Here is a 230,686-nt window from a genome sequence, read left to right as displayed (position 1 = left end):
CGCGGCACCTGTGGAAACGGACACCGGCGAGTCCGGCACCGGGTCATTCACCGTGTTCCTGGCGCGCAGCGGCACGGAGGTCGAGGTCGACCCCGGGCAGTCCGTGTTGGACGCGATACGATCCGCCGGAGTGGAACATCCTTCCTCATGTGAGATGGGATTCTGCGGCACCTGCGAGGCACAGGTGCTGGAGGGCGAGGTCGATCACCGCGACGATTTGCTCACCGAGGCCGAACGCGCCGCCAACGACTGCATGATGACCTGCGTCTCGCGGGCTTGCGGCAAAAAACTGGTCCTTGACCTGTAATAAACATTCCAGCCAGGGCCGTTCAATGGTGTTGACTCCGTAGAACGGACCTGGGCCCAACCCCCGTTAGACTCAAGGCATGGCTGAGTACACACTCGACGATCTGGACCGCGCGATCATTGGCGAACTCGAACAGGACGGCCGGCGTGCCTTCCGCGAGATAGCCCGCACCGTCGACACCTCGGAAGCCACGGTCCGCCAGCGTGTGAAGCGCCTGCAGGAACATGGCATCCTGCGCATCCTGGCATTCGCCGACCCACAACAGCACCGTGGCTCCCAGCTTTGCCTGACCTTGATCAAGGTCGAACCCAAGCACTACGATGCGGCGGTGGAAATCCTCACGGCAATGGACGAGGTTACGTATCTTTCGACGGTGATGGGTAGGGCCGATTTGTGCATCGAGGTGCTCTGCCGGGACAACACCGAGCTGTGGAACTTCCTACGCCAAAAGGTCGAGTCCATTCCGGGAGTCAGCGGCACCGAATCGATGACAGTGCTCAAGGTGCATAAGCTGCGCTACGGCGCCCCGGTTCGCTAAGACACCTCTGGAAGCAGCGATGCCGATTCCGGCCCTTCCCCGGGCGGCATCGATAAGTTCAACGAGCACTGGCTTCTTGGTTCCGTGAATCGGCGCCCCTTGGCGCCTCCGATTGGACACCTTCTCCCGATCCAGAAACGACAAGGAAAATCGTGCACGAGCGTATGAGACCGGCCCGGAACGTGCCATGGCACTGACTCCTCGTTGGCCCCTTCGCATTCTTGTCGAAGGGACGGCAGAGGTTGCCCCGGTAGCTGGCTCCTCGTTGGCCAGCGAATTGTTCAGCACCACCAGGATCATCGACTACGCCCGGGCCATGCGCCGCAGCCACCTTGATTCCGTCGTGTTTTTCCTGGAACTTCCCAGCACGCGACGCCTGATCCACGTGCGGTTGACACACACCCATCATGGTTCGGCAGCCAAGGTCATCGTTGAGGCTGAGCTCGTTCCCCTTCCATACAAATTGACCTTCCGCGAGCTGGAGGTTCTCACGCTCCTGGCAGCGGGGCTCTCCAATCCACAGATCGCTGGCCACCTGAGCACCAGCCCACGAACGGTTTCCACCCAAGTCGAACGAGTTCTGGCGAAAATGGGGGCTGCAAGCAGGACCGCTGCAAGCGTGCAGGCAGCCCTGCAGGGCTGCCTGAAAATGCCTCTACCCGCACCCGCCGACCAATGCCACGCACTGTCCATTGCCGCGCTCGAAAGAAGCCCCGAGGCTCCGAGCGAACGGGACGTGCCGGCGCAGGTCTCGGGCGCCGCGCCCATCAGATTGGTTCTGGCCTACCCCAAGAGCGGCCCGGCTTCCGACGACGGCCAGCAATCTTTGCGCGGGGCACTGCTCGCCGTCGAGCAGGCCAATGCTGCGGGCGGAATCGGCGGCCGTCCGATCCAACCCATCGAGGTCGACGCGGACATCTACTCGGGTACCGGGATCATCCAGACTTTCGACGTGATCCGCGACTTGGACCCGGATGCCGTCATGCTCTCCTACGTTTTTGACGAGGAAACGGCACTCGGGCAGGCAGCCGCATTCAGCTGCCCGGTGCTGCACACCATGACCTCGCAACGGCAGGTCATCTCAAGCTCCGCGAACCCGGAACGCTTTGCCAATGTGTTCCAGGCGGTGCCAACGGAGACCAGCTACGGGGCGGGATTGCTCCGCTTCCTGCAATTGTTGGATGTCCGGGTCGCAGCTTCCCGGGCACCCGGAGAACAGCCAACCGCGGCAGAGCGACGGATTGCGTTTATCCAGACCGACGCGGATGCGGGTCGCATCGATGACGAAGCAACGCTTGCGTCGCTGGGAGACCAAGACTGGCAGATCACTCTGTCCGCCGTCATGCCTCACGCAGCCGAGCAACGCACCGCGTTGGCGGCCCGGATTGTCTCCGATAACCCGGCCGTCGTGGTGATCAGCGAGTTCCTACCCAAAGCCATGGCCCTCATGCATTTGGTGCTGCTGGAGGCAGGCTCCCGGGCTGTGGTTTACTGCATCTACGCGCCCTCCATCCCGGTCTTCCAAAAACTGGTGGGACCGCACGCAGAGGGCTTGGTCTGGTCCACGGTTTCGGGTACTTACGCCGACGAATTGGCCGGGGACTTCGTGCAGGCGTTCAAACAGCGCTTTGCAGTATCCCCCGGACATTCGCAGGCGGGCCTGGGCTACGATCTGGTGCACCTGCTGGCCAATGCGTGGAGGCAATCGGCCGAAAGCCGTGACTTTGCAGCCACTCTTGCGGCGCTGCGTTCGACCCGTCACCGCGGGGTGAACGGTAGCTACATGTTCTCCCGCGGGCACCAGACCTCGTTGAGCTACCCGGACCAGACGGCGGACCCCTCGCTTGGGCAGGCCCAGCTGATTTACCAGATCCAGGGCGGAATGCATCGATGCCTCGACCCGCAACCGTACGCCAACGCCCGGTTCATCCGGCCGTCATGGGTCAATAGATACGTCAATTGACCCATGACGTAACGGCCCACACCAAGCCACAATGATCTTCACGAAACAACCAGGCACGAAACCCTGTTCCTATGAAGTGAGGACGCACCATGGCTCCCTGGCCACAGAACAAGAAATTCGGCGCAAGCATCACCTTTGATTTCGATGCCGAAGAGGTCTGGATCGGCGAGAACCCGGCAAATGCATACCGTCCCGGCGTACTTTCCCAGGGCGCCTACGGACCGCGCGTGGGCGTGCCGCTGATCCTGGACCTGCTGGCCAGGCACGAGTTGCAGGCAACCTTCTTCATCTGCGGGAAGGACGCGCTACGCCACCCCGAATCCGTGCGGTCGATCCTTGCCGCGGGCCACGAAGTCGCCCACCACGGCCATTCGCACACAAACCCCACCATGCTGCACCCAGCGGCCGAGCGTGCCGAACTCTACGACGGGCTGGCGGTGCTGCGGGCATTGGGTGCCGAAGTGGTCGGTTACCGTTCCCCCTCGTGGGAGTTCACCGACCAAACCCTGGATCTGCTGGAGGAGGCCGGGTTCGCCTACAGCTCCAACCTGCTCAATGACATCCGTCCCTACCGCCATGCGACCCACGACCTGGTCGAGGTTCCGGTGTCCTGGATCCTGGACGATGCACCGCACTTCTGGTTCGCCAACGACACCTGGGAAAAGACAATCCGCTCCACGCGCGAGGTGCTGGAGGTGTGGCAGCCGGAGATCGACGGAATCGCCGCGCTCGGCGGGCACGTGATGCTTACCTTCCATCCAATGATTTCCGGACGTCCCTCGCGCCTGGCCATGCTCGAATCAATCATTGTCGGCCTGAAAAACGCCGGCGCCTGGATCGGTACGGTGCGGCAGACGGCCAAGCTGGTGGACGGGAAATCGCCGACCGGCGCGCTGTCCGCGCCCGAGGCCCCAACATCTTTGCCCGCCCATCTGGTTTCCGCCGTGGTCGGCGATGCAAGATTGGACATTGCCGAGGGCGACATTTCCGGAAGGAACTACCGCGCATGAAAACCGCAGCTTTTCCCCGAATCCGCGTCAGCGGCGGTCCCTTTGAACGCGGGGAACAATACGGTTCGCTCGCCCGCACCCAGGTGCACCACGCCCGCAACGGCTACGAACGGTCCTTTGCCACCAAGGGCTTCTCCTGGGACCAGGCGGTAATGCAGGCACAAGGCCATGCCGAACCCATCCGGCGCTCGTTTCCTGACATCTGGGAAGAGATGCGAGGCATCGCCAAGGGTTCGAACCTGCCGTTCGAGGACATCTTGGCGATGAACTGCCGCACCGAGGTCCTCTGGCAGGCGCTTGTCGCCTCACACAGGAAGGCAACGGGGCCCGGAAGCCCTCTGCGCGGCTTCGGGGAATGCTCGTCATTTGCCATCGCCCCAACGCACACGGCCTTGGGCCACACATTGGTAGGACAAAACTGGGATTGGCTGGTGCACGGCTTCGATTCGGTGATCCTGCTGGAGGTCGAACGCGAAGACGGCCCCAACTACGTCACCATCGTGGAGGCCGGGTTGTTGGCCAAGACCGTCATGAACGAACACGGAATCGGCATGGCGGTGAACACCCTGGTGACAAGTTCCGACGGCTCCACCCCCGGTGTCCCGTTCCATGTATTGCTGCGTGCGCTTGCCAATTGCGAACATGTGTTTGACGCCGTCGAACTGTTGGCCTCGCACCCGCGCGCCTCCTCCGGAAACTACGTGGTGGGTGCCGCGGACGGGTCGATCCTGAACATCGAGACCGCTCCCGGGGATGCCCGCAACATCAACGTGCAGGTCGCCGAACACGGCAAGACCTTCCACACCAACCACTTCCTGGATTCGATCGACGGCGGCTTCGACCTGGCTCCCCTGGCCATGTCCGACTCCTATGTGCGCCTGTCTCGGCTGCGCGAGCTGATCGGCATCAACGCGCAGGCAGTGACCATCGGAGCCTTGGACCACGCGCTGCGCGACCACACCGACGCACCGGGTTCCATTTGCTGCCATCCGGACGAGCGTTCGGACCCCTCTGCGCAATGGTCGACGGTCATGTCCGTGGTCATGGATCTGGAGAAGCGAGTGCTGCACCTGGCCGAGGGCAACCCCTGCCAAGTGCCCCGCAAGGCTGTCGACTATTCAGATTTCCTACAGCCGAACTTTGTGAAGGCGTAGCCACCTGCCTTATCAACCACCGCAATTTTTCCACGCCGGAGCGTTCCCGCGTCGCTTGCATGAGGCGACGCGGGAACGCTCCGGTTTTTTGCCTTGCCTAGTCACCCAGGATTCCCGAACAGCCCTCCGGTTCGGCACGAATCCGGCCCGTCCGGAGGCCCGCTTGCCGGTCGTTTCTTCACGCGACGCAATAGTTACGTCTAGACGTACATTCTTCTACGGCATGACGTAACATTGCTTTTACGCCGGTCTCCCCCGGCGCAACGACTACACCACGCCGCATAGGACATCAATGACGAATCCTCGCCGACACAAGGCAGCCACGCCCACGTTGCTGCGCCGACTACTGGCCGGCGCGGCAAGCGTCGCGCTCATCGCCTCGCTCAGCGCCTGCTCCGACACAAACCCCGGGGCCGGAGGCGGCCAGTCCGACCGCCCCGTCGTGCTCACCACATTCACCGTGCTGGCCGACATCGCCCAGAACGTCGCCGGCGACAAGCTCCAGGTCGAGTCAATCACCAAGGTCGGGGCCGAGATCCACGGCTATGAACCGACCCCTCAGGACATTGCCAAGGCCTCCCGCGCCCAGCTGATCCTGGACCACGGCATGAACCTCGAGGGTTGGTTCACGCAGTTCGTCGAGGAAATCGACGTGCCGCATGCCGTTGTCAGCGAGGGCGTCGAGCCCATCGACATCACCGAGGATTCCTACGCCGGCAAGCCCAACCCGCACGCGTGGATGAGCCCGCTCAACGTGCAGGTCTACGTCGAGAACATCCGCGATGCCTTCATCGAGCTTGATCCCGCGAACAGCGCCGTCTACACGGAGAACGCCCGCGCCTACAACCTGGAACTGAAGCAGCTCCAGGACAACCTCGTCGCCGGGCTGTCCGACCTGGAACCAAACCACCGGGCGATCGTGTCCTGCGAAGGGGCGTTCTCCTACCTGGCCCGCGACGCCGACCTGACCGAAAAGTACATCTGGGCCGTCAACGCCGAGCAGCAGGCCACCCCGCGGCAGATCGCGTCCGCCATCGAGTTCGTGAAGGAAAACCAGGTGCCTGCGGTGTTCTGCGAGTCGACCGTCTCCGACGCCCCGATGCAGCAGGTGGTCCAGGCCAGCGGCAGCAAGTTCGGCGGAGTCCTGTACGTCGATTCGCTCTCCGAGGCGGACGGCCCCGTCCCCACCTACCTCGACCTCATCCGTCATGATTCCAAGGTGATCCTCGAGGCTCTCACCGGGAAGTCGTCATGACGGCCCGGGCCGTCACGGTCAGGGACGTCACGGTGCGCTACGGCGACGTGCTGGCCCTGGACCGGGCGGAACTCACCCTGAACCACGGCCGGATCTGCGGCCTGATCGGCATGAACGGCTCCGGGAAGTCGACGCTGTTCAAGGCGATGATGGGCCTGGTCAAGCCCGACGGCGGCACCGTCACCATCAACGGCGTGACCCCGGCCCAGGCCCGCAAGTCCGCGGCCATCGGCTACGTTCCGCAAAGCGAGGACGTCGACTGGGCCTTCCCGGTCTCGGTGCGCGACGTCGTCATGATGGGCCGCTACGGGGGCATGGGCTGGACCCGCCGCCCCAAGCGCTCCGACCACGTGGCGGTGGACGAGGCCCTGGAACGCGTCGAACTCACCGGGTACGCGGACCGGCAGATCGGGCAGCTCTCCGGCGGCCAGAAGAAGCGCGCCTTCGTGGCCCGCGGCATCGCCCAGAACGCCAACATCCTGTTGCTGGATGAGCCGTTCGCGGGCGTCGACAAGCGTTCCGAGGCCACCATCACGCGCCTGCTGCGCGAGCAGGCCAAGGACGGCGCCGCCATCCTGGTCTCCACCCACGACCTGCACGCCCTGCCGGCGCTGGCCGACGAGGCCGTGCTGCTCATGCAGCGGGTGCTCATGCACGGGGATCCGAAGACCGTGCTGCGGCCGGAAAACCTCGCCCTGGCCTTCGGCCTGGACGTCCTGGGAAGCGAGAACGACGCATGAACCTCATAGACCTCATCGTCGAGCCGCTGGGCTACGACTTCATGGTGAACGCGCTGGCCACGGCCGTGACGGCCGCTGCCGTCTGCGCCGTGCTTTCCTGCTGGCTGGTGCTGATCGGCTGGTCGCTGATGGGGGACGCCGTGTCCCACGCGGTGCTTCCGGGCGTCGTGCTGGCCTATGTGCTCGGCGTGCCGTTCGCGATCGGCGCGCTGCTCTTTGGCTTCTTGGCCGTGGCCTTGATCGGGGCGGTCCGCGACACCAGCCGCATCAAGGAGGACGCGGCCATCGGCATCGTGTTCTCCACGCTCTTCGCCCTGGGCCTGGTGCTGATCTCCGTCACGCCCTCGAACACCGACCTGAGCCACATCATCTTCGGGAACCTGCTGGGGGTCTCGAAGGCCGAGCTGACGCAGATCGTCATCCTGGGTGCGATCGCGCTGGGCATCCTGCTGTTCAAGCGGAAGGACTTCACGCTCTTCGCCTTCGACCCGACCCATGCGCACGCGATCGGGCTGAACCCCAAGATCATCGGCGCCGCGCTGCTGGGCCTGCTGGCCCTGACCTCCGTGGTGGCGCTGCAGGCCGTGGGCGTCATCCTGGTGGTGGCCATGCTGATCATCCCGGGAGCCACGGCCCACCTGCTCACCGACCGCTTCGGCCGGATGCTGGTGATCGCGCCCGCGATTTCCGTCGCCTGCTCCGTGGTCGGCCTGTATGTGAGCTACTACCTGGACACGGCCTCCGGCGGCATGATCGTGCTGACCCAGGGCGCGGTGTTCGGCCTGGTGTACCTCTTCAGCCCCACCCAGGGGTTGCTGGGCAAGCGATACGCTGCCTCGAAGCGCCGCCGGGCCGCGGCGTCACCCGAACCGTCGCAGGTCGGCTAGCACCTTCGCCCATGCGCGATGTCTGGCGCATCCGCGGGCTGGTACTTAGGAGAGCGGCCGGGCTGCTTCCACCGTGCCCCTCGCTTTGCAGACGGCCTTCGGGCTCCGTCTGGACCACAACGGAAAGCCGTGGGATGCAACCGAACGTTCGGGTTGCATCCCACGGCTTTCAGCGCATCGCCCCATTCCCGTGGCGGCTGGCCCGATTCAGCGGACGGGCGCGAAGGCGGCCCGTCCCTGCACTGCGGAAGAGCCCAGATCGCCCTTCGGCAACGCGGTTCCGGCCTCAACGGCATTCACCCAGTCGTTCGTGGTGGCCACGGCGGCGAAATTGGAGTGCAACAGGACCAACAGGGTCTCGTGCAGCTGCTGCGCGCCGACCGAGCCGGCCTCGTTGGCCAGGTGGATCGCCCCGCTGGCATCCGAAAGCAGCTCCACGGAAATGCCCAGCGGTTCGGCCGCCGCGGCGGTGGCCAGGTCGCAATTGTTGGTCATGTAGCCAACGATGGTGATGGTGTCGATCTCGTTCTCGCGCAGCCAGGCCTCGAAATCGGTGCCGGCGAAGACGCTGGCGTAGTTCTTCACGATGTGCTTCCACGAATCCGTGCGGCGCGAGGAAATTTCCGGGTGCAGCTCCCATCCCTCGGACCCCTCGGCGAACACCGGCGCCCCGGCCGGGTACTCGTGCTGCACCGAGACGATCGGCATCCCCTGCCGCTGTGCGAGGTCGATGGCCCGGGCGATGTTGGCCAGGGACTCGTTGCGGTCCGGGTACTGGATCTCCAGCGGCCCCCCATCGGCAAAGTAGTCGTTCTGCACGTCGATGACAACGAGGGCGCGGCGCAATTCGGCCATGGTCGGCTCCATTCATTGGTTGTTGCTTGGTGGGTGGTTCCACCATGTCAGCGACCCGACAGGTAGGGTGAGTGGCGTATATGCATACTTTCGATGGAAATGAGCCAACGTGAAGATCGCGGTCCACGCCTTCGACGGCATGACCTTGTTCCATCTGGCAACCCCGCTGCTCGTGTTCGGCGAGGTGTCCCGGTTGGGCCTGGCCGAGGGCTGGGAGGCCCTCGTGTTCACCGAGTCCGGCCTGCCGGTGCGCAGCGCCGAGGGGTACATGATTGGCGAGGTGTCCGGGCCGGAAATCACCCTGGACGCGGACCTTGTGGCGTTCCCGTCATGGTTGTCCGATTTACCAGAGCCGTCCGATGCCTTGCTTCGGCAAGTCCGACAGACCCATGACCGGGGATCCGTGATCGCGGGCCTGTGCCTGGGTGCCTATCCGGTGGCGTGCAGCGGCGTGCTCGACGGCCGCACGGCCGTGACGCATTGGGCGGCCGCCAAGTCCATGGCTTCCAAGGCACCTGCGGTGAAATTCGATGATTCGGCCCTCTACATCGACCACGGCGACGTGCTCACCTCCGCCGGCACGGCCTCCGCCCTGGACGCCTGCCTGCACATTGTGCGCACACACCTGGGATCGGCGGCAGCCGCCACGGTCGCCCGCCATATCGTGGTGGCCCCACACCGCGAGGGCGACCAGGCGCAATACGTGGCCCGCCCGCTGCAGGACCCCGAGCTGGACGGTCCGCTGGGCAAGACCATCGAATGGGCCCTGGCGAACCTGGACCAGGACCTCGAGGTGGAGGCCATGGCGGCACACGCCACCATGAGCAAGCGCAACTTCACGCGCAGGTTCAAGGAGGTCACCGGGCTGTCCCCGGCGCGCTGGGTGCTCGGCCGGCGGTTGGACGACGCCCGCCAGCTGCTGGAAACCACTAGCTGGAGCATCTCGCGCATTGCCGAGTCCTGCGGTTTCGGCAGCCCGGTGACATTCAGGCAGAACTTCCTCGCCGCCTACTCCACGACCCCGACCTCGTACCGCTCCCGTTTCACCCGCCGCTGAGCGCGTGGCCTCTGATGCGTTCCGCGGCTTAGGCGTGGGACACGTAAAGCGCGTCAGTGGCCTGGCGGCCCAGGCTGACGGGCGTGGAGCCCTCGCCGACGTTCAGGCTCACGGCGTCAGAGAACGGCGTCGCCCCCACGATCGTCAAGGCGACTCCCGGCACGACGCCCTGGGCGTGGAGGAACTTCAGGAGCACCGGGTCGTCGTCCGAAATCCGCTCCACGACGACGCGCTGACCCGGTCCCACGTCGCTGAGCAGGACCGCGTCGGGCAGTACCACCACGCCGTCCGCGGACGGGATCGGGTCGCCGTGCGGGTCGCGGGTGGGGTGCTGCAGGAATGCGTCGAGGCGTTCGACCATGAAATCCGAAATGGCGTGTTCCAGGTTCTCCGCCTCGTCGTGGACCTGATCCCAGTCGTAGCCGAGGACCTGGACCAGGAACGTTTCCAGGAGCCGGTGCCGCCGGACCATGTCCAGGGCGTGCTTGCGGCCGAGGTCGGTCAGTTCGACGGCGCCGTAGCGCGCGTGGCTCACCAAACCCTGGGTGGTCATCTTCCGCACGGCGTCCGAAACCGACGAGACCTTGAGCCCGGTCTTCTGCGCAATGACGGTCGCGGTCACGGGAACGTCCGACCATTCGGAGATACCCCAGATGACCTTCAGGTAGTTCTGCGTACTGACCGAAAGCTCCGAAACCGACATGCATACGAGTCTACAGATCGGATCGGCGGCGTGCGGGCAGCCCCTGGGGCGAAGCCTAGATCCAGCCCCGTTCGTGGGCCACGTGCGCCGCCTCGATCCGGTTGGCGGCACCTGTCTTGCCTATCGCGTTGGACAGGTGGTTGCGCACCGTCCCGACGCTCAGGAAGAGTGCGGCGGCAATCTGCGCCACCGGCATCCCGCCCTGCGCCCGGGCGAGCACCTCGCGTTCGCGCTCGGTCAACGGGTTGGCACCACCCATCAAGGACTGGGCGGCAAGGCCCGGGTCAACCACTTGCCCTCCGGCATGGACCCGGCGCACGGCCGCGGCAAGCTCGGAAGAGGGAGTGTCCTTCACCAGGAATCCGCTGGCCCCGGCCTCGAACGCGGCACGCAGGTAGCCGGGACGGTCAAAGGTGGTCACCATGAGCACCTTGCATCCCGGCAACCGGTCCCGCAGTTCGGCCGCCGCGGCAAGCCCGTCCATGAGCGGCATCTGGACATCCAGCAGCGCCACCTGGACGCCGTGTAGTTCGGCGAGCGCAACCACCGTGGTTCCGTCGCCCGCCTGCGCGACCACCTCGATGTCCGGCTCCAGGTTCAGCAGTGCGGCGAGCGCCCCTCGCACCAGGGCCTGGTCGTCTGCCAGCAGCACCCGGATGGGTTCGGCGGACCCGGCAGCCGTGTTTGTCATCCCCATTGCACGCTCACCTTGGTTCCCCCGTGTTCGGAGGCCCCGATCTCACAACGGGCCCCGGCAAGCTTGGCGCGCTCCCTCATGCCCCGCATGCCATGTCCCTCCTGGTGTCCGGCCAGCGAATCCCCGTCGTCCTCAACGCCCAGTGCATCGGGCGAAATGTGGATCCAGCAGGTGGTTGCGTGCGCGTGGCGCAGCACGTTGGTGACGGCCTCGCGCAGGATCCATGACAGCACGGTCGACCGCACCGGATCCACGCTATGAGTGTTGCCGACCAACACCGTCTTCACTTGTGCATCATTCAATACAGCGCGCACGGAGAGGAGTTCCTCACTCAACGTGGTGCGGCGCAGCCCTCCCACTGTGGCACGGATGGAGTCCATGGCCTCGGCGGTCAGCGCCCGGATTTGCCGCAGTTCGGCGCGGGCCGCGTCGACGTCGGATTCCAGCAGGCGTTCGGCGAGCTCGGCTTTCAGCCCGACGGCGGTGAGCGAATGCCCCAGCACGTCGTGCACGTCCCTGGCCATCCTGTCCTGTTCGGTGAGTACCGCGTAGTCCAGGCGCAGGTCGTCCGCCGCGATGCTGCGCCTGATCAGCGTCGTTTCCACGGCGTTGACCACGATCAGGACCGGCAGAAGAATGAGCAGGAAAATGAAAGGCGCCACCTCCCCGACAATCACTACAGTGCCCGTGGACAGTGCGAGAACCAAAACGTTCACGATCCACATGGCTCGTGCCGAGAGCAGGTAGGCCGCGTAGGAGACGATGAACGGCCCAAAACTGATCACGTTGGGCCCGATGATCGGGCCCAGGCCAGCCGCAATCAGCACCAGAGCGGCGAAGGGCAGCCGAGCAGCAATTATCCCTTCGGCGCTGACGCCGAGTTCCGAACTGTAGGTACGAAACGACCACAGGTAGATCGCAGCAAAAGCCGCTATCAACAAATATCCGGTCAGCTTGCCGGGCACCAACGAATCGGACCGGGCAATGGAGAGGACCGGGAAGATCAGGAAGACTACCCATACCCCTGCCAGCAACCATCCATAGCGAGGCCAGAACGAATCCGGTTCGACGTGCGGGCTTGTCACCGGCGTGCCCGGGAACGGCGCACTGCCCACAGCGCCAGGCCCGCGAAGATCAGAGTCCATGCCACAAGGTTAGCGACAAGCATCCCCATCGAATCGACCGCCCCGCCAACGGATGCACTGGCGCCCTCGGTCAGCGGGTACCTCACCAGCCCGGCGTAGCCGTACATGGGGGTGAACCGGGCGATGTCCAGCATGGTCCCGCTCAGGGGCATGAACACGTTTCCGAAGAACGAGAAGAACACAATGCCGCCGCTGGCCACACCGATGGCCGTCTCCGACTTGAAGCTCAGTCCGATGCCCATGCCATAGAGCGCGAAGACCCCGGAACCCAACACGACGATCAGGAAGCTGGCCACCCAGATCCACGGCTCGTCGGCCCGGGATCCCGTGGCGGCACCGATCACAAAAACGGCTGCGGCGCTCACTCCCGCAACGATCAGCGAGACGGTGAGCTTGGATGCGACGAACCCCGAGGGCTTCATGGGGGTCAAGGCAATCTGCCGGCCCCAGCCGAGCATGGATTCGGTGGCCGCGGTTCCCGCGATGGAGGTGGTCGCAACCGCCGCACCGTAGGCTGCCATGGAAGCCATGACGTAGAACTTCACGTTGCCGTTTCCGGCTGGCTGGTCCCCGCCGCCGAACATGTTGCCGAAGAGCAGGTACATGACCGCCGGCATGCAGACCGAGAACATGATGTTTCCGATGTCACGGGATTGGCGGAATAGTTCAATGCGTACATAGGTGGGATTCATCGGTGCGCTCCGGTCAGTGCCACGAAGGCGGATTCGAGGGTAGGGGTCGTGATTTCAAGGTCTTCGGCGCCGAACTTGGAGAGCAGCATCAAGGCCGCGGCATCCGATGCCGGCCCTGTCACCGAGACCCGGCGGCCCCGTAGCTGAACCGAGCCCACGTTCGGCAATGTTTCCAGCGCCGCACGCGCTCTTTCCATGGAGAGTTCCGCGGGCAGTGTGGCGCTGACCGTGCGGCCACCGGTCATGGCCCGCAGCTCACTGGTCGGCCCGTCCGCAAGGACCCTTCCCGCACCGATCAGCACCGTGCGATCGGCGAAGTCCTGCGCCTCCTCCAGATAGTGGGTGGCAAACAGGACGGTGCGGCCCTGCACCGCGTCCTCGCGCATGGTGTCCCAGAACGCGTGGCGCGCGGCAACATCCATTCCCGCCGTGGGTTCGTCGAGGATCAGCAATCGTGGATCAGGCAGCAGGGCCAGCGCGAACTTCAGGCGCTGCTGTTCTCCGCCCGAGCATTTGGAGACCTTGCGCCGGGCCAATGACACGATGTTTGTCCGCTCCATGACCTCGTCGATGCGGTCCTTGGCGCGGTGAAGTGCGGCGATGGCGGTGACGGTCTCCCGCACGCTGAGATCGCGCAGCAGCCCACCGGTTTGCAGCACCGCGGATATTTCCCCTGCTTCCACGGCGGCACGAGGGCTCTTGCCAAAAACGGAAATGAGACCGGCGGTGGGTTCGGTGAGACCGAGCATCATGTCAATGCTCGTGGTCTTGCCGGCCCCGTTGGGCCCGAGGAACGCGACGATCTCGCCGGTGCCCACATCCAGGTCGATTCCGGCAACGGCTTCCACCGGCCCATGGGCCGTGCGGAACGTCTTGCGCACCCCCCGCAATTGCAGTGCACACCCTTCTTCGGCGTCCGGTGCGGAGGAACGCCTTGGTGCCGCCAACGTGTTTTGCTCGCTTCTCTCGCTCATACCCATAGTCTTCTGGTCTTGGGTGCCAAGCAGAAGAACAAAAACTCACGGGTTGGCCATGACAAGTGTCATGGCCAACCCGTGAGTCCGCTGAAGCCGATCCGGCGTGAGGGCCCCGATTAGGCGATTTGGCCTTTCCGGGTGGTCCAGGCTTCCCAGGCCGTGTAGCTGCCCTCGAGCTCGACGACGTCGAACCCGGCACGGCGCAGCGCGGAAGCGGCCACGGAGTTGCGCACCCCGGTCTGGCAGTAGCTGACGATCACGCCGTCTGCCGGAAGCCGGTCGGTGTGCCAGAGCACCCGCCCGGCGCTGAGCTGGACGGAGCCGGGGACGTGTCCGGCGGTGTGCTCGGTCTTGTTGCGTACGTCCAGCAGCAGGGCGGCATCGAACCTGGCCAGGTCGGCGGGGGCCAGGGTTTCCGGGACGTAGCTCGGCAGCCCGTCCAGGGACGTGACGTAGCCGGCGACCTTGTCGATGCCCACCCGGATGAGGTGGTCCCACATCTCGGTGGCGCTCTCGCTGTCCGGGGCCAGGAGCGCCAGCGGGCGCTGGTCGGTTTCCGGGTCCACGGCCCACGCGCCGTAGCTTGCCGCCTTGTTGCCGGCAGGAATGTTCAGGGCCCCGGCGACGGTGCCCTCGTGGACCAGGGTGTGGTGGCGGGTATCCACGATGCCGATCTCATTGGCGGCCAGAGCCGCGGCGACGTCCCTGATGGCCAGCTCGGCCAGTGGCGCACGCCGGCCCATGACGGCCGGGCCCTGGCGGTTTTCGCGCTTCATGCGGCCGAAGTAGGCGTGGGCGTCAGGCTGCCCGTCGAGCAGTGCCTCGACGAAGCCGGCCTCGTCGTTTGCCGCGAGGTAGGGGCCCCACCAGGCGAAGTTGCGCTCGTACCCGACCGTGGAGGACGGGATCGCGCCCAGCGCCTTGCCGCAGGCACTGCCCGCGCCGTGGCCCGGGTAGACCTGCACGTAGTCCGGCAGGGCCAGGAACTTTTCCTTCAGTGACACGAACAAATCGTGCGCCCCGGCAAAGCGGGTGTCGGTGCCGCCGGCCGCCTCGTCGAGCAGGTCCGGGCGTCCCAGGTCTCCGGAGAACACGAAGTCGCCCGAGAGCAGGAAACCGGGCTCGTGGCTGAAGGCGCCGTCGGTGACCAGGAAGGAGAGGTGTTCGGGGGTGTGTCCGGGGGTGTGCAGGGCGGTGACGGTGATGTTGCCCAACCTGATGGTGGACCGGTCGAAGAGGCGTTCTGCCTCGAACCCGTACTGCCAGTCCTTTCCACCCTCGCCCGAGACGTGGATCTCGGCGCCGGTGGCCGCGGCCAGTTCCCGGGTGCCCGAGAGGTAGTCGGCGTGGATGTGCGTCTCGGTGACGGCGACGATCTTCATGCCGTTTTTCGCGGCGAGGTCCTGGTACACCCGGATGTCGCGGCGCGCGTCCACCACGATGGCCTCGCCCTTGGCCTGGCAGCCAATGAGGTAGCTGGCCTGCGCAAGGTCTTCGTCGTAAATACGTTCCAGAAGCATTCCGGCTCCTTCAGGTCGTTGTTTTCTTCACCGACGGCACGTCCCCGACGGAACATCCCGGCAAGTTCACCAATCGTTGGCTTTCATGCGGGCGATCACTTGGGTTCCCGCCCGATGATCGCCAGCTCAGCGACCAAAGAGGCGGGCGAACCAGCCACCGGATTCCTTCGCGGGCTTTGGCGCATTCGGGTCGCACGAGCAACGCTCGGTGCGCGGTACGTGCGCCATGACCTGCTTGACGTGCTGGCCACAGCCGGCCCAGGTCGTCTTTTGGCAATTGCGGCATTTGACTGCGCGGCACATGTGTTTGCTCCTTGGATCGGATACCTAGACATCGGAGGAAGCTTGATCCTCCATCAATCTCGAGTATCCCATATACCCTAGGGGGTATAAAAATCACCCACCTTCCGCACGTCTCCACCAAGTGCACCCAAGACCTGCCGCAACGGGACTCGGGAGCCTAGTGCCATCATCCGCCGGATGCAACGAGATCTCCACAGTCGCCTTGGCGTCTCTCCTCCAGCCCGGCCGCAACCTTCATCGGGGCGACGACGAGAAGCCCCACACACCGGGCAAGGAAGGCCTCGCCGCGGTCACGACCGCCCGGCAAAAGGCTGCCGCCGGTGCCGATGTTCCCTCGATCATGGGCGGCATCCAGGCCGCCCCGCGGAATTTCGTGCGCCCGTGAGCCAGCCGTCGAGTTCGGCAGCGCCTCGTGCCGCGTCAAACCGGCGTCTCCGTTCGGCGCTTCCCGCGCCGCATCCCCTACGCTGAAGGGGTGGTCAACTACACCCTCAAGCAATTGCAGTACTTCATCGCCGTGGCCGACGCCGAATCCATTTCCGGCGCCGCAGCCGCATGCCACATTTCCCAGGCAGCGATGTCGCAGGCCATCAACGAACTCGAACGCATCGTGGGGTCGCAGCTGCTGGTCCGACACCGGGCCCGAGGGGTGGTACTCACCGCGGTGGGCGCCCATTTCCTGCGCGACGCCAAGGACCTGGTTCGCCATGCCGAGGAGGTCCAGGGTCACATCGGGGAACGCCAAAGCACCCTGGCCGGCCCGCTGGTCATCGGCTGCTACACGGGCCTCTCGGCGTTCTGGCTGCCGGTGATCTGCGAGCAGTTCACCAAGCCGAACCCCGGACTCGAGGTGCGGATCATCGAGGGTGACGGGGTCGTCCTGCAGGAGCGGATGCTTGAGGGCTACCTCGATGCGGTGCTTACCCACACCAGGCACCTGCTGCCACAGGTGAAGCACGCCCCGGTGATGGCCGGGCGGCCCTACGTGCTGCTTGCCGCAGGCCATCCGCTCGCCGACAGGGGCAGCATTCGGCTGGCGGAACTGGCCGACGAGGACTTCGTTTCCCTGGACATCCCCTCGGTGCAAGACAACCAGCTGGTGAACCTGCGCATGTCCGGCCTTGATCCCAAGATCGCCTGGAGCAGCTCGAACTTCGAGGCGGTGCGCGGCATGGTGGCCCGCGGGCTGGGCTACACGGTGCTGGTCCAACGCCCGCCGGTGAACATGAGCTACGACGGATTGCCGCTGGCGATGCTGGAAATCGACGGTCCCGTGGGCCGCAGCGACATCTGCGTCGCCTACACGGCCTCGGACCGGCCCAGTCTGCGCCTGCGCGCCTTCATCGAGTTCTGCGAACGGATCGGGGCCGAACGCGAGGAAGCGACGGGTGGTTTCTGAATTCCTCCCCCGGAAGCCGGAATGAATAATTCAGGTCCATACTTCCGGGGAGTTTCACAAGCGTCGAATTGGCTCATTGACCGCCGAGCAAAGAAGACATCCCGTTAACGCAGCGAGTGCCTGGACCCGATGGAATATCGGGCCCAGGCACTCGCAACTTGGACGTCTACCTACCGAGTCCACCCTTCGAGGGCCGGCTCGGGATTTCTGTCCAACGCAGCTTCAGGTCAGGAAGCGGAGGACGTGGCTGCCTCGCGGTCGCGGGCCGCAAGCTTCTTGCGGACCACGGGCCAGAAGGCAACCAATACACCGGTGGCCAGCAAGCTGGTCCACACCTGGGTCCGGCCGGATTCGGTGGTCAACATGATGGCCAGGACACCGGCCACGCCGGCAATCAGCAGGTAGTTCAACCAGGGGAAGAGCCACATCTTCAGCTTCAACCCGGCAACTTCCTCGGGCGACATGCGCGAGCGCAGGCGCATCTGGGTCACGGCGATGAAGACGTAGACAAACAGCGCCACCAGGCCGGCGGAGTTCATGATGAAGTCGAAGATGCCCGAGTCGGGCAACGCGAAGTTCACGATGGTCGCAATGAAGCCGCCGACCGTCGAGGCGATCAATGCGGCCAGCGGCACGCCGTTCTTTGAACGCTTGGTCATGATCTTCGGGGCGAAGCCCTGGTCGGCCAAAGCCGCAAACATGCGCGAAGCGGAATACAGGCCGGAGTTCAGCACCGAGCAGACTGCGGTGAAGATGATCAGGCTCATCACCAGTTCGGCGCCAGGCAGGCCAAAGAGCGAGAACACGTAGGTGAACGGGGCGATCTCGGCCGGATCGGGCAGCTGGTTCCACGGCACGATGGTCACGATCACCAGCACTGCTCCGACGAAGAACAGCAGGATGCGCCAGATGATGGTGCTGCTGGCCTGGCGGATGCCCTTGGCGGGATCCTCGGACTCCGCGGCGGCCATGACAGCGATCTCGGTGCCGAAGTAGGAGAAGATCACGACGGCCACGCCGGTGATGGAGATCCACACGCCGTTCGGGGCGAATCCACCATGCTGCCACAGGTTCTCGAGGGAGGGGGTGGAGTTCGGCCACATGCCCAACGCGAAGAGCACGCCGACGCCAAGGAAGACGACGATAGCGACGACCTTGATGCTGGCCAGCCAGAACTCGACCTCGCCGAAGGTGCGCACCGAGATGATGTTGGTGCAAATGAAGAGGACCAACAGGCAAGCGGAGAACAGCCACGACGGAAGCTCGGGGAACCAACCATTGAGCATCTTGCCGCCGAGCACCGATTCATAGGCCAGCACGCCGACCCAGAAGTACCAGTACAGCCAGCCGACAAGGTATGCGGCCCAGTTGCCGAGACCCTGGCGCGCGTATTCCATGAACGAGCCGACGGTCGGGCGTGCTGCGGCCATCTCGCCGAGCATGCGCATCGCCAGGAAGACCAGGAGGCCGCCGACGAGGTAGGAAATGACGGCTGCGGGGCCGACTGAACGAATGACGTTGCCCGAACCAACAAAGAGGCTGGCGCCGATGATGCCACCAAGGGTGATCATGGTGACGTGCCGCGAGCGCAGCTTGCTGCCTTCGTCACCTTGTACGGACGGCTCCGTTGCCGTCGAAGTAGTGCTAATAGCCATGTGAAACTTTCCGGGGTCTTGCCAGGGATGTTTGGGCGCCTCGGCCGCCAGCCAGAAATGTGCTCTGGTGCATAGGCGAGATGCGCCCTTGGAGACAATACCCCTCCGGGCAATGCATGTTTGAGCCTGGGGTGCACCGGGAAATGCCCGGGGGGAACCGAAAAAAATGCCAGTTTCCGGGCGCTGCGGCACCCCGTCAAGGTGTCGCGGGCACCACACGCCAGTGATTGGGATCATACGTGGCCGGGGCCACGGCCCTGCGCCTGGAGCCGCCAGAAGAAGCCCCTCGGCAAAAACGCCAGGAAGACAGGTGCCCGCGCGGCATCGTCTTTTTCTTCGAACGGATCGGGGCCGAACGCAAAGAAGGGATGGTCTGTTTCCGGCGAAACAGACCATCCCTGCAAAGCTCCGGGGAGCTACATCTTTTCGGCGCTCAGGTCGGCGTCCTTGCCTTCCTTCACGCCGCGCATCGCCAGCGCCGCGATCACGAAGACAACCGCCCACCCGGCGCCTGCGATCCACAGGGACCCGCCGCCGAGCAGCACCAGGCCGGTGACGATCATCGGCGTGAAACCCGCACCGAGGGTCGAGGAAAGCTGGTAGACCAGCGAGGCGCCCGTGTAGCGGATGCGGGTAGGGAACAGCTCCGCGGTGAAGGCGCCGAAGGGTCCGAAGATGACGCCCTGGACCAGTCCGTTTGCCAGGAACAGCGCGATCGCGAAGAGCCAGAGCTCGCCCATCTGCAGCATCCACATGATCGGCAACGCCAGCACCGCGCCGGCAAGGATGCCGACCATCATCACCGGACGGCGCCCGATGCGGTCCGAGTAGCGTGCGGCGATCCAGACGAACACCACGGTCAGCGCGGCGCCCAAGGCCTTGATGTTCAGCACCGAGGTGCGGTCCATGCCGCCGGCCTCCACCACGTAGGAGATGGCCCAGACGGTCATGATTCCCTGCACGGTGTAGGAGCTCATGCCCACCAGGGTTCCCATGAGGACCGACTTCGGGTACTTGGTCAGCACCTGCATCAGCGGGATCTTCTTCTCCTCGGCCTTGTTTTCAAGGGCCAGGAAGAGCGGGGATTCGGAGACCTTCAGGCGGATGACCAGGCCGATGGCCACCAGGCCCAGGCTGGCGATGAACGGGATGCGCCAGCCCCAGGCCAGGAACTGGTCGTTGGGTAGCGTCGACACTGCGGAAACGGCCAGCGTGGCCATGACGGCACCGGCCGGACCACCCATGTTCGCGAAGCTCGCGGCGAATCCGCGGCGCTCCTTCGGCGCATGTTCCAGCGCCATCAGCATGGCCCCGCCCCATTCGCCGCCCACGGCCAGGCCCTGCACGATGCGCAGGAAGATCAGCGCGATCGGGGCGATCATGCCCACCTGCGCGGTCGGCGGCAGCAGCCCGATGATGGTGGAGGCAACGCCCATCATCACCATGGAGGTGATCAGCACGCCCTTGCGCCCGAGCTTGTCGCCGAAGTGGCCGAAGACGATGCCGCCCAGCGGGCGGGCAAGGTAGCCGACCGCAAGCGTGGCGAAGGAGGCGAAGATCGCCACCGACGGCTCCAGGTTCACGAAGAACACCTTGTTGAAGACCAGGGAGGCGGCCGTGGCGTAGAGGATGAAGTCGTAGAACTCGATCGCGCTGCCGATGAACGACGAGGCCAGGATGCGCCGCATCTGCGGCGAGTTCAGCGACGGGATGTCCAACTTCTCGGTGGCCTTATCGATAGCCGGGCTGTGTGTCATCGGGAGACTACCATTTCTGCTGGTTCGGTGGCGAAGGAGATCACTTGCAAGTCGTCCGGGACCACGAAGGTGCCGGAGAAGTCGGCGGCGTGGGAGCGCCAGACCGAGACGGGTGTGGTTCCGGGAACCAGGTGGTGCAGGGCCAGCGTGCGGGCCCCGGCGCGTTCGGCCAGTTCGATGGCCTGTTGCGCGGAAGTGTGGGAGAGCCGGTGGTGGTCCATGGAGGCCTGTGCCGCCTCGGTGCCGATGTGGCCGTAGGCGCGCTCGACCCAGTCGAAGTCGATGGCCTCGTGCAGCAGCAGGTCGGTGTCGCGTGCCAGCGTGACCAGGTTCTCGCACGGGGCGGTGTCGCCGGAAATGGTCACCGATCCCTCGGCGGTGTCGAAGCGGAAGGCGAAGGCCGGGGCGATCGGCGGGTGCTTGACCAGGGTGGCCGTCACGGTGACCAGCTCGTCGCGGTAGATCTCGAAAGGGGCGACGTTCTCCGGGGTCGGGTTCTCGTTCGCGTGGTAGCCGGTTCCCTGCGGGATCTGGATGTCCGAGGCGATGAAGTGGTCCAGCGGCGAAGGGCGCAGCGCGTCGATCACCCGGTCGTTCAGGTCCGTTGCGTACGCCTGCATGAGGTGGCTGAACATGTCGGCCGTGCCAGGGGTCGGGTTGGCCGGGTAGAGCGGGGTCGGCGGCTCCGCGGCGCGCGGGGATGCCGGCGGCAGGATGCCGCGGTCGCCGGGGCCGATGATGTGGACGGGCGCCTGGCCCGGGGTGAGGGTGAACAGCCCGAAGATGGCCAGCGAGGCCAGATCGATGGTGTGGTCCGAGTGCAGGTGGGTGAGGAAGATCCCGCGCAGGTTAGCGGTGCTGAAACCCGCCTTCATGAGCTGGTTTCCCACGCCCGTTCCGGCATCCACCAGGTACACGGCATCGCCAACGACGACCGCCGTGGAAATGCCCGCACGCTTGCCGGCATTTTCGCCGGTCCACCAGCGCGGACCGCCGGCGGTTCCCAGCGTGACGACGTGGGGTTTCAGGGATGTGCTGTGCACGCGAACGGCTCCTTAGCCTCAGAAACGGGTAGGTCTTCTAAGACAAGGATGGTGTCCGGCGTTACATTCGTAAAACTGTTTTTATCTTCCTTCTTAATCGGTTTTTCTTATGTTGGATTGAATCCGCGCGGCGGATTACGGCCGAGAGTGCTACGGGTGCGGGCTTGGATCCGAAACACCGAGGCACCTGAGTCATGCACAGGCTCCACCGAACTTACTTCCCGGCCAACTGGTCTCGGACGGCCGTGCGCGCCACCGCAAAACCGGACGGACCGCAAAGCACCGCCAACGCTCGTGGGCGGACACGCCATTGCGCGCCCGCCCTCAAGCCATGAACTACCCGCAGACTTAGCCCGCCTTGGAGGCCCCGATGGCCCAGACCCGCGGCAATGCCCAGCCGTGCACGGCGTTTTCACCGACCAGCCGGGCCTTGAACACCCAGGGGTTGTGGTTTCCGGCGGTGCGCGCATTGCGCCAATGCCTGTCCAGGTTCTTTGCGGTGCTGGTTGCGGAGGCTGCCAGGGCGTCGAACGCATGCGACAGCGAGTTGGTCACCAATGGGGTCAGGGCGACCTGCGCCTGCGCGGAGGCGAGCTCGGCGGCGTCGTTCGCCGCTTCTTCTTCCTCAACGCCCAGCTCACCCGCACGCACGGCCAGCGCCGCCCGATATGCGCCCTCCAGCGCCTCGGCCGCGGAAGCGACGGTGGCGGCCGACACGAACGCGACGGCCGAGACCTCGCCGATGACCTGCAGCAGCTGCGGATCCTCGCTGGCCTGCGCAGCGGCCCCGTGGCTGAAAGTGCGCTTGCGGGCTCCAAGTTCGGCGGCGAAGTCGCGTTCCGCGGCGCGGGCGCTCCCGGCGAGCACCGCGAGCAGCACGCCCTGGTAGAACGCGGTCTGGTACTTGAAGCGGGTCTCGAAGTCGATCAGGTTCGCCGGCTCCACCGCCGCCCCGGCAAAGGTCGCGGTGCCGGTGCCGGTGGTGCGCTGACCGAACCCGTCCCAGTCGTCCCCCAGTGACACTCCCGGCTGGCGGGCCTTGACGACGGCAATGACCCGCTGCCCGGTGTCGGTGCGCTCGGCATAGGTGTCGATCCAGTCGGCGAAGATGCTGCCGGTGGAGTAGTACTTGGTTCCGGTCACGGTGAAACCGCCGCGGCCGTCCGGGGCCACCTTGGTGTTGACCTCGCCCAGGGCAACGGTCCCGATCTCGGTCCAGGAATTTCCGACGAGCTCCCCCGCCGCAAAGCGGTCCAGCCAGACGTCTCGTTCGGGGCCCTCGTCGGCGACCAGCCGGTCCTCCACAAACGCAAAGTGCCCGCGCAACGCCTGGGCGATGTTCGGGTCTGCGGCGGCCAGAGATGTCAGCAGGGCAAAGAGTTCGGGCAGGGTGGCACCGGCACCGCCGTGGGATTCGGGCACCCGCACTGCACCGAATCCGGCGGCGGCAAGGGCCCTGATCGGTTCGTGCGGCAGGCTCCGGGTGGTGTCGCGCTCGGAGGCGCCCGCAGCGATGTCGGAAAACAGCGGTGCGAAGCGTTCCTTGAGTTGCTCGAGTCGGGTCCGTGGCGATGCTTCAAGGTCGGTGCTGGTCATGATTGGCGGTTCCTTCCGGGCGAGGTGCGAACGAATAAGTTCGACTCTAGGAACCGGCGGCATCGCTGTAAATAACCCGCTTCACGTGGGGAATCAGGGGGTCTCGAAGTGTCACATGCGACTGTTTGCGAGGGCCGGGAGTGTCACGCGAGGTCTTTTTCCGTCACGGAAGTGCACGCTTGGCACACCAAGGAAATAGGTGGAGCCTGCAATGCCGGGGATCAACTACCCACAACCTTTGGACTATGCAGAAACCTTGGCTGTCAGTTTTCGTCGCGCGGCGCGACGGCCGTGACCAGGTCCTGGAGCTCGGGCACCCGGGCGGCATTTTCCAGCGCCTCGCGCAATACCGTGTCATGGGTTGGATGTGCCTCGTTCAGCAGCTTCTCGCCTGCCGCCGTTAGTTCGGTGTAGATGCCGCGGCGGTCGTCCATGCAGAGGATGCGGGTAAGCAGGCCACGGTCCTCGAGCCGCGTGACCAGCCGGGTAATGGCGCTGCTGGAAAGTGCGGCTGCACGGGCAAGCTGCGCCATGCGCATGTGCCAGCCATCCTGCCGGCCCAGCGCGTCCAGCACCGTGAATTCAACAACCGACAGGCCGTGCTTGGCCTGCAGTGCGCGCTCGAGTTCACCCTCGATGAGGTTGTGCAGCGCGGCAAGCGTTCGCCAGCCCTGCGCACGAATCTGTACCGCATCGTCCTTGATTCCCATGGGCGAAACTCCTCTGTTCTCTACACCACAAGACTACCACCTTGCGCCGATATGCCGCGCGTGCAATCATTGCTTACGCAGTAGTTGCACACGCAACGAACGTATCCGGCCGGTACGCCACTGCATCCGTACCCCCAATTCGCACAGAAGGTTTTCATGCCAGTTGCTCTTTATGCCCTCGCCCTTGGCGGCTTCGGCATCGGTCTCACCGAGTTCGTCATCATGGGCTTGCTGCCCGAGGTCGCAGCCGATTTCGGCGTGACCGAGACCGTTGCGGGCTACCTCATCTCCGGATACGCCCTCGCCGTTGCCATCGGCGCCATCATCTTCACTGCCGTGCTTGGCAGGTACGACCGCAAGAAGTCCCTGCTGTTCCTGATGGTGCTGTTCATCATCGGCAACCTGCTCTCGGCCACCGGCCCAAGCTACGAGTTGGTCATGCTCGGGCGCATCATCGCAGCGCTGTGCCACGGCGCGTTCTTCGGCATCGGCTCGGTTGTCGCCGCAGACCTGGTGCCGGCCACCAAGCGTGCCGGCGCCATCGCGTTCATGTTTGCTGGACTCACCATCGCCAACGTGCTCGGCGTGCCACTTGGAACGATGCTCGGCCAGGCCGCCGGGTGGCGTGCGACATTCTGGGCCATCACGGCCATTGGCGTCATCGCACTGGTTGGCATCATGCTGCTGGTACCGGGCAACCTCGCCCGATCCTCCAACGCAGGCGTCTTTGGTGAGTTCTCGATCTTCCGCAGCCCGCAGGTCTGGCTGTCGATGCTCGTGACGATCCTGGGCTACGGCGGCATGTTCGGCGCATTCACCTACATCGCCTTCACGCTCACGGGCGTCGGCGGCTTCGCCCCGAGCACCGTGCCGTGGCTGTTGATCCTCTTCGGCGTCGGGCTGTTCGTCGGCAACATCCTCGGCGGCCGCGCCGCCGACAGGAACCTGCCCAAGACGCTCATTGCCTTGCTGGTGGTTCTCACTGTCGTCCTGGTCGGATTCGCGCTCACCGCGCAAAACCAGATCGCCACCATCATCGCGCTGGTGCTCATGGGCGGTGTCGGCTTTGCCACGGTGCCGGGGATGCAAATGCGCATCATGAACCACGCGGCGCATGCGCCGACCCTCGCCTCGGGCGCCAACATCGCGGCCTTCAACATCGGCAACGCGCTTGGCGCATGGGTCGGCGGCCTGACCATTGCCGCAGGGCTCGGCTACACCTCGCCGCTCTGGGCCGGTGCCGCAATCACCGTTGCCGGACTGCTGGTGCTGCTCGTTGCGGTGCGCGTTCGCGGCGGCGAATTCGCAAAACACCACGAGCCGGCGCTTTCCCCCGCCCCCGTCCGGTAGCCACCCGCGCTCCCCTCACCACGTCTAACTAAGGAACCCAAGAATGAACACCACATCCATCACCGTCCCGAACATCACGCTCAACAACGGGGTCGCCATGCCGCAGCTGGGCTTCGGGGTCTTCCAGGTTTCCGACGATGAAACCACCGCCGCGGTCACGACCGCCCTGGAAACCGGATACCGCAGCATCGATACGGCCGCGATTTACGGAAACGAAGCCGGCGTCGGACGCGCCCTCGCCGAATCCGGCATCGCCCGCGACGAACTGTTCATCACGACCAAGCTGTGGCTGGCGGACCTGGGCCGCGAAAAAACCCGCACCGCCCTGCTCGCCAGCCTCGAGAAGCTCGGACTCGACTACGTGGATCTCTACCTCATCCACTGGCCCGGCACCGATACCGACGCCTACCTCGAATCGTGGCAGGTACTCGAGGAGCTGATGGCCGAGGGTTTGACCCGCGCGATCGGCGTCTCCAACTTCCTCCCCGAGCATCTTGAACGGATCGTTGCCCTGGGCGGAACCATTCCCGCGGTGAACCAGGTGGAACTTCACCCGCTGCTGCAAAACCACGAAACCGCAGCTGTGAACCTTGCCCACGGCATCGCCACCGAGGCATGGAGCCCGCTGGCCCAGGGAGCAGCGTTGACCGAACCCGCAGTTCTCGACGCCGCCGCCGCGCACGGCGTAACCCCGGCCCAGGTCGTCATTCGCTGGCACCTGCAAAGCGGCAACGTGGTGATCCCCAAGTCCGTCACGGCCTCTCGCATGGCCTCGAACTTCGACGTCTTCGGGTTCGAGCTCAGCGGCGAGGAAATGAGGGCAATCGACGCGCTCGAACGCGATGGACGCACCGGTCCGTTCCCCGGCACCTTCAACGGCTAACCGAAAACGGATCACGCCGCTTCATGCGCGGGGCCCGGTCGCATGGCCGGGCCCCGCGCGTGTTAACGCGCATCCCGAATCGGTGTTCTATCGTGGAATCCACACGGACGGCATGTCCTAACGTTTCGGCCTGCGGCAGCACGATGAATTGCTGCGCCAGACGCTCGATCTGCTCTGACCAACCGGATCCCCACACGGCAGGTTGGACCGGATCCGTGCATCGGTCATCCGGGCCCAAGATGTATCCGGTGGAAAAATGCGAAAGACTGTACTCCCACACTCACGAAGGCGAACACCACATGATGAATCTCCAGCAGGACTCCGACGGCAACATCCGCATGCGCGCCATCTACCCCAAGACCGTGCGCATCAACGTCATCTTCACCGACGGGACGCAGGAGGAGTTCACCGGGCAGCGCCTGAACGAACTGCGCGCCGAGGCCAACGCCGCCTACCGCCTGGCCAACGAGCTGGACGCGAAGGGCTTCGACCGCAACAAGGGCAAGCCGCTGGCCCGCAACAAGGTCGTAGAATTCGTGCCGGTGCGCCCCGGTATGTCCGAGAAGTCCAAGAAGTAACGACGATGCGCCGCCGTCAGCGGCGCATCGCCCCCCAAACCTCTGCGCCGGCTCAGGACAGGACGTCCTTGCCGGCAAACCTGCCCCAAGCCAGCGCGCCGAACACCAGGATGTAGCCGCCCTGCAGCAGGGCGTTGTCGCCGAACGACGTCCACAGGACCGGTTCGCGCAACAGGTCCGCGAAGCCCAGCCAGTAGTGCGGGAAAAGCCACGGGTGCAGCCAGTCCAGTTGCGGCAACTGGTTGAGGATCTGCGCGGTGACGGCGAGCACCGCCGTGGCGGCCATGGCCCCGACGGGCACGTCGGTCAACGTGGAAACAAACAGGCCGATGGCCGCCAGACCGAGCAGCGACAGTGCCGCGTAGGCGGCGATGTACCCCAACCGCAGCAGGGCGCCGGCCGTCCCGATGGTGTCCCCCGACAGCAGCGTCACCGGCCCGACGGGGAAAAGCAGCCACCCGACCAGCACCCCGCACAGGGCCACCATGAGCGCCGCGGCCAGGCAGAAGACCACCGCCGCCGCGTATTTCACCAGCAGCAGGCGCCCGCGCGAGACGGGTGCGGCAAGCAGGTAGCGCAGCGTCCCGGCCCCGGCTTCCCCGGCGATCGTGTCCCCGGCGACCACCGAAACCGTCAGCGGCAGGAACAACGGGATGCACACCAGCAAACCGGTGACTGCCACGAACAACCCGTTGCCCGCCACCCGGTCAAGGAAGGCCGGCCCGCGGCCCGACGGCGGGCCGGAGGTGAGCCTGACGGCGACGGCGATGAGCACCGGAACCGCCGCCAGCGCCAGCAGCATCGCCCAGGTGCGGCGGCGCCTGAAGAGCAGCGCAAGTTCCGAGCGCATCAATCCGCTACTGTGCAAGGTCGAACCCCTCCCCCGTCAACGCGACAAAGCGTTCCTCAAGGCTGGCCGGTTCCACGGCGAAACCGCGCACGCGCACGCCCGCCGAAACCAGTTCCTGAACGATCCGTTCGGCCGCCGGTGCCCCCGAATTCAGCCCGGACCTCAGCATCTGGTCGGACCCTCCCGTGTCGGGGTCCGGCAGCGCGTCGATCCCCAGCCGGGCCAGCACGCCCAGGGCCGGCCCGGCATCCGGGGTGCGCAGCGTCAGCCGGCTCCGTCCGCCGGCCCGCAACTGCGCCAGCGTCCCCTGGGCCAGCAGGTTTCCGGTGCTCATCACCGCCACGTGCGTGCACATCTGCTCGATTTCGCTGAGCAGGTGGCTGGAGACGAAGACCGTCGTCCCTTCCTGCGCGAGTCCACCGATCAGGTGCCGCACCTCGCGGGTCCCCTGCGGGTCAAGGCCGTTGGTCGGTTCGTCGAGCACCAGCAATTCCCGCTCGCGCAACAGCGCGTTGGCGATGCCCAGGCGTTGTTTCATGCCCAGCGAGTACGCGTGCACGGCCAGTTTGGCGGCCTTGCCCAGGCCGACCTTCTCCAGCGCCGCTTCCACGCGCCTGGCCCGGCTCGCCGGGTCGGAGGTGGTGTCGGCGCAATCCATGCGGACCAGGTTGGCCCGCCCGGAAAGGAATGGGTGGAAGGCCGGACCCTCGACCAGGGCCCCGACCCGGGGAAGCACGTGCGATGCGGCCGCGGGCATGGGCCGGGAGAGCAGGTTGATGCTTCCGCTGCTGGGCGTGGCCAGCCCGAGCAGCATCCGGATGGTCGTGGTCTTTCCCGAGCCGTTGGGACCCAGGAACCCGAAGACCGATCCGTGCGGCACCTCGAGGTCAAGGTCGTTGACGGCCCGGCGCTTGCCGAAGCTCTTGCCCAACCCGAACGTCTGGATGGCCAGCGCCCCGTCGAGCGGCTGGCCGCTCACTGTTCGTCGGCCACGGCCTGCAGCCTGGCCTCGGGAACCGAGCCGACGAGCACCCGCCCGTCATCGGTGATCAGGATGTTCAAGAGCGAGCTGTGCAGCAGGCGGCCGCCCGCGACGGGGGTGGACAGTTGGTCCAGCACCTTGGAGTCCATCAGCCCGGCCGGCATCTGGTCCTCGTCGAACAGCGCCACGGTCTCCCAGCCGGTTCCCACCGTCTGCGGCTTGTCGCCGTTTCCGTGCATGCCGTCCATCTTCATGTCTTGGTGCATCATGTCCTGGTCCATCATGTGTTCGGACATGTCGTGTTCGCGGACCGTTGCACCTTCCGGCGGGGTGAAGTCGAACCTGGCGGCATCGGGTGTTTCCGGGGTGAAGGAGGTGAACTCCACCGAGATGGCGGGGTCGTCCTGGCCCACCGCGTCGACGGTGATGCCCAGGGGCACTCCGGTCTCCGCATCGACGTCGATGCTCACGCCGGCAACCAGCGTGTCTTCGGTGCGCGGGGTCAGTTCGAGGCTGTAGGCATCGCGGCCCGCTATCTGCACGTCCTCCTTGACCTCCACCATGGTGCTCGGGTCGATGGCGGACAGGAACTTGTCGGCAAGCTCGCCCGGCGTCATGGACTCGGCGTTGTCGTCGTTTCCGAAATGGTGATTGGCGTCGTCCGGCATTTCGGGCACCGTGGCCTTGTCGACGGTGTTTGTTGCCGAGTCGTAGTGCCACAGCTCGGGGCCGTTGCGGATGATGTCCTGCTCGTCCATGCCGTCCATGACCTGCAACCGGACTTTGTCGGGCTTGTCCACATAGACGCGTGCCTCGTGGGTTCCGGAGACCATGGACAGCATTTGTGCCAGCTTGGCGGCATCGAAATCCCTGGTGTCGGACGGGTCTGTGTCGTTGGATGGTCCCGTGTCGGAAGGGCCGAATTCACCGGGGTCGGGCAGTTGCGGGACGCCCAGATCGACCGTTGCCTTGAGGTTTCCGGAAAAATCGGTGTCCTTGGAGTTCGCGATCATCTGCAGGATTTCCTGCGGCGACTTTGGATCCAGCTTCAGCTCCGCATTGGCTGAAGCCGCGGCCCCAACGGCGGCCGCCGCGATGAGCGCCGGCACCGCCACTGCGGGTATCCATTTTTTGACTGCAACGGGTTTCATGGCCATCAATCCCGACTCAAGTACATAGGTATTTCCACGGTACGCCGCCGGGGCACCGATGGCGATGGCTGGCGGAATCTTGCCGAAACGGCAGGGCCGGAGGCACCAAAAAATGCAGAGTCCCTGGCGGGCGGGAACCGATTCCCGTCCGCCAGGGACTGCAGGTCGGAACGCTAGGCGTCGACGTTCTGCTCCAGAAGCGCATCGATCTGGCCCATGGCCTCGCGCATGCCTTCTTCCATGCCCATCTTGAGCATTTCCTCGAGCTGCTCCAAGCTCTCGAACGAGCTCTTGGTGGTCATCCGGGTGGTATCGCCGGTGCCCTCGAGTGTCACCACGCAGTGCGTGGTGCCGAGGAAGCCGCTGGGTTCCCCGTCATCGCCGGCAAAGCCGTCGTCGAATTCAAGGGTGCTGGGCGCCTCCGCGGCCGTTGTTTTCCACCAGCCGCGGGCTTTCTCGCCCTCCGGTCCGGTCATGTAGTAGCGCGATTCGCCGCCGGCAACGAGCTCGTGCCTGACAAAGGTGGCGGGCCAGGTCGGCGGGCCCCACCAGCGCTCGAGCTGGCGCGGGTCTTCCCAGACCTGCCAGACACGCTCGGCCTCGGCCGCGAATTCGGCGACGAAGGTGAGCGTGAGGTTTTCGGTGTCCTTGTGCGTGCTGATGACGGTCATGATTCCGTTCCTTTGCGGGGTTCGAGGAGGATTTCTTCGATGCGGTTCGTGCGCTGCCGCCAGATGTCCTCGTAGGCATCGAGCAGTTGCGCCGCGCGGTGCAGCATTTCCGGGTTTCCGTGCACGATCTGCTCCCTTCCGCGCCTTTCCTTGGTGATCAGCGAGGCTTTCTCCAGCACCGCGACGTGCTTTTGCACGGCCGCGAAACTCATCCGGTAGTGCTTCGCCAGTTCGGAGACCGACTGTTCGCGCCGCATCGCCTGCTTGATGATGTCGCGCCGGGTCGCATCCGCCATGGCCTGGAAGATGCGGTCGATCTCGGTTTCGCTCAGTTCATGTACAACCATTTGGTTGTAGATTACTCCGCGGGAAATCCAAGCACAAGGGGTTTTCCGCACCCAATTTCGCGGGTGCCTATGCGCACAAATTGACCGGGTTCTGCCCGCGGAACGCCGCCGGCGCCGCACAGCGCAACGGCCCGTCCCCGAGGGCGGGGACGGGCCGAATCGACCGTTGACGGCCTAGGTGTAGAGCGAAATCGGCTGCACCGTTCCGTTGAGGAAGTACGCGCCGACCTCGGTCTTCTTGTAGTCGAGCGGGTCGTGAAGCGAGTGGGTCCGGATGTTGCGCCAGTACAGGTCCAACCCCACCGATCGTTTCGTGGAGCTGGCGCCCGTCACCTCGAACACGCGGCTGGTGACATCGAGCGCCACCTCCGTGGAGACGACCTTGAGCCCGGCGACCTCGACCTCGAGCCGTGCCCGGTCCGCCTCGGTCACCGCGTCGCCCAGTCCGACGACCTCGTCGTAGCGGCGGTTCAGCTTGTCGGCGAGCGCCTTGACGGCCTGGGTTCGGGCCACGAGTTCGCCGTAGGTGCGGTGCACCAGCGGGTCCTCGGCGTAGGTCTGCACCCCGGAGAGGAACCAGGAGTTGCGCCGGGCCAGCGTCAGTTCCCGGGCTTGTTCCAGCGCGCCCTCGGCGGCGGCCAGGTAGATGTTTCCGAAGAGCAGCTGGACTCCCGGGGTCACCACCGTGGAGAACGCGGTGCCGTCGTCGAAGCCCACTACGTCCGCTTCCTCCACCCGCACCGCGTCGAAACGCACCGAGCCGCTGGCCGAGGCCCGCTGTCCCAGGTGGTCCCAGTCGCCCGGGAACCCGATGCCTTCGCGTCCGCGTTCCACGGCGAAGATGACGACGCGGCCGTCATGCCGGCCACCGCTGGCCTGGGCCGCGGAGATGATGACGTCGGTGGCGGAGGCCCCGGTGGCAAAGCGCTTGAGTCCGGTCAGCCGGTATCCGGTGCCGTCGGCGAGCAGTTCAAGGTCCGGGTCGACGGGGTTCAACGCGTCGCTCCAGAGCTGGTTCTGCTCGGCGGTCCTCCGGAACCATGCCGACTGGTCGCGGCCCGCACCGTAGAACGCAAGGCAGGAGGAATTCAGGTAGTGGTACCCGAGGATCTGCGCCACCGAGGCATCTGCCCGCGCCAGGATCCGGATGACGCGGAACGCGGTTTCCCAGTGCGCCCCGGCACCTCCGTAAACGGCGGGGACCACGAGCCCGGCCAATCCGTGTTCGCGCAGCAGCTCGAGCGCCTCCAGCGGATCCGTGCCTCGGTGGTCACGCTCCAGCGCGCCCTTGGCCAGCTCGTCGGCAACGGTTTGTGCCACCACGCTCCAGTGGTCAAGTTCCCGGTTGTCGGCATGGCCGGACCAGAGGTTCGCTGATGAAAGGGGCGCCGCGGACAGGGTCTCGGCTGAAAGAACGGTGCTCATGGGTTCTCCTGAAACGAATTGTGGTTGAAGGGCGGACGCAGCGGGGTGCTAGTCAAGGACGACGGCGCGCCGGCGGGTGGCGACGACGGGGCCGGCAAGCAGGGCCGCGGCCAGCAGCACCAGCACACCGACTGAGAACGGCCCGTAGCCGCTTTCCCCCACCAGCGCCGGCAGGTTCACCAGGATGATGGCGAGGAAGGCCAGGAGTCCGACCAGACCGAGGGCCGGTGCGATCCGTCGCGGCCACAGGGCACCGCCGCGTTCCTTGCGCCCGAAGAACACCAGCACGGCAACGGAGGTCAGCGCCAGCAACAGGACGATGCCGACCGAGGAAATCCCGCCGAGCCACGTGTAGAACTGCCCGATCGGATCCAGGCCCAGCACCGCGGCTGCAACGATCAGCACGGCGACGGTTCCCGAGGCGACCAGCGAGGCAACCGAGGGCGCGCCGTGGACCCGGTGCGCGCTGCCCAGCGGTGCCGGCAGCACGCCGCGGGCACCCAGCTGGAACAGGTAGCGGGAGGCGATGTTGTGGAAGGAGAGGATGCAGGCGAACAGGCTGGTGACAAACAGCAGCTGGACGATGTGCCCGCCGGCGGCACCCAGGTAGGCCTGCGTGGTGGTCTGCAGGATGGTGCCCGGGTTCTCGGTGGCGTTGGCGACGATGCCGCTCTCGCCGTTGGCGCTGATCAGCACCCAGCTGGAGACGGTGTAGAAGACGCCGATGGAGATCAGCGAGATGTACGTGGCCTTCGGAATGGTGCGGTCCGGGTCCTTGGCCTCGTCGCGGAACACTGCTGTGGCCTCGAAGCCCACGAAGCTCAGGATGGCAAAGAGGATGCCCATGCCCGGTGCGCCGGAGACGATTTCGGAAGGCGTCACGATTCCCGTGGCGAAGCCCTCGGGTCCGCCGCCGGAGAAGATGACCACCGCGTCGAGCACCAGGACGATCGCCACCTCCGCAATGAGCAGCACGGCCAGCAGCTTTCCGGAGAGCGCGATGTTCCTGTAGCCCAGCGCAGTCACGGCGACAAAGCCGACCGCGGCCCAGGCCCACCACGGCAGGTCCGGCCCGCCGTAGGACTTCACCAGTTCGGCCAGCCCGGGGCCGAAGAGCCCGAAGACACCTGCCTCGAGTGCCAGGTAGGCCAGCAGCGCGACGAAGGCAGCGCCCAGGCCGAACCCGCGGCCCAGCCCCTTGCTGACGTAGGAGTAGAACGCCCCGGCGGTCGGCACAAAGCGCGTCATCTGGGTGAACCCCACGGAGAAGAGCAACAGCACCACCGTGGCGATGACGAAGGAGAACGGGAAGCCCGCCCCGTTGCCGAACGCGATGCCCAGCGGGACGGGGCCGCCGATGACGCCCAGGGGCGAGGCCGCGGCCACGACGATGAAGACGATGGAGGCGACGCCGAGGTTGCCGCGCAACCGGGGACGGGCTGTTGCCGTCTCCGGCGTCGCGCTTGGCACTGGTGCAAGAGTCTGTTGCTGGGACATGTGGGTTGCTCCGAACGGAAGTTCACTTAACGGGAATTGGATCCACATTAAGTTCGCGCCGCGGCGGCCGGCGAGCGCATGTCAGGGCGTTGCCCACCGCGTCGTTTCATGACGCGGGCCACCCGCCCAAAGGGCCCCTCCACCTCCCCGGATGCAACATTGCGTCATCCCGCACGCCCCGACGGAAACACGACGACACAAAGTTGCCCACCGCGTTCTGCCGACCGTGCAGTCCGCGATCCGGGCAGCAAGATGGAAAATTCCGAGATGCGCTGGTTTCTCTGCGCACGGCCTCGCACAGCATGCGAGAAGCGTTCACCTGGAACCCACGAACACGCACTTAAGTCTCAATCGGAGACTATAGTGTTCATACGGACACTTAAGTTATCGATTAAGCACTATAGTCTCCACGCTGACGGCAGCACCCCAGAGGTACTCCCCGAATCGACCTCTCGAAGGAGGACAGCCGTGTTGCTGCAACATCCGCTGGCTGCGGTAGCCCCCACCCTCGGCACATCTGTGCTTTCCGTCTTGGCCGGCGCCGACACCAGCTTCACTGTCACGCGGATCCACAACGTTCTTGAGCAAAAGGCATCGCCAACAGGTATCCGCAAGGCGTTGGCACCTTTGGTCGCCCAAGGACTGGTTTCCGAAGTGGTGCTGGGCAAGACCCATGCGTATTCGTTGAATCGACGGCACCTCCTGGCCGAGCCCCTGCTCGCCATGACAAACGCCAAGGAACGACTGCTGGTAAAGATCGAAACCTTGGTTGAGTCATGGCCAATCCAACCGGTCACAGTCACCCTCTTCGGCTCTGCTGCCCGGGGGGACATGCACGTTGACAGCGACATCGACATCTTCGTCGTTTTCCCCGACGATGCAAACCAAGACGTCGTCGATGAAGTGATCTACGGCCTGGCGGAGCAGGTAAACGGCTGGACGGGAAACGATGTCCGCCCGCTTGTCTACCGCACAGCCGAAGTCACGCCGGCCCCCATTTTCGATTCCATCGTTTCGGAGGGAATCACCGTCGCGGGTGATTCCAACTGGCTGCGCCGGACCCTCCGCCGGCAAAGGGCCGCATCATGAAAACGGTGCCGGCCGACGAATCGGTTCGTCGCGGACGCCTGGCAAAGGCACTCCAGTTCAAGGCGGTGGCTGACGATGCACTGGCCCTCGCCGATGAGGGACACGGCGTTGCGGACGCAGTGGTCACGTTGTTGGTCCACGCCGGCATTGCCGCTTCCGACGCGATCTGTGCCCAAGCGCTTCATGAACATGCCAAGGGCGAAAACCATTTGGAGGCGGCCATGCTGTTGCACAGCGTCGACCCGGCTGCCGCAAAGCACTTGAAACGTCTGCTCGGCATGAAAACACGGGCGGGGTATGGGCACGACCCGGTGACCAATACCCAGCTGCAGCAGGCTGAACGATCCGCCGCCGCCCTCATAAATCTTGCGTTCAACCAGCGCTAGTTTGGCCCGCCGCCGGCGACGGGCCAAACACGTCCTGGGACCCACACCCATGGATCCAGCGCCTCAGGCCTTGGCGATTGCTTCCTTCAGCGCAGAGAGCAGCAGCGCGACGGAGGCCGGGTTGGCGTTCGGGCCCATCATTCCGATCCGCCAGACCGTGCTAGCGTATTTGCCCACCCCGCCGCCGATCTCGATGTTGAACCGCTCCAACAGGTAGGCGCGGACCCTTGCAGAGTCGATGCCCTCCGGAACGTACACGGTGGTCAGCTGGGGCAGCCGGTGGCCCTCGGCGGCGAAGAGCGTCAGGCCCATCTCCTCGAGCCCGTCCTGCAACGTCTGGCCGGCTGCCTGGTGGCGGGCCGTGACGTTGTCCAACCCCTCCGCAAGGATCCTGTCGATACCCGCCTCGAGGGAGGCGACCATCGCAACGGGCGCCGTGTGGTGGTACGTGCGGCCGCCGCCCCGCGCGCCGGTGGTGTAGCCGCCGAGCAGGCCGAGGTCCAGGTACCAGGACTGCGGCTTCTGCACGCGCCGCTCGAACGCACGGTCGGAAATGGTGAAGGGCGACAGGCCCGGGGCCACGCCGATGCACTTCTGCGTTCCGGCGTAGGCCACGTCGACGCCCCATTCGTCGGCGAGCACGGGCATTCCGCCGATGGAGGTCACCGCATCCATGATCAGCAGCGCGTCGCCCTTGATGGCTCCGAGCGCCGCGATGTCGGAGATGACGCCCGTGCTGGTCTCGGCGTGCACGGCTGCGATCACCGTCGGGTTCGGGTGCGCATCGGCAACGCGCTGGGCATCCACGGGGGTGCCATATTCGTGGTCCACGCGGACCACCTCGGCGCCGGCGCGCGAGGCAACCTCGCACATGCGCTCGCCAAAGAGTCCGTTGACAGCGATGACCGCGACATCGCCCGCCTTCACGGTGTTCACGAACGACGCCTCCATGCCGGCCGAACCGGTGCCGCTCAGCGGCAGGGTGCGCGCGTTGGCGGTTCCCCACAGGGTGCGCAGCCCCGCGCAGGTGTGGTCCATGCGGGCGATGAAGGCGGGGTCCAGGTGGCCGAGCAGCGGCAGCCCGAGCGCGGCCGTGGCCTCGGGGTAGGGGTTGCAGGGGCCGGGGCCGAAGAGGTGGCGGACGGGAACAATCTGGGTCATCGCAAAACCCTTTCTGTCTGTTCTGACTGGATCTCGGAACTCGTCATCACCCACACTACGCCGGGGGCGGGTCGGCACCGAGGGAAATCTTTTTACCCCTGTGCCGGACCGCGATCCGCCTGCCAGCCGGCGCGATCCCGCGGCCTGTACACCGCGATGATCACGCCCGTGGTGGTGGTGATGGCTTCTACGAGATCCAGCTCCGCGCGCGGCAGCCCGTCGGCGAAGAACCTGCGGCCCGTTCCGAGCACCAGCGGGTGGATCAGCAGCGTGTACTCGTCCACCAGCCTCGCGGCCATGAGCGAGCGCAGCAGGTTGCCGCTGCCCATGCACAGCAGGTCGGGTCCCGGTTGCCCGCGCAGCGCGGCGACGGCATCGACCGCGTCCCCGGGCAGCAGCTTGGAGTTGGCCCACGCCAGTGGCTCGTGGAGCGTGCGCGATGCCACGTGTTTGGTGAGCGTGTTCAGCAGGTCGGTAAACGGGTTGTCCTCCTGCGTCGGCCAGAAGGAGGCAAAATCTTCCCAGGTGCGGCGGCCCAGCACCAGTTCGTGGGCGGTGCCCATTCCGCGGCCCAGATACTCCCCCAGCACCGAGTCCGTGTAGGCCTGGGCCCAGCCGCCGTGGTCGAACCTGTTGCGGGTGTCCTCGTCCGGGCGTCCTGGCCCCTGCATGACCCCGTCCAGGGTCAGGTTGTTCAGCACCGTCAGTTTCCGCAACACCGGCAGTTTCCGCATGGCCAACAGCCTTTCAACGAGGTGGCGCGCTGGCCCGTCGCGGCCGCGCAGGATCGGGTGTGGCCAGGGTTTACCGGTTCCCGGGTTCGCCACCTGCCGGCTCCGGGACCGGTTCCGGAATCCCCGTGCCGTCCTGGACGGGTTCGGTACCGCCGTCCTTGGCCTGGCGCACCCGTTCGTCGGCCGGAACTTCTCCGTGCGGCGGCCGGTCGTAGTACTTCTTGTAGCGTTCGTCTTCATGGTGGTGGTTGCCCATGACGCCCTCCAAAGTCGATCCCGGGCAAGGTACTCCCGGACATCTCAACCGTTGCACCGGACGGGTTGTTTGGCAACAGGTTGGCCGACCTCCCCGCGCGACAGATTCTCCCGGGGGAATCCATGGGTGTCTCGCCGGGGATATCGCGCCTCGCTGAGGCAACGGCTCCCCCGCCCGACTACACGATGCGGCCCAAATAGCGCGGTAGTCCGGCTCGAAACAACTGAGCCGGACTACCGTGATGCGCCCCTCGAGACGCCAAGAAATCACCCGTTGATCCGGATACCCGTGGGGGGAACCGGATCAGCGGCATTCCCTGGGGATTCAGCCGATCTGCAGCTCGCCCATTTCGCCCCAGGCATCGCCATCCACCTTGCGGGAAACGATTTTCGGGGTGGCCACCAGGGCCGGGCGCATGGCGTCCAAGCCGGCCTTGAAGTGGTCGCTGTTGACGTGGGTTCCGGCAGCTTCGTCATCAAGGAAGGCCTCGACGAGGATGAACTCGGCCGGGTCCTCCACGCTGCGGGACCAGTCAAACCACAGGTTTCCCGGCTCCTGGCGGGTGCCGGCTGTGAATGGACCCACAAGGTCCATGAACTGTTCGGTGTAATCGGGCTTGGTCTGGAATTTTACGACGATGAAGTACATGCTCCCATGCTAGGCAACCGGCGGTGCCGGCAAAAAGGTCTTCTATCGGATAATGAGAATCGACACTGGAAGCGTAGTTCATGGCCGTCGATCTCAGGCTGCTGCTTTCCTGTCGAGCGACATGCTCAATATCGGCGACGGCCGTGACGAACCAGCCGAACTTGCTGCACCCAAGATGTCTCCCGCGTGCATAATCTAGATTGGCGAAACTATTTGAGAGTGGTGCATCGTGACGCTGCAAATGGAAAGCAATCTTTCAGATGACCCTGGCGAGAGGTCGTCGCCCTTGGAAAAAACGTTTGCCGTGCTCGAGTTCGTTGCAGAACGCGGCGGAGCCACGGCCAAGGAGATATCCGATGCCCTGGGTTACCCCATGCCCAGCGTCTACCGCCTCGCAAAGGCCCTCGTCCAGACCGGCTACTTGGTTCATCTCAAAGACCAGAGCCGCTTTGAATTGGGTTACAAACCGCACCAGCTTGCCGTATCCCTTCACCGCCAGATCGGCATCCCCACACAGGTGAAGTCCGTCATCGCGGACCTTCACCAGAGGCTGTCCATGGCAGCTTATTTCGCCGTGTACCGGGGAGCAGACGTCGTGGTCGCCTATGTAGTGGATTCGCCGAAACATCCTCGTTTGACCCCTCTGAACTTTGGATTCCACGAGGCGGCTCACGCCACGGCCTTCGGCAAGATCATGCTCGCGGGGATGAACGAACCCCAGCGCAACCAGTATCTTGCTGTTCACAAGCCCCATCCACTGCAAAAAAACACGATCACAGACCAAGCGGAACTATCCACACACTTGGAATCGGTCATGATCGACGGCGTTGCTTGGGAACACGAAGAGTTTGTGGCGGGTAAGATCTGCGCAGCTGTTGGCGTGCACCACGGGGCGGGCATGGTCGTCGGGGCCGTCGCCGTCAGCGCCGACACCGCATTCATGGTCGGGCGCGAGCGCGAGGTCGAAATTGCGCTTCGCGATTCGGCCAATCAGGTGAGCAAGTATTTCCGCACAGGGTTGGCCCGCTGACCGTTTGAGACTCGGACGCAAGCAGGCACACAATGCATTCTCCGGCGCCTTCTGCTCGACGCCGCTTTGAGTACGAGTCCCTCTGCATCGAGCAGTCATTGCGCAAACAGCGCGGCAGGACTGCGCATGATCCGCACGGACGGAGAGCGGCCACGTCGATGGCGCGGAGCGGGGCCGGAACCATTGGTTCCGGCCCCGCTCCGTGGGATATCGCGTTGTGAAGGTTCGTGGAGACTACTTTTGCGCCAGCAGGCGCTCCACGCGGGGCTTGACCTCGGTGGCCAGCAGCGTGATGGACTCGAGCAGGTGTTCCTGCGGCAGGCCGCCGATGTCCATCTGCAGGAAGTGGCGCATGTGTCCCAGGTAGCCGTGCAGGTGGACGATGCGTTCGGCGACCTCGTCCGGCGATCCGACGTAGTAGGCCCCCGGTGCCTCGGCCTGCGCGTCGTAGGCACGCTTGTCAGGTGCCGGCCAGCCGCGCAGGCGACCCATTTCGACGTTCAGGTTGTGCCAGCCCGGGTAGAAGCGCTCGAGCGCTTCCTTCTTGGTCGGCGCGATGAGGCCCAGTGCGGCAACCGAGACTTTCAGCGCTTCGGGAGCGTGGCCGGCTGCGGCTCCGGCGCGGCGGTACAGGTCGGCCAGCGGGGCAAAGCGGTGCGGTGCCCCGCCGATGATTGCATAGGAAACCGGCATGGCCAGCTGCCCGGCGCGGGCCGAGGATGCGGCGTTGCCGCCGGTGGCCAGCCAGATCGGCAGCTTGCCGGAGACCGGGCGCGGGACCACGGCCAGGTCCTGGATGCTCGGCCGCTTCGTCCCGGACCAGGTCACTTCCTCGGTCTGCGCATCGTTGATGGTCATCAGCAGATCGAGCTTTTCCGCGTAGAGCTCGTCGTATTCGGCCAGGTCGTAGCCGAAGAGCGGGAAGGTCTCGACGGAGGAACCGCGGCCCGCGGTGATTTCCACGCGCCCGCCGCCGGAGATGGCGTCGGCCGTGGCGAACTGCTGGTAGATCCGCACCGGGTCGTCGGTGCTGATGATGCTGGCCGCGCTACCCAGCTTGATCTGCGTGGTTGCAGCCGCCGCGGCCGCGATCATGGCACCCGGCGAGGACGCGGGCATGGTGGTGGTGTGGTGTTCGCCGATGCCGAAGTAGTCGAGCCCGGCCTTGTCGGCATGGACAATCGCCGCGAACAGGTTCTGGATGGCTTCGGTGGTGGACCGCAGCGATCCGTCCGCGTTGCGCTGGGTGTCGCCGAAGCTGTATGCGCCGATTTCCATGGTGTGGTTCTCTTCCGATCCGGGGTTTGCGTGACTTCTGGTGATGAAGTGCATGACTGGTTTTGCTTTTAGAGTGCTGCGAGACTGCGCTGCAGCAGGCCGGCAAGTTCGGCAGCGTTGAAGCGGCCATTGAAGATCTCGGTGCCAGGTTCAAAGCGCGCACCGGCCGCAAGCTCGCCGGCATCGACAGCGTCAAAGCCGAGCGCGTCGATGAACTCGGCGACGCGTTCCTTGGCCGCGGCATCGTCCGAGGCGATGACCAGGGCGCGGCGGTCGGCGGTCCCGGCCGGCGCGGAGTCGGGTTCCATCTCGTGGTAGCCGATGTGGTTGAAGGACTTCACGACGCGGGAGGCGGACAGGTGGGCCGCGACGACCTCGGACGAGGTGCGCTCGTCGGCCTCGAAGTCGGCGATGTCGCCGTCGGTGACCGACCAGTAGTTCATCGCGTCGATGACGACCTTGCCGGCCAGCATCTCCGCGCCGATGCCCTTGTACTTGTGCAGCGGGACGGCAACGACCACCAGGTCGGAGTCGGTGGCTTCGGCGGCATCCACCGCTTCGGCGCCGGGCGTCACGATCTCGATGATCAATGCGTTGTCGGCTGCCGGCTTGGAGGTTGCGATCTTCACCCGGTAGCCGGCGGCAACCGCCAGCCGGGCGATGGCCGTACCCACGCGGCCGGCACCCAGAATGCCGATTGTCCCGCGTGTTGCCACATGCTCTTGTGCACCGATGTCCATCGTTCCTTCTCTCCAGAAATATATGCTGTACTACAGACTATATTCCAAACAGAACATCTGCGCAACACCATGCTTTCGGCTATGATGGATGCCATGGCCACCTCAACGCACACCCCGCTCTCCATGGACAAGCCGCTTCCCGGGTTCATCCCCGGCGATCTCGCCTGGCACCTGGGCATGATCCTGCGCGGCCACCAAACACTCTTTGCGCAGGCGGTCGAGGAGATGCCCTGCTCGGTGCGCGGCTACCAAATGCTCTCGACGGTGGTCCACCACGACCCGGCAAACCAGCAGGCCCTCGGCGCCCACCTGGGCATCGACCGCACGGTGCTGACCTACCTGATCGACGACCTTGTCACCGCGGAGCTCGTCGAGCGCATCCCGGCACCCACCGACCGCCGCGCACGGAAGATCGTCGCCACGGACAAGGGCCTGGCGCTGCTGGAAAAGCTGGAAAAGCGCGTGGCCGACGCCGAGCAGACGCTGCTCACCGGCCTTGACGCCGGCGAGACCGCGCAGCTGGCCGGACTGTTGGGCAAGCTCTCGATGTCGGTGCACCGCGCCCAGCCGGGTGCCAACCCGTGCGAGGCCATGGACCACCTGGGCTAGCGGAAATTCGGCGACGCCATACGCGAACGCCGAAGCACGGCCATGACGCATGCCCGTCCACATCGCCTCCGGGCCCGCGCGCCCCATAGAATCGACGCATGACTGATGGCGATATTACTTTCCACACCCGCAAATGGGTCCGCCCCGAAGACCTCAACGCCAACGGCACGCTCTTCGGCGGTTCCCTGCTGCGCTGGATCGACGAGGAAGCGGCGATCTACGCGATCGTCCAGCTCGGCAACGGCTTTGCCGTCACCAAGTACATGTCGGAAATCAACTTCGTCTCCTCCGCGCAACAGGGCGACCTGATCGAGATGGGGCTGACGGCAACCGCCTTCGGCCGCACCTCGCTGACCATGCGCGCAGAGGTGCGCAACATGATCACCCGCCAGTCCATCCTGACGATCGAAAAGATCGTCTTCGTGAACATGGGCGAGGACGGCAAGCCCACCCCGCACGGCTTCACGGAAATCACCTATGACCGCGACCGCATCCCCGGCGAGCACCTGAAGATCAAGCACCCGGAAGACTAGGCGCCCGTGGCGGCGGCCGGCACCACACCTGACGCTGCATGGTTTTTGTCCCCGCTTTCCCGGCGTACGGCTACGATAAAAACCAATAATCACTGATCTGTGCGTGGGGGACGCAACCATGATTCGAGCCTTGAAGACCATTTTCGCTATCGTTGCAGGCACCATCGAAAAGGAAGCCAGGGCGGACGTGTATTCCATCAAGCTCGGCGACTGCCTCAACGACCCGGGCGAAGGTGACATCATCGATGTCAAGGTGGTGCCCTGCACAGAACCACACCAGCTTGAGGTGTTCCACGAATTCACCCTCACCGAAGACAAGTACCCCGAATCCGACGAGGCCATGGAAAAACTGGTCCTGTCCACGTGCGATCCGGTCTACGAGACATTTGTGGGGCGCCCCTACGAAGACTCCGAACTCGACTACACCACGCTGGGGCCCAGCAAGCTCAGCTGGGCCGAAGGCGACAGGACCGTGCACTGCCTGATTGGCAAAGCCGACCTGTCCAAGGTCACCGGCTCGCTCAAGGGCAGCAACGCCTAACGGTTTTCCTTCGCCAGCCACTTGGACTCCCACAGCCGGGAGTCAGCCGCGAACACAGCAAGCGGGGCCGGGGTTCTTGCAGGTGCTCACGTAGCAGCACCAACAAGAAACCCGGCCCCGCCGTTGGTTTCCGACTACTTGGAGACCTTGCCCATCAGTCCCGCGATGGGCCGCAGGAACACCGGGCGGGCCAGGAACCACGCGACCACCATGACGGCGACCGAGAGCGCAAAGATGCCGAAGCCCAGCCAGCCGGCGTCGTCGCGCGCCGCGAACATGTGGTTCAGGTTCCGCAAAACCCCGGTGCACAGCACCAGCGCCACGTGCATGATCACGAACGCGGTGAAAAAGAGCATCACCGGGAAGTGGATCTTCCGAGCCGTCTCCATCGGGTAGATCTTGTCCAGGGCCGCATTTCCCTTGGGCCAGGCCGGGCTCATCCTGACGCCGGTGATGGCCGCCAACGGGGCCGCGACGAAAACAATGCTGAAGTAGGCAAGGACCTGCAGTGCGTTGTAGTTGACCCACCCGTTTTCGGTCGGCCAGTTCAACGAGGCGTACTGCAGCGCGGTGCTCATGGCGTTGGGGAAGATGTCCCAGCTGGTGGGAACAATGCGCATCCAGCCTCCGGTGGCAAAGAGCAGCACCATGAACACCAACCCGTTGAGCAGCCACAGGACATCCAAGCTCAGGTGGAACCAGAGTTCCAGGCTGATCTTGGTCGGCTTGTTCTTGGTCTTGAACAGGCCGGTGTTCTTCCGGGTCCAGTAGGCCTTGGGCCGGGCGGTGGTCCGGACCAGCCACCCGGAGCGGATGATCAGCACCAGGAAGAAGGCGTTGAGGAAATGTTGCCAGCCAAGCCAGGCAGGCAACCCCACGGGGGCGCCGGCCGGAAGTTCACTGTGGCCGGGGTAGGCCGCAAGGAACCCTTGCACCGGTTCCAGCCCGCGCGCCCACTTGGCCAGGAGCACCACCACGGCCAGCGAGACCACGGCAAGAACCACCCATTTGGCCAGCCCGACCCACTTGGCCGGGTCTTGTCTGGAGTCGGGCTTTGGTTTGGTCAGCAACGACATCTCGGATTTCCCCTCTTCGCCTAGACGCCCGCGCCGACGCCGCTGCGCTCGGCGATGGCGGCCTTGAGCTGCGGCAGGATGGTGAAGAGGTCGCCCACGATGCCGAAGTCGGCAACATCGAAGATCGGCGCGTCTGCGTCCTGGTTGATGGCGACAATGCGCTTTGCGGTCTGCATGCCCGCGCGGTGCTGGATCGCTCCGGAAATGCCCACGGCAATGTAGAGGTCCGGCGACACGCTGACACCGGTCTGGCCGACCTGGTGGCTCTGCGGCACGTACCCGGCGTCGACGGCCGCGCGGGAAGCACCGAGGCCCGCGCCGAGCGAGTCCGCGAGTTCCTCCACGAGCGCGAAGTTCTCCCTGGATCCGAGCCCGCGGCCGCCGGAAACGACGATTCGTGCCGCACGCAGTTCCGGGCGGTCCGAGTTCGAGGCGGCCGTGTGGGTTGCCTCGATGACGGCCTCGCCGGTGGTGGCAACCTCGAGTTGGACGACGTTTGCCTCGGGCGCCGCAACCGGGGCGGGCGCCTCGGCACCGCTTGAGGCAACGGTGACCAGCGCAATGCCGGCGCCGACGCTGGATTCGGTGTTGTAGTTCCCTCCAAACACCGAATGCGTGGCGATGATCTTTCCGCCGTCGAGCCTCAGCTCGTGCGCCTCGAGGATCACGGGGTTTGATGTGCGCGCGGCGAGCCGGCCCAGCGTTTCGCGTGCATCGGCACCGTTGGAGGCCAGCACGGCGACGGGGGCGTAGACGGAGATGGCCTCGGCAAGGGCCGAGATTGAACCCGCCGCAATGTGGCTGGCGGCAGTCGCCGTTTCGCCGATGAAGATCCGGCTCGCACCCAGTGCGCCGAGTTCCGCAACGAGTTCGACGCTGTTGCCCGGGGCCGCGGCCACCACCGCCACGGGCTCACCCAGCGTGGAGGCAAGCTGCAGCAGGTGCGCGGCGTTGGAACGCAGTTTTCCGCTGGCTGCCAGTTCGATGTTGACAAGAATATTGCTCATGAGGTGTATTCCCTTCAGATCAGGTTTTCGGTGCTGAGGTAGTCGGCGAGCCGCGCCGCGGCATTGCCGTCGTCCACGATCTTGGTGCCGGCACCGCGTGCCGGGCGCTTGTTGGCACCGAGCACCAGGTTTCCTACCGAGTGGTTGATGCCGCCCAGGCCGAGGTCGGCGGCCTTGTAGACGGCCACCGGCTTGCGCTTGGCGGTCATGATGCCCTTGAACTTGGGGAAGCGGGCCTCTCCGGTGCGTTCGGTGATGGACAGCACCGCGGGAAGGGCCGCTGCCAATTCCTGGGTGCACTCCGCGTTCTGGCGTTCGCCGCGCACCGAGGAACCGGTGAACTCGACGGTGTTCAACGGACCCAGGAACGGCAGGCCCAGCAGCTCGGCAAGCATCGCCGGCACCACGCCGCCGCGGCCATCGGTGGATTCGTTGCCGGCGATGATGACGTCGACGTTGGCGTCCCGCAGCCCGGCGCCCAGCGCCTTGGCCGTTGTCAGCGCGTCGGAACCGGCCAGGGAATCGTCGACGATGTGGATTGCCGAGTCCGCACCCATGGAGAGCGCCTTGCGCAGGGCCTCGGTGGCGGTGGCCGGGCCCATGGTGACGGCCACGATTTCGACGCCCTTGGCGGCGTCCTTTTCCTTCAACGCGACCTCGAGCGCGCGTTCGGTGATTTCGTCGGCGACCCGTTCGCTTGCTGAACGGTCCACGGATCCGCTCGGTGCAAGGTGGCGGTCTTCCTCCGTGTCGGGCACCTGTTTGATCAGCACTGCAATCTTCATGGGTTCTTCCTTCCTTGATCGGGGGGCTGTTAGGCCGTTGCTGCTGCAAAGTCTTGGGTGGCGTCTTGCCGCGGCATCCCGCGGAGGGTGAAGGTTCCGCGGTCGAGGACGACCGTCTCCCCCACGCGCATCTGGAAGACCGCACCGTATTCCGTCCTCCAGATGCTGGTTTCCAGTTCATCTCCCGGGACCACGGGTGCGGCGAAACGGACGTTGAGGGACCCGAAGGCGTCGGGGTCGGCGTTGGCCACGTTCTCCAGCACCGTGCGGGCGGCGAATCCCATGGTGCACAGTCCGTGCAGGATCGGCCGCTCGAAGCCGACCATCTTCGCCAGTGCCGGATCCGAATGCAGGGGGTTCCGGTCCCCGTTGAGCCGGTAGAGCAACGCCTGGTCGCGCGTGGTGCGCTGGACAACGACAAGGTCCGGGGCGGCCTCCGGGGCGGCCCAGGTGTCGCCGGGGCCCGTGTCTCCACCGAAACCGCCTTCGCCGCGGATGACCATCGAGGTGATGCTGCTGGCCACGGGTTCGCGGGTGTCGGCATCGAGCAGGTCGGTGGTCAGTTCGATGATGGCGTTGCGCCCCTTGTCATGCACGGCGCTCATGTAGCTGACGGGGATGACGGTGCCGGCGGCTGGCAGCGACCGGTGCAGCGTGATGGTCTGCCCGCCGTGCAGGATCTGTGAAAGCTTGAAGTCCCCAAGCTCCTCCATCGATCCACTGGCCCCGCCCAGGGTGACGGCGAAGGTCGGCAGTACCCGCTGCTCGATGCCACGGGAATTCTCGGTGGTGAAGGAGAGGTTCTCGGCCGGTTCGGAGGCTCCCGCCCCGACGCTGAGCGCATAGAGCAGCGCGTCCTTGGAATCCCAGGAATACGGGCTTCCCTCGCTCTTTTTCCCGATGTTGTGCACGTGAATTGCCATTCCCGATCCCCTTCGTATGGGCTGCGCCCTCGCGTTCCGACAGCAAGCCGGCCAAGTGGCGCGGATCACTCTTTAATTGAAGACTATAACGAGATTCTAGTTCTTGTCTATGGATATGCAGGGACTTCCGAAAACCAGCGCACGGTCGCTTCGAAGGCAGTCCGCCGGACGCTCCATTCGAACAACGACAAGAGGCTTTCCACGCAACGGGGATGTCCCCTGATTGCGCGGAAAGCCTCTGGCACGAGGACGGAGCCCCGCCACGGGTCCCGAACGGCTCAGGCAGGCGTCAGTCGCCGACCGTCACCGGCAACTTCGCCGGCCGCGCACGCCGAGCGTCGCGCTCTTCCACGGTTTCCGGCACCCACGGCACTGGATTGCGCTTGAGCATCAGCGCCACAACCACGGACAGCACCCCGAAGACCAGAAGGAAGACAAAGGCGGATGTCACCCCGGACTGGGCCACCATGGTCGTCGCCGGATCCTGGTGGCTGGCCAGGATGTAGGCACCGATCGCGGTTGCCGTAGACTGCCCCACGTTGCGGACCATGGTGTTGGTGCCGGCCGTCTCTGAGGTGTGGCTCTCCGGCACGGCTTCGATTAACAAGTTGGGCAGCGCGCCGTAGGTCAGCGAGATGCCGATGCCGTTCAGGCTCATGGCGATGACGAACATGACCACGTTGCCGAAGGTGAGCAGGATGATCGGGATGACCAGGGTCATCAGAACCAAGCCGGCGATGAACACCGAACGTGCGCCGTAACGGTGGGCCAGTCGACCGCCCAGCGGGGCGAAGAAGTAGCCGAGCAGCGCCGTCACGCAGCTGAAGATGCCGGCGGCGGTGGCGGTGAAGCCAAGCCCGAAGCCCACGCTGGCGGGATACTGCAGCACCATCTGCGAGGGCACTGCCATGCCGCCGATCGGGCCGACGGCGGCCAGGATCGTCGCCGTCATGACCAGGGCGATCTGCCTGTTCTTGAACATCCGCAGGTTCACGATCGGGGACTCGACGCGCAGTTCCCACCACACCCAGACCAAGGCGACAAGGACGCCGATGCCCATCAACCCGATGAACTGGATCGAGTCGAAGCCGACCTTGGAGCTTCTGGAGAGGCCCAGCAGGATGGCGCTCACGGCAATCGGCAGCAGCAGCGACCCCAGGTAGTCGGGCTTCTCGTTCGTTGCGGTGACGTTGTCACGCGGAATGAAGAAGAAGACCGCGAGGGCGGCGAGGCCCGCGAGCACCGCGGCAAAGGCGAAGATCCCGTGCCAGGAATAGACGTCGATCATGAAGCCCGCGATGAAGGCGCCCCCCGCACCGGCGATCAGCGCGGAGGCCCCGATCATCGAGACGCCCACCGGAACGCGTTCCTCGTCAAGGTGCTCACGGGCCAGGCCGAAGGCCAGGCCCATGACCGCCCCGGCGACCCCCTGGATGGCGCGGCCCAGGATGATCATGCCCAGCGTGCCGCCGAGCAGCGACACCAGCGAGCCGAGGCCGGCGATGACCAGGACGACGACCATGACCTTGCGTCGGCCGTACATGTCGCCGAAGCGTCCGCCCATGACTCCGGCGGACGCCGAGACAAGCAGGTATGCCGTCACCACCCAGGCAACGGTGTTGGCGTCCACCTGGAAATCCTTGATCAGGGTCGGCAGGGTCACGTACATCATGGATAGCTCAAATGCCGAGACGATTTCGGCCAGGATCAGGACCGACACAATGACGCCGAATCCCGGGCGCTTGCGCGCCCCCATCGTTGAGGCCTTGCGGCCTGCTGGTGCGGACATCGAAGTCCCGCCTTTCGTGTGCTGTGAAAAGAATGCAATGACGCCGTGGGCGGGAGTGCCTGCCGGCGGTGGGACTGACAATCTTTGTTGCGGGAAAGGTCCTAGCCGTTTCCGTAGGCGACTGACTTGGTCCAGAAGAATTCCTCCAGCCCTTCCAGCCCGCCCTCGTTTCCGTTTCCGGAGTGCCCGATGCCGCCAAACGGCCGTTCGGCGACGGCATTGGGTGCGCCGTTGACGACGACCTCGCCGGTTTCCAGGGCCTCGACGAGCCTGATGGAACGCCGCGCATCGGAGGTCCAGATGTAGCCGGAAAGCCCGTACTCGGTGCCGTTCGCCAGGGCAACGGCCTCGTCCTCGTCGGAGAAGCGCATCACGGCCAGCACCGGCCCGAAGACTTCCTTCTGCGCGATCTCGCTGGCCGGATCCACGTCCGCCAGCACAGTGGGCGGGTAGTAGAAACCATCCGCCAGGTCCCCGTCGAGCCGGGCCCCTCCCGTGACAAGCCGGGCTCCCTGTTCCCGGGCCCGCGCCACCATGGCCTCGATCCGCTCGATGGCCTCCTGGTTGATGACCGGTCCGCAGATCGTGTCAGCTTCCAGCGGGTTGCCCACCTTGAAGGAAGCGGCGATGGCGCCGACCTTCGCGACAAACTCGTCGTGGACCGAGTCCTGCACCAGCAGCCTGGTGGGCAACGCGCAGGCCTGCCCGCTCATGATCCCGAACGCCATGAAGGTTGCGTGCATGGCCGCTGCATCGAGGTCGGCGTCGGCAAAGACAAGGTTCGCCGACTTGCCGCCCAATTCCAGCAGCACCGGCTTGAAGGTCCGGGCACAGCTGGCGGCGATCTTCCGTGCCGTGTCCGGTCCCCCGGTGAAGGAAACCTTCTTCACCAACGGGTGCTCAACGAGTGCGGCGCCGGCGGACGCCCCGCCGGTGACGACGTTGAACACGCCGTCGGGGATGCCCGCCTCGCGGACCAGGTCGGCAAAGAGCATCGCGGTGAACGGGGTCAGCTCGCTGGGCTTGACCAGCACGGTGTTCCCGGCCGCCAACGCCGCCGGAACCTTCATGGCCAACGACATCAACGGGGCGTTCCAGGTGATGATCGCGCCGATCACGCCGTAGGGCTGGCGCAGGGTGTGCCCGAAGGAACCGCCCGCCCCCACCGCCGAGGTGATGCGCCCCAGCGGGAGCTTGTCCGCCCAGCCGCCGTAGTAGCGGATCCATTCCACCGCCGCCGCCACGGTGGCGTGCGCCGTGCCCTGGGCGATGCCGTTGTCGGCGGTGGCGAGGGCCGCGAATCTTGCGGTGTTGTCCTCGACGAGCTGTGCCAGCTTCAGCAGGGCCTTGGCGCGGGTTCCGGCGGGGGTTGTGCGCCACACGGCGAACGCCGCGTGCGCCGCGCGCACCGCCTCGTCGATTTCCTCCGGCCCGGCCAGCGGAACCAGCGCATCGACCCGGCCGGTGGCGGGGTTCACGTGTTCGTGGGTGGCGGTGCCTGTGGCACGGGATTCGGCTCCGATGCGCAGGGTCACCTGCGGCAGTCCCGGTGCGGGACGCAGGGTTTCGGCGGTGGTGGACATCCTAGTGCTCCGGCTCGTAGCGCAGCATGGTGATGTCCGCTTCGGGGTAGTCGCAGAAGACCGGGGAGACCCGCATGCCCACGCGGATGTCCGCGGGGTCGATGTTGACGAGTTCGGTGGAGAACTTCGGCCCCTCGTCCCACTGCACGACCGCGAGCACCAGGGTGCCCTCGTTGGCGAAGTGCGGGGACGGCGGGCGCGTGGCCACGGTGTAGGTGTAGAGCGTTCCGGCGCCGGAGATCTCGCGCCATTCCAGGTCGTCGGCCAGGGTGCGCGGGGCCAGCGGGCGCGGGTAGAAGATGTACTCGCCCAGGGAGGGCGAGTACTGGATGCGGACCTTGTGTTCGGCAAGGGCGTCCCAGAAGGGCTTGGTCAGCGGGGTGGGGACCGGCAGCGGACGGGTCAGGACCGGTGGGGTGTATGCGGTGCTCATGGCGGGGTTTCTCCTATTCGCCTTCGAAGATCAGTGCTGTTTGTTCGCTCATGATGCCGCCGTTGCCGGTCACGAAGGCCCGGTTGCAGTCGGCGACCTGTGCCTCGCCGGCGCGGCCCATGATCTGCCGGGCCCCGTCGATCACGTGGTGCATGCCGCCGGCGATGCCTGCCTGGCCGAAGGACAGCTGCCCGCCGGCGGTGTTCATCGGGAAGTCCCCGCGGTAGGTCAGGTCGTGTTCGTTGACGAACTGCATGCCCTTGCCCTTTTCGGCGAAGCCGGCGTCTTCGAGGCTCATCAGCACCGTGATCGAATAGCAGTCGTAGATCGAGACCATGTCGACGTCGTCGCGGCCGATCCCCGCCATGTTGAAGGCCTGGTCCGCCGCGTGGATCATCGGCGAGGACATCAGGTCCTTGGCGTAGGTGGGGGTCTTGTAGGGGACGCGTTCGCCGAACCCCTTGATCCAGACCGGGCGGTTCTTGGACTTGGCGGCCATCTCCTTGTTGCCGATGACAACCGCTGCACCGCCCTGGCAGGGCATGACGATCTCCAGCTTGTGCAAGGGATCGGCAATCATGGGAGAAGCGAGCACGTCCTCGATGCTGATCGGCTGACCGTGGAATACCGCATCGGGGGTGGCGCAGGCGTTGGTGCGCTGGTCCACGGCGATCTTGGCCATGGCGCGTTCGTCGTAGCCGAACTCGTGGCCGTAGCGCTTGGCGATCTGCCCGTAGGGGCCGTTCTGGCCGAGGTTCCCGTAAGGGATCTCGAATTCGGCCTGCGGGGAACCGTAGGCGTTCGAGGAGGCCCCGAAGTACATCTTGTCGCTCATCTCGAACGGGCGGCGGTCGTGGACGGGAAGGTCGTGGGTGCCGGGGAACGTCACCAGGACCGCGTCGCACAGGCCGAGTTCCACCGCCGCGGCCGCACGCCAGACCGCCGCTGCGGATCCGGCGCCGCCCAGGTCGACGATTTCGGCGAAGTTCGCGTCGATGCCCAGGTACTCGGTGACCGTGGAGGGGACGAACATGTCCGCCTCGCCGATCAGCGGGGTGACGATGCCGTTCACGTCGGTGGCGTCGAGGCCGGCGTCGTCGAGCGCCGCCTTGGACAGGCGCGCCCACTGCTCAAGGTTGAAGGTCTTCTCGCGGGCCAGCTTGCGCTGTGGCGGCAATTCGAAATAGCCAAGGATTGCGGCTTCTCCTCGAAGTCCCATGGGTGTTCTCCTTATTCTTTGGTCGCGTTTCCGGCCTCGGCACCCGTTTTTGGGTGCACGAAACCAGGGCAATGTGGTTTTGCTGTTTTTCCTGCGTTTTGTGCGTTGGTGGTTTATGCGCCGGTGCTTTGTGCGTCGGCGGCCAGGGCATTGACCTTCAACGGCGAGATCCGCAGCCCGAGCTCCGGATGCGGGGTTCCGGATTCGAGCACCTCGCGGATGTCGGGCGGGTAGGCACCGGGTTCGCGGATGCTTCCCGGTTCCGCAACGCCGATGGCCCGGATGCCGGTTTCCTTGGTTCCGGCGGGAACCTCGTGCAGGACCAGGTCGGCGCCCTCGTTCCAGGCAAACCCCGCGCCTTTGCCGGCCACGGGGAATTCCCTGGCGCCGAGCACCTGCACCAGCACAGTGCGCGCACGTTCGAGGTTTTCGACCTGCCCGTAGACCACCTGAAGCTGTTTGGGTTCCCCGGCGACCTGTTCCCAGGGGCACGGCGTGGTCCACTGGTCGTCCTGGCCGGTGAGTTCCTCGATGCTTCGCGGGGCACGAACCATTTGGGCAAGGAACCCCAGGCCGGTGTCCCTCGGGTGCAGGAACGCTTCCTGCCACTGCGGGTGTTCGAGGTTCACCAGGATCGGCTCGATCCCCGCCTGCTGCGCACCCGCAATGGCCGCATGGATGTCCTCGACCTTGAAGGTGATGTGGTGGGGTGCCGCGTTGCCGTCGTGTTCGTCGAGGAAACGCCCGATGAAGGAATCCGCCGCGGTGCCCGGCTCAAGCAGCTCGATGCGCATGTCGTCGGCAAGCGCCAGCTGGCAGGGGCTGAAGACGGGCATCTCGAATCCGCTGGCCCAGCGGGCCCCGAGTTCGCGGTTCAACAGCTCCCCGGCGGGGGACCAGGAACGAACGGCGATGGCCAGGTGGTCAAGCTCGTGGGCGCTCATGAAGCCGCCCCCGCGACGGGTGCTAGGAGTTGTCCGAAGCGGCTTCCTGAAGCCGCAACCCGACCATGCGGACGAACCTGTCCGCGATGCGATGGGCCTCGTCCATGGTCTTGTCCCCGGCTGCCAAACGCGCCACGAGGTCCATCAACACGCACCACACCATGGCGGTGATGTCCCCGGCTTCCTCCGGCTCCAGCATCGAGAACTCCTGGCGCAGCGGAGCCTCCAGGACCTCGCCCAGCTGGTGCATCAGTAGCGAGACTTCCGGATCCGAGGTGGAGCGCAGCACCAGGATCGCCTTGTAGAAGTTGGGCCGCCGCTCGAACGCCGTCAACGCCATGCGCAGGAGCTGCCTCACCCGATCGGTTGCACTCAGTCCCTCGGCCCAGGACTGGTTCGAGTCCCCGAGGGGAACCGCCCAGTCGTGCACGACGTAGGCGTAGAGGTGTTCCTTGGATGAGAAGTAGCGGTAGAGGGTACCCAGCGCCACGTTCGCTTCCGCCGCAACGTCTCGGATCTGGATTGATTCGTAGTCGTTGACCTTCAGGAGCGACCTGGCGGCATCCAGGATGCGCTGCCTGCGCACCAGCTGGTACGCGGGAAGCTCGAGCGTTTCGCCAGAGAGCTGTCCGGCCATCGTTCGCCTCCTGCTTGTTGGTCTGGTGGAGTTCCAACGCTACCACCGGCGTCCGGACAAGGGCCGTTGCGTGGCCTTCATGACCGGGCCTTCCAGCGGACCAGCGCGTCAAGCGCCTCGATCTGGTTCCCGGCAACCCGCAACGGGTTGATTTCGAGTTCCTCGAGCTCGTCCCCGAGGCCGACCGCCACCTGGGAGATCTTGAAGATCACCCGGGCGAGCTCGTCGAGGTCGGTGGCTTCGGCCCCGCGGAACCCGGTGAGCAGGTCGATGCCCTTGAGCGACTCGAGCATCCGGCGGATCTCCGCCGGGCCCACCGGCAGCAGCCGCAGTGCCGAGTCCTTGAGGATCTCGACCATGACGCCGCCGAAGCCCACGGCAAGGACAAGCCCCCACTGCGGATCCCGTACCACGCCGACCAGCAGTTCGTTGCCGGCCGGGCGCATCGGGGACACCGCGACGCCCTGGATGCGGGCCTCCGGGGCCAAGGTGGCCACCGAGGTCCGGATGAAGTCGTATGCCTCGGACACCGCGTCGGCATCGCGAAGCATCAGGCGCACCCCGCCGACCTCGGTCTTGTGGGCGATGTCCTCCGAAGCGATCTTCAGCACCACCGGGTAGCCCATCTCCTCGGCGGCTGCCACGGCCTCTTCCGCCGAGGTGGCAATGGCCGCCGGCACGTAGGGCACGCCGTGGGAGCACAGGAACTCGCCGGTCTGGATTTCGGTCCAGCTCTCCGCGCCTTCCGGCTTGGAGATGGCCGGGGCGTCCTGGATCGTGGCGTCCGACGCGAGTTCGGCGGTGCGCTTGCCCCACCAGGCGCTGCGGGCCACGGCGGGAATGCCGCGGTCGAAGGAGTCCGAGGCGTGCGGGTAGCCGTGCTCGGCGGCGAATGCGCGGCCGAATTCGGTCACCTCGGTGGGCAGGAAGCTCATCGCGATGACGGGCTTGGGCGAGGAACTCAGCTGGCGCAGCAGCTCGTTCTGGGTGAACCGGCCCATGTCCACCATCGTCTGGTTGGCCGGCCACGAACCGTTGACGACGATGAAGTCGTAGTTCGGATCGTCGATGAAGCACTGGTTGGCCTTGGTCAGGATGGTGGGGTCCACCGAGATGTAGCCGGTGGTGTCCATCGGGTTGTTCACGGTGGAGAACGACGGCAGCCCGGCCGCGTGCAGGGAATCCACGGTGGCCGCGGACGGGGTCGGCAGCTCCAGGCCCACCGACTCGGCCTTGTCCGCCACCAGCGCGCACATGGCGCCGGAGCCGGTCACCACGCCCATGCGGTTGCCCGGCAGTGCGCCGTAGGATTCGATGATCCCGGCGGTTGCGACGAGGTCCTCGATGTTGTCGACGCGGATGATGCCGAACTGCCTGCAGGCGGCGTCGATCACCTTGTCGTCGCCCACCAGCGAACCGGTGTGCGCCGCGGCCACTCGGGCGGAGGCCTCGCCGCGGCCGGCCTTGAAGATGACGATCGGCTTGCCAACCTCGCGGGCCCGTGCGGCAACAGCAAGGAATTGCGCGGGATCGGAAATCTGCTCGAGGTAGGCGGCAATGACCTTGGTGTTTTCGTCCTCGACGAGTACGCCCATGACGTCGATGGCCGACACCATGGCCTCGTTGCCGACGGTCACGGCCATCGAGCAGCCCACGCCGCGCGATGCCATGTAGGGCAGCAGGTAGATGGCCAGTGCGCCGGACTGGCTGGCCACGCCGACGCCTCCGGTGATCATTGGCATCTGGGTCATGTGGCTGAAGGCCGCGACCTTTGCGTGGGAGTTGATGAAGCCCAGGTTGTTGGGGCCGAGGATCAGCTGGCCGGCCTCGCGGGCCCGCTGGACCAGCTTGGCCTGCAGGGCCTCGCCCTCGGCCCCAGCCTCTCCCAGGCCGGAGGCCAGCAGGACGAGGTTGCGGATGCCCTTGACGCGGGCCTCCTCCAGGATGGTTTCCAGCGAGTTGGTGCCGGTGAGCACGATGGCCAGGTCCGGGGCCTCGGGCAGGTCGGCGATCGAGGTGAAGGAGGCCTGTCCGTGGCATTCCTCGCCGCGCCGGTTCACCAGGTACAGCTCGCCCTCGAAGCCGCCGGCCACCAGGTTGCTGTGGGTGAAGTGCGACCAGGTCGAATTGGTGTTGGCTCCGATGATCGCCACGGTTCGCGGTTCAAGGAGCTCGCGCAGCCGGGCCGGCTCAAGGTTCTGCAAGGTAGTGGTCTCGCTCGTCAACGTTGTCATGCGAAAAGGGTTCCTTTCGGTGAAACTTAGCGTACTGAATTCTTGGCGGGGTGAAGCCGGGTGTGGGGACTAGCCGCGCGGCAACCCCAGGATGCGTTCGGCAATGACGTTGAGCTGGATTTCAACGGTGCCGCCGCCAATGAGCACCTGCGGCACGGCCAGTTGCCCCGTCACCGAGTCGCCCGGGGCGTCGGCGAAGAGCGCCGCGGGGCCGACCAGGGCCAGGGCCAGGGTTGCGGCTTCCCGGGCGAGTCGCGCGTGGGCCACCTTTGCCAGCGAGGAACCGACCCCGGGCTGCAGGCCGTTGAGCTGGCGCAGGGTTTCGCGCAGGTTCAGGGCGCCGATCGCGGAGCTGGTGGCAACGATCTTGCCGAGTGCGGAGAACGCCTCGCGTTCGTCTCCGGCATGGCCGTTTTCGCGGATCAGGGCCCGCAGACCGTCCTCGGTTCCCGCCGAGACCCCGGAGGAAATCTGGGTGCGTTCGTTTTGCAGGGTGGTGGCGGTGATCCTCCAGCCCTGTCCGGGTTCGCCGAGCAGGTAGGCGTCGGGGACGAACACCGAGTCGAGGAAGACCTCGTTGAATTCGGCGTCCCCGGTGGGCTGCTTGAGCGGACGGATGTCCACTCCCGCGCTGCGCATGTCTACGAGGAAATAGCTCAGGCCCTTGTGCTTTGGCACGTCGGCGTCGGTGCGGGCCAGGCAGATTCCCCAGTCGGCTTCGTGGGCGCCGGAGGTCCAGACCTTTTGTCCACGCAGTTCCCAGCCGCCGTCGACCTTGGTTGCCTTGGTCGAAAGCCCTGCCAGGTCCGATCCGGCGCCGGGTTCGGAGAAGAGCTGGCACCAGACGAGTTCGCCGCGCAGTGTCGGAAGCGCGAACTGTTCCTTGATCTCGTCGCTTCCGTAGGCAAGGATCGTGGGCATTGCCCATTCGCCGATGACCGAGGATGGCTGGATGAGATCGCGGCGGTTGTATTCCTGGGCGATGACGACCTGCTCGGCCGGGGAGGCGCCCAGGCCGTAGGGAGCCGACCAGTGGGGTGCGGCCAACCCGTTTTCGGCAAGGAATGTGCGCCGGGAACCGCGGGAGTACCAGCGCCCGCCGTCGTGTTCGTTCTCCAACGCGGCCGCCTGGTCGAGCAGCGCGCCGATGCGGTCGCGGAACGCGGGGTCTTCGTCGGGAAGCTCGATGTCGATGCGGCGGTCCTGGTCAAGGGCGACCTTGCCCAATGCCGCCGAGATTTCCCCACGCGGGCCCACCTGCGCGGCCAGGGTGATGGCGCGGCGCCAGTACAGGTGTGCGTCGTGTTCCCAGGTGAATCCGATGCCGCCGAAAATGGTGACGGCCTCGGTGACGGCCTCGACGGATGGGACAATGGCTGCTTCAATGGCGGAGCCTGCTGCAAGCATTTGCTGGTCTTCGTCCTGTTCCAGCGCAACGAGTGCAGACCAGGCCGCGGCGGTTCCAAGTTCGGCGGCAATGAGCAGGTTTGCGCACTTGTGCTTGATTGCCTGGAACGAACCGATCGGGGTGCCGAACTGTTCGCGGATCTTGGCGTAGTCGGAGGATGCGTCGACGGCCCAGCGCATGACGCCGGAAGCCTCGGCCGCGAGCAGGCCTGCCTGCAGGGTTTCCACGTAGCGTTCGTTCAGCCCTTCGAGGATTGCCTCGGTCTCGATCGCCAGGCCATCGAGCACCAGGGTGCCGGCGTCGCGGGTCAGGTCCGAGCAGGTCGCTGCCACTCGTTCGAGTCCCGCGCTCTCCACGTCAACCAGCGCAAAACGGGTGACGGCTTCACACGTGAACCCAATGACGAGCTGTTCGGCTGAGAGCAGCGAGGCCACCGGGGCACTGCCGGTCAAGGACCAGCCGCCCGCGGCGGCAACGGCGGTGAGCGTCGAGGGTGACAGGACAAGTGCGCCCGTTGCGCCGCCGGCGAACAGGTCGAGACCCGCCGTTGACGCCTTGCATTCGGTCGCGCCGGCAACGGCCGAGCTCGCCAGCACCGTGGAAACAAAGGGCCCCGGCACCAGACGGCGGCCAAACTCCTCGACCACGATGGCCGTATCAATGATGCTTCCGCCCTGTCCCCCGCGTTCCTCGCTGATATGCAGCGCATGCAGTCCGTTGTCCACCAGCTCGCCCCAATGGGCTGGTCGTCCTCCGGCACCGTAGGCATCGAGCCGTTCGCGGGTTTCAAGGATGTCGGCAAACCTGGCGGCGAATTCGGAAACCGCGGCAGCCAGGTCGGCGTGCTCTTCGGTGAGGGAAAGCGGCATCTAATCACTCCAATGTCACGGACGGAATCCTGCCCCCTGCGGAGCGGTCCGTCGTCGAGCTGTCATTTCAAGAACTGAAACTAGACTCTAGTTTGATTTTGTGACTTGGGCAACAGTCTTTGACATTGGGTTTCAGAAATCTTCATCGCTTCCCGACCGGCCCGCCGAGGGCACGAAACAACAAAATCCCCCCTGACGGTTCAGGACGCCTTTCTGGCATTCCTGTACATCCCGCCGCCCCACTGGACACCGGTGCGCATGAACCACAATCCGCACGGTTGGATGGTTCCGAGCCGGACGCTGTGGCACTGCGGGATGCGCGTCTCGTCGATCGCTCCCTCGTCGTCGAGCTCCCACATGGCGTCGTTGGGATGGAAGACGTTGGCCATGACCTCGCAGTCGCAGTACCCTCCGAGTTCCGGGAACTTCCGTTCCAGCGCGGTGGCACGCGGGGCTCGCATGTCGCGGTACGCCTTGGACCATTTCAACCCGTCGCACCCATGGGCGAGCATCCGGAAGACGTAGCAGGCCAGGCATTCATGGCGCCACGGCAGCAACATCCTCACGGTCTTCAGCGCGTCTTCGAGTTCTTTGTCGGGGTACTGTTCCATCGCATCCTCCTGGGTTTGGGTTGCCCCAAGAGTGGACGGGATTCGTGCGTGCCGGGCCGTTCGGCAGGGAACCTGTGGACAAGGACGGGCCGTTCCGCAAACGCAGCCGCCCGGTGCGGATCAGTCCCCGCCGCTGGCACCCGGCCCAGTCGGGTCTGGCCTGTTTAGAAACCTGCCTGGAAACGAACGATGCGCTCAATGGCCTCGGTGACGGGGCCAAGACCCGCGGCGAAGCTCAACCTGACGCGGCGTCCCCCGTCGACCTTATCGAAGTCGGTGCCCGGGACGATCGCCACGCCTTCGGCCTCCAGCAGTGCGGCGCAGTATTCGCTGGAGTTCCCGAAGGAGCCCAGCGCATCGCCAAGGTCCGCATACAGGTAGAACGCGCCATCGGCCGGGGCACATTCTCCCCACCCCAAACGCGGCAGCGCCTTCAGGAGTGCGCCGCGCGCCCTGGAAAATTCGGCAACCCGGGCCTCGGCCTCGCGGTAGGAGTCCTCGCCGAATGCCGCGAGCGCTGCGTACTGGGCCGGCGCCGGCGGGCAAAGTGCGACGTTGCCCGCAAGGGCATCGACGGTGCCAAGCAGGTCGTCGGGAACCAGCGCCCAACCCAGCCGCCACCCTGTCATGCCCCAGTACTTGGAGAAGCTGGAAATCACGACGGTGTTAGTGTCGACCTCCCACGCGCTGACCGAGCGGCGGGCCTCGGCGCCCGGTTCCGGGTAGTCGATGCCGTGGTAGATCTCGTCACTGATCATCCGGACACCTCGCTCGCTGCACCATGCAGCGAGCTCGCCAAGTTCGGTCCCGGAGACCATGGTGCCCGTCGGGTTTGCCGGGGAGGCAAGCATCAGCCCGTCGAGGTGGCCGTGTTCCGCCCATGCGGCCTCGAGCAGTTCGATGCTCGGCTGGTATCGGGATTCCGGACCGGCCGCCAGTTCCACGACCTCGATGCCGAGCGTGCGCAGGATGTTTGCATACGCCGGGTAGCCCGGCCGCGCCAAGGCCACCTTGTCCCCGGCATTGAATGCCGCCAGGAAGATCAGCATGAAGGCCCCGGAGCTGCCGGTGGTGATTGCGACGTTGGCCGCCGGAATCTCAATGTTGTACCAATGCTTGTAGTGCCCGGCGATTGCCTCGCGCAGCTCGAGGATGCCCAGCGCCGGCGTGTAGGTCATCGGGGTGCCGGCAAGGTGGATCTCCGCGGCGCGCTTGGATACGGCCGACGGCGCCCCGTCCCCCGGCTCCCCCGCGCAGAGGGAAACCACGTCGCGCCCGGCGGCGCGCAGGGCCGAGACCCTGTCAAGAATGCTCATGACCTCGAAGGCGGGAACCTTCGCCCGTCCGGCGACCTTGAGACTGCGCTGCATGCTTCCTCCAACGGTTGATTCTTTCGTTGTTCCCCAGCCTGTCACAGGCGGCGCGCAAAACGGCCGTGGCCCCGGCCGGATGACAAACCGGCCGAGGCCACGAAGGCAAGAACCATGCGGGAATCAGGCGTCTGCGCGCTGTGCGATGTCCTTCTTGATTGCTTCCATGTCCAGGCCCTCGATCTGGCCGATCAGGTCCTCAAGCGCCTCGCCGGGAAGCGCGCCGGGCTGGGAGAATACGAGGATGCCGTCGCGGAACGCCATCAGAGTCGGGATGGAGGTGATGTTGGCGGCGGCGGCCAGCTGCTGTTCGGCCTCGGTGTCGATCTTGCCGAAGACGATGTCCTCGTGCTTTTCGCTGGCGGCCTCGAACACCGGTGCAAACTGGCGGCAGGGGCCGCACCATGCAGCCCAGAAATCCACCAGCACCGTGCCCGGTGCGGAGATGATCGATTCAAAGTTCGCTGCATTAAGTTCAACGGAAGCCATAGGTGCTTCATCCCTTCGGGAAGTGTGGATGTGGACTCCGGACGAATCCCCAAATAGCCTAACCATACCCACAGGGGTATTATTCCGAGTGAATGTTTCTTTATCTTCAACAAGGAGTCACCACATGTGCAAGAAGGTCACCTGCAATAGCTGCGCAAAGCCAACCTGGGAAGGCTGCGGCGAGCACATCGAAGCCGCACTCGGCGACGTTGCAGTAGCCGATCGCTGCACCTGCAAGTAACCACGAGCTTTCAACGTTGGGCCCGGCACTTTGCCGGGCCCAACGTGTTTAAGCAGTGAACCGGCAGCCATCAGCATTTGAAGCCATCCAAGAGCCCCAGCGCTCCCCCTTGGGCTTTCGAAACCTTCCAGGTTTTCCCCGGAACCGATTCCCAGACGGGTCCGCCCGGGAACGTATGTACGGCAACAACCCCAACCGTTATTTGGTTGCCTCCGCCGAAGAGCAAATTTAAGATGCCGCCAACAAGCCCTCCGATCAGACCATTGCCAAAGGCATAGGAATTACCTGGCACGTCAGCAATCTTGTTCCACTCGATATCACTTGCGCTCTGCTTTCCTACGATTTTGTAGGTAATGACGGAACCATTGACCGATTCCGGTGCAGACCAGTCAATGGTTGCGACGGGTCCGCCAAGCATCGAATCGGTGAATGTGCAGTTAACACCTACGGGGGCAGGTACTGTCGCCGCCACCAACGTCGCTCGCGCTTTTTGCGGATCCGTCCAGCTCGCGTCTGTCTTGTCAATCGTCAAGGGCACGGCAGCGCTCAGCGCGATCATTGCAGTTATTCCGATCGCGGCAGAGCGCACCAACAACGAGCGGTTCATTCAGCGACGCGCCGACCTTGGCGACGCGGCCAAAAGACCCCGGTCACCAACGCTGCGGCACACAACGTCAAGCTCCCGAGCACCCAAGGTGAGCCCATCGAAACGATAACCGGCGCCAATCCAGGCACATGACCTAGCGTCTGGCGCACGGTCACCACTTCATAGGGCAACGGGTCTGGCTGCTCGTTGGCATCGCCCTTCATGGACAAGCTCCACTGCCCGTTGTCGACGGCCTTGATATCGGTGACACGGTGGGTCACCGGCAGGTTCCCCGGACGATCCACGGTGATGATGTCACCGATACCAACCTCTGATGCGGGAATTTCACGGACCAGTGCCACCGAACCCGCCGGGATGGTCGGGGACATCGAACCCGTCTTGAACATGATCAGGGAAATGTTGAAGACACTCGCGGCAATGACCAGTCCGATGCAGATGAAACCACCGATGGCCGCAAGCCACAGGAATCCATCGCCGATGGCGTGTAGGGTGCGCCGCGGGTAATGAACTTGGGGGAATACATTACCCGCGGCGCGGAGAGGCCGGACCCTGAGGGTGTCCGGCTGTCTGGTGTCCGAACCGCCCTCGGGTTCGAAAGATTGTTGGGTGGTCATGAGCTGGTTCCCAAAACGGTCCAGGTCAGATTGGCTGTTTTCCCCTGAATACTGCTCGGTGCCGAAGTCTTCATCTGTGTTTGAAGGCAGTAGCGCACCACATTGGCTTTCTTGGGCGACAGGCTCTGGCTTCCTGTAACTACCGGGGACGCCGTGACGTCGACGAATGCCGCCGACCCCAGCGCCGCCGCGTCACAGGTCTGACCAGCGTTCAGCGCCTTGGCTCGGAACTCCAGGGCATCGATCATGTCCTGCGGATCGGAGGAACCTTTCGTGGCGGCCTGCAGCAGTACCGTACCCCCGAGGGTGGAAGCATCAGTGGTGCGCACGTCAAGATAGCCAAAACTCGAGACGCCCGGCGACATGCCGGCTGCACTGAGCGTTAGTTGGGCAGGTGCACCGGCAGTGTGGTCCGTCCAGGTCGTGCCGTTGATGCTGCTCTCGATTTTGAAGATGCCGGCGGTGAACGTGGCTGTCGCATATTGGGAGTCGGTCCAGGCCGCAAGCGTGGTTGCTGCACCGATTCCCAATACCAAACCTCCTGCGAGCACCGCGGCTATCTTGCGCATGGTCCCTGCTGGCTTCTTGCGCATGGGATCTTGTTAGTTCTTTTGCGTTCCGGCGAATTCCCACACCGCGGTGGAGGTTACGCCCTCACTGAGATCGGCTTCATCTCCGGCAGTGACGACGAAGCAGAGGTTCTGGGCGTCCCCGGCTGTGCCACCGCTGCCCTTGGACAGGTCGAATGTTGCAACATCCGCTCCCGAGACCAACGGCGTGCTGGCAACTACGTCCCCGGTGCTGGCCTCTGTGCAACCAAAGGCGGCGGTGGAATAGACCTTGTAGCTCAAGCCGTCCAGTCCTGCGCCGAAGGTCGTGCTCATCGAAACTGTCGCGTCGTAGGTGGTCGTCCCGTTCAGATGCACCGCATATGGTGCGCTGACGCTTTCTCCGGGGCTGAGATTTGCGGCTTCCATTCCAAAGCTCAGGGCCGCAGGGCTGGCTTCCGTGTGGTTCGCGAAAACCGTGCCATTGGTGCTGCCTTCCAGAACGAACGCGCCGGTGCCGAACACACCGGCGGCAAAATCCGAGCTGTTCCAGGCAGCCAATGTCAACACCGCCCCTACGCCAAGCACCAGTCCTCCGGCCAAAACGGCTCGGACCTTGCGGTTGGTTTCCTTCTCAGTCATGCGCTCCCCCTCAGTAGCAATGACACGATATGAACCTTAAAGCCAACTGACCTCAAATGCGCCGATACCGGAGAATAGCCGTTCGAAATCTAACGGCAATTACACACGAAACCAGCACGATTGAAGCAATTCGGGGGCTGTTTATCCCCTAGGAAGAGAGTATTAACCAAAAGTGTCATAAGCACTAGTCTTTCGGCATATTTGAAGTCAAAGACTAGCTGGGTGGCCATAGTTAGGCGGCTTGGCGATCAAGACGCCGAAGGTAATAGCGCATCGGAAAATGCCTGATCCTGCGCGGCAGAATGCGCACCGCGCACCGCGCGCAGCGAACCACAAAGAGCATTTGCCGTTGCTGCTTTTCACTCCATCCAAAGCCATACATGACGCGCACTTCTTCGGGCAGCAACCCCACAGTCATGAATCTGGCCAACGGCATCAAGACGCGCACCCACAGCGGCGCATACCTTGCCGCGAGAAGTTCCTGCGCGACCCTGCGCACCGGTCGATCGACCTCAAGCTGCGCGCAGGCACGCTTCCAATACTCCGCAAAGTCCGCACGGCTGGCGGGCCAGAATTCTTCCGGCATGCCCAGCTCGGTGCCCAGCACCGCGTAGTCCCGGTAGAGCTGCTCGGCGGTGGCGTCGTCCATCGGAGGGAAGATGAGCTCATGGATCTGCATGGCCGAGTCGTAGAGCGTGGCCGCAACCCACAATTGCAATCTCGGATCCCGTGCCGAATAGGCAGGGTGCGATCCATCCGTTGCCGCTGGGGAGCGGACCGGTCCGTGGGCGGCGTTCACCATGTCCCGTACCTTGGCTCGCTGTTCCTCGGTGCCGTTGCTCAGCGCGTAGACGTAGGTCAGTGTGCCGTGCAACCGCCCGACAGGGTTGGTGGCGAAATCCGAATGACGTGCCACGCCGTGCCCCACCGGTGCCAGGGCCAGCTGGAGCAGGATCGCACGCCCGGCTCCGAGCAAGTAAACGCTCTCCGGCGCATACTTGCCCAACACCGATTCCGGCCCGGAGCCTGCCGCTGGAACTGGTTGGCTCATCTGATTTCCATTCGCTAGCGCGGGACCCCGCTTGTGCGGCATCCCGATCCCATTGTGTCTTGTCATCCTGAGCGAGTCCCGTTAGCCGGAAGCGGTTCCGGAATTATTTGCCTCATCGCTATCCGCCAGACGCGCCAGCGGATACGCTCATGTCAAGTCACTGAAATAGCTCCGCATAACAGCATCGCCACGAGGAGAACCGTATGTCGCAGTCCGATCAGCCGGCAGCCGCCAAACCCGGCGCACCCATACTCATCCCGGCCGGCAGGACGTTCACGCCCGATGCGATCACCTTCTTCACGGACAAGGGGACACGCACCCTGGAACAGGCCATCGCGGAGGCCGACCTGCTGGTTTCCTGCCCGCATTCCGGGGATGCGGTACCCGAGGAACTTGCCGAATTCCTGGCGCCCGAGTTTACCCAGCGGCTGCAATTCGACTATTCCGATCGCACCACCGGACCCGTCGTGCGTGCCTGGGCGCAGATGGATCCGCGCATCATCTACGTCGAGAACCCCCACCCGCGGCTGCTGCGCGATCCCAACCGGCCGCGGCCCGCAAACCTGGGGGCTCAATTGCGCGAGGCCTTCACCAGGGTGCGCGACGCCGGGGCCTGGAACAAGGTCGACCTGACAGGTGTGGACACGATCCGCCCCGTCACCTTCTCCTTCTTCCCGCTGCTGCGGGTTCCGGACTCGGACGCCGAACTCGAGGCGATGGTCAAGGCCTTTGAGTCGGTCGCCGAGCGCGGCCTGGGCGTGTACGAATCAACCCGGAATTCCATCCGCAATGCCATGGTTGCCGCGGCCTCCGAGCGCGTGAAAAACGGCGGACGGGCCCAGGTCACCACGCTGTCCTTCCACGACACCATGAACCACACGACCACCCGCGACGGCGCAGTGAACGTGCTGCGCGCGCCGGCCGACCAGCTGCCGGACGTCGTCGCACTCTCCAACCGCGGGGACGCGCAGGGCAACAGGCGCGGCGAGGACGTCATCACCATGGAGCCGGACGCGCTGCGCGCGCTGGCCGATTGCCACCGCACCGGGTTCGACGTGGCGTTCGACGCCGACGTCGCACTGAACACCCCGTACCTTGGCAGCCAGGAAATCATCGCCTCCGGGGAACGCTTCAGGAACCTCACGGATTCCACGTTCACGCTGGCCTCCGGCTCGGGGACCGTCCAGCTCGGCGCGGTGCAGGCGGAGTTCCTGCGCGAATACCTGCTGGGGCCCACGGCCACCGCCGCGCTGCAGCTGCCGGGCACCGGGTGGCCCGAGGAAGACACCGAGTGGACGGCGACGCTTGGGCGGCACTGCATGGCCAGCTGGAACGAATTCCGTGCCTGGTTCGCTTCGCAGGAGCCGGAAGCGGAGCCCGCTTAGGGACCACGCTCCCAGGGTGCCACGCAAACGGGGTGCCGTCCGTCGCCAGAATGGTCGACGGGCAGCACCCCGTTTAGGCGTTTCTTGCGTTTCGCATAGTCTCCGGGCGAATTCATACCCTTGCATCAGCCCAGGACAAGGCCCAGGAGTGCGCCCGGCACGATCGTGGTCACCGTGAGCATCAACGTGGGCACGAAGAACGAGTGGTCGTAGAGCTTGGTGCCGAGCTTCGTGGAACCCGAGATGTCGAAGTTCGCGGCGGCGATCTGCGACCCGTTGGTCGGCAGCAGGTAGATGCCGGCGAAGGCCGCCGCCCACATGCCGGAAAGCAGTCCCGGCGCCATGCCTGCGGCCAGGCCGATCGGCACCACGGTCCGGGTTGCCGTCGACTGGCTGGTGGTGAGCACGCAGACCAGGAACACGCCCAGGGCAAAGATCCACGGGGCACTCTGCACCATGGAACCCACGCCGTTGGCGATCATCTCGGTGTGGGCGCCCAGGAACGTGTCGGTCAGCCAGGCCAGGCCGAAGAGCGCGATCGCGGAGACCATGCCGGCCTTGAACACCGATGTCCCCGGCACTTCCTTGACGTCGGGGCGGCAGACGAGCCAGATCAGCGTGCCGACCAGCAGCATCAGCACCTGGATCAGCGGGGTCATCGAAATGGGGTCGCCGGCCGCATCCTGCGGGCGCAGGTTCTTGAACAGGCCGAAGACCACGATCGCAGCGACGCCGGCAAAGAAGATCAGCGCGGCGTTCCTGCCGGCCCTGGTGACGGTCACCTGGACTTGGGCCACCGCTCCCCCGGCATCCGGTGCGGGGATCTCGCCGGAGGAGATCTTCGCCTGGATCTCCGGGTCGTTTTCGATGTCTTTGCCGAGCTTGTTCACGAAGATCGCGGCCACGACGATGCCGATCAGCGCCGCGGGGAAGGTGATCTTGATGATGTCGATGAGTTCGAAGTTGTACGGGTTCACGGCCGTCAGCGTGACCATGGCCGCCATCGCCGCGGACACCGGCGAACAGGCAAGCGCGACGCCGGTTGCGACCACGGACAGCGACAGCGGGCGCGAGGGCCGCACGCCGTTTCGGTAGGAAAGGTCCTGGATCACCGGCAGCAGCGGGTAGAGGATGTTCGAGGTGCCCGCACCAACGGCGAAGAGAAATGATACAAGCGGTGCGACAAAGGTGATGGCCTTGGGGTTCTTGGAGATCAGCTTGGCGGCAATCGACACCATCCAGTCGATGCCTCCGGCAACCTGCATCATCGAGCTGGCGACGATGACAGCCATCACGATCAGCAGCGCGTCGACCGGAGGCGAACCGATCGGCAGGCCCATGACAAAGACGAGCACCGCAACACCCGCGCCGCCCCACAGGCCCAGCCCCACGCCGCTGGATCGCGTACCCATGATGATGGCACCCAGGACTACCAGCAACTCGATGATGAATCGCGCCGTCTCCATAAAACTCCCCCTCGTACGCTTTTGCCTTTCAGCCGAAGAATACCGGAGGATTTTGGCCCTGAATAGGAACTTTTGTACAGAGCGGTACAAAAGCAGGGCTCAGGGGAGGCTTCCGAACAGACAGCGCCGCTTCAAGTCCGAAGCGGCGCCGAAGGCATGCCAAGGGCTTGGGTCAGGCCTTGCGCGCCCGCACCGGGTGCTGCGAAAGGATCGAGACGCGGTTGAAGGCATTCATCGCGATGGCGGCCCACTGCACGGCGGAGAATTGCGCGTCCGTGAGCACCAGCCGGGCGGCCGCCAACTCGGCAATGCGCGTCTCGGAATCGGGAAGCGTCGTGGCCGCCTCGGCGACGGCAAGTGCCGCCGACTCGATGTCGTTGAAAAGCGCGGTTTCACGCCAGACGGAGAGCACCGCCAAACGTTGGGTGTTCTCCCCCGCCTCCATCGCCTGGCGGGTGTGCATGTCCAAGCAGAACGCGCAGCCATTGATCTGCGAAATGCGCACATTCAGCAGTTCAATGAGCCGGTATTCAAGGCCCGCGGCTTCGCCGGCGGCCTTGACCTTCAGGGAGAACGCGTTGAGCGACTTCCAGCTATCGGCGTCGGACTTGTCCAGGAAAAACGGATCAGACAAAGACATGTGAAACCTTCCTCGAAGAGAAGCCCGCGCCGATAGGGACGAGTGTACTACTCGGCTGCCGCCAGCTGGCCGCAGGCGCCGTCGATTTCCTTGCCGCGGGTGTCGCGCAGGGTGGTCGGCACGCCTGCGGATTCCAAGCGGTCGATGAACTCCGCCGTGACGTCGGGTTCGGAAGCGGTCCAGACGGAACCCGGGGTCGGGTTCAGCGGGATCGGGTTCACGTGGACCCAGCCACGGCCGCGGGCATTGAGCTTGCGGGCCAAGAGGTCCGCGCGCCAGCCGTGGTCGTTCATGTCCTTGATGAGCGCGTACTCGATGGAGACGCGGCGGCCGGTCTTCACGTAGTAGTTGAACGCGGCATCCAGTGCCTCGTCGACCTTCCAGCGCGAGTTGACCGGGATCATTTCGTCGCGCAGCTCGTCATCAGGTGCGTGCAGCGACAGCGCGAAGGTCACCGGGACGCCCTCCTCGGAGAGCTTGTTGATGGCCGGGACCAGGCCCACGGTGGAGACGGTGATGCCGCGGGCGCTCATGCCCAGGCCCTCGGGGACGTCGGCCACCATGCGGTGCACGGCGTTCATCACGCGCTTGTAGTTGGCCAGGGGCTCGCCCATGCCCATGAAGACAATGTTGCCCACGCGCTCTTCCGGGTGCTTCTGTCCACCCAGTCCGCCCTCGGCAATGACGCGGTTGGCCTGGACGATCTGGTCCAGGATTTCGGCGGTGGACATGTTGCGGGTCAGTCCGGCCTGGCCGGTGGCGCAGAACGGGCAGTTCATGCCGCAACCGCACTGCGAGGAGATGCACAGGGTGATGCGGTTGCTGTAGCGCATGAGCACCGACTCGACCAGCGAGCCATCGAAGAGGCGCCAAAGGAACTTGATGGTCTTGCCATCGTCGGTGGCCAGTCGCTTCACCTCGGTGAGCAGCTTCGGGAACATGACCTCGGCGATCTCGGCGCGGCGGTCCTTGGGAAGGTCGCTCATCAGCTCGGGATCGGTGGTGTAGTGCTGGAAGTAGTGCACGGAGAGCTGCTTGGCGCGGAATCCGGGCAGGCCGATCTCCTTGAGCTTTTCGGCACGCTCAGCCAAGGTCAGGTCGGCGAGGTGCACCGGCGGCTGCGAAACGCGGGCCTTGGCGGTGAACTGCAGCTGCGGACGACCGTCGTCACCCATGGCCTGCTTCCAGCCTTCGGCGGTCGGGCGAACCTGCGCGCGGCCTTCGGCCTTGGCGCGGGATTCGGAGATGCGCATTTGCTGGGCGCCTTGGGCGGTTGCCTGGGCGGCACGGCGCGCGGCCACGTCCTCTGCGCTGGGCACAGTTTCGGCAGGCACGGTCTCTGGGGTGTCTTTGGGGGAAGTCATCACTACCATTCTCCCATGCATGTCCAGCGCATGGGCGGTGAGATTGGGCACGGCCATTTCTCCCGCACAGTGTGGGACATTTGACGGCCGCTGCAGCGATAAACTGAATGTGGTTCGTCGCTTCTGTTGGGTTTACCCATGTCATCTAGCGTGCTCCCCGCGCCTGCGGGGATGAGCCCCCATGCCGGGGGCCGAGCCGCCGCCTTTTGGCGTGCTCCCCGCGCCTGCGGGGATGAGCCCTGGCCTCCGGCCCGCGCCCCTGGGTTGCTACTGTGCTCCCCGCGCCTGCGGGGATGAGCCCATCAAGGGAGCATAAATAGCATGGCATCAGCAGTGCTCCCCGCGCCTGCGGGGATGAGCCCCGCCGCCTGCGTCAGTGCTTCGGGTGCACCGAGTGCTCCCCGCGCCTGCGGGGATGAGCCCGCTGGGCGTCCTCGCTGGACCCCTGGGCGGCCGTGCTCCCCGCGCCTGCGGGGATGAGCCCTCACCGATACTGACAGGAATCTAGACATGGCAGTGCTCCCCGCGCCTGCGGGGATGAGCCCGGGCCGATTTGACAAGTTCGCCAACCACTCCAGTGCTCCCCGCGCCTGCGGGGATGAGCCCCCCGATAGCGTGCAATGCAAATACGGTAATCGGTGCTCCCCGCGCCTGCGGGGATGAGCCCAAGGCGTAAGCCTGATTCGCAACGATGGCCGCGTGCTCCCCGCGCCTGCGGGGATGAGCCCTTGACGCAACTCGCCAGCGGGTAGTCGAACTCGTGCTCCCCGCGCCTGCGGGGATGAGCCCTTGGCGTTGATCTTCGGCATCTACTTGTTGGCGTGCTCCCCGCGCCTGCGGGGATGAGCCTTGGGCTGGTCATCTACGGGGTCCTTGACGGGAGTGCTCCCCGCGCCTGCGGGGATGAGCCCCCGAGGTGGCCACTCCCCGCTGTCCGGTGTCCGTGCTCCCCGCGCCTGCGGGGATGAGCCCGCCAAGGGCAAGATCCGCACCACCGGGGTACTGTGCTCCCCGCGCCTGCGGGGATGAGCCCCGCAAATTGACGTGGATCGCACTAACCGCGACGTGCTCCCCGCGCCTGCGGGGATGAGCCCTTGGGCCGTAAGCCCCGGTTATTCGCTCCACGGTGCTCCCCGCGCCTGCGGGGATGAGCCCGGTCCGCGACAAGTCCGCCGAGGCCGGCACCGGTGCTCCCCGCGCCTGCGGGGATGAGCCCTGGCATTGCTGTACTTGTCCGCGGACGTGAACGTGCTCCCCGCGCCTGCGGGGATGAGCCCGTGGGTGGATTCCGAAATGGCTTTACCGGAAGGTGCTCCCCGCGCCTGCGGGGATGAGCCCGCCGGTAATTTCGTCCATGAGGACCGGCCCATGTGCTCCCCGCGCCTGCGGGGATGAGCCCGGACGAATGGCCCACATGTCAGCAGGCATTTCGTGCTCCCCGCGCCTGCGGGGATGAGCCCGCGCCACACCATGCCCTCGACCGTCTGGGCACGTGCTCCCCGCGCCTGCGGGGATGAGCCCTGGGAATAATCCGTGAGCGGCACATAGAGCGGGTGCTCCCCGCGCCTGCGGGGATGAGCCCCACAGTCCACACGCGACCCTGCCGACGCACCCGGTGCTCCCCGCGCCTGCGGGGATGAGCCCGTGTGCATGGGTGTCATACGCCGATTCAAGCTGTGCTCCCCGCGCCTGCGGGGATGAGCCCGGACGGGCCAAAAGTGGGAGTATCAAAAGCGGGTGCTCCCCGCGCCTGCGGGGATGAGCCCCCGGCCAATGGCAATGTCACCAAGATTTATCAGGTGCTCCCCGCGCCTGCGGGGATGAGCCCCGCGCCTGACCCCGCCGGGATTTGCGCATAGAGTGCTCCCCGCGCCTGCGGGGATGAGCCCCATGACCGTCGTCTCGATCGACTCCCTCGATGGTGCTCCCCGCGCCTGCGGGGATGAGCCCGGCACCATCGCCAGCCACGACATGGTCGAGGGGTGCTCCCCGCGCCTGCGGGGATGAGCCCCCACGGACGCTTGCCCACTCGTCGAAGTCGGCGTGCTCCCCGCGCCTGCGGGGATGAGCCCGCGCCCGCGTACTTGCCCGCCTGCTCCATGATGTGCTCCCCGCGCCTGCGGGGATGAGCCCTACCCGGCTGAGGTCGAGGGAGAATGAATATCGTGCTCCCCGCGCCTGCGGGGATGAGCCCAATTACGGTCAGCCCATTCCGTCGAACCCCGAGTGCTCCCCGCGCCTGCGGGGATGAGCCCGCCCCAGAAGCGCCCCGGCCCCGCGCCGACCTGTGCTCCCCGCGCCTGCGGGGATGAGCCCAGGCCGGACTTGCGCCTGAACCGCCCGAAAAAGTGCTCCCCGCGCCTGCGGGGATGAGCCCGCTCCGAGCTACTTTTGCGAGTGCCAGGGTTCGTGCTCCCCGCGCCTGCGGGGATGAGCCCGGTGCCGACCATGAGAACAGGCGCATAGGTGTGTGCTCCCCGCGCCTGCGGGGATGAGCCCGTTCCCACCAGTGATTCGACGACGACCAAGTAGTGCTCCCCGCGCCTGCGGGGATGAGCCCAAATTCGCCTGGTTCCGTGACGGGGTAAACGGGTGCTCCCCGCGCCTGCGGGGATGAGCCCTGATCGCACAGTAGCCGGCCTTTGTGGCCGGCGTGCTCCCCGCGCCTGCGGGGATGAGCCCGCGATCGAAGATGGGGAAAGGTTCGATGGTGCGTGCTCCCCGCGCCTGCGGGGATGAGCCCTACTGTCAGCACCGCCGCGGCTGGGAACCACGGTGCTCCCCGCGCCTGCGGGGATGAGCCCTCAACGAGCACCAACGCACACGGCTAACGGTGGTGCTCCCCGCGCCTGCGGGGATGAGCCCCGTCAGTTGGTCGTTCATGGTCGGTATGGTGGGTGCTCCCCGCGCCTGCGGGGATGAGCCCGAGATTTGACGTAGGACGTTGATAGGTCGATGGTGCTCCCCGCGCCTGCGGGGATGAGCCCACCCATTCGTCATTCTCGAAGGACGCCAGCTTGTGCTCCCCGCGCCTGCGGGGATGAGCCCGAGAATCCCACCGCTGTCATTAGGGCTTTATGGTGCTCCCCGCGCCTGCGGGGATGAGCCCCGATCAAACCCGATCCGACTACCAGGTCACGCGTGCTCCCCGCGCCTGCGGGGATGAGCCCAACCGAACCCAGGGGCTCAAGCCGCCTCAGGTGTGCTCCCCGCGCCTGCGGGGATGAGCCCGTCTTCAGTCATCATGAAAACCCAGAACATTTGTGCTCCCCGCGCCTGCGGGGATGAGCCCCGCACCAGCTAACCGGAGTAGAGGTTTTTTTCCGTGCTCCCCGCGCCTGCGGGGATGAGCCCTCTTCCATGCAATCCACGACACCGTCGGTGATGTGCTCCCCGCGCCTGCGGGGATGAGCCCTAGGTCGCGGAGGGGCGTATCGTGCTCTGGGCGTGCTCCCCGCGCCTGCGGGGATGAGCCCCCGAATGTTGATCATCCGAAATCCTTCGGGAAGTGCTCCCCGCGCCTGCGGGGATGAGCCCACTCGGGTTACCCATGATCTTGAAGGCGCTCTGTGCTCCCCGCGCCTGCGGGGATGAGCCCGACGATCAATCTCTGTTCCTCACCGTCGATTAGTGCTCCCCGCGCCTGCGGGGATGAGCCCCACCGCCACCTCTTTCCGTCCCAACCGCAGACGTGCTCCCCGCGCCTGCGGGGATGAGCCCCGTCGTGCCGGAGCGTCTTGTCATCGCGCGCGGTGCTCCCCGCGCCTGCGGGGATGAGCCCAGCCTGGAACCGCCGGACTCGCGCCAGCCGGCGTGCTCCCCGCGCCTGCGGGGATGAGCCCTTCGTTGTCAAGCCCTCCGGCGGTGCTACGCCGTGCTCCCCGCGCCTGCGGGGATGAGCCCCCCGCGTGGACGCTGGACGGCAGGGTGATCCAGTGCTCCCCGCGCCTGCGGGGATGAGCCCAAGGGGCTTAGCCCTTGACCATGCCCCGAAGGGTGCTCCCCGCGCCTGCGGGGATGAGCCCATCACGCTGCCCGCCGGCCGGATCGTGCTCCCCGCGCCTGCGGGGATGAGCCCTGCCACCCACGTGACGCTCGTTGTAGTTTGATGTGCTCCCCGCGCCTGCGGGGATGAGCCTCCGGCGGACGCGGGCTTGGACCCGGCGCGGCGGGTGCTCCCCGCGCCTGCGGGGATGAGCCCCACTGCAGAGATCGCCGAGAATACGCCAGACAGTGCTCCCCGCGCCTGCGGGGATGAGCCCCCTGCCGGGATGGTGAAGTCGATTTCGACCTCGTGCTCCCCGCGCCTGCGGGGATGAGCCCCGCTCGTAGATCCCCAGATCCCGAACCAGCGAGTGCTCCCCGCGCCTGCGGGGATGAGCCCGCTTCCTTCACTTCCTCGACGGCGCTTGCCCAGTGCTCCCCGCGCCTGCGGGGATGAGCCCTGGCAGCCGGGGGAAACCGTCACCAAGACGTTGTGCTCCCCGCGCCTGCGGGGATGAGCCCTCATTTTTTGGGTAGTTCTAGTCGTCGGCGCAGTGCTCCCCGCGCCTGCGGGGATGAGCCCCTTGGGGCTGGGGTTGTTGTTGCGGGAGGTCTGTGCTCCCCGCGCCTGCGGGGATGAGCCCAAACGTCTTGCCGTGGTGCTCTGCCGGAACCGAGTGCTCCCCGCGCCTGCGGGGATGAGCCCAGGCGCAGGGACCAGAAGCGCAGCAGCGGACTGTGCTCCCCGCGCCTGCGGGGATGAGCCCCGTAAAGAAAAGCGAGGTTGTCGGGCATAATAGTGCTCCCCGCGCCTGCGGGGATGAGCCCATCGGGGTGCACCGCTTCGTTGATTTCTTCAACGTGCTCCCCGCGCCTGCGGGGATGAGCCCCAGCCTTCAAATTCCGCTTTTACGCCTGAACCGTGCTCCCCGCGCCTGCGGGGATGAGCCCTTTTCGAAATCCCCTGAATTCGATCAGTTTTGGTGCTCCCCGCGCCTGCGGGGATGAGCCCTTTTCGAAATCCCCTGAATTCGATCAGTTTTGGTGCTCCCCGCGCCTGCGGGGATGAGCCCCCGCACCACCGCACCACCCGCCGTGAAGTAGCGTGCTCCCCGCGCCTGCGGGGATGAGCCCGAAGCTGTCATTATCAGCCTGGCTTCGAAACTGTGCTCCCCGCGCCTGCGGGGATGAGCCCTGCTGCGCGGCGATTTCAAGGAGCGCATGGAAGTGCTCCCCGCGCCTGCGGGGATGAGCCCCTTCGGCCATAGACCACTCGAAGTATGCGACGGTGCTCCCCGCGCCTGCGGGGATGAGCCCCCAGCAACCGCAGCAACCTTGAGCCCCTTGGTGTGCTCCCCGCGCCTGCGGGGATGAGCCCAGTGGCAAGATGCCCGTGCCGACAAGCTGGTGGTGCTCCCCGCGCCTGCGGGGATGAGCCCATGTATCGACGTGTGCAAAACATAGCATTCACGTGCTCCCCGCGCCTGCGGGGATGAGCCCTAGTCGAAGAATGGCTAGAAGAACAAGGCATAGTGCTCCCCGCGCCTGCGGGGATGAGCCCACCAGGCATCAACTGACCGCCCTGATCATGCAGTGCTCCCCGCGCCTGCGGGGATGAGCCCGGGTGCTTGTTCAAGGCGATCCGTGGGTATGCGTGCTCCCCGCGCCTGCGGGGATGAGCCCGATTGATTTCGTGAAGCCCGCAGTCCGCAAGCGTGCTCCCCGCGCCTGCGGGGATGAGCCCCGCTTCGTCAACCCACCAGACAGCAACGAATGGTGCTCCCCGCGCCTGCGGGGATGAGCCCACAGCGGTGGCGAACCTGATCAACAACCCGGCGTGTGCTCCCCGCGCCTGCGGGGATGAGCCCTGGATCTCGATGACGTGCCCGTTGCCCCGACGGTGCTCCCCGCGCCTGCGGGGATGAGCCCAACTCGGCCCGCCTGATCCCGGTATGCCTTGGGTGCTCCCCGCGCCTGCGGGGATGAGCCCCGGCGGGCGCTGCCGCGGCGGAGCCGGTGTTGGTGCTCCCCGCGCCTGCGGGGATGAGCCCGGCTGGGTGAGGCAGAGGAGAAAATCACGAAAGTGCTCCCCGCGCCTGCGGGGATGAGCCCATGGGAAACTCGTTTTCGACCATTCAGCTCCGTGCTCCCCGCGCCTGCGGGGATGAGCCCAGCTATTCGATTACGGGCGATTTCACGGGTTCGTGCTCCCCGCGCCTGCGGGGATGAGCCCTCGGTCAATTACTACCGGGTGGTTTCCATCTCGTGCTCCCCGCGCCTGCGGGGATGAGCCCATTATTGACAATCCGGGCAATCGTGGTGTGTAGTGCTCCCCGCGCCTGCGGGGATGAGCCCGAGGACCAAACATCGACGTGAACGGACCACCAGTGCTCCCCGCGCCTGCGGGGATGAGCCCTCTTCAAACCACTCAGCCGCCACAACCGAAGCGTGCTCCCCGCGCCTGCGGGGATGAGCCCCACTCCGTGGGCATCAGCGCGGCGATCCAGTGGTGCTCCCCGCGCCTGCGGGGATGAGCCCCATGGCTTCGGCCTGCTCGGCACACTCGGCGGGTGCTCCCCGCGCCTGCGGGGATGAGCCCTCTCTTACATAGGCGGAATTTTTCAAAGCTGGGTGCTCCCCGCGCCTGCGGGGATGAGCCCCGAAGAACTCGGCCGGTTGGCCGTTGAACAGCGTGCTCCCCGCGCCTGCGGGGATGAGCCCCAGGCTGAACTAGCCAAGTACCCCGATTGCGTGTGCTCCCCGCGCCTGCGGGGATGAGCCCTCGGGCGTGGTCATGGGCTTGACGGGCGTCGTGTGCTCCCCGCGCCTGCGGGGATGAGCCCGCATCGGGCGTGGTGAGTGCTCGGTGAGAGACGTGCTCCCCGCGCCTGCGGGGATGAGCCCATCGACAAGGAATCAATCGCCGTTCTTGCGTCGTGCTCCCCGCGCCTGCGGGGATGAGCCCGCTTCGGCAGTCAAGAAATCAACCGTTTCATCAGTGCTCCCCGCGCCTGTGGGGATGAGCCCTGTCTACGATGTTCCAAAATTCGATGGGGCCAGTGCTCCCCGCGCCTGCGGGGATGAGCCCGATAGTCTGACCAGCCCTTTTCCCAGTCTTGAGTGCTCCCCGCGCCTGCGGGGATGAGCCCCCGCCAAGGTTCTGCGAGTAGCGGTTGAACACGTGCTCCCCGCGCCTGCGGGGATGAGCCCGTGAGTGGCGCGCAGGTGGCTATCTGCCCATCGTGCTCCCCGCGCCTGCGGGGATGAGCCCACGGAAACCGTGACCATTGCAACCATCAACGGGTGCTCCCCGCGCCTGCGGGGATGAGCCCGGGCTCAGTGTCCTGCGCTGCGCGGTTGACCCGTGCTCCCCGCGCCTGCGGGGATGAGCCCCGGGCAAGGGGTCAACCGCTGGGAGTCGGTATGTGCTCCCCGCGCCTGCGGGGATGAGCCCGATTATTGGCGCTCGGCCTGCCGCTGGCATTGGTGCTCCCCGCGCCTGCGGGGATGAGCCCGATTATTGGCGCTCGGCCTGCCGCTGGCATTGGTGCTCCCCGCGCCTGCGGGGATGAGCCCGGGCGTGGATTTTTCGGGCGACAAGTTTTCCGGTGCTCCCCGCGCCTGCGGGGATGAGCCCGGGCGTGGATTTTTCGGGCGACAAGTTTTCCGGTGCTCCCCGCGCCTGCGGGGATGAGCCCCGCCACGGGTTTATTGCCGCAGCGATCACGGAGTGCTCCCCGCGCCTGCGGGGATGAGCCCCCCACCGGCCCTTGGGGTCGGCTTCATAAGTGGTGCTCCCCGCGCCTGCGGGGATGAGCCCCGCAATACCAATGGGCCGGTCTTTGTCGTGCTGTGCTCCCCGCGCCTGCGGGGATGAGCCCCGCGGCATCTACCTGCTCAGCGCGGTGCAGGGGTGCTCCCCGCGCCTGCGGGGATGAGCCCCCAAGCCCACCACTACCAACACTGCCGACGGTGTGCTCCCCGCGCCTGCGGGGATGAGCCCTCAATGGCCTGGTCACCCTCTTCCATCATGGCGTGCTCCCCGCGCCTGCGGGGATGAGCCCACATTCGCACCAACACCGAAAAACGTTTGGAGGTGCTCCCCGCGCCTGCGGGGATGAGCCCTGAGACTTGGTGTAACGACGGATCAACTTCACGTGCTCCCCGCGCCTGCGGGGATGAGCCCCCCACTTGCAGATAATGCGGGACGGCTGTTTGGTGCTCCCCGCGCCTGCGGGGATGAGCCCGGCGGCCAGGCTGACCCGCGCATGATCACCGGGTGCTCCCCGCGCCTGCGGGGATGAGCCCAATGGACAGCGCGGCCACCCCGCCAGCAGCAAGTGCTCCCCGCGCCTGCGGGGATGAGCCCGTGAAAACTTTCAGCCAGGGAACGCAGGCCGGGTGCTCCCCGCGCCTGCGGGGATGAGCCCTGGGGCGACTGGAGCCAAGGGGGATCAGGGTAGTGCTCCCCGCGCCTGCGGGGATGAGCCCTCTCCGAACCATCGTTGAAACCCTTGCAGAACGTGCTCCCCGCGCCTGCGGGGATGAGCCCAGGTCCGGGCGGTCAGAGAACTTCAACAAGTCGTGCTCCCCGCGCCTGCGGGGATGAGCCCTTCTGGGGCAACGGTGTTCTCGGTCATGATTAGTGCTCCCCGCGCCTGCGGGGATGAGCCCGACAACCCCAACAACGCCGCTCCAGGTTGGTCGTGCTCCCCGCGCCTGCGGGGATGAGCCCGAAGCCCTCAATGCCTCGTTCAGAGCCCGCGGGTGCTCCCCGCGCCTGCGGGGATGAGCCCCATGAGTGGATTCAGGGAACTACCAGACGCGAGTGCTCCCCGCGCCTGCGGGGATGAGCCCGACGCACGCGGACAAATTCCTTGAGCGTGAGGGTGCTCCCCGCGCCTGCGGGGATGAGCCCAACATGATCAGCGGCGGGTGTGCGTCCAATGGGTGCTCCCCGCGCCTGCGGGGATGAGCCCCCTGAATGCCGGGCACACCCTGAACACCCTGAGTGCTCCCCGCGCCTGCGGGGATGAGCCCCGCGACATGGTTCGCTACGATATCGAGTGTGCGTGCTCCCCGCGCCTGCGGGGATGAGCCCCACGCGAACTTGTTGTACATGACAACGACTAGGTGCTCCCCGCGCCTGCGGGGATGAGCCCCAAGATGTCACGCTCGAACTCGAAGGTGGTGCGTGCTCCCCGCGCCTGCGGGGATGAGCCCTGAGCGATGCTGGTGGCCGCTTCATCCGCGGTGTGCTCCCCGCGCCTGCGGGGATGAGCCCACCGGACGACACGACGACCTCAGTCATCGACCGTGCTCCCCGCGCCTGCGGGGATGAGCCCATCGACCCTCAAATTTCGTCGGCTGCCAAAGAGTGCTCCCCGCGCCTGCGGGGATGAGCCCCCGGAACGACCACCTCGAAAGCACTCGGCACCGTGCTCCCCGCGCCTGCGGGGATGAGCCCCCGGAACGACCACCTCGAAAGCACTCGGCACCGTGCTCCCCGCGCCTGCGGGGATGAGCCCTGGGAGTAATCCGTCAGCGGCACATAGAGCGGGTGCTCCCCGCGCCTGCGGGGATGAGCCCACCGCCCAGCGGCAGGCCCAGGACGAGAATGCGTGCTCCCCGCGCCTGCGGGGATGAGCCCCCGATTGAGTGGGTTTATCAGCCGGTGGTCTGGTGCTCCCCGCGCCTGCGGGGATGAGCCCCGAGTGCGGAACCGAGTGCGGAACCGACACCGGTGCTCCCCGCGCCTGCGGGGATGAGCCCAGCGGCGTTTCACCGTGCAGCGCACCGGAGACGTGCTCCCCGCGCCTGCGGGGATGAGCCCACGGTCAAGCGGTACAACAAGGATTCGCAGTGGTGCTCCCCGCGCCTGCGGGGATGAGCCCAACTTGACAGTTTCGTCAGGTCACACAACCCCGTGCTCCCCGCGCCTGCGGGGATGAGCCCCGTCTGCGAATCGATTTTCAGAGCATCGAGCTGTGCTCCCCGCGCCTGCGGGGATGAGCCCATGCTTAGTCGTCGCTGGAAACGCGCCATTGGGTGCTCCCCGCGCCTGCGGGGATGAGCCCCCGATCCCCAACAGAAAGGCCCCCAACCAAAGGTGCTCCCCGCGCCTGCGGGGATGAGCCCGAAAGCACCTCATGACCAGCGAACGTGTTGCCGTGCTCCCCGCGCCTGCGGGGATGAGCCCGTTCTTGTACGCGGCATCTTCACATGAGCGACGTGCTCCCCGCGCCTGCGGGGATGAGCCCGGCACGGACGTGGCCCGCGGTGTGTGGGAAGTGTGCTCCCCGCGCCTGCGGGGATGAGCCCACCCAAGTTCCCTGCAGCGGCAAGAGACAGTGGGTGCTCCCCGCGCCTGCGGGGATGAGCCCGCGGCGGCGGCCTGTGCCAGGTAGCCTTGTGCTCCCCGCGCCTGCGGGGATGAGCCCAAGTGGAGGGTACAAATGATTACGCAAGCAGTGTGCTCCCCGCGCCTGCGGGGATGAGCCCACCCAAGTTCCCTGCAGCGGCAAGAGACAGTGGGTGCTCCCCGCGCCTGCGGGGATGAGCCCTCAAACCGCCGCCGCCACGCCTAACCCGCTCGGTGCTCCCCGCGCCTGCGGGGATGAGCCCAAGTGGAGGGTACAAATGATTACGCAAGCAGTGTACTCCCCGCGCCTGCGGGGATGAGCCCACCCAAGTTCCCTGCAGCGGCAAGAGACAGTGGGTGCTCCCCGCGCCTGCGGGGATGAGCCCCAGTTCGTGCTGAGGGCGTGGGTGATAACGAGGTGCTCCCCGCGCCTGCGGGGATGAGCCCCTGCAACGACTGTGGGTGTGGCAGCCAGCCAAGTGCTCCCCGCGCCTGCGGGGATGAGCCCAAGTGCCACGGTCGGGCGCATGTCCGGCATTTGTGCTCCCCGCGCCTGCGGGGATGAGCCCGAGCAGCAAACCCAGCAGCCGGCACCTGAGGCGTGCTCCCCGCGCCTGCGGGGATGAGCCCAACGGCAGCTCCGAGCCCTGCAATGCCGAGAGGTGCTCCCCGCGCCTGCGGGGATGAGCCCACGCCATAGCCGTCGCACCAGATCGAGAAGTAGTGCTCCCCGCGCCTGCGGGAATGAGCCCCACGCTGAACAATCGAGGGGACTTCGAGGACCGTGCTCCCCGCGCCTGCGGGGATGAGCCCGTGGCCATCGTTAGCGAGGATCACAAGGAATCGTGCTCCCCGCGCCTGCGGGGATGAGCCCGGATGCACCGGCAAGGCCGTGCGCGGGTACGGGTGCTCCCCGCGCCTGCGGGGATGAGCCCTCATCGTCGTTTTCAATCGTGGCGCTATTCCAGTGCTCCCCGCGCCTGCGGGGATGAGCCCCAGCCCAACCATGAATCCTTCACGGCCGAATCGTGCTCCCCGCGTCTGCGGGGATGAGCCCGAGGGGGTCCGATGATCTGGGTCGATCTGCTGGTGCTCCCCGCGTCTGCGGGGATGAGCTTGTGACAAGCTTTTACGAACGGTCATGGCCGAAGCGCGCCTGTCTGCAACGAATTTCGGCACCGACTAATGAAACAACGGAGCCTAGGCAAACTCAGCAGTTCCGGAGACACGCGCACGCAATTCCATAAAGTGTCTCACCTCACAGATATGGTCAAAGGGTGTTACTAACCATTGGGGGATGAGACATTGCAAATGTCGAATACATTGCGCTCCGAGCTCTGGGCAAAAACAAACAGACTCGACACGCCCCAAGACATCCTGTTTCTGCCTCTGCACACCCACGGTCTCGACGCCGCAGATGCCGCAATCATCATCCTCGAACACGAAAGTCCACGCCTAAAGGCGGACTTATCGACGGCTTTGAACCTGTCGGAAGACCAGCTCACGGCCTTTGTTGCATTCCTTGCCGCGTCCCACGATATCGGCAAGGCCTCGCCATATTTTCAAGCCAAAGTCCCCTCGCTTTACGTGAAGGCCGAACAGCTCGGCTATCCTCCATGTGATCGACCGGGGGACCTTGAATCCCTGCCGCATTCGGTGCACAGCATGGCGATCATTATCCGGTGGCTGCAAAAAAAGTACGGCTATTCCCCTCTCCAAGCAGGCTCAATCGGCATCGTTTCCGGCGGACACCACGGCAGGTTCCCCGCTCTCTCACTGATCAATCAGCTCGGGAACAACCCCGGCACTCCCGGGTGGATCGAGGCTCAAGATGAACTTCTCGACGATTGGGAACGGTCCCTGGCCGCGACCCCGGCGCTCAAAGCGCTCGTCGATTTCGGCATTCCACCCAAATGCCAACTGCTGCTGACCGGCTTGGTGATCTTGGCCGACTGGGCGGCGAGCAACTCATCGGTCTTCGACCTGCGCACTCCCGGCGACAACGGGAACCGCATGCTGCGACTTGCCACAGCGCGGCGTGCGCTTGGGCTTCCCGACTCGTGGATCTTCGACGTGCAACGTAGCGGACTGACGGAATACTATGCGTCCCGATTCCGTTTGCCCCCGAAAGCCTCACCATCGTTGATGCAGGAAACCATGTTCCGCTTGGCAAGTTCCGCTACCAAACCGGAGCTATACATCCTCGAGGCCCCCACCGGGAGCGGGAAAACCGAGATGGCACTGTCCGTAGCGGAAATTTTGGGTTCCCGGCTGGGCCTGAACGGCGTCGCTTTTGCGCTGCCGACCATGGCCACCACCGACGCCATGCTGCCGCGCGTGCTGAATTGGCTGGAAGCCGCGAAGCTTGAGGGCAAGGGACTTCCCACCGTCACGTTGGGACACGGGAAGGCAAAACACAGCCCATTGCTTGCGCAGCTGCCCCGCCAAGCATTGAATTCACCCATCATCCACGACGACGATTCACCCCATGGTGCTCCAGCGTTCGTCGTCCATGACTTCTTTTCCGACCGGAAGCGCGTTCTGCAGCCCAACGTCGCAGTGGTGACCATCGACCAGATCCTGATGGCAGCGTTGAACACCAAGCACTACGCCCTGCGGCATCTGGGGTTGGCTTCAAAGGTCGTCATCATCGATGAAGTGCACGCCGCGGACACCCACATGCTCGTGTTCCTGCATCGCGCCCTGGAATGGTTGGCCTCCTACGGAGTTCCAGTCATCCTGATGTCTGCCACGTTGCCGGCAAGCCACCGACGCGAACTGGCCAAGGCCTACTATTCAAAGGCCGCGCCCCAACAATTCCGCGGCAAAAAGTCCTCCGCGGTCCGGGCAATGATGGAAAAAATGATCCCCGAACACCTCGGCTACCCCTGCGTGACCCAGGTGTCCGAATCGGGCATCACGATTACCCACGGAGCTTTGAGCACGGAATCTGTTCCGATCCGCCCGGTCCAGCTGAAAGACGACCTCGAGAGCCTGTGGGCGGAGCTGGTACCGAGGCTTGCTTCGGGCGGCGTCGTCGGCATCATCTGCAACACTGTAAAACGCGCCCAAGAGACCTACGCGTTCATTTCCGAGCGACTGCCGGAGAATACCTCGCTGCTTCACTCGCGGTTTATTACAGCGGACCGCACCGAGCTGGAAGCCCAACTGGTTGATTGGCTCGGCCCCGAGCACTCCGGAGCCACCCGACCGGAGCTACGGGTCATCGTGGGGACCTCGGTGCTGGAGCAATCCCTCGACATCGATTTCGACCTACTCATCACCGATCTGGCACCCATGGACCTGTTGCTGCAGCGTGCCGGCCGACTGCACCGGCACAAACGAAGCAATCGCTGCCCATCCTTTGCGGAAGCTGAGATGTGGGTTCGTGGCGTTAAAGATTGGACGACCCCGGCCACCGCTATCCTGCGTTCTGTCTCCGCCGTCTACGGCGAATACCTGCTCCTGAACACCCTCGCCGTACTTGAGCATCGATCATCTTGGTCAACACCTTTGGAGCATCCGCACCAAGCAGCGGATCTGGTGCAGGAAGCCTACTCTGACGACCTGGAATACCCGCACTCATGGTACAAGGATCACTCGGATCTTGGCACCATTGCCAAATCCCGCCATCAAGAAAAGAAACGTCGGGCCGAGAGCGGACTGATTCCCCGGGCGGACACCGAACTGGACCTATTTCTAGAAAAACCGACGGATACCGGATCGCCCATCCACGGCACCACACAAACCCAGTCCGGACCCGCCCGCGAGGAGGCCGAGGCAGTCACCCGCGTACGCGACATCGAGGACTCATTCGAGGTCCTACTCATGCGAAAGATTGGAGACGTCATCTCCGGATTCGCTTGGCAGGACGATCTGGCCGATTTGTCACTGACCGATATGGCCCGCATCGACAATCCGGATCTGGCGCGCAGAATCCTGCGAAACAGCGTTCGGCTGCCACTAAACTTTTCGCGAGATTTTGAAACGCTCGAACGCACCCTCAACGAGCTTGAATGGCAAGGGGTCGCGGCTTGGCAGGAAAATCCGGTCCTCAAGGGCCAACTGGTGCTTTTCCTCAACGAGAATCGGGAAGCAATGCTGGCCGGTCACCACATCTTGTACGACCGCGAGGTCGGTCTCCTCGTCACACCACCCCAGAAAGGCGCTAGCCAATGAACGATGTTTCACCGACACGGAGTTCATTCTCGTTGATCGATGACGCCTGGGTCCCGGTCCAGCTCCTGGACGGAACACTTGGCGAGGTGGGCATCCGGGACCTTTTTGCCCAGGCCCACTCAATCCGCGGGCTGAGCAACGAGATCCCCACTCTGGATTTCGCCATCCTGCGGGTGCTGCTCGCGGTGGCCCGGCAGGCAATCGGCGCCGTCGAGCAACCGCTTGCCACTTGGAAAGAACTCTGGGAGCGGACGGATTTCACCGACGCTCGCATCGAAAAGTATCTGGTTGGAGAGAAGGTCTCACAGCGCTTCGATCTGTTGGATCCTGCCCAGCCCTTCATGCAGACTCCCTCGTTGGAGACCCAAAAAGGGGAATTCGATTCCCCCGCTCGGTTGATCCCCGACATCCCGGCTGGGCACCAGTACTTCACCACTCGGTCAGGTTCCGGTTCCTCGCGCCTTCCTTTCCGGGAGGCGGCGCGCTGGTTGATTCACCTGCAGGCTTTCGACTACTCGGGAATCAAACCCGGCGCGCTGGGAGACAGCCGGGTCAAGGGCGGCAAGGGCTACCCCATCGGCACCGGGTGGGCCGGGCAGCTTGGCGGCATCTATGCGGTGGGCGCCAATCTCTTCGAGACCTTGATGCTGAACCTTCGTTTCGCCAAGTTGGGCACCGACGAGGACGAGGATTCCGCAGTCTGGGAACGGACCGTCTCGACGTCTGCGGCAACACGCGGCGACGGACGAACCCCAGTTAAGGGAGACCCAGCGCCCCCGCTGCCCGTCGGCGACTCCGACATCTTCACTTGGCAGTCACGCCGGGTGCTTCTGCAACATGACAGCGACGGCGTAACGGCAGCCTTGGTGACCAACGGCGATCGATTGCTTCCGCAAAATGCGCATATTTTCGAGCCCATGAGCCTCTGGCGCGACAGCCCTGCTCAGGCGACGGTGCACAAGATCCCCGTGTTCATGCCTCGGCGTCATGACCCTGCCAAGGCTGCCTGGCGCGGGTTGGGATCGATTCTCGGCGATCAGGCCCAGATTGCGGCGGGTGGGCGCCACGAATCCCCGCGCGTTCTGCAACAGATTGAGCAGCTTGTCCACAATGGATATCTCCCCAAAGGCTATTCATTCTCCACCGCGCTGGTGGGCTTCAACTACGGAACTCAGGATTCGTCTTTCGACGATCTGTACAGCGACGATCTGACGATCGTGGCCTCCTTGCTCATGAGCACTGCCGAGGCACAGCAGCAGGAAGTCCTCGCTGCCGCCCGGCACACCGACTATGCGGTGAAGGATCTGGGCGAGCTCGCCAAGAACATCCTGATCGCCGGCGGCAACGACCGCCCCTCCGATCCCACGGGCGTTCTGGCGGCAGCATACTTCGACTTCGACCACGAGTTCCGCAACTGGCTCGCCAAGGTATCCGAAGCCAGCAACACCGATGAAATTCGTGCTGAATGGGGTCGACGGGCACGCACACTGCTGGCCAAGCATTCCAGTCGGCTCATGTCCCATGCCAGCGAGCGGAGCATCCTTGGCGTGCAGGACAAGGACGGCCACTGGAACACCGCACATACTGCACTAGCCCGATTCAATGCGGCACTTCGCAGGAACTTCCCATCAGACACAGATGTTCCACCGAATTCCCCGCCACCAGCCAAGGAGAAGGCCAATGTCTGATCAATTCACATCGTTCATTGCAGCGAAAATCACTCAGCTTCAACGGGGATACCTGAACAACGAGGCAACGGCCGTACGCACCATGGCGCACCTGCGCAAGGCCACCAACCGGGCGCCGGGTACCGACCCCGAGCTTTGGGGCGTGACCCTCGAGGATCTGCCCACCGCCCATCAGGGCCGTGGGCAGCATGCCAGCGCCGCAGAATGGGCCGCGCATATTTCCCTCTCGCTCTATTCAGTGCATCAACAGGGCAAAAAGTCGAAGGGGATGCACGAATCCAGCGTTCGCTTCGGCCGGGTCGTTCGTGGCCTGAGCGACCACGGAATGTCAGCCGATGCCGTGAAACGACGTTTCGACGCACTCGCTACGGCCTCATCACCGTTGGAAGTCCAACACCATCTTGGCTCATTGGTCCGCATCTTGCGCGACGCCGACGCTTCCATCGACTACGTGCGGCTGGCGGATGACCTGCGCCGTTTGTTGATCCCGGGCCAGCACAAGCCAGTACTCCTCCAATGGGGACGCGATTTCGCCTATTCCAAACCAACAACGACCACGACATCCTCCGAACAACCAGCCACAAGCTGACTCCAAAACGCTCCCGTCACTTCGCCCATCGATTCCCCAAGAAGGAGAACCACACCACCATGAGCAACCTCTTTGTCGACATCCACGTCCTGCAGACCCTGCCACCAAACAACATCAACCGGGACGAATCTGGTTCACCCAAGACCGCCATCTACGGCGGCACGGTACGTCAGCGCGTCTCCAGCCAGGCCTGGAAGCGAGCCATCCGCACCGACTTCTCCACGAAGTTCGATGCAGGCAAGCTCGGGGTCCGTACCAAAGACGTCGTGAAGCTGGTCGCCGACGAAATCGCGGAACTCGCCCCGGAGCACAAGGAAAATGCACTGACCTGGGCGCAAACTTCACTGGAAGCGGCAAAGATCAAGGTTGCAGTGCCCAAAGCACGCGCCAAGTCCAAAGCCAAGGATGGGGAACTGGCCGAGCCCGAAGCGCTTCCGGAAAGTGCCTACTTGATTTTCATGGGTGCTGCGCAGGCCAAGAACCTCGCCCAGTTGGCCATCGACAGCGAAGGCAAGCCATCCAAAAATGCTGCAATCGCTGCTCTGAACGCCAACCAAGCCATTGACGTGGCACTCTTCGGCCGTATGCTCGCCGATGCCAAAGAGCTCTCCGTCGACGCCTCCACCCAAGTGGCCCACGCCATCAGCGTGCACGAGGCAGTGCCCGAATTTGACTACTTCACCGCCATGGATGACAAGCGCGGTGTCGACGAGGCCGGCGCCGACATGATCGGCACCGTCGAATTCACTTCGTCCACGCTGTACCGCTACGCCACGATCAATGTCGGTGCGCTGAACAAGACCTTGGGCGATGCAACCGTCGCGGCGGAAGCCACCGCCCAGTTCATCGATAGCTTTGCCCGTGCGATGCCCACCGGCAAACAGAACACCTTTGCCAACGGCACACTGCCCGATGCCATCGTGTTGAGCTTCAGTAATGAACAGCCGCTGAGCTGGGTCGGTGCCTTCGAACAGGCCATCACCGCAGACTTCGGCGGATCCCGTCTGGAAAAGACTGCCACCGAGTTGGCGGCCCATGTCCAGTCCTTCGACGAGGCCTACGGCCTGACCACTACCCGCCATGTGTCGGCTGCCAACAAAGCAACCCATGCCCTAAAGAAACTCGGCACAGGCGGCTCGCTGCCGGAGCTCACCAAGATTGCCGGCCAAGCAGTGTTGGATCACCTGGGACGTGCCGAGTGACCGTAAGCGTATTGCTCGCCCTAGCCGGACCGCTTCAGTCCTGGGGCAGCGACAGTAGATTCACCGTGCGCGCCACCCGGACGGAGCCAACCAAGAGCGGAGTCCTCGGCCTAGTTGCCAGCGCACTTGGCCGCGACCGTGGCGACACCCTCGAGGATCTGGGCGCACTGAACTTTGCCGTGCGAACCGAACAGGAGGGCACGCTTCTGGAAGACCTGCAGGTCTCCCTGACGCTCGACAAGTCAGAGCGCATGCCGCTGAGCCGACGCTATTACCTCGCCGACGCGCGCTTCACTGCCGCGCTTTCCGGGGACGAGAAGCTAGTGCGGGACATTGCCGATGCACTCTCGCACCCCGCCTATCCCCTCTTCTTGGGGCGACGTTCGTGCCCTCCGGCGCGTCCGGTCTCCATGCGCGGAATTCACGACGGAACCGACGGCACGGGGCTCCTCGAGGGCGACGCTGTGCAGGCGCTTCGTGCCCTGCCGGCGCAAATGCATCCGGCGCTCCAAAAAAGACTGCGAAACCAGGAAACCCTGTTGCTCCCGTTGCATGCAGACACCACACCGGATGATCCCCGGGGAATCACGATTCGCGACCTTCCTGTCTCTTTCAGCCCGATTCATCGGCACTACCTGCCAAGGACCTTCGCGTCACTGGAACCCGTCATCCGGGACAACCAATTCCATGTGCCGCAGATTCAGACAAACCCGGGCATTGACGACCACAACACTTGGGACGGATTGGACTAAATACCATGACCTTCAGAACCCGCATCGCCATCGATCCGACCTCCCGTAGCGCCATGCCATATCTAACCAACCCGCATCGGTTGCACGGCGCCATCATGAAGATGTTTTCGCCGGCACCTCACGGCCAAGCCGGAGAACAGCGCGTGTTGTGGCGGATTGATTCCTTCGCCACCAGTACCTGGCTGTACGTGGTCAGCACCGAGGAACCGGCCACCGAGGTTTTTCATAAGGAAGCCGGCCTCGGGCACCTGGTACCCGAGAGCCAGGACTACTCACGCATCCTGAACCAAGTAAAACCGGGCGGAATATACGGCTTCAGGCTCACCGCAAACACCATGAAGGCAGCTGTGGACCTGGGATCCCCCAACAGCAAACGCCCAGAGCTGACGCGCGGCAAACGCGTACCCATCATCCATGACGACCAAAAGATCCAGTGGCTGCAGCGCCAAGGCGAATCCCACGGATTCTCTATCCTGGAATCCTCCGAACATGGCCCCATGGTACGCATCGGCCCGTCGGGAAACCGGAAATTCAAACGCAACCACTCCACGGTGACCCTGCACAGCACCCAGTTCGACGGCACGCTGAGGGTCGACGATGTCGATGCCCTGCGCGCGGCGATGGTCTCCGGGATCGGACGAGGCAAGGCCTACGGTCTTGGCCTGCTGTCCCTGACTCCGGCTTCGGCCTGACATGTCGGCACCGACTCCCTCGAAGCGCCCGGTCGCACTCCCCGCGTTGACCCGCGTCAGCGATCGCATCTCGTTCCTCTATCTTGAACGCTGCACCGTACACCGCGACCAAAATGCATTGACCGTGACGGACAGGGAGTCGGTGGTCCACGTCCCGGCCGCCGCCATCGGGACGCTGCTCTTCGGCCCCGGAACCCGCGTGACACACCAAGCCATGTCGCTTCTGGCCGACTCCGGTGCCACCGCGGTGTGGGTGGGCGAAAACGGGGTGCGCTACTACGCCCATGGGCGCTCGCTGGCTAGGTCCTCGCGCATGTTGGAGGCGCAGGCTCGTCTCGTATCCAACCAGCAATTGCGTTTGGGTGTTGCCAGGGAAATGTACGAGCTGCGCTTTCCGGGCGAAGATATCTCCCGGTCGACCATGCAGCAGTTACGTGGACGCGAGGGAGCACGCATCCGGCGAATCTATCGCGAACAATCCGAAAAGTGGAACGTACCCTGGACTCGGCGTGATTACCGGCCCGATGATTTCGACGCCAGCGACGACATCAACAAGGCACTCTCCGCCGCGCATGTCTGCCTCTACGGAATCATCCACACGGTCATCGTCTCGTTGGGTTGCTCACCCGGACTCGGTTTTGTCCACACCGGCCACGACAAGTCCTTTGTCTACGACATCGCGGACCTTTACAAGGCGCAGCTGACAATTCCGATCGCCTTCCAAGTCACCGCGTCCCAACCCGCGGATGTCACCGCTGGCGTGCGGCATGCGGTGCGTGATGCGGTGTTTTCCAGCGGGCTCATGGGCAAATGTGCTCAGGACATCCAGCAGCTGCTGCTTCCCGATGAAGTTCCGGAGGACACTGAACTGAACAACGACGTCGTGAATATCTGGGACTATGCAGCCGGGCTGCTTCCCAGCGGCAACAACTACGCTACGGGCGGCGACGCTTCGTGACGGTTCTGGTATTGTCCTCGTGTCCCGTGGGGCTGCGCGGGTTCCTCACCCGTTGGTTCCTTGAGATCAGCGCAGGAGTCTTTGTTGGCGTTGTCTCGACCCGAATCCGCGACGAAATATGGGCCGAGGTGAAGCTATTATGCAAGGATGGCCGCGCGATTCTGATTTTCACGGCTCGCAACGAGCAGCGCTTGAAATTCCGTGTTCATCGGCATCATTGGCAGGTGAGAGATTTCGACGGAATTTCACTCATGGCACGACCTCGCGAGCCAAAGCCTAATTCCACCACCGTCGCGACCCTTCCAACACCGGCACTGGAAGCAGAACCTTCCGAAAGCCAAACAGGTCTTCGGCCAGGCTGGAGCAACATGAGCAAGTACCGACGGGCAAGAACCACCGGACGTTGAGAAGTTTTGCCTGAACGAGGTCATTGCTAATGAGTGAGTTGAATCAGACCGTGGATGACGCACACCGGCATAGACTCGGAACATGCTGATACCTGCAAAGCGGGTTTGAGCCCAGTTAGAGCACAGCAGAAGACGAGCTCCCGGCGTTTGCCGGGCTGGCGGCCCAATCTCATGTGGGCCGCCTTTTCATGTCCCAAGTAAACAAACATCAATTTCTAGAAATCGTGGCCCATGGTCCGAATAGTTAGAGCACTGCATAATGTATTTACTTCAAGATCCTCCCTTGCTACCGTTGCAGCTCTGGAACAGCCCAAAAAATCGGGCACTCCAGTAAAGTCGGCGGCCGTCTTCACACACGTAGACTCGGCCGCCGACGTATGAATGGCATCTAGATTGTTCCAAGACTTCGGTGCCCGACTGTCGGCATTAATCGCTTGGATTATTCATGTCCAAAGCGTACGTTTTGTCGATAAACTATGTACATGAAAATCCAGCACGTCGGAGCAACCGAAGCTCGAAAGCACTGGCGCGAAACGCTCAACAAGGCGGAAACCGAACCGGTTTCCATCACTCGCCAGGGAGAACGCCCGCCGCTGGTCCTCGTTCGTGCAGAACTCTATGAAGCAATGCTCGAAGCCTATGAAGACGCTGAGGACATCGCCGCGGCCGAAGCGGCCGAAGGAGACCTCATCCCATGGGAAGACGTGAAACGTGACCTCGGCCTCGCATAATGTATGAAATCGCCATCGAGCGAGCCGCGGCAAAGATGCTTGGCAAACTCTCCAAAGATGCGCAATTGCGCATACAGGGTGTAATCGAAACCCTCGCAGTGACCCCGCGTCCGCCTGCTGCGAAGAAGCTCCATGGATCAGCTCGCCCGTTATGGAGAGTCCGCACAGGAGATTTCCGTATCATCTATGAAGTCATTGATGGCAAACTCCTCATCATCGTCGTTGCGGTGGGTCACCGGAGGGAAATATACAAGCGCCATAGCTGATTGGGGGACCTCCGCCAATAGGTTGGGTCTGCGTTGCAGGGAGACTTTCGATCATCGGTATGAAGCCAGCAGGCAATCTCCCTGATACAACAGGCTGACAGGATTCCGTCCTCACAAGAGCCGTATTATGAAGATGCCAGCTAAATCTGCATGAATCGATGAAAGGACGGGAAGCCAATGGAGCACGAAGAGCTTCCCACCATCTTCAATCTCGCCTCGAGCGACCCGCACAGCGAACTGATCGACAGGTCCGGGCTGAGCGATGAAACGCTTCAGCAGATCGACCACATCATGGCGGAGATGGGTCGGCTGCGCGCGGTCGAGCGCAAGATCTCGCGCGCTTCCCAGCGCTACATGAACCTGAACGAGACCGACATGCGGGCCATCCGTTTCCTGATCTCGGCCAAGAACACCTCGACGTCCGTGACGCCCGGCATGTTGGCCAAACACTTGGTGATCACCACGGCCTCGGTGACCAAGCTGATCGACCGCCTCGAAAACGCGGGACACGTGGTGCGCACTTCGCACCCGACGGACCGGCGGTCGCTCTGCATCACCGTCACTGCCGAAACGCACATGGCAGCCCGCGAGCAGGTCGGTCGCCATCACGCTGCGCGCTTCGGTGCCGCCGCGCGACTCAGCCCCGAGGAACGGGAAGTCGTCATCCGCTTCCTCGCCGAGACCGCCCGCGACCTGGAAGACAGCATTGGTTCGGTCGGCGAGCGCGCCGACGACGACTCATAGACCTTCGCCACCCAGACGGTTCCCGGGTTCAACAGGTCAGCCCCGGCTCTTCGTTTCTCCCAGCTTTTCCGCGGCAGTGGTGATCCTGCGCGCCATGGAGGAGAAGATCACCCCGTGGAACGGCAGGATGGATAGCCAGTAGAGGCGGCCCGCCAGCCCATGGGGGAAGAAGACCGCCCGTTGCCTGTAGCGGCTGCCTCCCGGGATGGGTTTCACCGAAAGCTCCAGCCAGGCACGGCCCGGGACGCGCATCTCCGCACGCAGGCGCAGCAGTTCGTTGGGAACCAGTTCCTCGACGCGCCACCAATCGAGCGCATCGCCCAACGCCAGGGACTGGCGGCTTCGCCTGCCCCGACGCAACCCCACTCCCCCGGCGAGCTTGTCCATGAACCCACGCACGGCCCAGGCCCCGGGAAGCGAGTAGTAGCCGGTGTCCCCGCCGATCCCTTGGATCACCGTGAAGAGATCATTCGGTGCGGCGGTGGTTTCCCGTTCCCTGACATCCGTGTAGACGGTGCGGCCCGCCCATTGGGGGTCGGAGGGCAGCGGCTCGGCCGGGGACTCCAGCGCGTGGGCCGTGGCCCACGTCGTTTCCACGGTGTCCGCTTCCATCTTTGCCAGAGCGAGCTCGACGGCCCTGCGGTATCCGGTCAACCCGCCTTCTGGACGTTCGATGACCGCGTCGATGTCCCTGTTGCGCATCACGCAGTCGTGCTGCAGGGATTCAACCAACGGGATCGCCAGGGAGCGCGGAATGGGAGTGACAAGGTTGACCCATTGCGCCGCCAGCCACGGGGTGAGCACCGGGAGCGCCCAGATGACGGGCCGACGGATGCGTGCGGCATCCGCATAGAGCCGCATCATGTCGCCGTAGCTGTGCGCGTCGGGGCCGCCGATGTCGAAGGCCCCGGAAACCTCCGGCGAAAGTTCCGCGGCGCGGCCCAGGTAGTGCAGCGCATCGCGCACCGCGATGGGTTGGACCTTGTTGAGCACCCAGTGCGGGGCCGGCATCACCGGCAACACGTCGGTCAGGTGCCGGACCATTTCAAAGCTTGCCGACCCCGACCCGATGATCAGCCCCGCCTGCAATGTCAGTGTGGGGATGCCGCTGGCCTCCAGGATCTCCCCGACCTTGACCCGCGAGGACAGGTGGCGGCTGAGTTCCCCGCTGGGGTGCAACCCCGAAAGGTAGACAAAGCGTTCGATGCCTTCGGTCCCCGCAGCTTGGACAATGGTTCGCGCGCAGCGTTCCTCAAGGGGTGCGAAGTCCGAGGTGCCGCCCATGGAGTGCACCAGGTAGTAGAGGACGGAGGCGCCGCGGCAGAGTTCTTGCGCGGCCTGCAGGTCGGTGAGGTCTCCCTCGATCACCTCCACCTCCGCGCGCCAGGGAACATCGCGCAGGGCATCCTTCCGTCGGGTCAGCACCCGCACCTCGTGGCCGTTTTCCAGCAACAGGGGAACCAGCCGTCCGCCGATGTAGCCCGATGCTCCCGTCACGGCAATGACACTCACGGCCGCACCTCATGCATCTGCCTCCGGCGGGAAGTGAGCGACACCCCGGCACCGAGCGTAAACACCAGCAGGGTCCCGGCGCCGATGAATGCAGTCACTGCGACAACCATCGAAGACGTCCCGCCGTCGCTGCGGCCCACGCCGATCCAGGCGATGCCCCACACCATGGCCAACGCCGCCGACATCCGCCCGCGCGAGTAAAGCACCGTTGCGGCGCCAATGAACACGGCGATCACGACCAGCACCGCCGCCAGCGCTTGCGCCCAACCGGCACCGCGTCCCACCCCGAGCGAGGCCAGCCAGGCCGCGATGTTCGCAACCGTCGCGACGCTCACCCACCCCAGGTACGGGCCAAAGGTCAGCCACATGATCCAGCGCTCGGTCGGGTCGACCACCGGTTCCTCGACCAACAGCATGAAGATCCGGATCAACACCAGAAGCAACGCCAGAATCACCAAGACACTGATCCCCAGCCAACCAAGCTGCACCACCGCAAGCCACAGGGCGTTGAAGATCGCCGAGGCGGCAGCCAGCGGCCGCAAGACGCGTTGCGTGCGCGAGCTGCGGGCCGTTCGGCCCAGCTGCCACACCGCATAGACGGCCAGTCCAAGGTAGATGAAGGTCCAGATCACAAACGCGCCGGTGCCCGGGGCCAGCAGCGTCGAGTCGGCTCCCAGCCACCCGTCGGCCGCGTCCTTGATCGGCGTACCGCCAAAGGCCCCGCTGCCCACGAAGGCTCCACCGATTGCGGCGAACACCGCCACAGCAACCAGCAGCGGGATCACCGGCGGCGCTTTCCCCTTGGTGTGCATCTCGGTCCTCCTGTTCGAGGGAAATCTTGCATTGGTTGCCCGTCCCACTCGACAAGCAGCAACTTGTTAATCCATGATGTATCTAGATAGGCTAGCAATCAACCCTTCGAGGTAAAAGATGGTTCAAGGTTTCCCGGACGACAGCCCCGAACTGCACACCGCCTCGCGCTTGCTGCACGAGGTATTGGTGCTCAACGACGCCCTCGAACACTCGATGTGCCGCCACCTGAACATCAACGAAACGGACTTCCAGGCTCTCCAGCACCTGATTCGCTTTCGGTCCATGACCCCCGGCGAGCTGGCCACGCGGCTGCACATTTCCACGGCCGCCACCACCGCCGTCATCGACAGGATGAGCGAACGCGGCCACGTCCTGCGCGCACCGCACCCCACCGACCGCCGCAGCTTCCTCATCTCCCCCAGCCCCGCGGCAATCACCCAAACACTCACAGCACTGCGCCCGCTCTTCAACGATGCCGAACGCGTCGTCCAGGCCCTGGCACCCGAGGAACAACAGGCAGTCGTGCGCTACCTCGACGCCATGCTCGAGGCCATGAATACCCAGATCGACACCATGGAAACCCCCACCACCAAGAATCGGAGCGGACGATCATGAGCCTGCCAACCCATAGCGCCGCGCGGACCCGCGGCGGAACGACGATCGACCGCATCCCGTCCCTGGAACGCTCGGTTCGCCGCGAGCTGGACTCGGTCATCGGCGAGTACCAGCGGGCCGCAGCCGGGTACTCCCCTGCGACGGCGGTCCTCTGGGACCGCATCGGCGCGGCCCTTGGGGGCGGAAAGCTCACCAGGCCGCGCCTGGTCATGCTGGGCCACGAGGCTTTCGGCGGCAGGGACACCCGACGAGCCATCACGCTTGGCTGCGCCTTCGAGCTGCTCCACGGCTCGCTGCTGATGCACGACGACGTGATCGACAGGGACTTCATGCGCCGCGGACGGCCCACCCTCTCCGCTCACTACCGCGACGAGGCGCTCGCCTCGGGCAAATCCCCGGCCGACGCCGAGCACGCCGGCCACGCGGCGGCCATCATCGCCGGAGACCTGCTGCTGGCCGCATCCATCAAGCTGGCCCTCAAGGCGGCCGAATCCCTGCCCGCGGCAGCAGCCATCGAAAATTCCTTCCACCAGGGCATCCACAATGCGGGCGCCGGCGAGCTGGAGGACCTGCTTTTTTCCCTCGCGGGTTCCCCGGCCAAGGTCCAGGAGGTGCTGCGCATGGAGGAACTGAAAACCGCCGCCTACTCCTTCCAGGTGCCGCTGCAGGCCGGGGCGCTGCTCGCCGGAGCCGACGCCGAGGAGGCCGCGGCGCTCGGGGACATCGGCAGCCAGCTGGGGGTGGCCTACCAACTCATCGACGACGTGCTGGGGACTTTTGGTGACCCGGAAGTCACGGGGAAATCCATCGAATCGGACCTGCGCGAGGGCAAGAGCACCATCCTCACGGCGATGGCCTCCACAACGCCTGCGTTCGCGGCGAACCTGCGACTCTTCCGCGAACACCGGACGGACGTTGCGACGCTGCGCGAAAGCCTGCAGCGCACCGGCGCCGAATCCTTTGCCCGGCAGCTTGCCGAGGAGCTCTGCCACGGCGCGACCCAATCGGCCCACCAGCTCCGGCTGCCGGCGCACGTGAGCTCCGCACTGGAGGATTTCGCCTCGCTCATCCTGCACAGGGGGGCCTAGCTCCCATGGAACACACGGCATTGGAGCGCTACACGGAGGCCGCAAGCAGCAGCGCCCGGGTGGTCATCACGCAATACTCGACGTCCTTCTCGCTGGCCTGCCGGATGCTCGACCGCACCTCCCGCAGGCACATCTCAAACATCTACGCACTCGTGCGCCTGGCCGACGAGGTGGTGGACGGGGTGGCCCGCGAGGCGGGGTTGGAGCCGCAGGCAGTCGCCGAGGCGCTGGCCCGGCTCGAGGCCGAGACCGAGGCGGCGCTGCTTACGGGCTACAGCACCAACCTGATAGTCCACGCCTTCGCCTGCACCGCCCGCAGCGTTGGTCTCGACACCGAACTGACCCGGCCGTTCTTCGCCTCCATGCGCGCCGACCTGTCCATCACCACCCATGACGCTGCCACGCTGGACCAATACATCTACGGTTCGGCCGAGGTCGTGGGCCTCATGTGCCTGCGGGTGTTCCGCTCCATGCCGCAGGCCCCTGCCGGGCACGAAGCGGAACTCGAAACCGCCGCCAGGCACCTGGGTGCCGCCTTCCAAAAGGTCAACTTCCTGCGCGACCTCGCCGCGGACACCGGCGAGCTGGGCCGCAGCTACTTCCCCGGCCTGGACCCCGCCGCATTTTCCGACACCCACAAGGATGCGCTGGTCGCCGAAATCCGTGCGGACCTTGCCGCCGCGGCGCTCGGCATCCCGCACCTGGCACCTCGCGCGGCCCAGGCCGTGCGCATGGCCCACGGGCTTTTCGGTGCGCTGGTGCGGGAGCTGGACCGCACCAGCGCGGCGCAGCTGATGCTCCGACGCATCTCCGTTCCCGCGCGGCGCAAGGCCATGATCGCGCTGCGCTCGACGATCGGCACCCGCAGGAAGGCGGCAGCATGAAACACCAATCCCCCGAACGCGTGGTGGTCATCGGCGGCGGGTTCTCCGGCCTGGCCACCGCCGGCCTGCTGGCTGCCTCCGGGCACCGGGTCACGCTGCTGGAAAAACAGGACACCCTGGGCGGACGTGCCGGCCGGCTGAACCGCGACGGGTTCAGCTTCGACACGGGCCCGTCCTGGTACCTCATGCCGGAGGTCATCGAGCACTGGTTCGAACTCATGGGCACCTCCACCTCGGCGGAACTCGACCTGGTGGACCTGGATGTCGGGTACCGCACCTGGTTCGAGGGGCACGCCGATCCGCTGGACATGCCCACCGGGCCGGGCGCCGTGGCGGCCTTCGAATCAGTTCAACCCGGCGCGGGGGCCGCACTGGAAAAGTACCTGGCCGACGCCGAAACCAGCTACGGGCTGGCACTGGAACACTTCCTGTACGACGGCTTCTCCTCGCCACGCTCGCTGCTCAATCCCCGGCTGCCGGCCTTGTTGCCCCGGCTGGCACCGCTGCTGGCCCGCTCGCTGGATTCGTTCGTCGCCCAACGGTTCAGCGATCCCCGCCTGCGCCAGATCCTGGGCTACCCGGCTGTCTTCCTGGGCAGCAGCCCCAAACGCACCCCGGCCCTCTACCACCTGATGAGCCACCTGGACCTGAACCAGGGCGTCAAGTATCCGCTCGGCGGATTCGCCAGGCTGGTCGATGCCATGGCCGGGCTGTGTACCAAGGCCGGGGTCCGGATCGTCACCGGCGCCACGGCGGAGGGCATCGACACCGTGCAAACCGGCCGGCACACCCGCGTGGATTCGGTGCGCTGGAGTGACGCCCGCGGAGAGGCCCACCGAACCGATGCCGGCGTGGTGGTCGGCGCCGCCGACCTGCACCACATTGAAACGCGGCTGCTGCCCCCGAAGCTGCGTTCCTCCTCCAAGGCGTCCTGGAAGCGCCGCGATCCGGGTCCCAGCGCCGTGCTGGTCTGCCTGGGCATCCGCGGCAAGCTGCCGAAACTGCTCCACCACAACTTGCTCTTCACCCAAGACTGGAACGAGAACTTCGGCCGCATTCGCCGCGGGGAACCGCTGGAAACGGAGACCAGCATCTACGTCTGCATGCCCAGCGCCACGGATCCGGGTGTCGCCCCGGCCGGGCACGAAAACCTCTTCATCCTCATTCCCGCCCCGGCGCTGCCCGAATGGGGTTGCGGCGGTGCCGATGGAAACGGCAGCGAACAGGTGGAGGCCGTCGCCGATGCGGCGCTCGCCCAGCTGGCGGCCTGGGCAGGCATCCCGGACCTGGCCGAACGCGTCGTGGTGCGGCAAAGCTACGGCCCCGGGGACTTCGTGTACAACGTCAACGCGTGGCGCGGAGGTGCCTTGGGACTGGCCCACACGCTGGGACAGAGCGCGTTCTTCAGGCCCGCCAACCGGAGCGCCAAGGTGGAGGGCCTCCACTATGCGGGAAGCTCGGTGCGCCCCGGTATCGGTGTTCCCATGTGCCTGATCAGCGCCGAAATCATCGCCAAGGCAGTCAACGGGATCAATGATTCCGGCCCCTTCTCCATGGACGGGCACAACCTCGATGCACGCGAACCGGAAGGCAATGTGCCGGAAGAGCGGATGGCCACGTGACGTACCTATTGATGTTGCTCGGGCTCATCGGGTGCATGGCGCTGCTCGATGCCAGGTACAGGCTTTTCGTCTTCGCCCGGCCGCTCCCTGCCCTCGCATCCCTGGCGCTGGGAACCTGCATCTTCCTGCTCTGGGACGTGATCGCGATCGAGAAGGGAATCTTCCTGCACCGCGAGTCGCCGCTCATGACCGGGGTGATGCTCGGCGAGCAGCTGCCGCTGGAGGAACTCTTCTTCCTGCTGTTTCTCTGCTACCAGACCATGGTGCTCCTCAACGGGGCGCTGGCCTGGCGTGCGCATCGGGCCAAGGCGCGGGCGGGGGTCGAGGCACCATGAGCTTTGCGCTTCTCTCCGGATGGTTCCTGCTCGGTTCGCTGGCGCTTTTCCTGGTGGCCCTGCGGCTGCGCCGGATCCCGTTTGGCGCCGTTGCACCGGCCCTCGGTGGCGCCGCTGCCGTCATGCTGGTGCTGACCGCCATCTTCGACAACGTCATGATCGCCTCCGGGCTTTTTGGCTACGGGGACCAGACGCTGCTGGGGATCCGCGTGGGGCTGGCCCCGATCGAGGACTTCAGCTATCCGCTCGCGGCAGTGCTCTTCATGCCCGCGCTGTGGTGGCTTGGCGGCGGCACCGCCCCGGCAGGGAAGGACCGCCCATGATCCGCGAACTGTTCATGACCAGCCGGCCGGTTTCCTGGGTGAACACCGCCTACCCCTTTGCCGCCGCCTACCTGCTGACGGCGGGGCGGATCGACTGGATCTGGGTGGTCGGGACGTTCTTCTTCCTGGTCCCCTACAACCTGGCCATGTACGGCGTGAACGACGTGTTCGACCACGAATCCGACCTGCTCAATCCGCGCAAGGGCGGCGCCGAGGGCGCCGTGCTGGAACGCACCCGGCACCGCGGCATCCTGGTTGCATGCGCCGTCGCGACCACGCCGTTCCTGTTGGTGCTGGGCGTTGCCGGTTCCTGGCCGGCGAACCTGGTGCTGCTGGTGTCGATGTTTGCACTGCTGGCCTACAGCGCCCCCGGGCTGCGCTTCAAGGAGCGCCCCTTCCTGGATTCGCTGACGTCCAGCACGCACTTCGTGTCCCCGGCGGTCTACGGCTTGGTGCTTGCCGGCGCCCACTTCAATGGTCCGTTGCTGGCATTGCTTGTCGCGTTTTTCCTCTGGGGCATGGCCTCGCACGCCTTCGGTGCCGTGCAGGACATTGTTCCCGACCGTGCCGCTTCCCTGGGTTCCATCGGCACGGTGCTCGGGGCCAAGTGGACGGTTCGGGGCGCCGCCCTGGCCTACCTGGCGTCCGGGCTGCTGTTGCTGTTCACCACCTGGCCCGGTCCGCTGGCCGGGTTGTTGGCCCTGCCGTACCTGGTCAATGTTCTGCCTTTTGCCAACCTCGCGGATGCGGAGTCTGAGCGCGCCCATGCCGGCTGGGTCAGGTTCCTCTGGTTGAACTACGTCACCGGGTTCTTCGTCACCATGGCGCTGATTTGGTATGCGCTGGAACGCTGAACCTGACTGCCCCAAGCAAAATTCACGAAAGGTGGAGAAGTGAGTCCGAGCACCACAAACCTGGTGTGGTTCCGCGACGACCTGCGGGTGGCCGACAACCCGGCCTTGGATGCTGCCATGGCGGCCGGGCCGACCATTGCCGTGTACATTTTCGACGAGCAGTCGCCGGGCATCCGCCCGCTTGGCGGCGCGGCCCGCTGGTGGCTGCACCACGCGCTGGAGGGCCTTCGGTCGAACCTGGAAAGGCTCGGGGTTCCGTTGGTCCTGCGCCGAGGTGCGGCGCAGGAAATCCTGCCCGAAGTGCTGTCGGCGAGCGGCACTCAATCCGCCTACTGGACCCGCCGCTACGGCGGCCCCGAGCGGGCGGTGGACACCGGTGTCAAGGAGCTCGTGCGCGCCTCGGGCGGCACGGCACTGAGCTTTTCGGGCACGCTGCTGCAGGAGCCGTGGGTTCCACTGACCCAGGACGGCAACCCGTTCAAGGTCTTCACGCCGTTTTTCAATGCGCTGCTGCGGTTGCCGCTGCGCCCCGCGCTGGGCGAGCCACCGCCGCAAGAACCAACCGGACTCCCCTCGGTGCCGAGCGACAAGTTGGCCGACTGGGAGTTGCTGCCCACGGCTCCCGACTGGTCACACGGACTTGCAGCGGCGTGGGAACCCGGCGAGCCAGCCGCCCGCGAGCGGCTGGAGCTGGTGCTTGCGGACATTGCCGCCGACTACGGCGACACCCGCGACCGTCCGGACACGGACGGCACCTCCCGGCTTTCGCCCGCCCTGCGCTGGGGCCACCTGAGCCCTGTCCAGGTGTGGGAATCCCTCAGCGCGCTGGTCCAGGGTCATCCAGCGGCCGCCGACGGTGCGCGTGCCATGATGCGCCAGCTGGCCTGGCGCGACTTCTGCTGGAACCTGCTCTACCACCAGCCGGGGATGGCCGAGCAAAACCTGCGCCCAGAGTTCGACGCGTTCGAATGGGCCTGGCCATCCGGCGGTGTCCCTCGTGGCCCCGAAGAGGCGCAGGCCAACGAAGAGTTCGAAGCCTGGTGCCGCGGCGAGACGGGGTTCGGGCTGGTCGATGCCGGCATGAAACAGCTCTGGGAGACCGGGTGGATGCACAACCGGGTGCGCATGGTCACCGCGAGCCTGTTGGTGAAGAACCTCGGCATCCACTGGCGGGTCGGCGAGCAATGGTTCTGGGACACGCTCGTCGACGCGGACGCCGCAGCCAACCCCGCCAATTGGCAGTGGGTCGCCGGCTGCGGCGCCGATGCCTCCCCCTACTTCAGGGTCTTCAACCCGGAGCTGCAGGCCAGGAAGTTCGATCCACGGGGATCCTACGTTGCCCGCTTTGCGCCGGTGGCGGCCTCCGAGCCGATCGTGGACCTGAAGGAATCGCGCGCGCGGGCGCTGGATGCCTACGCCCGGATGAAGGAACGCTAAGGCAGTGCGTCGGCGGCATGCGCGTCGGCGCGCATGCCGCCGACGGTCTACCCATGCACCCGAACGGCCGCCTCCTCGTCCGAGTGCGAAACCCGGTCCGCCGGATCGGCGTCGAAACGAGGATCCTGTTCTTCGGCCGCCGGCTCTTCGAGCGTGTCCGCCGTTCCGCCGCGGAACACCGGAGGGAGCATCCGGGCGCCTCCGTACATCGGGAAAGCGAGGCCGTTGCACTTGCTTTCCAGCTCGTCCCACGGCCGGTTGATGCCGTGGGTTCCGTACTTGCGGACGATGGCAACCCTTTCGATGTCGAGAACCCCGAACAGGGTCTCCTCACCGGCGCCGGCTCGCTGCATGACGGTGCCTTCGGGATCCACCAGCACGCTGTCGCCGACGCCCGCCGGGTCGGATGCGTTGAGGTTGACGACAAAGACCTGGTTGGCGAATGCGTTCGCCCTGGCCATGACAAGTTCCATTTCCCTGTCGCGGGTGGTGGTGAGGGTGGGCTGGATGATCACGTCCGCACCGAGCCATGCGAGCTGCCGGGCCACCTCGGGAAAACTGCCGTCGTAGCAGATCGCCAGGCCGATGCGCGCGACGCCCGGGATGTCGAAGGTCGTGAACTCGCTGCCGGGCTCGAGGGTCTCATACGGGCGCCAAGGGAAGATCTTGCGGTACTTGGCCACGATTTCGCCGTCGGGGTTGATAGCGATGGCGGTGTTGTAGAGGTGCTTCCCCGAGCGTTCGACCAGCGAACCGGGGACGAGCCAGATCTTGAGCTCGCGTGCCAAGCGGGAAAGCCGGTCGGTGAGCGGACCCGGCACCGTGGTTGCCGCGCGTTCATCGAAGTCGGGGTCCGGTTCAAGCATCGCTTTCGGGGCGGCAAGAAGCAGTTCGGGAACAACCACCAGGTCCAGGTGCGGACGCATCGCGACAACGGTGCGCACCTGCGACTCGAACCGTTCGAAAGTGGCGTCGAGGTCCCCCGGCACGGGGCTGGTCTGGATGGCGGCGATGTTAAGGACGGGCATGGTCAGTTGCTCTTTTCTTCGGTGGGGTCCATGACATGGAAGTCGGTGCTGTTTGCATTGCCCACGGGAATCGTGGAGCGATTGAAAAATTCGGGCCAGAGCGGTCGGACCGCAAGGGTGACGACAAGGCCAAGGGCCAGCGCCCCGATGCCGATCCAAAAGACGGCTCCGATGCCGAGCCAGGACACGTCGGCATATTCGGGGCGGGCCATGTCGATGGCGCTGACGACGAACGCGATGGCCATCATCAATGCCCCGAGTCCCGGCAGGATGCCGGCCAGCATCAGGGTTTTCGGGTCCCGCATCCGCGGTGCGAAGAAGACGATGGCCGCGATCGCCGTGACGGCGTAGTAAACGGCCACCATCAAGCCGATTGAAAGGATGGCAAGACCGACGAAGTCCCGGGAGATGAGGGAAAGCACGATGATGGTGGCGATGCTCAGCCCCGCCCACCAGATCGTCGCGGTCCTCGGCGTGCGGCTCTTGGGGTCCACGGTGCCGATGGCGTTCGGAAGTGCCCTGTAGGTTGCCATGCTCAGCCAGGAACGCGGGCTGGCGACGGCCACAGTAAAGAGTGCGGACAGGGCGGACATGCCGATCGCCAGCGTGATGATGCGGCCAAAGAACTCGCCCGTCGCCAGGGGGCCGATCACCGAGAGAACATCGCCGATCGCGTCGTCCGAGGTGAGCAGGTCGACGCCGCCGAATCCGAGTGCGGCAACGGAGGCCATGACGTAGAGAACCAACAGGATCACCGTCGAAACGATGGCTGCGCGGCCCGGGGTGCGGGAACGGTGGGTGGTTTCCTCGTTGACGGAAATCAACGAGTCCCATCCCCAGTAGATGAACAGCGCAAGAATGACCCCGGCGACAAGGCCCGAAGGGTCCGTGGAAAACGGGTTGAACCAGTCCAGGCTCACCGGCTCGGCGCTTGCCGGTGCGGTGCCGCGGCCGATCGCCAGGAAGGCGCCGGCGCAGAACCCTCCGATCGCCACGATCTGCAGGCCGATGAGGGCGTACTGGACCCAGGCGGCAAGCTCGATCCCGCGGATCGCAACCACCGCGCTGGCCGCAATAAGCGCGATCGCAAGGGGAATCGTGACTGCGGGGTTTTCCGCGAGCGCTTCGAGCCCGACGGAGTCCAGAAGGTACACCGTAGCCACCTGTGCCAGGGCCGCGGTCGCGATGAACGTGGCCACCTGGGGAACCCACCCGCCGAAGAACCAGCCCGCAATCGGGCCGAGCACGCGGGAAATCCAGACGAACACGCCGCCGCAGTCGGGCATCACGCGGTTGAGGTCACGGAAGGCGAACGCGGTGAACAGGATCGGAAGAAATCCCACCAAGAATGCGGCCGGGGCGTGGACGCCCACGGAGTCAGCGACAAATCCAAGGGTCACTGCGAGGCTGTAGGCGGGCGCGACCGCGGCAAGGCCGACTGCCACGATCCGCACCATCCCGATGGCATCGCGGCGGAGGCCTTTGTCGGCCGGGTACATCACCGAGGCCATCGGCGGGGCGGGCTCTTTCATGGCGGATCTCTCCTTCGGGTTTTTATCTGAATGTGATTCAGATTACTGAACGCCATTCAAACAACACCTGCGGCGTCTGTCAAGGTCTGCGCGTTTTTAAGGCAGAATGGCAGGATGGGACGCCCCAATCGACAGACAGAACGCCGCGCCGAGATCCTCGCCGCGGCCAAGAGCGTTGCGGTGCGCGACGGCGCCGCCGGCACAACACTGCGGGCGATCGCCACGCAGGCGGGGATGGAACCGCCGGCCGTGCTATACTACTTCGGCGGGCTGACCGAGATCTTCCGCGAACTCGTCTTTGCGTCGTCGGACGCCTTTATCGAGCGCATCGAGGCAGCCGTCGACCGTGCCGAAACCCCCGAGGCACGCTTGCGGGCGGCCATCATTGCCGGCACGACTGGCGGCCTGGACAGCAACGACTCCCGCATCCTGTACGAGTTCTGGCCCACCGGGCTGCGTGATTCCGGCATGAATGACGCCGACCGCGTCCTCGACCAGCGCGAAGTGGCCATCTACGGGCGCATCATCCGGGACGGGACCGCTTCAGGCGCATTCCGGCCGGTACTCGACGCCGACGCATTAGCGTGGACCCTGGTGGCCCTCGAGGACGGGCTCGTGATGGACATCCTCACCGGCGCCAAGGCTCCCCAGGAAGTCATCAGCCTGATCTGCAGCGTCGCCGAACACCTCGTCGGAGCCAAGCTCGAGCCCGAAGAGCCTGGCCAGATCCGTTCGGGACGGAACCACCAAGAAGAGACTGCCGCGGCCGGGAAAGCCCAGCGGCCCTAGCTTCCCAGAGCAACGCCACCAAAGATCTTTCGGGATGCTGAAAGTGCATGGTTGTGCACTCGAGTGCTTTCCACCGCCGCACCGGGTCGCCCGCTGGGGAACCGCGGGTTGATGCCAAGGGCAACATTTACCGCTACCGGGCCAGAGTCCCGCTGGAGGAAGCCCCGCGGGCCAAGGCCCCCAATGGCTCATGGCCCCCCTTCGCGCAGTTCCAATGCCTTTGCCAGTTATGCCACGGGTTAAATCCGTCAAACGATCAAACCCAAGTAGAGCAACGAAACGCTTCGCCAGCCGGTCCAGCTACGGCGTCACGATGCTGAAGTTGTCATCGCCCTTCTCCAGCACGCCCATCAGCTTCCCCAGCACGGATGCATCCCCGGTGACCTGGATCCCCGGACCGTCGGTGTCACCGCCCAGCAGCTGCAGCAGCCGCGCCTTGGACAGGCTGACGACCACCGAGGTGCCGGCGCCTGCCGGTTTTTCGACGTACACCAGGACGCCGTTGCGCAACGCCAGGCGATAGTTGGCGTCCAGGTCGGTGAAGGTCACGTCCAGTGCCAGGTCCAGGTCCCAGGCTTTGGGCCCGTTGACGGAGATGCACATGACGTCAAAAAGCTGCGCGGGAGTCAGCTGCGCGACGACGGCCGGGGATCCCGACGACGCCGGGGTTCCGAATTTCCCGTGGCGCAGCTCGGTGGCGCCGGAGAGAAAGAAATTGCGCCAGGTGCCGTTCTCGGAGCCGTAGGCCAGCTGCTCCAGGGTGTCGGCCTGAAGTTCGCGGGCGCCCTCGTGTCCTGGATCGGCGAACACCGCGTGGTCAAGCAGCGTTGCAGCCCAACGGAAGTCGCCCTCGCCAACGGCCGTCCGGGCCAGGGCCACAACGTTCTCGATTCCGCCCATGGCCGCCACGTAGCGGGTTGCGGCGGCGGTCGGCGGGTGCTGCCACAGGCGTGCGGGGTTGCCGTCAAACCAGCCCATGTAGCGCTGGTAGATGGCCTTGACGTTGTGGCTGACCGAACCGTAGTAGCCGCGGGCGTTCCAGGCGGACTCGAGCGCCGGCGGCAGCTGGATCATCTCTGCGATTTCGGCCCCGTTGTGGCCCTGGTTCAGCATCCGCAGGGTCTGGTCATGCAGGTAGGCGTAGAGGTCGCGCTGGGTGGCCATGAATCTCACGACACGTTCGGCACCCCACGTCGGCCAATGGTGGGAGGCAAATGCCACGTCGGTGCGCTTGCCAAAGGTTTCGATCGCTTCAGTGAGGTATCCGGACCAGACGCGCGGGTCGCGCACCAGCGCCCCGCGCAGCGTGAGCAGGTTGTGTTGCGTGTGGGTGGCGTTTTCCGCCAGGCACAGGGCGCGGAACCCGGGGAAGTAGAAATGCATTTCGGCTGGCGCCTCGCTGCCCGGCGCCATCTGGAATTCGATCTCGATGCCGTCGATGATGTGCGTTTCACCGGTGGCGGCGATCTCCAGGGTGGGGACGATCAGCCCGACCTCGCCGACCGAGGTGGTCTGGCCAAGTCCGCACCCGACGGACCCCTGCGGACCGCGTCCGAGGTTGGCCCCGTACATGTAGCCTGCCCGCCGGGACATTGCCGGACCGGTGTACACGTTCTCCGCCACCGCATGTTCAACGAAACCAGCGGGCGCAATGACTTGGATGCGCCCCGCATCGACATCCGTCTGGGAGGCGACGCCAAACACTCCGCCAAAGTGGTCGGCGTGGCTGTGGGTGTAGATGACCGCGACGACCGTGCGGTCCCCGCGGTGCCGCCGGTAAAGTCCCAGCGCCGCGGCTGCCGTCTCGGTGGAGATCAGCGGGTCGATCACGATGACGCCGCTCTCCCCCTCGACGAAGGTGATGTTGGACAGGTCCAGCCCGCGCACCTGGTAGATCCCCTCGACCACCTCGTACAGTCCCTGCCGGGTGGCCAGCAGGGATTGCCGCCACAGGCTTGGATTGACGGTTGGCGGGGCCTCGCCCGCGACAAATGCGTAGCTGTCGTTGTCCCACACCACCGTCCCGTCGGAGGCGGTCACTATCCCCGGTTCAAGGGCGCCGAGGAATCCCCGGTCGGCGTCTTCGAAATCGGTGGTGTCATCGAACGGCAGCGACGCCAGCAGAGCGGCATTCGCGTCGGCCACCGACTGGCTGGCAGGCTTCTGTGTACCCATGGCTGACCCCGACCTTCTAGATGGAATTGATTTCGACTCTAGCGTGCACTGTCACCGCAAAACAGGGGTCCGTGCGGCTGTCTTTCCGCCCGGTCGAGGACCCGAGCCGGCGGCCCGGTGGTGATTTGCACAGGATTCGGGCGTAGCGTGAGAAACATGGATTCCAAGCAACTGCAGACGGACGTGTTGGTCATCGGCGCAGGTCCCACGGGGCTTATGGCCGCGGCGTGGCTTCACAAGTTCGGGATCGACGCCCAGATCATCGACTCGAAGTCGGGACCGACCCGGGAGTCCCGTGCCTTGGCGCTCCAGGCACGCAGCATGGAGATCTACCGCCAGCTCGGACTCGTCGACGAGGTCCTGCGCCGGGCCATCCCCACCGGGGAACTGCGTCCCGGCATCGGGGCCCGCAGCTTCAAGAGCATCAAGCTCAACCGCCTGGGGTACTCGCAAACCCGGTACGCCGGCCTGACCATGCTGGAGCAGAGCGCCAACGAGGAAATCCTGACCGACTCGCTCAAGGCAGCCGGGCACGAGGTGCTGTGGAGCCACGGATTCGACTCGCTGCAGGAAACCGGCAAGCGCGTCGAGGTCCGGTGCACCGGACCCGAGGGACCGCTCACGATTTCCGCGCGCTACGTGATTGCCGCGGACGGTGCCTCGTCTCCCGTTCGGGAGGCCCTGGGCATCGCGTTCGAGGGCGAGACGGCGGACCAGGTGTTCTACGTGCTTGATGCCAACGGCGTGACGGGCATGGGTTCGGGCATCAATGTGCGCTTCGCGGAGGAAAACTTCATGCTCGGGTTCCCCATGGGCACCGATGCGCAGGGCGGGGAACGCCGCCGGCTCTTGGGCATCGTGAACGAGCCGGAAACCGCGGGGACCGATGTCATCGAGGTCGATGAGAAGCGGGCCCGCACAGCGCTGCGCCGGGAGTTCGGCGTCCTCTACACCGACGCCCAGTGGTTCTCCAGGTACCGGGTCCACCACCGCGTCGCCGAAACCTTTGCCCGCGGCCGGATCTTCCTGGCCGGGGATGCCGCGCACATCCATTCCCCCGTCGGCGCACAGGGCATGAACACCGGCCTCCAGGACGTCCACAACCTGGTGTGCAAGCTCAACGACGTGCTCTCCGGCGGGATGCCCGGGGATTACCTGCAACGCTACGAGGCCGAACGGCGGCCCGTGGCCCTTCGCCTGGTCAAGACCACCGACCGGGTTTTCAGCGCCGTCACCTCCACCTCGTGGCTCGCACGCACCCTGCGGATACGGATGCTTCCGGTCATCTGGCCGATGGCCATCAGGATGATCGGCCGCATCCCGGCAGGCCGCCGGTTCTTTGGCTACCTGTCCCAGATCCGCATCCACTACTGGATCACCGAACATGCCCGCGACCGGGCATCCCTGGCCCGCGGCTTTGCCAAGACCAGGCGGCGCGGGAAGGTCATGGGCAGGCGCCTGCCGTGGGTTCCCTTCCGGACCGGCGAGTACCCGGACAACTTCGAGGTGCTCAACGACGCCAGCTGGCAGGTCCACGGCTACGGAGGCAGCTCCTCGGCGCGGGCAAACGAGCTTGCCACGGAGCTCGGGGTTGGCTGCCATGTCTTCCCGGCGGCCGCCACGTACCTGCTGCCCGAGGGGTCGGTCGTCTTGGTGCGCCCGGACATGTTCGTGGCCCACTTCGAGCAAGTGCCCGAGTAGGCGGCCGGGAGCAACCGCGTGGCCCATCCACCGCTAACCGTGAATTTCCGGCCGGGGTCAGCGGGCGGGCAACGCCTGGTCGCTGCGCAATTTCTTGGACAGCTCGTGGGCGTGGTGCATCAGCAGGCGGCCCATCTCCGGGCGACGCTCGGGAGAAAAACGCGATTCAACGCCCGTCAGGCTCAGCGCCCAGGCCGGTTGGCCCGCCGCATCGAAGACCGCAGCGCCCATCCCCCAGCTCCCCTCCACGATCAGCGCGGGGTTCTCGGCCCAGCCGCGTTCCCGGGTTTCGGCTATGCGTCGGCGCAGGGATTCCCGTCCGTGGTCACTGCCGTATGCCGGCTCCAGGTCGTGGCTGTCCAGGAAGCGTTCGATGGCGCTCTCGGGCAGGAAGGAGAGGATGGCCAGTCCCGCTGAGGCCACCCCGAGCGGGAAACGCTTGCCCTCGTAGAGCACGAAGGAACGGATCGGGAACGCACCGTCCTCCCGCAGCAGGCACACGGTTTCTTCCCCTCGTCGCACGGAGAGAAATGCGCTTTCGCCCGTTGCCTCGGCGAGGGCCGTGACGTGGTCCCGGGCGATCCCGGTGATGTCATAGCGCTCGGCGGCCACCGTCCCCATCAGGTACATTTCCGGGCCCAGCATCCACAGGCCATCCTGGTGGTCGTGGTCGCAAAACCCCTCGGCAGCCATGGCCCCCAGCAGCCGGTGCACCGTGGGGCGCGCCAACCCCGTGCTTCTGGCCACCTCGGCCGTGGAGATGCCCCGCGGCATCGCGGTGCTCACAGCGCGCAGCACGGCTGCCATCCTGCCCACCATCTGGGCCCCGGGAAACGTGGAATTCATGTCCACATTATGGACGAACAAACTGGCTATCACCACCATTCGAGCAATTCATGTCGAATTGCTCCGATTCGTTGACCATCAATGCACCAAATCAGTACCGTCAAAAGTACGACACTATGCAATCCACATCATGGACGAGTATAGGAAAACCATGGCAACCAAAGTCTTTGAGGAATCAGCATGAGCGCATTGATCGCCGGGTATGCCCGCACCCCGTTTGCCCGCTTCAACGGGACGCTGTCCGCCGTGCCCGCCACCGTGCTGGGCGCCCACGCCGCGGCGGCCGCCCTCGAGCGTGCAGGCATCCCCGCGGAAGAAGTCCAGCGCGTCTTCGGCGGACAGGTGCTGCAGGCGGGAACCGGTCAAAACCCGGCACGCCAGTCGGCCGTCGGTGCGGGAATCGGCCTGAACGTCCCGGCGCTGACACTGAACGCCGTGTGCCTTTCGGGCACCGAGGCCGTGGTCGCCGGCGCACGCATGATCGACGCCGGGGAGGCGGACGTGGTGGTGGCCATCGGCCAGGAATCCATGTCGCTGGCACCCCACGTCCAGCGGGCACGCGCCGGGACCAAGTACGGTGCCATCGAATTGCTCGACACCCTCGAATTCGACGGGCTGACCGACGCCTTCGAGGCCCGCTCCATGGGCTCCTCAACGGAGGACGGCAACACGGCCATGGGCATCGGCCGGGCCGAGCAGGACGAGTTCTCCGCCCGCTCGCACCGGTTGGCCGCGGACGCCGCCGGATTCCATGCCGGGGAGATCGCGCCGTTCACGATCACCTCGCGCCGCGGCGACACCGTCGTCTCGGTCGATGACGGGATCCGTGCGGAGACCACCGTCGATTCCCTGGGCAAGCTGCGCCCGGCGTTCGACAAGGGCGGAACCATCACCGCCGGGAACGCCTCGCAGATCACCGACGGCGCTGCCGCGGTGGTGCTGGTCAGCAAGGCAGCGGCCGAGCGCCTGGGGCTCACGCCGCTGGCCGAGATCGTCTCCCACGCCTTCGTCTCCGGTCCGGACGTGCTGCTGCACGAACAGCCGGCCAATGCCATCCTCGCTGCACTGGAGGGCACCGGCATCGCGCCGGCGGACCTGTCGGCCGTGGAAATCAACGAGGCGTTCGCCGCCGTCGGCGTTCGCTCGACCGCGAAGCTCGGCATCGACCCGGACATCGTGAACACCAAGGGCGGTGCCATCGCATTGGGGCACCCGATCGGCGCCTCCGGGGCCCGGATCGTCGGCACCCTGGCACGCCAGCTCGCCGAGCTCGGCGCCGGCTCCCTGGGCGCCACCGGCATCTGCGGCGGCGGAGGGCAGGGCAGCGCCGTCATCCTGCGGGCGCTCTAGGAGATCGACGCACGGAACGGTACCTAAATTCCCAGCGACAGCGCACGTGGCTTGCACCGAACATGCACGCCACGTGCGCTGCCGTGTTGGTGGACTCCAAAAGTCGGGGGTTCACGCAATCCACGAACGGCAGCACTTCCAGGCCCCCTCGTCTCCGGGCGCCCCTCCCGCCAAACCAAAGTAGGGAATGTCATTGCAAGCGATGCTTGCAATGACATTCCCTACTGTTCTCACGCAGAAAGCCGCAGTGACTGTTCCCGACCAATGCGCAGTGTGTTGGTCGGAAGCGGTCAGTGAAGCCTGACTACTTGTAGTCGTAGAAACCCGAACCGGACTTGCGGCCCAGCCTGCCCTCGGCAACCATGGCCGCGATCCGCTGGTTCGGGGCGTCCTCGTCCGCGCCGGTTTCGGCGTATGTGGCCTGGGCAATGAAATCGATGACGTCCAGGCCCACCATGTCCATGAGCGCGAATGGGCCCATGGGGTGGCCCAGCGCGGTGCGCGCCGTGGTGTCGATGTCCTCGATGCTGGCGATGCCCGAGTCGGCCAGGAACAGGGCCTCACGCTGGATGGCGCCCATGAGGCGGTTGGCAATGAAGCCGGGAATTTCGCGGTTGATCAGCACCGGTTCCTTGCCCAGCCGGCGTGCCAGCTCCATGGTGGTGTCGACCGTTGCGTCGCTGGTGGTTTCGTGGCGGACCACCTCGACGCATTTCATGACCAGCGCGGGGTTGAAGAAGTGCATGTTGCAGACCCGGTCCGCGCGCCCCGTGGCCTCGGCGACCTTGGACGAACCGAGGGTGGAGGAGTTGGTGGCCAGGATGGCGTGCGCCGGGGCCACTTTCCCGAGGCGCTCGAAGATCTGGGTCTTGATGTCCAGGCGTTCGGTGGCGGCCTCGATGACGAAGTCCGCGTTCGCCGCGGAAGCGTCGAGGCCGGTGCTGTAGGTCAATGCACCCAACGCAGCCGATGCAGCTTCCTCGTCCAGCTTGCCCTTGGCCACGCGTCCGGCGGCCCAGCCCTCGAGCTCGGTGCGCGCAGCCGCCAGGCCGTCCTCGGAGATGTCCTGGATGGTGGTCGCGTAGCCGGCAAGGGCCGCTGTCATGGCGATCTGCCGTCCCATGGTCCCGGCGCCGATGACCAGGATGGCGGAAATGTTCTCGATGCCGGTGGCTGTACTCATTCTTGGTTTCCTCAGTTCGTAGTAAGTGTGTGATCCGTCTTCAACGGATATGCCTGTTTATTCGGCTTCGTTCGACGCTTCGTCTAGATCGTCCCGTGAAGAGTCTCGTCGGCCAGCAACGCGGCATTGAGCAGCGGTTCACCCGCGTCTTGATGCTGCTGGATGAGTCCGACCCACCGGTTCAAGGCGGCCTTGCTCTGAAGCACGAAACTCTCCGCCGCGGGATTCAGCGAACCGGCACGGTGCACGATGCCGAACGGGGTGCGAATGGTGGGGGTCGTTTCAACGACGACTGCTCCCAGTTTTTTTGCCAAGACGGCCATCCGGATCGGAAGAAACGCACTGGCGCTGCCATTCAGGACCAGTGCCAGCTGGGCGTGCCGTGTAGGAACATTCGCCCGGATCTTGCCCATGATCGAGTGTTCCTTGAGAGTCTCCGCGACAATGTCGTTTTCCCGGTGCGCCATGTTGCTGACTGCCAAAGGGAGTTCCCGAAGCCCGGAAAGCTGGACCGGTTGGATGTCGGGGAGATCGGTACCCGGTGGCATGACGAGCATGAGACGTTGCACTCCAAAGTGGATTTCCTGAAGGTTTTCCATGGGTATCGGGAACGTCGTGAACCCGATTTCGCAGTGGCCGTTGAGCACTTCTTCGCATAGCTCGTCGACATCCGCATACTCGGTCATGTCGATTCGGATGTCCGGATATTGCTTGGTAAACGATCCACTCCAGGCGGCCACCGCCTCGCTGGACATTTCCGGCATGGTACCGATCGTGATGGAACCGACCGACAGCTCCAAGGCTCCACGCATGATGTCCTTGGTCGAAAGCAACTCGTGGAGGATCCTGCGGGCCGGCTCAACCAAGAGCCGGCCCGCAGAATTCAGAACCAAATTGCGTCCGGTGCGGTGGAACAACTCCAACTTGAGCTCGCGTTCAAGTTGCTTGATTCCCTGGGACAAGGTGGCTTGGGCAACGTGCAGGTGCTGGGCAGCACGGTTGACGCCGTTGTGCTCGATCACTGCCAGGAAATACTCGAGCTGACGGATTTCCATGCTTGCCCCTTGCCTCACATCACCGGATCGATCATTGGGCCTAGACGCGGTAGGTGTTGGGGAGCCGACCATCGATCTTGCCTTGTCGAATCATAGCGACAGCAAGATTCCGCTCGTGAATAGGTGACGAGCCCTCATAGATGCGCAGGGCGCGGACATCGCGCCACATGCGGGGAATCGGGTGGTCACCCACGATGCCCTCGCCGCCGAGCAGCTGCAGGCACTTGTCGGCCACGCGTCCTGCCATTTCCGAGGCGAAGAGCTTTGCTGCCGCGATGCGGTGCCGGGGCACTGTGCCCTCGTCGAAGGTTCGTGCGCCTTCCAGGACCAGGGCCCGGGCGGCCTCGACCTCGGCGAAGCACTCGCCCAGCACGGCCTGGACGGCGCCCAGCTCGGCGAGCGGGGCGCCGAACTGCTCGCGCCCGTTCACGTGGGTGACGGTTTCCTCGAGGATGCGGGTTGCCTGTCCCACGCAGGTCGCCGCGACGTGCAGGCGTGCGTGGTTGATGCCGCGCAGCGCCATGGTGAGACCCTGGCCCATGCCCTGTTCACCGCCGAGCACGTTGGCTTCCGGCACCACCACGTCTTCCAGGATGATCTCGCCAACCGGGGCCTCGGCGTGCCCGTTCATGCGCGAGGGCATCTTGGAGGAGACACCGGGGGCCTTGGAGTCCACGATCAGCGCCGAGATACCCTTGGCGCCGGGGACGGCGGCATCGGTGCGGGCGAAGACCACGTAGGCGTCGGCCCAGCAGGCGTTGGTGATGTAGCGTTTGTGTCCGTTGACGAGGAACGATCCGGCCTGGGCCACGGCCGAGGTGGTCAGCTGGGCCGCATCGGAACCTGCAGCTTCCTCGGTCAGGGCGAAGGCCGTGACGAGTTCACCGGCGGCCATCTTTGGCAGTAGCTCCGAGCGTTGTTCCTCGGTTCCGTGGTCGAGGATTGCCTGGGAACACAGCCCGATAACAGTCGAGAAGCGTGAGCGGTAGACGCAGGAGGCGCGGGTGAATTCGAGGGTCAGCAGGACCTGCTGCTCCATGTTCCATTCAAGCCCGCCGTAGCGGCGCGGGATCGAGATGCCGAACAGCCCGACCTCGGCCATGCGCTTGACCAGTCGCTCGGGGACGGCGCCGGCCTCGACCATCTCGTTCTCGGCCGGTATCAGTTCGTTCTCGGTGAAGTCCGCGATGAGCTTTCGATATGCGTCGAAGGTGTAGTCGTATATCTCTGGGTTGATCATGACAGTCGTTCCTTACTTACTTGTGTGCTGCAACGGGGCGGCTGCGGCAACCGGTGGCAGGGAAACCGCACCGGCCGTGTGTAGCTGTTCAATTTGCAAATCCGTGTAGCCCAAATCGGCAAGGATCCGGGTGTTTTGTGCGCCGACTTCGGGAGCCTCTGCCGAGGACGTTCGGCGCCACCCGTCGAGGGTGAAAGGCGCTCCGGGCGAGGTGAAGTTTCCGTTTGCGGATTCGACCGTGACCATGACCTCGGAGGCGGCCAGGTCCGGGTCCACGGCGATTTCATCGAAGGAGCGGACGGAGCCGCAGACGATTCCATTGGCCAGCATCAGCTCCACCGTCTGGGCCCGGGTGCTCTCCTGCAGGGCGGATCCCAGGGCGGCGAGCAGTTCGCTGCGGTGCTTGACTCGTGCGGGGTTGTCCACGAAGCGCGGATCCGTGATGAACTCTGGGCGCCCGATGACGTTGCAGAGCACCGCCCACTTCTCCGCCGTGTATGCCGAAAGCACGATCATCCCGTCCTTGACGCGCACCAGGTCGGCGGCCGGGGCCGCGTAAGCCTGGCCGTTGCCCTTGCGAACCGCGGGCTTGCCGGTGATCGTGTATTCGCCCCAGGTGGCTGCCTGCATGGCCATGGCCGATTCCAAAAGCGAGGTTTCGACGTGTGCGCCCAGCCCGGTTTTGGTGCGGGTGAAGAGCGCCGCGATGATGCCCGTCGCCAAGGCGTTTGCGGCCGCAACATCCACCACTGCGAATCCGACGCGCTGGGGATCGCCATCGGCTTCACCCGTGGAATGCATCATCCCGAACTCGGCCTGGGCGGCGATATCGAGCCCGGGACGGCTTGCCGACGGGCCGCCGAGGCCGAAGCCCGTGATCGATCCGTAGACCAGTGCCGGGTACTGCTCGCGCAATGTCTCGGCACCCAGTCCCAGGCGTTCTACCGCTCCGGGGCGGAAATTGTGGATCAGGACATCGGTGTCGGCGAGCAGGCGGTGGATGACCAGCCGGGCCTCCGACTTCCGCAGGTCCAAGGCGAGGCTTTCCTTGTCGCGGTTGAAGGCGCGAACCATGGCTTCCCCGAAGACCCCGATGCTGCGGGCCTGGTCACCCAGGACGTTTTCGACCTTGATGACGGTGGCGCCGAGATCGGAGAGGACCTGTCCGGCTCCCGGACCTGCAATGTACTGCCCGAAATCGAGAACCTTGATGCCTGCCAACGGTCCCTGGGTCGATTGCGTGCTCATCGGGTTTCCTGCTTTCGTGCTGCATATACTGCGGTGAGTTCGAGAAGACGGACACGGGCCCGGGCCGGATTGAGCATCAGGCCGCCTGCCACGCCGAAGACGCAGATCGTGATGCCGACGATCAGGAAGCCGTTGGCGTAGCCCTCGGTCGGGGTCGCTGCGGCCTCGACGATGAGTCCCAGCACGTAGGGGGCGACCATGCCTGCGACGGAGTAGGCGGCGACGATACAGCCAAAGAACGATGCACGCTGGTGGGCGGGCAGGAAGTCCGATGCCCCGGCGAAACCGATGGAGAACGCCACCGAGTTGATGGAGAATGCGGCGACCACCAAGACCAGCTGGAGCGGGCCTGGCTGGACCTGCGTGAACATGATCATCGAGACGCCGGCGAAGAGCAGGCAGGCCGCGGTGAGGAAGGAACGTGCCACGCGGGAGGAGTATCCTCGCTTGAGCATGCGGCCCGAGAGTATTCCGGCACCGAGCAGGACCACCACGGCGACGACGTAGGGAATGGTCACCAGTACGCCGACGCTTTGCATCGAGTAGCCAAGGCCCTCGTTCATGAAGGCGGGCAGCCACGAGACTTTAAGCGAGGTGATCAGGTATCCGGCGAACGACAGCAGTGCCAGGCCCCAGAAGCTGGGGATCAACAGCAGGCGGTAGAACGGAACAACGATGTCGCCGTTCGGATCAATCTTTGCGGTCTTTGGTTCGTTGGTGATGATGCGCTTCTTGAACGGAAGGCGGTCGGCGTAGAGGAACCATGCAACGGTCCAAACCATGCTGACGGCCACCAGGAAGATGAACGACGCATGCCAATCCCAGGTCAGGATGATCCAGGTCAGTACCGGCGCGGAGATCAGTGGGCCAAGCGAGGAACCTGCGTTGACCACGGCTCCGGCTGTCGCGCGCTTCTCCGGAGGGAAGAGTTCGTGGACGATCGACTGGCACAGTGCGTGCGCGGGGCCTTCGAAGAATCCGAGGGCAATGCGGCTGGCCAGCAGGACGCCGAACGTGGTCTGCGTGGTCAGCGGCAGCATGGTCAGGATCCAGGTGATCATGAGGATGCCGGCTGCCCAGTTGTACGAGATCTTCCGGAAGACCGCGGTGAGCACCACCGCCCCGACCGCGAAGAGCCAGAAGAATGCGCTGGAAAGCAGGCCGTACTGGCTTGCGCTCAGGTCCATGCTTTCCCTGATCGGCTTGCTGGCCAGTCCGATGGCGGCCTTGTCGGCAAAGTTGAGCATGAAGAAAATCAAGAGCATGACGACGATGCCCCAGTTGCGCCGGCTGCTTGGCGTACTGGTGGTTGCGACACTGCGCTTGGGGATCGCGGTGATGGCCAAGACTGTCTCCTTGAGATGATGGTTGAAGCGGTAAGGTGGGCGTGACTTGAGGCACATGTCCCGACCTCCCTTACAAGTAGAGCTTCAATCCAAGAGCCGTTCAACGGCCAAGTTGCTGTCGCACCGTTCGGTAGAACCGAACGGTGCGGAATCGACGATTACTCGATTTTCGCGGCAAATCCCGTGCGACAAGCATGCTCAGCGCGACTCCTCTTGGGAACCCCGGGTTCTCCACCCCGGACGGCCCTACCGCCAACGAACCAGATCTTTCCAGCCTTCTGGCCCCGCCCGACTTGCTTCGACCCTCGAGGGGCAGCTGCGCAAAAATAATTTGTTCGCACTATTGATGCGTGCTCATAAACTGCGCATGATGTGTTTATGAACAACAAGAAACGCACACCGATCGACGAAGTCCGCCGGCTGCTTTCGGGCATCCCGTCCGATCCGCTGGCTGCAGTCGAACGGCTGGGAGAGGTCCGCGAACTCATCGATACGGCCCTGAACGAGGCAATGGCAGAGGCCACCCTCGAGGGAGCTTCGATCCGTTCGGTGGCCGTCCGCGCCGGGCTTTCGCCCAATGCGGTTCCCCCGCGGCTGGCCCGCACCTCGCAGTTGTCCAGTTACACGGACTCGGTCGGCAAGGTGTCAAGCTCCTCCATCGAGCGGGCCCGCTACGACTCGGAAACCGGGCGCCCCGCGCCCAAGGAACCCATGACCTTCAAACCAAGGCGCTCCAACTAGCAAACGTTCCAGGCAACCAACGCGCCGCTTCCCGAAAGGTACTAGCCATGACCAACAAAGACACCGCCCTGCTCGTCTTCCTGCTTGACCGTTCCGGCTCCATGTACGACATCAAGGAAGACATCGAGGGCGGTCTGAACGCCTACGTCGACAAGCAGCGGGCAGAAGCGGGCACCGCGCTCGCGTCGCTTCACCAGTTCGACAACGTCTATGAGGACGTCTACCTGGACAAGCCCTTGGATGAGATCCCGCGCTTCAATCTGGAACCCCGCGGCTCCACCGCACTGTTCGACTCGATCGCCAGGACCATCACGGCGACGCGCAAGCGCATTGCCGCAATGCCCGCCGAGAAGCGCCCGGGCATCGTGCACCTGAACATCGCCACCGACGGGCTGGAGAATGCCTCCACCAAGTACTCTCGCAGGGCCATCCGAGACATGATCCAAACCCAGGAAGAGGTCGACAAGTGGCTCATCTCCTACATGGGCTGCGACCAAGACGCCATCGAGGTAGGTGCGAGCCTGGGCATCTCCCCCGAGCGTTCCCTGACCTACACCCGGGACACCGCCGCGGAAGCCATGGACGCATACAGCCAGCTGACCAGCACGGCACGCCGGGCCCGTAGCCGCGGGGCCGACCTTGACGAGGTTCTCCTGGGATCGGTCTTCACCGAACGCCAGCGCAAGGCCACGGGCAAGTGACATGCGCGCCGACCTCAATTGGGTGACCGCCGACCTAGCCGTCGGCGGTGACCTGGATCCCGACGACGCCATTGCGCTCGCACAGGTCAATGACATCCTCGACGCAGGCATCACCCACGTGGTCGACCTGCGCATCGAGGACGACGACACCGAGATCTGGAAGGCCGCCGAAATCGCATACCTCTCGGTGGGAACCGCCGATGCCGACGGACACGTGGTGCCCGCGCAGGTCTTCGACAAGGGGGTCCGCTTCGCCCGGCTTGCGGTGCGCGACGGCGGAAGGGTGCTGACCCACTGCCACATGGGGATCAACCGCGGACCATCCATGGGATTCGCGATCCTGCTGGATCGCGGGCACTCCCCCATCGAGGCCTTCGACATGATCCGGGCGGCCAGGCCACAGGCATTCGTCGCCTACGCGCAGGACGCCCTGGCGGCCCATGCCGCCAGGCAGCGGTGCAAGGGCGAGCGCCCCCTCGACTGGGAAGCCGAAGCCAAGGCCTTGGAGCGACACATCCAGGCCGTGCTGACGCCGAGCAAGGTCGGACACATCCGACACATCATGCGCCAGAACCGGATGCGGGATCTGGGGCATTCGGTCTGAATCTACCGCCGCCGGTTGGTCCCGCCACATCAAGCGGGACCGACCGGCGGTTGTTCTGCGCCGGCCATCAACCGTTGACGGCAAGGGCCCGTTCCAGCGCCTTTTCGTCGACGGCGAGCGCGGCGGAGGTGGTCCGCACGAAGACCGCCAGCCAGCCGATGATGGTGCCCACGATGGCCAGCTCAAAGGCCGTCAGGTCGTAGTAGCGAAGCGGGCGCCACAGCAGTCCGGCCCCGGTGATGCCCAGCAGGCAAGCCAGCGTGAACAGGTGGAAGGCAACAGGGAATCCCGGCAGCCAGAATGCGGCGCCCAGGAGCAGCACCGCGATGAATCCGACGGCCAGCCGAGCCAGCCAGGAGTGCACGGGTTCGGCCACGTCAATGGGGACCAACCCGATGCCCATGGTGCAGATCCCTAGTCCCAGCAGGCAGACCCGCACCACCGCCGGGCGCGGCCGCATGAATCGCGCCGGCGGGCGGCCCATGGCCTTGGCATAGTCGTCGTGCAGCCTGGCCATGAGGCCCAGGTCCCGCACGATGAATGCGGTCAGGGTGCTCAGCACCAGCCCGGACACCACCAGGGTGACGTTGAAGCTCCAAAACGAGGTCAGCCCCGATTGCCAGGTTCCAAGGGTCGAGAACATGCCGGTCCACCACAGGGGGTTGTCGGCCGCCAGCATGCTGATGAAGACGCCGGTGGCCAGGAACACCGCCAGCAGCGTGGACAGGCTTTGGGCCGTCAAGCGCGCGGCGGAGGTCAGCGCGATATATGCGGCGATGCCGGCGCATACCCCCACCATGAGGCCGCCCGCGTAGCGGTCGACCGTGAGACCCAGGAACGAATTCTGGAAGATCCGGAAGGTCACCAGCGCCGCCATGACGGAGATCGCCGCATGGATGATCACCAGTGCAACGGCGTTGGTGACTTGCCTGTACAGCGGGAAGCCCTTCAACCACGGTTGCGTGAGGAGAAGGATCCGGAGGTATCCCGTCAGGCTTCCGGACGTCGCGGCGAATCCGGCAACGATGGCCGCGTAGAGGGCCACCGAACCCGCGCCCGCCAGATTCGGGCGGTATCTGGCAAAGCCGATGAAGCCGACGAGCGTTCCCGCCACGGTCCAGGCCAGCCCCAGCCACAGCGCCCAGTTTTCAACGCGCAGGCGGGTTTCCGCCAGCTCCGGGGGACGCTGGTTTTCCGGTTGGATCTCCATGCCTTCGATTCTGCCACCGGTCCCGCCGAATGCGGGCTGGCCCGTAGGCAGCAAACCGGCCCCGGGTTGTTTCCCGGCCCGGGTCTCCAACACCTCGAGTGCCGCGGCGTCGATCTTGGTTCGCCCCTCGGTGAGTGGCTCCTCCACCCGGACGGCTTGGATTCAGTACAAGAGCTGCTTGAATTCGGCCATGGCGCCAGTCGCAAGAATCCGCTCCCGGCCGCGGGACAGGAAATTCGCGTCGGGCATCGGGCCCGTACGGCGTTTCAGGAGCGCAACACGCCCAGGGAGAAGGCACGCTCGAGGTCGGCTGCCCGTCCCTTGTCGCCGTTCTCCAGCGATGCCATCCGGAAGGCCTTCATGATGCAGTTCCACCGTTCACCCACCGAGGGGTAGTAGTCGTCTTCGAGGGGACTGCCGTCGTAGCGGACATAGCCCAACATGCGCAAGCCTTCGTTGATCCGCTTTCGGATCGTTCCGGCATCGGCATCCCCGGCACCGGCGACGGCCAAGGCACACAACATGGTGGCGTCGTAGACGGACCTGTCCCTGGTGGAATTGCGGGCCCGTTTCACCAGGTGCTGCCACAGCTTGTTGGGATCTTTCGCCACCCGCAGGCCGGCTGGCGTGGCCACGAGACTGCGTCCCCTGGCCTTGAGCAATCCAACGTCCATCATCATGGTTCGGAAGGCCAGCAGACTGTAGATGTTGGCTTCGGTCTTGCCGCCGAATTGCACCATGTCTTCATGCTCCCAGCCGATCCCCTCGATCACCCCGGCTAAAGTGGCCGGGGTCAGGTAGCCCGCGGCGGTCAGCGGCAGCCCTTCGCCTTCGCAAGCCCTGATCCACCACGCAATCGACTCCATGGAATGCGGTGCCTCGAGCGGCATCACGCCGACGCCAGGCGAGGAGAACACATCCACCCCCACGCGGTAGAGGGTTTCGGCAAGCGGCACCCGGGCGTGGGCCGGGAGCGTGCCCAGCCAAGCACCCACCACGCTATCGGTTCGAGGTCCTTCCAGTTTGAGCTGCACGCGCATATTGGCTTCGCCCGCATCAAATGCCTCCGAATCCACATTTCCGAAGTAGCCGTCTTGGTCTTTGACCCAATCCAGCAGGTAAGCGCGTTCGGGATCCACCGTTTTGGCACGGCGAAGCTCAAGCAATTCATACCAGCCATGCAATCCACCGCAGTTTTCCAGCGGAACGCGCAAGGCCCCGTCCAGCACCCGGGCGGCCGGAAGCTGGGGGTCAAGCACCCTGCTGGATTCCTCGGTAATGAGGTGCATCCAGCTGTCACCGAGGTCGTATTCGTACCAAAGCTGCCCGCCGGAGCGCTCCAAGGCCTTGGTGAGGCTCACTCCGCTCTCATCCTCCCCCTCCAGCCCCTCGTCGATGCTGTCGGGCATCAGCCAGGTGAGAGGTTTTCCGCGAGGCACTATCGTTCCCCGGATGAACGGGTTGCGATCCATATAGAGGTGCGAGTGGGAGTCGGTCCAACCCAGAGACGCCTGCAGGACATCATGGAAACGCGTCAGCGTCATGGACCCATCCACCTCGATGCGCCGCCAGATCGACGGCTCGGAGCCATGGAGCTGGATGTGCAGCGTGTGTTGGGTACGCAAATTCTTCATGGATTCATTCTGGTGCACCCCAGCCCAATCCAGCGACGCCGGACACCGCCATGACACGGCCGAAAAACTGCAGGCCAAACCTGTGACGGGGCACTCCCCGTCCGGAGACCATATCGTTTTACATGGATACCCAACGTGTACCGTTGCTGTCGACCGGCGCAGGACCCTCCTGGCGCAAAACGACCGTGGAGCATTCCCTGTTACCCCTTGACCGCGCCGCCCATGAGCCCGGAGATGAACTGCTTCTGGAAGAGCAGGAAGACAATGAGCAGCGGCAGCGTCGCCAGCAGCGAGCCGAGCATCAGCCCCGAGTAGTCGACGCGAGACAGTCCCACCATGGTGTTCAGCGCGACCGGCAGCGTGTACTTTTCCTCGCTGTTGAGCATCAGCAGCGGCCAGATGAAGGAGTTCCACTGGCTGATGAAGGTGTAGATCACCAGTGCGGCCAGCTGCGGCCGGGCCACCGGCAGCACGATCCGGTAGAACGTCCTGATCTCGCTGGCGCCGTCGATCCGCGCGGACTCGATCAGGCTGTCCGGGAAATCGAGGAACGCCTGGCGCATCAGGAAGATTCCGAAGGCGTTGGCCAGGAACGGCAGGATGAGCGCCTGGAAGCTGTTGATCCAGCCGACGCTGGCCATCATCTGGAACAGCGGCACCAGCAGCACCTGGCCGGGAATCATCATGGTCAGCAGCACCCCGCCGAGCATGATGCCCCGCCCGCGGAACCTGTACTTGGCCAGCCCGTACCCGCACATCGCGCTGACGATGCAGGAGAACGCCGTGTAGATCACGGCCACCAGCACGCTGTTGAGCATGACCCTGGCAAAGCCGGTCTCTTCCTGCAGCCGGGCCAGGTTGTTCCACAGCTCTCCCCCGGGCAGAAGGGGCATCGGCGTGGCAAAGATCGCCGCCGTGGTGTGGGTCGAGGCGATGACCATCCACAGGAACGGGACCAGGCTGGCGACCGCGCCGAGCAGCAGCAGGACATAGAGCGGGGAGCGGCGAAGGGTCTGCATCACGACTTGTCCCTCATGATTCGGAATTGGATGACGGAGATGACTGCGATGATCGCCACGACCAGCCAGGCGATGGCCGAGGCGTAGCCGAAGTCGAATTGCTGGAAGCCGACCTTGTAGAGGTAGAGCACCGGGGTCAACGTGGCGTTGTTGGGTCCGCCGCCGGTCAGGATGAAGTTCTCGTCGAATAGCTGCAGCGCCCCGATGGTCGAGGTGATGCTGCTGAACAGGATCACCGGGCGCAGCTGCGGCACGACGATCCTCGAGAAGATGGCCCAGCGTCCGGCGCCGTCGATCCGGGCGGCCTCGTACTGCTCGGCGGGGATCGCCTGCAGGCCTGCCAGGATGATGATCATGTTGTATCCGGTCCAGCGCCAGGTGATCGAGGCTATCAGCGCCACCCGCGCCCAGCCCTCGGAGTTGAGCCAGTCGATCGGGTCCATCCCGAACATCCCCAGCACCTGGTTGGCCGCTCCCCCGTCGGTGGCCAGCATGACCCGGAAGACCAGCGAGTAGGCCACCAGCGTGGTCACCGCGGGCAGGAAGTAGATGGCCCGGAAGCCCGTCCGGAAGCGAACCCAGCTCTGGTTCAGGATGTACGCCAGCCCGATCGCGATGCACACCATCAGCGGCACCTGGATCACCAGGATCAAAAAGACGTTGAACAGGCTTTGCGCCACCAGCGGGTCCTCGAGCAGGCGCTGGTACTGGGCCAGTCCCACCCAGCTGGTTTCCCCGCCGGACATCGACTGGAAGCTCTGGATGAACGACGAAACCAACGGGTAGACGAAGAACAAGGCGAACAGGGCGAGCGCCGGCAGGATGAAGAAGTAGCCGGGACGATGGCGGCGGGCGGCCCGCCGCGCCGCATGGCCCGCTGCCGCGCGGGCCGTGGAGCGGCCCTCCTTGGGTGCGGAGGGCCGCGTCAACGTGGTGGTCATGGTGTTACTGCGCGATCTTGCGACCGGTCGCGGTGGCGATCTGCTCGGCGGCCGACTTCAGCTCCGCCGCCGGGTCGGCACCGTTCAGCACGGCGGAGACCACGGCGTTTGCCACGATGTCCCCGGCCTTGGCGCTGTCGCTGTTGGTGGTGCCGGCCGGGATCTTGGCCGTCTGCTCGGCGAAGAGCTGGTAGACCTTCTCGCCGCCGAAGTACTCATGCGGCTCGGCGAAGAGCGGGTCGGCGAAGGCCGGCAGGTAGGACGGGAACAGGCCCTCGTCCTTCATCATCGAGACCTGGTTGTCCTTGTTGGCCAGCACGTACTTGACGAACGACCCGGCCAGCTCGGGGTTCTTGGCCTGGGTGGGAACGGCCAGCGTCGAACCGCCGTTGTTGGAAGTGATTCCGCCTCCGGGTGCGAACGCCGGCAACGGCTGCACGCCGTACTTGCCGGAAAGCTCCGGGGCTTCGCCGGTCAGCGTGCCGATCCACCAGACTGCTTCGGGGTTGACCGCGGACTTGCCGTCCTTGGCTGCGGTGACCTGTCCGTCCCAACCCTTGACGTTGTGCAGCAGGCCCTTTTCGTTCATGGTCTTCATCAATGTCAGCGCCTGCACCGCCTCCGGCGAGTTCAGGTCGATGTCGCCCGCGGCATTGAAGGTGCCCTTGCCCTGCTGCTGGAGCAGCATGGAGAAGATTCCGCCGCCCGACAGGTCGGTGGAGATCAGCGTGTGGCCGGTCTTCTTCTTGATGGCTTCACCGGCCGTCACCAGGTCGCCCCAGGTCTTGATCGAGGCCGGTTCGATGCCCACCTCGGCGAAGTAGTCGGTGCGCACGAACAGCCCGACGGTTCCCGAATCCCACGGCAGGGACAACAGGCGCCCGTCCTTGTCCGAGGACGCCGCGATCTTCGACGGGTCGAAGTCCTTGGTTGCGCCGTCGATGAGTGGTGCCAGGTCGGTGAACCCCTTGGGGAACTGGGTGACGTAGGCCGGCATCCGGTCGGTTTCGACGGTGATGACGTCCGGCAACCCACTGTTGGCCTGCAGGGAAACCGACATCTTGTCGTACGCATTGTCGTACCCGATGTCCACGACCTTGATGGTGGTGCCCGGGTGTTCGGCGGAGTAGGAGGTGGCCAGCCGCTTCAGCGCGGTCGCGGCGACGTCCCAGCTCCAGACGGTGATTTCGCCTGACACCTCGGCGTTCGGCTTGAGCGTCGCGCCACTCTGCGCGGGGACTCCGCCGCCGGCGCAGCCGGTCAACAGGGCGAGTGCAAGGGCCGGTACGGCCAGCTTTGCGAGTTTGATCATTTTGGAGCTCCTTGTCATCAGGAAGACCTCGTTCGTTGACGACACTGTACACAGTATTCAGAACAATTGGGATAGCTTTCTCACTTTTTCCACCAGAACCAAACAAAAGGACCACGGGCCACCTTCGGGCCAAAAGCGGCGTAGGTCACAATTGACTCTCACTTCGAATCCGCATAATGTGCACTGTATACAGAATTTCACCAAAGTTATCCCGCGCTGTGAACTTCGGTTCAGGCACCCGGGTCATGACAAAAGCAGGAGGCGACCTTCCATGCAAAATTCCACAGTTCACCCCTACATTCCCAATACGGTGCCTTCGGTCATCGAGGAAATGCTCGCAGTCACCGGGGCATCCAGTATCGAGGAATTCTACGAGGACATCCCCCCGAGCCTGCGCGTCAAGGGCCTGTTGAACCTGCCTGAGCCGTTCCTTGCCGAGGCAGAGCTGGAAGAGCACGTCACGGGCCTGTTGAACAAGAACCGCAGCACCCGCGAGGTCATCAGCTTCCTGGGCGCCGGCGTGTACAACCACTACGTTCCGTCCGTCGTGGACGAGGTCATCAACCGCAGCGAGTTCCTCACCGCTTACGCGGGCGAACCCTACGAGGACCACGGTCGCTTCCAGGCCCTGTTCGAGTACACCTCCATGATGGCCGAAATGCTCAACATGGACGTGGTCAACGTGCCGACCTACGACGGCATGCAGGCCACCGCCACGGCGCTGGCCATGGCCGGACGCATCACCGGACGCTCGAAGATCATCGTCGCCTCCGACGTGAACCCGGACCTGCTTTCCAAGGTCACCGACTACGTGCGCAGCCACACCGAGCTGGTCTTCGTGCCACCCGTCAACGGCATGGTCGACACCGCCGAACTTGCGGCACACGTCGATGCCGAGACCTCGGCCGTCTGGATCCAGACCCCGAGCTTCCACGGCGTGCTGGAAACCTCCGGCCAGGCCATCGCGGACCTGGCGCACGAGTTCGGTGCGCTCTTGGTCGTGGGCACCGACCCGATCGCCTACGGCAGCCTCACTCCCCCGGCCGACTGGGGAGCTGACATCGTCTGCGGCGACATCCAGTCCCTGGGCATCCACCAGTGGTTCGGCGGCGGACGCGGCGGCTTCATCGCCGTGCACGACGACCCGAAGTTCGTCATGGAGATGCCATCGCGCCTCTTCGGCCTGGCCAGCACCTCCGTCGAGGGCGAGTACGGCTTCGGCGACGTCGCATGGGACCGCACCTCCTTCGCCCTGCGCGAAGAGGGCAAGGAATGGGTCGGCACCGCCGCAGCGCTCTGGGGCATTGCCGCCGGCGTCTACCTGGCCTCGATGGGCCCGACCGGCATGTCCGACCTGGGCAACACCGTCCTGGCACGCACCGCATACGCCCAGCAGCAGCTCGCCGGCATCGACGGCGTTTCGCTGGGCGACTCGGCCGCACACTTCCGCGAATTCGTGCTCGACTTCTCGGCTTCCGGCAAGACCGCGGCCCAGGTTGTCACCGAACTGCGCGCACGCGACATCGAGCCGGGCGTGGTCATCGGCGAAAACAACCTGCTGGTCTGCGTCACCGAACGCATCACCACGGCACACATCGACACCCTGGTCTCCGCCCTCACCGATTTCCTGAAGGAGAAGTAACAATGGCCCTTCCAGTCAGCCCCAAGCCAGCCCACCGCCGGTTCCACCAGGCCCGTTGGGATGAGCCGATCATCTTCGAACTCAGCACCCCGGGCGAGCGCGGCATCCTGGTGTCGCAGGCCGAGCCGGCAGCCCTCGAAGCCCTGGACGGCATCGAGAACCAGCTGTCCTCGCTGCGCCGTTCCAACGCCCCGGCACTTCCCGAACTGGCCCAGATGCGAGTGGTCCGCCACTACCTGCGCATCAGCCAGGAGAACCTGGGCGCCGACTTCAACGTCGACATCGGCCAGGGCACCTGCACCATGAAGTACAGCCCCAAGGTCAACGAGACGATCATCCGCACTCCGAAGCTCTCCGAACTGCACCCGATGCAGGACGAGGCCTCGCTGCAGGGCGTGCTGGAGATCTTCTGGCGCACCGAGCAGGCGATCGCCGAGATCTCCGGCATGCACTCGGTGAGCCTGCAGACCCAGGGCGGCTCCGCCGCGATCTGGGCCAACATCTCCATGATCCGCGCCTTCCACGAGTCCAACGGCGAGGGCGAGGTGCGCGACGAGGTCATCACCACGATCTTCTCCCACCCGTCCAACGCAGCCTGCGCCAAGGCGGCGGGCTTCAAGGTCATCACCCTGATGCCTGACGCCAACGGCTACCCGGACATCGAGGCCCTGCGTGCGGCGGTTTCCCCGCGCACCGCGGCCCTGATGATCACCAACCCGGAAGACACCGGGATCTACAACGACAAGATCCGCGAGTTCGTGGAGATCGTCCACGAGGTCGGCGGCCTGGCTGCCTACGACCAGGCCAACGCCAACGGCATCCTGGGCATCACCCGCGCCTCGGACGCAGGCTTCGACCTGTGCCACTTCAACCTGCACAAGACCTTCTCCACCCCGCACGCCAGCGGTGGCCCAGGCGCAGGCGCCAGCGCCGTCTCGGAGCGGCTTGCCCCGTTCCTGCCCAACCCGCGCATCGAAAAGACCGAGGCCGGCTTCACCGTGAACTACGGCGGCGAGAAGTCCATCGGCAAGGTCGCACCGTTCTTCGGTGTCGCACCGAACGTGGTCCGCGCCTACGCCTGGATCATGGCACTGGGTGCCTCCGGCCTGCGCCAGGTCGCGGAAATCGCCGTGCTGAACAACAACTACCTGCTGGCCCTGGTCCGCCAGATCCCGGGCGCCAGCGCACCGTACGCCGAGGGCAAGCACCGCATCGAGCAGGTCCGCTACTCGTGGCAGGGATTGTTTGAGGACACCGGAATCAGCTCCGAGGAAATCGGCATCCGCATGAGCGACTACGGCATGCACTACTGGACCAGCCACCACCCGTACCTGGTCCCGCAGCCGTTCACGCTTGAGCCGACCGAGTCGTACTCCAAGTCGGAAATCGACGAGTACGTCGCGGTGCTGGCCAAGGTCGCCACCGAGGCCCGGGAGAACCCCGAGCTGGTGCGCACCGCCCCGCACAACCAGACCGTGCACCAGATCGACCACGACGACCTGGACGATCCGGAACGCTGGGCCATCACCTGGCGCGCCTACCAGAAGAAGTACTTCAGCGGCGCCGAGGCGCAGCTGGCTGAAGAGCCCGTCTCGGTGGGCTAACCAGCCTGATTTTTGACGGAAAACCCATGTGGGCTGTCGCCGGATTCCCGGTGGCAGCCCACATGCGTATGGCCGCGACCTGGCTTTCGTTTGTTCGCGACCACGATCGCATTGGTCCTGATAGCGTCGCCCGGCGTACTGCCACTCTTCGGATAGCCAGGCGTTTTGGTTGCATGAAAAGTGCAATCGCACGCGCAACGAACGGGCAACGTTTACGGCGACGTGCGTGAAGCCGTCATCGGCAAGCCGCGTCCCCGTCAACTTGGTGAAGGACCATCCTGCGATGGCCAAGGGCAGCGCGACCGCTCCGGGAACCTTCAAGACCGATATCCGTAGGCCTCCCAGTGGGAACGATCGCTCCCGCCAACAACCCCTGGGCGTGACATCTGACATGGGTACCCACTAGCGGGGCCATCCTTGGATGCGCTGACTAGTAATCCGATGAAGTGTCATACCCCGGTAGTACCTCTTTCGGTTGAATGCCAGAGCCGCACCGGGTGATAGTTTTGGCGGGCAGCTGCGGTGAAGGGCTCTCGACCTTTCACTATTCGTGTTGTCAGTCTCGTGAAGCAGGCAACTCGTCTCCGTACGGTTCTTCATGAGGGGGGAACCACGGGTACCTGCCGCGTGGCCAGACTCAGCACAATCGAGGCCCCGCGGGGTATGACGGGACAGCCGCTACTGCGCACTCCCTGTCATGCCGAATTTCATATTGAGGCCATGTTCGGTTGCAGCCGGTCGCTAGCTCAATTCCCGAGATCTCCTCCGAGCCGGATTCGAGATTCCATAAGGTGCCACAGATGGCAGCCAGAAAGTAGTTAATGTGGATTTCGATTTCACCTTCCGCGAACTTGTTAAGATCGCCTTCTTTGTCTTGATTGCGGTGATTGTTGGATTCATCATTTACTTCGCCGTAGCGATCGCCCCGGAGACAATCAAGGAGTTCCTGAACAACAGGGTGGCGTCAGGGATCAGCATGACGACCTAGCGCGAAGCAAGGATCGCGGCGTCCGAAGCACCTGGCACCGCATTCCTGGCTCTGCCGATGCACCCTGCTGGCCGACATACGACCCTCATCATCTGTGGACTTCAACGCCAAGTGTCGCAATACTTGCAGCGCCGCATGTAGCACCACCCCGTCGACGCCAGGGCTGCGGGTCGAACAATCTGGAAAGAACTCACTTCAACGGAGGAACGCACCATGTCATACCCCGCCAACCCGTATGGGAACCACGACGCTTCAACCGCGCAGGACAGCCTGGATCTGCCCCGTTACGGCGCCAGCTTCGGTGAAGCCGTCAAGCGGTACTTCAAGAAATATGCGACCTTCAGCGGACGCGCCAGCCGCAGCGAGTACTGGTGGGTCGCGCTGTTCAACGCCCTGATCGGGCTCGTCGCGGTGGCCATCATGGCCATGGGCGGCGCATTCAACGTCCCGGTGAACTCCACCGAGATGCCCCCGGGCGCCGTGCCCGGCGTGTTGCTGTTGACCCTCTACGGCCTTGCCACGTTCATCCCCAGCTTGGCGCTGGTCGTGCGCCGCTTCCACGACGGAAACTTCAGCGGCTGGCTGTACCTGCTCGCCCTGGTGCCGTTCTTCGGGTCGCTGGTCGTCCTCATCTTCGTGCTGATGCCGTCCAATCCGGCAGGCGCGCGCTTCGACAAGGGCCACGCATGGCCAGCGGGCCAGCCGACGTCCTAACTTAGAAGCCATTCGAACGAAACACCCACGCAGCCGAAACACGGTTGCGTGGGTGTTTTTCGTTGTGCGGCGCGCTCGCCCGCTCGCTACACGTCAGGTGTATCGGATACAACAGCAGTTCCCCGTCAGGAACCTTGATTTTCCTGATCGATGCAGAAGTGCGCTCACTTCTCGTCGGCAACCGGTTGTGCCACATTGAGCATTGAACGCCACACTTCAAAGTCTCTGCGTCCCGTTTCAACTCGCCAGGGGCTGACCAACAATGAGTTCATCCATAATGGCCGTAGAGCCGGGCTTCACGTGGTGCGACTTGCCCCGCCGGAGACAGAGCAAGAAAAGTCCCGCAGCGCGAAGCCTGGGCTCTGCGCTGCGGGACTTTTCTTGCATTTGTGGTTAGGCGATGCCGCCGCCGTCGACAACCAGGGCCGAACCGGTGACGTAGCTGCTGGCATCGCTGGCAAGCCAGATGACGGCCTCGGCGATTTCCTCGGGGGTGCCCATGCGCTTGAGCGGGCGGTCGTTGGATTCCTCAAGGAAGGCGGCCTCGGCCTGGGACAGCTGGCGGGCTTCCTCGCGCAGCATCGGGGTGTTAGTGTCGCCCGGGTTTACCGAGTTCACGCGGATGTTGTCCGGTCCGTGGTCGATGGCCAGGGCGCGGGTCATGTTCACCACTGCCGCCTTGGACGTGCAGTAGGACAGTGCGTCGCCGCCGCCCTTGAGGCCCCAGCCGGAACCGGTGTTGACGATAGCTCCGCCGCCATCGGCGATCATCAGCGGGATCACGTACTTGGAGAGCAGGAACGGGCCGCGCACGTTGACGCCCATGACCTGGTCCCATTCTTCAAGGGTGGTGTCGATGACGTTGGCGCGGCGGATGATGCCTGCATTGTTGAACAGGACGTTGACGGTGCCGAACTCGGCCGCGGCCGCGGCCACCCCGCGCTTCACGTCTTCATCCAGTGCAACGTTGACGGCCAGACCCAAGGTCTTGACGCCAAATGCCGCGGCTTCGGCGGCAACGGCCTTTGCCGCTTCTTCGTTGATGTCGAAGATCGCAACGTTGGCGCCTTCGGCAGCCATGGCCAGTGCGGTGGCCCGGCCGATGCCGGATCCGCCGCCGGTGACGATTGCAGACTTGTCCTTCAAACGCATGAACTGCTCCTTGTGGTGTTTAGGCTCGAACCTGGGAATCAGCGGTGTTGCTGATGGGATAAATTACTTCGGCTTTCGCCCCGGTAAATACTTTGGTGTAGCCACAGATCGTGGCGTCGAGTTCGGGATGTCCCGAATCAACCCAGAGCGGTCGTCCGCCCAGGGAAATCATTTTTGAGGGCGTGGCAACGATTCTCAGCTCGCTGCGTTGCAGCACGCGGTAGTCGATCTGCTGGTTGCCGCGCCCGATGACGAAACCTTGCTGCCCCAGCGGGGTGACAACGATGGTGGCACCCTCTTCAGGGACCAACGAGTTCAATGTTTCCGCGTCGACGTCCTCGGCAATGAGTTGGCCGTTGCAGACAACGTCGACTCCCAGTCGTGTCAGTTCCAAATCCAGCGCGCTGCCGATGGCCATGGTGGTGCTGCCGGGGCCGAGCACGTAGTGCCGGTCCGGGACCATAGTGGCTGCGAACGCGATGCCCAACGAGCGGGCGGCATTGACGTCGGAGGCTGGGCTGCCGGACTTGCGAGGCTGAAGCCGGCGCGAGTCCGAGGGAACCCGAAGCGTCCCGTAGAGGCTGGGTGTGGCAAGACCCTGGCGCAGTTCGTCTTCGTCGATATCGACGACTTCACGTTCGTCGCTACAACGATTGGGGTTGGCCAGCCAACCCGCAGCCAACGCGCCGGTTTCCGAAGGTGTCAGGCCGAATACGCCCGAGTAGATCTTGACGCCGGCGGGGATGCCAAGCACCGGGACACTGGTTCCGACGGCGTCGAGGATGTCACGCGCTGTGCCGTCTCCCCCGGCAAAGAGCAACAGGTCGACACCTCGGTCCGCCATGTTCCGTGCCATAGATTTGGTGTCTTCGGAACTCGAGGCTCCTGGGTGAACCGCGTCAGAAGCGACAGGCTCGTGAGGAATGCCGGCGTCGAGCGCATCGACGCCCATTTCGCCGGCACCTGCAAGGATTCGCACGGCAACCCGGGATGATTCCAACCCGTCCAATAGCCTGCAGACCGTTTGCCCGGCCCGTTCCGGCGCCAGGGAATCGATCCCCGCGCGCTCGGCCAAATCGCGAATATCCGAGGCGTCACTGCCCTTCTGGGCCAAACGACCGCCGAGGCCGGCGACTGGGTTCACCAGCAAGCCAATCGTCACGTCCATGTGTGAACTTCCTCTCATATTTCTGTATACAGTATACTGAACCCAGTCTCTAGTACAATAGGGGTGATCAAATCCGGTGCTTCATCTATCGAGAACCAGGGGGCGACAGTGGCAATTCAACGCCAATCACTGCGCGAACAGATCGAAACAGAAATCATGAACCGCGTCGGCGCAGGCGAATTCGACATGGGCGAGAGTATCAACGAGGTAACACTCTCGGCGGAACTCGGCGTCAGTCGCACCCCTTTGCGCGAGGCGCTCATTTCACTATCCCAGCAGGGCGTCATCACACGCATTTCCGGCAAGGGCTTCCGCTGGGCCCCCATTAGCGAGCGCGATTTCGCCGAGGCCGTGCAGATCATTGCCGCCCTCGAGTGCCTCGCACTGGCCCTCAGCCCCGCGGAAGAACTGAACGTGATTGCACCACGGATCATGGATGCCGCGAAGGCATTCACGGCCACCGAGGCCCTGGCCGAAGAGGTTAACAGCCACGACGACGACTTCCATGAGCTTTTGCTCTCCAGGTGCCCCAACCGACGGCTTCTCGAGACGATTGCCTCGCACAAGGTTGCCCTGCGGCGCTACGAGAAGTTCTTCGTCGGGGCAAAGGACCGCGTCGAGCGAGCAGCGACCGAGCACTCGGCGATCGCCAAGGCGCTTATCGCGAAGGACCTTACCGCCGCACAGGCGGCACTGACCGCCAACTGGCTCAACAGCACCTCGCGCATCGGCAAGGCCATGGCAAGCAAAGAAGTCACGAAAGTGGCCGTCTAGTACAACGCGCGACAAGGCCGCGGCGGGAATCCCTTAGAGGATTCCCGCCGCGGCTTTTTGCATTCCCCGGCAGGGCCGCCGTCCCACGAACCCCCACGCCAGGTAACAATTGCGGCACTTGTTGAATGGATCACAAAATGCCTTGAACGCAAACTGTATGCGGTATACAGTGCAACGTATTCGATGCACAGGAGCTTCGAATGGCGACAATTCACCGCAAAATTGGGGGGCCTGCATGACGTTCACGGTGTACGAAAATGCCTTTTTCCATACCCTCGACCCGCAGAACCCCACGGCATCCGCCCTGGTAGCGGAAGAGGGCCGGATCCGCTTCCTTGGTTCGGTCGGCGAGGCGCGGGAGTTTGCCCCGCAGGCGCGGCGCATCGATCTGGGCGGGGCTCACGCGATGCCCGGCATGGCCGACAGCCACATCCATACCGCCCAGCTCGCGCTGCGCCAGGCGGAGGTCGACCTCTCCCCCGCCTGCTCATCTTCGGAGGCCGTCGCGCTGGTTGCCCAACGCGTCGCTCAGCTCGATCACGGAGACACCACCAGCTGGATCTTCGGCGGACGCTGGAACCACCGCGGATGGGATCATGCCGAGCTCCCCGATCGCCGTGAACTGGATGCCGCCACGGGAGCCCATCCCACGGCCCTGCACCATTCGGATCTGCACACCTACTGGCTGAACTCAGCGGCACTGGCGTACCTCGGCATCGATGCGGCGACCCCCGACCCGGTAGGCGGAACCATCGTGCGCGACGCATCCGGTTCCGCCACCGGCATCCTGCTCGAAGCCGCCGGATTCAACGCGGGACGGGCTCTGGAGGAGGTCACCCGCGACGACCTTGCGAAACTGCTGCCCTCCGCGCTGCGCACACTGGTCCGTCAGGGCATCACCTCCATCCACGACATCGACGGCATGGATGCCTGGGACGCCTTTTCCGACCTGCATGAACGCGGGGAACTGCCGTTGCGGGTCAACAAGATCATGCCCGTCGCGGTGCTGGACCAAATCATCGAGCAGGGAGTGCGCACCGGGCAGGGCGACCCTTGGCTGCGGCGCGGCGGCGTGAAGATCTTCTCCGACGGCTCCCTCTCATCGGGTACCTGTCTCATGCATGCGCCCTACGGCCATGCCAGCTCCGAGGGCCTGGCCGTCACCGCGCCGGAGGAGCTGAACCGCCTGGTCAAGCAGGCCAACCACAACGGGTTGTCCGCAGCCGTGCACGCCATCGGCGACCGCGCCGTTTCCAACGCCCTGGACGCCTTCGAACAGGCAGCCGGCGGCGGTTCCCCGATGCTGGCCGGCTCCAACCGGATCGAGCATGTCCAGCACATTGCCCGCCGCGACCTGCCCCGGCTCGCCGCCAGCGGCGCGCTGGCCTGCATGCAACCCGCGTCCTGCACCTCGGACATCGAGCTGGTCGACTCCCTGCTGGGCGACCACGACGTGCTTTCCTACGCCTGGGGCAGCATCCTGAACGCGGGCGGGGCAGTCTCCTTCAGTTCCGACGCCCCCGTCGAGGGAACCAACCCCTTCCACGGCCTCCACGCCGGCACCACTCGCCAGCGTCCCAACGGCTTCCCGGCCGGGGGCTGGCAGCCCGAGGAGATCCTGACCCGCTCCCAGGCCCTGCACGCCGCAGCGACCTCGCACACCCGGGCCACCGGGGAACAACACCTCAAGGGCACCCTGGAAACCGGAAAACTGGCGGACTTCATCGTCGTCGACCGCGACCCGGTTTCCTGCCCGCCCCTGGAACTTCACTCGACTTACACATTGATGACAGTCATCGACGGCCGCATCCACTGGTCCGACTAACACAAGGAGAAACACATGAAATCCTTCAAGCAAGGAATGCTTTTCACTGCCGTTCTCACCCTCGGTGCCGCAGCCCTGACCGGATGCGGCGGCCAGTCGCTGGCCGAGGTCCCCTCGGCTTCCGGCGCCGCGGCGGCAGGCGCCTTCAAGAACGCGGCACCGGCAGGCGACCTGGCGGCCGCCCAGATCGCGGCCATCAACGTCGATGCCGACCTCGCGGCCCGCGTCCCCGCCGCCATCAAGACCGGCGGCCTGAAGATCGCGGCGGCCGAGGGCTACCCGCCCATGGAAATGTTCGACACCGACGGCAAGACTATGGTCGGCGTGGACATGTCTCTGGCCCGCGCCATGGGCAACCTGCTGGGGGTCGAGGCCAAGATCAACAACTCGGACGTCTCGGGCATGATGCCCGGCGTCGTTTCGGGCCGCTTCGACCTGCTGATGTCCGGCTTCAACGACACCGCCGAACGCCGCGAAAAGGTCTCCTTCGTCGACTACGCCAAGTCCTCGGGCTCGATCATGGTCGCCAAGGGCAACCCCGAGGGCATCAAGTCCCCGGCGGACCTCTGCGGCGAGACCATGGCGGTGCTCGACAACGGGTACTACATGCAACTGGCCGAAGGGTTCAGCAAGGACTGCGAGGCCAAGAACGAGAAGCCCATCAAGATCCTGGGCTTCGCCAACGACCCCGAGGCCCTGTTGCAGGTGCAGAACGGCCGCGCCGTTGCCGGCCTGAACGACTACCCGGTGGCGGTCTTCCGCGCCAAGGAATCCAACGGGGCGCTGGAGGCCATCGAGATCCCGGGCAGCTCCCTGTTCGGCATCGCGATCGACCCGAAGAACGAGGAACTGGTGAAGCTGGTCCAGGACGCCATGAACAAGCTCATCAAGGACGGCACCTACACCGAGATCCTCGGCGCCTGGGGCCTGGACCAGATGGCGCTTCCCGAGGCCACCGTCAACCAGGGCAAGTAGACAATGACCCAGGAACAAGTCGCCGCACCGCCGAGGCTGGTGGAACAACCCGGGCCCGGAAACACCGTCAGGCTGCGCCACCCGGGACGCCTCGTCGTGGCGCTGCTGTGCATCGCGGGAATCAGCTGGTTCATCTGGGTGCTGGCCACCAATGACCACATCATCTGGGGCGACGTCCTGTACTACCTGACGTTCCCCAAGATCCTGGACGGCGTGCTGGTCACCATCCAGCTCTCCATCCTGGCCACGATCATGGGCCTGGCCATCGGCGTGGCCCTGGCCATCATGAAGCTCTCGGCCAACCCGGTTGCCGTGTGGATCAGCAACCTCTACATCTGGTTCTTCCGCGGCACCCCGGTGCTGGTCCAGCTGATCTTCTGGTTCAACCTGGCCTTCCTGTTCCCGCAGCTGGTCATCAGGATCCCATTCACGAACATCGGCTACATGTGGGACACCAACGTTGTCATGACCGGCTTCACCGCGGCCATGCTGGGCCTGGGCCTGAACCTGGGTGCCTACGCTGCGGAAACCGTGCGCGCGGGCATCCAGGCCGTGGATCCGGGGCAGGCCGAGGCCGCGGCCTCGATCGGCATGAGCCCGTTCAAGCGGATGTGGGTGGTGGTGCTTCCGCAGGCCACGCGCATCATCATCCCGCCGATCGGCAACGAGTTCATTTCCATGCTCAAGACCACCTCGCTGGTCTACGTGGTCGCGGGCAACGACCTGATGACCAACGCCAGCCAGATCTACAAGCAAAACGGAAAGATCATGGAACTGCTGATCGTTGCCAGCATCTGGTACATGGCCATGACAGTCATCGCCACGTACTTCCAGGGCAAGCTTGAAAGGAAGTTCGGCACGGCCGACCGGCCGATCACGGGCAAGCGCCAGAAGTTCTCCAAACCGTTCATTTCCCGCGACAACCTGGCGGTGCTGGGCCAGCGCCTGCGCACCGAACCGCCAAGGAGCACTCCATGACCAGCATGACGACTTCACTCGCGGAGACCGGGACGGACGGGCGCATTCCCCTGGTCCTCGCCGAACAGGTCACCAAGGACTTCGGCAGCCACCAGGTGCTCTCCGGCATCGACTTCTCCGTCGAGGCCGGGGAGGTGGCCTGCATCATCGGCCCGTCGGGCTCGGGCAAGTCCACGTTCCTGCGTTGCCTCAACGCGCTGGAAAAACCCAATGGCGGCCGCATCAGGATCAACGGCGAAGATGTGGGATTCAACTACCGCAAGGGCAAGTTCCACGAATGGAATTCCACGGAGTACGCGAAGTTCCGCCTCAACGTCGGCATGGTCTTCCAGCGCTTCAACCTCTTCGCCAACATGACGGCGCTGGAAAACGTTGCCTGCGGTCCCGCCCGGGTCAAGGGCGAACCCAAGAAGCTGGCACTGGCACGCGCCGAGGAACTCCTGGAGCGCGTTGGGCTGGCTGGCCACGGCCACAAGTACCCCATGAAGCTCTCCGGCGGCCAGCAGCAGCGCGTCGCCATCGCCCGTTCGCTCGCGATGGACCCCCAGGTCATGCTGTTCGACGAACCAACCTCGGCCCTGGATCCCGAGCTGGTCGACGAGGTCCTCGAAGTCATGAAGTCCCTGGCGGTGGGTGGCATGACCATGGTGTTGGTGACCCACGAGATCGGGTTCGCACGAGAGGTCGCGGATTCGCTGGCCTTCATCGACGGCGGCGTCGTGGTGGAAAAGGGCAATCCCCGCGAGCTCATCGCCAACCCGCAACACGAACGGACCCAGCAGTTCCTTTCCAAGGTGCTGTGAGCGACCATGACTGATTCCACGACAGACCAGACAGCGGTGGTTGTGATCACCGGTGCTTCCTCCGGAATCGGTGAAGCCACCGCCCAACGCTTCGCGTCCTCGGGCGCAAGGGTTTTCAACCTGGACAGGCAGCCTCCGGCGAACCCCGCACCTGGTGTTATCTGGCGCGAATGCGATGTCACTGATCCGGTCATGGTTCGCTCGGTGGTGGAAGGTATCGCCGCCGAGAAAGGCAGGATCGATACGGCCATCGCCAATGCCGGCATCAGCACCCGTCACGCGTTCCTCGAGATGAAACCGGAGGCCATCCGCCGGTTGCTGGATATCAATCTCTTCGGGGTCATCAATCTTTGGCAGTCGGCGGGCCGCATCATGTTCGAGGCGGGTTCCGGGACCCTGCTGGCAACCGCTTCCACGAACGGATCAGCAGGCTACCCCTGGTACTCGGACTACAACGCGTCCAAGGCGGGCGTGCTCGCGCTTTGCCGCAGTGTCGCCCTGGAGCTTGCGCCCCGGGTCCGCACCGCCTGCGTCAGCCCGGGGTACGTGCTCACCCCGATGCAGCGCAGCGAATACACGGACGAAATGCTGGCCGAGGTCAATGAGAAGATCCCGATGGGCCGTCATTCCGACCCTTCGGAGATCGCCGAGGCGTTCTTCTTCCTGGCGTCGGAGAACGCCAGCTTCATCACAGGACAGCAACTGGTGGTGGACGGCGGGGAGCTTGCCGGAGGGACTGCTTCGTCCTTCCGAACCCAGTAAACGCACGCCCAACTGAACAACCAAACAAGCGAAGCGGGTCGGATTTTCCGGCCCGTTTCGCTTGTGCGCTCAGGGCACCGTGCGGCCCGCGAAACGGCCGATTTCGAATCCGTCGGCAACATCGCAGTCCGCCAGAAACCCTTTTCGAATCCGCGGACCATTACAGTGCGGTGAACTGTTTTTATCCAACGACCGAATATTGATGAGCCCAACCTCCCGAGCGCCAGGCGTTCCACAAGCCCGCCCGGCAATAAAGTCCCCGAGCCAACCGCGGGCGAATGGGTGGCGGATGGCCACCCGCGCCACCGCATGTGCACAATTCGGGCGCAGCGCATGCGTGCGTGCGTGCAATTGCGCGGACGAGGGAAAGTTGCGGAGACCCTTCGGGCGGCCCTCGGGGCAGAATTTCGCCCCAAAACACTTTGTTCGATTTCGAACAAAAGCGACCGAAGTGACGTGCCATGTGCAATACCACCAGTGGTGGGAGTGGGGATTCGCGCCACTTGAGCGGCCGCGCGACCGCCTGCAAATCCATGTCGACGTTTTGTTTCGAACACAAACAAACAAAGTAGCACTTGACACAGGGTGTCTCATGTATACAGAATACAAACGTTGCTGTGGCGTCGATCACTCCGTATCCCGGGATTGATCGCATCATTTCGAGCCGTCGCGGCGAAGAATCGACCGTTCTCACCGAAAGAGGTATTGGCATGTGGAATTCCAAGGATCTGAAAAGAAGAAGCGTTCTGTCCCTAGGCGTCGCCGCGGTCTCCGCTTTGGTCCTGACCGCATGCAGCGGCGGCTCCGGAACCACGGCCGGCCCGGCAGCCGATGGCAGTAGCTCCATCGTTTTTAGCACCTGGGGCACCCCCGAGGAATTGACCCGCTTCACCGAATTCAACACCGATTTCATGAAGCGCCACCCGGAAATCAAGGTCAAGCTCCAGCCGGTGGCCAGCTACGGCGAATACCACTCCAAGCTCCTTGCCCAGCTCACCAGCAAGACCGCACCGGATGTCTTCTACGTCGGCGATGACAAGCTCGGCCAGTTCGTCGGTTCCAAGCGCCTCATGCCGCTGGATGACCTGATGGCATCGGGCGCCAGCAAGACCAAGAAGGACGATTTCTTCGCCGGCACCTTTGGCGCCGCACAGCAGGACGGCGTCACCTACGCCGCACCGAACGACGTCAACAACGACGCATTCTGGTACGACAAGAAGGCCCTGGAAGCGGCCGGCATCACCGAGGACCCGGCAACCCTCGCAGCCGAAGGCAAGTGGACCACCGAGAAGTTCCTTGAAATGAACGACAAGCTCGCAGCCAAGGGCCTGATCGGCTCCATGTTCTGGAACTACTGGGCCACCCACTACGGCTGGATCTCCACCCAGGGCGGCACCGCCTACGACGAGTCGGGCGCATTCGTCGGCAACAAGGACCCCAAGACCCTTGCCGCCGTTGAAACCCTCGGCAAGTACTTCCAGGACAAGAAGTTCGTCGACGCCGATTCCCTGCCCTCCGGCGCCGGAGCCGACAGCAAGTTCGTGACCCACAAGGCCGGCTTCTTCGCCCAGGGCCGCTACACCATCGGCACCCTCAAGGGCGCCAAGGTCGAGGAAGGCTACGACGTCGTCGATTGGCCGACCCTGGACGGCAAGCCGGCACCGACCGGCATTGCCGCCTCCTACCTGGCGGTCAACGCCGACACCAAGAACAAGGACGCCGCGTTCACCTACTGGACCGAGTTCCTCTCCGCCGAAGGCCAGACGTTCCGCCTGACCGGCGGCGGCAACGCCGTTCCGTCCATCAAGGGCGCCGACGAGGTCGTGCTCGAGGACAACTACCCGAAGCACGCCCAGACCTTCCTGGACATGCGCGACATCGGCTTCGCCAACTACGCCGCCGAAGGCGCCGTTCCGGCCCTGTCCACCGACATCTCCGACCTGTTCCTCGAGCTCTACCAGGGCAAGAACAACGCCCAGGGAACCCTCGACAAGGTTGCGGCCCTCATCGCTTCGAAGTCCGGGAAATGAGCACCTCACTCGCGGAGAAACCCGCGCGAGTGAACACCAGGCGCTCGTCCACCCAAGGCACACTCCCCGAAATGCGCAAGGAAGCCGGCTGGCGCAAGCGCGACCGCGCCTGGGGCTACGTCTTCATCGGCCCGCAGGTCATCGGCATGGTCCTGTTCGTGCTCATCCCGTTCGCGGCAAGCCTCGTCCTGGCCTTCGCGGAATGGGACGGCCTGACGGACCTGAGCTGGGTGGGGTTCAAGAACTTCACCGACCAGCTGGCCGACCCGCTGCTGCACAAGTCGATCGTCAACACCCTGCTGCTGGCACTGATCACGGTGCCGATCGGGCTGGGCCTGGCCGTGGTCATCGCGGTGGCCCTGGAGAAGCTCAAGACCCGGACGCTGTACCTGATCCTGTTCTTCGCGCCCGTGGTGACCAGCACCGTGGCCGTGGCCATGATCTGGCAGCAGATGTTCCGTTCCGACGGGATCTTCAGCGCCACCATCGGCAAGATCTTCGGGATCACCCCGCCGGACTGGCTGGGCGACCCGAAGCTCGCGCTGATCGCGGTGGCGATCGTGTCGATATGGTCCTCGCTGGGCCTGAACGTCATCATCTTCCTGGCCGGCCTGCAGAACATCTCCCCCTCGGTCATCGAGGCGGCGCGCATCGACGGCGCCGGGTGGTGGGCGCTGTTCGCCAAGATCCGCCTGCCGCTGCTGTCCCCGATCATCTTCTTCTCCACGATCGTGGCGTTCATTTCCTCGATGCAGACCTTCGACACGGTGTTCATCCTGACCCAGAACGCGGGCCCGGACAACGCAACCCGCACCATCGTCTACCACATCTACGACCTGGGCTTCGGGCGTTTCCAGTTCGGTCCCTCCAGCGCCGCCGCCGTCATCCTGCTGGTCATGACCCTGGTCATCACGGCCATCCAGTTCGGCGCCCAGAAGAAGTTCGTCCACTACGAGGATGATGCAGCATGAGCACCCTGAACCTTGAAGACACCAAGCCGGTCGCCGGGCCCGTCACACCAAGCCCGATCAAGAAGGCGCCGCTGCGCGAACGCCTGGCGGCCATCGGCATCTCCTCCACGCTGCACATCGTGCTGCTCGCGGCGGGCATTGCCATGGTCTTCCCGTTCCTGTGGATGATCGCCACCTCGCTCAAGGGCCTGCCGCAGCTGCTGCAGGACCCGCTGAGCTTCTGGCCCGATCCGTGGACCTGGTCCAACTTCACAGACGCCTGGAACGCCGTCCCGTTTGCGCAGGCGTACCTGAACAGCCTCTACATCGCGGTGCTCTCCATCCTCGGCACGCTGGTCACCGCGTCGATGGCCGGGTACGCGTTCGCGCGGATCAAGTTCCGCGGCTCCAAGTCGATCTTCATGGTCTTCCTGGCCACGCAGATGATCCCCGCGCAGGTCACCCTGGTGCCCTTCTACCTGCTCATGAGCAAGATGGGGTGGATCGACTCCCACCTGGCACTGATCGTCCCGGCCATGATGGTCAACCCCTTCGCGGTGTTCCTGATGCGCCAGTTCGTCCTGGCGCTGCCCAAGGAGCTCGAGGAGGCGGCGGTCATCGACGGCGCGAGCCGCTTGCGCATCTTCTGGAGCGTCATCCTGCCCAACCTGAAGCCGGGCCTGGGCGTGCTGGTGATCATCACCGCGCTGAGCGTGTGGAACAGCTTCCTGTTCCCCTTGGTCCTGTTGAACTCCCCCGAGCTCTACACGGTGCCGTTGCTCCTCGCGTCGTTCACCAGCCAGTTCGGTTCGGTCAACTACGGCCTGGTGATGGCGGCATCCTCGATCGCCACCATCCCGATCCTGATCGCCTTTGTCATCGGCCAGCGCCGCATCCTGAACAGCATGGCCGCTTCCGGCCTGGGAGGAAAATAAGCAATGCCTTTCCCGACCGAAACCACGAGCGCCCGAGAGAACCTCGAGGCCGCCGGCGGACACCTGGACCTGGTCCAGGCGCCGTTCACGCTGCCGCGCTCGCGGTTGATCATCTTCGCCCAGGGCGAGGGCCTGCGGGTGTGCACCTCCGAGTACGAGAAGCGGCTGGCCGAGTGCGTGGTCTTCGAGAACCTCCGGGTGCACGGCGCCGACGGCCGCGTCCTGCCCGTCACCCGGGTGCTGCCGCACGTGATCGAGTTCGGCGGCGGCGCGCTCACGCTGAGCTTCACCGGGCCCTCGGCCCTGAGCATCGGCCCGGGTCCCGGGCACACGGGGCACGCAACGATCCACTGGCAGACACCCGACGGCCTGGGGCACTCGATGTCGGCCGGGCAAACCCCCGCCGGCTCCGTGCACCTTGCCATCGATGCCGATCGCCGTGCCACGGCGACGCATGCGGACCTGCACGCCGCGCACGTGGCGGCGACCGAAGCCATCTGGCTGGAATGGTTCGCCAAGTGCCCGCCGGTCCGCGAGGACCTGCGGGACATGGCCGCGTTCTGCTGGTGGGTGCTGGGCGCCAACATCGTCGAGATGCCGGCTCTGGGCTCCGCCCGCGCGGTGGTTCCCTCCAAGATCGGCTACGTCGGCCTGTGGCAGTGGGACGCCTACTTCATCGCCGTGGGCTTGCGCCACGGCGACCCGGAACTTGCCCGCGAACAGCTGTCCCTGGCCTTCGGCTTCCCGCGCGACGACGGCCAGCTGCCGGACGTGGTGCACGAGCTCGGCATCCTGGCCACCAGCGACGACCTGCCGGCCTCCGACCGCGAGACCCTGCGTCGCGCGGGCTCCGCGATCGCCGACCCCTCTGCCCCGGTGCCGCTGACCAAGCCGCCGCTGGCGGCCTGGGCGCTGCGCAAGGTGCTGGAGGTCCAGCCCGCGGACAGCTTCGGCGGCGAGGACTGGGTGGACGCGCAGCTGGAAACCCTGCGCCGCTCGCAGGACTGGTGGTTTGCGGCCTCCGACCTGGACGGCGACGGCATGCCCGAATACGGCCACCCGTACTCCTCGGGCCTGGACGACAGCCCGATCTTCGACGGACCGCTGCCCACCACCGCGCCGGACCTCGGCGCCTACCTGGTGCTGCAGGACCTTGAGCTGGCCGGCTTCGCCGAGCGCCGGGGCGGTGCAGGCTCGCAGGAACTGGCGCAGCAGCACCGCGCCCGTGCCGCCCGCACCCGTGAGCTGTTGCTGGGCATGTGGGACGAATCGACAGGCTTCTTCCACGCGCGCGCCGCCGGGGAACAGGTGTCCAGCCACGCGGTGGTCGGCCTGATGCCGCTGCTGACCGGTTCGCTGCCGGAGCCCATCAAGCAACGGATGCTCGGCGACCTGGAGGACCTGGAAAGGTTCGGCACGCAGTGGTCGATCCCGACCGTCTCCGCCGACGACGCCGACTTCTCCACCGAGCGCATGTGGCGCGGACCGGTGTGGATCAACACCAACTCGCTGGTCATCGAGGGTTTGCGCAACTCAGGCGAGCCCGAGCGCGCACGCGCCCTCGCGGAGCAGACGGTGAAGCTGGTCATCCACGGCGGCGGCCCGCACGAGTACTTCAACCCGTCCTCCGGTCAGAAGGCCAAGACGGCGACCACCGCGTTCGGCTGGTCCGCCGCGCTGTTCATCGACCTGGCCGTGCAGCTGACGAACGACGAAAACTGGTAACCCCGGACCACGGGGACGCACGGAACACACTGCCGGCCCCCGCACGCGGGGGCCGGCACACCCATGGAGCGGGAAGCTCCCACGGACACAAACACCCGGCGGCAGGTGCCGCCACAGAAAGGAACGGACATGACCGAACCCAGGTCCATCCGGCTAGACGCCCTTGCCTACGGCGGGGACTACAACCCCGACCAGTGGTCCGAGGAGACTTGGGTCGAGGACGCCCGGCTCATGGTCGAGGCCGGCGTGAACATCGTCAGCCTTCCGGTCTTCTCCTGGCCGCAACTCGAACCGACCCCGGGCGTCTACAACTGGGGCTGGCTGGACCGCGTCATCGAGGTGCTCTGGGGCGCCGGCATCAAGATCGACCTGGCCACCGCCACCGCCACCCCGCCGTCCTGGCTGATCCGCCGGCACCCGGAAATGCTCCCGCACAACGTCGACGGCCGGCAGCTGGAATTCGGCTCGCGCCAGGCCTACTGCCCCAGCTCGCCCATCTGGAAGGAAAACGTCGCCCGGATGACCCGCGCGATGGCCGAACGCTACGGCAACCACCCGGCACTGGCCCTGTGGCACATCTCCAACGAGTACGGCGACCACGTCTCGCGCTGCTGGTGCCCGGCCTCCGCCGTCCACTTCCGCACCTGGCTGCGGAACCGCTACGGAACCTTGGAGGGCCTGAACGAGGCCTGGGGCGTGGGCGTCTGGGGCCAGCGCTACACCGAGTGGGACCACATCGAGCCGCCGCGCACCGCCACCGGGCCCATCAACCCGACCCAGCTGCTGGACTTCGAGCGCTTCTCCTCCGACGCGCTGCTGGAACTCTTCCAGGTGGAAATCGACGTGCTGCGCGAGGTCACCCCGGACATCGCCGTCACCACCAACTTCATGTCGCTGCTGCGCGACTTGAACTACTGGGACTTCGCCGCGGTGGAGGACCTTGTCACCGACGACGCCTACCCGGACCCGGCCGACCCGCTGGCCCACGTCGGCGCCGCGCTGAACTACGGCCTGATGCGCTCGCTGAAGGGCGGCGCCCCGTGGCTGCTGCTCGAGCAGTCGGCAAGCGCCGTGAGCTGGCGCGACGTGAACGTGCCCAAAGCCCCCGGGCAGATGCGCATCGATTCGATGCAGGCCATCGCCCACGGCTCCGACGGCGCCATGTTCTTCCAGTGGCGCCAGGCCAAGTTCGGCCAGGAAAAGTTCCACTCCGCAATGCTCGGGCACCGCGGCGAGGAATCGCGCAGCTTCAAGGAGACCAAGGCCCTGGGCGCCGAGCTCAAGAAGCTGGAACCCGTCCGCGGAACGCGCGTGCGCGCCTCGGTGGGCCTGGTCGTTGACTGGGATTCATGGTGGGGTTCCTCCGCCACCGAGTCCCTGCCCTCCCAGCGCCTGAACTACGCGGTGCAGGCCCGCGCCTGGAATGCGGCGTTCTTCCGCCTGGGCCACCCGGTGGACACCGTGCGTGCCGCCGACTCCTTCGAGGGCTACGACGTCGTCGTGGTCCCAAACCTCTACATCGCGTCCAACGAGCAGGCAGCCGCACTCACCGCGTTCGTGGAGCGCGGCGGCCAGCTGGTCGTCGGCCCGTTCAGCGGCGTCGTCGACGAGACGGAGAAGGTCCACACCGGCGGCGCCCCGGGCCCGCTGCGCGAACTGCTCGGCATCGAGGTCGACGAGCACTGGCCGATCCCCGACGGCATCCACGAGAAGCTCGAGGTTGCCGGCGAATCATTTGCCGTGTCCATCTGGAGCGAATGGCTCGAGCTGATCTCCGGCACCGAGGTGCTGGGCTCGCACACCAGCGGCGAGCTGGCTGGCCGCGCCGCGGTGACCCGTCGCGCATCGGGCACCGGCGCCGCCTGGTACCTGGGCGTCGTGCCGGAGGAAGCAGGGTTGGACGCGCTCTTCCGCCGGGTCCTCGGGGCCGCAGGACTTCCCGCACGCGAGGTTCCCGACACCGTGCTGGAGTCGGTCACCCGCAGCAGCGAGGACACCGACTACACCTTTGTGCTCAACCACGGGACCGAGCCGCTTGCGGTGACTGCCGCGCATGATGCGGTAGACCTGCTGGGCGGCGCCGTGGCGGACGGCGTCTTGGTGTTGCCGCGCTACGGCGTTGCGGTCCTGGCCTCGGCACGGACCGGTGCCGTGCCGTTCATCGGCCGCGTCTGACCACCAGCACACACCGAATGCAGCAAGGGCGCCGGACGGAAACGTCCGGAGCCCTTGCTGCATTGCCGTATCTTGCCTCTGTTGAGCCCCCGAATCGGCTGCTGAACCTGAGGAGCAAAACACCGCCGACAGAGGCCGGAAGACGCCGCGAAAAACACTTCCCACGTCACGCTTTTCGATTTCGGCACACCCGAAAACATGCAGCCAAAGCGGAAGTCGCCGTTCCACGATCCTCGATTCCAGGTCTCGGCACTGCTTCAAAACTAACTCAAAACCATTTACCAATGAAGCCATTCTGGCGCACACTACGCGCGGCATCGGCCCGTCGAACGCCTTGAGTCCCACCTCCGCACGTAGGCTGGGAGTTAATCCCTTCGACGGAAAGAAGCCACATGCTCGCATTCGCAGTGATCGGAGGCATTGGCCTCCTGCTCCTGATCGTGTCCATGACCCTGGGAGAGATTTTCGATCTCTTCGACGGAATCATCTCCACCACTGCCGTCGGTGCGGCAGCCACGCTCTTCGGCGCCGCGGGTGCGATTGTGTTGCTCAACGACGGCCCGCTGTTGCTGGCCTACATCGCGGGCTCACTCTTGGGAGTCATCGGCATCGTCGGCGTAGTGCTGCTTGCCAAGAAGATGGCCAGCATTTCCGACGCACAGCCTCACGAAGTCATCGGCCTTCTGGGCGTCGCCACCACAGACATCAACGACATCATTGGGAAAGTTCAACTGAACCACCCCGATGAAATCAACCAGCGCCTCGCTTTTTCAAGCAGCCCTATCGAGCAGGGCACACCAATTGCCGTCGTGGCTGTTGTTGGAGACCGCATCAGGGTCGCATCCACCTCTGAACTGAACGGAGTTTAACCCCCATGGACTTTGCCGTAAACGGAACTGTCATTGCCATCGTGGCAATCATCGCTGTCCTCGTAGCCCTCATCTGGTATGCCACCACCCGATTGGTCACGGTGGCCCCCAACCAGGCCGTCATTCGCGCCGGCAAGGGGGCGAAGGGGCAGGTACAAATATTCACCAAGGGCATCGTGCTTTTCCTGCCGGTCATTCACCAGAAATATGTGATGTCCCTCGAGCAGCGCCAGGTGGAGCTTGCAGTGGAAGGCGTGGACAAGAACTTCATCACCACCTCGGTGACAGCCAGCCTGAACTTCAAGTTCGACGATTCGGTCGAGGGCATGAGCAAGGCCGTCCAGCGGTTTCTCACTCACTCAAAGGAAGACCTGAACGCCTCGGTGACCAAGTCTGCCGAGGGCGTGCTTCGCGGCATTGTTTCGGCCATGTCGGTCGAGGACGCGAACAACAACCGCAAGGAATTCCAGGACCAGTCCCTGGAATCAGCGGTCACCCAGTTCGCCGAGCAGGGCATCCAGATCGACGCGTTCAACATCTCCTCGGTCAGCACCCCTTCCCGCACCGTGATCGGCCCGGACAATATGCCGACCGTCATCGACTACCTGGAGGAGGTCGGCAAGCCGGGCCTGGAACGAGCCAAGCGCGAAGCCCGCGTCGCCACGTCCAAGGCCTTCCAGGAATCGGAAGCGGCCCGCATTGAACAGGAAGGGGCCACCGCGGCCCTGGCACGTGACCTCGCGATCAAGAAATCCGAGTTCAAGGCCGAGGAGGATCGTGCAGCGGCCATCGCCAGCTCGGCCCATGAGCTGGCCAAGGCCGAGCAGGACGTCCTGGTTGCAGAGCTCGAGCGCAAGGCGCTGGCCGAAAAGGCACTGGTGGAGCAGGAACGCCTGGACATCGAGGTCCACAAGCCGGCCGATGCCCAGGCATACAAGCTCCGCACCGAGGCCCAGGCCAAGCGGGACGCCGACGTCTTCAATGCAACGGCCCGGTCCGAGTCCAAGGCCATCGAGGCCGACGGCGCCAAGCGCGCCTCCATTGCCGACGCCGAGGCCCGCGCTGCAGCGCAGACCGTGGAGGCCGAGGCTTCGAAGAACGCCGAGGTGTTCAAGGCAGAGGGCCAGGCCACCGCGGTGGAACTCAAGGCGAAGGCCGAGGCGACGGCCGTTGAATACAACGCCAAGGCCGAGGCCGACGCGGTGCGCCTGCGCGGCGAGGCCGAGGGCGCGTCGATTGCCGCCATCGGTGCGGCAACCGCTGCGGCCGAGGACGCGAAGGCCACCGCGCTGACCGGCCACACCCAGGCCAGCCTGGCGTTCCTGGCGATCAGTGCCCTGCCGGAGATCGTCAAGGCCAGCTCGGACGCCGTCTCCGGCATCGACAACTACACGGTCATCAGCTCCGACGGCGCCTCGGATGCCGTCAAGCAGGCGAACCGGATTGTCACCGAGGGCCTGGCCATGCTCAAGGCCGGCTCCGGCGTGGACCTCGGTGACATGCTCACCGGCCTGCTCGGTGGCGAGAAGCCCGCAGCCGGAGTCTCCGCACCGGTTGAGGTGATCGACCCGTCGGTCGAGACTCCGGTATTCGAACAGAACTAGCTTGACCAGCGAAGCGCCCCTGCATTTTTGCGGGGGCGCTTCGCTGCGCTCCGGGGTAGGCAGAAAATCCACTCACCACCTGGCATCTTGCGTTCATACACACTACGGCTATCGCGGGCGCCAGCCCCTCGCGGGAGGACGCAATTAGTCAAGTGTCGTTAGAATTGATGAGATCCTACCCCAAGCCCTGAACGAGTCGATGAGCCGCAAAGCAAAGCCCCTGATCCGAGCCCGCAACAAGCCGAACTTCGGCCTCCCTTGGCTTTCAATCCTCCTCGGGGCAGCCACCCTGGTCCTCGGGACCACCGGAATCGCCGTGGTCACCGCGCAGCCCACCAACGAGCTCACGATCGTGATCGAGGGCCAGCAGCCGTGGAACATTTCCCAGGAAACGGTGGAGGCCGCACTCGATGGGCCCGTCGCTGCGTGGAAACCGTTCACCCTCAGGGTCATCGACAGGCCACTGACGGCAGAGGAACAGCAAGGGAGCCTGGCCCCGGGCACTGACGTCCTGCTGAGCACCGCGCTCCCGGACCCCATCAAGCCCTCCCACGATGCCGCCGTCCCGAAGAAGCCTTTCGACAAGGCCGCGATCCGCCCGCTTGAGACCGACCCCGCCGAGAACCTCGACATCGGCAGGGGCATCCACGACGCCTACCAGTCAAACGTCGGGATCGGCCACGGGCCGCTGGCCGTCGTCGCCGCGGCACAAGAGGCCTCGCTACTGCTCTACGACGGCCCGACCCGTTCGCCCTGGCCATGGATCGCAGGCACCCTGTTGGGCCTTGCGCTGACGGTCTACTCCCTGTCAAAAGCCTTGCGCCGCCGCGCCCTGGGGGAGGCACGCTTCCGCAGGCTCACCGCGGCCCAGCGCCAACTGGCGTCCGTGGTGCTGGAGCTGGAAGCCCTCGAGGTCACCTACCTTGCCATTGACCCGGACCGGCGCCCGCAGGGCTTCACCGCATCCTGGACCAAGGTGCGCAAGGCGTCGTTGGAGTTGGCGCGCACCGAGAAAAGGGTCACGGCCGCGGTGTATGCGCGCCGGAGCGCACTGACGCCGGAAACGGCCAAAAAGCTCGAAAGATTCGAATCCCTGGCTTCACGCCTGACCGCATCGGCCGACGCCGTGATGGGCGCGGGCGCCGTCATTGGAGGCTTCGGCGGCGGCGAAACCACGTTTCAACGGCTTGCCGCACCGCTAACCTTCGCCACCAGGGAACTGTTGGCCCGCCTGCGCGCGGCCCCCGCCGGCGCAGTCGAGCCCAAGATGATCGCAGATCTTGAATCGGCATTGGCCGCCCTGCTTGCGGCAAGCACCGGCGAAACGGGCAGGACGGACCATGCGGTGCAAGTCTGGGACCGCGCGGAGCGTCTCCTCAAACGCCACGCGCATGCAATCTCGCGGAAGTTGCGCCGCATGCTTCCGCGGCGGCCCGAGGTGGCGCCGCGGCCCTCCGAAGACCTGACGGTATTGCGCACGAGCCTTGGCTTGTCGCCCCGGGGGTCCTTGCAGTCCCTGAACGCCGTGGATGTGGCGAACGCGATGGCGCGCGAGGCATTCGGGGCACTCCCCGAATTCGACGTCGAGCAGGAGCCGGCACTCCGCGCGGCCCCGGCCAGGCCCACGCTCCAGCCCAGGCTCAAGCCCAGGCTCCGCAGGATCGTCACCGGTGGATTGAAGGTACTCGGCGGCATTGCCCTGGTGGTGGGCTCGTTCCTACTGACCGCGGCGACCTCCGCCCAGATCTACCCGTGGCATAACACCAATCTCTTGGGAACCCAGCAATTGCACTCGCTGCGTTTCGAACCCGACAGCAGCAAATTCGACGAGGACGAAATCCGCCGCACGTTGGAGGACAAGTTCACCGAAACGGTTGACATGACCGTCGTTGCACGGGATGCGGAGGACGACCTGCTGCTCACCCAGGACAGCGACGAGAGATCCAAACTCTACGACGCCGGCGGCACCGACGCGATCTACCGTTTTGATCCCGAACCGCTGGTGAAAGCCATGTGGGAGATCAAGCGCGAACACCCAGAGCTCGTTGACCCGCGAACCGGGGAACTGCTCCCCGGGCAGGCAATGGTGCCCGTGTGGTTCTTCGACAACGGGAGGACCATCGTGCCCGTGCGCATGGTCTCGGCGGTCTATGTCGGGGAACCGACCGGGCTGAACAGGTTCGACTGGGAAAACAACAAGTACTGGATCGACGGCAGCCCGGAGGGATCGGTGGTCAACGGCATTGAAGGAATCGCCCGCGGGCTGCAAACCAACAACTACCGGGATACAGACTCGTCCGAAGCAGCCTTGTCCTTGCTGCTTTTCCCGACTTTCGGGCTGCTGCTGTTCCTCGGCTACCAGGTGCTGCGGTACGGCGGAACCATGTCGATGCGCCTCGGCCGTTTTGGCCGCGGCGCAGCCCGGCTTCGCACGGTCCGCGGGAACCTGGAAACGTTGACCTTGGGCCTTGACGACTCCCGGCTCAACTCGGTTCTCATGTTCGACCAAGGTTCGGCACCCACCGCGGCGGATGCGGACCAACGGCTCTTCGAAAGCGCCTTGGCGGTGGCATGGCGCATGTCCGACGAACTTGCATCCCGCCCGTTGTCCCAACGCCTTGGTCCGGACTACCTGGAGCAGATCCGCAGGCTCGAGTACCTGGTCTCGGTACTCTCGGTGCGCGATGCTGACGTTGCCGGACGCGCCCAGCGCCTGCTCGACGCCATGCACGGGGTCGGCTGACCGGCCCCTTCGTGCGGCGCTGCCACACCCGGCAGGGCCCGAAGCCTTCATCTTGCACCGGCGGCTTCCGGACCCTGAGTAGGATTGTCGCATGCTGACCCAACAAGGAAAGCGGGAGAACATTCTCACCGCGTACCTGAACCTGCTCGTACACCAGGGGATCCGTGCCGCCACCCTCGAAGCGGTCAGCTCTGCCTGCCAGCTTTCCAAGGCCGGGGTGCTGCACCACTTTTCCTCGATGGGCGCACTGCGGCAGGCAATCTTTATCGAGCTCGAAGCCCAGGCCGCGGAAGACGCAAACCGGATGCTGGCGGACTTGCCGAACGCGGCAAACTACTACCTCGTCTCATCCCTGAGCCGCGACAGCCTGCTTGAGCGGCTGATCGAGGCCGTGCACAGGTTGGCCCAAACCGGCGATGAGGCGGCGCTTGAGCTGCTGCGCGTCTGCCGCAAGGGCTGGTACGAGGCGCTGTTGCTGGCCCTGGGCGACGCCGCGCTGGCCAAGCTGGTGCTCTTTGCCGGCGACGGCATCAACCACAACGTGTTGCTCAGCGTGGATGAAACCAGTGAAACATTCCTTGATGCTTCGACGGCCACCGACATGTTGGGCCTAGTGGAAAGACTCCGGGAAACGGCCGAGCCGAGGGCCTGACCCGGTAACAAAACACGTCCGCAACGACAGTGCTCCGGGTCCCTTTGCGCACCTACCAACCAGATGGTAGGTTTTAGGTCACAGCCGCCCGTGGGGTGGATCACACCATCGCGGAGGGGTCCGAATGCAAACCACAACGCAGAGACCTGCAGGGCAACCAACCATCGAGGCGGCCCAGGGCAAGGGCCTTGCCACGGGCAAGCTCGGCATTGCCGGCTCCACGGTCATCGGGCTGGCCTCCACCGCACCGCTCTTCTCGATCGCGGCAACCCTGGGCTATGTGGTGCTTGCAGTCGGCGCCCAGGCGCCCATCGCCTTCATCATCGCCTTCGTGCCGATGATGTTCACGGCCTTCGCCTACCGCGAGCTCAACAGCGCACTGCCCGACTGCGGCACCGTCTTCACCTGGGCCGCCAAGGCCTTCGGTCCGCGCACCGGCTGGTTCTCCGGTTGGGCGCTGGCCGTCGCCGGCATCTTCGTCATGGCAAACCTTGCCGAAATCACCGCCATCTACATCCTCCACCTGGTCGGCGACGGATCACTCGTCGACAACCGGGCCGTGGTCGTCGGGCTCGGCGCCGCGACCATCGCCGCCATGACCTACGTGTCGATGCGCGGCGTGGAACTCGGCGAGAAGGTGCAGGCGGTGCTGCTGGTCATCCAGTACGCGGCCATGGCCGCCTTTGTCATCGGCTGCCTGATCGGCTACTTCTCCGGCAACGCACCGGACGCCACCCCGGTTTCCCTGGACTGGTTCAACCCGATGCTCGCCGATACGTCCGGCATGGTCCAGGCAGTCATGCTCGCCCTGTTCATCTACTGGGGCTGGGACACCTGCCTGGCACTGACCGAGGAAACCAAGGACCCGAAGAAGACCCCCGGGCGCGCGGCACTGCTGTCCACCCTCCTGCTGCTTGTCACCTACGTCGGCATCACCCTCGCCGTGATGATGTACGCGGGAATCGGGGAAGAAGGCACCGGCCTGGCCAACCCGGAGAACGCGGACGACGTCTTCTACGGACTGGCATCCCAGGCCATGGGCCCGCTGGGCTGGTTCCTGATCATCGCGGTGGCGGTCTCCGCGCTGTCCTCCTCGCAGACCACCATCCTTCCCACGGCCCGCGGCACCTTCGCCATGGGCATCTACAAGGCGCTGCCGGCACGCTTCGCCAAGGTCAGCGAGAAGTCGCAGACCCCGACGTTCTCCACGCTGCTGATGGGCATCATCTCCATCGCCTACTTCGTGGGCATGAGCATGGTCAGCAACAACCTGATGCAGGACTCGATCCTCTCGATCGGCCTGGCCATCGCGCTGTTCTACGGCATCGCCTCCTTCGCCTGCATCTGGTACTTCCGCACGTCGCTGTTCGCTTCCGCACGCAACTTCTTCTACCGTTTCCTCTTCCCGCTGCTCGGCGGGGTGTTCATGGCCTGGGCGTTCGTCCAGTCGGCCGTCGACATGGCGGACCCGGACTACGGGTACGCGACCATCGGCGGGATCGGCTCCACCTTCGTGATCGGCATCGGCTCGCTGGCCCTCGGGCTCGTCGCAATGTTCGTGTGGTCCATCTTCCCCGAGTCCAAGCCGTTCTTCCGCCGGGAAACCATCAACAAGGACTCCGAGATCCTCGCCCCCGAATAACCACGTGCCCGAACAAGTGGGCCCGCACGCACTCCCCCGATCCGGCGACGCCGCCGGATGAGAACACCGCAACACCGCCATCAGAAAGGCCACAATCGTGCAGATCCTCATTATCGGAGCCGGCGGAGTCGGCGCGGCAGCAGCCCGCATCGCCAAGCGCCGCGACTTCTTCACCTCCTGCCTGATCGCCGACTACGATCCGACCCGACCGGAGAAGCTCATCGCGGAACTGGCGGACCCCCGCTTCAAGGCGGCTCAGGTCGATGCCTCCGACGCCGCAGCCGTCGAGGCACTGGTGCGCGAGAACGGCATCACCCACACGCTGAACGCGGTCGACCCGCGCTTCGTGATGCCGATCTTCACCGGCGTCACCACTGCCGGGGCCACCTACCTGGACATGGCCATGAGCCTGTCCACCCCGCACCCCCAAACCCCGCACGAGCTCACCGGCGTGAAGCTCGGGGACGAGCAGTTCAAGGCGCACGAAGACCTCGAGGCACGCGGCGTGCTTGCGCTGTGCGGCATCGGCGTCGAGCCTGGCCTCTCCGACGTCTTTGCCCGCTACGCGGCGGACGAGCTGTTCAGCGAGATCGACGAGCTCGGCGTGCGCGACGGCGCCAACCTGACCGTCGAGGGCCACGACTTCGCCCCGTCGTTCTCCATCTGGACCACCATCGAGGAATGCCTGAACCCGCCGGTGATGTACGAGGCCGACCGCGGCTGGTTCACCACCGCCCCGTTCAGCGAGCCGGAGGTCTTCGACTTCCCGGAGGGCATCGGGCCGGTCGAGTGCGTGAACGTCGAGCACGAGGAGGTGCTGCTGATGCCGCGCTGGATCGATGCAAAGAAGGTCAACTTCAAGTACGGGCTGGGCGAGGAGTTCATCTCCGTGCTCAAGACCCTGCACATGCTCGGCCTGGATTCCACCGAGCCCGTCAACGTCAAGGGCCAGATGGTTTCCCCGCGCGACGTCGTTGCCGCGGTGCTGCCGGATCCGGCACAGCTGGGCCACCTGATGAAGGGCAAGACCTGCGCCGGCCTGCTGGTCACCGGCAGGGACAAGGCCGGGGCGCCCAGGCGCGTCTACCTCTACCACGTGGCCGACAACGAGGAGACGATGGCCCGCGACAACTCGCAGGCAGTGGTCTGGCAGACCGCGCTGAACCCGGTCATCGCCCTGGAACTGTTGGCCACCGGCGTGTGGGCCGGCGCGGGCGTGCTGGGCCCGGAAGCCTTCGACGCCAAGCCCTTCCTCGACCTGCTCGGCACCGAGGCCCCGGCCGGCTACGGTTCCCCGTGGCACATCCAGGATCGCACCCACGAGCTGGGCGCCTAGCTCCTAACGCACAGCGGGAGGTTCCGGCCATGGGCCGGGACCTCCCGCTGCGTTTTGCTGCCACCTCGCCCGAGGCACGCGGCGACACGGCCGCCCGGGAGAGGCGTTGCCAGCTGCGCCACATGTGGCACCGCACTGACGATGCCCGGGTTGCGGGTCAACTAAAATGACAAAAGATCACTTCGATGGAGGAACGCGCACCATGTCATACCCCGCCTACCCGCCCGGGAACCCCTACGCTCCGGCCGCACCAGACAGCCTGCATCTGCCCCGTTACGGCGCCACCTTTGGTGAAGCCGTCAAGCGGTACTTCAGGAAGTATGCGACCTTCAGCGGCCGCGCCAGCCTCAGCGAGTACTGGTGGGTCGCGCTGTTCAACGCCCTGGTCGGGATCGTCGCGGTGGTCGCCATGATCATGAGCGGCGCATTGGACGTCGATCCGGCTTCCGCCGAGATGCCCCCGGGCGCCGCACTCGTGGAGTTGCTGGTGAACCTCTACAGTCTTGCCACACTCATCCCCACTTGGGCGCTGGCGGTGCGCCGCCTCCACGATGCCAACCTCAGCGGCTGGCTGTCCCTGCTCGTCCTCGTGCCGCTTGTCGGGTTCGTGGCCGTCCTGGTCTTTACGCTGATGCAGGCCAATCCGGCAGGGGCACGCTTCGACAAGGGCCAGGCCTGGCCAGCGGGATACCCAGCGTCGTAGAGAATAATTCAAAGGTGTGAGAGTGCCGGCAAGGGTTTCAGGTCCAGCCTATCCATTCAACTCAACGTCAGACTTTTGGAGGTCGACCGAGAAGCCAATCTGGACACCCTTGCCACAGCCTCACCACGCCGCAGCGGACGACTTGCTGAAGGCCCATCGAGAACGGGTTCCGCACAGGCCGCGGGTCGGGATCCGTCCATGGATTTCGGACGCTGTCGTTGATGCAGGAATTGTTGGGCTTCGTTTCCGAGGCCCACTGGGTGCACCACACACGGAAACAATTCGAGACTAAGTTGCCATACCGACCCGGCCAGTCGGAATACAGCAAACGCCTGAGCATGCCGTGTCCGACGACGACCTGGCTCATGGGCACTCTGGCGCGGGACGACGATGTCGGCACTGACGATGCGTGGGCCATAAATCGGGGGCAGGAACTGCGATGATGGCAGTCGGCCATCAGCCGGTGCGCCCCAGACAGGAACTGCGGTGCCGACTTCGAGGAAACCGTGGATGCGGCCGGCGCGAAAGGGCGAGAAGCCCCGGTCAGGTACCCGGTATTCAAGTCCTTGAGGCAAGTCATCGAATCCATCAACAACGTCCTCAAAGACCAGCTTGACTTGCATCGAAAGGGCAACAGAGGCTTGGAGCCTTTATGCAGACCTCAACGCTCACACGAGCAGGCGTTTTGAATCGGCGACTGCGAGCTCAATGCTGGCCGCATCTAAACCACATACGCGTAAACACGTGGCTGCGATGACGTCCGCGAAGCTGGCATCCAATTCGCCGGCTCGGCGCAGCTGGGCGATCAACTCCGTCATGTGAACCATGATCGCGCCCAGCTGCTCCTCCGAGACTGTCGTCGATACTTCATTCGATGCTGCTGCCGCGCCCAGACGTCCATATGCCTGCAGAAGCTCCTGTCGCTCGAAACGGAAGTTGTCGTAGCGTTCATTCTGCATTTCGGGAAGCAACCAGAGTATGGCGATGTTGTGCGTGGTCTTGATCAAAGTCTCAACGTCAAAACGGACCAAAGCGTATAGAGCGCTGGCCGCGCTTTCCGAGGAATCAACTAGGGCCTCGACGCGGCGCACAGCTTCGGCAGTTGGCCGTATGGAAGCTCCCAGGAGTTCTGCAAGTATTTCTTCCTTGTCATTGAAGTGGTAGTAGAGCGACGCTTGGCGTATGCCAACCCGCTCCGCGATTGCACGCGTCGTTGTGGCTTTGAATCCGTTTTCTACGAAGAGTTCCGCGGCAGCGTCGAGAATTTGCTCGCGTGGAGATTGCTTCAGATTGGAATTGGGGACGCTGCGTGGACGCCCGGAGCGTACGGGTCTTTCTTCGTTAGACATGCCCCTATCCTTTCATGTGAGTTTCAGCGACGATCCACCTATCAGACCGTCTTTTGACCACTGCCGCAAATAGCCAAGGTTAGGGACAACGCCTGATGTGCGGCGCAATAAATTGCCAAACTCGCCCCCCCACCGAAAGTCGAAAGCGCCAAGCCGCAGATGCACTGCTGGGGCAATTGCCAATACCCCCGATTAGCGAGGCAAGTTGGGGCCGAGCATAGCGGTCAACCATGCATCCATTCACAAAAGGGCAGCAAGTAGAGTCGCCCCCAAACGCTGCAACAGCGACGGCACGTTGAACCGGTTCCATCCACTCAGCATTGAATGCGCGGTCAAAAATGATCGCTCACAGTCCACGTTTTGCACAGGTTCATGCCTGAGATGGACAGTGCTCCGACGCAACCCGTTCGCTGCGGTTCCTGCAACAAGCCACCGCCACAAGCCCATAGTCGCGAATCGGATCCGTCTATCCGGAGGGCTTGCGCCTTCAGCAAAGTACGTCCTCACGACATCTGGTTTTCCTTGCCCCCGCTTACCGTTCCGCCATCCTGACACTCGGCCTCCTTGAAATGCTCGCATTCAGCCGGACCATCCCACTTTGCGCTTGCCGAGCACATGTGACGACGCTTTCGTCGCGAAAAATCCACGAACCGGACTCAAGATCTTCCCAAAATCAATAATACCTATCGCTTGACAGATATTTCATTCGATGGAACGCTCATTGAGTAACAAATGTTGGCCACATCACAGTGGGTCTGAAGTTTCAACTGGAGCCCTGGATGGATCTGTCAATTGGTAGCCGCTGTCAAGACATGAACCGATGGGCCCATTTCTGGAAGTCGAGGCGCCGAATGGCCCTTCAGTTTCATTGGCCGACGAAGAAGCAAGACTCGTGCGTCCCGCGCCTGGGATGCGGGATATCGAGACACAAGAACGGAAAGAACTCTTGATCAGGACACAGCTCACTCTGAAGCCCCTCCATGGACGCGTTCAGGACGTCTTGGATTTCTACGCTAGCCGCGGCATCCTCGCGAGATCCCTTGCCCAACCGGGGTGCTTGGCAACCGAGATCCGAGTACATCTGCCTTATCGGGATTCTGTTGTCGTCAGTGCTGTATGGGAGTCCGGAGCGGCCTACCAAGCGTGGGTTGACAACCCGCATCGCGCCCTCGACGTCGCAGACCTTACCCCCATGTTGAATCATCCTGATGGATCACTCGGCGAAGCCGAAATCTCCGAGATTCATGAGTACACGACGAAACGATCCGGGCCCATTCACACAGTTCCATTGACGGCCAAATTTCAGCCGGACTTAATCAAAATGTAGAGGATTCACAATGAAAAAAAACTTAAGAGTCGGCGTGGATATCGGTGGAACCTTCACCGACATCGTGGTGCAGGATAGACGCGATGGAACCACCCTGCTGCACAAGGTGCTCAGCACGCCAGCAAACCCCAGCCTCGGGATGCTCAAGGGCTTGGATGAGCTTGGCATCACAGCTGACATCAAGTTTTTGGTTCACGGGACAACCGCGGGCCTGAACGCGCTTCTTTCCCGCACCGGTGAGCGCGTAGCCCTCATCACCACGGTCGGATTCCAGGACATTCCGATTCTGGGGCGAGGCGGAAACAAAGACATCTGGAACCTGAATCCTGAGCGCACGAAACCGCTCGTCAATGTTCAGGACATCGTGACTGTCGATGAGCGGACCCGGTACGACGGGTCGGTAGAACGCACATTGCAGGAAGATGATATCCAGCGGGTTGCGCGATGGCTGCTTGACGAGCGCATCACCAGCGTCGCGGTCTCGTTCCTCCATGCACACCGGAACCCGGCCAATGAAATCCGCTTGCGCGAACGACTCGCCGAACTGGTACCCGAAGCCTCCATTGTGCTCTCCCACGAAGTCGCGCCGGAGCAAGGTGAATTCGAACGTACTTCGACTACGTTGGCTACCGCGTACGTTGCGCGAACGGTGGACCGCTACCTCTCCACACTCAGCGTTGAACTAGACGAACGAAAATGCACGGCTCCCCTCCAGGTCATGCGATCGAGCGGCGGCATTTGCTCCGCGAAGCTCGTAGCACGCCAGCCGATCCAGACGATCCTCAGTGGGCCCGCCGGCGGAGTTGTTGCAGCTGAAACCATCGCACGTTCCCTGGACCGGCCAAACTTGATCGCCATCGACATGGGAGGGACCTCTTCTGATGTGAGCTTGGTGGTTGATGGCAGGATGACGCTTGCAACAGAGGGTGAAATTGCGGATCAAATCATGCGCATGCCCGTGGTCGAACTGCACACCATCGGAGCAGGCGGCGGATCAATCGCACGGGCAGAAGCAGGCGGCCTTCGTGTTGGTCCGAAGAGTGCAGGGTCCGATCCCGGACCGGCATGCTACGGGCAGGGAGGAATGGAACCAACTGTCACCGACGCCCAGGTTGCCCTTGGCCGCATCGATCCGGGTGGGTTCCTCGGGGGCAGGATGCAGCTCAGCCGTGATGCTGCCGAAATGGCGCTCGCTCGGCTGGGAAAATCCCTCGAAATCGACATGGAAACCACGGCCGGAGGCATTATCGCGGTCGCCAACGGCATGATGGCAAACGCCATCCGGACGCTCACCATGCGCAGGGGCATTGATGCCCGCGATTTCTCGCTTGTCGCATTCGGCGGTGCAGGTCCTCTCCACGGGGCTGCCCTCGCGGACGAACTCGGTATTCGGGAAGTGATCGTCCCGTTCGCGACGGGTGTGCTTTCCGCCTGGGGGATGCTCCACGCCGATATCCGGCACGATGTCTCTGCACCGCTTGCGGGCCTTGCCAATCATCCTGAGACCCTTCAGACATTCCATGAGACAAGTCAGAAGCTGCGGGCCCAGGGTTCGGCACTGCTAGACGCGGAGCGCGTACCCGCCGCAGACCAGTCATTCGAGCTGGCAGCCGACATGCGCTATGTCGGTCAGGAACACGCAATATCCGTGGGCATCAAGGAACACGAGGATTTCGTTGCGCTCTTCCATGACGCTTACCGACGGCGGTACGGGCATTCAATGCCGCAGTCGCAGGTCGAATTCGTCAACCTCCGGATTGCTGCCGTTGGACGCGTCAGTTCGGCCCCGGCCGAATCGTCAGTGTCAGGTTCCATCCTCCCCGAGGAATCGGTCCGAAAGGTACGTTTTGACGGCGTGGATCACGAGGCACGGGTCGTACAACGCAATGACCTCGGCACTACCGCCGTCACCGGACCGGCAGTCATCCAGGAAGACGGTTCAACAACTCTGGTCCCACCGTCGTGGCAGGCAGTACGCGGGACCTTCGGCACAATGATTCTCAGAAAGGTCGGCCAATGAGCACCGACGTAGTGACGACCGAGATCGTCCGAAACCTTTTCCTTTCAGCAGCAGAGGACATGCACGCAACACTGGTGCGTTCTGCCTTCCAGCCGCTTCTTTACGAAAATGAGGACGCGGCCGTCGCCATCCTCGACCGCAATGCCGACGTCCTGGGCCAATCCAGCGGCCTGCCGCTCTTCCTGGGAAACCTTGACGAAGCGATCAAAGAGACGATCCGACGTCGGGGCGGGACCGACTGGCTCGACGAGGGCGATGTTGTCATCTTGAACGACCCTTACATCCAGGGCACCCATGTCAACGACGTCACCTTGTTTGCGCCCGTCCATATAGAAGGCAAAATCGTGGGATACGTTGCCGTCCGGGGTGACGTGACCGATGTTGGCGGCAAAGATCCCGGTGGCGGAACCGAAACGACCGAGATCTACCAGGAAGGCCTCCTGCTCAGCCCCGTAAAGATCCACACCGCGCACGGGCCGAACCACGACATCATTGACATCATCCGGCGCAACAGCCGGAGCGGAGAGCTCATCGTCGGCGATATCAACGCCATGATCGCATCATGCCGGATCGGCCAGCGGCGCATGCTTGAGATCCTGAACCGTTTCAGCATCGAAGCCGTAGAAAGCGCACGCGACGAGATCTTCCGCCAGAGCGAGGAATCCGACCGGGACACCGTCAGCTCAATACCCGACGGTGTCTACACCGGCAGCGGATTCATGGACAACGACGGCATCGTCCTTGGCCATCCCGTCAAGATTCCGATCAAGATCACCGTCACCGGGGACAAACTCACCGTTGATCTGACGGAAAGCCCGGACTCGACTGTCGGCCCGATCAACTGCGGACGGGCCCAGGCGGTCGCCGCCGTCCGCGTCGCCTATAAGCTGCTGTTCGCACAGGAACGCTCATTTGACGGTGGATGTTTCCGAAACGTGGAGGTTCTCACGCGCCCGGGATCCGTTCACCACGCGGAAGAGCCAGCGCCCTGCGGCTGGTACTACACCACCCTGGGACTTCTCGTTGACCTCTTCATCAGTGCCTTCTCGGAGGTCTTGCCCGAACGGGTAACCGCTGCGCAGTTCGGCGACTCAATGATCACCTATTTTGCCGGAAAGGACCTGCGAGGGACAGACTACCTCTGCGTCGAAGCCCACGCCGGCGGGTGGGGGGCATCCAACCGAGCCAACGGATCAGACGGCCTGATCAATGTTCTCAACGGAAGCTTCCGGAACACCCCGGTCGAAGCGCTGGAATCCCGGTACCCCATCACCGTGACCCAATACTCGATACGTCAAGGATCCGGCGGCGCAGGTGGGCACCGAGGCGGAAACGGTATCGTACGCAGCTACCGATTCGAGGAAGCGACACAGCTGTTCCTTTGGCTAGACCGTTCCGTCACGCCCGCATGGGGTCTAGCAGGTGGATCTGCCGGAAAAGCGCCTCGAGTGGAGATCAACGGAAGCGTTCAGCGCTCGGATCTCCTCAAGGTCAATGGGTTATGGCTTGAAGCCGGAGACGAATTAAAGGTCCTTACCGGTGGCGGCGGCGGATTTGGCACTCCCCTATAACCGTGGTTCATCCCGGAAACAGCAAGAAACACCCATAAGTCTCACCAACAATCCCATTGTGTAGCCCATATTGAAAGGCAATGCTATGACTGACCGACCCGCGAATGTTGCGACCGCACCAAATAGAGGAGAGATGAAGAGCAAGCCCTCGGGAACGCTGAGCGCCCGACACATTGTGTTCTTCGTGATCGCCGCCGCCGCGCCCCTTGGCTTCGCTGTCGGGTCCATTCCGTTGGCTATCGGTCGCGGCGGAATTGGTACCGCTGCAATGTTCCTCGTTGCAGGAGGATTCCTTGCGTTGTTCGCAGTGGGGTATGTAGCCATGACCCGATTCGTCCCAAACGCGGGCGCTCTTTTCTCCTACATTTCAGCCGGCCTCGGACGTCCCCTCGGAATCGGGGTGGCATTCGTCGCCGCCCTCGCATACGCACTCGTATCAGCGGGAGCAGTTGGCCCATTCTCTGTGTTTGCTGAGCAGATGACCCAGTCGCTTTTTGGGGTAACTGTGCCGTGGCCTGTATGGGCAATCGGCGGAGTTGTGGTCATGGGTATTTTGGGACAACTCAACGTTGAGCTCAATATGCGGGTGTTGGGCTTCTTCATGATCGCTGAGGTGACGGTCTTGGGTGTCCTGGGTTTGGCGGTTACCTTCCAAGGTGGAGCCACAGGACTTTCGTTGGCTGCATTGAGCCCAAGCACTATTGCACAGGGGCAAATTGGAGTGGTTCTCCTCTTCGTCTTCGCCGCCTTCGCGGGATTCGAAGCCACCGCGTTATTCCGCGAGGAGGCGAAGCACCCTGTCCGCACCCTTCGACGTGCAACGTTCGGGTCGATAGCTGTCATCGCACTATTGCAATCGTTTGTCGCCTGGTCAATTGTTCAGGCGTTCGGTGCGACTGTTGTGGACGTCGCAAACGCTACGCCCACCGAAATGTTCGCCATCGCCGCCCGAAATTATGTTGGCGACTGGTTCGCGAATCTCATCACGATCCTTGTTGTATGCAGCTGGTTTGCCTCCATTAGTGCCTTCCACAACGCTACGACGCGATACCTTCATGCGCTTGCGCGTGATCGTGTGCTTCCGGCCGTGTTCGCCCGTCGTTCCCAGCGCACCAACGCACCATGGGTTGCCAGCCTCACCCACGCCATATTCACGCTTGTCTTGATCATCCTTTGCATCGTGGCAGGTCTAGACCCCTATCTGGACCTCTTCGTGCTTGGCAGCGTGCCAGTAGCCGTGAGCATCCCGGCCATGGAGTGCCTAACCGCAATCGCCATAATTTCCTTTTTCCTAAAGGACCGGCGGGGCCTGTCGGCATGGGTCACGTATGTTGCGCCGGCGATATCGGCCCTAGCACTTGCCGTCGTTGTCTACCTGGTGTTGGCGAACATGGAGTTCTACACCGCGCAGACAGGAGCGATCAACTGGATCCTTCCCGGAATCAACCTCGTTGTACTTGGCCTCGGGGTGTCCAGGGCATTGTGGATGAAGTATCGGTCCCCTCGACTCTACGAAGGCATCGGCCGATACGGCCTTGAATAGGTTGGCCTTGGACAGCGCCATGGCTGTCGCCGGACCTGTGACAGCGCCGGACAAATAACAGAACGGAGGGTAGCCAGGTGCCGGAGGCCCCGGCTACCCTCCGTTTCGTCAAAACGAACCCACCACTTACTTAAAAACCCCTTGGAAGGTGTACCGAATGACCTCAACGGAAGCAGCCATTTCGACTACGAGCAGCCCCACATCAAACCGTTCAACCACACCGGGCTCCGAAAGCTTCAAGTCTTACATCGGCGGCAACTGGGCCGAACAAGCGATGGCGCTGCCGCGTCCACGGGAGCAGGCGGCATTCGCCGCAGCGAGACGTGCACGTGTTTCCGGGCGTTATCCTGGTGTTCGCCTCGTCGTGGCTGCCGGCAAGCTCAAGCCACGCTCGAATGACATGGACTACGCTTTCCGTGCACACTCCGCTTTTGCATGGCTCACGGGTTGGGGCAGTGATTCGGAGCCCGGTTCGGTTCTGGTTTTCGAACCGACAAGCCATGGCCATGATGTAGTGCTCTACTTTCATGAGCGTGCGGGACGTGAGTCCACGGAGTTCTACTCGAACCCCGCAATTGGCGAGTTCTGGATCGGGCAGCGGCCCTCACTCGCCCAAGTCGCAGCAGATCTTGGCATCGAGACCCGCGGAATCGCAGAACTGGACACCGTCCTCGAGCGGGCCTCGGTAGACGGAGCATCTGCGGGGTACCAAATGCTCACCCTCATCGAGGCGGATCCCGCGCTGACGATCAAACTCGGTGCCCGGCATCCAGACGCGTTGGAACATGATGCGCAATTCGCCCGGGATCTTTCAGAGCTTCGGCTCATCAAGGATTCCTACGAGGTGGAACAGCTACGGGCAGCGATCGCCGCCACAAGGCTAGGGTTCGCTGATGTCCTAGCCGACATGCCCCGTATCCGTAGCCATGCCCGGGGAGAGCGGATCATCGAGGGAGTCTTCAATTGCCGCGCACGCGCCGAAGGCAATACCACCGGTTACAACACCATTGCCGCAGCCGGCGCACACGCATGCGTCCTGCACTGGACCCGTAACGACGGCCCGGTTGCCGATGGCGACCTCGTGCTCCTCGACGCCGGCGTGGAAATGGACAGCTATTACACTGCCGATATCACCAGAACGTTTCCCGCGAACGGGAAGTTTTCGCCTGCCCAGCTAAAGGTCTACGAAGCTGTGCTTGAAGCGGCGGATGCGGCTTTGGCCGTCGTTCGACCTGGCATTAGATTCCGCGATATACACGAAGCAGCGATGACAGTCATTGCACGCCGAACTGCAGAATGGGGCCTGTTGCCTGTCTGCGCCGAGGAAGCCTTGAAGGTGGAGAACCAGCAACACCGCAGGTACATGATTCACGGAACAAGCCATCACCTCGGTCTCGACGTGCATGACTGCGCTCAGGCACGCCGCGAAATGTATCTCGAAGGTTTCCTCGAGCCCGGCATGGTGTTTACCATCGAGCCGGGACTCTATTTCCAGGCGGATGATCTCACCGTACCGGAGGAACTACGAGGAATCGGAGTCCGGATTGAAGACAATATCTTAGTGACGGCTGAAGGCGCCGAAAACCTTTCCATTTTGATCCCTCGAAACGCTCGGGACATCGAAAAATGGATTGGCAAAGCTGCGACCTAAATGCGGCTAACAGCGATCAGGTAGGTAGACTGGTCTACCTACCGAGAGTTGTAATGTGATGGGTGAAATTGTGGGCCGGCAACGTCCGGCAAGGGATCGGCTGCTGAAGGCTGCGGCGGACTTGTTCTACGCGCACGGGATTGCGGCGACCGGCATCGACGCGATCACCGAGCAGGCGGGCGTGGCGAAGAAGAGCCTGTACAACAACTTCGCGTCCAAGGACGAGCTGGTGCTCACCTATCTCACCGAGCGGCACCAGGAATGGCTGGATCTGCACAGGCTGCGCGCGGCCGAGGCGCGGACGGCCCGTGACCGGGTGCTGGCGGTGTTCGACGCCTACATCGACCACGCCGAGGCAGCCTACTCCCACGGGTTCCGCGGGTGCGGGCTGCTCAACGCCGCGGCCGAGCTGCCCGCCGGCGCTCCCGGGCGGGCGGCGGTGCGGGAACACAAGGAACAGGTCGAGTCGATCCTGACCGAGTCGCTGACCGGGGCCCTCGACGCCGAACTGGCCGCGGACCTCGCCGAGGAACTGTCATTCCTGCTCGAAGGGGCCGTGGCCCGAGCCGGACTGGAAGGAACATCCGACCGTCTGGTTCGCGCCAGGACCATCGCCGCCGCACTGGTGGATGCCGAGTTGGAGGACACGGCATGAGCCGCGGGAGGCTGCTCGCCATCGGGGCGATCACCATCACCTCGATCCTGTGGGGCACCACGGGAACCGCAGCGACGTTCGCACCCGATGCCGGCCCGCTGGCGATCGGAGCCGCGGCACTCGGAATCGGCGGCATCCTGCAGGCACTCATCGCTATTCCCGCAATGCTGGCCAACCGCGGTCGCCTGCGCGCCAACCTGCCCCTAGTCGCAGTGGGCGCCGTGTCGGTGGCGATCTATCCCCTGGCGTTCTACAGCTCGATGCACCTGGCCGGGGTGGCACTGGGCACCGTCGTGTCGCTAGCCTCGGCCCCGCTGGCTTCCGGGGTGCTGGAATGGTTCGTGCAACGCACCCCGCTCGGCCGGTGGTGGATGGTTGCCGCCGGACTCGGCATCATCGGCAGCGTGTTGCTGTGCCTGTCCAAGATGGCCGACGGACCCGATGACGCAGGCAACACCCTCGCCGGCATGGCCCTCGGGCTTGTCGCCGGCGCCACCTATGCCTGCTATTCGTGGTGCGCCCGGCGCCTCATGGACCGAGGCGTCGGGCGCCCCGCCTCGATGGGTGCGGTGTTCGGTGCCGGAGGCGTCCTGCTCCTCCCGGTGCTCATGCTGACCGGTGCACCGCTGGTCGCCAGCACCCAGGCGTTTGCCGTGGCTGCCTACATGGCACTGGTCCCGATGTTCCTGGGCTACGTGCTTTTCGGCTACGGTCTGGCCCGTCTGGGCGCCAGCACCGCAACCACCATCACCCTGAGCGAGCCGGCGGTCGCCGCGATCCTCGCGGTGGCGGTCGTCGGTGAAACCCTCAGCCCCGTGGGCTGGACCGGATTGGCCATCATCGGAGCGGCGCTTGTCATTCTGGCCTTTGCACCTGCCAACGCACCGCCATCTCCAACCGACTCCCGTCCTGCCGAGCGCAAAATAGCCATTCGATAATGCGCAGCGGGGGGCGTTGCCGTGGCGGCAACGCCCCCCCTCCGTGGAGCAATCCCTAACGCAAAGCAGTCAGGGCCAACGTTGCGGCCTTGGTTCCCGAATCGCGCGAGCTGTGAATGGTGCTGGTCGTCATGCCGGCCCAGAACAGCACGCCGCCGACCGGATCGCTCAGGCCGCTGCGGCGCGAGAACGGTCCCGGGTAGGCGCCCAACGCAAACCTGTCTTTGGACCAGTCATACGTCGTGGCCCCCACATGCTGCAGGCCCGGATCGCCCGCAAGCTTGCGGACGGTCTCAAGTCCCGCCTGGTGCCGTTCGGCCACCGGAAGGTCGAGCAGATCCTGGGCCTTTCCTCCGGTCATCCAGGTGACGATCAGCTGCCCCCTGTATCCCGGGGTGCCGAGCGAGGCATCCCACAGGGTCGGCGGGTTCTCGGAGAACAATGCGGCGACGTCCCAACGGCGCGGGAGCGCAGGATCAGCGGGCACCACGGGTTCGGCGAATTCCAGGATTCCCTTGAAGACCGGCAGGTAGCTGATCTCGTCGATGGCCGTGCGGCGTGTGTCGGGCAGCGGCGGGTCGAACTTGATGGCACCGGATTTCAGCACCCCTCCGGGCACCGCCATGACCACCACGCGGGACTTGAACGACCCGTTGCTGGTGTGCACGTCGACGCGGTTCTTGCGGTATTCGATGGTGTGGACAACGCTGGAGTGGCGGATTTCCAGGCCGCGCACCAACGGCCTGAGGACCTGGTCGTACCCGCCGATGACCCGGTAGTCGCCGTACTCCTCCGGCGGCATTTCACCCGAGTACTGCTGCATCTCCAGGACGAACTCGAGCTCTCCGGCAACCCTGCTCGCCGGCAGGACGTCGAACTGCTCGGAGTCCCCCTCGATGACCCAGAAGTAGATCGGGTAGTTCGAGCGCGGAATCCCGATCCTTGCCAACCAGGTTTCCGCCGATTCCCCGACCACCGGCCGTGGTATCTCGCCCGGGAAGGTCGGAGCACCCTGCGGGAAATGGAAGGTGTCAAAGTTCTTGGCGCTGTTCCACACGCTGTCGTTGACATCGGCCTTGGCGAACTTGTCCTCCCAGCGATGGGTCTTCAGGTTCTGCTGGCGGATCAGGTCCCAGGTGGAAACGTTGTGGCCGTGGACCAGCTCGCCCCCGCGCTCGTGCGGGATGCTCAGCGAGGTGCGGTCGGTCCACATGCGGCCGCCGATCCGGTCCCGGGCCTCGATCACCAGGACCTGTTTGCCGGCGTCGGTGAGCTTGCGGGCAGCGCCGAGTCCCGCGGCACCGGCGCCGATGACGATGGCGTCCCACATGCGGTTCAGTGATCCCAGGCCGTTTCCCTGGCTGGCGCCCGGGCTTGCACCGGCCGTCAGCAACAGGCCGGCGGCGGCAGCCGCACCGGCTCCGAGCACTGTACGCCTGGAGACGTTTCGAAGCGGGCGATCGACTTCTTGAGGGTTTTTGGGCTGCATAGGGATTCCTTCGGTGATTGGCGACGCTGCGAGGTTTCAAAGTGCCTGCCGATCACCCAACACCCTCGGGCGAATGCGCATTGGGTCACACCCTAACAATCGTCAACACAGTTGTCCATGATGTTGACAATGCTGTTGATTAAGGTTTGGGCATGATTCCGCCCGAACGCACAAGCCCGCGTTGGCCGCCGCTCCCTGCGGCGGCCAACGCGGGCTTCGCCTGCGGCTAGGCCCGCCGCAGGGCGGTCAGCGCCAGGTTGGCGGCCGCCGTTCCCGAATCCCGCGATTCATGGACGGTACTGGTGATCATGCCGGCCCAGAACAGGACCCCGCCGACGGGATCGCTCAGGCCCTCGGTCTGCGAGAACGGCCCGGGGTAGGCACCCAACGCAAAACTGTCCTTGGACCAGTCGTACGTCGTGGCTCTCAGATGCCGCAGACCCGGGTCGCCGGCCAGCTTCTGGACAGTTTCAAGACCGGCCTCGATCCGCTGGGCCACCGGCAGGTCGAGCAGCTCTTGGGCCTTGGCCCCGGTCATCCACGTAACAATGAGTTGCCCTGCGAACCCCGGGGTGCCGCGCGAAGCGTCCCACAGGGTCGGCGGATTCTCGGAGAACAGCGCGGTCACGTCCCAGCGGGGCGGGAGCGCCGCGTCCGCGGGCACAACTGGCGCGGCAAACTCCATGATGCCCTTGAACACCGACAGGTAGCTGATCCCGGCGATGGCCGCGCGACGCGCAGGCGGCAGCGGCGGGTCGAAGGTGATCGCACCCGATTTCAACACGCCCCCAGGCACCGCCATGACCACCACGCGGGACCTGAACGAACCGGCGTTGGTGTGGATATCGACGCGGCCGGCGCCGTATTCCACGGTGTGCACCACGGTGGACTTTCGGATGGTCACGCCGCGCATCAGCGGCTTGAGGACCTGGTCATACCCGCCGATGACGCGGTAGTCTCCGTAGGCTTCCGGCGGCATGGTGCCCGAGTACCGCTGCATGTCCATGACGAACTCGAGCTCCTCGACGAGGAAGTCCGCAGGCAGGACGTCGAACTGCTCGTAGTCGCCCTCCAGCACCCAGAAGTAGATCGGGTAGTTCGAACGCGGAATCCCGAGCCGCGCCAGCCAAACCTCGGCCGTCTCCCCGGCAAACGGCCGCGGAACCCTCGGAGGCAAGGACGGTACGCCCTGCGGGAAATGGAAGGTTTCATAGTTCTTTGCGCTGCCCCAGGCGCTGTCGTTGACGTTGATCTTGGCGAACTTGTCTTCCCAGCGGTGGGTTGTCAGGTTCTCCTGACGGATCAGGTCCCAGGTGGAGACATCATTGCCGTGGACCATTTCCCCGCCGCGCTCATGCGGGATGCTCAGCGAGGTGCGGTCGGTCCACAGTCGACCACCGGTCCGGGCCCTGGCCTCGAGCACCAATACCTGCTTGCCGCCATCGGCAAGTTTGCGGGCAGCACCGAGCCCTGCCGCACCGGCGCCGACGACGATCGCGTCCCAGGTGTAGGTGGATGCCGCCGCTGCCGACCACGGGCTGGCCCCGGCCGTGAGCAACATGCCGGCTGCGGCCGCCGCGCCGGCCCCGAGGATGGTTCGTCGGGAAACATTTCCCGTGGCCTTGTCCTGAGGCCGAAGGTTTTCTGACTGCATAGAGCTTCCTTTCGTAGTCCGCGACGATGCGGGGTTTCAAAGTGCCCTGCCATTAGCCAGCCCCCACCGGCAATTGTGCATTGCGTCACACGCTAACAGTCGTCAACACTGTTGTCTACGAAGTTGACAATGACGTTGTCGATGAAATCGAGTACTTGGGACAGCCCATCCCATCCGCACGCAGGAATCCTCGAACGCCCACTTCAAGGGCGGGACCGGTGCAGAGTTGTCTGGTCAACTCAACACGGGAGCCGCCACCTTGTCCGGCACCAGACTCGGTCGAACATGTCCATGTCGCCTCACGACACTTTTGCCTCACCACGCAGGTCAAGGGGACAACGCCCACTCGAAAACCAACACCAGAAATGCAGGGTCCATTCACCGGCAGTTCACCGATTTGGTGGTTGATGGTTGAACTTGATGAATATCGTCGACACTCGGCACAGGCTCCTGTGCACACAAGATGATGACTCCCGAAGGAACCAGCACCGTGTCTACTCGCACCAAGATCTCGGCCCTCACCCTCGCACTCCTCGCCACCGTTTCCCTGGCGGCATGCTCGGCGACTCCCGCCGGAAACGCACAGACCCCCGAGGCCGCAGCCGGCTTCGCCAAGGACGCCAACACCCTGGTGTTCGGCGTGGTTCCGGACTCCGTCGACACCGAAACCAACTATCAGCCGCTGATGGACTACCTGGCCAAGGAAACCGGCAAGACCGTCGAGTACCACGAGTCCACCGACTATGCAGCGCTCATCGAAGCCTCCATCGCCGGCAAGATCGACGTTGCCTCCTTCTCCGGCTTCACTTACGTGACGGCGGCCAACAACGGCGCCAAGATCACCCCGGTCTCCTCGATCGTCACCTCGGAAGGCCAGGAGCCGGGTTACTTCTCCCAGGCCATCGTGCCGGTGGACAGCGACATCAAGAGCATCGCCGACATGAAGGGCAAGAAGGTCTGCTTCGTTGACCCGTCCTCGACCTCCGGATACCTCTTCCCGTCCTACAACCTGGGCAAGGCCGGCATCAACGTGGATTCCGACATCGAGAAGGTCTTCGCCGGCAAGCACGATGTTTCCGTGACCAAGGTCGGCGAGGGCAAGGAGTGCGAGGCAGGCTTCGCCGAGGACAGCGAGGTCGCCAAGAGCGACAAGGTCAAGGTCATCGACCAGACCATGGTTCCGGGCGCGCCGATCGTCGTCTCCGACAACCTGCCGGAGGAACTGCGCACCGAGGTCGCAGGCCTGATGAAGGACCTGACCATCGACGAGATCGCCGCAGCCGGCATCAAGGGCGCCGACTCCGAGGGCTTCAAGGCCGTCTTCTTCGAGACCAAGCCGGTGGACGATGCCTACTACAACACCATCCGCGACATCTGCAAGAGCACCAACGCCGCGCAGTGCCAGTAGTTACCAAGTAGATCGAGGGATGGAACAGGTGAACAAGGTGTCTGGACATGCAATCACGGCCACGAACGTGGTCAAGGTATTCGGCGACAAGGCGGCGCTCAAGGGCGTCGACCTGGCCATAGAACCGGGCGAAATGGTGGTGTTGCTGGGCCTCTCGGGATCCGGGAAGTCGACCTTCCTGCGGCACGTGGACGGGTTGGAAACACCGACCAGCGGCACGCTGAACGTCCTGGGCCAGGACCTCACCACGCTCTCGGGCAAGGAGATGCGCAAGCTGCGCTCCAAGGTGGGCTTTGTCTTCCAGCAGTTCGAACTTGTTCCATCCCTGACGGCACTCGAAAACGTGCTGACCGGTGCGCTGTCCACGCTCAGGGGTCCGCGCCTGGGCCTGGCCACCTACCCGCGCCGCCTGCGCGTGAAGGCGTTGGAAACCCTTGAGCGGGTCGGCCTGCTCGAGCGGGCCTACGCGCGCGCCGACACCCTTTCCGGCGGGCAGCAGCAGCGCGTCGCCATTGCCCGCGCACTCATGCAGGAACCCGAGATCCTGCTGGCCGACGAACCCGTCGCCTCGCTGGATCCGGAATCGAGCAGGGTGGTCATGTCGCTGATCCGCGAAATCGCCCGCGAACGCAACCTCACGGTCCTGTGCTCGCTGCACCAGGTGGATCTGGCACTCTCCTGGGCCGACCGGATCATCGGCCTGCGCGAGGGTGCCGTGGTCCTGGATACGCCGACCGCCGGCCTGGGCCGCGCGGAGGTCATGGAGATCTACGGCAAGGTCTCGGTCGAACCCGCGACCGCGGCGGCACCCGCCACGGCCGACGCGGAACCCAAGCACGCCGCATCCCTGGCCTACAGCGGGGCAGCCACCTCATGAGCGTCGACACCCGGATTCCCGCACCGAAGCCGGCACCGGCGCCCACCGCCGTGACGGCCCGGAGCGGGGCCCTGCCCCGCCCCACGCCCGAGCGCACCGCGGTGGTGCTGACCCTGCTGGCCATCGTGGGCATCTCCATCTACTCGCTGGCCAAGGCCGAGATCTCGGTTTCGAACATGCTGGGCAGCATCTCCAATGCCGAGCGCTTCCTGGCCCGCGTTGGCACCGTCAAGTTCCCGCCCCTGGCGGAATTGCTGGAGCTCACGGGGCTCACCCTGGGCCTGGTGCTGACCGGCACGCTGCTGGCAGCCGCCCTGTCCGTGCCGGTGGCCTACATCGCCGCGGCAAACACCACCCCCGGCCCGGTCTTCCAGGCCGTGGGCCGCTTCATCACGGTCTTCACCCGCGCCATCCCCGACGTCGTCTTCGCCATGGTGTTCATCCTGGTGTTCTCCATCGGCGCGCTGCCGGGCATCCTGGCCATCGGCCTGCACTCGATCGGCATGATCTCCAAGCTCTTCGCCGATGCGATCGAGCAGATCGACGAGGGGCCGCGGCTGGCCATCCGTGCCTCCGGCGGCACCAAGACCCAGGAATTCATCGGCGGCGTGCTGCCGCAGGTGCTGCCGTCTTGGATCGCCACGGTGCTGCACCGCAACGACATCAACCTCCGCGGTTCGGTGATCCTGGGCTACGTGGGTGTCGTGGGCCTGGGCCTGGAAATGTCCCATGCGTTCAAGTCGCTGAACTACTCGCTGGGCGTCGGCATCGCGATCGTGATGTTCATCCTCTGCGTGGCCATGGAACTGGTTTCCGGCGCCATCCGCAAGGTCCTGCTGGGACACACGTCGGACACCTCGCGCAGCACCGCCAAGCGCGCGACGGCCCGCCGTGCGGCACGCGCCGCCGCACCCCTGACGGCCCACTCGCGCAGGCCATGGACCATGGCCCGCGTGCGCAACCTCGCCTGGGGTTGGGGCGCCGTCGCCGCGGCCGTTGCGGGCGTGTGGGTCTGCGACATCAAGTGGAGCGACCTGCTCGAGGTCTGGCCGAAGCTTCCGGCCATCATGGCCCAGTTCTGGCCGCCAAACTTCGGCTCCTACGACTTCGCGACCATGGCCTCTGCCATGGGCAAGACACTGGCCATCGCCCTGGCCGCGGTGATCCTGTCACTGGTCTTCTCCCTGGTGCTGGGATCCTTCGCCGCACGCAACGTGGCACCGAACGATTCGGTGCGCACGGTTTCGCGTCTGGCCCTGGTGATGGTCCGCGGCGTCCCCGAGATCATCCTGGCGATCCTGCTCATCGTCATCACCGGGCTGGGCAGCCAGGCAGGCATCATCGCCCTGGCCTTCGCCGGTGTGGGGCTGCTGGGCAAGCTGATCGCAGACTCCCTCGAGGAGGTGCAGACCGGTCCGCAGAAGGCGCTCACCGCCACCGGCGCCACCCGTTTCCAGACCTACGTGTCCGCCACGCTGCCGCAGGGCGCCCGCGCCATCATCGGCCACAGCTTCTACCTGCTGGATTCCAACATCCGTGCCGCGACCGTCCTTGGCATCGTCGGCGGCGGCGGCATCGGCTACTACCTGCTCAATGCGGGCCAGGGGTCGAACTACCAGCTCGTCAGCTCGATCGTGCTGATGATCCTCGTGACCGGGCTCGCCGTCGAGGGCGTCGCCATGTGGGTGCGCAAGGTCTTGCGCTAGGCCCTTTCCCCGGCACCCCGACACATCCACTCCCCTACCGCCGCCCCCTACCCCTAGGCCGATAACCCCATGCCATCAACACTCAGGTTCGCCCCGACGCCCATCGCCATGGCGTGGAAGGGACCGGGTCTCCCCCACGAAACAGTCGCCGTACCGCAGATCCACTTCAACGCGGGCGACGCCCTCGTGGAGGTCGAGTATGCGACGATCTGCGGATCCGACATCCACACGACCTCGGGCCACAGAAGCGCCGCACCTCCCCTGGTGCTGGGCCATGAACAGGTCGGCCGCGTGGTCGCCGCGACCCCGGAAGCCGCGCTGCACGACGGCACATCGCTGGCGGTCGGCGACAGGGTCGTCTGGACCGTCACCGTCAGCTGCGGGGATTGCGGCACCTGCAACCGGGGCCTTCCGCAGAAGTGCGAGAAGATCCTGAAGTACGGGCACGAGCGCATCGGCCGGGGATGGGAACTCAACGGGGGCTTTGCCACCCACGTGCACGTGAAGGCCGGCTCCGGAATCACCCGGGTTCCCGAGGGGATTCCCGCCGCCATCCTGGCGCCGGTTTCCTGCGCCACCGCGACCGCCGCGGCGGCCCTGCGCGCCGCCACCGGACGTGGCCCGATCGCCGGGGCGACGGTCGTCGTCTCCGGCGCGGGAATGGTGGGCCTGAGCATCATCGCCATGGCGGTGGCTGCAGGAGCGAAGGTGGTGGCGCTGGACCCCGCACCGGAACGCCGCGCCATGGCACTGAAGTTCGGGGCCGTGCTTGCCCTTGACCCGATGGCCGGCGACGCCGCGGACGCCCTCGTGGCGGCGGAACTGGGTGACCCGCTGGTGGTCTTCGAGGCCTCCGGCGCCCCGGCCGCCGTCAAGTCCGCCATCGACTCGCTGGGCATCGGCGGGATCGCCGTGCTGGTGGGAAGCGTTTCGCCCGGCCCGGAGGTCGGGATCGACCCCGAGGCCATCATCCGGGGGCTGAAGTCGATCGTCGGCGTGCACAACTACACGGCCGACGACCTGGCCACCGCCGTGGATTTCATGTCCCTCAATTGGAACAAGATGCCCTTTGCGGACCTCGTCGGCCCCCGGTTTTTCCTGCACGAACTCGACAAGGCGCTCGCGATCGCGAAGACAGGTGCCGACGTCCGCGTCGGCATACAGCCGGAGCGAACCACCGGTTAGCCCCGGGAATCCCCCACAGCCGACCCTCGCCTCGGCTGTTCCGGTCGCAGATCGGCTGAGCTGACGCCGCGGAGCGGGACTGTCCGGTCCGCTCCCGGTTGCACGGCGCAGGGCATCTTGCAACCGGGAGCGACGTCGTTCACATCCACCGGCACCATACGCCCCTGGGTCAGCCCCGCGGGCCGAAGATAAACCGCCAACAGCGTCTTTGGGTCAGCCTCTCAAGTGCGGGGAAAATGGACCCCGCGCAGTCCTTTTGTTTCGTCGACCGATAAAATCCGCCGCCCCTTCACCGCGCATTTTTGCGGGGCGGGGCATGCGCGAATCGGAGTGCCGCGGATTTCCAACGTATCTAGTTGTGTGTGTTTTGCTGGTTGGGTGTCGCGTTGGGACGGGGGATCGGCATACGCGGTAGGTGCAACGGGGCCAGGGCAACGGGTCAGATCTGCGGCTCACCTGAAGTCTCTGGCAAAGAGCGGATCGCCGATGTCTGTTGGTTGAATTCTTGGACTCATCGCACGGGAGGATTGTCCTGCTGGACGACTGACCAACGACTGTTGTTCAAGATCAGCGGCAGCAGGTCCGCAGGGGAGGTGGCCACCGCGGCCGCATGTGACGCTTCCTCGGCTTTACCGTACCCCCAGAGTGCAAATATCGTGGGGATTCCATGTTCGGCTGCTCCAGCAACGTCGTAGCTTCGGTCTCCGACCATTGCGGGTTTGGAGATGTCTACGCCTTCGGATTGGAGTCGGAGCAACAATTCGGCGATGACGTCTGCCTTGCTCGATCTTCCCTCGGCGTCTGAAGCTCCGCATACGTTGACGAAGTGGCCTTCAATTCCAAACCTCCGTGCGAGTCTTATTGCTTGGTCTTCCACCTTGGAAGTGGCCACAGCCATTGGAATGCCGGCCGAGTGCACGTGTTTAAGCAGGTCCATGATCCCGGCGTATGGGCTGGATTGTTCAGCGCCATGATCGGCGTACGCTTTGCGGTAGTGTTGGAGGGCCTTTTGAGCGGTTTTTTCGTCCAGGTTTAAGACTGTTCTGAATGATTCGATCATCGGCGGACCGACGAGTCGGCGCAGTTTGTCCATAGGGGGGACTGGCGCGCCTACAGCTGCCAAGGCCTGGGCAGCACTTGCTGTAACGCCGGGTGCTGAATCCAGGAGTGTTCCGTCCATGTCGAACAGAATGCAGGTTACGCCCGTGAGTGAGGGCCCGGTCTGGTGCAGAAGTGTCATTTTTCGAAGGCTCTCGGTTTTGAAGTTTGGTTCCGTTCCGGTGGTGCCCGGAGGATTATCGCGGTGAAGGGTAGGGATGGATCGAGTGAGTCTTGATCAGATAGATCAGAGAATACTTGCGGAGCTCACGAAAAATGCTCGTATGAGCCATGCACAGCTGGCTACCAAAGTCCTTCTTTCGAGGAATGCTGTGCGCCAGCGGATAGAACGGATGGAACGGCAAGGGTATATCCAGGGGTACACGATTATTGCCGGCCCACCGGGCCAGCGCCCGGTGTCCGCTTTCCTGATGGTTTACAGGAAAGACCGGGTTCGGGGAGCGGAAGTCGTCTCCGTACTACGGTCGATTCCGGAAGTGGTTCTGTGTGATGTCGTGAGCGGTGACTTTGATCTTCTGGTGCGGGTCGAGGCACGGTCGCTGGAACGGGTTCAGGAGATATGGGAACAGATCGCGGCTATTCCCGGCGTCAGGGACACAGTGACGGCCATGACGCTTTCCAACTACATCAGCCGAGGCGCCGGAGGCGCCCGAACCACCGAGTGAAAGTTGTCAAACTCCGGGCATTCCCGCACTTCTGACAGGTAGTACGGCGGATTCAAGCAGTGACTGAGCCGTGTCCCGGTCCAAGAGGTTTCTGCGGGTGACAATGTCCAGAATGGTTGATCCGTCCCGGAGGGCTTCCTTAGCCACTGTCGCTGCTGCGGCATACCCGATAGCCGGTATCAAGGCCGTTGCAAGCCCCACTGAGGCTGCCGTCTGGAGGGAGAGGCGTTCGGTGTTCGCTTCAATGCCCTCCATGCAGTATCGACGAAGAATGCGTGATCCTTGTTCGAGCCATGAAATGCTCTGGAGAAGGACATGGGCAATGACAGGTTCGAAGGCATTGAGCTGGAGTTGCCCGTTGTCTGCAGCCATCGTTACCGTAGTGTCAGATCCGGCGACCGCGAAGGCAATCTGATTCATGGCCTCCGGGATGACAGGGTTGACCTTTCCCGGCATGATTGACGACCCTGCCTGACGCGAGGGCAGGATGATCTCGCCGAAGCCGTTCTGTGGACCGCTCGACAGCAGCCGGAGGTCGCTGCTGATTTTGGAGAGCTTTATGGCAGTGCGTTTCAGCATGCCCGACATGTGCATGAAAAACCCCACGTCGGACGTCGCTTCGATGAGATCGGCGGCCGGAAAGACCGGGACGCCCGATACCTCGGACAGGGCCCGAAGCACGTGTTCCTGATACCCAGGTTCGGCGGTGATGCCGGTCCCGATGGCGGTGGCACCTAGACTGCACTCGAGCATCAGCGCTGTGGATTCCATCAGCCTGGAGCGGTCTTCTTCCAGCGTCGCGGCGAAGGCATCGAACTCCTGCCCAAGGGTCATCGGGACGGCATCCTGAAGCTGGGTCCTGCCCATCTTCACGACGTCGGCGAATTCAGCACCCTTGTTGCGGGCAGATTCGGCAAGTTTGCCCAACTCGTGGTCGAGTTCGGCGGTGGCGAAAATGAGTGCCAGCTTGATCGCCGTTGGATAGACGTCATTGGTGGATTGGCACCGGTTGACGTGATCAATGGGGTGAAGGTGCTGGTATTCCCCGCGGCGGTAGCCCAGTTTTTCCAGCGCTAGGTTGGCGATCACCTCGTTGGCATTCATGTTCGTACTCGTGCCCGCACCGCCCTGAATGACGTCCACACAGAACTGTTCGTGGTGATGTCCGTCCTGGATTTCCTGGCACGCTTCGCGGATCGCTGTCGCTTCCCGGGGGCTGAGGATGCCCAGTTCGCAGTTGGCCTGCGCCGCAGCATTCTTGATCATCGCCAAGGCACGAACCAGGTGCCGGTGGCGGGAGACGGGAATCCCGCTGATGGTGAAGTTGTCCAAGGCCCGGGCCGTGTGTGCTCCCCAATAGGCTTTGGCCGGTACAAGTACGTCCCCGAGCGAGTCCGTCTCGATGCGCGTGGTCATTGGTTTTCTGTCCTCTGTTGTGTGGAAGTTTGCGTAGTTGCGTGCCGCTTGCTAGGCGGAATTGGAGGGGCTCGGGTCCCGGTCGCGCCCCTCCAATTCGATCAGTTCTTGATGCAAATGACCTTTGGCTGGGTCATCTCCTCGTACGCGAAATGGACGCCCTCCCTGCCCATGCTTCCGTACTTAGCCCCGCCGAACGGCATGCCGTCGAACCGGTAGTCAGAGGAATCGTTGATCATGACACCGCCTGCTTCAAGCTGACGGGCTGCGTCCATGGCCTTGGCCAAGGAGTCGGTGAATATGCCCGCATGAAGACTGAACTCGATGGCATTGGCGACTTCGATGGCCTCTTCGAAGGTGTTGAATTTACGGAGCATGACCACAGGGCCGAAAACCTCTTCCTTCCACAAGCTGCTGTCCGCCGGGACGGCTTCCAGGACGGTCGGCTGAAGCACGTTACCGTCCGTGACATTGCCCGAGAGCAGGACGGCTCCGGCGTCCAGGGCCGCGTCCAGCTTGGCCTGGAGCGTCTGCAATGAAGTGGAGCTGATCATTGGCCCGACATCCGTCCGTTCATCCATTGGATCTCCGGCAACCAACCGTGCCGTTGCTTCCAGAAAGCGCTGGCGGAACGCACCGTACACCGGGGCGGCAACGAGGATTCGCTGCACCCCCACGCAGTTCTGGCCGGCGGCCCAAAATGCTCCCGAGACGCAAGATTCCACCGCGTTCTCGATGTGGGCATCGTCCAGGACGATCACAGGTGCGTTTCCGCCAAGATCCATGGATAACTTCTTCAGGCCTGCCGTGCGGGCGATGCTCTCACCAGTGGAGAACCCCCCGGTGAATGACACCATTCGCACATCCCGGGAACTGATGATTGATTCGGCCACCTCGCGGTCGCCATGCACAATCGTGAGGGCCTCCGGCGGGAGCCCGGAGCATATGAGGGCGTCCGTGAGCAGCTGGGCCGACATGGGAGTCAGCGCAGAGGGCTTGAGGATCACGGCGTTTCCCCCAGCGATTGCCGGGCCGATCTTGTGTGCCACCAGATTGAGTGGGTCATTGAAAGGAGTGATCGCGGCAATGATACCCAGCGGTTCGCGCGAGTACCATCCGGTGCGGTCCTCGGAACCCTCATATGAGTCAAAGGGGATGACTTCACCCGCGTTCCGGCGCGCTTCGGCAGCGGAGAGGCGGAGCGTGTTGACCGCGCGGAGCACTTCTTTCCGTGCCTGGCGGATCGTTTTTCCTGACTCGGACACAATCGTTTGCGCGAACTCTTCGCTGCGCTGCTCAATTTCAGTCGCGGCTCCGTCCAGTATCTTCCCGCGTGCGCTGCGGGACAGTGCCCCTGCCTTCCTGGCTCCGACGCGGGCCGTTTCAATCACGGCATTGCCGTCGGTGGCGTCGAGCAGCGAAACCGCGCCTACCACTCTGCCGTCGTAGGGGCTCGTCACTTCAAGGAACTGCGGCAGGGCCGTTTCCGTCGAAAACAACGTGGAATCAGACATTTGCAGCTACTCCCGTCTTGGCTCCGTGCATGGCGATGATGTCAGAGAGCAGCGCGTAGGCCGTCTCCACGCGGCCGGCGCCAGGTCCTGAGACGGTTACCGCACCCAACAGGTCGGTGTCGAAGGACACGGCATTGGTTGCCCCGGACACCCCTGCAAGCCCATGTTCGAGGGGAAGCGCTACAGGCGACACGCCTGCTGTCACTGAGCCGTCCAGGTTCCGCCGTGCTGCACCGACGAGCTTCCAGCGGCGTCCCTCGCGGGCTGCCTTCTGGATGTTCTCCGGCGTCACGGTCGAAATCCCCTGCCGCTGAACGTCCTTGAGTTCCATGCCGGCGTCGAGTAGCTCGTTGGCGAGGATGAGGACCTTGAGCTGAACGTCGTAACCCTCGATGTCTGCTGCAGGGTTTGCCTCGGCGTAACCGAGTTCCTGTGCCTCGCTGATGGCAGCTTCGAAGTCCAGTCCGGCTTCCATCCGCCCGAGTACATAGTTGCTGGTGCCGTTGAGGACGCCTTCGAAGCCGTTCAATTTCAGTCCCGAGAACATTTTCTTGGCCAGGCGGATGACGGGAGTGCCGCTCATGACAGCGCCCTCGAACTCGAAGTGCACGCCGTTCTGTTCGGCCATGGAGGTCAACTCGGCACCGCGGAGGGCAACCGGACCCTTGTTAGTAGTGCAGACACTCTTGCCGGATTCGAGTGCCCACCTCACATGGGAAACTGCCGGCTCGCCGTCTTCAGGATTCGTGAAAGTCGCCTCGCAGATGATGTCGGCGGTGCAGTTGCGGATAACCGATTCGTTATTGGTGTCCGCAGATCCGCCATGCGCGGCAAAGGTTTCGCTGCCACCGTCCAGATTGAGGACGAGGTCGAGGTCGATACCCTCGGGTTGGACCAGAGATCCGAGTCGCAGGTCAGTGATGGCCACAACCCGCAGGCCGAAGCCAAGTTCGGAACGAAGTGTCTCACCGCGTGTTGCGATCAGATTGGCCAGCGTCCTGTTGACGCCGCCGAAGCCGATCAGCGCAATGTCGTAGGTGGTCATGGTGCTCCTTCAGTCAGTTACATCGGTCCTCCCATACTCTCCGCATTCCATGTCAGTCAGTGCATGTGATTGTGACCGAAACACAGGGCGAACTGACCAGCTGACTGCCGATTCGACATCGACACCTCGAGTAATTTACGTGCATCATAGACATTTCTAGATGGCCTTAATGACCAAATAACCGTTTTCGTGTTACCTTCATCACTAGCGATACTGCACGGTTCGAGGTGGCCCGTCCCGCATGCCGGGGCAACGTGCCCACCCTTCGCATCAGACCTGTCCACTCACCTGGGAGAATCCATGGAAGCCTCACCCCCTGTTCAGCTAGAACCGCAACCAACAACTCCCCCGTCGACCGATTCCGGGCTCCGGCGGTCTATGGGGGCACGACATCTGATCATGATCGCCATGGGCGGGGTGATCGGATCCGGGCTGTTCCTGAGTTCGGGCTACACGATTTCCCAGGCCGGGCCACTTGGGGCGGTCATTGCCTATCTCATCGGCGCCTTCGTTGTGTACCTGGTGATGGCATGCCTCGGCGAACTTGCCATCGCGTATCCGGTCTCAGGCGCCTTCCATATCTACGCGGCTAGGTCGATCGGGCCGGCCACCGGGTTCACCACCGCCTGGCTCTACTGGCTCTGCTGGGCAGTGGCCATCGGATCGGAGTTCACGGCATCCGGTCTCCTGATGCAGCGCTGGTTCCCTGGTGTTGATGTCTGGGTCTGGTGCATCATCTTCGCCTCGGTCCTCTTCGGCTTCAACGCAGTCTCCTCGAAGTTCTTCGGCGAATCCGAGTTCTGGTTCGCCATCATCAAAGTGGGCGCCATCGTGGCCCTCATCGTGTTCGGAGGCGCTGCGCTATTCGGCTTCCATCCGCTCAGTGAGGGGGTCAACCACCCCTTCATGTTTGAGAACTTCAATACCTCCGGCGGCCTCTTCCCCAACGGGTTCAGCGGCATCCTCGTCACCGCACTTGCAGTGTTCTACGCCTTCTCCGGCTCCGAACTCATCGGAGTAGCAGCGGGCGAAACTGCTGATCCTGCCACCAACATTCCCAAAGCCATGCGAAGCACGGTCATCCGTCTACTGATCTTCTTTGTTGGGGCAATCGCTGTCATCGCCGCTACCATCCCGTTCGAGCAAGTCGGACTGGATGAAAGCCCGTTCGTGACGGTCTTCTCATCCATCGGTTTTCCTTTTGCCGCCGATATGATGAACTTCGTCATCATCACCGCACTGCTCTCCGCCGGAAACAGTGGTCTCTTCTCCTGTGCACGAATGCTGTATTCCCTTGCCGACGAGGGGCACGCCCCCCGGGCGCTGAAGAAGCTAACCCGACGCGGTATCCCCTTGACGGCGCTCTCAGTCAGCATGCTTGGTGGCCTGGCATCCCTCATCAGCAGCGTCGTTGCGGCCGAAACGGTATATTTGGCTCTCGTTTCGGTGGCAGGGTTCGCCGTCGTCGGGGTATGGATGTCCATCACCGCCTCACACTTTTTCCACAGGAGGTCCTTCGTCAGGAATGGCGGCGATGTCGCGGCCCTTTCCTACAAAGCCCCGCTGTTCCCGCTGGTGCCGATCCTAGCCTTCTCGCTCTGTCTCATCTCGCTCATCGGCATCGCGTTTGACCCGAACCAGGTAGCAGCCCTCTATTTCGGAGTCTCTTTCGTCGGTGCCTGCTACACCTTCTTCTACTTCAAGTACGGACGCAAGCTGCGCGCAGACCAGTCGTCCTAACTCCATTATCAACTCAGCTTCGTGGCCGGGGGGCTCTATTCCCCGGCCACGAAGCTGTCCAACGGATAGATCATGAACTCACAAGACCTGATGCAACACGTGTCCAGTTCAGTCCAGGACTCCGGCAGCTGGCTGGAGATTGACGCCGCCGCTTTCGAGTCAAATGTCCGCAACATCCTGTCCATGCTCGATGACCGGGCGCTCCTGTGCGCGGTGGTCAAGTCCCATGCCTATGGACACGGAGCCGACCTCCTCCTCCCCTCCCTTGTTCGTCTAGGCGTTCCATTCGTCGGAGTAGGAAGCAACGAGGAAGCAGCCATCGCGCGCCGCTGCGGTTTTGAGGGCCGCATCCTGCGTGTCCGTGCCGCGGCGCCTCAGGAGGTCCAGGCCGGCCTGCGTCACGACATTGAAGAACTCATTGCCGACCCGCAGAGCGCGTGGGAAATACACAAGATCGCCTCCGAAGCCGGGAAGGTGGTCCGCATCCACCTCGATATCAACTCTTCCGGGATCAGCAGGCACAGCCTCGACGTCTCATCCGCGCTCGGGCTGGCATCCGCAGTAGGGATCGTGAGCCACGGAGGGCTTCAATTGGCCGGAATCATGACACATTTTCCCAAGGACGACAACGGCCATATCGAAACCGCGCTTCTGCGTTTTCAGAGCCAAGCGTTGAAGCTCCTCCAGCTGACCGGAATCCCCCGGGAGGACGTGCTGCTCCACTGCGCCAATTCCTACGCCGCTCTGCACGTACGCGGATCTTGGCTGGACATGGTCCGTGCCGGCGCAGTCCTCTACGGCGATTCCGATCCGACAGCAGGGAATTTTCGACGGTGCTTGGCCTTCAAAGCCCGGATCGCTTCAATTAACAGCTACGCAGCAGGAACCAAGGTCGGCTACGGACTAACCTACACCTTGGACCGGGACTCCCGACTGGCGTCAGTGACAGCAGGTTACGGAGACGGCTACCGGCGGGCACTGGCCAGCCAGGGCGCCGTTCTTGTCCGCGGCCGTCGCGCTGCCATTGTCGACATCGTTTCGATGAATTCCATGGTTGTCGACGTCACCGACCTAGCGGAAGTCTCTCCTGGAGACGAAGTCGTGCTTTTCGGGCGGCAGGGAAGCGCAGAAATCGCTCCCGCCGAACTGGAAACCGCGAATTCTGCCATACTCGCGGACCTCTACACTGTGTGGGCGCAAGGAAACCGCGTCCTAGTCAAGGACGAAGATATGTAAGAATTAGGCGTTGTTATCGGGCGGAAGGAGCATGGAGCATGGATTCTTCTTCGCAAGCGTCATCCATGGCCCAAGGACTTCGAATAGTTCGGCTGGTCGTGGACCGGGAGAAGCGGGGCCGGCGGCTTCTCGGCGTTTCCCAGCTCGCATCCGAGATGGATATGGAACAAAGCCGTGTCTCCCGGTTGACGCAGGAATTGTGTGAGCTGGGACTGTTGGAACGTGTCGAGCGTGGCCCCTTCCGAACCGGCCCACGTTTTTTCGACCTGGCAGCGACGTTGAATTCCGGATGGGTACGTGAATCAAGAAACGAACTCGAGGCGTTTGTGGCTTCATTCGGCCTTAGATCCAGAGTTTCCGTCCGCGAGGGCTTCCGAGTCATTCTCCTGCGGGCTTCCAGCAATGACGCGGTTCCCGGCAGTTTCGTGAAACCCGGCATGGTGACGCCCGTATGGTGTACAGGGGCCGGCAGGGCCCTGCTGTGGGACGACAAGGAACCTGCCGTTCAAACCCTCCTCCAGGATGTCAACTTCATCGGCGTAGGCGGCCCGGGAGCGGCCCATTCGCCACACGAAGTCGTCGAACTGATGGACCGGGACCGGGCGCGTGGCTTCATCCTCGCGGAGGAAGAATTCGAGCACGGAGTCTACGAACTGGCGGTTCCCGTCCGCAGCGCTGAAGGATCCATTATTGCCGCGCTAAGCGTCCTGGGCAGCCGGGCCGAGATCAATTCGAGCGCCAATGACATTGCAACAGCTCTCACGGCAGCAGCCGAACGGCTGGGGTTATATGTGGGCCGCACCCGGGGCGACGCGGGCCGGAAGGACCAGACCAGCTAGAGCCGGTTCTGCGGCAAAGAGTAACCCAGCGTCGACTCAAGCCACTGCCCCCAGGACAGCAGAGCCGTGGCGCAGAACTCCCGCCGCGGCTCCAAGTGTGCTTTGGCGCCTACGACCTGCAACGCTGCCACCACATCGCCCTTGAAATCCCGAATCGGGACGGCCAGGGAATACAACCCTGGCTCAGCTTCCTCATCGACGATGGAGTACCCCCGTACCCGCGCCCCGCGCAGTCGTGACAGAAAGTCCTCGACGTCAAGCGGTGTATTGGGCCCATGACGCACGAACGCAACGTCCGAGAAAATGGTTCGGACATTGGCGTCCGACGCTTCCCACAGCAGGGCTTGGCCGGCATCACTGCAGAAGGCCGGGTAGGGCCGGCCCAGCCACGAGCCGACCATATTGCTACTTGCCGGAACACGCTCACCGATGGTGATCGTACTGTCTCCGCTCAGAACTCCAAGGAAGCATCCTTCATCAGTTTCACGGGACAAGCCTTCCAACGCGGTCGCACCGTCGCTCTGCAGTCGCTGCTCTGTCAACAGCTGAGCATCTGTCAGGAGCGACCAGTCCAAGGCGTAGGACTTATGGTCGCCGCGTGCAAGAAACCCCTCATGCTCGGCGGTCCGCAGGCTGCGCGAAACCTGGCTGCGATCCTTGCCCAGGTCGGCGGCTATATCAGCGACCGTTCCGCCAGGAAGGTCTCCGGCGTTGCGGGAGCCGACCGCTAGGACAGCAATGATTCCCCGACCCATGCTGGTTGTCTTAGACATGGATCGATTATAGTCACTGGACGAACGCGTCTTAGTGGATGGCGAAGACCCGGGCAGGAAAACCACTGCCTCGCAGGGGTTTAGGCCAACTTGCAATGAGGACCGCGCCCGCTTCTGGAATTCCTTCTAGGTTCGCCATCAGCTCGATCTGCCACCGGTTCTGCGCCAGGACATAGGTTTCCAAAGTGAAATCCTGACGGGACGTGGCCAGCCCCGGGTCAGTGTCCGTCTGTTCATGACCGACGGCAGTAACCGACCGCTCCTCAATCAGGTAGGAAAGGACTTCAGGCGACCAGCCTGGCGTGTGGCTGACCCCCTCATCGTCCCTGTTTGCCATGGCGTCAGTGTCGGGCCAACGTTGACTCCAGCCTGTCCGCAACGCCACAAAGGCCCCGGGTGCGATGGCTCCATTACGGCTCTCCCAAGCCTGAACGTCCTCCATCTTGGGAGTGGCGTCCGCATTTGCGATGACCCGCTCGGTAATGTCCAGGATGACCAACGGAAGAACCATCTCCTCCACCGGAATCTGGTCCAAAGTCCGTCCCCCTCGGATGAAATGCGATGGAGGATCCACGTGTGTTCCCCATTGGCCGATGATCGAATAGCGGTGAGCGGTGAAACCGTCGCCTCTGTCAAGATCGAATACGGTCTCCCTGATTTCTTCGGGGAATGCCGGGAAATGGGGCTGGCCAGGGTGGAAAGCATGCGTCAAGTCAGTAAATGCCCTGCCGGCAAGTAGCGGCTGCAGCCCGTTCCAAAGTCCAGTCTGTGTGGCTTCAATCATGATGCAGCCTCGCTCTCAAAGACTGCCGGAAGGGCAGTGTTGGAGACGCTGATTGGCCCAGTCAGTTCGATGACCGGCACCTCCCAGGGATGGATATCCACGATGCACTGCAGGATGCCTTCCACGGCAGCGTCATCGAGCGCCGCGTCGAAATACGTTGTGAAGACCAACGTAGGCGAAATTGTGCGCTGGCCCACCTGCCCCAACGTAGGGTTAGCACCCTCCGTGCAAGTGAACCCCTCGAAACCCAAACCCGATTCGAAGACATGTCTGTAGTTGCCGAAATCCCCTAAGGCAGGGGATTCGGACACGGCCTGAAGCAGTGCCACGAGGCCGGAATCATCCTTGAACGCATCGGCGTCACCCTTGGCGAGCCGGGAGAAGGATTCCACTGCTATGGGCCAATGCACACGCAACTTACGTAGTGATTTCATTTCAATCTTCAAGGGAGGCCTCTTCCTGAGGGTTCACAAACGGTGTCTGAATGCCATGATGGCATATAGTGATGGTCGTTACAAGCATCTAAAAATGCTTATTAAGAACATTTTCGATGGATTGTCCGCGTTCGCTTGCCAAGTCAGCCAGAGTTGGAATGTGGCGGAGTGTCGAGACGCCGACTGCTGCTTGGGTCATGTGCCAGCCAGGGGGTACACCGCTCTTGCGTCCCTGCACTTGCGCTATCTTGCATTGCCGGAGGCGCCGCGTCCACCCACGGCAATCAAGAACGAACCGAACCGATTGGAGCCCTACACGATGCCCAGTAACACCAAACTCTCCCGCATGCTCGACGCCGGAGCGAACCTGACCGTGGACGGCGCACTCGCCACCGAGCTTGAGGCGCGCGGCTGCGATCTGGATGACCCTTTGTGGTCGGCTAAAGTCCTTTTGGAACAGCCGGACCTCGTCAAACGCGTACACCGCGATTACTTCCGCGCCGGAGCTACGGTCGCAATCACTGCGAGCTATCAGGCCACGCATATGGGGTTTGCGCGGCGCGGCATCGGCGAGGAAGACGCCTTGGAGCGAGTGGCATCGAGTGTGCACCTGGCCGACGAAGCGCGTCAAGAGTACTTGGGCGAAAACCCGGATGCGGGCCCCTTGCTGGTAGCAGGATCGGTCGGCCCCTATGGTGCGTATCTCGCGGACGGATCGGAATACCGGGGCGACTACTCCCTCACCCGAAACGAGTTTTTGGAGTTCCACCGGCCGCGAATCGCAACGCTGGTGGCGGCCGGAGCGGATTTCCTTGCCTGCGAGACTCTGCCTTCACTGCCCGAGGCCGAGGCCTTATTGGCGCTCATGAGAGAATTCGACGTCGAAGCCTGTCTCTCCTTCACGCTACGGGACGGAGGACACATCAGCGACGGTACGCCGCTGGCTCAAGTCGCAAAGCTCTTTAGGGAGCAGCCGCTCGCGGTCGCGATCGGCGTGAATTGTGTGCCGCTGGAGCTGGTTTCCCCCTCGCTGGAGATCCTGGGTAAAGCCACCGATATGCCCCTGATCGCATATCCGAATTCGAGCGAAATCTATGACGCAGTCACCAAAACGTGGGGGCCGTCCGCGGCTGGGGGCAGCCCTGCGAGGCTCGATAACAAACAGCCCGCAAGCCTTGCTGAGGGAGCACCCGTCTGGCGGGAACTTGGCGCTCGGCTCGTTGGAGGGTGCTGTCGAACGACACCACAGGATATTGCCGCAGTGGCCAGGCTGTCAGAAAATCCTTAGCCAGACTCCCCCCAGGACGCGGGCTTCACTCCGAACCTGACGCCGTTTGCGGTACTCAACGCGAGAGGTCGCTGACTGGGTAAAAGGTCTTACTGGGCCCCCTCACTACGGCCTTTCGCTTGTCCATGAGTGCCCGTTCACGGCTCCGGATTTGTGGGCGCATTGGAAGGCGGCATTCCCGTTCAACCCGAGTTCCTGGCGGCCTCCGTGACGCTGCCGACCCGATCCAGCACTGCGAAGATGTTGTCCTTACTGTTCTTGCGCGTGCTTCTACTTGGTGTGTCCCGTGGTTTCCCCGCGGCGCTGGCCCAGAAATAGCACGCATGCCGGGGGAATCCCGGCTTCTTTCGCCGCCGCTGCGACGTTGGCCAGCCGCTCGAATGCCTCAAGGAAACGGGCTTTGCCCCGGGGCGGGTAGGCATCAGGTGCTACAACTGCTGGAATCTGCCGAACGCGCGGGGCCCGTTGTTCGTTTGTCTGGCCCTACTGCTGGACGGCAACTCCCGCAGCGGCGGCGGCACGCGCACCGTGGATGGCGCCGATCAGCTGGTCCAGGCCCTCCTGGGTCATCGGGGAACCCGGGAAGTTCAGCAGGCGCCCGATCGGCATGGAGCCGAGCATCGAGGTCATCATCGCCGAGGCCTCGTCGTCGCCCGAGCCGCCGGTGATCCCGGAGAGCGCGTCGCCGGCGAACTGGGCCATGACAGCGCCGCCGATCGGGTCGGCCATCAATTCGCCCAGCGTGGTTTCGGAGTTGATGGCAACCTGGACCACGTCGCCGGCCAGTTCGATGTCCGCGCTCAGGCGCACGTCGCGGCTCGAGGACGCGGCTGTCACCTCGTAGGTTCCCGGCTCGACGGTCCAGCCCTCGACCCGGGTGTCCCAGTAGGCGAGCTCGGAGCGGTCGACCAGCAGCTCCACGACGGTGCTTTCGCCCGCGGCAAGTTCGACGCAGGCGAACGCTGCAAGCGAGCGCGGCGCACGGGCCACGCCGGAGCCCGGCAGGCCTATGTACAGCTGCACGATTTCGCGGCCCGCAACGTTGCCGCTGTTGCGCAGGGTCACCGTGGCGCGCAGCCCGTCGTCGTACTTTTCGACGGCAAGGTCCGTGTACTCGAAGTCCGTGTAGCTCAGCCCGTGGCCGAACGGGTAGCGCACCGCGGCCTTGCGGGCGTCGTGCCAGCGGTAGCCCACGAAGATGCCCTCGCCGTAGCGCACGTGGCCGTGCTCGCCGGGGAAGTCCAAGGCCGCCGGGGTGTCCTCGAGACGCAGCGGGATGGTCTCGGCCAGCCGGCCGGAGGGGTTCACCTTGCCGGTGACGACGTCGGCCAGCGCGCCGCCGCCGGCCTGGCCGCCAAGCCAGGCGGCAAGCACGGCGGGCACGTCGTCGGCGAACGGCATTTCGACAACGCCGCCGCCCACCAGCGCGACGGCGAGGTTCGGGTTGGCCGCGCGAACCTCGTCGAGCAGTGCCAGCTGGACAGCAGGCAGCTGCAGGTCCGCCCGGTCAAAGCCCTCGGATTCGACGGCGCTGGGCAGGCCCAGCAGGAAGATGACGGTGTCGGCCCGGCCGGCTGCGGAAACGGCCTCGGCGAAGAGCTCCGCCTCGGGGGCCGCGTCGACGGCCAGCGAGTAGCCGGGGGCGAACTCGATGGTTCCGAGGCCCGGGACGGCGCGCACTTCGTCGAGGAAGTTTTCCACGCGGGTCGGGTTGACCTGCGAGGAGCCTGCTCCCTGGTAGCGCGGGGTGCGCGCGAACTCACCGATCACCGCGACGTTGGTTCCCGCGGACACGGGCAGCACATTGCCCTCGTTTTTCAGCAGCACGATCCCCTTGCCGGCGGCCTCGCGGGCAAGTGCGTGGTTCGCGTCGAGGTCCGCGGGGCCCGTGGCGGGCCGGGCCCGCTTGGCGAATTCGGCCAGGCGCACGACGCTCTCGTCGAGCACCGATTCCTCGAGTTCGCCGGAGGCGAAGGCGTCGGAGATGCGCTGGATGCTGTTACCCGGGTTACCCGGCATTTCCAGATCGAGGCCGGCGTTGAGGGACCGCACCCGGTCGGTGACGGCTCCCCAGTCGGAGACGACGATGCCGTCGAAGCCCCAGTCCTTGCGCAGCACATCGGTGAGCAGCCAGCGGTTCTCCGCCGCCGAGACGCCGTTGATGCGGTTGTAGGAGCACATGACGGTCCACGGCTGCGAGTTGCGCACCACGCGTTCGAAGGCGCGCAGGTAGATCTCGCGCAGCGGGCGCGGATCGACGTCCGCGGAGACCCGCATGCGGTCGGCTTCCTGGTTGTTCGCGGCAAAGTGCTTCACGGAGGCACCCACATCCTGGGACTGGAGGCCGTCGACCAGCGCCGAACCCAGCATGCCGGAGACCAGCGGGTCCTCGGAGAGGTACTCGAAGTTGCGGCCGCACAACGGCGAGCGCTTGATGTTGACGCCCGGGCCAAGCACCACGCCCACGCCCTGGGCGCGCGCCTCGGCGCCGATGGCCGCACCCACGCGCTCCAGCAGGGAAACGTCGAAGCTGGATCCCAGGGTCACAGCCGGCGGGAAGCAGGTGGCCGGCACGGAATCCTCGAGCCCCAGGTGGTCGCTGGCGCCTGCCTGCAGGCGGAGTCCGTGGGGTCCGTCGGTGAGGATCACGGCCGGCAGCCCCGCGGACTCGAGGCCGGAAGTGCTCCAAAAATCGCGGCCCGTTGTCAACGATGCTTTTTCCTGGATTGTCAGCTCGGTTGGGATCTGTGCGCTCATGCTGTCCTCTTGTCTGTTCCGGCGGCCTCAACACCGCATTGAGAAATACCGTACAACACTCGGAATTTCTCCACAAGCATCGGATAGTCTTGCGCTGGGACGTCTCGAACGCCCCTCCAACAACCTTTGTTCCAACAGATCAGGAGCCACGATGTCAGCAGAACAAAGCACCGAACAGGACCAGCTGATCATCGACACCCCGCTGGGCAGGATACGGGGCATCCGCCGGCCCGTCGAGGGGCGCGATGACATCACGTCCTTCATGGGCATCCCCTTCGCACAGGCCCCGGTCGGCGATCTCCGCTTCGCCGCCCCGGTGCCGGCCGACCCCTGGGACGGAATCCGCGACGCACTCGCCTTCGGCCCCACGCCGCAGCGCGGGGACCCCGGCGTGACACTGATCCCCGAGCCCAGCGTGCCCGGCGAATCCACACTCAACCTCAACGTCACCACCCCCGCGGCGGGAGACAACGACGCCAAGCTCCCCGTGCTCGTCTGGATCCACGGCGGCGGCTTCTTCTCCGGCTCCCCCGCCAGCCCCTGGTACAACAGCACGGGCTTCGCCCGCGACGGAGTCGTCACGGTCGTCGTGTCCTACCGGCTGGGCTTCGACGGATTCGGGCACATTCCCGGAGCCCCGGAGAACCGCGGCGTGCGCGACTGGCTCTGCGCCCTGGAATGGGTGCGCGACAACATCGCCTCGTTCGGCGGCGACCCCGAAAAGGTCACCATTGCCGGCCAGTCGGCAGGCGGCGGTGCGGCGCTCACGCTGCTGGGTATGCCAGCCGCCCGAGGACTGTTCCGCGGCGTCATTTCGCTCTCCGGCGCGCTGGCCGACGTCAGCCTGCCTCGGGCCAAGGAACTGACCACCGCCCTGGCCGAGAGTGCCGGGGTGAGCCCCGACCTGGCGGGCTTCGGCTCGGTGCCCGAGGAAAAACTCATCGAACTGCAACTGAAGAACACCAGCCTCACGGCAAAGGGCGCCCTGCAGAAGATGCTCGACGAAGGGCTCTCGCTCGGCCCCATCGTCGACGGGGACCTGCTCCCCCGCCCGACCACCGAGGCGCTCGCGGACGGTCAGGGCAACGACGTCCCACTGTGGCTTTCGGCCACCGACGACGAATTCGCCATGGCCTTCACCAAGGCCGCCAAGTTCCTGCGCTTCCTGCCGGCCAGCCGCATGATCACCAAGATGGGCGGGACCAAGGAGGCCCGTCGCGCCTGGATGACCCACAACGCGGACGTCAAGGCGCTGGGCACCGCCTCGGTCATGGGACGATTCCTGACCGACCGGATGTTCCGCGTCAACCTGGCCGAACTCGCCGACCTGCGCAGCGGCACACCCACCTGGGTCTCGCGCTTCAGCTGGCGTTCCCCGGTGTTCTCGGCCGCGGTCCACTGTCTGGATGTGCCGTTCTTCTTCGACTGCCTGGGTTCGGAGAAGGTCGAGCCGCTGGCCGGCCCCAATCCCCCGCAGGAACTGGCAGACATCCTGCATGCCTCGGCACTGGGCTTCATCAGGGACTCGAACCCGGGCTGGGGAACCTACACCCCGGAAGCCAAGAACACGCGGGTATTCGACAGCCACACCCGAACCATTGCCGACGGCTACGCCAGCGTCCGGGCCCTGCGCCCGGGGGCCGCGCTTTAGGCATCGGCACGGGCACGGAAAACGGCCCCGGCCGCTGGCGTAGCCGAGAACATCCCGTCGAAACGGCACCACCCCCGACACTGCGGGTGGTGCCGTTTCCACACTCGCCTCGGCCCTTCAACCGGTTTGCGCCATGCCTGGGAATCAGCAAACCGCGCCGTCCCGCGCGGCGGCCCCCGCACTTCCAAGGAACCATTCGACCATTCTCGTCAACAAGGTTGTCATCGCCGTTGACTTAATCGAAACGTGAGCCTAGTCTCATTGCGGAGGGTCACGCCGCGCGCCCTTGCATCCAAGCAATGCGCCCGTTGCCCGCACGCCCCCGCACACCTTTCGATTGGAGCCATTCATGGAGCTGCACCACCTCACGGCCACCAAGGCACGCGAACTTTTTGAAGCCAAGGAACTCTCGCCCGTCGAACTGCTGGACGCGGTCGTGGCCCGAACCGCGGCCGTGGAACCCGGCATCAACGCGCTGACCGAGGAAATGCTCGACGACGCCTACGCCGCCGCACGCACCTCGCAGGAACGCTTTGCCGCCGGCGGCTCGCAGCTTGGCGCCCTCGAAGGCATCCCGTTGTTGCTCAAGGAAGAGCAGCCGATCGCCGGACGCCTGAACGAGGAAGGTTCACTGACCGAAAAGGGCACCATCGCCGAGGCCAGCCACCCGATCGTCGACCGCATCTTCAATGCGGGCGCCGTGGTGCACGGCCGCACCACCACCCCGGAGTTCTGCTGCGCCCCGTACACGCACAGCAAGTTGTGGGGCGTCACCCGCAACCCGTGGAACACGGACCTGACCCCGGGCGGCTCCTCGGGCGGCTCCGGCGCGGCACTGGCCGCGGGCGAGTCCATCCTCGCCACGGGCTCCGACATCGGCGGATCCATCCGCATCCCCTCCTCCTTCTCCGGCATCGTCGGCTTCAAGCCGCCGTTCGGACGCGTCCCGGGACTGGCGCCCTTCAACCAGGACACCTACTGCGCGGACGGCCCCATGGGCCGCAGCGTCGCCGACGTGGCCCTGCTGCAGAACGTGATCGCCGGCCCGCACCGCGTCGACCAGGCCTCGCTGCGCCCGGCCTACACGCTGCCGGCACCGAACGCCGCCGCGGCCGTGGGCATGCGGGTAGCACTGTGCATCAATCTCGGCGACTACATCGTGGACCCGGTCATCGAGGCCAACACCCGCGCAGCGGCGGATGCCCTGCGCAGCGCCGGCGTCATCGTCGAGGAAATCACGCTGCCGTGGACCCGCAAGCAGATCGTCGAGGCCGCCTGGGCGCACTTCGGCGGCATCATGGGCCCGTTCATCACCGAAATCGCCGGCGCGAACAGCGACCTGCTCATGCCCTACACCCTGGACTTCGCCAAGCGCGCGGCACAGGCCGGCTCCTTCGCCGAGGGTCTGGTGGCCGAGGCCGCCATCTACGAACCGCTGGGCAAGGTCTTCGAAACCTACGACGCCCTACTCTGCCCGACGCTTGCCACCCAGGGCATGGCCGCGGACTTCGCGGACCCTGCCGCGCTTGTCGATGTCGGAGGCGCCCAGGTTCCCTGGATCGAATCCGCACTGACCGTGCCGTTCAACGTCATCGGCCGCGTGCCGGTGCTGGCGCTGCCCTCGGGCATGGCGCCAAACGGCCTGCCGACGGGCGTGCAGCTGGTTGGCCGCACCTACGACGACGCGACCGTCTTTGCCCTGGGCCAGGCGTTTGAGGAAGCCCTGGGCCTGTGGACCTCCGACTCGTGGTGGCCCGCCATGAATGCCGCGGCAAACGCCTAAGACGACCAGCGGCACACTAGACGGGATTGGCAGCGGTCCCCCTCTGGCCGTGGGGGCGGGTGGGGGCGCTGCCAATCCATTTTTGCGCCCGGCTACCGGGCGACGCGAGCGCCGTTGCGTTCGAGCGTTGCCACGAGTCCATCCAGCAATACGTGGATGCCAAGTTCAAATGCTGCCTGCGCGCTCCAGCTCGCGGCACCCAGACCGCTCGCCCAAAACGGATCGGTCAGCAGCACCCGCTGTCCCTGCTGACCATACCTCCCGAGCAGGGCCACTGAAGGGCTGAGGGCGCACACTCGAGCAGTGTTCGCGTCAGGCCCCGACGGGTAGTATCGCAGACGCTTCGATCCGGCTTCGGTACCGCCAAAGTATTGCGAGGTTAGATAAGGTCAGTAGTGATAGCGGGCTTGCAGGATCGTCACGTAGTGATCGTTTGCAATGTAAACAAGCCTGTTGGCCTCGTCGATTCGACGAGACCAGACGCCGGCTAATGCATGTTTCAACGGCTCCGGTTTTCCGATTCCGTCGAAAGGGTCATCCCGAAGGATGTCCTCAATGAGGGTGTTGATTCGCTTGAGCGTTTTGCGGTCCTGACTTTGCCAGTACAGGTAGTCTTCCCACGCTTCAGCCGCCCAAGCGAGAATGCGTCCGCTCAAGGTTCTACGAGCCCACGCTCGACAACCTGGCCTTCACGAGCGGACTCAAGAGCAGAGAGCAGTCGCTGCGCGTTCTTGGGTGAGCGCAGCAGGTAGCTCGTTTCCACCAGCGCGTCGTACTCATCCTTCGACATCAGCACGGCAGATCCACGCTTCGACATGATCTCAACCTCAGTGTGATCGAGATTGACCCGCTCGATGAGGCCGAAAAGGTCACGTCGCGCTTCGCTCGTTGTTATCGCCACGACTTCCTCCTAGTTGTACTAGATATGGTACCACTATTCCTTGCGTGTGGTCTCTTGGGGCGAGCCAAAAGGCGGCTTCGATTTCTGGTGAAGGAAGGGATTCCGGCGCCTTGCCAAAAGGCGGTGACCGAGGGTTCAAATCCCTCGGTCACCGCCTCAGCTTTGGTTGTTCGCTAAGCCTGCGTCAGGTACAGCTTGCGCAGCGGTGCATCCAGGATCCAGGTGGTGCGCATGCCCTCGCTGAGGCGGCAGACGGTTCCCGGCTCGAGCTTCAGCACGTCCGCGGCAAACCCGTTGGCCGCGTGGATCTGCACGGTGGCGGAACCGCTGAGCACCACAAAGAGTTCCTCCGCCTCGACATCGGTCATGATTCCGGCGCTCATTTCCCAGAGGCCGAATTCCACGCCGAAGATCTCCCCGAGCCGCTCGGCGGCGGTGGTGGGATCTCCGGCAACCGACTGGTCCGCCGGAACGAGCTCGTGTTCCAGCACCGCGGAGGGTGCATGGAGTGTGGGGTTGTTGAAACTGGTCATATTCATGTTTTCGATGATACTCACGAGTCGAACCCCATGCCCACGGCGTCCATGGTTTTCAGGAACAGTCCGCGCTCGCCCCCGCGGCGGTCGGCGCGGGCCAGGGCGGTCGTCATCATCTTGACGCCGATCCAGGCTGCCGGTTCCGGAGGGAAGGGCAGCGGCTTCTTCTTGACCATTTCAAGGTTGGTCAGCTCGTTGTCCTTGCCCTCGAGCAGGTCCAGCATGACCTTGGCGCCGAAGCGCGAGGCACCGACGCCCAGGCCGGTGAAGCCCGCGCAGTAGGCGACCTTGCCCTTGTAGGCCAGGTCGAAGAATGCGAAGAAGCGGCTGCAGGAGTCGATCGCGCCGCCCCAGGCGTGCGAGAACTTCAGGTCCTGCAGTTCCGGGAAGGTGGCGAAGAAGTGCGCGGCAAGCTTCCTGTACGTGGTCTCGCTGTCGTAGTACTCGGGGTTGACCTTGCCGCCGAAGCGGTAGATGGCGTCGAAGCCGCCGTAGAGGATGCGGAAATCGCCGTTCTCGTCGACGATCGGGCGCGAGTAGTGGAAGCGGTTGTTCAGGTCCACGAGCCCGTGCAGGGTTTCCCAGCCGATGGCTTCGCGCTGCGCCTCGGTCAACGGCTCGGTGACCAGCACGTAGTCGTAGACAGGGACGGTCATCAGCGCGTTGCGCTTGAGCAGCGACGGGAAGACGTTGGTGGCCAGGGCGACCTTGGAGGCGACAACCTGGCCGATGGCAGTCTTGGCGACGATCTTTCCGCCGTTTTCCTCGATCTCGGTGACCTTGGACTGCTCGAAGATGCGCACGCCGAGCTTTTCGCAGGCGGCAAGCAGGCCCCAGGCCAGCTTCGCCGGGTTCACCAGGACGGTGTCGCCGCGGCTCCACGCACCCGAGATGAAGGCGTCGGACTTGATCATCTTCGAGGTCTCTTCGCGGTCCAGGTAGACCGTGTCCTCGCCGTCGGCTTCCTCGCGCAGCCAGGCGTCCTGGTGCGGTTCGGTGGCGACGGCCAGCGCGCCCTCGCGGTACAGGTCGCATTCGATGCCGTAGCGTTCGATGGTCTCGATCAGCTCGGCAAGGTTCTCGTTGCCGAGCTCGGTCAGCCGGGCGTTTTCCTTGGGCAGGTGCTGCTCGCCGTTGGATTCGCCGTGGACCAGCGAGGCCTCGCAGAAACCGCCGTTGCGGCCCGAGGCCTCGGAACCGACCCAGCCGGCCTCGAGGAGCACCACGTCGGTTTCCGGGTTGCGTTCCTTGGCCTGCAGTGCGGTCCACAGCCCGGTGTAGCCGCCGCCGACGACCAGCAGGTCTGCGGTTACGGAGGCGCGCAGCGGTTCGCGGATGCCGGGACGCAACGGGGAATCGAGCCAGTACACGGCCCGCTTGGTGTCGCGCAACGATGCGGCGCACAGTGCCGGGTCGATGGTTTTTTCGGCGTTCTCGAAGAACGTCGGTTTTGATGTAGTCATTGCCTGTTTCTCTAGAGACTGTTGTTCTGCGCCGGCTCCAGGTCCCCGTCGAGCGGGTCCTGGTCGTTGACGCCATGGCCGCCGGTGGTTTCCCAACGCGGGCGAGGCACCGAGGCCAGCAGGGTCTGGGTGTAGGGGTGCTGCGGGTTGTTCAGCACCGCGCCGGTCGGGCCGCTCTCCACGATGGCGCCGTTTTGGACCACCAGCAGCTCGTCGCAGATTTCCCCGACGATGGCCAGGTCGTGGCTGATGAACAGCACCGCGACGCCGCTTTCCTTGCGCAGCTTGTTGACCAGCTCAAGCACCTGCGCCTGGACCGACACGTCCAGTGCGCTGGTTGCCTCGTCGAGCACCAGCAGGCGGGGGCTCAGGGCCATGGCCTTGGCGATGGCGACGCGCTGGCGCTGGCCGCCGGAAAGCTTGCGCGGGTAGAGATTCGCGTGCTTTTCCTCAAGGCCCACGGATTCAAGCAGTTCCTTGATGCGGGCCTTCATGGCCCTGGCATCGAGCTTGTAGTGCAGCTTCAGGACCGTTTCCAGTGCCTTGGCCGGGGTGAGCCGGGAATCCAGGGACTGGTAGGGGTCCTGGAACACCATCTGGACGCGCGAGGCCGTCTTCAGCCGGCGTTCCTTGGCGCTGCCGCCCGTGACCCCGCCACCGACCATGGTCATCTCGCCGCTGTCGGCGTGTTCCAGGCCGGCCACGATGCGACCCAGGGTCGACTTGCCGGACCCCGACTCGCCAACGATCGCCAGGCCGCCGCCGGCCGGAATGGCCAGCGATACGGACTTCAGCGCCTCCACCGGCGGCTGCCCGTGGATGTGGTAGGTCTTGGAGACGTTGTCCACGCTCAGCACGGGGGCCTCGGTGGACTCCGTACGGTGCGCGCCGGTCTTCGGGGCACCCTGCATGCTGGGCGTTGCCGCAACCAGCTGCTTGGTGTAATCCGAGACGGGGCGTTCGAAGACCTGGCGGGTCTCGCCGTGCTCCTGGACCACGCCGTGGCGCAGCACGTAGGTGCGGTCGGCAATGGACGCGGCCAGGGCCAGGTCGTGGGTGATGAAAAGCATGCCCATGGAGCGCTCGCGCACCGCGTTGGAGAGCAGCTGGATCACCGCTGCCTGGGTGGTGACATCCAGGGCGGTGGTCGATTCGTCACAGATCAGCAGTTCCGGGTCGTTCATCAACGCGCCGGCGATCATGACGCGCTGCAGCATGCCGCCGGAGAATTCGTGCGGGTACTGCTTCATGCGGGCCTCGGGATTGCTCAACCCCATGGATCCGAGCAATTCCACGGCTCGCGCCTCGAGCGCGGCCTTGTCGGCACCCGGCACCTGCATCATCGGTTCGATCAGGTGGGCGCCGAGGGTGCGCACCGGGTTGATGGACGAGCGCGGGTCCTGGAAGACCATGGCGGCGCGGGTGCGGCGCATGGTGCGCAGCTCGGCCGGGGAGGCCTTGAGCACCTGGACGCCCTCGAGGTCGATTTCCCCGGTGACGTCGGCCGAGGAGGGCAGCAGGCCCAACACGGCACGGGCGGTCAACGACTTTCCGGACCCCGATTCGCCAACCAACGCCACGGTCTCGCCGCGCGCGATGTGCAGGGACACCTTGTCCAGCAGCAGGGTCGAGCCCGTGGGCTGGTTGATCTCTATGCTCAGGTCACTGATGTTTAAGAGGTTCATGCGAAGGGATCTCCCAGCTTGTCCGAAAGCCAGCCGCCAACGGTGTTCACGGCCACGACGACGAGCACCACGGCCACCGACGGGATGATTGCCGGCATGAAGTTGCCGCTGACCAATGCGGTCTGGCCTTCGTTGATCATGTTGCCCCAGTCGGCCTGTGGCGCCTGGATGCCAAGTCCCAGGAAGGACAAGGCCGCAAGTTCAACCAAGACGTAACCGAAGTTCTGTGTGGTCTGCGATCCGACGACACCCAATACGTTGGGCATGACGGCGCGGGTGGCGATCCATGGCGCGGAGAATCCCTGCACCTTGTAGGCCGAGACGTACTGGCGGTTCTTTTCCGTGGCCACCAATTGGCGGGTCAGCCGGCCGATGTACGGGGTGTACGCGATGGACATCGCCAGGACCGGGGCGATCAGCCCCTTGCCGAAGAGGGCAACCGCGAGGATTGCCAGCAGCAGGCCCGGGAAGGCCAGCACGATGTCGAAGACGCGGCTGATGATCGCATCGACCATGCCGCCGGCCCAGCCGGCCCACAGGCCGATCAGCAGGCCAAGGATCGAGGAAAGCAGGACCACGAAGGCCGGGCCGGCAAGCGCGGTGCGCGAGCCATGGATCATGCGCGAGAAGATGTCGCGACCCAGAGCGTCGGTGCCCAGCCAGTGCTGGGGCGTCGGCCCGGAGTTGACCCGCAACAGGTCCACTGCCGCGGGCGGGTATGGTGCCAGCAGCGGGGCAAAGACGGCGGAGACCACGACGATCACCAGGAATGCCGTGGCGAGGATCAGCCCCCACCGACGGTTTTTCAGCGACAGGCGTTTGATCGGCAAACGCGGAGCAACTTGGATGGTCATCGTGCTCCCTCCCCCGCCTTGAGGCGTGGATCGATAACGGGCCCCAGGAGGTCAACCAGGGTGTTGATGGCTACGAATGCGGTGACGACGATCAGCACGATCGCCTGCACCACGGGGAAGTCCAGACGGTCCACGGAGGCAACCAGCAGGGATCCCAGTCCGGCCAGGCCGAAGGCCTGCTCCACGATCGAGGAGGACACCAGCAGGCCGGCAACCAGCAGGCCGCTGACGGTGAGGATCGGGCCGGTGGCGTTGCGCAGCACGTGGCGGGTCACCACAGCCACCGGGGTGATCCCGCGGGAACGGGCGACCTCGACGTGCTCGCGGGAGAATTCCTCCACCATGGCCGAGCGCGTCACGCGGCCCACCACGGCGATGAAGGACAGTGCCAGCGCCAGCGAGGGAAGGACCAGGTGGTAGACCATGTCCCAGAACCCGGTTCCCGATCCGAAGGAGGGGAAGATGCCAAGCTGCACCGCGAAGACCGCGACCAGGACGATGGCGCCCACGAAGGACGGGATGGCCGCCAGCGCCGACATGGACGCCACGATGGCGCGGTCGGCCCAGCTGCCGCGCAACAGCGAGGCGGTGATGCCTGCCGTCAGGCCAAGCAAGCCGATCATCAACCCGGCCATGACCACCAGGCCCAGCGTGACGGGCAGGCGGTTCAGGATCACGTCGGTGACGTCCTGGCGGTACTGCAACGAGCGGCCGAAGTCGCCCTGCAGCACGCCGGTGATCCAGTGCCAGTATTGCTCCAACGGGGGCTTGTCCAAGCCGTAGATGGCGGTGACTTCCGCGATCGCCTCCGGGTTGGGGCTTCGCCCGCGCAGCAGGAAGCTGACCGGGTCCCCTGGCACCAGCCAGCGGGAGAAGAACACGATCACCGAGGAAACGAACACGGTGAAGAGGAATGCGCCGATCTTGCCGGCCGCGAGCTTCAGCGCCGCGAGGCCCGGGCGCCGGAGGCTGGTACCCCCGGGCGCCGGCGGGGTCGCCACGGCGAGGTTATTTTGCGCCAATTTGGGCCGCCCATGGGTAGTACAGGTAGTTCACCGACGGTGAGGCACCCGTGATCTTGTTGTTCATCCAGATATTGGTCGGGCTCTCATAGAGCGGCAACCAGGGAAGTTCCTTGTTGGCAATCTTTTGCGCTTCGACCGCTTTGGCCATGCTCTTGGCCGGGTCGGTGTTCTGCAGTCCGGCGTTCGTAGTCTTGTCGAACTCCGGGTTGGACCAGTTGCCGTAGTTGGAGAAGTCCCCGGTGCGCAGGATACTGAACATCTCCAGCGGGTTCGCGGTGGAGAGGTACCAGTTGGTGTAGAACAGGTCGGTTCCCTCGCGGGCCGCCGGATCCGAGAAGAGCGAGGTGTACGCGCTCGGGGTCACCGTGTTGATCGTGGCCTTCAGACCGATCGACTCCGCCGCGGCGGCGGTCGCCTGGGCCACCACCGCAAAGGCGTTGCCCATTGGCGCGGTGGTGATGGTGATTTCCTGGCCAGAGACACCCTGTTCCTGGATGATCTTGGCGGCGGCCTCGATGTCATAGGGGTAGTCGACCAGGTCCTTGAACGCCGCTTCCCTGGTTGCGGCATCTGCCGATCCCCAGACGGATTCGGCGGTCAGCGAGTTGGTCCGGGTGGCGTAGCCGGCTTCTGCGGCCTGTGCCAGACCGTTGCGGTCAATGGCCATCATCAGGGCCTTGCGGACCTCCGGGTTGCCCAGCGGGCCCTCCGAGTTGGAGACAACCAGGTTGCTCACCGAGGAGTTGAGGCCGAAGAAGACCTTGCCGGCACCGGAGGCGTTCAATTCGCCGATGGCATTGGGCGGAAGCAGCCAGCCGCCGTCGACCTCGCCGGACTTCAGGGCGTTGGTGCGGGCCACGGGATCGGTTTGGATGACAAATTCGAGCTCCTTGGCCTTGGCCGAGAGCTTCTTGTCCCAGTAGCCGTCGAAGCGGGCGAGGCTGATGTTCTCGCCGCTCTGCCAGCCCTTGAACTCGAACGGGCCCGTGCAGTTCACGCCGCCGGTGGAGTTTCCGTAGTCGCGCCCGGATTTTTTCAGGGTTGCCGCCGATTCGATGACGCCCGCGGCACCGGACATTGTTTCATTGAACAAGGCGTCCGGAGCCTTGGTTGTCACGGTGACCTGGTGGTCGCCGGTCTTCTTGATGTCCTTGACGTTGGAGTAGGCCGCGTACCAGAACGAACCAACGGCCGGGTCCAGATGGCGGTTCATTGAGTAAGCGACGTCGTCCGCGGTCATCGTGGTTCCGTCGTGGAACTTCACGCCCTCGCGAATGGTGTACACCCAGGTGGTCGGGGTCGGGTTCTCGAACTTGGTGGCCAAGCCCGGGGAGACGCTCATGTCTGCATTCAGGCGCAGCAGCGATTCACAGACGTTGGCCAGGACCTGGTTGTCGGCGTAATCGAAGGCGTAGGCGTAGTCCAGCGAGTAAGGCTCGGCGTAGAGGGACCAGGTCAGCTTGTCGAGTTCGCCGGACGGGGCCGGGGTGTTCGCGGTGAGGTCGAAGCTGGGCTTCGCCGCGTTGGTTCCGGCCTCGCCCGGGGAGGCCGAGCAGGCGGCAAGAGCCAGGACGGCGCTTGCCGCGAACGCGAGTTTGAGAGGCTTCTTAATCATGTTCTTCAGGGCCTTACTTGGATGAAACGGGGACATCGGCTGCTGCGTAGACGCATTCACCGTCGATCCAGGTGGAGACGACACGGCTGCGGTGGATCTCCTGCGCCGGGACCTCGAAGGGGTTGGGGGAAACGACCGCGAGGTCGGCGTAGTAGCCCGGGGCGATGTGCCCGGTGACGTCGTCGCGGTGGTTCACGAACGCGGTGCCGGAGGTGTAGGCGGCAAGGATCGTGGACAGGTCCAGGCGCTGCTTTTCACCGCCGAGGGGAACGCTGTCGTTTTGCGGGGAGATGCGGTTCACGGCGATGTGCGACCCGGCGATCGGGTCGGCGCTGGAGACGGGCCAGTCGCTGCCGGCGGCGAGCTTGGCGCCGCCGTTGAACAGGTCGCCGAACGGGTACTGGCGGTCTTGGGCGGATTCGGGCATGAACGGCAGGGTCAGCGTGTCCAGCTGGTCCTCGTGGCAGGCCCAGAGCGGCTGGAGGTTTGCCACGGCATCGAGGTCGGCGAAGCGTGCCGCGTCGACCTCGGACACGACCTGCAGGTGGGCCAGGTGGTGGCGCTGCTTGCTCGGTCCGTTGGCGGCTCGGGCGGCTTCGAGTGCGTCCAGCGCATCGCGCACCGCACGGTCGCCCAGCGCATGGAAATGCACCTGGAAGCCGGCGGCGTCAAGGGCGGTCACATAGGTGGCCAGGTCCTCGGTGGAGATGAAGGACAGCCCCTTGTTGTGGGTGCTGTGGCCGCACTTGTCGCGGTAGGGCTCGATCATGGCGGCCGTGAAGTTCTCGGCAATGCCGTCGACCATGATCTTCACGGTGCCCAGGTTGAACCGGTCGGGCAGGCCCAGCGCCTCGGCCTCGGCACGGGCCTCGATCATCTTCTCGACCTGTTCCAGGCCTTGGTCGCGCTTCCACCACTGGGCGCCGCGGACGCGGACCTTCAGCCGGCCGTCGGCGATCAGGCGGTAGTAGGCGTCCTTGGGATCGGGGATGCCGGCACCTGCGCCGACCATGGCGTCCTGCCAGCCGGTAATGCCCTGGGCGATCAGTTCCTCCTGGGCGCGGGCCAGCCCGGCCACCAGAAGGTCGACGGTGGCAGCCGGGGCGTGCGCTTCAACCAGGCCCATGGCCCCCTCGTGCAGGGTACCTGCCGGCGAGCCGTCGGCCAGGCGCTCGATGCGTCCGTCGGAGGGGTCCGGGGTGTTTGCGTCCAGGCCGGCGGCGCGGAATGCGGCGCTGTTGACCCATATGGAGTGGTGGTCGCGACTGGTCAACGAGACCGGGCGGTCGGGGACAACGGCGTCGATGAGCGAGGCCAGCGGTGCGCCACCCTCGTAGTGGTCCATGGACCAGCCGGCACCCTGGATCCATGCGACCTCGGGGTTTGCCGCGGCGTAGGCGGCGACGAGCGCGACCGCTTCCTCGGCATTGTCGGCCTCGGTCAGGCTGCACTGGAGCAGTTCGGTGCCTCCACCGGTCGGGTGGATGTGCGAGTCCTGGAAACCGGGCAGCAACAGGGCGCCGTCCAGATCGATGATTTCGGTGCCGGGTCCGATGTGCGCCTCAAGCTCGTTTTCGGGCACGACGGCCGCGATGCGGCCGTCGCGGACAAGCACCACCTGTCCCGTGAGTGGTTCCCCGGAACCGGTAAAGACACTGCCCCGGTGGAATGCGACCTCCGCGATTTCCTGCATGTGTGACCCTCATCTCCATAGTCTGTTGGGTAGAACACTATGGGAGGTCAACGCGCCTGTCAATGCTGTTGACAGATCAGTTGTCATCATTGAATGTAGGGTTGATGGAGAAACCACCAAGGCCCGTCAGCAACGGGAAGAACGGAGGCCCGCGTGGCAGGCGGATCGTCAAAGGCAAGGGGCACCAAGGCCCCGCTTGACCGCGACGTTTTTATCGATGCGGCACTGCGCATCGCCTCGCGTCCGCACTCGTTGTCGTTGACCTACCGCGATCTGGGGAACGAGCTCGATGTTGATCCGACGGCGATCTACCGGCATTTCCAAAGCAAGGAGAGTCTCCTGCAGGAACTGCTCGACAGGGTCTACCAGATGGCCCTCGCCAGAATGACCGGCCGCGCAACGGCATGGGAGGGGCGCCTGGTCGAATTCGCGACGTCGACCCTCGATACCTTTCTGGAGTACCCCGCCATCGGGGTGTCGGCGACGTCGTTGACCACCGGCGGGCCCGGCGAGCTGGACAGCATGGAACTCATGCTCTCCTGCTTCTCCGAAGCGGGCCTGAACGGCCGGGCCGCGGCCGAGCAGTACGCGATCTTTGGCTCCTACGTCCTTGCCGGGGCCGCCGGGTTGGCCCGGGACCAGGGCGACACCGCGGGCGGCGGATCCTACGAATGGTTTGCGGGCCCCATGCTGGCGGAGCCTACGCACCACCCGCTGGCCGCCTCGAGCCGCGACCACATTCTGGCCCTTGAGCAGCGGAAAATCTTCCTCGCCGGCGTCAAGCAGATCATCGCCGCGGCAAAGGCAGCGGCCCCATAGGCGTCCTGCCCGCATGGCCCGGCCGCCCATCGACCCGCCGGGAGCGTGAGGCACAGCGTGAGGCAACGCTGCCCGAAGGCCCCACCGACAGGAGACCCGGCACCCATGGCCGGGCGACGAAAAAGCTTCCCGGCCCGATATCCGTTTCGGACCGAGAAGCTTCTTCATTTGATGCGTGGACTACCCATCCGGGCAGTTCGGCTCGTGGTTACTTCGCGCCGATCTTCGCCGCCCACGGGAAGTACATGAAGTTGATCGACGGCGAAGCGCCGGTGATCTTCTTGTTCATCCACATGACGTTCGTGTTCTCGTAAAGCGGTAGCCACGGCAGTTCGGCATTGACGATCTTTTGGGCCTCAAGCGACTTGGTGAACCGCTCCTTCGGGTCCATGGTCTGCAGCCCTTCATTGACGACCTTGTCGAATTTCGGGTCGGACCACTTGCCATAGTTGGCGAAGTCGCCGGTGCGAAGGATGCTGAACATCTCCTGGGGGTCGCCGATCGAAAGGTACCAGCTGGTCATGTACAGGTCGGTGCCCTTGCGGGCCTCGGGATCGGAGAAGAGCGCGGTGTAGGCGCCGGGGGTCACCGTGTTGATCTTCATCTTCAGGCCGATCGACTCGGCCGCGGCCGCGGTGGCCTGTGCGACAACGGAGAAGCTGACGCCCATGGGAGCCGTGGTCAACGTGAGCTCCTGGCCCTCCACGCCCTGTTCCTTGATGATCTTGGCAGCGGCCTCGACATCGTAGGGGTAGTCGACAAGCTCCTTGAACGCCGCGTCCTTTGTTGCCTGGTCGGCTCGGTTCCACACCGATTCGCTGGTCAACGAGTTGGTCCGCTTGGCAAACCCGGATTCGGCAGCCTGGGCCAAGCCCGTGCGGTCAATGGCCATCAACAGCGCCTTGCGAACCTCCGGGTTGCCCAACGGTCCATCGGGGTTGGAAACCACCAGGGAGTTCACGCTGGTGTTCAGCCCGAAGAAGACGTCGCCAGCCCCCGAGGCATTGAGCTCGCCCACGGCGTTGGTGGGAACCAGCCAGCTGCCATCGACCTCGCCCGACTTCATGGCGTTGACGCGTGCCACGGGGTCGGTCATGATCACGAAGTCAAGCTCCTTGGCCTTGGCCTTCAGGTCCTTGTCCCAGTAGTCGTCGAAGCGGGTGAGGCTGATCTTTTCGCCGCTTTGCCACTTCTTGAACTGGAACGGCCCGGTGCAGTTCACGCCACCGGTGGAGTTGCCGTAGTCGGCACCGAGCTTCTTGAAGGTCGCAGCCGAACCGATGACACCGGCGGCGCCGGACATCGATTCATTGAAGAGCGCGTTCGGGACCTTGCTGGTCACGGTGACTTCATTGTCGCCGGTCTTCTCGATGCTCTTTACCCTGTCGTAAACCGAGAACCAGAAGGAACCGACCTTCGGGTCAAGGTGCCGCTCCATCGAGGCCACCACGTCGTCGGCGGTGAGCGTGGTTCCGTCGTGGAACTTCACGCCCTCGCGAATGGTGTAGACCCAGGTTGTCGGCGTCGGGTTCTCATACTTCGACGCCAGACCCGGGGAAATCGACATGTCGTCATTCAGGCGAACCAGGGATTCACACACATTGGAAAGAATCTGGTTGTCCGCGTAGTCAAAGGCGTAGACGTAATCCAGCGAGAACGGTTCGGCGTACGTCGCCCAGGTGAGCTTGTCCAGCTCGCCGGACGGAGCCGGGGTATTGGCAGTCAGTTCGAAGTTGGGCTTGACGGCCTCGCCGCCGCCACCGCCCGGGGAGGCCGAACAAGCAGCAAGTGCAAGGACGGCACTCGCCGCCAGCGCAAGCTTCAGGGACTTGTTTCTCATTTTTCAGGCTCCTTGCTCAGATGGATCAGATCGGTCGTCTTCAAAGCAAACACAATGGCCACCGATCCCGGACGTACGGGATCCAGCCAAGGTCGGCAACCCTTGGGGGAAACATAATGGGTATGGCCAAATTCGCCACGCAGCAGGCCATGGTGCCGCCCGCCGCCCCGCGGAACCGCAGGAAATCCCCGTGCCCAAATCGCCGCGTCACAGAATCCCCACGCATGTGACCCCCGTCTCCTTAGAGTGCTAGCTATGACACTAGGTGCCGTCAATGTCGCTGTCAATGATGTTGACATATACGTTGTCAGCATCGAATGTAGGATGATCGGAGAAACCAACTGATCCCGCCCCGGCGGGTAGAACGGAGGCCCGCGTGTCAGGCAAATCATCCACGGGTAAGCCAGCCAAGGCGCCGCTGGATCGCGAAGTCTTTGTCGAAGCGGCGTTTCGCCTGGCTTCCCGACCCCACACGCTGACCCTGACCTACCGCGACCTCGGCAAGGAAGTCGGCGTCGACCCCACCGCGATCTACCGGCATTTCCAAAGCAAGGAAAGCCTCATGCAGGAGCTGCTGGACAGGCTCTTCAAGATGGCCCACGCCAGGATGACCACGTCGACTTCGCAGTGGGAAGACTGTCTGGCGCAATTCGCCGCTGTCACGCTCGACACCTTCCTGGAGTACCCCGCCATCGCCGTGACAGCGACAACGCTGACCACCAGCGGGCAGGGGGAACTCGACAGCATCGAGCTCATACTCTCCTGCTTCTCCGAAGCCGGCTTGCAGGGCAGCGCCCTGGCCGAGCAATATGCGATCTTCGGCGCCTACGTGCTGGCCGGCGCAGCCGGGCTGGCCAGGGACCTGGCGGAATCCTCCGACTCGGAATCCCACGAATGGTTCGCGGGCCCCTTGCTTGTCGACCCGGCACGCAATCCATTGGTCGCCGCGATCCGCGACGAGATCCTGGCCCTGGACCACCGGGAAATGTTCCTGGCCGGCGTCCAACAGATCATTCAGGCGGCACGGGCCAAGAACAAGGCCTGAGCATGCCGCGCGGACACCGCGACACCTCTTGGGCGTCACGGCCCGGCCGTGGAACAATCCGAAGCTCTGCCCAACGAAGGACCGACCGGTGACCACTACCCAAGCACGCCTCCAGGAAACCCGGGGCGGCAACGCCGCGTGGATCACCGTGGTGGTCGCCGGCATCGCCGCGGCGCTGCACATCTGGAAGCTGCCCGCCGCGCTGCCGCTGATCCAGGAGACCCTGGGCTTTTCGCTGCTGACGGCCGGGGCGCTGCTGGGCATCGTCCAGCTTGCCGGCATGGTCGGCGGCCTGGCCGTCTCCCTACTGGCCGAGGTCATCGGCGCGCGCCGGACCCTGGTTCTGGGGCTGCTGTTCCTCAGCGCCGGCTCGGCGATCGGCGCACTGACCACCGGGGCCGGGATGCTGTTGGCCTCGCGCGCCATCGAGGGCGTCGGCTTCATCGTGGCGACGGTGGTGGGGCCCGGTCTGATCAGGTCCCACACGCCGGCGCCGCGGGTCAACCTGGCCGTGGGATGTTGGAGCGCCTACCAGGGAACCGCCACGCTGGTGGGCCTGCTGGCCAGCGCCTTCTTCCTGCAGGTCGCCAGTTGGCAGTCCCTGTGGTGGATGATGGCGGCTGTCGCCCTGCTGCCCGTCCCGCTGGTCTTGCGCCTTGTTCCGGCGGACCCCGCTGCGGGTGCCGGCGGCGCCCGCACGGCGCTCGCCCGCATTGGCATCACGGCACGCTCGGGGCGGGTGTGGATCGCCGGATTGGCCTTTGGCTGCTACACGATCCAGTGGATGGCGGTGGTCGGGTTCCTGCCCACCGTCTACGCGCAAAGCGGCCTCACCGGGGTGGGTCCGGGCGCTGTCACGGCCGTGGTGGGCGGGCTCAACGCCGTGGGCGCCGTCGTCACTGGCCTGTTCCTGCAGCGCGGGGCGCCGGCCCGCCTGATGCTGGTCCTCTCCTTCGTGCTGATGGCCCTGACCAGCCTGCTGACCTTTGCCGTCGACTGGACGCAGGTCCCCGGCGGCTTTGCCTGGCAGGTCGCCTGCGTGGGGCTTTTCTCGTTCTTCGGCGCCATGGTCCCGGCGACGTTGACCCGCATGGCCGTGGATCTTGCGCCCGAGGGAGGTTCGGCCCCGGCGGCCATGGGATTGATGCAGCAGATCTTCAACATCGGCAACTTCACCGGACCCATGCTGGTGGCATGGCTGGCCGTCGCGACCGACGGCTGGTCCTCCACCTGGTGGATGACGTGCGGCTTCGCGGCGATCGGCATCTTCCTCACGATGGTGCTCCTGGGCCGGCGCGGCGCCCTGCATTTCTCCCACGGCTAGGGCCCGCCTGCCTTCCTTCAATCCCGCGATGGATCCGTTGTGCCCGAAGCGCCGGATGCCGCGAACCCCGGGCCGGGGTTCGCGGCGTGCGACCGTGCGTGCGACCGTGCGTGGGCGCGCTACCCCTGGCGGCACTCCAGCAGCAACGGGGTGAGCCCGGCGGGCGCGAGCGCCTCCGGCCAATGCTCCAGGGAGCCGCCGAAGCGGGTCGCGGCCACAAAGGACGCGCGCTCGACGGCGCTGTCGCCGCCGTGGCCGCCGGCGTCCAGGTGCCCGTGGTCGGTGGTCAGCACCAGGTACCAGTCCTCCCCCAGTTCCTCCATGCGCCGCCTGATGGCCGCGGCGATGCGTGAAAGGTGGCCCTCGATCCGGTCCAGGGCCGCCGCGTACTGCGGGGTGTGCGGCCCGTAGACGTGGCCCTCGTCGTCGGCATCGCAGAAGTAGATGAACGACACGTCGGGGCCCTTGCCCGCCAGGACGTCGACGGCGTGGTCGGCGACCTGCGCGTCGGCAATCTGGTAGCCGTAGGTTTCCCCGTCGCGGGCGATCACCCGGTGGTGGCCGGAGCGCTGCTGTTCGCGCCGTTCCCAGATCACCGGTCCCGCGTCCGCCGGGTCGACCAGCGGGGGCCAGCCCGCCGCCACCATCGTGGTGGTCGACTGGTCGGCGAAGTAGGCCCGGCTCAGGAAGTCCGGGCGGTGCAGCAGCGCGTGGCCCACGAACTTGTTGTCCCTGACCCCGTGCTCGGCGTGGGTGCTGCCGGTGAGCAGCGTGGACCAGCCCGGCCCGGAGAGGGTGGGCACCTCCATGACCAGCTCGTTGAACACGCCCTGCCCGATCACCGCGTCAAGCGTCGGCATCCTGCCGGTTCCGCGCGCCAAATCGATGCGCAGGCCGTCGATTCCCACCAGTGCGATCTTCGGGCGTGAGGTCTTCGGGTTTGGGATCTTCGCGCTCATGCCGCACGCTCCGCATCCACCAGCACCGAGGAGCGGCGGGTGTGGACCTCGACGCGCTGGGCCAGCGTGAACGCCGCGGCCTCGTGCGAGGGCATGTCCACCCGGAGGCTGGATCCGGCATGCTCGACGACCACGCTGGTCGTGGGGCCCCGCAGCACCATCGAGCTGACGACGCCCTCCCCGCGGTCGTGCGCCAGCAGACTCAGGTCCTCCGGCCGGATCAGCGCCTCGAGCCCCGAGGCATGGACCGGTGCGGAGGCGGGGTTGGAGATCGGCAAGATGCGACCCAGCACCGCGACCCCTCCGCTGGTTGCGGTCGCCGGGATCCGGTTCACCGCCCCCACGAACTCGGAGATGAACGGGGTGCGCGGGCGCTGGTAGATCTCCTGCGGGGAACCGAGCTGTTCGATGCGCCCGTTGAGCATCACGCCCACCCGGTCCGCGACTGTGAGCGCTTCCTCCTGGTCGTGGGTGACCAGCAGCGTGGTGGTCCCGGACTGCGTCTGGATGCGGCGGATTTCCTCCCGCAGGTGCACGCGCACCTGGGCATCCAGGGCCGAGAGCGGCTCGTCGAGCAGCAGCACCCGCGGTTCGATCGCCAGCGCGCGGGCCAGCGCCACCCGCTGTTGCTGGCCGCCGGAGAGCTGGGCGGGGAACTTGGCGCAGTGTTCGCCCAGCCCCACGGTTTCCAGCAGTTCCTTGGCCCGGGCGGTGCGCTTGGAAAGGCTTGTCCCGGCGATCTTCAGGCCGTAGGCGACGTTTTCCGCCGCGGTCAGGTGCGGGAAGAGGCTGTAGGCCTGGAAGACGATCCCGATGCCGCGCTCGCGCACCGGGGTGCGGGTCATGTCCTTGCCGGCGATCCGCACGGTTCCGGAGTCCGGGGTTTCCAGCCCGGCCAGCACGCGCAGGATCGTGGTCTTGCCGCAGCCCGACGGGCCCAGCAGGGCCAGCAGTTCGCCGCCGGCAAGGTTGAGGTCCAGGTCATCCAGCACGGTGCGGCCGCCGAAGGCCTTGGTGATGCCGGACAGTGAGACTTCTGCAGAATCCCGGGTCATCGGGATCCCCCTTTCATGGTGGATTTCTTGGTGCCGCGCCGCGCCGTCACGGTGGACAGGGACGCCAGCAACAGCCAGGTGGCCAGGATGGTGAGGAAGGACAGGGCGGCCGCGGCGCGCGGCTGGCTCATGCCCACCTGCACCATGAAGACCGGGAAGGTCGAGTGCAGCAGCAGGCTCGCCAGCGCGTATTCCCCCAGCACCATGGCGCAGGAGAGCAGCGCGGAGCCCAGCAGGGCCGCGCGCATGTTCGGCAGCACCACGTGCAGCATGGTCTGCCGGGGCTTGGCGCCCAGGCTGGCGCTTGCGGCGAACAGCGTCTGGACGTCCAGGGCGCGGATTCCCGCGTCCAGGCTCCGGTAGACCAGCGGCAGCGTGAGCACCATGTAGAAGGGCACCAGCGAGTAGGTGCTGACCAGGAAGCCGGGTGCCACGTTGCGGAAGAACAGGTTGGCCCCGCCCACCAGCGCGATGGCCGGCACCACGTAGGGAACCACGGACAGCCATTCGGTCAGCCGCAGCATCTTCGGGGCCTTCAAATGCAGGAAGAGCAGCGTCGGCACCAGCAGCACCAGCGATCCCAGCGTGCTGAGCACCGCCAGTTCCAGGGTGGTGGACAGTTGCGCGGCGAAGTCGGTGCCCGCCAGCGCGTCGGTCAGCGGTTCGAGCGTGAAGCCCTGGCCCGGAAGCGTGAAGCCGAACGCGGCGGAGGCCACCAGCGGGATGAAGAACATGACAAGCGCCGCGGCGAAGACCGCGGTCCGCGCCATGTCCTGCGGCTTCGGCCGGCGCGCGGTCCTTGCGCGGTTGGTGCGAGGCACCGGGTGTGGTGCGGTTTCTAGCGCAGCCATTTGTTGGTCCTTCTTTCCAGCAGGGTCCGCAGGCCCATGGCCGCCACCACGATCACGATCATCCCGGTGACCAGCGCGGCGGCGAAGCTCTCGTCGGACATGACGTCGCCGGAGATGAAGAAGCCGATCAGGATCGGCACCAGGTTCACCCGGCCTCCGGCCAGCGCGTAGGCGGTGGCATAGGCGCTGAACGAGTTGGCGAAGAGCAGCAGCAGCGCGCCGACGATCGGCGGCCACATGATGGGCAGGGCCACGTCCATGAGGTAGCGGAAGCGGCTGGCGCCCAGCGAGTAGGCGGCCTCGGGCCACTGCTTCTTCAGGGAGCCGAACGCCGGCAGCATGAGGATGGCCATCAGCGGGACCTGGAAGTACAGGTACACCAGCGCCAGCCCGTAAAACGATGCCAGCTGGATGTTCTCGCTGAGGTTCCAGCCGGTCAGCGACAGGATGATGCGGGTCGCCAACCCCTGCACGCCCAGGGTCGCGATGAACGCGAAGGCCAGCGCCACCCCGCCCATCTGCGAGGCCACCGCGGAGAAGGAAAGCACCAGGTTCCGCAGCCAGGCCGGCTTGTCGCCGGAGGCCAGCGCCCACGCCAGGATGAATCCCAGCACGCCGCCCACCGCCGCCGTCAGCAGCGACAGGTTGATGGTCTGCATGAACGCATCGCGGTACTGCGGCTCGAACAGCTTCGCCATGGGCTCCAGGGAGAACTGGCCGTCCACCCGGAAGCTGGTGAAGATGTTGGTGGCGATGGGGGCGATCAGGAACACCGAGAGGAACGCCAGCAGCGGCAGCGCGCCCAGCCATCCGGCAATCCGGATGCCCCGGCCGACGGCGGTGCCGGGCGCCTTGCCCAATGTATTACGCATCGTCTTACGCGGCGCCCGTGTCTGCACCGCCTCGGGCCTCTCGGCCGCCTTGTCGAGTTCGATCGTCACTGCGCGGCGACCTTCTGGCCCCACTGGTCGACGATCATCTTGCCGGCCGTCTCGCCCTGCTCGATGGTCGGGAACTTGATCTTCTCGATCACCTCGGCCTCGGGAAGCTTGGACAGCGCCTCCTCGGAGAGCTTGCCGGCCTTCTTCAGCTCGATGTAGCGGGCGGGGATGCCGCCGCCGCGGGCGAAGAGTTCGGAGCCCTCGTCGCTGGTGAGCCAGTCGACCCAGAGGCGGGCGCTGTTGGGGTGCGGCGAGTCGGCGACCACGGGCTGGGCGTAGTAGTTGCCGAAGACGCCGTCCGCGAAGGTCTTGGTTTCCAGGGTGATGTTCGACTTCTTCAGTTCCTCTTCCATGCCCAGGAAGTTGTAGTTCCAGTCCAGGACCACCGCGGCCTGGCCGGTGCTCAGTGCGGAGACCGGGGAGGTGATGCTCACCAGGTTGCCGGACTTGGCGAGCTTCTCGAAGAAGTCGATGCCGGGCTGGATGTTGTCCAGCGATCCGCCGTGGGCCAGCGATGCGGCGAAGACCGCCGCAATGGAGGAGGCGCCCTTGCGCGGGTCGCCCGGCAGGGCCACCTTGCCCTTGTACTTCGGGTCCAGCAGGTCGTCCCAGGTCTTCGGGGCCTCGATGACCGAGGTGTTGGTGCCCACCTGGACCACACCGTAGTAGGCGCCCACCCACATGCCGTTCGGGTCCTTCAAATCCGCCGGGATGGCGTCGAAGTTGCTGGGCTTGTAGGGCGCGATCAGCTTCTCGTCGCCGGCCTTCTTGGTGAAGGAATACCCGATGTCGATCACGTCCGGCTGCGTCTTCTGGCCGCGCAGGTTCTTGACCGCGGTGATCTCGTCGGCGCTCGAGGCATCAGGGGTGGCCACCGGGGTGTCCACGCCGTACTTTTCCTTGAAGGCCGCGAACTGGCCGCCGTAATTGGCCCAGTCGGCCGGCACTGCGATCAGCTGGACGGTGCCTTCGGTCTTGGCCAGGGTCGCGAGCTCGCTGGTCGTGGTGCCGATCTTTGCCGCCGCGGTGGGCGCCTGGCTGCAGGCGGCCAGCGAACCGCCGACCGAGGCCAGCAGGGCGAGCCCTGCGACTCCGCGGAGCAGCGTGCGTCGGGTCGTTTTCATCGAACGTATTGCTGCCGGAACGAGTGGCTTATTCATGGCGGGATGCTCTCCGTGTGAGTGAGTAGGCCCGGGGAAGGCCTGCTTGCAAACACCAACCTAACGACGGCACCTTGACGGGCAGCGACGCCAAGGTGTCCCGGAGATGAATAATGGTCTAGACCGAACGGATTGCATCCAGCCTCCTCGCACTACCCGTCGACGCGCCCCGACACCACGATCTTCAGCCGGTCGGTCCGGACCAGGTCCTCGGAATATTCGACCGGGCGCCCGTCGCGGGCCAGCCCGGTGCGCTTGATGCCAAGCACTGCCGTGGCGGGGGCGATTTCCAGGTGTCGCGCGCTCTCCTCGCCGACCACGGCCGGGTTCAATTCCTCCACGGAGGAGAACGGCGCCAGGCCGTAATGCTCGCCCATCACCGCATAGATCGAGCCGGTCAGGTCGCGCTCTGGCAGTCCAGGAAACAGCACCGCGGGCAAGTACATCTCTTCCAGCACCACGGGTGTCGATGCGGCAAAGCGGATCCTGTGGATCCGGTGCGCCGGGTTCCCTGCGGGGATTTGCAGGGCCTCGGCCACCACCCGGTCGGCCGGGATGGTCACCGCCGAAAGAACGCTTGACGAGGCACTATGCACGCTTTTGAGCAACTGGGCGCTGAGTCCCATCAGGTTGGAGATGTCCACGGGAACCCGTGGCTCCGCCACGAAGGAACCACCTCGGCTGCCCACCGCGCGCACGATCCGCCCCTCGTGGACCAAGGTATCGAGGGCCTGGCGCAGGGTCATGCGGCTGACTCCCATGGCCTGGGCAAATTGCCGCTCGGCGGGCAGCTTGCTGGCGGTCGGAAGCAGGCCATCGGCAATGATGCCTGCCAGCCAATTGCTGATCGACTGGTGGGCCGGCAGCTCCGGGTCGAGGGCAAGCCCCTGGGCCCGCTCAAGCAATTCGTCGGTATTGATTTTCGGCTCGCTTTCATGTGCCGGGCCGGGTTCATGCTCCGTTAACCCGCAGCCAAGCTGCGGTCCACCCAAAGCGGCGGTCGGGGACATGTCGGCTCGGTAGTTTGGTCTCTCGATCATCCAAGGGTCTAGACCGTTGGGCGACTCCACTACACACTACAAGATTGGAAACGCACCATGCGCGCCACCTCCACCAACGCCACCTTGACACTCACGGACCTCGACGGCGTGCTCTTCGACTTCAACGGAACCCTCTCCGACGACGAGGGCATCCTGCGGGACCTGTTCATCGACCTGGCCGCCACCCACTGCTCGGTGACCCTCACCGCCCGGCAGTACCAGGAGACCCTGGCCGGCCGCAGCGACCGCGAAATCATGGCCGACATCCTGGCCCTCGCTCCTGCCGACGCCGGGCCGTTGGAGAAGTACCTGCCGCTGATCGACTCCGAATACGCGGTCCGCATCGAACGCGAAAGCCTGATCCGCCCGGCCACCCGCGAACTGGTCCACGCCTTGCACGCCGCGGGCCTCAAGCTGGGCGTTGTCACCGGCGCGAGCCGCCTGCAGGTGCTCCCGGCGCTGGAGCGCGCGGGCCTGCTGGACCTGTTCGGCATCGTGGTCACTGACGAGGACGTCGTCAACGGCAAGCCGCACCCGGAGGGCTTCCAGCGCGCGGCAGCCGCCCTCGGCCTGGACGACCCTTCCCGGGTCGCCGCGTTCGAGGACTCGGTCCCGGGTCTCGGCGCCGTTGCCGCAGCCGGCATGATCGCCATCTGCGTCGAGGGAACCCATCCGACCGAGGAGCTGGAGCAGCACGCGCTCATCATCGTTCCTGAGATCAGCACCGCGTGCCTGGAACTTGATCTCGGCGCCTAGCACCACCGTCGTGTTCGATTTTGGTGTCACCGGCGCATCGACCGGACTTCGACCCCGAATCCTGCCAGCGCCGACGGATGAGCAATGGCCTTCGGATGGCAGAAACACCTGGATGATCAAGGGGCTTACGGAAAGTCGAGGCCAGATCCGGGAGGCGGGGCGGAACAACTCCTGGACCCCATTCGAACCAGCGGGGCCCAGGGGCGCCCCTGTTCGACGGGCCCCGCACACTCACTCCGGACTCACGGGATCCAGGGCCACGGTGCGGAAACCGCAATTCCCGCTGGAGGAATCGGGGGTGTTGGAAGTGCGGGCGGCAACCCGGTACCGGTTGCAGTACGAGTCATGGCACAGGTAGGAGCCGCCGCGCATCACCCGCCCCGAACCGGCCCGGGGACCTTGCGGATTCTCGACCGGGGACATGCCGTAGTACCCGGGATGGAACATGTCCGAGCACCATTCCCAGACGTTTCCGGCGACCTCGTGGAGTCCGTACCCGTTGGGCGGGAACGACCTCACCGGGGCCGTGCCCGGGAACCCGTCCGCAGCGGTGTTCAGGGCGGGAAACGTGCCCTGCCAGATGTTGCACCGGTGTTCTCCCGACACGGTGAGCTCGTCGCCCCAGGCATAGCGCTTCCCGGAGAGTCCGCCGCGGGCCGCATACTCCCACTCCGCCTCCGTGGGCAGACGCCGGCCCGCCCACTCGCAGTAGGCCAGGGCATCGTTGTGTGAGACGTGGACGACCGGGTGGTCGGCGACCTCGGACCAGTGCGAGTCGGGGCCGGCGGGGTGGGCCCAGTCGGCGCCACGCACGTTCAGCCACCACGGCGCACCCGCAGCGGCCCCCAGGACCGCGGACCGGGGCGCCTTCAGGAGTAGGTGGAACACCGCCGAGGTCCCGAAATCCTCGGCCTCGCTCCGGTGGCCGGTGGCCTCAACGAAACGCGCGAACATCCCGTTCGTCACCGCCGTCGCGTCAATGCGGAACGCCTCCAGCTTCACGGGATGCACCGGGAGCTCGCCATCGGAAGGGTACCCCTCACCGAAGGCATCCCCCATCAGGAATGCGCCGGCAGGCACAAGGACATCGTCGTGCCCGGCGAGCGCCGGGGAGGTGAAGACGCGGCGCTCCCCGGTCCGGGGCGGCGCAGCCACCCGTGACGGCGAACAGCAGCCTGATGAATGCACCGGCGTCCCTTGGGGTTCCATGGAGTTTCCCTCGCTCGAAACTGGGCCGGTCGCGGTGTGGACCGTGAGGCGAGCCTACCAAAACCATTCCACTTGTGCCATACTCAACATGGTCCGCGTCACGGGCCGGACATCCCTTCCCTGGAGAGCAATGAAGCTGGAAAATATCCTCCTGGGCGTGCTCCTCAGGCACCCCGGCACCGGTTACGACCTGAAGAAGTTCCTCGACGGCAGCGGCCGCTTTCTGCGCTCCAACACCACGATGAGCCAGGTCTACAGGTCGTTGGGATCGATGGAGAAGCATGGCTGGGTTGGCCATAGCGTCGACCCGCGGCCTGGCGCACGTGACGCCAAGACGTATCGGGTCACGGACGCGGGGGCGGCAGTGTTCCTTGACTGGCTGACCGGCCCCTACGACCCGCCGACGCGATTCCAGGACCCCGAGCTGACCGTACGCCTGTCGTTCGCGGGCTTCATGAGCGCCGAGCAGCTGCTTCGGATCCTCGACGTCGAGCTCCAGACGCGGCAGGCCGAGATCGCCAGGTACCGGAACCGCGACCGCCGGACCCCCAAGGACCCGACCATTCCCTTTGACGACGAGCTCTCCGCGGCGGTGGGCGAACGTCTCCACCTCATGGGAGCCGGTGCCGCCGACGCCCACGTCGCGGCGCTGGTCGAATTGCGCCGGGACCTCCTGGACGGCCGTCTCTCCTCGCGCTCCCCCACCATCCCTCCGGCAACCCCGAGCCCCGAGGGCTCCCGCTGATCCCTGGCCACCGGCCACCCACCCACTCGAAAGGGCCATGATGAAAGCCATCATCCTCATGTTCGACAGCCTGAACAGGCACATGCTCTCCCCGTACGCCGACACCATTGTCGATGCACCAAACTTCGCCCGCCTCGCCGCCAAGACGGCCACCTTCGAGAACTTCTATGCGGGTTCCATGCCCTGCATGCCGGCCCGGCGCGAGATGCACACCGGCCGCTACAACTTCCTGCACCGCAGCTGGGGCCCGCTCGAACCGTTCGACGACTCCATGCCGCAGATGCTCAGCCAGGCCGGGGTCCACACCCACCTGGCATCGGACCACCCCCACTACTGGGAAGACGGCGGTGCCACCTACCACCCCCGGTACACCACCTGGGAGTTCTTCCGCGGCCAGGAAGGCGATCCTTGGAAGGGCGTCGTGGACCCCGCCGGCGGCACCGAGGACCTGCATGGCGACATGAAACGCCAGGACCTGATCAACCGCAGCTACATGCCGACGGAGGCGGAGCATTCCCAGACCCGCACGGTCGATGCCGGGCTGCACTTCATCGACACCAACCAGGCCGCCGACCGCTGGATGCTGCAGATCGAGCTTTTCGATCCGCACGAACCCTTCTTCACCCACTCGGCCTACAAGGAGATGCACCCCCACGAGTATGACGGGCCGGAGTTCGACTGGCCCGGGTACCAGAAGGTCACCGAGCCCCGGGAGCAGGTGGAGCATGCCCGCTACGAGTACGCGGCACTCGTGTCCATGTGCGACAAGTCCCTCGGCCGCGTCCTTGACGCCATGGACCAGTACGACCTGTGGGACGACACCATGCTCCTGGTCAACACCGACCACGGGTTCCTGCTCGGCGAGCACGGCTGGTGGGCCAAGTCCATCCAGCCCTGGTTCAACGAGCTTGTCCACCTGCCCATGTTCCTCTGGGATCCGCGCACCGGCGGGCGCGACAATCGACGCGGCGCGCTGGCCCAAACCATCGACATCGCCCCGACGATGCTGCGCTACTTCGACCTCGAGCCGACCCCCGACATGCAGGGACAGGACCTCGCCGCAATCCTCCGGGACGACTCCGAGGTGCGCGAGGCCGCGCTGTTCGGCATCCACGGCGGACACGTCAATGTCACCGACGGCCGCTACGTGTACATGCGCGCCGCCGCGGACGAGTCGAACGCACCGCTTGAGGACTTCACCCTCATGCCCACCCGCATGCGCTCCCGCTTCGATGTCTCCGAACTCGCCGACTGGGAGCCTGCCGCCCCGTTCACCTTCACCAAGGGCCTGCGCACGATCAAGGTGCCGACGAGCTCCTTCATGAACCCGTGGGCCCACGGAACCCTGCTCTTCGACCTCCAGACCGACCCGGGGCAGGACACCCCGCTCACCGATGACGAGATCGAACTGCGTATGCTGGGGTTGCTGGTCGGCCTCATGCGCGAGAACGACGCCCCCCGCAGCCAGTTCGAGCGGCTCGGAATCCCGTTCGACACCGCACCGACCCGGGAACACCTGTTGGTTCGCCGGCAGGCGGACCGTGCCGCCGGGGCCCTTGAGCCGCTGCCGCCGCTGGAGGGATTCCATGCCGCAGGCGCCGCCCTGGAAATCCCCATCCTGGAACTCAGCCAAGACCCGCGCTGCCGCGCCAGCTTGGAAAGGCACTTGCCACACCTCGTTTCCACCGAACTGGTCAACATCCCCGCCGATCTCAGCCTTTACCAGCTCGCAAGAGTCATGCCCATACCTGTTGACCGGCTCGCCCGACTGGCCGAGGAACTCGTTCCGGTCCCCACCGTCTGAGTCGCCCACTGCCTTGGCCGCGCAAAACGGATAGTCCCCGCGGCAACCCGCACCGCCGCGGGGACAAGACCCCGCATGCGGGACGGTGTCCTTGACCATCGCGGCCGGCGCTGGCAGTCTCGTTTCCACACGGGGTGGCACGGAACGGGACTGCCCGGCGATCGGAGGGGCTTCATGAAGCAGGTCGAGGTAACCACGGGCGAAGTCGCGCTTGCGGATATCCCGGCGGTTGTCCCGCGAGTAGTCCCGGCCAACGAAGCCAGCTGGGAGGACATTCAAAAGGTCTTCGGAACGCGGGGCGACCCCTCGACCTGTCAATGCCAGTGGTTCCAGAATCCCGGCCGCAGTTTCGGCGAACTGTCGGATGAGGTGCGCGAGAGCCGCCTGCAATCGCAAACGGCCTGCGGGAACGCGAGTGCCGCGAAAACCAGCGGACTCATTGCCTACCTGGGCGACGAGGCGGTGGGTTGGTGCGCCGTCGAACCGCGCACCGCCTATCCGCGCTTGCTGGGTTCCAGGATCCCGTGGAGCGGTCGCAACGAGGACCGCGAGGATCCGGACATCTGGGCGGTGGTCTGCTTTGTCACGCGTACCGGATATCGCAGGCAGGGCGTCTCGCGTGCTCTGGCGAGTGCCGCCGTTGACTTCGCGAGGGAACATGGTGCCCACGCATTGGAGGGCTATCCCATGGTCCTGCCTCCGGGGAAGAAGGCAGCCTGGGGCGAAATGTTTGTTGGCAGCCGCAACGTCTTCGCCGATGCAGGCTTCAGCGAAGTCAGCCACCCCACCCCGCGGCGGGTGGTCATGCGCATCGATTTTCCCGTTCAAAAACAACCAACATCGGCACCCTGATGCCACCCGCTCGCTTCACATGCGACCCCGCACCACGGCGCAGGGCTCGCCGCACGTTGGCCAAGGGGCTCCCGACGACTTCCTAAATAGCGGGTGAGCACGGACACCGGCCAAGGAACTGGTTGAAGCCACCGGACGGCCCAATCCCGCTGACACAAAGTGACGGTGCCCGCCAGGCAGCGAAACGCTCCTTCTGCAGTCGAACCATTTCATATTATTGCGAATGATTCTTATTTGCAATAATATGTCGAGCATGAAAACCATCCAAACCAAGAACGTCTCGATCGAAGCCCGGACCACGGATCGTCGGGTACGTCGCACCTTCGCGGTGACCACCGCTTTCGCCTCGATGCTGGCGCTCGCATCCTGCGCCACCGCCCCGGCGCCCGCCAGCAACCCGGGGTCGGCGACGAATTCAAGCCACGATCCGAAGAATGATGCAGACATCCCGAAGGACGGATCCCCGCAGGCAACGGAATCTCGAACAGCCCAGCCACGACTGGCCGTCACGTACGACGGCGGCGTCCTTGTTCTGGGCGCCACGGATGGAAAGGTCGTCTCCGATTTTCGGATCGACGGATTCAACCGCGTGAACCCTGCCGGAGACGGCCGGCATGTCCTCGTATCCACGACCGGAGGGTTCCAAGTCTTGGACACGGGGTCTTGGTCCGAAGTCCACGGCGATCATTCCCACCATTTTGTTTCCGATCCGACGCTCAAAGACCAGAAGTTCCCGGCGCAGCAACCTGGACATGCAGTCCACCACGCAGGGAAAACGATTCTCTTCGATGACGCAACGGGAAACGTCAGCACTTTCGAGTCAAAAACCTTGTCGAAGGAAACACTGCCCAAGACCGAGGACTACAAAACCCTACAAGCGCATCATGGGGTCGCCGTGTCGTTGAAAAATGGGCAGCTGCTCGTGACGGAAGGAAACAGCGAATCCCGCTCCGGCATCACGCTGCTGGATGAGGCAAAAACGGACGGCAGCAGAAGCACGGTTGCGACAAGTACGGACTGCCCCGGAGTTCATGGTGAAGCCATGGCACAGGATGAGGTCGTGGTCGTCGGATGTGAAGACGGTTTGCTCGTGGTGAAGAACGGAAAGATCACCAAGGTTTCATCGCCCGACGCCTATGGCCGTATCGGCAACCAAGCCGGAGGCGAAAACTCATCAGTGGTTCTTGGTGACTACAAGAAGGACAGGGACGCGGAGTTGGAACGCCCCACGACGTTCTCGCTCACCGACACTGCCACCAACAAGCTTCAGCTGGTTGACACGGATTTTTCGTATTCTTTCCGCTCGCTGGGACGCAGCAAATCGGGTGACGCCCTCGTGCTTGGCACCGATGGAAAGCTTCATATCTACGACTCGTCCACGGGGAAAGAAAAATCCGCCATCAAGGTTGTTGACGAGTGGGAAGAGCCCTTGGACTGGCAAGAGCCCCGACCGTCGCTGCTAGCGGAGGGAGACACCGCCTTTGTCACCAACCCGGCCACCAAGGAACTACACACCGTCGACCTCAAGAAGGGCGAGGTGACCCAAAGCATCGTTTTGCCGGAAACCCCGAATGAACTAACCGGAGCATCCAACCGGTAAGACATTCAGGTCGGTGTGGGGAAGCTGGTCAGCATCAATTGCCACCGGCACCGGAACGAACCGGCATCCGAATTCCCACCGTTTGGTTGTCAACCGGCACCCGGATTGGATCGGCGTTTTATCCCGTCCAGACAACATGGCGCCCACGCAAGGGAAAGCCATCCCCTGGCCCCTCCGGGAAGGAATGCGGTCCGGAGCGAAATTCTTGTCGTCAGTCGTGCCATCCCGACCGGCACCGGGTTCACGGAAGTCGGATTCCGCATGCCACGGTGAGTGGCCATGCGCATCGGTTGCCCGATCGAACAATGCTCCGGCCGCGCTCGCTGATGCCTACACGTTCCTCGTTGTGCCTCAATTCCGAGGCGTTCGGCGGCTGGCGATCGGCGCCATTCCCATGCAACGCCATGCCCTGACACATGGAATCCATAGGCTTGCCCCATAGAGTCATTACTACCTCATGAAGGTGCGAGTGATGAGAGCACCGGCTGGATCCAAGATGCATTCCCCCGCGTCGTGGAACCGGCCGGTGCTCAAACTTTTAACGGCCCTTCCCAGGGGAAGTCCTATTCAGCGCCGGCACCCTCGAATCGACGATGGGCCCGCCGAACGGTCCGGGTGCACAATCGAGACATGGACAGCATGTCCGCTCAGCAGCGTTCCCAGCTCATGTCGAAGATCAGGGGCAAAAACACTAAGCCCGAGCTTTTCGTCCGCAGATTGCTGCACGCCGCGGGATACCGTTTCCTGCTGCAGGGCAGGATCCCGCGAAGGACGCTCGAGAGAATCCGCAAAGACCACCCCGATGCGCCCCTGCCCGGAGGCAAACTCCCCGGTCGACCCGACATCGTCTTTTCGGCGCGCCACAAGGCGGTCTTTGTGAATGGCTGCTTCTGGCATCTTCACGACTGCCCCGCAGGACAACACTCGCCTCAGACGAATGCAGAATTCTGGGAATCCAAACGCACTCGCACACGCGAACGGGACCAACGCACCATAGCGGCCCTCATGGAGCTCGGCTGGGAGTCGTTGGTTTTGTGGGAATGCGAGCTCGTGGACCCACAATCCGTCACGGAAAGTTTGGTGTCTTTCTTGGGGACTCCCCGTAAAAGCGGAAGCCCTCCAGACGCTGCCCGCGAGTTCGATATCGGGACCAAAAGCGCCGAATGATACTCCTCCAACTCGGGAAAGGCGTCCCCATTTCAGCTGTCAATAAGATTGTCATCATCGTTGACTTAATGAAAACGCGAACCTAGTCTCGTTCGTGCGGGACCTCTTTCCCCGCCCCTCCCAAGGCCGATCGCTTTCGGCCCGCAGGTCAGTGTTCACTTTTCGAATGGAGCCACCAATGGAGTTACACCACCTCACGGCAACCAAGGCACGCGAACTTTTTGATGCCAAGGAACTCTCACCGGTTGAACTGCTGGACGCGGTCGTGGCCCGCACCGCAGCGGTGGAACCGAGCATCAACGCGCTGACCGAGGAAATGCTGGAGGTGGCCTACGACGCTGCCCGCGCCTCACAGGAACGCTTCGCCAAGCCAGGCACGCAGCTTGGCGCCCTCGAAGGAATCCCGCTGCTGCTCAAGGAAGAGCAGCCCATTGCCGGATACAAGTCCGAGGAAGGTTCTCTGACGCTGAAGGGAAACATTGCCGAGGAAACGCACCCCATCGTTGATCGGATCTTTGCAGCAGGTGCGGTGGTGCACGGACGCACCACCACCCCCGAGTTCTGCTCAGCCGGCTACACGCATAGCAAGCTCTGGGGCGTCACCCGCAACCCCTGGAACCTCGCGTTGACCCCGGGCGGCTCCTCCGGCGGCTCCGGTGCCGCCCTTGCCGCGGGCGCAACCGTCCTGGCCACCGGCTCGGACATCGGCGGATCCATTCGCATCCCTTCCTCCTTCTGCGGCTTGGTCGGATTCAAGCCTCCCTTCGGCCGGGTGCCGGGCATGGCCCCGTTCAACCAGGACACCTACTGCGCGGACGGCCCCATGGGCCGCAGCGTCGCCGACGTGGCCATGCTGCAGAACGTGATCGCCGGACCGCACCGCGCCGACCAGGCCTCGATTCGCCCGGCCTACGTGTTGGGCGCGCCGAATGCGGCCGCGGCCGTCGGCATGAGGGTCGCCCTGTGCGTGAACCTCGGCGACTACGCCATCGACCCGGCGGTCGAGGCCAACACCCGCGCCGCGGCCGAGGCCCTGCGCAACGCGGGAGTCATCGTCGACGAGGTCGCGCTGCCCTGGACCAGGAAGCAGATCGTCGAGACGGCATCGGCTCACTTCGGAGGCATCATGGGAGCCTTTGTCTCGGAAATTGCCGCCGAACAGCGCGAGCTTCTGATGCCCTACACGCTCGACTTTGTCGAGAGCACCGCCAAGAGCGGATCCTTTGCCGAGGGTCTGTTCTCCGAGGCCGAAATCTACGCGCCTCTGGGCAAGCTCCTTGAAAGCTACGACGCGCTGCTCTGCCCGACCAACGCAGCTACGGGCCTGGCTGCTGACTTCCCGGACCCTGCCGCGCCCATCGAGATCGACGGGCAGCACCTTTCGTGGATCGAAGCGAACATCACCGTGCCGTTCAACCTGATCGGCCGGGTGCCGGTGCTTTCCGTCCCGTCCGGACTCGCCCCCAACGGCATCCCGACGGGCGTGCAGATCGTCGGCCGCACTTATGACGATGCCACGGTGTTCACGCTCGGCGCCGCGCTCGAGGAATCGCTGAACCTGTGGACCCAGGCCTCCTGGTGGCCCGAAGTGCAGACAACCGCGAACACACTCGCATAGTCAGCCCGCGGACATGTCAGTGCCCGCAGCCACGTAGGCTGCGGGCACGAACTTCCGGTCGCCACAAAACGTCTTGACACAGCCTGAAGAAGACGCAAAGGGAACCCACGGCGTCTGGATGACCTCACGCGAAGGAGAATGACACCGCGTTTCGGAACACTCGTAATCTTGCGCGCACCATGCCTATATTGAAGCCGGTGGACGCCACTTAGCGCGGCCACGCAACATGCACGCCTAGTCAACGAAGAGGGCCACAGTGCTGGACGGTCCCGTTCGTGACGGAAACGAGGAACCCATGTCGGCACCGGCACCCGCCACTACTGCAACAGAAGAGACCGATGCGGCGGGCTTCACTGCCGATTGGCGGCGTTGGCACCGGCAACGACTACAGGGACTCTCCGCGCCGCATGGATTCCTCGCGATTACAGACCTGCACTGGCTGACGAGCGACCCCACACGCTACGACGGAATCCCCGGCCAATGGTGGGTCACCCACGATTGGCTCTTTGTGGACCTCGGCACCGACGAGAGCCTGTTCCTGAACGGCATGCCGGTTTCCGGGGTCCAGAGGCTGGGCAGCATCGCCGAGCGCGATGGATTCAACCTCGGCCACGGGGAAACCATCATCGAGGTAGCCAAGCGGGGCGGCAAATACATTCTGCGTCCGCGCAATCCGCAGAATCCGCTGCTGCAGGAATTCAACGGCGTCCCGGCCTACACACCGGACCCGCGCTGGCGCATCGCCGGCGCCTACCGTCGTTTCGACCAGCCGCGGACGACCCTGGTCGGTGCGGCGGTGGAGGGCATCGAGCGCGTCTATGAGTCGCCCGGAGAAGTGGTGTTCGAGCTCGACGGGGAAACCCACACACTCACCGCCTTCAACGGCCACACCGAGGGAACACTGAACATCCTGTTCACCGACGCAACGTCGGGAAAGACCACCTATGCGGCAAACCGCTCACTTGTCGTGGACGTTCCCGGCGAGGACGGAATCGTCGTGTTGGATTTCAACTGGGCGGTGAACCTTCCGTGCGCCTTCACAGACCTGGCCACCTGCCCGCTGCCGCCCGCGGAGAACCGTCTGGCGGTGGCCATCGAGGCCGGCGAAAAGACCCCGTTCGAACGCTCCGTCGACTAATCAGCAGCCCGCAAAGGCACCTGTACCGGGTTCGCGGCCCCGTGCAGGCCGGCGTTTAAGTGGCGGAGCGGAATCGCGTGGCGAACCCGTTGACGACCAGTGCAAGGAACACCAGCAGGCAGAGCACCGCGCCGATCTCGAACGTGATGTTGATTCCGGCGGCGGTGGCGTGGTGGTCGGCCGAGGTGTGCGCCGCGATGACGGCACCGGAAACGGCCGTGCCAAAGGAGCTGCCGATGGTGCGCAGGACCTGGTTGAAACTCACCGAGCTGCCCAGTTCCTCGGTCGCCACGCTGCGGGCAATCAGGGCCGGCATGGCGGCATAGGCGGAGCCCAGACCCAGCCCGAAGACCAGCATGCCCAGCAGGATTTCCCAGAGCTGGGAGTGCGCCAGCCACAGCAGCGATCCGGCGACGGCCATCAGCGCGGCCCCGATGGGCAGCAGCGTTGCCAGGGAGAACCTGCGGACCAGGCGATGCACCAGGCGGTTCGCCGCAAAACTGCCCACGGACAGCGGGAACATCACGAAGCCCGCCCAAAACACCGGCAGGGCCAGGCCGTATTCCGTGGATTCGGGCGCCTGGGCCACGAGGCTTGCCATCGACAGACCGATGTACAGCGCGGCGCCGAGCCCGATGGCCGTGAGGTTGGCCAGCAGCACTTCCCCGTTGCCGAACACCCGCAGGTTGATCAGGGGGTGGTCGCTTCGCAGTTCCGTCCGGATCCACAGCGACAGCAACACCACGGCGACCGCCAAGATCCCAAGGGTCAGGGGCGAGGTCCAGCCCCAGCGGGGGCCCTCGCTGATCCCCAGCAGCAGGGTACCGAGCCCGAAGGCCAGCAGCGTCGCGCCCAGGGTGTCGAAGGGAAGCGCGGCCGCATGCTCGTCGGGGCCGTTAGGGATGACGCGCATGAGCACGACGATGGCGCTGAGCACGAACAGCGCGGCGAACCAGAAGGCCCACCTGAATCCGGTGAGACCGGCGATGATTCCGGTCAGCGGGTAGCCAATGCCGATTCCGGTGGCCACCGTGACCGAGAGGCTGGAGATGGCTCCCCGGACTTTGTCGGCGGCCACGTAGCGGCGCGCCAGCGAGATCGTCACCGCGACGACTCCGTAGGTCAGGCCCTGGAGCGTGCGCCCGATCAGGAACACCGTGAAGTTCGGCGCGAGGGCCGCGATGACGGACCCGGCGAGGATGATCGTGAGCGAGACCAGCAAGAGCTTCTTCTTGTGCGGGCCGTCGCTGAGCCGGCCCATCACCGGGGTGGCAATGGCACCTGCCAGGAGGTTCAGCGTCAACATCCATTGCGCGGTGCTGACGGATACGCCCATTTCCTGGGAGATCGAGGGAACCAGAAGCATGCCCAACGAGCTGACGATGGCCGTGGACAGTGCCGCGTAGACCAGCGCTGGCACCATGTAGGAACGGGTTTCAGCCACGCGGCGGCTCCACTCCGATCTTTTTCAGGACCGGGATGGCCGCCAGGAGGATCTCGCGTTCGTCGGCTGTCAGCCGCTCGACGATGGCCTGGGCAATCCAGACCTCTCCGACCCGCACCTCCTCCTCGAGTTTGACCCGTCCCGCTTCGGCGAGCTCGATCCAGGTCCTGCGGCGGTCATCGGCGTCGGGAACGCGTTCGATGTATCCCAGTTCCTCGAGCTCGGGTGTTGCCAGGGATATGGCCTGGGGGCTGACCCGTATCGCTGCCGCCAGCTCCTTGCTGGTCGCCCGGCCGTGCAGCGACAGGTGCTGCAGGATTCCCATCTTGCCCGGGGAGAGGCTGCGTTCGGCCCGCATCCTCCGCGCGAGGGGTTGCAGCGCCTCGAGGAATTCCCGGGCGGATTCGGGGTCTGGTGTACGTTCAGAGGTCATCGTTAAATCATACAACCAACTTGATCAAGTTACTTGATCATTATTTCCGGCTGTTGCCTCCGGCTACCCCGCCGTACGGATTTTCCCTGCCGCGGACTCCAGACGTCCCTCGCGCACCGCCAGTTCAAGGCCCCGCTGCAGGCACCGGGAAACCGCTTCCGTCATGCGCCCGTACCCCAGGACACCGAGCGCCGCCCGCTTGAGCTCGTCCACGCCCGATTCCTCGGCGGAGAAGACAAGCGCACACATCAGGTTGGCGATCTCCCGCGGGCTGATCTCCTGGGCCTTCAGGTCATGCGCCGCGAAGGCGGTTCGGTGATCGATCCAGCCGGCTTGGTCCAGCCCTGTCGGCCAGACGAATCCGTCGGCATCGGTGACGTAGTTCTTCTTGTCCAGGGCCGCCAGCATGGCCTTTTCCCGGGCTGCCGAGACGCGTCCGAGCTCGTAGGCGTTGATGGCAAGCCTGGCCAGCCGACGGTCCAGGATCGGCCATTCCGCCTGCACGATTTCCGCCAGCAGCGCCGCGGCCTTCTTCTTGCCGGCGGCGCTCTTAAGTTCGTCGAGTTCCCCGGCCTTGCCCGCCATGCGGATAGCCCAGGGCTTGAACCCGGTGGATTTGGCCCGGATGGCGCGCACCTGCGATTCGGCCGGCGCCTGCATCGCTGGCTTCTGTTTTCCTCCGGGCAAGGCCCCTGCCGCCGGCCCGGTTTCCCCGGCAACCCGCGCTTCCAACACCCGCTCAAGCTCGGCATCGATCGAGTCCAGGACGGTAGCGGGATCCTCCAGCCACGCGGGCAGCCAGATCCGCATGACCGATTCCCAGCCGAGCAGGTTGTGCAGGACATCCCGCGGCAGGCCGTCGCGGTCACCCACGGTCTTGCGCGCGGCCCACGACTCGTTGTCCAGCAGGATGGCCATCGCCGGTTCACCCGGACGATCGGCGCGGGCCACCGTCGCATCGATCCTGAAGTCGGACAGCCCGACGTTCGTGGCCACCACGTGGCCGCGCTCCCGCAGGCGTGCCGCAACCTCTTCACGGTGCCTGTCGCGCGCGATGGCGGAGAGCGACCCGTTGCCCAGTGTGTGTGCGCCCTCGGCGGCCAGGTCCAGGTAGGCGCGCAGGTGCTTGATGCCCAGCGCCGATGAGTCCTCGGCGCGCAGGTCTGCGGGGTCGAAGCTGGAGAAGACCACGACCTGGCGGCGGGCACGGGTGATGGCAACGTTCAGGCGACGCTCGCCACCGACGTTGTTCAGCGGGCCGAAGTTCAGCGGCAGCTTCCCCTGCCGGTTGGCGCTGAAGGCGGTGGAGAACAGGATGACGTCGCGCTCGTCGCCCTGCACGTTCTCCAGGTTCTTCACGAAAAGCCCCTCGGCGTCCGTCTCGAGCGCGGCGCCCAGGCGCTCGTCCGCGTGGTCGCGCAGCAGCCCCTCGATCAGGTCCCGTTGCGGGGCGTTGAAGGTAACCACGCCGATCGAGGGAATGGCCGACGGCGAGGCATCAAATCGCCGCTTGATCTCATCGGCGATGCGCTGCCCCTCGATCGGGTTGGTGCGCAGCAGGCCCGCGGGCCCGGAACGGTGGAAGGCGCCGTCGACCCGTACCAGCGAGATGCCGTACCCGTCCGATCCCGCATCTGCCGCATCGTTGGACTCAGCACCGTTGGAAACAGCACCGTTGGAAACAGCACCGTTGCGCGGGGACGGGAAGGACGAGAGCTTTCCGTCGTAGTAGTGCCGGTTGCTGAAGGCGATCAGCGACTCGTCCTGGCTGCGGTAGTGCCACGACAGCCAGCGCCGCTGCACCCGGGCCATGACGCACTCGGTCAGGATCGACTCCTCGTCGGCGACAAGCATCTCCGACTCCGGGTCCTCGTCCGGCTCCAGCGAGACCTCCGCGAACGAGCCCGGCGGCATCTGCTTGCTGTCGCCCACGACCACCGCCGACTTGGCGCGGCCCAGGGCGCCGATCGCGTCGGCCACCCGGATCTGGGAGGCCTCGTCAAAGACCACGATGTCGAATTCACCGGCCCGCGGCGGGAAGAACCGTGCCGCGGAGTCCGGGCTGACCAGCACGCATGGCAGGATCGTGGTGACCAGGTCCCCGTAGGAATCCATGAGCCGGCGCACGCTCAACCCGCCCCGGCGGCGTTCAAGCTGCCGGGCCAGCTCGCCCATGCGTTTCTCGGCCGCCTTCAGCTTCTCGGCACGCTGCCGGGTGATGAGTTCGGGCAGTGATTTTGCCAGGTGCCCCCGCAGGGACGTGGCCGAATCGGTGAACCGTTCGACGGCGCGCGTATGGGTATCGGCGTTGAATTCGTCCAGACCGTGGGCCGCGAGCCGTTCGGCAAGGGCCGCCTCCGCCATGCCGCGCATGAATCCACGCGGCGCGTCCTCCGCAGCGAATTCCCCGGTGGCCAGCAGCGACCAGGCATCCTCCAGCCCGCTTGCCTTCAGGATTTCCAGGGTATCGACGAACCCGGCCCAGCGTTCCAGTCCGCGCTGGGCCGTCCGCCCGGTGCCGCGCTCGTCGACGGTGCGTTGGAACGCACCCAGGAAGCCCTCGTCGCCCGGCCATGCCGAGTGTGTGCGGAGTTCTTCGGGCATCACTGCCAGGAGTCCTTCCCAACGTCCGGCAATCCCGCGAAGCTCGCCGGCAAGCGCCTTTGCGGCCGTCGGGTCCTGTTCGAGGGCCCCCTTGAGGATCTTGCGCAGCGAACGGGTGTGGGAATCATCCCGGCCCGGATCCCCGACCTTGGGCAGCATCCGCGCAAGGTCCAGCAACGTGTCGCACTGTTCCGCAACGCTTTGGATGTCGCCGTCCGTGAACGGATTCCACTGCCCGGGCAGGTTGATTCCCGAAAGCGAGCCCAGCCCCGTGGCGATGCGAGTACGTTGCGCCCGCGCTTCGATCAGTTCTCCGATGATGGTCACGAGTTTCCTCGCGTCGGCCTCGGCGCCCCTCCAGCCCCCGCCGAAGTGCTCGGCGATGACCCGCAGCCGCCGCTTCTTGCGGCCGAAGCCCAGGAACCCGAATTCGTCGGCGACCCTGGCGGCCTGGTGCGCCGGAGCGAGATCGTTCTCCAGCACCGACGGGTCGACAACGGTGGGCAGCCAGTCCATGCGCTGCACCAGGGCCGTGGCCTCGGACAGCAGTTCTCCGCTGGTTGCCTGCCATTCCGGCGTCGAAGCAGCGTCGAGCACCGCGGCGGGCACCCGTCCCTCCAGCAGCTCCGCGAGATGGCGCAGGTCTTCCGGTTCCGCAGCGCTCTCCAACCAGGCGGCCACCCCGGCCTCGGCATGGATGTGCGTGGCTCCGGACCATGCCAACGCCAGGCCATCCGCCGCTGCACGCAGTGCCGCCTGTGCCTGAGCGTCGAGCGGACCGCCGAGGAATCCCCACGGATGGTCCTTCCGCGGGCGCGCGGGTTCCGCGGTTTCGGGCAGCCTGCCGAGCGCCTCGCGCACCGCACCCGCTTCCGCGTCGCTTGCCCGCGCGGCGAATGCCTCGGTGACAGGCAGCGCAGGAATGCCCGGATCCATCGACAGGGCGACGTTCCGGGCGCCGTAGGCCGAGTAGCCCGACGGGCCCTCGTCGTGGAGGTCCCGCGCATAGCCGGCCA

The 230,686-nt window shown here is 64.7% G+C and carries 195 protein-coding genes, 1 tRNA gene and 1 CRISPR repeat array (2 of these 197 cut by a window edge); of the genes, 98 read left to right on the top strand and 98 right to left on the bottom strand.

The window, feature by feature from the left end:
• The 8 genes from ACIQLF_RS02925 to ACIQLF_RS02890 form a co-directional block, all read left to right on the top strand.
• A protein-coding gene (locus ACIQLF_RS02925; protein ID WP_400294137.1) for a PDR/VanB family oxidoreductase crosses the window boundary here: on the top strand, positions 1-307 show its end. Its footprint begins 695 nt before the window's first position; the window shows 307 of its 1,002 coding nt (coding positions 696-1,002); its start codon lies off the left edge, out of view; the stop codon is at positions 305-307.
• Positions 308-386: 79 nt separating this feature from the next.
• The gene (locus ACIQLF_RS02920; protein ID WP_400294135.1) at positions 387-845 is read left to right on the top strand and encodes an Lrp/AsnC family transcriptional regulator; all 459 of its coding nucleotides are present in this window, start codon (positions 387-389) and stop codon (positions 843-845) included.
• Between the two features lie 187 nt (positions 846-1,032).
• Positions 1,033-2,808, top strand: coding sequence for an ABC transporter substrate-binding protein (locus ACIQLF_RS02915; protein WP_400294133.1), 1,776 nt, complete (start codon positions 1,033-1,035; stop codon positions 2,806-2,808).
• 89 nt (positions 2,809-2,897) lie between these two features.
• A complete protein-coding gene (locus ACIQLF_RS02910) occupies positions 2,898-3,818 on the top strand; it encodes a polysaccharide deacetylase (RefSeq protein WP_400294131.1) in 921 nt (306 codons plus the stop codon).
• Positions 3,815-4,972, top strand: a complete 1,158-nt coding sequence (locus ACIQLF_RS02905; protein WP_400294129.1) for a C45 family autoproteolytic acyltransferase/hydolase — start codon at positions 3,815-3,817, stop codon at positions 4,970-4,972. Before ACIQLF_RS02910 ends, ACIQLF_RS02905 begins: the two co-directional genes overlap by 4 nt.
• Positions 4,973-5,264: 292 nt before the next feature.
• On the top strand, positions 5,265-6,227 hold the full coding sequence (locus tag ACIQLF_RS02900; RefSeq protein WP_400294127.1) for a metal ABC transporter substrate-binding protein: 963 nt from the start codon (positions 5,265-5,267) through the stop codon (positions 6,225-6,227).
• Positions 6,224-6,967, top strand: a complete 744-nt coding sequence (locus ACIQLF_RS02895) for a metal ABC transporter ATP-binding protein (RefSeq protein WP_400294125.1) — start codon at positions 6,224-6,226, stop codon at positions 6,965-6,967. The genes ACIQLF_RS02900 and ACIQLF_RS02895 overlap by 4 nt, the downstream gene beginning before the upstream one ends.
• On the top strand, positions 6,964-7,854 hold the full coding sequence (locus ACIQLF_RS02890; RefSeq protein ID WP_400294123.1) for a metal ABC transporter permease: 891 nt from the start codon (positions 6,964-6,966) through the stop codon (positions 7,852-7,854). The genes ACIQLF_RS02895 and ACIQLF_RS02890 overlap by 4 nt, the downstream gene beginning before the upstream one ends.
• 207 nt (positions 7,855-8,061) lie before the next feature.
• Here ACIQLF_RS02890 and ACIQLF_RS02885 read toward each other — a convergent pair whose 3' ends face one another.
• Positions 8,062-8,709, bottom strand: a complete 648-nt coding sequence (locus ACIQLF_RS02885) for a cysteine hydrolase family protein (RefSeq protein ID WP_400294121.1) — start codon at positions 8,707-8,709, stop codon at positions 8,062-8,064.
• A gap of 109 nt (positions 8,710-8,818) precedes the next feature.
• Between ACIQLF_RS02885 and ACIQLF_RS02880 the strand changes: the two genes are divergently transcribed.
• A complete protein-coding gene (locus ACIQLF_RS02880) occupies positions 8,819-9,766 on the top strand; it encodes a GlxA family transcriptional regulator (protein ID WP_400294119.1) in 948 nt (315 codons plus the stop codon).
• Positions 9,767-9,794: 28 nt separating this feature from the next.
• Here ACIQLF_RS02880 and ACIQLF_RS02875 read toward each other — a convergent pair whose 3' ends face one another.
• From ACIQLF_RS02875 to ACIQLF_RS02850, 6 genes are all read right to left on the bottom strand, one after another.
• The gene (locus ACIQLF_RS02875) at positions 9,795-10,469 is read right to left on the bottom strand and encodes a metal-dependent transcriptional regulator (RefSeq protein ID WP_400294117.1); all 675 of its coding nucleotides are present in this window, start codon (positions 10,467-10,469) and stop codon (positions 9,795-9,797) included.
• 55 nt (positions 10,470-10,524) lie between these two features.
• Complete coding sequence (locus ACIQLF_RS02870) at positions 10,525-11,160, bottom strand: response regulator transcription factor (protein ID WP_400294115.1); 636 nt, start codon at positions 11,158-11,160, stop codon at positions 10,525-10,527.
• The gene (locus ACIQLF_RS02865) at positions 11,157-12,311 is read right to left on the bottom strand and encodes a sensor histidine kinase (RefSeq protein WP_400294113.1); all 1,155 of its coding nucleotides are present in this window, start codon (positions 12,309-12,311) and stop codon (positions 11,157-11,159) included. The genes ACIQLF_RS02870 and ACIQLF_RS02865 overlap by 4 nt, the downstream gene beginning before the upstream one ends.
• The gene (locus ACIQLF_RS02860; protein WP_400294111.1) at positions 12,248-13,003 is read right to left on the bottom strand and encodes an ABC transporter permease; all 756 of its coding nucleotides are present in this window, start codon (positions 13,001-13,003) and stop codon (positions 12,248-12,250) included. The genes ACIQLF_RS02865 and ACIQLF_RS02860 overlap by 64 nt, the downstream gene beginning before the upstream one ends.
• Entirely contained in the window at positions 13,000-13,977 is a 978-nt protein-coding gene (locus ACIQLF_RS02855) for an ABC transporter ATP-binding protein (RefSeq protein WP_400294109.1), read from the bottom strand. Before ACIQLF_RS02855 ends, ACIQLF_RS02860 begins: the two co-directional genes overlap by 4 nt.
• A gap of 119 nt (positions 13,978-14,096) precedes the next feature.
• The gene (locus ACIQLF_RS02850) at positions 14,097-15,500 is read right to left on the bottom strand and encodes a rhodanese-like domain-containing protein (protein ID WP_400294107.1); all 1,404 of its coding nucleotides are present in this window, start codon (positions 15,498-15,500) and stop codon (positions 14,097-14,099) included.
• 463 nt (positions 15,501-15,963) lie between these two features.
• On the opposite strand from ACIQLF_RS02850, the gene ACIQLF_RS02845 reads away from it, so the two are divergent.
• A complete protein-coding gene (locus tag ACIQLF_RS02845; protein ID WP_400294105.1) occupies positions 15,964-16,188 on the top strand; it encodes a hypothetical protein in 225 nt (74 codons plus the stop codon).
• A 27-nt stretch (positions 16,189-16,215) separates the two neighbouring features.
• Positions 16,216-17,202, top strand: coding sequence for a LysR family transcriptional regulator (locus ACIQLF_RS02840; protein ID WP_400294103.1), 987 nt, complete (start codon positions 16,216-16,218; stop codon positions 17,200-17,202).
• A gap of 227 nt (positions 17,203-17,429) precedes the next feature.
• Here ACIQLF_RS02840 and ACIQLF_RS02835 read toward each other — a convergent pair whose 3' ends face one another.
• The 5 genes from ACIQLF_RS02835 to ACIQLF_RS02815 all read right to left on the bottom strand — a co-directional run bounded on the left by ACIQLF_RS02835 (position 17,430) and on the right by ACIQLF_RS02815 (position 23,963).
• Complete coding sequence (locus ACIQLF_RS02835; RefSeq protein ID WP_400294101.1) at positions 17,430-18,857, bottom strand: amino acid permease; 1,428 nt, start codon at positions 18,855-18,857, stop codon at positions 17,430-17,432.
• 416 nt (positions 18,858-19,273) lie between these two features.
• Positions 19,274-20,614 carry an MFS transporter gene (locus ACIQLF_RS02830; protein WP_400294099.1) on the bottom strand — a complete coding sequence of 447 codons (1,341 nt, stop codon included), beginning with the start codon at positions 20,612-20,614 and terminating at the stop codon, positions 19,274-19,276.
• Entirely contained in the window at positions 20,611-21,657 is a 1,047-nt protein-coding gene (locus ACIQLF_RS02825) for an MBL fold metallo-hydrolase (protein WP_400294097.1), read from the bottom strand. The genes ACIQLF_RS02830 and ACIQLF_RS02825 overlap by 4 nt, the downstream gene beginning before the upstream one ends.
• A 348-nt stretch (positions 21,658-22,005) precedes the next feature.
• A complete protein-coding gene (locus tag ACIQLF_RS02820) occupies positions 22,006-23,253 on the bottom strand; it encodes an acyl-CoA dehydrogenase family protein (RefSeq protein ID WP_400294095.1) in 1,248 nt (415 codons plus the stop codon).
• Between the two features lie 263 nt (positions 23,254-23,516).
• Positions 23,517-23,963, bottom strand: coding sequence for a MarR family winged helix-turn-helix transcriptional regulator (locus ACIQLF_RS02815; RefSeq protein ID WP_400294093.1), 447 nt, complete (start codon positions 23,961-23,963; stop codon positions 23,517-23,519).
• 156 nt (positions 23,964-24,119) lie between these two features.
• On the opposite strand from ACIQLF_RS02815, the gene ACIQLF_RS02810 reads away from it, so the two are divergent.
• From ACIQLF_RS02810 to ACIQLF_RS02800, 3 genes are all read left to right on the top strand, one after another.
• Entirely contained in the window at positions 24,120-25,313 is a 1,194-nt protein-coding gene (locus tag ACIQLF_RS02810; protein ID WP_400294091.1) for an MFS transporter, read from the top strand.
• Between the two features lie 43 nt (positions 25,314-25,356).
• Positions 25,357-26,196, top strand: coding sequence for an aldo/keto reductase (locus ACIQLF_RS02805; protein WP_400294089.1), 840 nt, complete (start codon positions 25,357-25,359; stop codon positions 26,194-26,196).
• 299 nt (positions 26,197-26,495) lie between these two features.
• Positions 26,496-26,774 carry a hypothetical protein gene (locus tag ACIQLF_RS02800; protein WP_400294087.1) on the top strand — a complete coding sequence of 93 codons (279 nt, stop codon included), beginning with the start codon at positions 26,496-26,498 and terminating at the stop codon, positions 26,772-26,774.
• A 52-nt stretch (positions 26,775-26,826) separates the two neighbouring features.
• On the opposite strand, the gene ACIQLF_RS02795 is transcribed toward ACIQLF_RS02800, so the two are convergent.
• The 7 genes from ACIQLF_RS02795 to ACIQLF_RS02765 all read right to left on the bottom strand — a co-directional run bounded on the left by ACIQLF_RS02795 (position 26,827) and on the right by ACIQLF_RS02765 (position 33,697).
• The gene (locus ACIQLF_RS02795; RefSeq protein WP_400294085.1) at positions 26,827-27,624 is read right to left on the bottom strand and encodes an ABC transporter permease; all 798 of its coding nucleotides are present in this window, start codon (positions 27,622-27,624) and stop codon (positions 26,827-26,829) included.
• A gap of 7 nt (positions 27,625-27,631) precedes the next feature.
• Complete coding sequence (locus ACIQLF_RS02790) at positions 27,632-28,603, bottom strand: ABC transporter ATP-binding protein (RefSeq protein WP_400294083.1); 972 nt, start codon at positions 28,601-28,603, stop codon at positions 27,632-27,634.
• Positions 28,600-29,757, bottom strand: coding sequence for an outer membrane lipoprotein carrier protein LolA (locus tag ACIQLF_RS02785; RefSeq protein WP_400294081.1), 1,158 nt, complete (start codon positions 29,755-29,757; stop codon positions 28,600-28,602). Before ACIQLF_RS02785 ends, ACIQLF_RS02790 begins: the two co-directional genes overlap by 4 nt.
• Positions 29,758-29,930: 173 nt before the next feature.
• Positions 29,931-30,428, bottom strand: a complete 498-nt coding sequence (locus ACIQLF_RS02780; protein ID WP_400294079.1) for an SRPBCC domain-containing protein — start codon at positions 30,426-30,428, stop codon at positions 29,931-29,933.
• Positions 30,425-30,775 (bottom strand): ArsR/SmtB family transcription factor, encoded by a 351-nt coding sequence (locus tag ACIQLF_RS02775; protein ID WP_400294077.1) that lies wholly within the window; start codon positions 30,773-30,775, stop codon positions 30,425-30,427. The genes ACIQLF_RS02780 and ACIQLF_RS02775 overlap by 4 nt, the downstream gene beginning before the upstream one ends.
• Positions 30,776-30,949: 174 nt before the next feature.
• A complete protein-coding gene (locus tag ACIQLF_RS02770; RefSeq protein WP_400294075.1) occupies positions 30,950-32,200 on the bottom strand; it encodes an acyl-CoA dehydrogenase family protein in 1,251 nt (416 codons plus the stop codon).
• Between the two features lie 48 nt (positions 32,201-32,248).
• Entirely contained in the window at positions 32,249-33,697 is a 1,449-nt protein-coding gene (locus ACIQLF_RS02765) for an APC family permease (RefSeq protein WP_400294073.1), read from the bottom strand.
• Between the two features lie 468 nt (positions 33,698-34,165).
• Between ACIQLF_RS02765 and ACIQLF_RS02760 the strand changes: the two genes are divergently transcribed.
• Both ACIQLF_RS02760 and ACIQLF_RS02755 read left to right on the top strand, forming a co-directional pair.
• Positions 34,166-34,786: a nucleotidyltransferase domain-containing protein gene (locus ACIQLF_RS02760; RefSeq protein ID WP_400294071.1), complete on the top strand. Its 621-nt coding sequence runs from the start codon at positions 34,166-34,168 to the stop codon at positions 34,784-34,786.
• The gene (locus tag ACIQLF_RS02755; protein ID WP_400294069.1) at positions 34,783-35,172 is read left to right on the top strand and encodes a hypothetical protein; all 390 of its coding nucleotides are present in this window, start codon (positions 34,783-34,785) and stop codon (positions 35,170-35,172) included. Before ACIQLF_RS02760 ends, ACIQLF_RS02755 begins: the two co-directional genes overlap by 4 nt.
• 63 nt (positions 35,173-35,235) lie before the next feature.
• Here the strand turns inward: ACIQLF_RS02755 and ACIQLF_RS02750 are convergent, their stop codons facing one another.
• The 4 genes from ACIQLF_RS02750 to ACIQLF_RS02735 all read right to left on the bottom strand — a co-directional run bounded on the left by ACIQLF_RS02750 (position 35,236) and on the right by ACIQLF_RS02735 (position 37,971).
• Positions 35,236-36,333 (bottom strand): pyridoxal-phosphate-dependent aminotransferase family protein, encoded by a 1,098-nt coding sequence (locus ACIQLF_RS02750; RefSeq protein WP_400294067.1) that lies wholly within the window; start codon positions 36,331-36,333, stop codon positions 35,236-35,238.
• A 92-nt stretch (positions 36,334-36,425) separates the two neighbouring features.
• Positions 36,426-37,067, bottom strand: a complete 642-nt coding sequence (locus ACIQLF_RS02745; RefSeq protein WP_400294065.1) for a dihydrofolate reductase family protein — start codon at positions 37,065-37,067, stop codon at positions 36,426-36,428.
• A 70-nt stretch (positions 37,068-37,137) separates the two neighbouring features.
• Positions 37,138-37,323 carry a hypothetical protein gene (locus ACIQLF_RS02740; protein WP_400294063.1) on the bottom strand — a complete coding sequence of 62 codons (186 nt, stop codon included), beginning with the start codon at positions 37,321-37,323 and terminating at the stop codon, positions 37,138-37,140.
• A 324-nt stretch (positions 37,324-37,647) separates the two neighbouring features.
• A complete protein-coding gene (locus ACIQLF_RS02735) occupies positions 37,648-37,971 on the bottom strand; it encodes a putative quinol monooxygenase (protein WP_400294061.1) in 324 nt (107 codons plus the stop codon).
• 229 nt (positions 37,972-38,200) lie between these two features.
• Here ACIQLF_RS02735 and ACIQLF_RS02730 point away from each other — a divergent pair, with 229 nt between their 5' ends.
• Positions 38,201-39,001: an IclR family transcriptional regulator gene (locus ACIQLF_RS02730; RefSeq protein ID WP_400294059.1), complete on the top strand. Its 801-nt coding sequence runs from the start codon at positions 38,201-38,203 to the stop codon at positions 38,999-39,001.
• A 234-nt stretch (positions 39,002-39,235) separates the two neighbouring features.
• Here the strand turns inward: ACIQLF_RS02730 and ACIQLF_RS02725 are convergent, their stop codons facing one another.
• Together ACIQLF_RS02725 and ACIQLF_RS02720 are read right to left on the bottom strand one after the other, a co-directional pair.
• The gene (locus ACIQLF_RS02725) at positions 39,236-40,279 is read right to left on the bottom strand and encodes an LLM class flavin-dependent oxidoreductase (protein WP_400294058.1); all 1,044 of its coding nucleotides are present in this window, start codon (positions 40,277-40,279) and stop codon (positions 39,236-39,238) included.
• A gap of 68 nt (positions 40,280-40,347) precedes the next feature.
• Positions 40,348-41,019, bottom strand: a complete 672-nt coding sequence (locus ACIQLF_RS02720; protein WP_400294056.1) for an NADPH-dependent F420 reductase — start codon at positions 41,017-41,019, stop codon at positions 40,348-40,350.
• A 93-nt stretch (positions 41,020-41,112) separates the two neighbouring features.
• Between ACIQLF_RS02720 and ACIQLF_RS02715 the strand changes: the two genes are divergently transcribed.
• From ACIQLF_RS02715 to ACIQLF_RS02705, 3 genes are all read left to right on the top strand, one after another.
• Positions 41,113-41,628 carry a MarR family winged helix-turn-helix transcriptional regulator gene (locus ACIQLF_RS02715; protein WP_400294055.1) on the top strand — a complete coding sequence of 172 codons (516 nt, stop codon included), beginning with the start codon at positions 41,113-41,115 and terminating at the stop codon, positions 41,626-41,628.
• Positions 41,629-41,726: 98 nt separating this feature from the next.
• Entirely contained in the window at positions 41,727-42,161 is a 435-nt protein-coding gene (locus ACIQLF_RS02710) for an acyl-CoA thioesterase (RefSeq protein WP_400294054.1), read from the top strand.
• Between the two features lie 130 nt (positions 42,162-42,291).
• Complete coding sequence (locus ACIQLF_RS02705) at positions 42,292-42,702, top strand: septum formation family protein (RefSeq protein WP_400294053.1); 411 nt, start codon at positions 42,292-42,294, stop codon at positions 42,700-42,702.
• Between the two features lie 134 nt (positions 42,703-42,836).
• Here the strand turns inward: ACIQLF_RS02705 and ACIQLF_RS02700 are convergent, their stop codons facing one another.
• The 20 genes from ACIQLF_RS02700 to ACIQLF_RS02605 all read right to left on the bottom strand — a co-directional run bounded on the left by ACIQLF_RS02700 (position 42,837) and on the right by ACIQLF_RS02605 (position 63,782).
• A complete protein-coding gene (locus ACIQLF_RS02700; RefSeq protein ID WP_400294052.1) occupies positions 42,837-43,778 on the bottom strand; it encodes a cytochrome b/b6 domain-containing protein in 942 nt (313 codons plus the stop codon).
• 20 nt (positions 43,779-43,798) lie between these two features.
• On the bottom strand, positions 43,799-44,785 hold the full coding sequence (locus ACIQLF_RS02695; RefSeq protein WP_400294051.1) for an electron transfer flavoprotein subunit alpha/FixB family protein: 987 nt from the start codon (positions 44,783-44,785) through the stop codon (positions 43,799-43,801).
• A 14-nt stretch (positions 44,786-44,799) separates the two neighbouring features.
• The gene (locus ACIQLF_RS02690; RefSeq protein WP_400294050.1) at positions 44,800-45,570 is read right to left on the bottom strand and encodes an electron transfer flavoprotein subunit beta/FixA family protein; all 771 of its coding nucleotides are present in this window, start codon (positions 45,568-45,570) and stop codon (positions 44,800-44,802) included.
• A gap of 29 nt (positions 45,571-45,599) precedes the next feature.
• Positions 45,600-46,493, bottom strand: coding sequence for a MaoC/PaaZ C-terminal domain-containing protein (locus tag ACIQLF_RS02685; protein WP_400294049.1), 894 nt, complete (start codon positions 46,491-46,493; stop codon positions 45,600-45,602).
• 289 nt (positions 46,494-46,782) lie between these two features.
• The gene (locus ACIQLF_RS02680; protein WP_400294048.1) at positions 46,783-48,282 is read right to left on the bottom strand and encodes an MFS transporter; all 1,500 of its coding nucleotides are present in this window, start codon (positions 48,280-48,282) and stop codon (positions 46,783-46,785) included.
• A 101-nt stretch (positions 48,283-48,383) separates the two neighbouring features.
• Positions 48,384-49,865 carry an aldehyde dehydrogenase family protein gene (locus tag ACIQLF_RS02675; RefSeq protein ID WP_400294047.1) on the bottom strand — a complete coding sequence of 494 codons (1,482 nt, stop codon included), beginning with the start codon at positions 49,863-49,865 and terminating at the stop codon, positions 48,384-48,386.
• 1 nt (position 49,866) lies between these two features.
• On the bottom strand, positions 49,867-50,298 hold the full coding sequence (locus tag ACIQLF_RS02670; RefSeq protein ID WP_400294046.1) for a Zn-ribbon domain-containing OB-fold protein: 432 nt from the start codon (positions 50,296-50,298) through the stop codon (positions 49,867-49,869).
• 13 nt (positions 50,299-50,311) lie between these two features.
• Positions 50,312-51,517: a thiolase family protein gene (locus ACIQLF_RS02665; RefSeq protein ID WP_400294045.1), complete on the bottom strand. Its 1,206-nt coding sequence runs from the start codon at positions 51,515-51,517 to the stop codon at positions 50,312-50,314.
• A gap of 113 nt (positions 51,518-51,630) precedes the next feature.
• The gene (locus ACIQLF_RS02660; protein WP_400294044.1) at positions 51,631-52,461 is read right to left on the bottom strand and encodes a VOC family protein; all 831 of its coding nucleotides are present in this window, start codon (positions 52,459-52,461) and stop codon (positions 51,631-51,633) included.
• Positions 52,462-52,483: 22 nt separating this feature from the next.
• A complete protein-coding gene (locus tag ACIQLF_RS02655; protein WP_400294043.1) occupies positions 52,484-53,098 on the bottom strand; it encodes a TetR/AcrR family transcriptional regulator in 615 nt (204 codons plus the stop codon).
• Between the two features lie 77 nt (positions 53,099-53,175).
• Positions 53,176-55,332: an acetate--CoA ligase family protein gene (locus ACIQLF_RS02650; protein ID WP_400294042.1), complete on the bottom strand. Its 2,157-nt coding sequence runs from the start codon at positions 55,330-55,332 to the stop codon at positions 53,176-53,178.
• Positions 55,333-55,401: 69 nt separating this feature from the next.
• Complete coding sequence (locus tag ACIQLF_RS02645) at positions 55,402-57,609, bottom strand: acyl-CoA dehydrogenase (RefSeq protein ID WP_400294041.1); 2,208 nt, start codon at positions 57,607-57,609, stop codon at positions 55,402-55,404.
• 200 nt (positions 57,610-57,809) lie between these two features.
• Positions 57,810-58,220 carry a DUF2695 domain-containing protein gene (locus ACIQLF_RS02640; RefSeq protein ID WP_400294040.1) on the bottom strand — a complete coding sequence of 137 codons (411 nt, stop codon included), beginning with the start codon at positions 58,218-58,220 and terminating at the stop codon, positions 57,810-57,812.
• A gap of 164 nt (positions 58,221-58,384) precedes the next feature.
• On the bottom strand, positions 58,385-59,590 hold the full coding sequence (locus ACIQLF_RS02635) for a pyridoxal phosphate-dependent aminotransferase (RefSeq protein ID WP_400294039.1): 1,206 nt from the start codon (positions 59,588-59,590) through the stop codon (positions 58,385-58,387).
• Between the two features lie 123 nt (positions 59,591-59,713).
• Positions 59,714-60,079 (bottom strand): thioredoxin, encoded by a 366-nt coding sequence (gene trxA / locus ACIQLF_RS02630; RefSeq protein ID WP_400294038.1) that lies wholly within the window; start codon positions 60,077-60,079, stop codon positions 59,714-59,716.
• Positions 60,080-60,390: 311 nt separating this feature from the next.
• Positions 60,391-60,927 (bottom strand): hypothetical protein, encoded by a 537-nt coding sequence (locus ACIQLF_RS02625; protein WP_400294037.1) that lies wholly within the window; start codon positions 60,925-60,927, stop codon positions 60,391-60,393.
• Positions 60,924-61,541 (bottom strand): signal peptidase I, encoded by a 618-nt coding sequence (locus ACIQLF_RS02620; protein WP_400294036.1) that lies wholly within the window; start codon positions 61,539-61,541, stop codon positions 60,924-60,926. Before ACIQLF_RS02620 ends, ACIQLF_RS02625 begins: the two co-directional genes overlap by 4 nt.
• On the bottom strand, positions 61,538-62,134 hold the full coding sequence (locus ACIQLF_RS02615; protein ID WP_400294035.1) for a SipW-dependent-type signal peptide-containing protein: 597 nt from the start codon (positions 62,132-62,134) through the stop codon (positions 61,538-61,540). The genes ACIQLF_RS02620 and ACIQLF_RS02615 overlap by 4 nt, the downstream gene beginning before the upstream one ends.
• Positions 62,135-62,143: 9 nt before the next feature.
• Positions 62,144-62,731, bottom strand: coding sequence for a hypothetical protein (locus ACIQLF_RS02610; protein ID WP_400294034.1), 588 nt, complete (start codon positions 62,729-62,731; stop codon positions 62,144-62,146).
• A gap of 232 nt (positions 62,732-62,963) precedes the next feature.
• Positions 62,964-63,782 (bottom strand): oxygenase MpaB family protein, encoded by an 819-nt coding sequence (locus ACIQLF_RS02605; protein WP_400294033.1) that lies wholly within the window; start codon positions 63,780-63,782, stop codon positions 62,964-62,966.
• 203 nt (positions 63,783-63,985) lie between these two features.
• Between ACIQLF_RS02605 and ACIQLF_RS02600 the strand changes: the two genes are divergently transcribed.
• On the top strand, positions 63,986-65,167 hold the full coding sequence (locus tag ACIQLF_RS02600) for an N-formylglutamate amidohydrolase (protein WP_400294032.1): 1,182 nt from the start codon (positions 63,986-63,988) through the stop codon (positions 65,165-65,167).
• A gap of 125 nt (positions 65,168-65,292) precedes the next feature.
• Here ACIQLF_RS02600 and ACIQLF_RS02595 read toward each other — a convergent pair whose 3' ends face one another.
• From ACIQLF_RS02595 to rlmN, 3 genes are all read right to left on the bottom strand, one after another.
• A complete protein-coding gene (locus ACIQLF_RS02595; protein WP_400294031.1) occupies positions 65,293-66,633 on the bottom strand; it encodes an anaerobic C4-dicarboxylate transporter in 1,341 nt (446 codons plus the stop codon).
• Positions 66,634-66,805: 172 nt separating this feature from the next.
• Positions 66,806-67,273: a carboxymuconolactone decarboxylase family protein gene (locus ACIQLF_RS02590; RefSeq protein WP_400294030.1), complete on the bottom strand. Its 468-nt coding sequence runs from the start codon at positions 67,271-67,273 to the stop codon at positions 66,806-66,808.
• Positions 67,274-67,320: 47 nt separating this feature from the next.
• Positions 67,321-68,526, bottom strand: a complete 1,206-nt coding sequence (gene rlmN / locus ACIQLF_RS02585) for a 23S rRNA (adenine(2503)-C(2))-methyltransferase RlmN (RefSeq protein ID WP_400295012.1) — start codon at positions 68,524-68,526, stop codon at positions 67,321-67,323.
• Positions 68,527-68,787: 261 nt separating this feature from the next.
• Positions 68,788-80,100: a CRISPR direct-repeat array (repeat unit 29 nt; unit sequence GTGCTCCCCGCGCCTGCGGGGATGAGCCC).
• Positions 80,101-80,293: 193 nt separating this feature from the next.
• Between rlmN and cas3 the strand changes: the two genes are divergently transcribed.
• The 11 genes from cas3 (at position 80,294) to ACIQLF_RS02530 (ending at position 91,190) form a co-directional block, all read left to right on the top strand.
• Positions 80,294-83,161, top strand: coding sequence for a CRISPR-associated helicase Cas3' (gene cas3 / locus ACIQLF_RS02580; RefSeq protein ID WP_400294029.1), 2,868 nt, complete (start codon positions 80,294-80,296; stop codon positions 83,159-83,161).
• On the top strand, positions 83,158-84,849 hold the full coding sequence (gene casA / locus ACIQLF_RS02575; protein WP_400294028.1) for a type I-E CRISPR-associated protein Cse1/CasA: 1,692 nt from the start codon (positions 83,158-83,160) through the stop codon (positions 84,847-84,849). Before cas3 ends, casA begins: the two co-directional genes overlap by 4 nt.
• A complete protein-coding gene (gene casB, locus ACIQLF_RS02570; RefSeq protein WP_400294027.1) occupies positions 84,842-85,438 on the top strand; it encodes a type I-E CRISPR-associated protein Cse2/CasB in 597 nt (198 codons plus the stop codon). The genes casA and casB overlap by 8 nt, the downstream gene beginning before the upstream one ends.
• 59 nt (positions 85,439-85,497) lie before the next feature.
• A complete protein-coding gene (gene cas7e / locus ACIQLF_RS02565) occupies positions 85,498-86,640 on the top strand; it encodes a type I-E CRISPR-associated protein Cas7/Cse4/CasC (protein WP_400294026.1) in 1,143 nt (380 codons plus the stop codon).
• Positions 86,637-87,392, top strand: a complete 756-nt coding sequence (cas5e, locus tag ACIQLF_RS02560) for a type I-E CRISPR-associated protein Cas5/CasD (RefSeq protein WP_400294025.1) — start codon at positions 86,637-86,639, stop codon at positions 87,390-87,392. Before cas7e ends, cas5e begins: the two co-directional genes overlap by 4 nt.
• Before the next feature lie 5 nt (positions 87,393-87,397).
• On the top strand, positions 87,398-88,084 hold the full coding sequence (gene cas6e, locus ACIQLF_RS02555; RefSeq protein ID WP_400294024.1) for a type I-E CRISPR-associated protein Cas6/Cse3/CasE: 687 nt from the start codon (positions 87,398-87,400) through the stop codon (positions 88,082-88,084).
• Position 88,085: 1 nt separating this feature from the next.
• Positions 88,086-89,042 (top strand): type I-E CRISPR-associated endonuclease Cas1e, encoded by a 957-nt coding sequence (cas1e, locus tag ACIQLF_RS02550; protein ID WP_400294023.1) that lies wholly within the window; start codon positions 88,086-88,088, stop codon positions 89,040-89,042.
• Positions 89,039-89,449: a type I-E CRISPR-associated endoribonuclease Cas2e gene (cas2e, locus tag ACIQLF_RS02545; RefSeq protein WP_400294022.1), complete on the top strand. Its 411-nt coding sequence runs from the start codon at positions 89,039-89,041 to the stop codon at positions 89,447-89,449. The genes cas1e and cas2e overlap by 4 nt, the downstream gene beginning before the upstream one ends.
• A 482-nt stretch (positions 89,450-89,931) precedes the next feature.
• Complete coding sequence (locus tag ACIQLF_RS02540) at positions 89,932-90,180, top strand: type II toxin-antitoxin system Phd/YefM family antitoxin (protein ID WP_400294021.1); 249 nt, start codon at positions 89,932-89,934, stop codon at positions 90,178-90,180.
• Positions 90,180-90,446, top strand: a complete 267-nt coding sequence (locus tag ACIQLF_RS02535; protein WP_400294020.1) for a type II toxin-antitoxin system RelE/ParE family toxin — start codon at positions 90,180-90,182, stop codon at positions 90,444-90,446. Before ACIQLF_RS02540 ends, ACIQLF_RS02535 begins: the two co-directional genes overlap by 1 nt.
• A 177-nt stretch (positions 90,447-90,623) precedes the next feature.
• The gene (locus ACIQLF_RS02530; RefSeq protein WP_400294019.1) at positions 90,624-91,190 is read left to right on the top strand and encodes a MarR family winged helix-turn-helix transcriptional regulator; all 567 of its coding nucleotides are present in this window, start codon (positions 90,624-90,626) and stop codon (positions 91,188-91,190) included.
• Between the two features lie 36 nt (positions 91,191-91,226).
• Here the strand turns inward: ACIQLF_RS02530 and ACIQLF_RS02525 are convergent, their stop codons facing one another.
• Together ACIQLF_RS02525 and ACIQLF_RS02520 are read right to left on the bottom strand one after the other, a co-directional pair.
• Positions 91,227-92,702, bottom strand: coding sequence for an SDR family oxidoreductase (locus ACIQLF_RS02525; RefSeq protein ID WP_400294018.1), 1,476 nt, complete (start codon positions 92,700-92,702; stop codon positions 91,227-91,229).
• On the bottom strand, positions 92,699-93,514 hold the full coding sequence (locus tag ACIQLF_RS02520; RefSeq protein WP_400294017.1) for a tryptophan-rich sensory protein: 816 nt from the start codon (positions 93,512-93,514) through the stop codon (positions 92,699-92,701). The genes ACIQLF_RS02525 and ACIQLF_RS02520 overlap by 4 nt, the downstream gene beginning before the upstream one ends.
• A gap of 118 nt (positions 93,515-93,632) precedes the next feature.
• Between ACIQLF_RS02520 and ACIQLF_RS02515 the strand changes: the two genes are divergently transcribed.
• Genes ACIQLF_RS02515 through ACIQLF_RS02480 form a run of 8 tightly spaced genes read left to right on the top strand, consistent with a single transcriptional unit; the run spans position 93,633 to position 100,673 of the window.
• On the top strand, positions 93,633-94,130 hold the full coding sequence (locus ACIQLF_RS02515) for a MarR family winged helix-turn-helix transcriptional regulator (RefSeq protein ID WP_400294016.1): 498 nt from the start codon (positions 93,633-93,635) through the stop codon (positions 94,128-94,130).
• On the top strand, positions 94,127-95,218 hold the full coding sequence (locus ACIQLF_RS02510; protein ID WP_400294015.1) for a polyprenyl synthetase family protein: 1,092 nt from the start codon (positions 94,127-94,129) through the stop codon (positions 95,216-95,218). The genes ACIQLF_RS02515 and ACIQLF_RS02510 overlap by 4 nt, the downstream gene beginning before the upstream one ends.
• A 5-nt stretch (positions 95,219-95,223) precedes the next feature.
• The gene (locus ACIQLF_RS02505) at positions 95,224-96,102 is read left to right on the top strand and encodes a phytoene/squalene synthase family protein (protein WP_400294014.1); all 879 of its coding nucleotides are present in this window, start codon (positions 95,224-95,226) and stop codon (positions 96,100-96,102) included.
• Positions 96,099-97,724 (top strand): phytoene desaturase family protein, encoded by a 1,626-nt coding sequence (gene crtI, locus ACIQLF_RS02500; RefSeq protein ID WP_400294013.1) that lies wholly within the window; start codon positions 96,099-96,101, stop codon positions 97,722-97,724. The genes ACIQLF_RS02505 and crtI overlap by 4 nt, the downstream gene beginning before the upstream one ends.
• Positions 97,721-98,059, top strand: a complete 339-nt coding sequence (locus ACIQLF_RS02495) for a lycopene cyclase domain-containing protein (RefSeq protein WP_400294012.1) — start codon at positions 97,721-97,723, stop codon at positions 98,057-98,059. Before crtI ends, ACIQLF_RS02495 begins: the two co-directional genes overlap by 4 nt.
• Positions 98,056-98,382 (top strand): lycopene cyclase domain-containing protein, encoded by a 327-nt coding sequence (locus ACIQLF_RS02490; protein WP_400294011.1) that lies wholly within the window; start codon positions 98,056-98,058, stop codon positions 98,380-98,382. Before ACIQLF_RS02495 ends, ACIQLF_RS02490 begins: the two co-directional genes overlap by 4 nt.
• Positions 98,379-99,236 carry a prenyltransferase gene (locus ACIQLF_RS02485; RefSeq protein WP_400294010.1) on the top strand — a complete coding sequence of 286 codons (858 nt, stop codon included), beginning with the start codon at positions 98,379-98,381 and terminating at the stop codon, positions 99,234-99,236. The genes ACIQLF_RS02490 and ACIQLF_RS02485 overlap by 4 nt, the downstream gene beginning before the upstream one ends.
• Positions 99,237-99,275: 39 nt before the next feature.
• On the top strand, positions 99,276-100,673 hold the full coding sequence (locus tag ACIQLF_RS02480) for a cryptochrome/photolyase family protein (protein WP_400294009.1): 1,398 nt from the start codon (positions 99,276-99,278) through the stop codon (positions 100,671-100,673).
• 47 nt (positions 100,674-100,720) lie between these two features.
• Here the strand turns inward: ACIQLF_RS02480 and ACIQLF_RS02475 are convergent, their stop codons facing one another.
• Complete coding sequence (locus ACIQLF_RS02475) at positions 100,721-101,701, bottom strand: carbon-nitrogen hydrolase family protein (protein ID WP_400294008.1); 981 nt, start codon at positions 101,699-101,701, stop codon at positions 100,721-100,723.
• Between the two features lie 2 nt (positions 101,702-101,703).
• Positions 101,704-103,233, bottom strand: coding sequence for an APC family permease (locus ACIQLF_RS02470; RefSeq protein WP_400294007.1), 1,530 nt, complete (start codon positions 103,231-103,233; stop codon positions 101,704-101,706).
• Positions 103,234-103,347: 114 nt separating this feature from the next.
• On the opposite strand from ACIQLF_RS02470, the gene ACIQLF_RS02465 reads away from it, so the two are divergent.
• Positions 103,348-104,022, top strand: a complete 675-nt coding sequence (locus ACIQLF_RS02465; RefSeq protein WP_400294006.1) for a TetR/AcrR family transcriptional regulator — start codon at positions 103,348-103,350, stop codon at positions 104,020-104,022.
• A gap of 300 nt (positions 104,023-104,322) precedes the next feature.
• Here ACIQLF_RS02465 and ACIQLF_RS02460 read toward each other — a convergent pair whose 3' ends face one another.
• Positions 104,323-106,197: an alkyl/aryl-sulfatase gene (locus ACIQLF_RS02460; RefSeq protein ID WP_400294005.1), complete on the bottom strand. Its 1,875-nt coding sequence runs from the start codon at positions 106,195-106,197 to the stop codon at positions 104,323-104,325.
• Positions 106,198-106,353: 156 nt separating this feature from the next.
• Between ACIQLF_RS02460 and ACIQLF_RS02455 the strand changes: the two genes are divergently transcribed.
• Complete coding sequence (locus ACIQLF_RS02455) at positions 106,354-107,898, top strand: FAD-dependent monooxygenase (RefSeq protein WP_400294004.1); 1,545 nt, start codon at positions 106,354-106,356, stop codon at positions 107,896-107,898.
• A 57-nt stretch (positions 107,899-107,955) separates the two neighbouring features.
• On the opposite strand, the gene ACIQLF_RS02450 is transcribed toward ACIQLF_RS02455, so the two are convergent.
• Positions 107,956-108,744: an IclR family transcriptional regulator gene (locus ACIQLF_RS02450; RefSeq protein ID WP_400294003.1), complete on the bottom strand. Its 789-nt coding sequence runs from the start codon at positions 108,742-108,744 to the stop codon at positions 107,956-107,958.
• Positions 108,745-108,924: 180 nt separating this feature from the next.
• Between ACIQLF_RS02450 and ACIQLF_RS02445 the strand changes: the two genes are divergently transcribed.
• Entirely contained in the window at positions 108,925-110,094 is a 1,170-nt protein-coding gene (locus ACIQLF_RS02445; RefSeq protein ID WP_400294002.1) for an acetyl-CoA C-acyltransferase, read from the top strand.
• A gap of 304 nt (positions 110,095-110,398) precedes the next feature.
• Here the strand turns inward: ACIQLF_RS02445 and ACIQLF_RS02440 are convergent, their stop codons facing one another.
• The 5 genes from ACIQLF_RS02440 to ACIQLF_RS02420 form a co-directional block, all read right to left on the bottom strand.
• A complete protein-coding gene (locus tag ACIQLF_RS02440) occupies positions 110,399-111,277 on the bottom strand; it encodes a 3-hydroxyacyl-CoA dehydrogenase family protein (protein ID WP_400294001.1) in 879 nt (292 codons plus the stop codon).
• Between the two features lie 83 nt (positions 111,278-111,360).
• The gene (locus tag ACIQLF_RS02435; RefSeq protein WP_400294000.1) at positions 111,361-112,332 is read right to left on the bottom strand and encodes a LysR family transcriptional regulator; all 972 of its coding nucleotides are present in this window, start codon (positions 112,330-112,332) and stop codon (positions 111,361-111,363) included.
• A 40-nt stretch (positions 112,333-112,372) separates the two neighbouring features.
• Positions 112,373-113,572, bottom strand: a complete 1,200-nt coding sequence (locus ACIQLF_RS02430) for an acyl-CoA dehydrogenase family protein (RefSeq protein WP_400293999.1) — start codon at positions 113,570-113,572, stop codon at positions 112,373-112,375.
• Positions 113,573-113,584: 12 nt separating this feature from the next.
• A complete protein-coding gene (locus tag ACIQLF_RS02425) occupies positions 113,585-114,820 on the bottom strand; it encodes a CaiB/BaiF CoA transferase family protein (RefSeq protein ID WP_400293998.1) in 1,236 nt (411 codons plus the stop codon).
• Positions 114,817-116,166, bottom strand: coding sequence for an MFS transporter (locus tag ACIQLF_RS02420; RefSeq protein ID WP_400293997.1), 1,350 nt, complete (start codon positions 116,164-116,166; stop codon positions 114,817-114,819). Before ACIQLF_RS02420 ends, ACIQLF_RS02425 begins: the two co-directional genes overlap by 4 nt.
• Before the next feature lie 378 nt (positions 116,167-116,544).
• Here ACIQLF_RS02420 and ACIQLF_RS02415 point away from each other — a divergent pair, with 378 nt between their 5' ends.
• Genes ACIQLF_RS02415 through ACIQLF_RS02405 form a run of 3 tightly spaced genes read left to right on the top strand, consistent with a single transcriptional unit; the run spans position 116,545 to position 118,212 of the window.
• Complete coding sequence (locus tag ACIQLF_RS02415; RefSeq protein ID WP_400293996.1) at positions 116,545-116,907, top strand: hypothetical protein; 363 nt, start codon at positions 116,545-116,547, stop codon at positions 116,905-116,907.
• 47 nt (positions 116,908-116,954) lie between these two features.
• On the top strand, positions 116,955-117,608 hold the full coding sequence (locus tag ACIQLF_RS02410; RefSeq protein WP_400293995.1) for a VWA domain-containing protein: 654 nt from the start codon (positions 116,955-116,957) through the stop codon (positions 117,606-117,608).
• Position 117,609: 1 nt separating this feature from the next.
• Complete coding sequence (locus ACIQLF_RS02405; protein ID WP_400293994.1) at positions 117,610-118,212, top strand: dual specificity protein phosphatase family protein; 603 nt, start codon at positions 117,610-117,612, stop codon at positions 118,210-118,212.
• 67 nt (positions 118,213-118,279) lie between these two features.
• Here the strand turns inward: ACIQLF_RS02405 and ACIQLF_RS02400 are convergent, their stop codons facing one another.
• The 5 genes from ACIQLF_RS02400 to ACIQLF_RS02380 all read right to left on the bottom strand — a co-directional run bounded on the left by ACIQLF_RS02400 (position 118,280) and on the right by ACIQLF_RS02380 (position 124,328).
• A complete protein-coding gene (locus ACIQLF_RS02400; RefSeq protein ID WP_400293993.1) occupies positions 118,280-119,569 on the bottom strand; it encodes a hypothetical protein in 1,290 nt (429 codons plus the stop codon).
• Between the two features lie 119 nt (positions 119,570-119,688).
• Positions 119,689-121,056, bottom strand: coding sequence for a plasmid pRiA4b ORF-3 family protein (locus ACIQLF_RS02395; protein WP_400293992.1), 1,368 nt, complete (start codon positions 121,054-121,056; stop codon positions 119,689-119,691).
• 200 nt (positions 121,057-121,256) lie between these two features.
• Positions 121,257-122,075 carry a carbohydrate ABC transporter permease gene (locus ACIQLF_RS02390; protein ID WP_400295009.1) on the bottom strand — a complete coding sequence of 273 codons (819 nt, stop codon included), beginning with the start codon at positions 122,073-122,075 and terminating at the stop codon, positions 121,257-121,259.
• Positions 122,075-123,016, bottom strand: coding sequence for a carbohydrate ABC transporter permease (locus ACIQLF_RS02385; protein WP_400293991.1), 942 nt, complete (start codon positions 123,014-123,016; stop codon positions 122,075-122,077). Before ACIQLF_RS02385 ends, ACIQLF_RS02390 begins: the two co-directional genes overlap by 1 nt.
• 4 nt (positions 123,017-123,020) lie before the next feature.
• A complete protein-coding gene (locus ACIQLF_RS02380; RefSeq protein ID WP_400293990.1) occupies positions 123,021-124,328 on the bottom strand; it encodes an ABC transporter substrate-binding protein in 1,308 nt (435 codons plus the stop codon).
• Between the two features lie 271 nt (positions 124,329-124,599).
• Between ACIQLF_RS02380 and gcvPA the strand changes: the two genes are divergently transcribed.
• The 4 genes from gcvPA (at position 124,600) to ACIQLF_RS02360 (ending at position 129,276) form a co-directional block, all read left to right on the top strand.
• Complete coding sequence (gene gcvPA / locus ACIQLF_RS02375) at positions 124,600-125,970, top strand: aminomethyl-transferring glycine dehydrogenase subunit GcvPA (RefSeq protein ID WP_400293989.1); 1,371 nt, start codon at positions 124,600-124,602, stop codon at positions 125,968-125,970.
• Positions 125,971-125,972: 2 nt separating this feature from the next.
• Positions 125,973-127,574, top strand: coding sequence for an aminomethyl-transferring glycine dehydrogenase subunit GcvPB (gene gcvPB, locus ACIQLF_RS02370; RefSeq protein ID WP_400293988.1), 1,602 nt, complete (start codon positions 125,973-125,975; stop codon positions 127,572-127,574).
• A gap of 823 nt (positions 127,575-128,397) precedes the next feature.
• Complete coding sequence (locus tag ACIQLF_RS02365; protein ID WP_400293987.1) at positions 128,398-128,562, top strand: hypothetical protein; 165 nt, start codon at positions 128,398-128,400, stop codon at positions 128,560-128,562.
• A gap of 213 nt (positions 128,563-128,775) precedes the next feature.
• Entirely contained in the window at positions 128,776-129,276 is a 501-nt protein-coding gene (locus ACIQLF_RS02360; RefSeq protein ID WP_400293986.1) for a DUF805 domain-containing protein, read from the top strand.
• A gap of 393 nt (positions 129,277-129,669) precedes the next feature.
• Here the strand turns inward: ACIQLF_RS02360 and ACIQLF_RS02355 are convergent, their stop codons facing one another.
• Both ACIQLF_RS02355 and ACIQLF_RS02350 read right to left on the bottom strand, forming a co-directional pair.
• The gene (locus tag ACIQLF_RS02355; RefSeq protein ID WP_400293985.1) at positions 129,670-130,428 is read right to left on the bottom strand and encodes an SDR family NAD(P)-dependent oxidoreductase; all 759 of its coding nucleotides are present in this window, start codon (positions 130,426-130,428) and stop codon (positions 129,670-129,672) included.
• Positions 130,429-130,447: 19 nt separating this feature from the next.
• A complete protein-coding gene (locus ACIQLF_RS02350) occupies positions 130,448-131,596 on the bottom strand; it encodes an ATP-NAD kinase family protein (protein ID WP_400293984.1) in 1,149 nt (382 codons plus the stop codon).
• Positions 131,597-131,704: 108 nt separating this feature from the next.
• On the opposite strand from ACIQLF_RS02350, the gene ACIQLF_RS02345 reads away from it, so the two are divergent.
• The 18 genes from ACIQLF_RS02345 (at position 131,705) to ACIQLF_RS02260 (ending at position 155,077) form a co-directional block, all read left to right on the top strand.
• Positions 131,705-132,370, top strand: coding sequence for a GntR family transcriptional regulator (locus ACIQLF_RS02345; protein WP_400293983.1), 666 nt, complete (start codon positions 131,705-131,707; stop codon positions 132,368-132,370).
• Positions 132,371-132,605: 235 nt separating this feature from the next.
• A complete protein-coding gene (locus tag ACIQLF_RS02340) occupies positions 132,606-134,195 on the top strand; it encodes an amidohydrolase (protein WP_400293982.1) in 1,590 nt (529 codons plus the stop codon).
• A gap of 15 nt (positions 134,196-134,210) precedes the next feature.
• Complete coding sequence (locus ACIQLF_RS02335; protein WP_400293981.1) at positions 134,211-135,170, top strand: ABC transporter substrate-binding protein; 960 nt, start codon at positions 134,211-134,213, stop codon at positions 135,168-135,170.
• 3 nt (positions 135,171-135,173) lie between these two features.
• Complete coding sequence (locus ACIQLF_RS02330) at positions 135,174-136,148, top strand: amino acid ABC transporter permease (protein ID WP_400293980.1); 975 nt, start codon at positions 135,174-135,176, stop codon at positions 136,146-136,148.
• Positions 136,145-136,951 (top strand): amino acid ABC transporter ATP-binding protein, encoded by an 807-nt coding sequence (locus ACIQLF_RS02325; protein WP_400293979.1) that lies wholly within the window; start codon positions 136,145-136,147, stop codon positions 136,949-136,951. The genes ACIQLF_RS02330 and ACIQLF_RS02325 overlap by 4 nt, the downstream gene beginning before the upstream one ends.
• 6 nt (positions 136,952-136,957) lie before the next feature.
• Complete coding sequence (locus ACIQLF_RS02320) at positions 136,958-137,713, top strand: SDR family NAD(P)-dependent oxidoreductase (protein WP_400293978.1); 756 nt, start codon at positions 136,958-136,960, stop codon at positions 137,711-137,713.
• Positions 137,714-138,423: 710 nt separating this feature from the next.
• A complete protein-coding gene (locus ACIQLF_RS02315; RefSeq protein ID WP_400293977.1) occupies positions 138,424-139,743 on the top strand; it encodes an ABC transporter substrate-binding protein in 1,320 nt (439 codons plus the stop codon).
• Entirely contained in the window at positions 139,740-140,714 is a 975-nt protein-coding gene (locus ACIQLF_RS02310; RefSeq protein WP_400293976.1) for a carbohydrate ABC transporter permease, read from the top strand. Before ACIQLF_RS02315 ends, ACIQLF_RS02310 begins: the two co-directional genes overlap by 4 nt.
• Positions 140,711-141,628, top strand: a complete 918-nt coding sequence (locus tag ACIQLF_RS02305) for a carbohydrate ABC transporter permease (protein ID WP_400293975.1) — start codon at positions 140,711-140,713, stop codon at positions 141,626-141,628. The genes ACIQLF_RS02310 and ACIQLF_RS02305 overlap by 4 nt, the downstream gene beginning before the upstream one ends.
• Before the next feature lie 3 nt (positions 141,629-141,631).
• Positions 141,632-143,353 (top strand): amylo-alpha-1,6-glucosidase, encoded by a 1,722-nt coding sequence (locus ACIQLF_RS02300; RefSeq protein WP_400293974.1) that lies wholly within the window; start codon positions 141,632-141,634, stop codon positions 143,351-143,353.
• 129 nt (positions 143,354-143,482) lie between these two features.
• Entirely contained in the window at positions 143,483-145,528 is a 2,046-nt protein-coding gene (locus ACIQLF_RS02295; RefSeq protein WP_400293973.1) for a beta-galactosidase, read from the top strand.
• Positions 145,529-145,920: 392 nt separating this feature from the next.
• Entirely contained in the window at positions 145,921-146,397 is a 477-nt protein-coding gene (locus tag ACIQLF_RS02290) for a hypothetical protein (protein ID WP_400293972.1), read from the top strand.
• A gap of 5 nt (positions 146,398-146,402) precedes the next feature.
• On the top strand, positions 146,403-148,001 hold the full coding sequence (locus ACIQLF_RS02285; protein ID WP_400293971.1) for an SPFH domain-containing protein: 1,599 nt from the start codon (positions 146,403-146,405) through the stop codon (positions 147,999-148,001).
• Between the two features lie 199 nt (positions 148,002-148,200).
• The gene (locus tag ACIQLF_RS02280; RefSeq protein ID WP_400293970.1) at positions 148,201-150,744 is read left to right on the top strand and encodes a hypothetical protein; all 2,544 of its coding nucleotides are present in this window, start codon (positions 148,201-148,203) and stop codon (positions 150,742-150,744) included.
• Positions 150,745-150,835: 91 nt separating this feature from the next.
• Positions 150,836-151,396: a TetR/AcrR family transcriptional regulator gene (locus ACIQLF_RS02275; RefSeq protein WP_400293969.1), complete on the top strand. Its 561-nt coding sequence runs from the start codon at positions 150,836-150,838 to the stop codon at positions 151,394-151,396.
• A 124-nt stretch (positions 151,397-151,520) separates the two neighbouring features.
• On the top strand, positions 151,521-153,038 hold the full coding sequence (locus tag ACIQLF_RS02270; RefSeq protein ID WP_400293968.1) for an APC family permease: 1,518 nt from the start codon (positions 151,521-151,523) through the stop codon (positions 153,036-153,038).
• 97 nt (positions 153,039-153,135) lie between these two features.
• The gene (locus tag ACIQLF_RS02265; protein ID WP_400293967.1) at positions 153,136-154,374 is read left to right on the top strand and encodes a saccharopine dehydrogenase family protein; all 1,239 of its coding nucleotides are present in this window, start codon (positions 153,136-153,138) and stop codon (positions 154,372-154,374) included.
• A gap of 202 nt (positions 154,375-154,576) precedes the next feature.
• Positions 154,577-155,077 (top strand): DUF805 domain-containing protein, encoded by a 501-nt coding sequence (locus tag ACIQLF_RS02260; protein ID WP_400293966.1) that lies wholly within the window; start codon positions 154,577-154,579, stop codon positions 155,075-155,077.
• A gap of 668 nt (positions 155,078-155,745) precedes the next feature.
• On the opposite strand, the gene ACIQLF_RS02255 is transcribed toward ACIQLF_RS02260, so the two are convergent.
• Positions 155,746-156,426, bottom strand: a complete 681-nt coding sequence (locus tag ACIQLF_RS02255; protein ID WP_400293965.1) for a TetR/AcrR family transcriptional regulator — start codon at positions 156,424-156,426, stop codon at positions 155,746-155,748.
• Between the two features lie 820 nt (positions 156,427-157,246).
• Between ACIQLF_RS02255 and ACIQLF_RS02250 the strand changes: the two genes are divergently transcribed.
• The 7 genes from ACIQLF_RS02250 (at position 157,247) to ACIQLF_RS02220 (ending at position 166,131) form a co-directional block, all read left to right on the top strand.
• The gene (locus tag ACIQLF_RS02250; protein WP_400293964.1) at positions 157,247-157,753 is read left to right on the top strand and encodes an antibiotic biosynthesis monooxygenase family protein; all 507 of its coding nucleotides are present in this window, start codon (positions 157,247-157,249) and stop codon (positions 157,751-157,753) included.
• Positions 157,754-157,763: 10 nt separating this feature from the next.
• A complete protein-coding gene (locus ACIQLF_RS02245; RefSeq protein WP_400293963.1) occupies positions 157,764-159,773 on the top strand; it encodes a hydantoinase/oxoprolinase family protein in 2,010 nt (669 codons plus the stop codon).
• The gene (locus ACIQLF_RS02240; RefSeq protein ID WP_400293962.1) at positions 159,770-161,344 is read left to right on the top strand and encodes a hydantoinase B/oxoprolinase family protein; all 1,575 of its coding nucleotides are present in this window, start codon (positions 159,770-159,772) and stop codon (positions 161,342-161,344) included. Before ACIQLF_RS02245 ends, ACIQLF_RS02240 begins: the two co-directional genes overlap by 4 nt.
• Before the next feature lie 133 nt (positions 161,345-161,477).
• The gene (locus ACIQLF_RS02235; RefSeq protein ID WP_400293961.1) at positions 161,478-162,887 is read left to right on the top strand and encodes an APC family permease; all 1,410 of its coding nucleotides are present in this window, start codon (positions 161,478-161,480) and stop codon (positions 162,885-162,887) included.
• A 157-nt stretch (positions 162,888-163,044) separates the two neighbouring features.
• On the top strand, positions 163,045-164,538 hold the full coding sequence (locus ACIQLF_RS02230) for an aminopeptidase P family protein (RefSeq protein ID WP_400293960.1): 1,494 nt from the start codon (positions 163,045-163,047) through the stop codon (positions 164,536-164,538).
• 58 nt (positions 164,539-164,596) lie between these two features.
• On the top strand, positions 164,597-165,193 hold the full coding sequence (locus ACIQLF_RS02225) for a TetR/AcrR family transcriptional regulator (protein WP_400295007.1): 597 nt from the start codon (positions 164,597-164,599) through the stop codon (positions 165,191-165,193).
• Entirely contained in the window at positions 165,190-166,131 is a 942-nt protein-coding gene (locus ACIQLF_RS02220; protein WP_400293959.1) for a DMT family transporter, read from the top strand. Before ACIQLF_RS02225 ends, ACIQLF_RS02220 begins: the two co-directional genes overlap by 4 nt.
• Before the next feature lie 55 nt (positions 166,132-166,186).
• Here ACIQLF_RS02220 and ACIQLF_RS02215 read toward each other — a convergent pair whose 3' ends face one another.
• Both ACIQLF_RS02215 and ACIQLF_RS02210 read right to left on the bottom strand, forming a co-directional pair.
• On the bottom strand, positions 166,187-167,620 hold the full coding sequence (locus ACIQLF_RS02215) for a flavin monoamine oxidase family protein (RefSeq protein ID WP_400293958.1): 1,434 nt from the start codon (positions 167,618-167,620) through the stop codon (positions 166,187-166,189).
• A gap of 226 nt (positions 167,621-167,846) precedes the next feature.
• Positions 167,847-169,274: a flavin monoamine oxidase family protein gene (locus tag ACIQLF_RS02210; RefSeq protein ID WP_400293957.1), complete on the bottom strand. Its 1,428-nt coding sequence runs from the start codon at positions 169,272-169,274 to the stop codon at positions 167,847-167,849.
• 490 nt (positions 169,275-169,764) lie between these two features.
• Between ACIQLF_RS02210 and ACIQLF_RS02205 the strand changes: the two genes are divergently transcribed.
• The 4 genes from ACIQLF_RS02205 (at position 169,765) to ACIQLF_RS02190 (ending at position 174,450) form a co-directional block, all read left to right on the top strand.
• On the top strand, positions 169,765-170,682 hold the full coding sequence (locus ACIQLF_RS02205; protein ID WP_400293956.1) for a phosphate/phosphite/phosphonate ABC transporter substrate-binding protein: 918 nt from the start codon (positions 169,765-169,767) through the stop codon (positions 170,680-170,682).
• 28 nt (positions 170,683-170,710) lie between these two features.
• Positions 170,711-171,559, top strand: a complete 849-nt coding sequence (gene phnC / locus ACIQLF_RS02200; protein WP_400293955.1) for a phosphonate ABC transporter ATP-binding protein — start codon at positions 170,711-170,713, stop codon at positions 171,557-171,559.
• Positions 171,556-173,265, top strand: a complete 1,710-nt coding sequence (locus ACIQLF_RS02195; protein WP_400293954.1) for a PhnE/PtxC family ABC transporter permease — start codon at positions 171,556-171,558, stop codon at positions 173,263-173,265. The genes phnC and ACIQLF_RS02195 overlap by 4 nt, the downstream gene beginning before the upstream one ends.
• 69 nt (positions 173,266-173,334) lie before the next feature.
• On the top strand, positions 173,335-174,450 hold the full coding sequence (locus ACIQLF_RS02190; protein ID WP_400293953.1) for an alcohol dehydrogenase catalytic domain-containing protein: 1,116 nt from the start codon (positions 173,335-173,337) through the stop codon (positions 174,448-174,450).
• A 511-nt stretch (positions 174,451-174,961) separates the two neighbouring features.
• Here the strand turns inward: ACIQLF_RS02190 and ACIQLF_RS02185 are convergent.
• Positions 174,962-175,690, bottom strand: a complete 729-nt coding sequence (locus tag ACIQLF_RS02185; protein ID WP_400293952.1) for an HAD hydrolase-like protein — start codon at positions 175,688-175,690, stop codon at positions 174,962-174,964.
• A gap of 76 nt (positions 175,691-175,766) precedes the next feature.
• Between ACIQLF_RS02185 and ACIQLF_RS02180 the strand changes: the two genes are divergently transcribed.
• Positions 175,767-176,234, top strand: a complete 468-nt coding sequence (locus tag ACIQLF_RS02180) for an Lrp/AsnC family transcriptional regulator (protein ID WP_400293951.1) — start codon at positions 175,767-175,769, stop codon at positions 176,232-176,234.
• Positions 176,235-176,240: 6 nt separating this feature from the next.
• Here ACIQLF_RS02180 and ACIQLF_RS02175 read toward each other — a convergent pair whose 3' ends face one another.
• From ACIQLF_RS02175 to ACIQLF_RS02165, 3 genes are all read right to left on the bottom strand, one after another.
• Complete coding sequence (locus tag ACIQLF_RS02175; RefSeq protein ID WP_400293950.1) at positions 176,241-177,650, bottom strand: aspartate ammonia-lyase; 1,410 nt, start codon at positions 177,648-177,650, stop codon at positions 176,241-176,243.
• A gap of 101 nt (positions 177,651-177,751) precedes the next feature.
• Positions 177,752-179,164: an aldehyde dehydrogenase family protein gene (locus ACIQLF_RS02170; protein ID WP_400293949.1), complete on the bottom strand. Its 1,413-nt coding sequence runs from the start codon at positions 179,162-179,164 to the stop codon at positions 177,752-177,754.
• Positions 179,157-180,209, bottom strand: a complete 1,053-nt coding sequence (locus tag ACIQLF_RS02165; RefSeq protein WP_400293948.1) for a homoserine dehydrogenase — start codon at positions 180,207-180,209, stop codon at positions 179,157-179,159. Before ACIQLF_RS02165 ends, ACIQLF_RS02170 begins: the two co-directional genes overlap by 8 nt.
• A 300-nt stretch (positions 180,210-180,509) precedes the next feature.
• Here ACIQLF_RS02165 and ACIQLF_RS02160 point away from each other — a divergent pair, with 300 nt between their 5' ends.
• The 3 genes from ACIQLF_RS02160 (at position 180,510) to ACIQLF_RS02150 (ending at position 184,024) form a co-directional block, all read left to right on the top strand.
• Positions 180,510-181,949, top strand: coding sequence for an amino acid permease (locus ACIQLF_RS02160; protein ID WP_400293947.1), 1,440 nt, complete (start codon positions 180,510-180,512; stop codon positions 181,947-181,949).
• 72 nt (positions 181,950-182,021) lie between these two features.
• Positions 182,022-183,185, top strand: coding sequence for an alanine racemase (alr, locus tag ACIQLF_RS02155; RefSeq protein ID WP_400293946.1), 1,164 nt, complete (start codon positions 182,022-182,024; stop codon positions 183,183-183,185).
• 38 nt (positions 183,186-183,223) lie between these two features.
• A complete protein-coding gene (locus tag ACIQLF_RS02150; protein ID WP_400293945.1) occupies positions 183,224-184,024 on the top strand; it encodes an IclR family transcriptional regulator in 801 nt (266 codons plus the stop codon).
• Here the strand turns inward: ACIQLF_RS02150 and ACIQLF_RS02145 are convergent.
• The 3 genes from ACIQLF_RS02145 to ACIQLF_RS02135 are packed head-to-tail and all read right to left on the bottom strand — an operon-like array spanning position 184,021 to position 186,027.
• Complete coding sequence (locus ACIQLF_RS02145) at positions 184,021-184,797, bottom strand: IclR family transcriptional regulator (protein WP_400293944.1); 777 nt, start codon at positions 184,795-184,797, stop codon at positions 184,021-184,023. The genes ACIQLF_RS02150 and ACIQLF_RS02145 overlap by 4 nt on opposite strands.
• Positions 184,798-184,828: 31 nt before the next feature.
• A complete protein-coding gene (locus ACIQLF_RS02140; protein ID WP_400293943.1) occupies positions 184,829-185,581 on the bottom strand; it encodes a cyclase family protein in 753 nt (250 codons plus the stop codon).
• On the bottom strand, positions 185,578-186,027 hold the full coding sequence (locus ACIQLF_RS02135) for a hypothetical protein (RefSeq protein WP_400293942.1): 450 nt from the start codon (positions 186,025-186,027) through the stop codon (positions 185,578-185,580). Before ACIQLF_RS02135 ends, ACIQLF_RS02140 begins: the two co-directional genes overlap by 4 nt.
• Before the next feature lie 307 nt (positions 186,028-186,334).
• Here ACIQLF_RS02135 and mmuM point away from each other — a divergent pair, with 307 nt between their 5' ends.
• Positions 186,335-187,303, top strand: coding sequence for a homocysteine S-methyltransferase (gene mmuM, locus ACIQLF_RS02130; RefSeq protein WP_400295004.1), 969 nt, complete (start codon positions 186,335-186,337; stop codon positions 187,301-187,303).
• Positions 187,304-187,786: 483 nt separating this feature from the next.
• On the opposite strand, the gene ACIQLF_RS02125 is transcribed toward mmuM, so the two are convergent.
• Positions 187,787-190,060, bottom strand: a complete 2,274-nt coding sequence (locus tag ACIQLF_RS02125) for a glycoside hydrolase family 3 C-terminal domain-containing protein (protein ID WP_400293941.1) — start codon at positions 190,058-190,060, stop codon at positions 187,787-187,789.
• Between the two features lie 151 nt (positions 190,061-190,211).
• Between ACIQLF_RS02125 and ACIQLF_RS02120 the strand changes: the two genes are divergently transcribed.
• Together ACIQLF_RS02120 and ACIQLF_RS02115 are read left to right on the top strand one after the other, a co-directional pair.
• Positions 190,212-191,711: a carboxylesterase/lipase family protein gene (locus ACIQLF_RS02120; RefSeq protein WP_400293940.1), complete on the top strand. Its 1,500-nt coding sequence runs from the start codon at positions 190,212-190,214 to the stop codon at positions 191,709-191,711.
• A 349-nt stretch (positions 191,712-192,060) separates the two neighbouring features.
• Positions 192,061-193,494: an amidase gene (locus tag ACIQLF_RS02115; protein WP_400293939.1), complete on the top strand. Its 1,434-nt coding sequence runs from the start codon at positions 192,061-192,063 to the stop codon at positions 193,492-193,494.
• A gap of 92 nt (positions 193,495-193,586) precedes the next feature.
• On the opposite strand, the gene ACIQLF_RS02110 is transcribed toward ACIQLF_RS02115, so the two are convergent.
• From ACIQLF_RS02110 to ACIQLF_RS02100, 3 genes are all read right to left on the bottom strand, one after another.
• Complete coding sequence (locus ACIQLF_RS02110; RefSeq protein ID WP_400293938.1) at positions 193,587-193,730, bottom strand: hypothetical protein; 144 nt, start codon at positions 193,728-193,730, stop codon at positions 193,587-193,589.
• A 153-nt stretch (positions 193,731-193,883) separates the two neighbouring features.
• On the bottom strand, positions 193,884-194,150 hold the full coding sequence (locus ACIQLF_RS02105) for a Txe/YoeB family addiction module toxin (RefSeq protein WP_400293937.1): 267 nt from the start codon (positions 194,148-194,150) through the stop codon (positions 193,884-193,886).
• Positions 194,147-194,395, bottom strand: a complete 249-nt coding sequence (locus tag ACIQLF_RS02100) for a type II toxin-antitoxin system Phd/YefM family antitoxin (RefSeq protein WP_400293936.1) — start codon at positions 194,393-194,395, stop codon at positions 194,147-194,149. Before ACIQLF_RS02100 ends, ACIQLF_RS02105 begins: the two co-directional genes overlap by 4 nt.
• Before the next feature lie 86 nt (positions 194,396-194,481).
• On the opposite strand from ACIQLF_RS02100, the gene ACIQLF_RS02095 reads away from it, so the two are divergent.
• Positions 194,482-194,549, top strand: a tRNA-OTHER gene (locus ACIQLF_RS02095).
• A gap of 19 nt (positions 194,550-194,568) precedes the next feature.
• On the opposite strand, the gene ACIQLF_RS02090 is transcribed toward ACIQLF_RS02095, so the two are convergent.
• Genes ACIQLF_RS02090 through ACIQLF_RS02060 form a run of 7 tightly spaced genes read right to left on the bottom strand, consistent with a single transcriptional unit; the run spans position 194,569 to position 203,266 of the window.
• Positions 194,569-194,934 carry a cupin domain-containing protein gene (locus tag ACIQLF_RS02090; protein ID WP_400293935.1) on the bottom strand — a complete coding sequence of 122 codons (366 nt, stop codon included), beginning with the start codon at positions 194,932-194,934 and terminating at the stop codon, positions 194,569-194,571.
• 14 nt (positions 194,935-194,948) lie between these two features.
• Positions 194,949-196,394, bottom strand: a complete 1,446-nt coding sequence (locus ACIQLF_RS02085; RefSeq protein ID WP_400293934.1) for an NAD(P)/FAD-dependent oxidoreductase — start codon at positions 196,392-196,394, stop codon at positions 194,949-194,951.
• A gap of 11 nt (positions 196,395-196,405) precedes the next feature.
• Complete coding sequence (locus ACIQLF_RS02080; RefSeq protein WP_400293933.1) at positions 196,406-198,079, bottom strand: dipeptide ABC transporter ATP-binding protein; 1,674 nt, start codon at positions 198,077-198,079, stop codon at positions 196,406-196,408.
• Positions 198,076-198,933 carry an ABC transporter permease gene (locus tag ACIQLF_RS02075; RefSeq protein ID WP_400293932.1) on the bottom strand — a complete coding sequence of 286 codons (858 nt, stop codon included), beginning with the start codon at positions 198,931-198,933 and terminating at the stop codon, positions 198,076-198,078. Before ACIQLF_RS02075 ends, ACIQLF_RS02080 begins: the two co-directional genes overlap by 4 nt.
• Positions 198,930-199,934: an ABC transporter permease gene (locus ACIQLF_RS02070; protein ID WP_400293931.1), complete on the bottom strand. Its 1,005-nt coding sequence runs from the start codon at positions 199,932-199,934 to the stop codon at positions 198,930-198,932. Before ACIQLF_RS02070 ends, ACIQLF_RS02075 begins: the two co-directional genes overlap by 4 nt.
• A 7-nt stretch (positions 199,935-199,941) precedes the next feature.
• Positions 199,942-201,573: an ABC transporter substrate-binding protein gene (locus ACIQLF_RS02065; protein WP_400293930.1), complete on the bottom strand. Its 1,632-nt coding sequence runs from the start codon at positions 201,571-201,573 to the stop codon at positions 199,942-199,944.
• Positions 201,574-201,586: 13 nt separating this feature from the next.
• Positions 201,587-203,266, bottom strand: a complete 1,680-nt coding sequence (locus ACIQLF_RS02060) for an amidohydrolase (RefSeq protein WP_400293929.1) — start codon at positions 203,264-203,266, stop codon at positions 201,587-201,589.
• A gap of 153 nt (positions 203,267-203,419) precedes the next feature.
• On the opposite strand from ACIQLF_RS02060, the gene ACIQLF_RS02055 reads away from it, so the two are divergent.
• Positions 203,420-204,085, top strand: coding sequence for a TetR/AcrR family transcriptional regulator (locus ACIQLF_RS02055; protein ID WP_400293928.1), 666 nt, complete (start codon positions 203,420-203,422; stop codon positions 204,083-204,085).
• A gap of 208 nt (positions 204,086-204,293) precedes the next feature.
• On the opposite strand, the gene ACIQLF_RS02050 is transcribed toward ACIQLF_RS02055, so the two are convergent.
• Positions 204,294-205,925 (bottom strand): ABC transporter substrate-binding protein, encoded by a 1,632-nt coding sequence (locus ACIQLF_RS02050; protein WP_400293927.1) that lies wholly within the window; start codon positions 205,923-205,925, stop codon positions 204,294-204,296.
• 376 nt (positions 205,926-206,301) lie between these two features.
• On the opposite strand from ACIQLF_RS02050, the gene ACIQLF_RS02045 reads away from it, so the two are divergent.
• Both ACIQLF_RS02045 and ACIQLF_RS02040 read left to right on the top strand, forming a co-directional pair.
• Positions 206,302-206,970 (top strand): TetR/AcrR family transcriptional regulator, encoded by a 669-nt coding sequence (locus ACIQLF_RS02045; protein WP_400293926.1) that lies wholly within the window; start codon positions 206,302-206,304, stop codon positions 206,968-206,970.
• Between the two features lie 88 nt (positions 206,971-207,058).
• Positions 207,059-208,294, top strand: a complete 1,236-nt coding sequence (locus ACIQLF_RS02040; protein WP_400293925.1) for a CynX/NimT family MFS transporter — start codon at positions 207,059-207,061, stop codon at positions 208,292-208,294.
• 119 nt (positions 208,295-208,413) lie between these two features.
• Here the strand turns inward: ACIQLF_RS02040 and ACIQLF_RS02035 are convergent, their stop codons facing one another.
• The 6 genes from ACIQLF_RS02035 to ACIQLF_RS02010 form a co-directional block, all read right to left on the bottom strand.
• On the bottom strand, positions 208,414-209,253 hold the full coding sequence (locus tag ACIQLF_RS02035; RefSeq protein WP_400293924.1) for an alkaline phosphatase family protein: 840 nt from the start codon (positions 209,251-209,253) through the stop codon (positions 208,414-208,416).
• The gene (locus ACIQLF_RS02030) at positions 209,250-210,308 is read right to left on the bottom strand and encodes an ABC transporter ATP-binding protein (RefSeq protein ID WP_400293923.1); all 1,059 of its coding nucleotides are present in this window, start codon (positions 210,306-210,308) and stop codon (positions 209,250-209,252) included. Before ACIQLF_RS02030 ends, ACIQLF_RS02035 begins: the two co-directional genes overlap by 4 nt.
• On the bottom strand, positions 210,305-211,159 hold the full coding sequence (locus tag ACIQLF_RS02025; protein WP_400293922.1) for an ABC transporter permease: 855 nt from the start codon (positions 211,157-211,159) through the stop codon (positions 210,305-210,307). Before ACIQLF_RS02025 ends, ACIQLF_RS02030 begins: the two co-directional genes overlap by 4 nt.
• Positions 211,147-212,100, bottom strand: a complete 954-nt coding sequence (locus ACIQLF_RS02020; protein ID WP_400293921.1) for an ABC transporter permease — start codon at positions 212,098-212,100, stop codon at positions 211,147-211,149. The genes ACIQLF_RS02025 and ACIQLF_RS02020 overlap by 13 nt, the downstream gene beginning before the upstream one ends.
• Positions 212,097-213,260: an extracellular solute-binding protein gene (locus ACIQLF_RS02015; protein WP_400293920.1), complete on the bottom strand. Its 1,164-nt coding sequence runs from the start codon at positions 213,258-213,260 to the stop codon at positions 212,097-212,099. The genes ACIQLF_RS02020 and ACIQLF_RS02015 overlap by 4 nt, the downstream gene beginning before the upstream one ends.
• Positions 213,261-213,412: 152 nt before the next feature.
• Complete coding sequence (locus ACIQLF_RS02010; protein WP_400293919.1) at positions 213,413-214,300, bottom strand: GntR family transcriptional regulator; 888 nt, start codon at positions 214,298-214,300, stop codon at positions 213,413-213,415.
• A gap of 57 nt (positions 214,301-214,357) precedes the next feature.
• On the opposite strand from ACIQLF_RS02010, the gene ACIQLF_RS02005 reads away from it, so the two are divergent.
• Entirely contained in the window at positions 214,358-215,056 is a 699-nt protein-coding gene (locus ACIQLF_RS02005; protein WP_400293918.1) for an HAD family hydrolase, read from the top strand.
• 231 nt (positions 215,057-215,287) lie between these two features.
• Here ACIQLF_RS02005 and ACIQLF_RS02000 read toward each other — a convergent pair whose 3' ends face one another.
• The gene (locus ACIQLF_RS02000; RefSeq protein WP_400293917.1) at positions 215,288-216,211 is read right to left on the bottom strand and encodes a formylglycine-generating enzyme family protein; all 924 of its coding nucleotides are present in this window, start codon (positions 216,209-216,211) and stop codon (positions 215,288-215,290) included.
• A gap of 184 nt (positions 216,212-216,395) precedes the next feature.
• Here ACIQLF_RS02000 and ACIQLF_RS01995 point away from each other — a divergent pair, with 184 nt between their 5' ends.
• The 7 genes from ACIQLF_RS01995 to ACIQLF_RS01965 all read left to right on the top strand — a co-directional run bounded on the left by ACIQLF_RS01995 (position 216,396) and on the right by ACIQLF_RS01965 (position 225,189).
• On the top strand, positions 216,396-217,010 hold the full coding sequence (locus ACIQLF_RS01995; RefSeq protein WP_400293916.1) for a PadR family transcriptional regulator: 615 nt from the start codon (positions 216,396-216,398) through the stop codon (positions 217,008-217,010).
• A 37-nt stretch (positions 217,011-217,047) separates the two neighbouring features.
• The gene (locus ACIQLF_RS01990; protein ID WP_400293915.1) at positions 217,048-218,814 is read left to right on the top strand and encodes a sulfatase; all 1,767 of its coding nucleotides are present in this window, start codon (positions 217,048-217,050) and stop codon (positions 218,812-218,814) included.
• A 174-nt stretch (positions 218,815-218,988) separates the two neighbouring features.
• Positions 218,989-219,666, top strand: coding sequence for a GNAT family N-acetyltransferase (locus ACIQLF_RS01985; protein WP_400293914.1), 678 nt, complete (start codon positions 218,989-218,991; stop codon positions 219,664-219,666).
• A 253-nt stretch (positions 219,667-219,919) separates the two neighbouring features.
• Positions 219,920-221,266 carry a zinc metallochaperone AztD gene (gene aztD, locus ACIQLF_RS01980; RefSeq protein WP_400293913.1) on the top strand — a complete coding sequence of 449 codons (1,347 nt, stop codon included), beginning with the start codon at positions 219,920-219,922 and terminating at the stop codon, positions 221,264-221,266.
• 630 nt (positions 221,267-221,896) lie between these two features.
• The gene (locus tag ACIQLF_RS01975; RefSeq protein WP_400293912.1) at positions 221,897-222,433 is read left to right on the top strand and encodes a very short patch repair endonuclease; all 537 of its coding nucleotides are present in this window, start codon (positions 221,897-221,899) and stop codon (positions 222,431-222,433) included.
• Between the two features lie 178 nt (positions 222,434-222,611).
• Positions 222,612-224,051: an amidase gene (locus ACIQLF_RS01970; RefSeq protein WP_400293911.1), complete on the top strand. Its 1,440-nt coding sequence runs from the start codon at positions 222,612-222,614 to the stop codon at positions 224,049-224,051.
• 295 nt (positions 224,052-224,346) lie between these two features.
• On the top strand, positions 224,347-225,189 hold the full coding sequence (locus tag ACIQLF_RS01965; RefSeq protein ID WP_400293910.1) for a DUF1684 domain-containing protein: 843 nt from the start codon (positions 224,347-224,349) through the stop codon (positions 225,187-225,189).
• Between the two features lie 55 nt (positions 225,190-225,244).
• On the opposite strand, the gene ACIQLF_RS01960 is transcribed toward ACIQLF_RS01965, so the two are convergent.
• The 3 genes from ACIQLF_RS01960 to ACIQLF_RS01950 form a co-directional block, all read right to left on the bottom strand.
• On the bottom strand, positions 225,245-226,633 hold the full coding sequence (locus ACIQLF_RS01960) for an MFS transporter (RefSeq protein WP_400293909.1): 1,389 nt from the start codon (positions 226,631-226,633) through the stop codon (positions 225,245-225,247).
• Entirely contained in the window at positions 226,626-227,066 is a 441-nt protein-coding gene (locus tag ACIQLF_RS01955; protein WP_400293908.1) for a MarR family winged helix-turn-helix transcriptional regulator, read from the bottom strand. Before ACIQLF_RS01955 ends, ACIQLF_RS01960 begins: the two co-directional genes overlap by 8 nt.
• Positions 227,067-227,129: 63 nt before the next feature.
• On the bottom strand, positions 227,130-230,686 hold the 3' portion of the coding sequence (locus ACIQLF_RS01950) for a DUF4011 domain-containing protein (protein ID WP_400295002.1). It continues 2,821 nt past the right edge of the window; 3,557 of the gene's 6,378 nt are visible here — the last part of the coding sequence; the start codon falls outside the window, past its right edge; it ends in the stop codon at positions 227,130-227,132.

This window comes from Paeniglutamicibacter sp. NPDC091659 (genome assembly GCF_044756805.1).
In the GTDB taxonomy this organism is placed as follows: domain Bacteria; phylum Actinomycetota; class Actinomycetes; order Actinomycetales; family Micrococcaceae; genus Paeniglutamicibacter.
This window is presented reverse-complemented; position numbering and strand designations above follow the sequence as displayed.

Excerpts from the sequence above, each read along its gene's own strand:
- ACIQLF_RS02675 (WP_400294047.1), bottom strand. The coding sequence starts at position 49,865 with ATGTCCACCACCGCCGAAACCCTGCGTCCCGCACCGGGACTGCCGCAG.
- ACIQLF_RS02865 (WP_400294113.1), bottom strand. The coding sequence starts at position 12,311 with ATGGACTCTGATCTTCGCGGGCCTGGCGCTGTGGGCAGTGCGCCGTTC.
- mmuM (WP_400295004.1), top strand. The coding sequence starts at position 186,335 with ATGCCCAGTAACACCAAACTCTCCCGCATGCTCGACGCCGGAGCGAAC.
- alr (WP_400293946.1), top strand. The coding sequence starts at position 182,022 with ATGAACTCACAAGACCTGATGCAACACGTGTCCAGTTCAGTCCAGGAC.
- ACIQLF_RS02295 (WP_400293973.1), top strand. The coding sequence starts at position 143,483 with ATGACCGAACCCAGGTCCATCCGGCTAGACGCCCTTGCCTACGGCGGG.
- ACIQLF_RS02060 (WP_400293929.1), bottom strand. The coding sequence starts at position 203,266 with ATGCAGGAAATCGCGGAGGTCGCATTCCACCGGGGCAGTGTCTTTACC.
- ACIQLF_RS02590 (WP_400294030.1), bottom strand. The coding sequence starts at position 67,273 with ATGTCTTTGTCTGATCCGTTTTTCCTGGACAAGTCCGACGCCGATAGC.
- ACIQLF_RS02520 (WP_400294017.1), bottom strand. The coding sequence starts at position 93,514 with ATGCACACCAAGGGGAAAGCGCCGCCGGTGATCCCGCTGCTGGTTGCT.
- ACIQLF_RS02800 (WP_400294087.1), top strand. The coding sequence starts at position 26,496 with ATGATGAATCTCCAGCAGGACTCCGACGGCAACATCCGCATGCGCGCC.
- ACIQLF_RS02640 (WP_400294040.1), bottom strand. The coding sequence starts at position 58,220 with ATGGAACAGTACCCCGACAAAGAACTCGAAGACGCGCTGAAGACCGTG.
- ACIQLF_RS02270 (WP_400293968.1), top strand. The coding sequence starts at position 151,521 with ATGCAAACCACAACGCAGAGACCTGCAGGGCAACCAACCATCGAGGCG.
- ACIQLF_RS02245 (WP_400293963.1), top strand. The coding sequence starts at position 157,764 with ATGAAAAAAAACTTAAGAGTCGGCGTGGATATCGGTGGAACCTTCACC.
- ACIQLF_RS02475 (WP_400294008.1), bottom strand. The coding sequence starts at position 101,701 with ATGCCCGTCCTTAACATCGCCGCCATCCAGACCAGCCCCGTGCCGGGG.
- cas3 (WP_400294029.1), top strand. The coding sequence starts at position 80,294 with ATGTCGAATACATTGCGCTCCGAGCTCTGGGCAAAAACAAACAGACTC.
- ACIQLF_RS02660 (WP_400294044.1), bottom strand. The coding sequence starts at position 52,461 with ATGAGCGCCCACGAGCTTGACCACCTGGCCATCGCCGTTCGTTCCTGG.
- ACIQLF_RS02150 (WP_400293945.1), top strand. The coding sequence starts at position 183,224 with ATGGATTCTTCTTCGCAAGCGTCATCCATGGCCCAAGGACTTCGAATA.
- ACIQLF_RS02190 (WP_400293953.1), top strand. The coding sequence starts at position 173,335 with ATGCCATCAACACTCAGGTTCGCCCCGACGCCCATCGCCATGGCGTGG.
- ACIQLF_RS02485 (WP_400294010.1), top strand. The coding sequence starts at position 98,379 with ATGATCCGCGAACTGTTCATGACCAGCCGGCCGGTTTCCTGGGTGAAC.
- ACIQLF_RS02810 (WP_400294091.1), top strand. The coding sequence starts at position 24,120 with ATGCCAGTTGCTCTTTATGCCCTCGCCCTTGGCGGCTTCGGCATCGGT.
- ACIQLF_RS02535 (WP_400294020.1), top strand. The coding sequence starts at position 90,180 with ATGTATGAAATCGCCATCGAGCGAGCCGCGGCAAAGATGCTTGGCAAA.
- ACIQLF_RS02290 (WP_400293972.1), top strand. The coding sequence starts at position 145,921 with ATGCTCGCATTCGCAGTGATCGGAGGCATTGGCCTCCTGCTCCTGATC.
- ACIQLF_RS02645 (WP_400294041.1), bottom strand. The coding sequence starts at position 57,609 with ATGCCGCTTTCCCTCACCGAAGAGCACGCCGACCTGGCTGCCGCGGTT.
- ACIQLF_RS02415 (WP_400293996.1), top strand. The coding sequence starts at position 116,545 with ATGAACAACAAGAAACGCACACCGATCGACGAAGTCCGCCGGCTGCTT.
- ACIQLF_RS02905 (WP_400294129.1), top strand. The coding sequence starts at position 3,815 with ATGAAAACCGCAGCTTTTCCCCGAATCCGCGTCAGCGGCGGTCCCTTT.
- ACIQLF_RS02595 (WP_400294031.1), bottom strand. The coding sequence starts at position 66,633 with ATGGAGACGGCGCGATTCATCATCGAGTTGCTGGTAGTCCTGGGTGCC.
- ACIQLF_RS02450 (WP_400294003.1), bottom strand. The coding sequence starts at position 108,744 with ATGAATTCCACGTTTCCCGGGGCCCAGATGGTGGGCAGGATGGCAGCC.
- ACIQLF_RS02340 (WP_400293982.1), top strand. The coding sequence starts at position 132,606 with ATGACGTTCACGGTGTACGAAAATGCCTTTTTCCATACCCTCGACCCG.
- ACIQLF_RS02385 (WP_400293991.1), bottom strand. The coding sequence starts at position 123,016 with ATGACCACCACGTTGACGCGGCCCTCCGCACCCAAGGAGGGCCGCTCC.
- ACIQLF_RS02860 (WP_400294111.1), bottom strand. The coding sequence starts at position 13,003 with ATGAATCCCACCTATGTACGCATTGAACTATTCCGCCAATCCCGTGAC.
- cas6e (WP_400294024.1), top strand. The coding sequence starts at position 87,398 with ATGACCTTCAGAACCCGCATCGCCATCGATCCGACCTCCCGTAGCGCC.
- cas1e (WP_400294023.1), top strand. The coding sequence starts at position 88,086 with ATGTCGGCACCGACTCCCTCGAAGCGCCCGGTCGCACTCCCCGCGTTG.
- cas7e (WP_400294026.1), top strand. The coding sequence starts at position 85,498 with ATGAGCAACCTCTTTGTCGACATCCACGTCCTGCAGACCCTGCCACCA.
- ACIQLF_RS02490 (WP_400294011.1), top strand. The coding sequence starts at position 98,056 with ATGAGCTTTGCGCTTCTCTCCGGATGGTTCCTGCTCGGTTCGCTGGCG.
- ACIQLF_RS02430 (WP_400293999.1), bottom strand. The coding sequence starts at position 113,572 with ATGATCAACCCAGAGATATACGACTACACCTTCGACGCATATCGAAAG.
- ACIQLF_RS02615 (WP_400294035.1), bottom strand. The coding sequence starts at position 62,134 with ATGCGCAAGAAGCCAGCAGGGACCATGCGCAAGATAGCCGCGGTGCTC.
- ACIQLF_RS02470 (WP_400294007.1), bottom strand. The coding sequence starts at position 103,233 with ATGAAAGAGCCCGCCCCGCCGATGGCCTCGGTGATGTACCCGGCCGAC.
- ACIQLF_RS01990 (WP_400293915.1), top strand. The coding sequence starts at position 217,048 with ATGATGAAAGCCATCATCCTCATGTTCGACAGCCTGAACAGGCACATG.
- ACIQLF_RS02720 (WP_400294056.1), bottom strand. The coding sequence starts at position 41,019 with ATGGACATCGGTGCACAAGAGCATGTGGCAACACGCGGGACAATCGGC.
- ACIQLF_RS02145 (WP_400293944.1), bottom strand. The coding sequence starts at position 184,797 with ATGTCTAAGACAACCAGCATGGGTCGGGGAATCATTGCTGTCCTAGCG.
- ACIQLF_RS02885 (WP_400294121.1), bottom strand. The coding sequence starts at position 8,709 with ATGGCCGAATTGCGCCGCGCCCTCGTTGTCATCGACGTGCAGAACGAC.
- ACIQLF_RS02435 (WP_400294000.1), bottom strand. The coding sequence starts at position 112,332 with ATGGAAATCCGTCAGCTCGAGTATTTCCTGGCAGTGATCGAGCACAAC.
- ACIQLF_RS01965 (WP_400293910.1), top strand. The coding sequence starts at position 224,347 with ATGTCGGCACCGGCACCCGCCACTACTGCAACAGAAGAGACCGATGCG.
- ACIQLF_RS02010 (WP_400293919.1), bottom strand. The coding sequence starts at position 214,300 with ATGATCGAGAGACCAAACTACCGAGCCGACATGTCCCCGACCGCCGCT.
- ACIQLF_RS02455 (WP_400294004.1), top strand. The coding sequence starts at position 106,354 with ATGGATTCCAAGCAACTGCAGACGGACGTGTTGGTCATCGGCGCAGGT.
- ACIQLF_RS02680 (WP_400294048.1), bottom strand. The coding sequence starts at position 48,282 with ATGTCCGCACCAGCAGGCCGCAAGGCCTCAACGATGGGGGCGCGCAAG.
- ACIQLF_RS02870 (WP_400294115.1), bottom strand. The coding sequence starts at position 11,160 with ATGACAAACACGGCTGCCGGGTCCGCCGAACCCATCCGGGTGCTGCTG.
- ACIQLF_RS01955 (WP_400293908.1), bottom strand. The coding sequence starts at position 227,066 with ATGACCTCTGAACGTACACCAGACCCCGAATCCGCCCGGGAATTCCTC.
- ACIQLF_RS02900 (WP_400294127.1), top strand. The coding sequence starts at position 5,265 with ATGACGAATCCTCGCCGACACAAGGCAGCCACGCCCACGTTGCTGCGC.
- ACIQLF_RS02890 (WP_400294123.1), top strand. The coding sequence starts at position 6,964 with ATGAACCTCATAGACCTCATCGTCGAGCCGCTGGGCTACGACTTCATG.
- ACIQLF_RS02710 (WP_400294054.1), top strand. The coding sequence starts at position 41,727 with ATGACTGATGGCGATATTACTTTCCACACCCGCAAATGGGTCCGCCCC.
- ACIQLF_RS02280 (WP_400293970.1), top strand. The coding sequence starts at position 148,201 with ATGAGCCGCAAAGCAAAGCCCCTGATCCGAGCCCGCAACAAGCCGAAC.
- ACIQLF_RS02685 (WP_400294049.1), bottom strand. The coding sequence starts at position 46,493 with ATGGCAATTCACGTGCACAACATCGGGAAAAAGAGCGAGGGAAGCCCG.
- ACIQLF_RS02380 (WP_400293990.1), bottom strand. The coding sequence starts at position 124,328 with ATGATCAAACTCGCAAAGCTGGCCGTACCGGCCCTTGCACTCGCCCTG.
- ACIQLF_RS02600 (WP_400294032.1), top strand. The coding sequence starts at position 63,986 with ATGTCGCAGTCCGATCAGCCGGCAGCCGCCAAACCCGGCGCACCCATA.
- ACIQLF_RS02740 (WP_400294063.1), bottom strand. The coding sequence starts at position 37,323 with ATGGGCAACCACCACCATGAAGACGAACGCTACAAGAAGTACTACGAC.
- rlmN (WP_400295012.1), bottom strand. The coding sequence starts at position 68,526 with ATGCGCATCTCCGAATCCCGCGCCAAGGCCGAAGGCCGCGCGCAGGTT.
- ACIQLF_RS02715 (WP_400294055.1), top strand. The coding sequence starts at position 41,113 with ATGGCCACCTCAACGCACACCCCGCTCTCCATGGACAAGCCGCTTCCC.
- ACIQLF_RS02465 (WP_400294006.1), top strand. The coding sequence starts at position 103,348 with ATGGGACGCCCCAATCGACAGACAGAACGCCGCGCCGAGATCCTCGCC.
- ACIQLF_RS02805 (WP_400294089.1), top strand. The coding sequence starts at position 25,357 with ATGAACACCACATCCATCACCGTCCCGAACATCACGCTCAACAACGGG.
- ACIQLF_RS02185 (WP_400293952.1), bottom strand. The coding sequence starts at position 175,690 with ATGACACTTCTGCACCAGACCGGGCCCTCACTCACGGGCGTAACCTGC.
- ACIQLF_RS02770 (WP_400294075.1), bottom strand. The coding sequence starts at position 32,200 with ATGAGCACCGTTCTTTCAGCCGAGACCCTGTCCGCGGCGCCCCTTTCA.
- ACIQLF_RS02090 (WP_400293935.1), bottom strand. The coding sequence starts at position 194,934 with ATGAATATGACCAGTTTCAACAACCCCACACTCCATGCACCCTCCGCG.
- ACIQLF_RS02195 (WP_400293954.1), top strand. The coding sequence starts at position 171,556 with ATGAGCGTCGACACCCGGATTCCCGCACCGAAGCCGGCACCGGCGCCC.
- ACIQLF_RS02085 (WP_400293934.1), bottom strand. The coding sequence starts at position 196,394 with ATGACTACATCAAAACCGACGTTCTTCGAGAACGCCGAAAAAACCATC.
- ACIQLF_RS02655 (WP_400294043.1), bottom strand. The coding sequence starts at position 53,098 with ATGGCCGGACAGCTCTCTGGCGAAACGCTCGAGCTTCCCGCGTACCAG.
- ACIQLF_RS02065 (WP_400293930.1), bottom strand. The coding sequence starts at position 201,573 with ATGATTAAGAAGCCTCTCAAACTCGCGTTCGCGGCAAGCGCCGTCCTG.
- gcvPB (WP_400293988.1), top strand. The coding sequence starts at position 125,973 with ATGGCCCTTCCAGTCAGCCCCAAGCCAGCCCACCGCCGGTTCCACCAG.
- ACIQLF_RS02125 (WP_400293941.1), bottom strand. The coding sequence starts at position 190,060 with ATGAGCGCACAGATCCCAACCGAGCTGACAATCCAGGAAAAAGCATCG.
- ACIQLF_RS02505 (WP_400294014.1), top strand. The coding sequence starts at position 95,224 with ATGGAACACACGGCATTGGAGCGCTACACGGAGGCCGCAAGCAGCAGC.
- ACIQLF_RS02440 (WP_400294001.1), bottom strand. The coding sequence starts at position 111,277 with ATGAGTACAGCCACCGGCATCGAGAACATTTCCGCCATCCTGGTCATC.
- ACIQLF_RS02240 (WP_400293962.1), top strand. The coding sequence starts at position 159,770 with ATGAGCACCGACGTAGTGACGACCGAGATCGTCCGAAACCTTTTCCTT.
- ACIQLF_RS02225 (WP_400295007.1), top strand. The coding sequence starts at position 164,597 with ATGGGTGAAATTGTGGGCCGGCAACGTCCGGCAAGGGATCGGCTGCTG.
- gcvPA (WP_400293989.1), top strand. The coding sequence starts at position 124,600 with ATGCAAAATTCCACAGTTCACCCCTACATTCCCAATACGGTGCCTTCG.
- ACIQLF_RS02665 (WP_400294045.1), bottom strand. The coding sequence starts at position 51,517 with ATGGGACTTCGAGGAGAAGCCGCAATCCTTGGCTATTTCGAATTGCCG.
- ACIQLF_RS02220 (WP_400293959.1), top strand. The coding sequence starts at position 165,190 with ATGAGCCGCGGGAGGCTGCTCGCCATCGGGGCGATCACCATCACCTCG.
- ACIQLF_RS02160 (WP_400293947.1), top strand. The coding sequence starts at position 180,510 with ATGGAAGCCTCACCCCCTGTTCAGCTAGAACCGCAACCAACAACTCCC.
- aztD (WP_400293913.1), top strand. The coding sequence starts at position 219,920 with ATGAAAACCATCCAAACCAAGAACGTCTCGATCGAAGCCCGGACCACG.
- ACIQLF_RS02425 (WP_400293998.1), bottom strand. The coding sequence starts at position 114,820 with ATGAGCACGCAATCGACCCAGGGACCGTTGGCAGGCATCAAGGTTCTC.
- ACIQLF_RS02030 (WP_400293923.1), bottom strand. The coding sequence starts at position 210,308 with ATGACCCGGGATTCTGCAGAAGTCTCACTGTCCGGCATCACCAAGGCC.
- ACIQLF_RS02765 (WP_400294073.1), bottom strand. The coding sequence starts at position 33,697 with ATGTCCCAGCAACAGACTCTTGCACCAGTGCCAAGCGCGACGCCGGAG.
- ACIQLF_RS02260 (WP_400293966.1), top strand. The coding sequence starts at position 154,577 with ATGTCATACCCCGCCTACCCGCCCGGGAACCCCTACGCTCCGGCCGCA.
- ACIQLF_RS02325 (WP_400293979.1), top strand. The coding sequence starts at position 136,145 with ATGACCAGCATGACGACTTCACTCGCGGAGACCGGGACGGACGGGCGC.
- trxA (WP_400294038.1), bottom strand. The coding sequence starts at position 60,079 with ATGGCTTCCGTTGAACTTAATGCAGCGAACTTTGAATCGATCATCTCC.
- ACIQLF_RS02670 (WP_400294046.1), bottom strand. The coding sequence starts at position 50,298 with ATGAGCACCGCATACACCCCACCGGTCCTGACCCGTCCGCTGCCGGTC.
- ACIQLF_RS02610 (WP_400294034.1), bottom strand. The coding sequence starts at position 62,731 with ATGACTGAGAAGGAAACCAACCGCAAGGTCCGAGCCGTTTTGGCCGGA.
- casB (WP_400294027.1), top strand. The coding sequence starts at position 84,842 with ATGTCTGATCAATTCACATCGTTCATTGCAGCGAAAATCACTCAGCTT.
- ACIQLF_RS02075 (WP_400293932.1), bottom strand. The coding sequence starts at position 198,933 with ATGACCATCCAAGTTGCTCCGCGTTTGCCGATCAAACGCCTGTCGCTG.
- ACIQLF_RS02235 (WP_400293961.1), top strand. The coding sequence starts at position 161,478 with ATGAAGAGCAAGCCCTCGGGAACGCTGAGCGCCCGACACATTGTGTTC.
- ACIQLF_RS02755 (WP_400294069.1), top strand. The coding sequence starts at position 34,783 with ATGAAAACGGTGCCGGCCGACGAATCGGTTCGTCGCGGACGCCTGGCA.
- ACIQLF_RS02445 (WP_400294002.1), top strand. The coding sequence starts at position 108,925 with ATGAGCGCATTGATCGCCGGGTATGCCCGCACCCCGTTTGCCCGCTTC.
- ACIQLF_RS02050 (WP_400293927.1), bottom strand. The coding sequence starts at position 205,925 with ATGAGAAACAAGTCCCTGAAGCTTGCGCTGGCGGCGAGTGCCGTCCTT.
- ACIQLF_RS02635 (WP_400294039.1), bottom strand. The coding sequence starts at position 59,590 with ATGCAGCGCAGTCTCAAGGTCGCCGGACGGGCGAAGGTTCCCGCCTTC.
- ACIQLF_RS02835 (WP_400294101.1), bottom strand. The coding sequence starts at position 18,857 with ATGGCTATTAGCACTACTTCGACGGCAACGGAGCCGTCCGTACAAGGT.
- ACIQLF_RS02390 (WP_400295009.1), bottom strand. The coding sequence starts at position 122,075 with ATGCAGACCCTTCGCCGCTCCCCGCTCTATGTCCTGCTGCTGCTCGGC.
- ACIQLF_RS02795 (WP_400294085.1), bottom strand. The coding sequence starts at position 27,624 with ATGCGCTCGGAACTTGCGCTGCTCTTCAGGCGCCGCCGCACCTGGGCG.
- ACIQLF_RS02305 (WP_400293975.1), top strand. The coding sequence starts at position 140,711 with ATGAGCACCCTGAACCTTGAAGACACCAAGCCGGTCGCCGGGCCCGTC.
- casA (WP_400294028.1), top strand. The coding sequence starts at position 83,158 with ATGAACGATGTTTCACCGACACGGAGTTCATTCTCGTTGATCGATGAC.
- crtI (WP_400294013.1), top strand. The coding sequence starts at position 96,099 with ATGAAACACCAATCCCCCGAACGCGTGGTGGTCATCGGCGGCGGGTTC.
- ACIQLF_RS02515 (WP_400294016.1), top strand. The coding sequence starts at position 93,633 with ATGGTTCAAGGTTTCCCGGACGACAGCCCCGAACTGCACACCGCCTCG.
- ACIQLF_RS02035 (WP_400293924.1), bottom strand. The coding sequence starts at position 209,253 with ATGAGCGCGAAGATCCCAAACCCGAAGACCTCACGCCCGAAGATCGCA.
- ACIQLF_RS02510 (WP_400294015.1), top strand. The coding sequence starts at position 94,127 with ATGAGCCTGCCAACCCATAGCGCCGCGCGGACCCGCGGCGGAACGACG.
- ACIQLF_RS02410 (WP_400293995.1), top strand. The coding sequence starts at position 116,955 with ATGACCAACAAAGACACCGCCCTGCTCGTCTTCCTGCTTGACCGTTCC.
- ACIQLF_RS02700 (WP_400294052.1), bottom strand. The coding sequence starts at position 43,778 with ATGTCGTTGCTGACCAAACCAAAGCCCGACTCCAGACAAGACCCGGCC.
- ACIQLF_RS02210 (WP_400293957.1), bottom strand. The coding sequence starts at position 169,274 with ATGCAGTCAGAAAACCTTCGGCCTCAGGACAAGGCCACGGGAAATGTT.
- ACIQLF_RS02355 (WP_400293985.1), bottom strand. The coding sequence starts at position 130,428 with ATGCGTTTGAAGGACAAGTCTGCAATCGTCACCGGCGGCGGATCCGGC.
- ACIQLF_RS01995 (WP_400293916.1), top strand. The coding sequence starts at position 216,396 with ATGAAGCTGGAAAATATCCTCCTGGGCGTGCTCCTCAGGCACCCCGGC.
- ACIQLF_RS02915 (WP_400294133.1), top strand. The coding sequence starts at position 1,033 with ATGGCACTGACTCCTCGTTGGCCCCTTCGCATTCTTGTCGAAGGGACG.
- ACIQLF_RS02080 (WP_400293933.1), bottom strand. The coding sequence starts at position 198,079 with ATGAACCTCTTAAACATCAGTGACCTGAGCATAGAGATCAACCAGCCC.
- ACIQLF_RS01975 (WP_400293912.1), top strand. The coding sequence starts at position 221,897 with ATGGACAGCATGTCCGCTCAGCAGCGTTCCCAGCTCATGTCGAAGATC.
- ACIQLF_RS02255 (WP_400293965.1), bottom strand. The coding sequence starts at position 156,426 with ATGTCTAACGAAGAAAGACCCGTACGCTCCGGGCGTCCACGCAGCGTC.
- ACIQLF_RS02320 (WP_400293978.1), top strand. The coding sequence starts at position 136,958 with ATGACTGATTCCACGACAGACCAGACAGCGGTGGTTGTGATCACCGGT.
- ACIQLF_RS02620 (WP_400294036.1), bottom strand. The coding sequence starts at position 61,541 with ATGACCACCCAACAATCTTTCGAACCCGAGGGCGGTTCGGACACCAGA.
- ACIQLF_RS02275 (WP_400293969.1), top strand. The coding sequence starts at position 150,836 with ATGCTGACCCAACAAGGAAAGCGGGAGAACATTCTCACCGCGTACCTG.
- ACIQLF_RS02165 (WP_400293948.1), bottom strand. The coding sequence starts at position 180,209 with ATGACCACCTACGACATTGCGCTGATCGGCTTCGGCGGCGTCAACAGG.
- ACIQLF_RS02855 (WP_400294109.1), bottom strand. The coding sequence starts at position 13,977 with ATGAGCGAGAGAAGCGAGCAAAACACGTTGGCGGCACCAAGGCGTTCC.
- ACIQLF_RS02690 (WP_400294050.1), bottom strand. The coding sequence starts at position 45,570 with ATGAAGATTGCAGTGCTGATCAAACAGGTGCCCGACACGGAGGAAGAC.
- ACIQLF_RS02300 (WP_400293974.1), top strand. The coding sequence starts at position 141,632 with ATGCCTTTCCCGACCGAAACCACGAGCGCCCGAGAGAACCTCGAGGCC.
- ACIQLF_RS02775 (WP_400294077.1), bottom strand. The coding sequence starts at position 30,775 with ATGGTTGTACATGAACTGAGCGAAACCGAGATCGACCGCATCTTCCAG.
- ACIQLF_RS02605 (WP_400294033.1), bottom strand. The coding sequence starts at position 63,782 with ATGAGCCAACCAGTTCCAGCGGCAGGCTCCGGGCCGGAATCGGTGTTG.
- ACIQLF_RS02405 (WP_400293994.1), top strand. The coding sequence starts at position 117,610 with ATGCGCGCCGACCTCAATTGGGTGACCGCCGACCTAGCCGTCGGCGGT.
- ACIQLF_RS02175 (WP_400293950.1), bottom strand. The coding sequence starts at position 177,650 with ATGACCACGCGCATCGAGACGGACTCGCTCGGGGACGTACTTGTACCG.
- ACIQLF_RS02920 (WP_400294135.1), top strand. The coding sequence starts at position 387 with ATGGCTGAGTACACACTCGACGATCTGGACCGCGCGATCATTGGCGAA.
- ACIQLF_RS01970 (WP_400293911.1), top strand. The coding sequence starts at position 222,612 with ATGGAGTTACACCACCTCACGGCAACCAAGGCACGCGAACTTTTTGAT.
- ACIQLF_RS02230 (WP_400293960.1), top strand. The coding sequence starts at position 163,045 with ATGACCTCAACGGAAGCAGCCATTTCGACTACGAGCAGCCCCACATCA.
- ACIQLF_RS02910 (WP_400294131.1), top strand. The coding sequence starts at position 2,898 with ATGGCTCCCTGGCCACAGAACAAGAAATTCGGCGCAAGCATCACCTTT.
- ACIQLF_RS02250 (WP_400293964.1), top strand. The coding sequence starts at position 157,247 with ATGGGCCCATTTCTGGAAGTCGAGGCGCCGAATGGCCCTTCAGTTTCA.
- ACIQLF_RS02285 (WP_400293971.1), top strand. The coding sequence starts at position 146,403 with ATGGACTTTGCCGTAAACGGAACTGTCATTGCCATCGTGGCAATCATC.
- ACIQLF_RS02170 (WP_400293949.1), bottom strand. The coding sequence starts at position 179,164 with ATGTCTGATTCCACGTTGTTTTCGACGGAAACGGCCCTGCCGCAGTTC.
- ACIQLF_RS02650 (WP_400294042.1), bottom strand. The coding sequence starts at position 55,332 with ATGACAACGTTGACGAGCGAGACCACTACCTTGCAGAACCTTGAGCCG.
- ACIQLF_RS02895 (WP_400294125.1), top strand. The coding sequence starts at position 6,224 with ATGACGGCCCGGGCCGTCACGGTCAGGGACGTCACGGTGCGCTACGGC.
- ACIQLF_RS02395 (WP_400293992.1), bottom strand. The coding sequence starts at position 121,056 with ATGAAGAATTTGCGTACCCAACACACGCTGCACATCCAGCTCCATGGC.
- ACIQLF_RS02460 (WP_400294005.1), bottom strand. The coding sequence starts at position 106,197 with ATGGGTACACAGAAGCCTGCCAGCCAGTCGGTGGCCGACGCGAATGCC.
- ACIQLF_RS02005 (WP_400293918.1), top strand. The coding sequence starts at position 214,358 with ATGCGCGCCACCTCCACCAACGCCACCTTGACACTCACGGACCTCGAC.
- ACIQLF_RS02815 (WP_400294093.1), bottom strand. The coding sequence starts at position 23,963 with ATGGGAATCAAGGACGATGCGGTACAGATTCGTGCGCAGGGCTGGCGA.
- ACIQLF_RS02115 (WP_400293939.1), top strand. The coding sequence starts at position 192,061 with ATGGAGCTGCACCACCTCACGGCCACCAAGGCACGCGAACTTTTTGAA.
- ACIQLF_RS02830 (WP_400294099.1), bottom strand. The coding sequence starts at position 20,614 with ATGACACACAGCCCGGCTATCGATAAGGCCACCGAGAAGTTGGACATC.
- ACIQLF_RS02875 (WP_400294117.1), bottom strand. The coding sequence starts at position 10,469 with ATGTCGGTTTCGGAGCTTTCGGTCAGTACGCAGAACTACCTGAAGGTC.
- ACIQLF_RS02785 (WP_400294081.1), bottom strand. The coding sequence starts at position 29,757 with ATGAAACCCGTTGCAGTCAAAAAATGGATACCCGCAGTGGCGGTGCCG.
- ACIQLF_RS02725 (WP_400294058.1), bottom strand. The coding sequence starts at position 40,279 with ATGGAAATCGGCGCATACAGCTTCGGCGACACCCAGCGCAACGCGGAC.
- ACIQLF_RS02180 (WP_400293951.1), top strand. The coding sequence starts at position 175,767 with ATGGATCGAGTGAGTCTTGATCAGATAGATCAGAGAATACTTGCGGAG.
- ACIQLF_RS02820 (WP_400294095.1), bottom strand. The coding sequence starts at position 23,253 with ATGACCAGCACCGACCTTGAAGCATCGCCACGGACCCGACTCGAGCAA.
- ACIQLF_RS02140 (WP_400293943.1), bottom strand. The coding sequence starts at position 185,581 with ATGATTGAAGCCACACAGACTGGACTTTGGAACGGGCTGCAGCCGCTA.
- ACIQLF_RS02330 (WP_400293980.1), top strand. The coding sequence starts at position 135,174 with ATGACCCAGGAACAAGTCGCCGCACCGCCGAGGCTGGTGGAACAACCC.
- ACIQLF_RS02350 (WP_400293984.1), bottom strand. The coding sequence starts at position 131,596 with ATGGACGTGACGATTGGCTTGCTGGTGAACCCAGTCGCCGGCCTCGGC.
- ACIQLF_RS02215 (WP_400293958.1), bottom strand. The coding sequence starts at position 167,620 with ATGCAGCCCAAAAACCCTCAAGAAGTCGATCGCCCGCTTCGAAACGTC.
- ACIQLF_RS02780 (WP_400294079.1), bottom strand. The coding sequence starts at position 30,428 with ATGACCGTCATCAGCACGCACAAGGACACCGAAAACCTCACGCTCACC.
- ACIQLF_RS02745 (WP_400294065.1), bottom strand. The coding sequence starts at position 37,067 with ATGCGGAAACTGCCGGTGTTGCGGAAACTGACGGTGCTGAACAACCTG.
- ACIQLF_RS02120 (WP_400293940.1), top strand. The coding sequence starts at position 190,212 with ATGTCAGCAGAACAAAGCACCGAACAGGACCAGCTGATCATCGACACC.
- ACIQLF_RS02335 (WP_400293981.1), top strand. The coding sequence starts at position 134,211 with ATGAAATCCTTCAAGCAAGGAATGCTTTTCACTGCCGTTCTCACCCTC.
- ACIQLF_RS02025 (WP_400293922.1), bottom strand. The coding sequence starts at position 211,159 with ATGGCTGCGCTAGAAACCGCACCACACCCGGTGCCTCGCACCAACCGC.
- ACIQLF_RS02015 (WP_400293920.1), bottom strand. The coding sequence starts at position 213,260 with ATGAATAAGCCACTCGTTCCGGCAGCAATACGTTCGATGAAAACGACC.
- ACIQLF_RS02625 (WP_400294037.1), bottom strand. The coding sequence starts at position 60,927 with ATGAACCGCTCGTTGTTGGTGCGCTCTGCCGCGATCGGAATAACTGCA.
- ACIQLF_RS02750 (WP_400294067.1), bottom strand. The coding sequence starts at position 36,333 with ATGACCCAGATTGTTCCCGTCCGCCACCTCTTCGGCCCCGGCCCCTGC.
- ACIQLF_RS02360 (WP_400293986.1), top strand. The coding sequence starts at position 128,776 with ATGTCATACCCCGCCAACCCGTATGGGAACCACGACGCTTCAACCGCG.
- ACIQLF_RS02850 (WP_400294107.1), bottom strand. The coding sequence starts at position 15,500 with ATGCTTCTGGAACGTATTTACGACGAAGACCTTGCGCAGGCCAGCTAC.
- ACIQLF_RS02315 (WP_400293977.1), top strand. The coding sequence starts at position 138,424 with ATGTGGAATTCCAAGGATCTGAAAAGAAGAAGCGTTCTGTCCCTAGGC.
- ACIQLF_RS02540 (WP_400294021.1), top strand. The coding sequence starts at position 89,932 with ATGAAAATCCAGCACGTCGGAGCAACCGAAGCTCGAAAGCACTGGCGC.
- ACIQLF_RS02310 (WP_400293976.1), top strand. The coding sequence starts at position 139,740 with ATGAGCACCTCACTCGCGGAGAAACCCGCGCGAGTGAACACCAGGCGC.
- ACIQLF_RS02530 (WP_400294019.1), top strand. The coding sequence starts at position 90,624 with ATGGAGCACGAAGAGCTTCCCACCATCTTCAATCTCGCCTCGAGCGAC.
- ACIQLF_RS01985 (WP_400293914.1), top strand. The coding sequence starts at position 218,989 with ATGAAGCAGGTCGAGGTAACCACGGGCGAAGTCGCGCTTGCGGATATC.
- ACIQLF_RS02695 (WP_400294051.1), bottom strand. The coding sequence starts at position 44,785 with ATGAGCAATATTCTTGTCAACATCGAACTGGCAGCCAGCGGAAAACTG.
- ACIQLF_RS02735 (WP_400294061.1), bottom strand. The coding sequence starts at position 37,971 with ATGTACTTCATCGTCGTAAAATTCCAGACCAAGCCCGATTACACCGAA.